This window comes from Bradyrhizobium diversitatis (genome assembly GCF_016031635.1).
In the GTDB taxonomy this organism is placed as follows: domain Bacteria; phylum Pseudomonadota; class Alphaproteobacteria; order Rhizobiales; family Xanthobacteraceae; genus Bradyrhizobium; species Bradyrhizobium diversitatis.
In genome coordinates this window covers 1-225,522 of the sequence record NZ_JACEGD010000012.1, presented here as the reverse complement: position 1 = coordinate 225,522, position 225,522 = coordinate 1, and the positions used below count along the sequence as shown (strand labels likewise).

The 225,522-nt window shown below is 65.1% G+C and carries 220 protein-coding genes, 3 tRNA genes, 1 other RNA gene and 2 pseudogenes (1 of these 226 only partly in view); 96 read left to right on the top strand and 130 right to left on the bottom strand.

The annotated features are described in order from the left end of the window. The 5 genes from H1B27_RS15180 to H1B27_RS15160 form a co-directional block, all read right to left on the bottom strand. Positions 1–1,209, bottom strand: the 5' portion of a protein-coding gene (locus H1B27_RS15180) for an aspartate ammonia-lyase (RefSeq protein WP_197966596.1). It extends 192 nt beyond the left edge of the window; the window shows 1,209 of its 1,401 coding nt (coding positions 1–1,209); the start codon lies at positions 1,207–1,209; its stop codon lies beyond the left edge, outside the window. Positions 1,210–1,239: 30 nt separating this feature from the next. Beyond that, positions 1,240–1,779, bottom strand: coding sequence for a hypothetical protein (locus H1B27_RS15175; RefSeq protein ID WP_197966595.1), 540 nt, complete (start codon positions 1,777–1,779; stop codon positions 1,240–1,242). A 49-nt stretch (positions 1,780–1,828) separates the two neighbouring features. After that, positions 1,829–2,410, bottom strand: coding sequence for a YqaA family protein (locus H1B27_RS15170; protein WP_246515428.1), 582 nt, complete (start codon positions 2,408–2,410; stop codon positions 1,829–1,831). A gap of 66 nt (positions 2,411–2,476) precedes the next feature. Beyond that, complete coding sequence (hisE, locus tag H1B27_RS15165) at positions 2,477–2,881, bottom strand: phosphoribosyl-ATP diphosphatase (protein WP_035671782.1); 405 nt, start codon at positions 2,879–2,881, stop codon at positions 2,477–2,479. Positions 2,882–2,994: 113 nt separating this feature from the next. Further along, entirely contained in the window at positions 2,995–3,363 is a 369-nt protein-coding gene (locus H1B27_RS15160) for a hypothetical protein (RefSeq protein ID WP_197966593.1), read from the bottom strand. A 226-nt stretch (positions 3,364–3,589) separates the two neighbouring features. Between H1B27_RS15160 and H1B27_RS15155 the strand changes: the two genes are divergently transcribed. The 6 genes from H1B27_RS15155 to H1B27_RS15130 all read left to right on the top strand — a co-directional run bounded on the left by H1B27_RS15155 (position 3,590) and on the right by H1B27_RS15130 (position 11,271). Further along, positions 3,590–4,636 (top strand): ABC transporter substrate-binding protein, encoded by a 1,047-nt coding sequence (locus H1B27_RS15155; protein WP_197966592.1) that lies wholly within the window; start codon positions 3,590–3,592, stop codon positions 4,634–4,636. 84 nt (positions 4,637–4,720) lie between these two features. Further along, positions 4,721–6,517 (top strand): glucan ABC transporter ATP-binding protein/ permease, encoded by a 1,797-nt coding sequence (locus H1B27_RS15150; protein ID WP_197966591.1) that lies wholly within the window; start codon positions 4,721–4,723, stop codon positions 6,515–6,517. A gap of 190 nt (positions 6,518–6,707) precedes the next feature. Beyond that, positions 6,708–8,231 carry a D-alanyl-D-alanine carboxypeptidase family protein gene (locus H1B27_RS15145; protein ID WP_197966590.1) on the top strand — a complete coding sequence of 508 codons (1,524 nt, stop codon included), beginning with the start codon at positions 6,708–6,710 and terminating at the stop codon, positions 8,229–8,231. Positions 8,232–8,422: 191 nt separating this feature from the next. Beyond that, a complete protein-coding gene (locus H1B27_RS15140) occupies positions 8,423–10,108 on the top strand; it encodes a long-chain fatty acid--CoA ligase (RefSeq protein ID WP_197966589.1) in 1,686 nt (561 codons plus the stop codon). A 15-nt stretch (positions 10,109–10,123) separates the two neighbouring features. Then, the gene (locus H1B27_RS15135; protein ID WP_061881122.1) at positions 10,124–10,678 is read left to right on the top strand and encodes a DUF924 family protein; all 555 of its coding nucleotides are present in this window, start codon (positions 10,124–10,126) and stop codon (positions 10,676–10,678) included. Between the two features lie 107 nt (positions 10,679–10,785). Next, positions 10,786–11,271 (top strand): peroxiredoxin, encoded by a 486-nt coding sequence (locus H1B27_RS15130; RefSeq protein ID WP_061881123.1) that lies wholly within the window; start codon positions 10,786–10,788, stop codon positions 11,269–11,271. Between the two features lie 116 nt (positions 11,272–11,387). Here H1B27_RS15130 and rnhA read toward each other — a convergent pair whose 3' ends face one another. From rnhA to ispH, 3 genes are read right to left on the bottom strand one after another with little or no spacing between them, the layout of a single operon-like run. Continuing rightward, positions 11,388–11,852, bottom strand: coding sequence for a ribonuclease HI (rnhA, locus tag H1B27_RS15125; protein ID WP_197966588.1), 465 nt, complete (start codon positions 11,850–11,852; stop codon positions 11,388–11,390). Continuing rightward, positions 11,849–12,832 (bottom strand): homoserine kinase, encoded by a 984-nt coding sequence (locus tag H1B27_RS15120; RefSeq protein WP_028180277.1) that lies wholly within the window; start codon positions 12,830–12,832, stop codon positions 11,849–11,851. Before H1B27_RS15120 ends, rnhA begins: the two co-directional genes overlap by 4 nt. 6 nt (positions 12,833–12,838) lie before the next feature. After that, entirely contained in the window at positions 12,839–13,807 is a 969-nt protein-coding gene (gene ispH / locus H1B27_RS15115) for a 4-hydroxy-3-methylbut-2-enyl diphosphate reductase (RefSeq protein WP_061881126.1), read from the bottom strand. A gap of 264 nt (positions 13,808–14,071) precedes the next feature. On the opposite strand from ispH, the gene H1B27_RS15110 reads away from it, so the two are divergent. After that, on the top strand, positions 14,072–14,767 hold the full coding sequence (locus tag H1B27_RS15110) for a DUF1013 domain-containing protein (protein WP_197966587.1): 696 nt from the start codon (positions 14,072–14,074) through the stop codon (positions 14,765–14,767). Positions 14,768–15,081: 314 nt separating this feature from the next. On the opposite strand, the gene H1B27_RS15105 is transcribed toward H1B27_RS15110, so the two are convergent. The 5 genes from H1B27_RS15105 to H1B27_RS15085 form a co-directional block, all read right to left on the bottom strand. Further along, positions 15,082–15,825 (bottom strand): OmpW/AlkL family protein, encoded by a 744-nt coding sequence (locus tag H1B27_RS15105; RefSeq protein ID WP_197966586.1) that lies wholly within the window; start codon positions 15,823–15,825, stop codon positions 15,082–15,084. Between the two features lie 192 nt (positions 15,826–16,017). Beyond that, a complete protein-coding gene (locus H1B27_RS15100; protein WP_197966585.1) occupies positions 16,018–16,287 on the bottom strand; it encodes a hypothetical protein in 270 nt (89 codons plus the stop codon). A gap of 234 nt (positions 16,288–16,521) precedes the next feature. Further along, positions 16,522–18,444, bottom strand: coding sequence for a propionyl-CoA synthetase (locus H1B27_RS15095; RefSeq protein WP_197966584.1), 1,923 nt, complete (start codon positions 18,442–18,444; stop codon positions 16,522–16,524). A gap of 270 nt (positions 18,445–18,714) precedes the next feature. After that, positions 18,715–20,100, bottom strand: a complete 1,386-nt coding sequence (locus H1B27_RS15090; protein WP_197966583.1) for a tetratricopeptide repeat protein — start codon at positions 20,098–20,100, stop codon at positions 18,715–18,717. Positions 20,101–20,310: 210 nt separating this feature from the next. Then, entirely contained in the window at positions 20,311–21,069 is a 759-nt protein-coding gene (locus tag H1B27_RS15085) for a tetratricopeptide repeat protein (RefSeq protein WP_197966582.1), read from the bottom strand. Between the two features lie 96 nt (positions 21,070–21,165). Between H1B27_RS15085 and H1B27_RS15080 the strand changes: the two genes are divergently transcribed. Both H1B27_RS15080 and H1B27_RS15075 read left to right on the top strand, forming a co-directional pair. After that, positions 21,166–22,743 (top strand): cation:proton antiporter, encoded by a 1,578-nt coding sequence (locus H1B27_RS15080; protein ID WP_082822111.1) that lies wholly within the window; start codon positions 21,166–21,168, stop codon positions 22,741–22,743. 268 nt (positions 22,744–23,011) lie between these two features. After that, positions 23,012–23,782, top strand: coding sequence for a hypothetical protein (locus tag H1B27_RS15075; protein ID WP_061881133.1), 771 nt, complete (start codon positions 23,012–23,014; stop codon positions 23,780–23,782). Positions 23,783–23,972: 190 nt separating this feature from the next. On the opposite strand, the gene H1B27_RS15070 is transcribed toward H1B27_RS15075, so the two are convergent. The 5 genes from H1B27_RS15070 to H1B27_RS15050 all read right to left on the bottom strand — a co-directional run bounded on the left by H1B27_RS15070 (position 23,973) and on the right by H1B27_RS15050 (position 29,237). Then, positions 23,973–24,779, bottom strand: a complete 807-nt coding sequence (locus tag H1B27_RS15070; protein ID WP_197966581.1) for an SDR family NAD(P)-dependent oxidoreductase — start codon at positions 24,777–24,779, stop codon at positions 23,973–23,975. A gap of 12 nt (positions 24,780–24,791) precedes the next feature. Further along, a complete protein-coding gene (locus H1B27_RS15065; protein WP_061881135.1) occupies positions 24,792–25,211 on the bottom strand; it encodes a DUF1850 domain-containing protein in 420 nt (139 codons plus the stop codon). Further along, positions 25,172–27,292: a TRAP transporter permease gene (locus tag H1B27_RS15060; RefSeq protein ID WP_061881136.1), complete on the bottom strand. Its 2,121-nt coding sequence runs from the start codon at positions 27,290–27,292 to the stop codon at positions 25,172–25,174. The genes H1B27_RS15065 and H1B27_RS15060 overlap by 40 nt, the downstream gene beginning before the upstream one ends. 160 nt (positions 27,293–27,452) lie before the next feature. Then, positions 27,453–28,400, bottom strand: coding sequence for a TAXI family TRAP transporter solute-binding subunit (locus H1B27_RS15055; RefSeq protein WP_197966580.1), 948 nt, complete (start codon positions 28,398–28,400; stop codon positions 27,453–27,455). 357 nt (positions 28,401–28,757) lie between these two features. Beyond that, the gene (locus H1B27_RS15050) at positions 28,758–29,237 is read right to left on the bottom strand and encodes a hypothetical protein (protein WP_061881245.1); all 480 of its coding nucleotides are present in this window, start codon (positions 29,235–29,237) and stop codon (positions 28,758–28,760) included. 193 nt (positions 29,238–29,430) lie between these two features. On the opposite strand from H1B27_RS15050, the gene H1B27_RS15045 reads away from it, so the two are divergent. Further along, complete coding sequence (locus H1B27_RS15045) at positions 29,431–29,736, top strand: hypothetical protein (RefSeq protein ID WP_061881138.1); 306 nt, start codon at positions 29,431–29,433, stop codon at positions 29,734–29,736. A gap of 169 nt (positions 29,737–29,905) precedes the next feature. Here the strand turns inward: H1B27_RS15045 and H1B27_RS15040 are convergent, their stop codons facing one another. Beyond that, a complete protein-coding gene (locus tag H1B27_RS15040; RefSeq protein WP_197966579.1) occupies positions 29,906–31,117 on the bottom strand; it encodes a hypothetical protein in 1,212 nt (403 codons plus the stop codon). 53 nt (positions 31,118–31,170) lie between these two features. Beyond that, a complete protein-coding gene (locus tag H1B27_RS15035) occupies positions 31,171–31,797 on the bottom strand; it encodes an NUDIX hydrolase (RefSeq protein WP_376708985.1) in 627 nt (208 codons plus the stop codon). A gap of 68 nt (positions 31,798–31,865) precedes the next feature. Here H1B27_RS15035 and H1B27_RS15030 point away from each other — a divergent pair, with 68 nt between their 5' ends. The 4 genes from H1B27_RS15030 to H1B27_RS15015 all read left to right on the top strand — a co-directional run bounded on the left by H1B27_RS15030 (position 31,866) and on the right by H1B27_RS15015 (position 35,744). Further along, positions 31,866–32,291, top strand: a complete 426-nt coding sequence (locus tag H1B27_RS15030; RefSeq protein WP_197966577.1) for a PaaI family thioesterase — start codon at positions 31,866–31,868, stop codon at positions 32,289–32,291. Positions 32,292–32,623: 332 nt separating this feature from the next. Next, positions 32,624–33,634, top strand: a complete 1,011-nt coding sequence (locus tag H1B27_RS15025) for an aldo/keto reductase (protein ID WP_197966576.1) — start codon at positions 32,624–32,626, stop codon at positions 33,632–33,634. A 15-nt stretch (positions 33,635–33,649) separates the two neighbouring features. Continuing rightward, complete coding sequence (locus H1B27_RS15020; RefSeq protein WP_197966575.1) at positions 33,650–34,963, top strand: tetratricopeptide repeat protein; 1,314 nt, start codon at positions 33,650–33,652, stop codon at positions 34,961–34,963. A gap of 202 nt (positions 34,964–35,165) precedes the next feature. After that, positions 35,166–35,744 carry a hypothetical protein gene (locus tag H1B27_RS15015; protein WP_131871680.1) on the top strand — a complete coding sequence of 193 codons (579 nt, stop codon included), beginning with the start codon at positions 35,166–35,168 and terminating at the stop codon, positions 35,742–35,744. A 3-nt stretch (positions 35,745–35,747) separates the two neighbouring features. Here the strand turns inward: H1B27_RS15015 and H1B27_RS15010 are convergent, their stop codons facing one another. Next, complete coding sequence (locus H1B27_RS15010) at positions 35,748–37,325, bottom strand: oleate hydratase (RefSeq protein ID WP_197966574.1); 1,578 nt, start codon at positions 37,323–37,325, stop codon at positions 35,748–35,750. A gap of 76 nt (positions 37,326–37,401) precedes the next feature. Then, positions 37,402–39,228 carry an AMP-dependent synthetase/ligase gene (locus H1B27_RS15005; protein ID WP_197966573.1) on the bottom strand — a complete coding sequence of 609 codons (1,827 nt, stop codon included), beginning with the start codon at positions 39,226–39,228 and terminating at the stop codon, positions 37,402–37,404. Between the two features lie 111 nt (positions 39,229–39,339). Between H1B27_RS15005 and H1B27_RS15000 the strand changes: the two genes are divergently transcribed. Beyond that, the gene (locus tag H1B27_RS15000; protein ID WP_197966572.1) at positions 39,340–39,687 is read left to right on the top strand and encodes a DUF3088 domain-containing protein; all 348 of its coding nucleotides are present in this window, start codon (positions 39,340–39,342) and stop codon (positions 39,685–39,687) included. A 322-nt stretch (positions 39,688–40,009) separates the two neighbouring features. After that, the gene (locus tag H1B27_RS14995; protein ID WP_197966571.1) at positions 40,010–40,324 is read left to right on the top strand and encodes a hypothetical protein; all 315 of its coding nucleotides are present in this window, start codon (positions 40,010–40,012) and stop codon (positions 40,322–40,324) included. Between the two features lie 33 nt (positions 40,325–40,357). Here H1B27_RS14995 and H1B27_RS14990 read toward each other — a convergent pair whose 3' ends face one another. The 6 genes from H1B27_RS14990 to H1B27_RS14965 form a co-directional block, all read right to left on the bottom strand. Continuing rightward, positions 40,358–41,629, bottom strand: a complete 1,272-nt coding sequence (locus H1B27_RS14990) for a flavin monoamine oxidase family protein (RefSeq protein WP_197966570.1) — start codon at positions 41,627–41,629, stop codon at positions 40,358–40,360. Positions 41,630–41,636: 7 nt separating this feature from the next. Next, the gene (locus tag H1B27_RS14985) at positions 41,637–42,344 is read right to left on the bottom strand and encodes a RibD family protein (RefSeq protein WP_197966569.1); all 708 of its coding nucleotides are present in this window, start codon (positions 42,342–42,344) and stop codon (positions 41,637–41,639) included. Between the two features lie 19 nt (positions 42,345–42,363). Then, the gene (locus H1B27_RS14980; RefSeq protein WP_197966568.1) at positions 42,364–43,041 is read right to left on the bottom strand and encodes an FABP family protein; all 678 of its coding nucleotides are present in this window, start codon (positions 43,039–43,041) and stop codon (positions 42,364–42,366) included. A gap of 169 nt (positions 43,042–43,210) precedes the next feature. Then, entirely contained in the window at positions 43,211–43,459 is a 249-nt protein-coding gene (locus H1B27_RS14975) for a hypothetical protein (RefSeq protein ID WP_061881148.1), read from the bottom strand. Between the two features lie 196 nt (positions 43,460–43,655). Next, a complete protein-coding gene (locus tag H1B27_RS14970) occupies positions 43,656–44,390 on the bottom strand; it encodes a DUF2182 domain-containing protein (RefSeq protein ID WP_311976947.1) in 735 nt (244 codons plus the stop codon). 170 nt (positions 44,391–44,560) lie between these two features. Beyond that, positions 44,561–45,193: a DUF1326 domain-containing protein gene (locus H1B27_RS14965; RefSeq protein ID WP_061881150.1), complete on the bottom strand. Its 633-nt coding sequence runs from the start codon at positions 45,191–45,193 to the stop codon at positions 44,561–44,563. A gap of 658 nt (positions 45,194–45,851) precedes the next feature. Here H1B27_RS14965 and H1B27_RS14960 point away from each other — a divergent pair. Next, entirely contained in the window at positions 45,852–46,322 is a 471-nt protein-coding gene (locus H1B27_RS14960; RefSeq protein ID WP_063816684.1) for an aminoacyl-tRNA deacylase, read from the top strand. A gap of 114 nt (positions 46,323–46,436) precedes the next feature. Further along, positions 46,437–46,856: a CBS domain-containing protein gene (locus tag H1B27_RS14955; RefSeq protein ID WP_061881151.1), complete on the top strand. Its 420-nt coding sequence runs from the start codon at positions 46,437–46,439 to the stop codon at positions 46,854–46,856. 165 nt (positions 46,857–47,021) lie between these two features. Here the strand turns inward: H1B27_RS14955 and H1B27_RS14950 are convergent. The 12 genes and pseudogenes from H1B27_RS14950 to H1B27_RS14895 all read right to left on the bottom strand — a co-directional run bounded on the left by H1B27_RS14950 (position 47,022) and on the right by H1B27_RS14895 (position 55,626). Continuing rightward, positions 47,022–47,097: transfer RNA gene (locus H1B27_RS14950), tRNA-Phe, on the bottom strand. Positions 47,098–47,283: 186 nt separating this feature from the next. Continuing rightward, positions 47,284–47,466 (bottom strand): DNA gyrase inhibitor YacG, encoded by a 183-nt coding sequence (yacG, locus tag H1B27_RS14945; RefSeq protein WP_061881152.1) that lies wholly within the window; start codon positions 47,464–47,466, stop codon positions 47,284–47,286. Positions 47,467–47,610: 144 nt separating this feature from the next. Next, entirely contained in the window at positions 47,611–48,240 is a 630-nt protein-coding gene (locus tag H1B27_RS14940) for a Maf-like protein (protein ID WP_061881153.1), read from the bottom strand. Between the two features lie 157 nt (positions 48,241–48,397). Next, positions 48,398–48,865 (bottom strand): arsenate-mycothiol transferase ArsC, encoded by a 468-nt coding sequence (locus H1B27_RS14935; protein WP_197966566.1) that lies wholly within the window; start codon positions 48,863–48,865, stop codon positions 48,398–48,400. Between the two features lie 5 nt (positions 48,866–48,870). Beyond that, the gene (locus tag H1B27_RS14930; RefSeq protein WP_197966565.1) at positions 48,871–49,368 is read right to left on the bottom strand and encodes a UPF0262 family protein; all 498 of its coding nucleotides are present in this window, start codon (positions 49,366–49,368) and stop codon (positions 48,871–48,873) included. Then, a complete protein-coding gene (hisD, locus tag H1B27_RS14925) occupies positions 49,365–50,660 on the bottom strand; it encodes a histidinol dehydrogenase (protein ID WP_197966564.1) in 1,296 nt (431 codons plus the stop codon). The genes H1B27_RS14930 and hisD overlap by 4 nt, the downstream gene beginning before the upstream one ends. Before the next feature lie 147 nt (positions 50,661–50,807). Then, positions 50,808–51,251, bottom strand: a complete 444-nt coding sequence (locus H1B27_RS14920) for a DUF2948 family protein (protein WP_028176540.1) — start codon at positions 51,249–51,251, stop codon at positions 50,808–50,810. Between the two features lie 331 nt (positions 51,252–51,582). Beyond that, positions 51,583–52,407, bottom strand: a complete 825-nt coding sequence (locus tag H1B27_RS14915) for an alpha/beta fold hydrolase (protein ID WP_197966563.1) — start codon at positions 52,405–52,407, stop codon at positions 51,583–51,585. 131 nt (positions 52,408–52,538) lie between these two features. After that, positions 52,539–53,048, bottom strand: a complete 510-nt coding sequence (locus tag H1B27_RS14910; RefSeq protein WP_061881159.1) for a hypothetical protein — start codon at positions 53,046–53,048, stop codon at positions 52,539–52,541. 190 nt (positions 53,049–53,238) lie between these two features. Then, entirely contained in the window at positions 53,239–53,547 is a 309-nt protein-coding gene (locus H1B27_RS14905; RefSeq protein WP_197966562.1) for an EthD family reductase, read from the bottom strand. Between the two features lie 216 nt (positions 53,548–53,763). Further along, positions 53,764–55,399, bottom strand: a pseudogene (locus tag H1B27_RS14900) (FAD-dependent oxidoreductase). Positions 55,400–55,437: 38 nt separating this feature from the next. Beyond that, entirely contained in the window at positions 55,438–55,626 is a 189-nt protein-coding gene (locus tag H1B27_RS14895; protein WP_197966561.1) for a hypothetical protein, read from the bottom strand. 317 nt (positions 55,627–55,943) lie between these two features. On the opposite strand from H1B27_RS14895, the gene H1B27_RS14890 reads away from it, so the two are divergent. Beyond that, positions 55,944–56,018: transfer RNA gene (locus H1B27_RS14890), tRNA-Thr, on the top strand. Between the two features lie 92 nt (positions 56,019–56,110). Continuing rightward, positions 56,111–56,461 carry a RidA family protein gene (locus H1B27_RS14885; protein ID WP_156505211.1) on the top strand — a complete coding sequence of 117 codons (351 nt, stop codon included), beginning with the start codon at positions 56,111–56,113 and terminating at the stop codon, positions 56,459–56,461. 1,065 nt (positions 56,462–57,526) lie between these two features. On the opposite strand, the gene H1B27_RS14880 is transcribed toward H1B27_RS14885, so the two are convergent. The 3 genes from H1B27_RS14880 to H1B27_RS14870 form a co-directional block, all read right to left on the bottom strand. Next, positions 57,527–58,021, bottom strand: a complete 495-nt coding sequence (locus H1B27_RS14880) for a Crp/Fnr family transcriptional regulator (protein WP_197966560.1) — start codon at positions 58,019–58,021, stop codon at positions 57,527–57,529. 139 nt (positions 58,022–58,160) lie between these two features. Further along, positions 58,161–58,790 (bottom strand): ferric reductase-like transmembrane domain-containing protein, encoded by a 630-nt coding sequence (locus H1B27_RS14875; protein ID WP_197966559.1) that lies wholly within the window; start codon positions 58,788–58,790, stop codon positions 58,161–58,163. Between the two features lie 13 nt (positions 58,791–58,803). Next, positions 58,804–59,307 carry a peptidase associated/transthyretin-like domain-containing protein gene (locus H1B27_RS14870; protein WP_197966558.1) on the bottom strand — a complete coding sequence of 168 codons (504 nt, stop codon included), beginning with the start codon at positions 59,305–59,307 and terminating at the stop codon, positions 58,804–58,806. A gap of 294 nt (positions 59,308–59,601) precedes the next feature. Between H1B27_RS14870 and H1B27_RS14865 the strand changes: the two genes are divergently transcribed. Continuing rightward, positions 59,602–60,609, top strand: a complete 1,008-nt coding sequence (locus tag H1B27_RS14865) for an LLM class flavin-dependent oxidoreductase (RefSeq protein ID WP_197966557.1) — start codon at positions 59,602–59,604, stop codon at positions 60,607–60,609. A 214-nt stretch (positions 60,610–60,823) separates the two neighbouring features. On the opposite strand, the gene H1B27_RS14860 is transcribed toward H1B27_RS14865, so the two are convergent. Genes H1B27_RS14860 through H1B27_RS14835 form a run of 6 tightly spaced genes read right to left on the bottom strand, consistent with a single transcriptional unit; the run spans position 60,824 to position 65,438 of the window. Continuing rightward, a complete protein-coding gene (locus tag H1B27_RS14860) occupies positions 60,824–61,699 on the bottom strand; it encodes an amidohydrolase family protein (RefSeq protein ID WP_197966556.1) in 876 nt (291 codons plus the stop codon). Between the two features lie 10 nt (positions 61,700–61,709). Continuing rightward, positions 61,710–62,105: a RidA family protein gene (locus H1B27_RS14855; RefSeq protein ID WP_197966555.1), complete on the bottom strand. Its 396-nt coding sequence runs from the start codon at positions 62,103–62,105 to the stop codon at positions 61,710–61,712. Positions 62,106–62,130: 25 nt separating this feature from the next. Then, the gene (gene hpaH, locus H1B27_RS14850; RefSeq protein ID WP_061881170.1) at positions 62,131–62,934 is read right to left on the bottom strand and encodes a 2-oxo-hept-4-ene-1,7-dioate hydratase; all 804 of its coding nucleotides are present in this window, start codon (positions 62,932–62,934) and stop codon (positions 62,131–62,133) included. A 3-nt stretch (positions 62,935–62,937) separates the two neighbouring features. Then, positions 62,938–63,798 (bottom strand): fumarylacetoacetate hydrolase family protein, encoded by an 861-nt coding sequence (locus H1B27_RS14845; protein WP_197966554.1) that lies wholly within the window; start codon positions 63,796–63,798, stop codon positions 62,938–62,940. Positions 63,799–63,851: 53 nt separating this feature from the next. Continuing rightward, the gene (locus tag H1B27_RS14840; RefSeq protein WP_061881172.1) at positions 63,852–64,469 is read right to left on the bottom strand and encodes a flavin reductase family protein; all 618 of its coding nucleotides are present in this window, start codon (positions 64,467–64,469) and stop codon (positions 63,852–63,854) included. A 3-nt stretch (positions 64,470–64,472) separates the two neighbouring features. Then, positions 64,473–65,438, bottom strand: coding sequence for a Bug family tripartite tricarboxylate transporter substrate binding protein (locus H1B27_RS14835; RefSeq protein WP_061881173.1), 966 nt, complete (start codon positions 65,436–65,438; stop codon positions 64,473–64,475). Between the two features lie 128 nt (positions 65,439–65,566). Here H1B27_RS14835 and H1B27_RS14830 point away from each other — a divergent pair, with 128 nt between their 5' ends. The 5 genes from H1B27_RS14830 (at position 65,567) to H1B27_RS14810 (ending at position 70,082) form a co-directional block, all read left to right on the top strand. Next, positions 65,567–66,367: an IclR family transcriptional regulator gene (locus tag H1B27_RS14830; protein WP_061881174.1), complete on the top strand. Its 801-nt coding sequence runs from the start codon at positions 65,567–65,569 to the stop codon at positions 66,365–66,367. 247 nt (positions 66,368–66,614) lie between these two features. Further along, a complete protein-coding gene (locus H1B27_RS14825; protein ID WP_197966553.1) occupies positions 66,615–67,910 on the top strand; it encodes an O-acetylhomoserine aminocarboxypropyltransferase in 1,296 nt (431 codons plus the stop codon). A 4-nt stretch (positions 67,911–67,914) separates the two neighbouring features. Then, positions 67,915–68,697: an alpha/beta fold hydrolase gene (locus H1B27_RS14820; RefSeq protein WP_061881176.1), complete on the top strand. Its 783-nt coding sequence runs from the start codon at positions 67,915–67,917 to the stop codon at positions 68,695–68,697. 68 nt (positions 68,698–68,765) lie between these two features. Beyond that, on the top strand, positions 68,766–69,269 hold the full coding sequence (locus H1B27_RS14815) for a DUF6496 domain-containing protein (RefSeq protein WP_061881177.1): 504 nt from the start codon (positions 68,766–68,768) through the stop codon (positions 69,267–69,269). An 81-nt stretch (positions 69,270–69,350) separates the two neighbouring features. Continuing rightward, positions 69,351–70,082: an SDR family NAD(P)-dependent oxidoreductase gene (locus H1B27_RS14810; protein ID WP_061881178.1), complete on the top strand. Its 732-nt coding sequence runs from the start codon at positions 69,351–69,353 to the stop codon at positions 70,080–70,082. 189 nt (positions 70,083–70,271) lie between these two features. On the opposite strand, the gene H1B27_RS14805 is transcribed toward H1B27_RS14810, so the two are convergent. The 9 genes from H1B27_RS14805 to phnG are packed head-to-tail and all read right to left on the bottom strand — an operon-like array spanning position 70,272 to position 77,205. After that, complete coding sequence (locus H1B27_RS14805) at positions 70,272–70,883, bottom strand: pyridoxamine 5'-phosphate oxidase family protein (RefSeq protein WP_061881179.1); 612 nt, start codon at positions 70,881–70,883, stop codon at positions 70,272–70,274. Positions 70,884–70,910: 27 nt separating this feature from the next. Next, a complete protein-coding gene (phnN, locus tag H1B27_RS14800) occupies positions 70,911–71,507 on the bottom strand; it encodes a phosphonate metabolism protein/1,5-bisphosphokinase (PRPP-forming) PhnN (protein WP_197966552.1) in 597 nt (198 codons plus the stop codon). Then, positions 71,504–72,661 carry an alpha-D-ribose 1-methylphosphonate 5-triphosphate diphosphatase gene (locus tag H1B27_RS14795; RefSeq protein ID WP_061881181.1) on the bottom strand — a complete coding sequence of 386 codons (1,158 nt, stop codon included), beginning with the start codon at positions 72,659–72,661 and terminating at the stop codon, positions 71,504–71,506. Before H1B27_RS14795 ends, phnN begins: the two co-directional genes overlap by 4 nt. 11 nt (positions 72,662–72,672) lie before the next feature. Continuing rightward, positions 72,673–73,371, bottom strand: coding sequence for a phosphonate C-P lyase system protein PhnL (gene phnL, locus H1B27_RS14790; RefSeq protein WP_061881251.1), 699 nt, complete (start codon positions 73,369–73,371; stop codon positions 72,673–72,675). 8 nt (positions 73,372–73,379) lie between these two features. After that, positions 73,380–74,192, bottom strand: coding sequence for a phosphonate C-P lyase system protein PhnK (phnK, locus tag H1B27_RS14785; protein WP_061881182.1), 813 nt, complete (start codon positions 74,190–74,192; stop codon positions 73,380–73,382). Continuing rightward, positions 74,185–75,075 (bottom strand): alpha-D-ribose 1-methylphosphonate 5-phosphate C-P-lyase PhnJ, encoded by an 891-nt coding sequence (locus H1B27_RS14780; protein ID WP_197966551.1) that lies wholly within the window; start codon positions 75,073–75,075, stop codon positions 74,185–74,187. The genes phnK and H1B27_RS14780 overlap by 8 nt, the downstream gene beginning before the upstream one ends. Beyond that, positions 75,072–76,175 carry a carbon-phosphorus lyase complex subunit gene (locus H1B27_RS14775; protein WP_061881184.1) on the bottom strand — a complete coding sequence of 368 codons (1,104 nt, stop codon included), beginning with the start codon at positions 76,173–76,175 and terminating at the stop codon, positions 75,072–75,074. The genes H1B27_RS14780 and H1B27_RS14775 overlap by 4 nt, the downstream gene beginning before the upstream one ends. 3 nt (positions 76,176–76,178) lie before the next feature. Beyond that, positions 76,179–76,787, bottom strand: a complete 609-nt coding sequence (gene phnH, locus H1B27_RS14770) for a phosphonate C-P lyase system protein PhnH (protein ID WP_197966550.1) — start codon at positions 76,785–76,787, stop codon at positions 76,179–76,181. Positions 76,788–76,791: 4 nt separating this feature from the next. Continuing rightward, positions 76,792–77,205, bottom strand: a complete 414-nt coding sequence (gene phnG, locus H1B27_RS14765; protein WP_210343343.1) for a phosphonate C-P lyase system protein PhnG — start codon at positions 77,203–77,205, stop codon at positions 76,792–76,794. A 169-nt stretch (positions 77,206–77,374) separates the two neighbouring features. On the opposite strand from phnG, the gene phnF reads away from it, so the two are divergent. Continuing rightward, positions 77,375–78,103, top strand: coding sequence for a phosphonate metabolism transcriptional regulator PhnF (gene phnF / locus H1B27_RS14760; protein ID WP_197966548.1), 729 nt, complete (start codon positions 77,375–77,377; stop codon positions 78,101–78,103). A gap of 177 nt (positions 78,104–78,280) precedes the next feature. Here phnF and phnE (H1B27_RS14755) read toward each other — a convergent pair whose 3' ends face one another. From phnE (H1B27_RS14755) to phnC, 4 genes are all read right to left on the bottom strand, one after another. After that, the gene (gene phnE, locus H1B27_RS14755) at positions 78,281–79,096 is read right to left on the bottom strand and encodes a phosphonate ABC transporter, permease protein PhnE (RefSeq protein ID WP_210343354.1); all 816 of its coding nucleotides are present in this window, start codon (positions 79,094–79,096) and stop codon (positions 78,281–78,283) included. 29 nt (positions 79,097–79,125) lie between these two features. Then, a complete protein-coding gene (phnE, locus tag H1B27_RS14750; RefSeq protein ID WP_197966546.1) occupies positions 79,126–80,010 on the bottom strand; it encodes a phosphonate ABC transporter, permease protein PhnE in 885 nt (294 codons plus the stop codon). Positions 80,011–80,082: 72 nt separating this feature from the next. After that, a complete protein-coding gene (gene phnD / locus H1B27_RS14745) occupies positions 80,083–81,018 on the bottom strand; it encodes a phosphonate ABC transporter substrate-binding protein (RefSeq protein WP_197966545.1) in 936 nt (311 codons plus the stop codon). Positions 81,019–81,084: 66 nt separating this feature from the next. Next, positions 81,085–81,894, bottom strand: coding sequence for a phosphonate ABC transporter ATP-binding protein (phnC, locus tag H1B27_RS14740; RefSeq protein ID WP_061881190.1), 810 nt, complete (start codon positions 81,892–81,894; stop codon positions 81,085–81,087). A 173-nt stretch (positions 81,895–82,067) separates the two neighbouring features. Here phnC and H1B27_RS14735 point away from each other — a divergent pair, with 173 nt between their 5' ends. Genes H1B27_RS14735 through H1B27_RS14725 form a run of 3 tightly spaced genes read left to right on the top strand, consistent with a single transcriptional unit; the run spans position 82,068 to position 84,646 of the window. Further along, entirely contained in the window at positions 82,068–82,739 is a 672-nt protein-coding gene (locus H1B27_RS14735; RefSeq protein ID WP_197966544.1) for an LbetaH domain-containing protein, read from the top strand. Further along, entirely contained in the window at positions 82,736–83,929 is a 1,194-nt protein-coding gene (locus H1B27_RS14730; protein ID WP_311976946.1) for an alpha-D-ribose 1-methylphosphonate 5-triphosphate diphosphatase, read from the top strand. Before H1B27_RS14735 ends, H1B27_RS14730 begins: the two co-directional genes overlap by 4 nt. Before the next feature lie 18 nt (positions 83,930–83,947). Next, on the top strand, positions 83,948–84,646 hold the full coding sequence (locus H1B27_RS14725; RefSeq protein WP_061881192.1) for a DUF1045 domain-containing protein: 699 nt from the start codon (positions 83,948–83,950) through the stop codon (positions 84,644–84,646). Positions 84,647–84,657: 11 nt separating this feature from the next. Here the strand turns inward: H1B27_RS14725 and H1B27_RS14720 are convergent, their stop codons facing one another. The 7 genes and pseudogenes from H1B27_RS14720 to H1B27_RS14690 all read right to left on the bottom strand — a co-directional run bounded on the left by H1B27_RS14720 (position 84,658) and on the right by H1B27_RS14690 (position 92,300). Further along, positions 84,658–85,245, bottom strand: a complete 588-nt coding sequence (locus tag H1B27_RS14720) for a hypothetical protein (protein ID WP_156505215.1) — start codon at positions 85,243–85,245, stop codon at positions 84,658–84,660. 83 nt (positions 85,246–85,328) lie between these two features. Next, positions 85,329–86,729 (bottom strand): selenium-binding protein SBP56-related protein, encoded by a 1,401-nt coding sequence (locus H1B27_RS14715; protein WP_197966543.1) that lies wholly within the window; start codon positions 86,727–86,729, stop codon positions 85,329–85,331. 375 nt (positions 86,730–87,104) lie between these two features. Continuing rightward, complete coding sequence (locus H1B27_RS14710) at positions 87,105–88,046, bottom strand: dihydrodipicolinate synthase family protein (RefSeq protein ID WP_197966542.1); 942 nt, start codon at positions 88,044–88,046, stop codon at positions 87,105–87,107. A gap of 125 nt (positions 88,047–88,171) precedes the next feature. Beyond that, positions 88,172–90,253: a methyl-accepting chemotaxis protein gene (locus H1B27_RS14705; RefSeq protein ID WP_197966541.1), complete on the bottom strand. Its 2,082-nt coding sequence runs from the start codon at positions 90,251–90,253 to the stop codon at positions 88,172–88,174. Positions 90,254–90,365: 112 nt separating this feature from the next. Continuing rightward, positions 90,366–91,132 (bottom strand): annotated as a pseudogene (locus H1B27_RS14700) (enoyl-CoA hydratase). Further along, a complete protein-coding gene (locus H1B27_RS14695) occupies positions 91,129–91,596 on the bottom strand; it encodes a MarR family winged helix-turn-helix transcriptional regulator (RefSeq protein ID WP_061881197.1) in 468 nt (155 codons plus the stop codon). Before H1B27_RS14695 ends, H1B27_RS14700 begins: the two are co-directional and overlap by 4 nt. A 44-nt stretch (positions 91,597–91,640) precedes the next feature. Beyond that, entirely contained in the window at positions 91,641–92,300 is a 660-nt protein-coding gene (locus H1B27_RS14690) for a TetR/AcrR family transcriptional regulator (RefSeq protein ID WP_197966540.1), read from the bottom strand. A 91-nt stretch (positions 92,301–92,391) separates the two neighbouring features. Between H1B27_RS14690 and H1B27_RS14685 the strand changes: the two genes are divergently transcribed. Both H1B27_RS14685 and H1B27_RS14680 read left to right on the top strand, forming a co-directional pair. After that, complete coding sequence (locus H1B27_RS14685; protein ID WP_197966539.1) at positions 92,392–93,639, top strand: HlyD family secretion protein; 1,248 nt, start codon at positions 92,392–92,394, stop codon at positions 93,637–93,639. Further along, positions 93,587–95,200 carry a DHA2 family efflux MFS transporter permease subunit gene (locus H1B27_RS14680; RefSeq protein ID WP_197966538.1) on the top strand — a complete coding sequence of 538 codons (1,614 nt, stop codon included), beginning with the start codon at positions 93,587–93,589 and terminating at the stop codon, positions 95,198–95,200. The genes H1B27_RS14685 and H1B27_RS14680 overlap by 53 nt, the downstream gene beginning before the upstream one ends. A 115-nt stretch (positions 95,201–95,315) precedes the next feature. On the opposite strand, the gene H1B27_RS14675 is transcribed toward H1B27_RS14680, so the two are convergent. From H1B27_RS14675 to H1B27_RS14635, 9 genes are all read right to left on the bottom strand, one after another. Further along, entirely contained in the window at positions 95,316–96,977 is a 1,662-nt protein-coding gene (locus H1B27_RS14675) for a tannase/feruloyl esterase family alpha/beta hydrolase (RefSeq protein ID WP_197966537.1), read from the bottom strand. A gap of 92 nt (positions 96,978–97,069) precedes the next feature. Beyond that, positions 97,070–98,524: a GntP family permease gene (locus tag H1B27_RS14670; RefSeq protein WP_061881202.1), complete on the bottom strand. Its 1,455-nt coding sequence runs from the start codon at positions 98,522–98,524 to the stop codon at positions 97,070–97,072. Positions 98,525–98,527: 3 nt separating this feature from the next. Then, positions 98,528–99,547 (bottom strand): patatin-like phospholipase family protein, encoded by a 1,020-nt coding sequence (locus H1B27_RS14665; protein WP_197966536.1) that lies wholly within the window; start codon positions 99,545–99,547, stop codon positions 98,528–98,530. Between the two features lie 161 nt (positions 99,548–99,708). Then, positions 99,709–100,953 carry a phosphoglycerate dehydrogenase gene (gene serA / locus H1B27_RS14660; protein ID WP_197966535.1) on the bottom strand — a complete coding sequence of 415 codons (1,245 nt, stop codon included), beginning with the start codon at positions 100,951–100,953 and terminating at the stop codon, positions 99,709–99,711. 349 nt (positions 100,954–101,302) lie between these two features. Then, complete coding sequence (locus H1B27_RS14655; RefSeq protein WP_197966534.1) at positions 101,303–102,535, bottom strand: rhodanese-like domain-containing protein; 1,233 nt, start codon at positions 102,533–102,535, stop codon at positions 101,303–101,305. Positions 102,536–102,631: 96 nt separating this feature from the next. Then, positions 102,632–103,921 carry a DUF1963 domain-containing protein gene (locus H1B27_RS14650; protein WP_197966533.1) on the bottom strand — a complete coding sequence of 430 codons (1,290 nt, stop codon included), beginning with the start codon at positions 103,919–103,921 and terminating at the stop codon, positions 102,632–102,634. 154 nt (positions 103,922–104,075) lie between these two features. Then, positions 104,076–105,266 (bottom strand): PepSY-associated TM helix domain-containing protein, encoded by a 1,191-nt coding sequence (locus tag H1B27_RS14645; protein WP_197966532.1) that lies wholly within the window; start codon positions 105,264–105,266, stop codon positions 104,076–104,078. Between the two features lie 2 nt (positions 105,267–105,268). Next, a complete protein-coding gene (locus H1B27_RS14640; RefSeq protein WP_197966531.1) occupies positions 105,269–107,596 on the bottom strand; it encodes a TonB-dependent siderophore receptor in 2,328 nt (775 codons plus the stop codon). Between the two features lie 212 nt (positions 107,597–107,808). Continuing rightward, complete coding sequence (locus tag H1B27_RS14635; RefSeq protein WP_197966530.1) at positions 107,809–108,693, bottom strand: dihydrodipicolinate synthase family protein; 885 nt, start codon at positions 108,691–108,693, stop codon at positions 107,809–107,811. A 165-nt stretch (positions 108,694–108,858) separates the two neighbouring features. On the opposite strand from H1B27_RS14635, the gene H1B27_RS14630 reads away from it, so the two are divergent. Together H1B27_RS14630 and H1B27_RS14625 are read left to right on the top strand one after the other, a co-directional pair. Then, positions 108,859–110,271, top strand: coding sequence for an FAD-binding oxidoreductase (locus H1B27_RS14630; protein WP_061881207.1), 1,413 nt, complete (start codon positions 108,859–108,861; stop codon positions 110,269–110,271). 7 nt (positions 110,272–110,278) lie between these two features. Further along, on the top strand, positions 110,279–110,944 hold the full coding sequence (locus tag H1B27_RS14625) for a GntR family transcriptional regulator (RefSeq protein WP_061881208.1): 666 nt from the start codon (positions 110,279–110,281) through the stop codon (positions 110,942–110,944). 6 nt (positions 110,945–110,950) lie between these two features. Here H1B27_RS14625 and H1B27_RS14620 read toward each other — a convergent pair whose 3' ends face one another. Next, positions 110,951–111,115, bottom strand: coding sequence for a hypothetical protein (locus H1B27_RS14620; RefSeq protein ID WP_197966529.1), 165 nt, complete (start codon positions 111,113–111,115; stop codon positions 110,951–110,953). A 194-nt stretch (positions 111,116–111,309) separates the two neighbouring features. Between H1B27_RS14620 and H1B27_RS14615 the strand changes: the two genes are divergently transcribed. Together H1B27_RS14615 and H1B27_RS14610 are read left to right on the top strand one after the other, a co-directional pair. Then, positions 111,310–113,331: a YgiQ family radical SAM protein gene (locus tag H1B27_RS14615; protein ID WP_197966528.1), complete on the top strand. Its 2,022-nt coding sequence runs from the start codon at positions 111,310–111,312 to the stop codon at positions 113,329–113,331. Between the two features lie 978 nt (positions 113,332–114,309). Then, positions 114,310–115,356: a lysozyme family protein gene (locus H1B27_RS14610; protein WP_197966527.1), complete on the top strand. Its 1,047-nt coding sequence runs from the start codon at positions 114,310–114,312 to the stop codon at positions 115,354–115,356. Positions 115,357–115,485: 129 nt separating this feature from the next. Here H1B27_RS14610 and H1B27_RS14605 read toward each other — a convergent pair whose 3' ends face one another. After that, positions 115,486–115,779 carry an antibiotic biosynthesis monooxygenase family protein gene (locus tag H1B27_RS14605; protein WP_197966526.1) on the bottom strand — a complete coding sequence of 98 codons (294 nt, stop codon included), beginning with the start codon at positions 115,777–115,779 and terminating at the stop codon, positions 115,486–115,488. Between the two features lie 557 nt (positions 115,780–116,336). Then, positions 116,337–117,917: a winged helix-turn-helix domain-containing tetratricopeptide repeat protein gene (locus H1B27_RS14600; protein WP_197966525.1), complete on the bottom strand. Its 1,581-nt coding sequence runs from the start codon at positions 117,915–117,917 to the stop codon at positions 116,337–116,339. Positions 117,918–118,067: 150 nt separating this feature from the next. On the opposite strand from H1B27_RS14600, the gene H1B27_RS40800 reads away from it, so the two are divergent. Together H1B27_RS40800 and H1B27_RS14590 are read left to right on the top strand one after the other, a co-directional pair. Continuing rightward, positions 118,068–118,268, top strand: a complete 201-nt coding sequence (locus H1B27_RS40800) for a DUF1127 domain-containing protein (protein ID WP_197966524.1) — start codon at positions 118,068–118,070, stop codon at positions 118,266–118,268. A 980-nt stretch (positions 118,269–119,248) separates the two neighbouring features. Beyond that, positions 119,249–120,004 (top strand): hypothetical protein, encoded by a 756-nt coding sequence (locus tag H1B27_RS14590; RefSeq protein ID WP_376708984.1) that lies wholly within the window; start codon positions 119,249–119,251, stop codon positions 120,002–120,004. A 220-nt stretch (positions 120,005–120,224) separates the two neighbouring features. Here the strand turns inward: H1B27_RS14590 and H1B27_RS14585 are convergent, their stop codons facing one another. The 5 genes from H1B27_RS14585 to H1B27_RS14565 form a co-directional block, all read right to left on the bottom strand. Then, positions 120,225–121,148 (bottom strand): acetamidase/formamidase family protein, encoded by a 924-nt coding sequence (locus H1B27_RS14585; RefSeq protein ID WP_197966523.1) that lies wholly within the window; start codon positions 121,146–121,148, stop codon positions 120,225–120,227. A 73-nt stretch (positions 121,149–121,221) separates the two neighbouring features. Next, the gene (locus H1B27_RS14580) at positions 121,222–122,049 is read right to left on the bottom strand and encodes an ABC transporter permease (protein WP_246515424.1); all 828 of its coding nucleotides are present in this window, start codon (positions 122,047–122,049) and stop codon (positions 121,222–121,224) included. A 20-nt stretch (positions 122,050–122,069) separates the two neighbouring features. After that, positions 122,070–122,897 carry an ABC transporter ATP-binding protein gene (locus H1B27_RS14575; protein ID WP_210343342.1) on the bottom strand — a complete coding sequence of 276 codons (828 nt, stop codon included), beginning with the start codon at positions 122,895–122,897 and terminating at the stop codon, positions 122,070–122,072. Then, a complete protein-coding gene (locus tag H1B27_RS14570; protein WP_197966520.1) occupies positions 122,894–123,937 on the bottom strand; it encodes an ABC transporter substrate-binding protein in 1,044 nt (347 codons plus the stop codon). The genes H1B27_RS14575 and H1B27_RS14570 overlap by 4 nt, the downstream gene beginning before the upstream one ends. Before the next feature lie 306 nt (positions 123,938–124,243). Then, entirely contained in the window at positions 124,244–124,636 is a 393-nt protein-coding gene (locus H1B27_RS14565) for a transposase (protein ID WP_197966519.1), read from the bottom strand. A gap of 180 nt (positions 124,637–124,816) precedes the next feature. On the opposite strand from H1B27_RS14565, the gene H1B27_RS14560 reads away from it, so the two are divergent. The 3 genes from H1B27_RS14560 (at position 124,817) to H1B27_RS14550 (ending at position 127,039) form a co-directional block, all read left to right on the top strand. Next, positions 124,817–125,755 (top strand): acetamidase/formamidase family protein, encoded by a 939-nt coding sequence (locus H1B27_RS14560; protein ID WP_197966518.1) that lies wholly within the window; start codon positions 124,817–124,819, stop codon positions 125,753–125,755. Positions 125,756–125,870: 115 nt separating this feature from the next. Beyond that, the gene (locus tag H1B27_RS14555) at positions 125,871–126,329 is read left to right on the top strand and encodes an Rrf2 family transcriptional regulator (protein ID WP_197966517.1); all 459 of its coding nucleotides are present in this window, start codon (positions 125,871–125,873) and stop codon (positions 126,327–126,329) included. Between the two features lie 26 nt (positions 126,330–126,355). After that, positions 126,356–127,039, top strand: coding sequence for a class I SAM-dependent methyltransferase (locus H1B27_RS14550; protein ID WP_197966516.1), 684 nt, complete (start codon positions 126,356–126,358; stop codon positions 127,037–127,039). A gap of 15 nt (positions 127,040–127,054) precedes the next feature. Here H1B27_RS14550 and styB read toward each other — a convergent pair whose 3' ends face one another. After that, positions 127,055–127,540: a styrene monooxygenase NADH-dependent flavin reductase subunit StyB gene (gene styB / locus H1B27_RS14545; protein ID WP_035678322.1), complete on the bottom strand. Its 486-nt coding sequence runs from the start codon at positions 127,538–127,540 to the stop codon at positions 127,055–127,057. A gap of 23 nt (positions 127,541–127,563) precedes the next feature. Beyond that, entirely contained in the window at positions 127,564–128,814 is a 1,251-nt protein-coding gene (gene styA / locus H1B27_RS14540) for a styrene monooxygenase subunit StyA (RefSeq protein WP_197966515.1), read from the bottom strand. Between the two features lie 103 nt (positions 128,815–128,917). Here styA and H1B27_RS14535 point away from each other — a divergent pair, with 103 nt between their 5' ends. From H1B27_RS14535 to H1B27_RS14520, 4 genes are all read left to right on the top strand, one after another. Then, positions 128,918–129,847, top strand: a complete 930-nt coding sequence (locus tag H1B27_RS14535; RefSeq protein ID WP_197966514.1) for a LysR family transcriptional regulator — start codon at positions 128,918–128,920, stop codon at positions 129,845–129,847. Between the two features lie 30 nt (positions 129,848–129,877). After that, positions 129,878–130,900, top strand: coding sequence for an LLM class flavin-dependent oxidoreductase (locus H1B27_RS14530; RefSeq protein ID WP_061879567.1), 1,023 nt, complete (start codon positions 129,878–129,880; stop codon positions 130,898–130,900). A gap of 99 nt (positions 130,901–130,999) precedes the next feature. Beyond that, on the top strand, positions 131,000–131,461 hold the full coding sequence (locus tag H1B27_RS14525; RefSeq protein WP_061879568.1) for a DUF2846 domain-containing protein: 462 nt from the start codon (positions 131,000–131,002) through the stop codon (positions 131,459–131,461). Positions 131,462–131,489: 28 nt separating this feature from the next. Then, on the top strand, positions 131,490–132,563 hold the full coding sequence (locus H1B27_RS14520; RefSeq protein WP_197966513.1) for a M48 family metallopeptidase: 1,074 nt from the start codon (positions 131,490–131,492) through the stop codon (positions 132,561–132,563). Between the two features lie 374 nt (positions 132,564–132,937). On the opposite strand, the gene H1B27_RS14515 is transcribed toward H1B27_RS14520, so the two are convergent. From H1B27_RS14515 to H1B27_RS14505, 3 genes are all read right to left on the bottom strand, one after another. After that, complete coding sequence (locus H1B27_RS14515; RefSeq protein WP_197966512.1) at positions 132,938–134,257, bottom strand: aminotransferase class V-fold PLP-dependent enzyme; 1,320 nt, start codon at positions 134,255–134,257, stop codon at positions 132,938–132,940. Positions 134,258–134,458: 201 nt separating this feature from the next. After that, on the bottom strand, positions 134,459–135,712 hold the full coding sequence (locus H1B27_RS14510; protein WP_061879570.1) for a GGDEF domain-containing protein: 1,254 nt from the start codon (positions 135,710–135,712) through the stop codon (positions 134,459–134,461). A gap of 164 nt (positions 135,713–135,876) precedes the next feature. Then, complete coding sequence (locus H1B27_RS14505) at positions 135,877–138,021, bottom strand: GumC family protein (RefSeq protein ID WP_197966511.1); 2,145 nt, start codon at positions 138,019–138,021, stop codon at positions 135,877–135,879. A 167-nt stretch (positions 138,022–138,188) separates the two neighbouring features. Between H1B27_RS14505 and H1B27_RS14500 the strand changes: the two genes are divergently transcribed. Beyond that, positions 138,189–139,127 (top strand): cobaltochelatase CobT-related protein, encoded by a 939-nt coding sequence (locus H1B27_RS14500; RefSeq protein ID WP_246515423.1) that lies wholly within the window; start codon positions 138,189–138,191, stop codon positions 139,125–139,127. Positions 139,128–139,189: 62 nt separating this feature from the next. Here the strand turns inward: H1B27_RS14500 and H1B27_RS14495 are convergent, their stop codons facing one another. Next, positions 139,190–140,800 carry a gamma-glutamyltransferase family protein gene (locus tag H1B27_RS14495; RefSeq protein WP_197966510.1) on the bottom strand — a complete coding sequence of 537 codons (1,611 nt, stop codon included), beginning with the start codon at positions 140,798–140,800 and terminating at the stop codon, positions 139,190–139,192. A gap of 20 nt (positions 140,801–140,820) precedes the next feature. Then, the gene (locus tag H1B27_RS14490; RefSeq protein ID WP_197966509.1) at positions 140,821–142,131 is read right to left on the bottom strand and encodes an aspartate aminotransferase family protein; all 1,311 of its coding nucleotides are present in this window, start codon (positions 142,129–142,131) and stop codon (positions 140,821–140,823) included. Positions 142,132–142,229: 98 nt separating this feature from the next. Between H1B27_RS14490 and H1B27_RS14485 the strand changes: the two genes are divergently transcribed. Next, a complete protein-coding gene (locus tag H1B27_RS14485; RefSeq protein WP_131871880.1) occupies positions 142,230–143,093 on the top strand; it encodes a LysR family transcriptional regulator in 864 nt (287 codons plus the stop codon). Positions 143,094–143,097: 4 nt separating this feature from the next. On the opposite strand, the gene H1B27_RS14480 is transcribed toward H1B27_RS14485, so the two are convergent. Continuing rightward, complete coding sequence (locus tag H1B27_RS14480) at positions 143,098–143,730, bottom strand: LysR family transcriptional regulator (RefSeq protein WP_246515421.1); 633 nt, start codon at positions 143,728–143,730, stop codon at positions 143,098–143,100. 155 nt (positions 143,731–143,885) lie between these two features. On the opposite strand from H1B27_RS14480, the gene H1B27_RS14475 reads away from it, so the two are divergent. Next, on the top strand, positions 143,886–145,115 hold the full coding sequence (locus tag H1B27_RS14475) for an MFS transporter (RefSeq protein WP_197966645.1): 1,230 nt from the start codon (positions 143,886–143,888) through the stop codon (positions 145,113–145,115). On the opposite strand, the gene H1B27_RS14470 is transcribed toward H1B27_RS14475, so the two are convergent. Further along, positions 145,108–146,151: a zinc-binding dehydrogenase gene (locus H1B27_RS14470; RefSeq protein WP_197966508.1), complete on the bottom strand. Its 1,044-nt coding sequence runs from the start codon at positions 146,149–146,151 to the stop codon at positions 145,108–145,110. The genes H1B27_RS14475 and H1B27_RS14470 overlap by 8 nt on opposite strands. Before the next feature lie 13 nt (positions 146,152–146,164). Next, positions 146,165–146,830: a class I SAM-dependent methyltransferase gene (locus H1B27_RS14465; RefSeq protein WP_246515419.1), complete on the bottom strand. Its 666-nt coding sequence runs from the start codon at positions 146,828–146,830 to the stop codon at positions 146,165–146,167. Between the two features lie 338 nt (positions 146,831–147,168). Between H1B27_RS14465 and H1B27_RS14460 the strand changes: the two genes are divergently transcribed. From H1B27_RS14460 to H1B27_RS14440, 5 genes are all read left to right on the top strand, one after another. Then, positions 147,169–147,495 carry an ABM domain-containing protein gene (locus H1B27_RS14460; RefSeq protein ID WP_197966506.1) on the top strand — a complete coding sequence of 109 codons (327 nt, stop codon included), beginning with the start codon at positions 147,169–147,171 and terminating at the stop codon, positions 147,493–147,495. Between the two features lie 273 nt (positions 147,496–147,768). Then, a complete protein-coding gene (locus tag H1B27_RS14455) occupies positions 147,769–148,254 on the top strand; it encodes a GreA/GreB family elongation factor (protein ID WP_061879710.1) in 486 nt (161 codons plus the stop codon). Positions 148,255–148,264: 10 nt separating this feature from the next. Further along, complete coding sequence (gene rnk, locus H1B27_RS14450; RefSeq protein WP_061879578.1) at positions 148,265–148,678, top strand: nucleoside diphosphate kinase regulator; 414 nt, start codon at positions 148,265–148,267, stop codon at positions 148,676–148,678. 143 nt (positions 148,679–148,821) lie between these two features. Continuing rightward, complete coding sequence (locus H1B27_RS14445; protein ID WP_194390239.1) at positions 148,822–149,202, top strand: BA14K family protein; 381 nt, start codon at positions 148,822–148,824, stop codon at positions 149,200–149,202. 240 nt (positions 149,203–149,442) lie between these two features. Further along, positions 149,443–150,231 (top strand): phytanoyl-CoA dioxygenase family protein, encoded by a 789-nt coding sequence (locus tag H1B27_RS14440; RefSeq protein ID WP_197966505.1) that lies wholly within the window; start codon positions 149,443–149,445, stop codon positions 150,229–150,231. A gap of 53 nt (positions 150,232–150,284) precedes the next feature. On the opposite strand, the gene H1B27_RS14435 is transcribed toward H1B27_RS14440, so the two are convergent. From H1B27_RS14435 to H1B27_RS14425, 3 genes are read right to left on the bottom strand one after another with little or no spacing between them, the layout of a single operon-like run. Next, complete coding sequence (locus H1B27_RS14435; protein ID WP_197966504.1) at positions 150,285–151,310, bottom strand: tripartite tricarboxylate transporter substrate binding protein; 1,026 nt, start codon at positions 151,308–151,310, stop codon at positions 150,285–150,287. Between the two features lie 22 nt (positions 151,311–151,332). Continuing rightward, entirely contained in the window at positions 151,333–153,420 is a 2,088-nt protein-coding gene (locus tag H1B27_RS14430; RefSeq protein ID WP_197966503.1) for an acetate--CoA ligase family protein, read from the bottom strand. Positions 153,421–153,423: 3 nt separating this feature from the next. After that, positions 153,424–154,215 (bottom strand): enoyl-CoA hydratase/isomerase family protein, encoded by a 792-nt coding sequence (locus H1B27_RS14425; RefSeq protein ID WP_197966502.1) that lies wholly within the window; start codon positions 154,213–154,215, stop codon positions 153,424–153,426. A 192-nt stretch (positions 154,216–154,407) separates the two neighbouring features. Here H1B27_RS14425 and H1B27_RS14420 point away from each other — a divergent pair, with 192 nt between their 5' ends. After that, positions 154,408–155,184 (top strand): IclR family transcriptional regulator, encoded by a 777-nt coding sequence (locus tag H1B27_RS14420; protein ID WP_061879581.1) that lies wholly within the window; start codon positions 154,408–154,410, stop codon positions 155,182–155,184. A 14-nt stretch (positions 155,185–155,198) separates the two neighbouring features. Here H1B27_RS14420 and queD read toward each other — a convergent pair whose 3' ends face one another. Further along, complete coding sequence (queD, locus tag H1B27_RS14415) at positions 155,199–155,555, bottom strand: 6-carboxytetrahydropterin synthase QueD (RefSeq protein WP_061879714.1); 357 nt, start codon at positions 155,553–155,555, stop codon at positions 155,199–155,201. Between the two features lie 272 nt (positions 155,556–155,827). Further along, on the bottom strand, positions 155,828–156,745 hold the full coding sequence (locus H1B27_RS14410) for a LysR family transcriptional regulator (protein ID WP_131871786.1): 918 nt from the start codon (positions 156,743–156,745) through the stop codon (positions 155,828–155,830). A 142-nt stretch (positions 156,746–156,887) separates the two neighbouring features. Between H1B27_RS14410 and H1B27_RS14405 the strand changes: the two genes are divergently transcribed. The 6 genes from H1B27_RS14405 to H1B27_RS14380 are packed head-to-tail and all read left to right on the top strand — an operon-like array spanning position 156,888 to position 161,450. Further along, positions 156,888–157,898 (top strand): ABC transporter substrate-binding protein, encoded by a 1,011-nt coding sequence (locus tag H1B27_RS14405; protein WP_197966501.1) that lies wholly within the window; start codon positions 156,888–156,890, stop codon positions 157,896–157,898. Positions 157,899–157,903: 5 nt separating this feature from the next. Next, positions 157,904–158,638 (top strand): pyrimidine utilization protein B, encoded by a 735-nt coding sequence (gene rutB, locus H1B27_RS14400; RefSeq protein WP_245312043.1) that lies wholly within the window; start codon positions 157,904–157,906, stop codon positions 158,636–158,638. Continuing rightward, positions 158,635–159,021: a pyrimidine utilization protein C gene (gene rutC / locus H1B27_RS14395; RefSeq protein ID WP_061879585.1), complete on the top strand. Its 387-nt coding sequence runs from the start codon at positions 158,635–158,637 to the stop codon at positions 159,019–159,021. The genes rutB and rutC overlap by 4 nt, the downstream gene beginning before the upstream one ends. A gap of 1 nt (position 159,022) precedes the next feature. Further along, the gene (locus H1B27_RS14390) at positions 159,023–159,820 is read left to right on the top strand and encodes an ABC transporter permease (RefSeq protein WP_063816662.1); all 798 of its coding nucleotides are present in this window, start codon (positions 159,023–159,025) and stop codon (positions 159,818–159,820) included. A gap of 32 nt (positions 159,821–159,852) precedes the next feature. Beyond that, positions 159,853–160,644 carry a pyrimidine utilization protein D gene (rutD, locus tag H1B27_RS14385; protein ID WP_197966500.1) on the top strand — a complete coding sequence of 264 codons (792 nt, stop codon included), beginning with the start codon at positions 159,853–159,855 and terminating at the stop codon, positions 160,642–160,644. Continuing rightward, entirely contained in the window at positions 160,641–161,450 is an 810-nt protein-coding gene (locus tag H1B27_RS14380) for an ABC transporter ATP-binding protein (RefSeq protein ID WP_197966499.1), read from the top strand. Before rutD ends, H1B27_RS14380 begins: the two co-directional genes overlap by 4 nt. 116 nt (positions 161,451–161,566) lie before the next feature. Here the strand turns inward: H1B27_RS14380 and H1B27_RS14375 are convergent. Both H1B27_RS14375 and H1B27_RS14370 read right to left on the bottom strand, forming a co-directional pair. Next, positions 161,567–161,643: transfer RNA gene (locus tag H1B27_RS14375), tRNA-Arg, on the bottom strand. Between the two features lie 316 nt (positions 161,644–161,959). Next, entirely contained in the window at positions 161,960–163,402 is a 1,443-nt protein-coding gene (locus tag H1B27_RS14370; RefSeq protein WP_210343348.1) for an ATP-binding protein, read from the bottom strand. A gap of 406 nt (positions 163,403–163,808) precedes the next feature. Between H1B27_RS14370 and rpmH the strand changes: the two genes are divergently transcribed. From rpmH to dapE, 10 genes are all read left to right on the top strand, one after another. Then, positions 163,809–163,943 (top strand): 50S ribosomal protein L34, encoded by a 135-nt coding sequence (rpmH, locus tag H1B27_RS14365; protein ID WP_008542748.1) that lies wholly within the window; start codon positions 163,809–163,811, stop codon positions 163,941–163,943. Positions 163,944–163,970: 27 nt separating this feature from the next. Continuing rightward, positions 163,971–164,357, top strand: a complete 387-nt coding sequence (gene rnpA / locus H1B27_RS14360) for a ribonuclease P protein component (protein WP_197966497.1) — start codon at positions 163,971–163,973, stop codon at positions 164,355–164,357. 16 nt (positions 164,358–164,373) lie between these two features. Further along, entirely contained in the window at positions 164,374–166,224 is a 1,851-nt protein-coding gene (gene yidC, locus H1B27_RS14355; protein WP_061879589.1) for a membrane protein insertase YidC, read from the top strand. 155 nt (positions 166,225–166,379) lie between these two features. After that, positions 166,380–167,033 carry a ribosome biogenesis GTP-binding protein YihA/YsxC gene (gene yihA, locus H1B27_RS14350; RefSeq protein ID WP_061879590.1) on the top strand — a complete coding sequence of 218 codons (654 nt, stop codon included), beginning with the start codon at positions 166,380–166,382 and terminating at the stop codon, positions 167,031–167,033. Continuing rightward, positions 167,033–167,395: a DUF423 domain-containing protein gene (locus H1B27_RS14345; RefSeq protein WP_197966496.1), complete on the top strand. Its 363-nt coding sequence runs from the start codon at positions 167,033–167,035 to the stop codon at positions 167,393–167,395. The genes yihA and H1B27_RS14345 overlap by 1 nt, the downstream gene beginning before the upstream one ends. 237 nt (positions 167,396–167,632) lie before the next feature. Continuing rightward, complete coding sequence (gene argB, locus H1B27_RS14340) at positions 167,633–168,520, top strand: acetylglutamate kinase (RefSeq protein ID WP_028176345.1); 888 nt, start codon at positions 167,633–167,635, stop codon at positions 168,518–168,520. 194 nt (positions 168,521–168,714) lie between these two features. Then, positions 168,715–169,701, top strand: a complete 987-nt coding sequence (locus tag H1B27_RS14335; RefSeq protein ID WP_197966644.1) for a DUF1036 domain-containing protein — start codon at positions 168,715–168,717, stop codon at positions 169,699–169,701. 220 nt (positions 169,702–169,921) lie between these two features. Further along, positions 169,922–170,614 carry a pyrimidine 5'-nucleotidase gene (locus H1B27_RS14330; RefSeq protein ID WP_197966495.1) on the top strand — a complete coding sequence of 231 codons (693 nt, stop codon included), beginning with the start codon at positions 169,922–169,924 and terminating at the stop codon, positions 170,612–170,614. Positions 170,615–170,877: 263 nt separating this feature from the next. Next, positions 170,878–171,723 (top strand): 2,3,4,5-tetrahydropyridine-2,6-dicarboxylate N-succinyltransferase, encoded by an 846-nt coding sequence (gene dapD, locus H1B27_RS14325; RefSeq protein ID WP_061879594.1) that lies wholly within the window; start codon positions 170,878–170,880, stop codon positions 171,721–171,723. Positions 171,724–171,733: 10 nt separating this feature from the next. Continuing rightward, positions 171,734–172,900: a succinyl-diaminopimelate desuccinylase gene (gene dapE / locus H1B27_RS14320; RefSeq protein ID WP_197966494.1), complete on the top strand. Its 1,167-nt coding sequence runs from the start codon at positions 171,734–171,736 to the stop codon at positions 172,898–172,900. A 77-nt stretch (positions 172,901–172,977) separates the two neighbouring features. Here the strand turns inward: dapE and truA are convergent, their stop codons facing one another. The 3 genes from truA to def all read right to left on the bottom strand — a co-directional run bounded on the left by truA (position 172,978) and on the right by def (position 175,424). Continuing rightward, a complete protein-coding gene (gene truA, locus H1B27_RS14315) occupies positions 172,978–173,715 on the bottom strand; it encodes a tRNA pseudouridine(38-40) synthase TruA (protein WP_197966493.1) in 738 nt (245 codons plus the stop codon). A 119-nt stretch (positions 173,716–173,834) separates the two neighbouring features. Continuing rightward, on the bottom strand, positions 173,835–174,758 hold the full coding sequence (gene fmt / locus H1B27_RS14310) for a methionyl-tRNA formyltransferase (protein ID WP_197966492.1): 924 nt from the start codon (positions 174,756–174,758) through the stop codon (positions 173,835–173,837). 138 nt (positions 174,759–174,896) lie between these two features. Beyond that, on the bottom strand, positions 174,897–175,424 hold the full coding sequence (gene def, locus H1B27_RS14305) for a peptide deformylase (protein WP_035669190.1): 528 nt from the start codon (positions 175,422–175,424) through the stop codon (positions 174,897–174,899). 171 nt (positions 175,425–175,595) lie between these two features. Between def and H1B27_RS14300 the strand changes: the two genes are divergently transcribed. Further along, positions 175,596–176,795, top strand: a complete 1,200-nt coding sequence (locus tag H1B27_RS14300; RefSeq protein ID WP_197966491.1) for a DNA recombination protein RmuC — start codon at positions 175,596–175,598, stop codon at positions 176,793–176,795. Positions 176,796–176,936: 141 nt separating this feature from the next. Next, on the top strand, positions 176,937–178,292 hold the full coding sequence (locus H1B27_RS14295) for an AmpG family muropeptide MFS transporter (protein ID WP_197966490.1): 1,356 nt from the start codon (positions 176,937–176,939) through the stop codon (positions 178,290–178,292). 2 nt (positions 178,293–178,294) lie between these two features. Here the strand turns inward: H1B27_RS14295 and H1B27_RS14290 are convergent, their stop codons facing one another. The 6 genes from H1B27_RS14290 to ffs all read right to left on the bottom strand — a co-directional run bounded on the left by H1B27_RS14290 (position 178,295) and on the right by ffs (position 182,186). Beyond that, entirely contained in the window at positions 178,295–178,669 is a 375-nt protein-coding gene (locus H1B27_RS14290) for a hypothetical protein (protein WP_197966489.1), read from the bottom strand. Between the two features lie 99 nt (positions 178,670–178,768). Further along, on the bottom strand, positions 178,769–179,203 hold the full coding sequence (locus H1B27_RS14285) for a hypothetical protein (protein ID WP_061879601.1): 435 nt from the start codon (positions 179,201–179,203) through the stop codon (positions 178,769–178,771). Between the two features lie 27 nt (positions 179,204–179,230). Further along, positions 179,231–179,833: a recombination mediator RecR gene (gene recR / locus H1B27_RS14280; RefSeq protein ID WP_197966488.1), complete on the bottom strand. Its 603-nt coding sequence runs from the start codon at positions 179,831–179,833 to the stop codon at positions 179,231–179,233. A gap of 1 nt (position 179,834) precedes the next feature. Then, positions 179,835–180,155, bottom strand: coding sequence for a YbaB/EbfC family nucleoid-associated protein (locus tag H1B27_RS14275; protein ID WP_061879603.1), 321 nt, complete (start codon positions 180,153–180,155; stop codon positions 179,835–179,837). 25 nt (positions 180,156–180,180) lie between these two features. Further along, positions 180,181–181,995 carry a DNA polymerase III subunit gamma/tau gene (locus H1B27_RS14270; RefSeq protein WP_197966487.1) on the bottom strand — a complete coding sequence of 605 codons (1,815 nt, stop codon included), beginning with the start codon at positions 181,993–181,995 and terminating at the stop codon, positions 180,181–180,183. Positions 181,996–182,089: 94 nt separating this feature from the next. After that, an RNA gene (gene ffs / locus H1B27_RS14265) (signal recognition particle sRNA small type) lies at positions 182,090–182,186 on the bottom strand. A 184-nt stretch (positions 182,187–182,370) separates the two neighbouring features. Between ffs and H1B27_RS14260 the strand changes: the two genes are divergently transcribed. The 8 genes from H1B27_RS14260 to H1B27_RS14225 all read left to right on the top strand — a co-directional run bounded on the left by H1B27_RS14260 (position 182,371) and on the right by H1B27_RS14225 (position 189,183). Beyond that, on the top strand, positions 182,371–183,216 hold the full coding sequence (locus tag H1B27_RS14260) for a transporter substrate-binding domain-containing protein (protein ID WP_197966486.1): 846 nt from the start codon (positions 182,371–182,373) through the stop codon (positions 183,214–183,216). A 183-nt stretch (positions 183,217–183,399) separates the two neighbouring features. After that, the gene (locus tag H1B27_RS14255) at positions 183,400–184,062 is read left to right on the top strand and encodes an amino acid ABC transporter permease (protein ID WP_197966485.1); all 663 of its coding nucleotides are present in this window, start codon (positions 183,400–183,402) and stop codon (positions 184,060–184,062) included. Continuing rightward, positions 184,059–184,853, top strand: a complete 795-nt coding sequence (locus tag H1B27_RS14250) for an amino acid ABC transporter ATP-binding protein (RefSeq protein WP_197966484.1) — start codon at positions 184,059–184,061, stop codon at positions 184,851–184,853. The genes H1B27_RS14255 and H1B27_RS14250 overlap by 4 nt, the downstream gene beginning before the upstream one ends. Beyond that, entirely contained in the window at positions 184,853–185,608 is a 756-nt protein-coding gene (locus H1B27_RS14245) for an SDR family NAD(P)-dependent oxidoreductase (RefSeq protein WP_197966483.1), read from the top strand. The genes H1B27_RS14250 and H1B27_RS14245 overlap by 1 nt, the downstream gene beginning before the upstream one ends. Next, positions 185,605–186,732 carry a muconate cycloisomerase family protein gene (locus H1B27_RS14240; RefSeq protein WP_197966482.1) on the top strand — a complete coding sequence of 376 codons (1,128 nt, stop codon included), beginning with the start codon at positions 185,605–185,607 and terminating at the stop codon, positions 186,730–186,732. Before H1B27_RS14245 ends, H1B27_RS14240 begins: the two co-directional genes overlap by 4 nt. Positions 186,733–187,010: 278 nt before the next feature. Then, positions 187,011–187,430 (top strand): HIT domain-containing protein, encoded by a 420-nt coding sequence (locus H1B27_RS14235; protein ID WP_061879605.1) that lies wholly within the window; start codon positions 187,011–187,013, stop codon positions 187,428–187,430. 11 nt (positions 187,431–187,441) lie between these two features. Next, the gene (gene nudC, locus H1B27_RS14230; protein WP_197966481.1) at positions 187,442–188,386 is read left to right on the top strand and encodes an NAD(+) diphosphatase; all 945 of its coding nucleotides are present in this window, start codon (positions 187,442–187,444) and stop codon (positions 188,384–188,386) included. A gap of 287 nt (positions 188,387–188,673) precedes the next feature. Next, positions 188,674–189,183, top strand: coding sequence for an Lrp/AsnC family transcriptional regulator (locus tag H1B27_RS14225; RefSeq protein ID WP_197966480.1), 510 nt, complete (start codon positions 188,674–188,676; stop codon positions 189,181–189,183). A 54-nt stretch (positions 189,184–189,237) separates the two neighbouring features. On the opposite strand, the gene H1B27_RS14220 is transcribed toward H1B27_RS14225, so the two are convergent. Together H1B27_RS14220 and H1B27_RS14215 are read right to left on the bottom strand one after the other, a co-directional pair. Further along, positions 189,238–190,587 (bottom strand): sensor histidine kinase, encoded by a 1,350-nt coding sequence (locus tag H1B27_RS14220; protein ID WP_197966479.1) that lies wholly within the window; start codon positions 190,585–190,587, stop codon positions 189,238–189,240. Beyond that, positions 190,587–191,309 (bottom strand): response regulator, encoded by a 723-nt coding sequence (locus H1B27_RS14215; RefSeq protein WP_197966478.1) that lies wholly within the window; start codon positions 191,307–191,309, stop codon positions 190,587–190,589. Before H1B27_RS14215 ends, H1B27_RS14220 begins: the two co-directional genes overlap by 1 nt. Positions 191,310–191,492: 183 nt before the next feature. On the opposite strand from H1B27_RS14215, the gene H1B27_RS14210 reads away from it, so the two are divergent. The 3 genes from H1B27_RS14210 to H1B27_RS14200 all read left to right on the top strand — a co-directional run bounded on the left by H1B27_RS14210 (position 191,493) and on the right by H1B27_RS14200 (position 192,943). Then, positions 191,493–191,714, top strand: a complete 222-nt coding sequence (locus H1B27_RS14210) for a hypothetical protein (protein ID WP_197966477.1) — start codon at positions 191,493–191,495, stop codon at positions 191,712–191,714. Positions 191,715–191,788: 74 nt separating this feature from the next. After that, entirely contained in the window at positions 191,789–192,100 is a 312-nt protein-coding gene (locus tag H1B27_RS14205) for a cysteine rich repeat-containing protein (RefSeq protein ID WP_311976944.1), read from the top strand. A gap of 9 nt (positions 192,101–192,109) precedes the next feature. Then, positions 192,110–192,943, top strand: coding sequence for a sterol desaturase family protein (locus tag H1B27_RS14200; RefSeq protein ID WP_197966476.1), 834 nt, complete (start codon positions 192,110–192,112; stop codon positions 192,941–192,943). Positions 192,944–192,955: 12 nt separating this feature from the next. Here H1B27_RS14200 and H1B27_RS14195 read toward each other — a convergent pair whose 3' ends face one another. From H1B27_RS14195 to H1B27_RS14175, 5 genes are all read right to left on the bottom strand, one after another. Then, entirely contained in the window at positions 192,956–194,455 is a 1,500-nt protein-coding gene (locus H1B27_RS14195) for a phosphomannomutase/phosphoglucomutase (RefSeq protein ID WP_028176372.1), read from the bottom strand. Positions 194,456–194,661: 206 nt separating this feature from the next. After that, the gene (locus tag H1B27_RS14190) at positions 194,662–194,958 is read right to left on the bottom strand and encodes a nucleotidyltransferase family protein (protein ID WP_197966475.1); all 297 of its coding nucleotides are present in this window, start codon (positions 194,956–194,958) and stop codon (positions 194,662–194,664) included. A gap of 62 nt (positions 194,959–195,020) precedes the next feature. Next, positions 195,021–195,533, bottom strand: coding sequence for a TIGR02281 family clan AA aspartic protease (locus H1B27_RS14185; protein ID WP_082822055.1), 513 nt, complete (start codon positions 195,531–195,533; stop codon positions 195,021–195,023). Positions 195,534–195,660: 127 nt separating this feature from the next. Then, entirely contained in the window at positions 195,661–198,135 is a 2,475-nt protein-coding gene (hrpB, locus tag H1B27_RS14180; protein ID WP_197966474.1) for an ATP-dependent helicase HrpB, read from the bottom strand. A gap of 125 nt (positions 198,136–198,260) precedes the next feature. Continuing rightward, a complete protein-coding gene (locus tag H1B27_RS14175) occupies positions 198,261–199,580 on the bottom strand; it encodes a UDP-glucose dehydrogenase family protein (RefSeq protein WP_197966473.1) in 1,320 nt (439 codons plus the stop codon). A 193-nt stretch (positions 199,581–199,773) separates the two neighbouring features. Between H1B27_RS14175 and H1B27_RS14170 the strand changes: the two genes are divergently transcribed. Then, positions 199,774–200,841: an acyltransferase family protein gene (locus tag H1B27_RS14170; protein ID WP_197966472.1), complete on the top strand. Its 1,068-nt coding sequence runs from the start codon at positions 199,774–199,776 to the stop codon at positions 200,839–200,841. Between the two features lie 5 nt (positions 200,842–200,846). On the opposite strand, the gene H1B27_RS14165 is transcribed toward H1B27_RS14170, so the two are convergent. Next, entirely contained in the window at positions 200,847–201,818 is a 972-nt protein-coding gene (locus H1B27_RS14165) for a quinone oxidoreductase family protein (RefSeq protein ID WP_197966471.1), read from the bottom strand. Positions 201,819–201,914: 96 nt separating this feature from the next. On the opposite strand from H1B27_RS14165, the gene H1B27_RS14160 reads away from it, so the two are divergent. From H1B27_RS14160 to H1B27_RS14150, 3 genes are all read left to right on the top strand, one after another. Continuing rightward, a complete protein-coding gene (locus H1B27_RS14160) occupies positions 201,915–202,757 on the top strand; it encodes a LysR family transcriptional regulator (RefSeq protein WP_197966470.1) in 843 nt (280 codons plus the stop codon). 98 nt (positions 202,758–202,855) lie between these two features. After that, entirely contained in the window at positions 202,856–205,903 is a 3,048-nt protein-coding gene (gene polA, locus H1B27_RS14155; protein ID WP_197966469.1) for a DNA polymerase I, read from the top strand. Between the two features lie 142 nt (positions 205,904–206,045). Continuing rightward, complete coding sequence (locus tag H1B27_RS14150; RefSeq protein ID WP_197966468.1) at positions 206,046–206,681, top strand: LysE family translocator; 636 nt, start codon at positions 206,046–206,048, stop codon at positions 206,679–206,681. 151 nt (positions 206,682–206,832) lie between these two features. On the opposite strand, the gene H1B27_RS14145 is transcribed toward H1B27_RS14150, so the two are convergent. Next, entirely contained in the window at positions 206,833–207,459 is a 627-nt protein-coding gene (locus H1B27_RS14145; protein WP_197966467.1) for a glutathione S-transferase family protein, read from the bottom strand. Between the two features lie 172 nt (positions 207,460–207,631). Here H1B27_RS14145 and pyrE point away from each other — a divergent pair, with 172 nt between their 5' ends. Further along, on the top strand, positions 207,632–208,195 hold the full coding sequence (gene pyrE, locus H1B27_RS14140) for an orotate phosphoribosyltransferase (protein WP_197966466.1): 564 nt from the start codon (positions 207,632–207,634) through the stop codon (positions 208,193–208,195). Between the two features lie 247 nt (positions 208,196–208,442). Continuing rightward, complete coding sequence (locus H1B27_RS14135; RefSeq protein ID WP_197966465.1) at positions 208,443–209,198, top strand: DUF2865 domain-containing protein; 756 nt, start codon at positions 208,443–208,445, stop codon at positions 209,196–209,198. A 61-nt stretch (positions 209,199–209,259) separates the two neighbouring features. Here the strand turns inward: H1B27_RS14135 and H1B27_RS14130 are convergent, their stop codons facing one another. From H1B27_RS14130 to H1B27_RS14100, 7 genes are all read right to left on the bottom strand, one after another. Beyond that, positions 209,260–209,691: a hypothetical protein gene (locus tag H1B27_RS14130; protein ID WP_061879623.1), complete on the bottom strand. Its 432-nt coding sequence runs from the start codon at positions 209,689–209,691 to the stop codon at positions 209,260–209,262. A 117-nt stretch (positions 209,692–209,808) separates the two neighbouring features. After that, entirely contained in the window at positions 209,809–210,507 is a 699-nt protein-coding gene (gene pdeM / locus H1B27_RS14125) for a ligase-associated DNA damage response endonuclease PdeM (protein ID WP_197966464.1), read from the bottom strand. 158 nt (positions 210,508–210,665) lie between these two features. Further along, positions 210,666–213,254, bottom strand: coding sequence for a ligase-associated DNA damage response DEXH box helicase (locus H1B27_RS14120; RefSeq protein WP_197966463.1), 2,589 nt, complete (start codon positions 213,252–213,254; stop codon positions 210,666–210,668). A gap of 255 nt (positions 213,255–213,509) precedes the next feature. Continuing rightward, positions 213,510–213,875 carry a nuclear transport factor 2 family protein gene (locus tag H1B27_RS14115; RefSeq protein WP_061879625.1) on the bottom strand — a complete coding sequence of 122 codons (366 nt, stop codon included), beginning with the start codon at positions 213,873–213,875 and terminating at the stop codon, positions 213,510–213,512. Positions 213,876–213,987: 112 nt separating this feature from the next. Beyond that, positions 213,988–214,338 carry a RidA family protein gene (locus tag H1B27_RS14110; protein ID WP_027575148.1) on the bottom strand — a complete coding sequence of 117 codons (351 nt, stop codon included), beginning with the start codon at positions 214,336–214,338 and terminating at the stop codon, positions 213,988–213,990. 123 nt (positions 214,339–214,461) lie between these two features. Next, positions 214,462–215,379, bottom strand: coding sequence for a CE1 family esterase (locus tag H1B27_RS14105; RefSeq protein ID WP_156505055.1), 918 nt, complete (start codon positions 215,377–215,379; stop codon positions 214,462–214,464). A 3-nt stretch (positions 215,380–215,382) separates the two neighbouring features. After that, positions 215,383–217,041 (bottom strand): FAD-binding dehydrogenase, encoded by a 1,659-nt coding sequence (locus H1B27_RS14100; protein ID WP_197966462.1) that lies wholly within the window; start codon positions 217,039–217,041, stop codon positions 215,383–215,385. Between the two features lie 263 nt (positions 217,042–217,304). On the opposite strand from H1B27_RS14100, the gene H1B27_RS14095 reads away from it, so the two are divergent. The 5 genes from H1B27_RS14095 to H1B27_RS14075 all read left to right on the top strand — a co-directional run bounded on the left by H1B27_RS14095 (position 217,305) and on the right by H1B27_RS14075 (position 221,686). Continuing rightward, entirely contained in the window at positions 217,305–217,826 is a 522-nt protein-coding gene (locus H1B27_RS14095) for a hypothetical protein (RefSeq protein ID WP_061879628.1), read from the top strand. A 110-nt stretch (positions 217,827–217,936) separates the two neighbouring features. After that, a complete protein-coding gene (locus H1B27_RS14090) occupies positions 217,937–218,131 on the top strand; it encodes a hypothetical protein (RefSeq protein ID WP_197966461.1) in 195 nt (64 codons plus the stop codon). Positions 218,132–218,155: 24 nt separating this feature from the next. Continuing rightward, positions 218,156–218,746: an SCO family protein gene (locus H1B27_RS14085; protein WP_197966460.1), complete on the top strand. Its 591-nt coding sequence runs from the start codon at positions 218,156–218,158 to the stop codon at positions 218,744–218,746. A gap of 214 nt (positions 218,747–218,960) precedes the next feature. Continuing rightward, the gene (locus tag H1B27_RS14080; RefSeq protein ID WP_197966459.1) at positions 218,961–219,896 is read left to right on the top strand and encodes an ABC transporter substrate-binding protein; all 936 of its coding nucleotides are present in this window, start codon (positions 218,961–218,963) and stop codon (positions 219,894–219,896) included. Between the two features lie 149 nt (positions 219,897–220,045). Beyond that, a complete protein-coding gene (locus H1B27_RS14075; protein ID WP_197966458.1) occupies positions 220,046–221,686 on the top strand; it encodes a lysine--tRNA ligase in 1,641 nt (546 codons plus the stop codon). A gap of 176 nt (positions 221,687–221,862) precedes the next feature. Here H1B27_RS14075 and H1B27_RS14070 read toward each other — a convergent pair whose 3' ends face one another. Both H1B27_RS14070 and H1B27_RS14065 read right to left on the bottom strand, forming a co-directional pair. Further along, positions 221,863–222,615: a carbonic anhydrase gene (locus tag H1B27_RS14070; protein ID WP_061879633.1), complete on the bottom strand. Its 753-nt coding sequence runs from the start codon at positions 222,613–222,615 to the stop codon at positions 221,863–221,865. Positions 222,616–222,754: 139 nt separating this feature from the next. Continuing rightward, a complete protein-coding gene (locus H1B27_RS14065; protein WP_061879634.1) occupies positions 222,755–223,411 on the bottom strand; it encodes a S24 family peptidase in 657 nt (218 codons plus the stop codon). 275 nt (positions 223,412–223,686) lie between these two features. Between H1B27_RS14065 and H1B27_RS14060 the strand changes: the two genes are divergently transcribed. Both H1B27_RS14060 and H1B27_RS14055 read left to right on the top strand, forming a co-directional pair. Next, the gene (locus H1B27_RS14060) at positions 223,687–224,031 is read left to right on the top strand and encodes a DUF952 domain-containing protein (protein ID WP_061879635.1); all 345 of its coding nucleotides are present in this window, start codon (positions 223,687–223,689) and stop codon (positions 224,029–224,031) included. After that, positions 224,028–225,125 (top strand): quinone-dependent dihydroorotate dehydrogenase, encoded by a 1,098-nt coding sequence (locus H1B27_RS14055; protein WP_061879636.1) that lies wholly within the window; start codon positions 224,028–224,030, stop codon positions 225,123–225,125. The genes H1B27_RS14060 and H1B27_RS14055 overlap by 4 nt, the downstream gene beginning before the upstream one ends. Positions 225,126–225,522: the final 397 nt, after the last annotated feature.

Here is a 225,522-nt window from a genome sequence, read left to right as displayed (position 1 = left end):
GTTCAGCACCATGTTGCGGGTGTGCTCCTCGTTGGCGGTGATTCCGACCACGCAGTTCTCGCGCAGGCTGTTGACCGCGCGCTCCATGGTGCGGATCGAGAAGAACAGCGCGAACGAGATCACGGGCTCCATCACGTTGAGCTGGAGCTGGCCGGCGGAAGCCGCGAGCGTCACCGTGGTGTCGAGCCCGATGACCAGGAAGCTGGTCTGGTTGACGACCTCGGGGATAACAGGATTGACCTTGCCGGGCATGATCGAGGAGCCCGGCTGCAGCTGCGGCAGATTGATCTCGTTGAAGCCGGCGCGCGGGCCCGAGGCGAGCAGGCGGATGTCGTTGCAGATCTTCGTCAGCTTGCTCGCCGTGCGCTTCAGCACGCCCGAGAGCTGCACATAGGCGCCGGTGTCGGAGGTCGCCTCAACGAGATCGCCGGCAAGCATGAAGTCGACGCCGGTCAGGGCGCTCAAGTGCCGCACGGCAAGCTTGGGATAGCCGACCGCGGCCGTGACGGAGGTGCCGATTGCGGTGGCGCCGAGATTGATCTCGCGCAGCAGCGCGCGCGCTTCCGAGATGCGCTCGACCTCCTCGCCGATGGTGGTGCCCCAGCCGCGGAATTCGGCCCCGAGCGACATCGGCACCGCGTCCTGGAGATGCGTGCGGCCCATCTTCAGCACCCGGTCGAATTCGCGCCCCTTGGTGAAGAAGGCCTCCTGGAGCTGTCGCAGCGCCGTCATGTAGCTCTCGAGCCGCAGGATCAGCGCCAGCCGAAAGGCGGTCGGATAGGTATCGTTGGTCGACTGGCCGTAATTGACGTGATCGTTGGGACTGACATGCTGGTAGTCGCCCTTGGCAAAGCCGAGCGCTTCCAGTGCGAGGTTCGCGATCACCTCGTTGGCGTTCATGTTGGTGGAGGTGCCGGCGCCGCCCTGGATGAAGTCGGTGACGAACTGATCCATCATGTCACCGGCGATGACGCGGTCGCAGCCGAGGATGATGGCGTCCGCGACCTTGGCGTCGATCGCACCGAGATCGCGATTGGCCATCGCGGCAGCCTTCTTGACGTAACCGAGCGCCTTCACGAAGTAAGGCTCCTGGCTCATCGGAATGCCGGTGATGTGGAAGTTCTCCTTCCCGCGGATCGTCTGGACGCCGTAATAGATGTCGTCGGCGATTTCACGCTGCCCGAGGAAGTCCTGCTCCGTCCTGCTCATGGGCACTCCTTGTTGCTCGCGCGATGTCCTTTAGTTCTGGCACAGCGCACTGGTCACGAACGTATCGGTGCGGCAGTCATCCGGTTTGCGTTGCCTGCCCGGAATGAGAACCTTGGCCGAGCATTTCTCCGCGGAGTCGGCGTTCAGGCTCTTGCCTTCCTTGTAGCCCTTGCCCTGGCAAAGCTGGTCGGCGGCCTGCTTGCAGTCGGGGGCGCCGTTCGACGAGATGGGGCAGACCACGCGCCCTGATACCATGGTCGAGGGCGTGGCCAGCCGCGACAGGTCGTTCATGGTCTCGCTTGGGCTTTTGATCGGCGGCAGGATCGAGGGCAGCTTGTCGAACAGCTTGCCCATTTCATTGATCAGCCCGGGATTTTCCTCGCGCGGCGGCGCTGCGGAAGAGGCCGGCGTCGAGGGCGACGGCGCGGCCTGGCCCCCCTGCTGCTGGAGGCCGAGTGATGGCGGTGCAGATTGCGTCCAGCCGATGCCGCCGCCACTGAGCAGGAGCAGCAGCGCCGCTGACATCAGCGTCCCGAGCCGCACCGCCGGATTGCCGGATCGAACCATCATGGCGGCAACCGTAGCCGAAGCCGGCCCTGCGGCAAAGCCGCCACAGCGCCTAGATCAACTTGACCGCCACCACGAAGCCGAGCACCAGCACGATGGCACCGAGTGCGACCCACAATCCGAGATGCCGCTCGATCCTGACCCGGATCCAGTCGCCGTAGCGGTTGAGCAGGATCGCGACGACGAAGAAGCGTCCGCCACGCGCGATAATCGAGCAGAGGATGAACAGGAGGATGTTGTAGCCGGCAAAGCCCGAGGTGATGGTGACGAGCTTGTAGGGGATCGGCGTCAGCCCCTTGAGCAGGATGATCACCGCGCCCCATTCCGCATAGGAGGCGCGGAAGGCGTCGACCTTGTCGCCGAGGCCGTAGACTTGGATCAGCCATTGGCCGACCGAGTCGAACAGCAGCGCTCCGATGGCGTAGCCGACGATGCCGCCAAGCACCGAGGTCGCGGTGCAGACCGCCGCATAGAGCCAGGCGCGCTGCGGGCGCGCCAGTGACATCGGAATCAGCATCACATCCGGCGGGACCGGAAAGAATGAGCTTTCGGCGAAGGAGACGACACCCATGATCCAGAGCGCGTAGGGCTTGTGGGCGGCGTCGATGCACCAGTCGTAAATACGTTTCAGCATGGCGCCGCGATGAAGCACCATGGGACGGATTTGTCCATGCCGAGATTGAGGCGAATTATGACGTTTCTAGTGGCGCTTGCGCGCGGCACGGCCCTCAAGCGCGACAATTGGCCGCCTGGCCGCAACGCGAGGTGACGCGACTTTGGGCAGTTTCATCGGCGATTTCGGCAGCTTCTCGGCAATGCCGAGCATGTCTTCACGCCGCGTCATCTCCCGCCAGACGTCCTCGGGGCGCACCCCGGCCGAGGCCCACAGCACGGTGAGATTGTAGAGCAGATCGGCACTTTCCCGGATCACGGCCTCGCTATCGCCGTTGACCGCATCGATGACGACTTCGATGGCCTCTTCGGCCAGCTTCTTCGCCATTTTGGAAGGGCCGCGCTGAAACAGCCGGGCCGTGCGCGATGTTGCCGGATCAAGATCTCTGGCCGCGAGCACAGCCAGATATAGCCGCTCAAGCGAATCACTCATGGTACTCAAACTACTCTAAACCAATGGCGAGCGCGTTAACGCGCGACAATAAAAGCAGAAAACGGGCCGGCGCAAGCGCGACGGCCCGTCATGGTCAACCCATGGATGCCGAACTAGTAGCAGTTCTGATAGTAGCCCTGGCCGCAGAACTCGGACGGAGCCGTGCCGCCATAGCGCTGATACTGGTAGTTCGGGCCCGGACCGTAATAGGGTCCGTAGGCCGGAGCGCTGTAGTAGACCGGACCGCCGTAATAGCCGTAGCCCGGACCGTAGTCATAGGCGTAGGCGTTGCGGCTGGCGGCGATGGCGAGACCCGTGCCGATGGCGGCGAAGGCCGCAGCTGCGGCCGCGCCGCCTCCACCGCCATGCCAGTGGCGGCCGCCCGCATATGAAGCGGTCGGGGCCATCGTGGTCAGCGCCAGCACCGCGGTAGTGGCAAGAACGGCCTTTCGGCCCGCAAATTTGGAGACTCGCTCGAACATGTCTTGGCCCTCCTTTGGGACCTGGAATGGACGCCTGCGGACAGGCTCATGCCTCTCAAAACCCGCATAACCTAAGTTAGGTTCCCCAAGCCCAATGCAAGCTGAACGGGGTTGCGTAACGATGCCGCAACGCCGCTCATCCTGCGTTCATGTTGGCGCGCGCACGGTCGCGGGCCGCGCGCTGCAAGCGTCACGAAACCATTACAATGCGGGACCGGCGCAACCGATGTCAGGATTCAAGACGACCGCACTTCACTGCCTTCTGGCTCTCTCGATCTTGCTTGCGACGCTGTTTGCACGCGATGTCAGCGCGACCGAGACCAACGCGCCCGTTGCGATCCACTTCACCTTCGACCGCCCGCCGGACGCAAGCATGGCGCCGCTTTTCCTCGCGGCGAAGGACGGCAGGTTCGGCGCCGAGCGTCTCAACGTGGCCTTCAACAGCGCAAGCGGATCGCCGGAGGCGCTCGCACGCGTCGCCAGGGGCGACAGCGAGCTTGCGCTCGTCGACATCAACGAGCTGATCCGCTTTCGTGACAAGGACGACGCGGCGCCGATCAAGGCCGTGTTCGTGCTGTTCAACCGCGCGCCCTACGCGATCGTCGCGCGCAAGAGCCGCGGGATCCAGCTGCTGACAGATCTCGACCGCAAGGCCGTCGGCGTTGCCGACAGCGATCTGTCGATGCGGCTGTGGCCGGCGCTGGCGCGGCAGAACGGAATCGATCCATCGCGCGTCAAATTGCACAAGATCAGCGCGGCGGTGCGCGAGCCGATCCTCTCCGCGGGCCAAGTCGATGCGGTCGCCGGCTTCGGCTATCTCACGGCGGTGAACCTGCGCGACCGCGGCGTGCCCGACGCCGATCTCGTCGTGCTGCGCTACGCGGACTACGGCTGCGAAGCCTACGGCTTTGCCGTGGTGGTCAATCCCGCCTTTGCCGCAGCAAAGCCGGACGCCGTGAAGGGCTTCGTCCGCGCCCTGATGGCCGGCATCACCGCGACCGTCAGGGAGCCGGGACGAGCGGCGGAGGAGGCGGCAAGCCGCATCGACGGTGGCGACCGCAGCCTGGAGCTCGAGCGCCTGCGCACCGTGCTCGCCGACAACATCCTGACGGACGAAGTCAGGCGCAACGGCCTCGGCGGCGTCGACCTGGCACGCTTCGATCGTTCGATCGGCCAGATCGCGCAGGACTTCAAATTCCGCAAGCTGCCCACGGCGGGTGATATCTTCGACGACCGGTTCCTGCCACCGGTTGCCGGGCGGCTGATCAACTGAGCAAAACTGACAGCTTCCGCTATATCTCCCGCACGATCCCTGCTTAGAATGCGGGCTCCGTTACTCGCCCGAGTTCGTCGCCGCATGTCCATTCTCCGCCTCTACACCCGCGTTCTCGAGCTGCTCGGCAAGGAAGCGCGGCTGGGCTGGCTGCTTGCGGTCGCCAATCTACTGCTCGCGGCCTCGCAATTCGCCGAGCCTGTGCTGTTCGGGCGTATCGTCGACGTGCTCTCGGGCAAGACGGTAGCCGGGTCGAACTCGGCCTGGCCGTTCCTGGCTGCCTGGGTTGCGTTCGGGCTCTTCACCATCGCGTGCAGCGCGCTCGTGGCCCTGCAGGCCGACCGGCTCTCTCACCGCCAGCGTCAGGCGGTGCTGACGAGCTATTTCGAGCACATCCTGCAACTGCCGTTGACCTTCCATTCCGGCACCCATTCCGGCCGGCTGATGAAGGTGATGCTCAACGGCACGGACGCGCTGTGGCGGCTCTGGCTCGGCTTCTTCCGCGAGCATTTTGCCGCGATCCTCTCGGTCGTGGCGCTGCTGCCGCTGTCGCTCTACCTGAACTGGCGGCTGGCGATTCTACTGTTCGTGCTCTGCATCGTCTTCACCGCGCTGACCACCTTCGTGGTGCGCAAGACCTTCGGCATGCAGATGGCGGTCGAGGAGCACTACAGCGAGCTCTCCGCGCGCGCCTCCGACGCACTCGGCAATGTCGCGCTGGTGCAGAGTTTCGTGCGTGTCGAATCCGAGGTGAAAGGGCTGCGCTCCGTGGCCGACGAGCTGCTGGCCGCGCAAATGCCGGTGCTGTCGTGGTGGGCGCTGGTCACGGTGATCACACGCGCCTCCACAACCATCACGGTGCTCGCGATCTTCACTTTCGGCATCGCCCTGCACGACCAGGGGCTCACCTCGGTCGGCGACATCGTGATGTTCGTGAGCTTCGCAACGATGCTGATCCAGAAGCTCGAGCAAGTCGTGAGCTTCATCAACAACGTGTTCATGGAAGCCCCGCGTCTGCGCGAGTTCTTCAATGTGCTCGACGCCGTGCCCGCGGTGCACGACCGGCCCGATGCAATCGATGCCGGCCGGCTGTCGGGCCTCGTCGAGTTCAACGACGTCACGTTCTCCTATGACGGCAAGCGACCGGCGATCGAGGACCTCACCTTCACCGCGCTGCCTGGGCAGACCATTGCGCTGGTCGGCCCGACCGGCGCCGGCAAGTCGACCGCGATTGCGCTTTTGCATCGTGCCTTCGATCCGCAATCCGGCGTCATCAAGATCGACGGCATGGACGTGCGCGGCGTCACGCTGACCTCGCTGCGGCGAAACATCGGCGTGGTGTTCCAGGAAGCGCTGCTATTCAACCGCTCGATCGCCGACAATTTGCGCGTCGGCAAGCCGGACGCGACCGAGGCCGAGATGCGCAAGGCGGCGGAGCGCGCGCAGGCGCTCGCGTTCATCGAGCGCAGCGGCGGCTTCGAGACCAATGCCGGCGAGCGCGGCCGCATGCTCTCGGGCGGCGAGCGCCAACGCCTGTCCATCGCGCGTGCGCTGCTGAAGGATCCGCCGATCCTGATCCTGGACGAAGCCACCAGCGCGCTCGACGCCGTCACCGAGGCCAAGGTAAATGCCGCTCTCGACGAAGTGATGAAGGGCCGAACCACCTTCGTGATCGCCCACCGCCTGTCGACCATCCGCAACGCCACGCGGATCCTGGTGTTCGAGAATGGGCGCGTGATCGAAAGCGGAACTTTCGATGAACTCGTGGCCAAAGGCGGCCATTTCGCCGAGCTCGCCAAGGCCCAGTTCATGGTTCAGGAGACCGCGCGGGCCAGCGTGACGGCGGCCGAGACTGCCGCGACGGCCGCCAAATCCCCATAGCAAGTCCCCACGGCGCCGTCGAAATTCGGCCTATTTCATTGCGGAATACCGCGCCGATCCCCCTATTCTCGACGCACGAGCCGGTATAGGTTTGCGACGCCGCAAGCGGCGGCGCTGGATTTCAGGAACCGACCATCAGATCACGAGAGCCGACCGTATCAGGCGGATCTCCAAGGACCGGAATCGGATAGTGCACGCCCTTCGCCCGCTGCTTCGCAAATCGCTGTTCAACCTGTTCGCTGCGAGCCTCGCATGCGCCGCATTGCTCGCGCCGCGCGCGGCGAGCGCCGAAGCGCTGCTGCTGATCGAGGCCGACAGCGGCAAGGTGCTGCAGGCGGACAACGCGACCATTCCCTGGTATCCGGCCTCCGTCACCAAGATCATGACTGCCTATGTCACGCTGAAGGCGGTCAAGGACGGCAGGCTGACGCTCGACACGCTGCTCACGGTGTCGCCGACGGCGGCCTCGCAGTCGCCCTCGAAGATGGGCTTCCGCCCTGGGACGCAGCTCACCGTCGACAACGCGCTGAAGATGATGATGGTCAAGTCGGCGAACGACATGGCCGTGGTGCTCGCCGAAGGCGTCGGCGGCTCGATCGACGGCTTCTCCGCGATCATGAACGACACCGCGAAGAAGCTCGGCATGACGCAGACGAGCTACGTCAATCCGAACGGCCTGCCCGCCGACGGCCAGATCACGTCCGCGCGCGATCTCGGAATCCTGGCGCGCGCCTTCCTGCGCGACCTGCCGGAATACGAATACTTCGTACACATCCCGGCGATCCGCTTCGGCAAACGCGTCACCGGCAATTTCAACAAGCTGATCGGCCGCTATCCCGGCGCCGACGGTTTCAAGACCGGCTTCATCTGCGCCTCCGGGTACAACCTGGTGGCCTCGGCCACGCGCAACGGCCGCCGGCTGATCGCAGTGGTGCTCGGCGCCAGTTCCGGCACCGCGCGCGCAGTGAAGGCCGCGCAGCTGCTCGAGCGCGGCTTCGCTCAGGACAATCTCACCTGGCTCCGCCCCTCGCTCGGCACCGTCGACAATCTCGTGCCGGTCGACGCCTCGCCGCCGAACCTGCGCGACGAGATGTGCGGGCCCCACCGCAAGCGGCCGGCCAGTGACGACGACGATGCGCTGATTGCGGCCAATGGCGGTGCGACCGGATCGGCCTCGGCCACCGGTGGAGAAGCCCAGGTCACCTTCTTCACGGCGGGCCTGCAGCCGCCCCTGATGATGAAGGCTTCCGAGCTGATGGCCTCGGCCCCGGCGGCGGCCGAACCCGTGCTGGTCTATACGGGCCCGACCCGCACCGGCACCGCCCTGATCGCGGCGGTCGCGGCCGATGCCGACCAGCAGGCCGCGTCCAAGCCGCGTGGCAAGAAGTCGCGCGTCGCCAAGAAGCCTGACGCCACCGACAAGCCCAAGGATGGGCACAAGGATGGACACAAGGACGCAGGCAAGGACACCAAGACGGCGGCGGTGAAGCCGGATGCCAAGCCCGAAGCCAAATCCAGTGCCAAGGGGGACGCCAAGACCGACGCCAAGACCGCAGCCAAGCCGGCCGGGTCCAAGCATGCCGCGACCAAGCATGATGCGGCAGCGAAGCCCGCCGAGAAGCCTGCGGCAGGCGGCGATCAGGCGGCCAAGCCCGCCAAGCCCAAGGCCGCGACCAAGCCCGCCGCTGCCGCCAAGCCGGCGAACAACAGTTAACGTTCCTCGGGCCTAAACCGCAGCCCGCGTTTCGCACCCGCGGCAGGGCGATTTGCGACGATTCCAGTAGCTACGCCCGGACCTTTGCCCTAAGCCACGACGGCTTGCCACCAGTTCCGGCAGGCTGGATACTGGCGGCAATGCGGCAAGCCCGTGACACAACGGGCTCTGGTCAATGAGGGGAGTTTTCCATGGAGCGCATCTGGCTCAAGCAATATCCGCCCGGCGTGCCCGCCGATATCGAGCCGACACAATACGCATCGCTGGTCGACCTTCTGGAGGAGAGCTTCACCAAGTTCGCCGACCGCAAGGCGTTCATCTGCATGGACAAGTCGATCAGCTATCGCGACCTCGACCAGATGTCGGTCGCGCTCGCCGCTTACTTGCAGGGCCGCGGGCTCCAGCGCGGCGCCCGTGTTGCGATCATGATGCCGAACGTACTGCAGTACCCCGTCGCGACCGCCGCCGTGCTGCGCGCCGGATACGCGGTCGTGAACGTCAACCCGCTTTACACCCCGCGCGAGCTCGAGCACCAGCTCAAGGATTCCGGCGCCGAAGCCATCATCGTGCTGGAGAACTTTGCCCACACGGTCGAGCAGGTGATCGCGAAGACGCAGGTGAAGCACGTCATCGTCGCCAGCATGGGCGACCTGCTCGGCTTCAAGGGAATCATCGTCAATCTCGTCGTCCGCCGGGTCAAGAAGATGGTACCGGCCTGGTCGCTGCCGGGGGCGGTGGCCTTCAACGACGCGCTCTCGGCCGGCCGCGGCATGACGTTCAACAAGCCGAAAATCTCGCCGGGCGACGTCGCGTTCCTGCAATATACCGGCGGCACCACCGGTGTCTCCAAGGGTGCGACGCTGCTCCATCGCAACATTGTCGCCAACGTCCTGCAGAACGACGCCTGGCTGCAGCCGGCGCTCGCCGCGCCGCCGCATGTCGACCAGCTCATGATCGTCTGCGCGCTGCCGCTCTATCACATCTTCGCGCTGACGGCCTGCTACCTGCTCGCGGTGCGCGCCGGCGGCTGCAACCTGCTGATCCCGAACCCGCGCGACATACCCGGCTTCATCAAGGAGCTGGCGAAATACCAGGTCAACACCTTCCCGGCGGTGAACACGCTCTACAACGCCTTGATGAACCATCCCGACTTCAAGAAGCTCGACTTCTCCAAGCTGAAGATCTCCAACGGCGGCGGCATGGCGGTGCAGCGCCCCGTGGCCGATCAATGGAAGAACATCACGGGCTGCAGCATCGCCGAGGGCTACGGCCTGTCGGAGACGTCGCCTGTCCTGACCTGCAATCCGCCGACGGCGACCGAGTTCACCGGCTCGATCGGCATTCCCGTGCCGTCGACTTACATCTCGATCCGAGACGACGACGGCAACGAGGTCCCGCTCGGCCAGGCGGGCGAGATCTGCGCCAAGGGCCCGCAGGTCATGTCGGGCTACTGGAACCGTCCCGAAGAGACCGCCAAGGTGATGACCGCGGACGGCTATTTCCGCACCGGCGATATCGGCGTGATGGACGAGAAGGGCTATATCAAGATCGTCGACCGCAAGAAGGACATGATCCTGGTCTCCGGCTTCAACGTCTACCCGAACGAGATCGAGGAAGTCATCGCGAGCCATCCGGGCGTGCTCGAATGCGCCGTGATCGGCATCCCCGATTCCAAGTCCGGCGAGGCAGTGAAGGCCTTCGTCGTGAGGAAAGACCCGAACCTCACCGCCGAGGCCGTGATCGCGTTCTGTCACGAGCAGCTGACCGGCTACAAGGTGCCCAAGCACATCGAATTCCGCACCGACCTGCCGAAGACCAATGTCGGCAAGATCCTGCGCCGGCAGCTCCGCGACGAGAAGAAGGCGGAGGCGGCGTAACGCGCGCCTCCGTTCATGACTGACGCCCGCGACATCACGCCATCAGGCGTTCTCGCCTTCTGGCGAGAGGCCGGGCGCGAACGGTGGTACGAGCGCAGCGACGCTTTCGATGCGGAGATAAGACGCCGCTTTCTCTCGCTGTGGCAGAGAGCGGCCGCTGGCGAGCTGGCATCATGGGAGGCGAGCGACGACGGCGCGCTCGCGCTCGTCATCGTGCTCGACCAGTTTCCCCGCAACATGTTCCGTGGCACGCGGCAAGCCTTTGCCAGCGACGCGCTGGCGCGCGACGTCGCCCGCCGTGCCATCGATCGGGGCGTTGATCGCAGGATCGACCCCATCCTGCTCGAATTCCTCTATTTGCCCTTCATGCATTCCGAGCACCTGCCCGACCAATTGCACTGCATCGCGCTGTTTCAGAACACCGACAATACCGAAAACCAGAAATACGCGCGGGATCACGCCGACATCATCCAGCGGTTCGGCCGCTTCCCCCACCGCAACCGCATCCTCGGCCGCGACACCACCGAGGAAGAGCAGGCCTTCCTCGACGGCGGCGGATTTGCGGGCTGATGACATCACGGTGAAAGCCACAGGCCCTGCCGCTTTCCCCGCCGGCAATATTGTGCAGGCCGGCCGCCCGGTCTAAAAAGCGGGACCGATTTTCAGGGAGACTGACGATGGCGATCCAGATTGGCGACAAGCTGCCCGAGGCGAAATTCCGCGTGATGACGGCGGAAGGCCCGCAGGTGAAGACCACCGACGACATCTTCAAGGGCAAGAAGGTGGCGCTGTTCGCGGTACCCGGCGCCTATACCGGCACCTGCCACAAGATGCATCTGCCGAGCATCTTCCTCAACGCCTATGCCATCAAGGACAAGGGCGTCGACACCATCGCTATCATCTCCGTCAATGACGCCTTCGTCATGAACGCCTGGAAGCGCGACACCGACCAGCGCGACGAGGCCGTCTTCCTCGCCGATGGCAATGCCGACTTCACCAAGGCGATCGGCATGGAGCTGGACGCCTCCGCCAACGGCCTCGGCATCCGCTCCAAGCGCTATTCGATGCTGATCGAGGACGGCGTGGTCAAGAAGCTGAACCTCGAGGCGATGCCCGGCAAGGTCGAGGTCTCCGGCGGGGATACGCTGCTCGGGCAGCTGTAAGAATGATGTCATTCCGGGGCGCCGCAGGCGAACCCGGAATCTCGAGATTCTCAGGTGCGCAACTGCGCACCTGAGTTCGGTGCTTTGCACCGCCCCGGAATGACGAAACAAAAACCCTACTCCCTCACCCGCTGCTGCAAGCGCGCCATCGCGACGCCCTCGCGCGCGAGCTGATCGGCGCGCTCGTTCTCGGGGTGGCCGGCGTGGCCCTTGACCCAGTGCCAGCGGACCTCATGCTGCTTCAGCGCGGCATCCAGGCGCTGCCATAGCTCGACATTCTTCACCGGCTTCTTGTCGGCGGTGCGCCAGCCGTTGCGCTTCCAGCCGAAGATCCAGCCGGTGATGCCCTGCCGGACATACTGACTGTCGGTGTAGAGATCGACCGTGCACGGCTTCTTCAGCGCTTCGAGCGCCGAGATCGCCGCCATCAGCTCCATCTGGTTGTTGGTGGTGTGCGGCTGGCCGCCGTTCAGCTCCTTTTCCTTGTCGCCGAACTTCAGGATCGCGCCCCAGCCGCCCGGCCCGGGATTTCCCGAGCAGGCGCCGTCGGTATAGATCGTGACGTTGGGAAGCTCGCTCACGCCACCAGCCCCGACGGCGTCAGCCCATAGTCCCGCACGCTCGTCACGCTCTGGTGGAAGCGCAGCTTGCGGAAATATTCCAAGGGATCCTTCGGCCTGACCAGCGCGCCCGGCGGCACGTTGAGCCAATCGACCAGCCGCGTCAGCAGGAAGCGGATCGCGGCGCCGCGCGCCAGCAGCGGCAGCGCCGCCTCTTCGGTCTCGGAGAGCTTGCGCACCCGGCCATAGGCGTTGAGAAAAGCGCGCGCCTTGGTGACGTTGAAGGAGTGATCGGGCTCGAAACACCAGGCGTTGAGGCAGATCGCGACGTCATAGGCCAGCATATCGTTGCAGGCGAAGGTGAAGTCGATGATGCCCGAGAGCTTGTCGCCGAGGAAGAAGACGTTGTCGTTGAAGAGGTCGGCGTGGATCACGCCCTCCGGCAGATTGGTCGGCCAGACGCCGCTCGAGAGATAATCGAGCTCGGCTGCAAGAAAATCGCGCAAGCCCGGCTGCACCTCGTCGGCGCGGCCTGAAGCGGCGTCGAACAACGGCCGCCAGCCGGAAACCGATAGCGCATTGGTGCGCTTGATCGCAAAGTTCGCGCCCGCCAGATGCAGTTTCGCCAGCCCGTCGCCGACCCCGGCGCAATGCGTGGCGTTCGGCTTGCGCGGCCAGACGCCTTCGAGAAAGGTGATGATCGCCGCGGGCCGGCCTGCCAGCTCGCGCAGCGCCTCGCCGTCTTTCGCCTTCACAGGCAGCGGACAATTGACGCCGTGCTCGGCCAGATGCGTCATCAGCGCGAGGAAGAACGGCAGATCGTTCTTCGCCACGCGCTTTTCGTAGAGCGTGAGAATGAACGAGCCCTTGCTGGTGTGCAGCAGGAAGTTGGAATTCTCGACGCCCTCGGCGATGCCCTTGTAGGAGAGCAATTCGCCGAGATCGTATTGTTTCAGGAAATCCGCAAGCTCGTCGGCGGCGACGTCGGTGTAGACCGCCATAGAGGTCTACTCGGCGGCAGCTTCGGGGCGCACCTGACGCGGCAGCGGGAAGAACTCGTTCTCCTCCGCGGCCGAGACCGTCTCCACATGCAGCGTGTAGCGCTCGGCGAAGGCGTCCATGATCTCCTCGACGATCACTTCCGGCGCAGAGGCGCCCGCCGTGATGCCGAGACTGGCGATGTTGCCGAACCTGGTCCAGTCGATGTCGGTGGCGCGCTGCGCCAGCACCGCGATCTTGCAGCCCTCGCGCTCGGCAACCTCGCGCAGGCGCTGCGAGTTCGACGAATTCGGCGCACCGACCACGATCAGGGCGTCCACCACCGGCGCCACCTTCTTCACCGCGAGCTGGCGGTTGGTGGTGGCGTAGCAGATGTCTTCCTTGTGCGGACCGTTGATGTTCGGGAAGCGCTCCTTGAGCAGCGCCACGATCTCCGCGGTGTCGTCGATCGACAGCGTGGTCTGGGTCACGAAGGCGAGGTTGTTGGGGTCCTTCGGCGTGATCGTCTTGGCGTCCTCGGCGGTCTCGATCAGGGTTACGGCACCGGGCGGAAGCTGGCCGAGCGTGCCGACCACCTCGGGATGGTGGGAGTGGCCGATCAGGAAGATCTCGCGGCCGCGCTTGAAGTGGATCGCGGCCTCGCGGTGGACCTTGGTCACCAGCGGGCAGGTCGCATCCAGCGAGAACAGATTGCGGGACTGGGCGTCGGCCGGAACCGACTTCGGCACGCCGTGCGCCGAGAACACCACCGGAGCGGTGGTGTTTTCCGGGATTTCAGCGAGCTCCTCGACGAAGATGGCGCCCTTCTTCTTCAACCCATCGACGACGTACTTATTGTGCACAATCTCGTGGCGAACATAGACCGGGGCGCCGTACTTATCGAGCGCTCGCTCCACGGTGTCGATCGCTCGGACCACGCCGGCACAAAAGCCGCGGGGAGAACAAAGCACGATCTTGAGGTCTGGTTTGGCTGACATTGAGCGATCTCGGGACCGAATCGCCCGTTTCGCCTTCTGGCGGGGGCGGTCGATGGATTGAACAGGGCTTAAAACGGTCGGCTTGAACCCTACAGCGGTTCAAAGGGAATTGGGCCCCCTTTCGGGCGGTGTCAAGGCACTATCTATAGCAGAACCATTGCGTGGCTGCCCCCTCCCGGCTTATATAGCGCGAATTCCCTGTCATCGCTGATGACCACCGGTTTCGCCTCCAGAGGGGTGGGCGAAGCACAAAGGAGATTTGCCATGAGCAACGCACCTCTGATGCCCAAGGCGACCGCCGTCTGGCTGCTCGACAACACCGCGCTGACCTTCGACCAGGTCGCCGATTTCACCAAGATGCACCCCCTCGAGGTCCGCGCGATCGCCGACGGCGACGCCGCCCAGGGCATCAAGGGCATGGATCCGCTCTCCAACGGCCAGCTGACGCGCGAGGAGATCGAGAAGGGTGAGAAGAACCCGGATTACCGGCTACGCCTGCAGGAGAGCAAGGTCGTGCTGCCGCCGCAGCCCAAGCGCAAGGGACCGCGTTACACCCCTGTCTCGCGCCGCCACGAGCGTCCGAGCGCCATCCTCTGGCTGCTGCGCAGCCATCCGGAGCTCAAGGACGCCCAGATCATGCGGCTGGTCGGCACCACCAAGAGCACCATTGCCAGCGTGCGCGACCGCACCCACTGGAACACGTCCCAGCTCACCCCGATCGACCCCGTCACCCTCGGCCTCTGCTCGCAGATCGAACTCGATTTCGAGGTGCAGCGCGCCGCCAAGGAAAAGCCGATCGACGCAACCTATGGCGGCGCGACCCTGCTGCCGGCCTCCGAGACCACCCGCAAGGACGAGTACGAGCCTGCGGAAAAGTCCAGCGACGATCTCAATGTCGACGCCGTGTTCGCCAAGCTGAAGACGCTCGGCGGCAAGAAGCACGAAGACGAGGAGGAGTAAGGCTTCTCCCTCTTCGTTTGCGATCGACTAAAATGCAAAACGCGGCGGGAAAACCCGCCGCGTTTTTGTTTTTTGAAGACAGCTGAACGAGTACGACGCATGTCGCCGCAAGCACACTGCGTCCCCTCCCCCCTTGCGGGGGAGGGTTAGGGAGAGGGGTACCCCACGGGGACTCCCTCCATCATCTCGAAACGTCTCGCGCGACTCTCATACACCGTTTGCTGGGCCACCCCTCTCCCCCGCCCTCCCCCGCAAGGGGGGGGGAGGGAGCGCGGGGTCAGCTGCGGCCACAGCTCGTCTCCAAGCGAGCGTCCTCAGAACTTGTACGTCACACCCGCGCCGACCAGCCACGGATCGATATGCGCTGTGCCGGTGACCGGCAGGCCGGAGACAGTCGCCGAGTAGTTCGGACGCAGCCAGAGCTTCTTGACGTCGACGTTGAGACCCCAGTGCCGGTCGATCATGTAGTCGAAGCCGAACTGGACGGCGCCGCCCCAGGCGTTGCTGACGTGCAGGTTGGTGGTCGTGGCGACGATCGCGGGCGGACCGGCGATTGCAGCCGGCGCATTCGCGGCGGAGTTGTTGAAGAACACCGTGTAGTTCACGCCGGCGCCGATATAGGGCTTGAACGCACCGAAATTGTCGAAGTGATATTGCAGCGTCAGCGTCGGCGGCAGCAGCGTGGTCTTGCCGATCGGCAGGTTTGCCAGCGAGCCGGTGCCGCTGATCGAGTGCCTGGTCACGCCGAGGATCAGCTCGGCCGCGATGTTCTTGGTGAAGAAATAGCTGATGTCGAGCTCGGGAACGACCTGATCGCTGATCGAGAGGCCGGAATTCGGCGACGAGAGCGAGGGCACCCCCGCCACGTTCACGCTGCTGCCGCCATCGGGCAGCACGCCGAGCGCGCGCAGGCGGATCATCCATGGATTGAACGCCTCGACCGGCGGCGGCGCCTTCTTGTAGACCGGCAAATCGGCAGCCTGCGCCGAGGCAAAGGTGCCCACGAGCATCGCGCCAATCGTGGCGAGCCGCGCCAGGTTTCTCGTCGTTCTGTGCATTTCAATCCCCTTCAGCCATCTCTCGCGCATCGTTGCGCGACATCAGCGTCAGAGCAGAAAGGGGATGGTGAAGGATTTGATGCCGATCAAATCAGGACAAGCGCGCCACGATTTGGTCGAGGCGTTGCAGATGTGTCACGAAAAGCACGAATGCACGGCGCGTGGAGCGGCACCATAATGCCGCGCCTCACATCACGGCCGCTCGGGATTGTTCAGCATGTACTCGCCGAGATCGCGCTGGCGGCGGTCGGCGCGGGCAATGGCGGCATTGCGCTGGACGTCACGGTCCTTGCGGCAGGCCGCGTATTCCGGCGAGCCCTGCGCATAGCCCCGGCTCTGGCAGACCGCGTCATCATCGTCGCCGCCCATCGCCACCGGCGTCTGGTAGCGCGCGGAGCAGGCGGAGAGAGCGATGGCGAGAGTTGCGGCTGCAAGCAGGCGCGACGTGACGGCGAGTGGCATGCGAGGTTCCCTATCGGCCGCCCTGTTTAGCGCGGAATGCGGAGATTGTAAGTCCCCGAACGCCGTTCCTCCGCACGCTGTCATTCCCCGCGCAGGCGGGGAATCCAGTACGCCGCGGCGAACATTGGGTCACGCAATTGGCGCCGCGGAGTACTGGATCGCCCGCCTGCGCGGGCGATGACAGTGGAAGGCGGCGAAGCAACCGCCCTTCCCGCCCCGGAATGGCGCTTCGCGTCACACCCTTCCCTTCAGCGCCTCCCCGATCTCCTCAAGCGCCTTGGGGTCCTCAATGGTCGCCGGCATGGTCCAGGATTCGCCGTCGGCGATTTTCTTGATGGTTCCGCGCAGGATCTTTCCGGAACGCGTCTTGGGCAGGCGGCCGACGGTGATGGCGAGCTTGAAGGCGGCGACCGGGCCGAGCTTGTCGCGCACCAGTGCGATGATCTCCTTCTCGATCTCGGCCGGCGGACGCTTCACGCCGGCCTTGAGCACCAGGAAGCCGCAGGGCACCTCGCCCTTGATCGCGTCCTTGACGCCGAGCACGGCGCATTCGGCAACGTCGGGATGCGAGGCCAAAATCTCCTCCATGCCGCCTGTGGAAAGCCGATGGCCGGCGACGTTGATGATGTCGTCGGTGCGGCCCATGACGAAGACATAGCCGTCCTCGTCCTTGTAACCGGCATCAGAGGTTTTGTAATAGCCGGGGAATTCGCTGAGGTAGGCCTCCTTGAAGCGCTCGTCCTGATTCCACAGCGTCGGCAGACAGCCCGGCGGCATCGGCAGCTTGATGACGATCGAGCCCATGGTGTTCGCGCCGACCGGCTTTGCCGCTTCATCGACGACGTCGACCTGGTAGCCCGGCATCGGCACCGTCGGCGAGCCGTGCTTCACGGGCAGCATGCCGAGCCCGACCGGATTGCCGGCGATGCACCAGCCTGTCTCAGTCTGCCACCAATGGTCGATCACCGGCACCTTCAGCTGCTGCTCCGCCCACTCCACCGTCGGCGGATCGGCGCGTTCGCCGGCGAGGAACAGCGTGCGGAATTTGGAGAGGTCGTACTTCCGGATGAATTTTCCTTCCGGATCGTCCTTGCGGATCGCGCGGAATGCGGTCGGAGCGGTGAAGAAGGCCACCGCCTTGTGCTCGGAGATCACGCGCCAGAACGCGCCGGCATCGGGCGTGCCGACCGGCTTGCCCTCGTACATGATCGTGGTCGCGCCATGAAACAGCGGTCCGTAGACGATGTAGCTGTGGCCGACCACCCAGCCGATGTCGGAGCCGCACCACCAGACCTCGCCCGGCTTGACGCCATAGAGGTTGAACATCGACCATTTCACCGCGACGAGATGCCCGCCATTGTCGCGCACGACGCCCTTCGGCACGCCGGTCGTGCCCGAGGTGTAGAGGATGTAGAGCGGATCGGTGGCGGCAACAGGCACGCAAGGAGCGCTCTTGCCGTCGTTCAGCGCCTTGCGGCGCAGGCTGGCCCAGTCGTAGTCGCGGCTTGGCGTCATCTCACAGGTGAGTTGCGGACGCTGCAGCACGATGCAGGCTTTCGGCTTGCTGCCGGCGAGCCTGATCGCCTCGTCGAGCAGCGGCTTGTAGTGCACGATACGGCCGGGCTCGATGCCGCAGCTTGCGGAGAGGATCAGCTTCGGCTGCGCATCGTCGATGCGGGTGGCGAGCTCTTTCGCCGCAAAGCCGCCGAACACGACGGAGTGCACCGCGCCGATGCGCGCGCAGGCCAGCATCGCGACCACCGCTTCCGGCACCATCGGCATGTAAAGGATGACACGGTCGCTCTTGGCGACCCCGAAGTCCTGCATGACGGCGGCGAGCGCCCGGACCTCGCTCAGCAGTTCGGCATAGGTGAGTTTGGTGACCGAATTGGTCAGCGGCGAATCATGGATCAGCGCGACCTGGTCGGCGCGGCCGCGTTCGACATGGCGGTCGAGCGCGTTGTAGCAGCTGTTGACGACGCCGCCGGTGAACCAGCGGCCGTAGGTTCCTTGCGAGGGATCGAAGATCCTGGTCGGAGGCTCGATCCAGTCGATCTCCTTCGCCGCCTCGGCCCAGAAGCCGGCGGGATCGGCCAGCGAGCGCGCATGGACCTCATGATAACGACTTTTGCCGTCGCCGTTCCCTTGGACGTTCATTCCCGCGCTCCCGTGCCTTTATTCGCCTGCCCTTGACCCTTGTGGCAGGACAGGCGCCCCGCCATGACCAGGATCAATTGCCGGCCTTGTTGTGAAGCTATTTTCGCGGGAACGGGCCGCGGTTCAAGCTCAAAAGGAAGGGCCTTTCGGGGAAGACACAACTACCGCCGCGCGGGCGGTGCGCCCCCTCGCCCCGCTTGCGGGGGCAGGGGTCTCCGGAAGGACGGTGGCGGTTGGACTCGAGGAGAGACGACGAGGGCGGAACGCTTCTCAGCTCTCCATCGCGTTCAGCTTCTGCAACCGCTGCTGCATGATTTTCTTCAGATCATAGTCGGGGCGGCGGAAGCTGGCGTTGCGCGTGGCGAGGAAATCGCGCTGCGTCCTGCGCAATTCGCCGGCCGAGCGCTTGTTCACCAGCTTCAGCACGCGTTCGTAGGCCTCGGCGATCTGGCGGTCGAGCACGCCGAGCTGCGGATCGGCACAGATCACCTTCTCGACCTCGCGCTTCGCCGTCGCGCAATCGAACGACGGGCCGTTGCCGGAAGCCGCATTCAGCGGACGCAGCGGCTCGGCGCCGAACTTCGCGATCTCGGCGGTCATGGCGCGGCGGCCGTTGGCTGCATTCTCGTTGCCGGGATCAAGCTTCAGCGCCGTCTCGTAATCCGCCAGCGCCTTCTTGCGCTCGCCCATCTTCTTGTAGAGCACGGCGCGGTTGTTGTAGGTCTTCGCAAAATTCGGATCGAGCTCAATCGCGGCATCATAGTCGCTCAGCGCCGCCCCGAGTTCGCCCTTGAACTGGTAGGAATCGCCGCGGTTGGTCAGGAAGTTGGCGCGCCGCTCACGCCGGATCGCTTCGTCGTAATCGGCGATGGCCTTGTCGTACTCGCCCATCGCGGCATAGGCGAGGCCGCGATTGTCGTAATATTCCGGCTGTTTCGGGTCCAGCCTGATGGCCTCGGTATTGTCGGCGACCGATTTGTCGTTCTGGCCGAGGCTCTTCCAGGCCGCGCCGCGGTTGGTGTAGGTGCGAGGCCGGTTGGGGTCGAGCCGCAGCGCCTCGTCGAAATTCCTGATCGCCTTCTCGTTGTCGCCGCCGAGATAATAGGCCACGCCGCGGTCGGACCAGGCCTGCGCATCGTCCGGCTTCAGCTTGATCGCCTGGTCGTAATCGGCGAGCGCGCGGTCGAGCCTGCGCTGATTGGTGTAGACCACGCCGCGCGACTCGTAAGCCTCCGCATCCTTCGGATCGAGCTCGATCGCCCTGGTCAAATCCGCCGCAGCGCGGCTGAGATCGCCGCCGGCCTCACGCAGCAGGTCGCCGCGCAGGCGCCAGGCCTTTGCGTTCCTGCCGTCGAGCGCGATAGCGCGGTCCAGATCGCGCAGCGCCTGCGATTGCCCGCCAAGGGTTCGCGCATGGGCTTCGGCGCGGACAACGAGGGCCGCGCTGCGATCGGAGGCCGGATTTGCAGTCTTGTCGATGATCGCGCTGCACGCCGGAATCAACTCTGCCGGGGCAGCCTTGCTGCCCAGCACGCACTCGGTGCTCGCCGCGGCTGGGGAAGCGAGAACAAGGCTGATCGCCGCGCTGAGGAAAAAGGCGCGAAGCGAGATTTTGGCGGGCGAAGGCGCTTGCGCGGAGGCTTGAGTGCCGCACATGACATTGGGCTCCGTGACGTCGGGTTCTCACCGTTGTCGCGGCTGGCAAGGGATGGGTTCAAATCGGGTCCGTCCGCGCCGTCATGGCCGGGCTTGTCCCTACCATCGACGGCTTAACCGCGGCTCACAGACCGCGGAGGCCCACGCCTTCAGCGGCCCCGCAGGTGGGACAAGCCCGCGCATGACGGCTCCTCGTGAGCCGAAGGCCCGTCAATATCCGTCGACCCTGTTCAGCCGTTGCAACCGCTCCTGCATCGCCTTTTTGAGATCATAGCCCGGCCGGCCGAAGCCGACATTTCGGCGCGAGATGAATTCATCCTGCTCGCGCTGGAGCGCTTTCGCTTCATCCGCATTGCGCGCCGCGCGGATCACGCGCGCGTTCGCTGCAAAAATCTCCCGGTCGAGATCGGCAAGCTCGCGATTGCCGCAGATTGCCTTTTCAACCGCGCGGCGCGCTCGCGCGCAATTGAAGCTGGGCTTGCCGGCGACCGCCATCTGCGCGCCGATCCGCTCGAGCTCGCGCGCCATCGCCTTGTGATTGGCCCTGGCCTTCGCATGGTTCGGATCGATCTTGAGTGCTGCGCCGAAATCCTGCACCGCCTTGGGCTTGTCGCCCTTCTTCAGCCAGAGCTCGCCGCGTGCGTTGAAGACATCCGCAAGGCCCGGATCGAGCTCAAGAGCACGGCTATCGTCGGCGATAGCACGGTCGACCTGGTCGTGCCTCGCCATCAGTGCGCCGCGCGCGACCAGCACCTTGATCAGGTCCTCCTTCGCCGTCTTCTCATCGTCGATCACGGCGGCGCAGGCGGTGGCCGCCTTGTCCACGTCGTCGGCCGCGGTCGCCGCAAGGCAGAGCTCGACATCGACCTGCGTCACAGCAACCGACTCGCCGCCGGTCGCAGCATCGGCCGGGGCGAGCGAGAGTGCATAGAGCAGCCCGGCGCCGAACAGGTGAATGAAAGAACGCATGCTCGTTGCTGTCGGAGGGACTTGTCTCAGGATCTTGTCTAAAGGTCTTGCCTTGACGCTGCACTATCCATCATAGGGCCGGATTGGTGCTAGCTTGTGGCGCCGCTCAGGTCGGTCTCGGGGATCATCGTGTCGACATTCGAATGGATCATCGCGCTTCTGCTCGGCGCTGTTGCCTTATCGGCGCTGGCGCGGCGGATCAAGGTCCCCTACCCGACCTTTCTCGCCATCGGTGGCGCTCTGATCGCCTTCGTTCCGTCCAGCCCGTCCTGGGCGCTGGAGCCGGACCTGGCGTTGGCTCTTTTTGTCGCACCGGTCCTGCTCGATGCCGCCTTCGACACCTCGCTGCGCGATCTGCGCAACAACTGGGTTCCGGTCTCGACCCTGGTGGTCGCGGCGGTCGGCCTGACCACGGCCGCCGTGGCCTATGTCGCGCACCGGCTGATGCCCGACATGCCCTGGGCCGCCGCGGTCGCGCTCGGCGCGATCGTGGCGCCGCCGGATGCGGCCGCTGCCGTCGCGATCCTGAGCCAGGTGAAGCTGCCTCACCGCATGGTGAAGGTGCTGGAGGGCGAGAGCCTGCTCAACGACGCCAGCGCGCTGCTGATCTATCGCATCGCCGTCGGCGCGGTCGCCACCGAGCATCTAACCTGGAGCGAGGTCGCGCCGACCATGGCGCTGGGCCTGGTCGGTAGCGTCGTGGCCGGCCTGCTGGCGGCCCGCATCATCCTGCCCATCATGGAGCGCGTGACGGAGGCCCCGAGCGCCATCATCGTGCAGTTCGCCACCACCTTCATGATCTGGATCGCCGCCGAGCATCTCGGCCTCTCCGGCATCCTCACCATCGTGGTCTATGCCATCGCGATCGCGCGCACGGCGCCGGCACGCATGCCGGCGCGGCTGCGGGTGCCGTCCTATGCGGTCTGGGAGACGATGGTGTTCGTGCTCAACGTGCTCGCCTTCATGCTGATCGGCATGCAGATGCGGCCGATCTGGACGCGGCTGGACGCGGACGTGCGCTGGGAATATTGCGTGGCCGCCGGCTGGATCCTGCTCACCGTGGTACTGGTGCGGCTGTTCTGGGTGACGTTCTACCGCGCCACGTTGCGCGCACTGGTCGCGCGCGGGTTCTACCATCCGAAGGATCCGAAGCAGGTCGCCTCGGCGAAGGGCGGACTCATCATCTCCTGGTGCGGCATGCGCGGCCTCGTGACGCTGGCCGCCGCCTTTGCCCTGCCCGAGAACTTTCCCTATCGCGACTTCATCGTCTTCATTGCGTTTGCCGTCGTGCTGGGTTCGCTGGTGATCCAGGGTCTGACGCTGCGGCCGCTGATCCTCGCCTTCGACCTCGATGACGATGATCCGGTCGGCGTCGAGGTCGCGCGCGGGCGCGCGGTCGCCTATCGCGCAGCGCTCGATGCGATCGAGAGCGATCCGTCGGAGGAGGCGGAAATCCTGCGGCTCGAGTATCGCGCCATCCTGATGCAGGCCGAGACCGATCCGAACGGCGGCATCGCCAATGGCGAATTGCCCGCCGATCCCCTGCGCCGCCGCGCCATCGAGGCCGCGCGCAAAGCGATCTTCGACCTCCGCACCACCGAGGTGATCGGCGACGACGCGTTTCATCGGCTGGAGGAAGAGCTCGATCGCGCAGAATTGAGCGCGGGGGGATGACGCAACTCCGCCATACAAACTCGGTGTCGTCCCGGACAAGCGAAGCGCCAGACAACGCGCAGCGTTGACTGGAGCGGAGTGCAGATCCGGGATCCATAGCCACAGGGAGGGGTTTGACGAAGACTCGGAGTGACCAGCCTGCCCCAAGCGTGACCCGGTGATTATGGGTCCCGGATCGGCGCGCGCTTAAGGCGCGCTTGTCCGGGACGACAGCGGAGGGTGAATAGCCCAGTTTGAACCAAACGCCACCTCTCCAGACTCACTCCTGATGACGACCCTGATCGACGACCGTCGTGTACGCGCGCGTGAGGCGTCGCCTGCACGATATTTTTATTTCCACATGGCCCTGGCCTGCGCGGCCACCGCCTTTCTCGGCTTCGCACCGACCTATTGGGTGCCGCTCGCGCAACGGACATTGTCGGCAAGCCCCGTGATTCACTTTCACGGACTCTTGTTCTTCACCTGGTCGCTCTATTTCGTGCTCCAGACCTGGCTCGCGGCCTCGGGCCGTGTGGTCAATCACCGCTCGCTCGGCATCGCCGGCGTATCGCTCGCGACCGCGATGACGATCTTCGGCTTCCTCGCTTCGGTGCACGTGATGCAGCATTCCGCCGCGCTCGGGCAGAAGGAAGCCGGCATCGGCTTCTCGATCGTGCCGATGAGCGGAATCGCGTTCTTCGCCGTGGTGTTCGTGCTGGCGATCATGAACACGCGCAGACCGGAGGTCCACAAGCGCCTCATGCTGCTGGCGGCGGTCTCGATCCTCGATGCAGCGATTGCGCGCTGGTTCCTGACCTTCCTCGCGCCATCAGGACCGCCCGGTCCGCCGCCGGTGCCCGTGACGATCGCACCGGCTGTCGTCGCTTCCCTACTGCTCGTCGTCGCCATGGTGCGCGACTGGCGCACCGAAGGCCGCGTGCATCCGGTCTACATCTACGGCACGCTCGCGCTATTGGCGGTGAAGGTGCTGAACTGGCCGGTCAGCGAGACGGCGGCATGGCACGCCTTCGCCGGCGGCATCCTGGCGCTGGCGCAGTAGCTCGGTGTCGTCCCGGACAAGCGCAGCGAAGCGGAGCGCCGATCCGGGACCCATAACCACAGGCAGATGTGGTTACGATGACTCGGAGTTATTGTTTGACAAAACAACTCCACCCTGTGGCTATGGGTTCCGGATCTGCGCGCGCTTGAGGCGCGCGTGTCCGGGACGACAACGGAGTATGAGGCGAAGCCTACGCCCCCGCCTTGCACGTGATCCCGCCGTCGACCACGAGCTCGATTCCCGTCACATATTTCGACTCGTCCGAGGCCAGGAACAGCGCGGCGTTGGCGACGTCGAAGGCATCGCCCATGTGGCCCATCGGCACCTGCGCATCGCGCGCGCGCCACATCGCCTCGACGTCGCCCTTGGCGTAGCTGGCGGCAAGCCCCGCTGAATGTTCGACCATCGGCGTCTTCATCAAGCCGGGCAGGATCGCGTTCACCCGCACATGATGCCGTGCGAACTCGACCGCCGTGGTGCGCGTCATCATGTTCATCGCCGCCTTCGAGGTGCCGTAGGTGACGTAGGAGATACCCATGTGGCGGATCGAGGCGATCGAGGAGATGTTGATGATCGACCCGCCGCCCTGCTTCAGCATGACGGGGATGACGTGCTTCATGGCGAGATAGGCGCTCTTGAGGTTGACGCTGAAGACGCGGTCCCAGCTGTCCTCACTCACCTCGACCACGCTGCCCATCTCGGCGATGCCGACATTGTTGTCGAGCACGTCGATGCGGCCATGGGCCTTCAGGCACGCCGCGACCATCGCCTCGATCTCACTTGCGCGCGACACGTCGGCCGTGAACGCCGTCGCCTTGCCGCCTTCCTCGGTGATGATCTTCGCGGTCTCCTCGGCCGCAGCGCCATTGCGATCGACGCAAAACACCTGCGCGCCCTCGCGCGCAAACGTCACCGCGGTCGCCTTGCCGTTGCCCCAGCCGGGGCCGATCGAGCCGGCGCCCACCACCATCGCAACCTTGCCCCTGAGCCGATCCATCGTGATCTCCCTTTATTTCTCTTGTTGTTCGCAGATGCTCATTGTGGTGACGTTAGCACCGATCGGATGCCCGACAATCTCCGACAACGTCCGGCATTTCCCGTCATGGCACAACCGCCACTCCCCGGCCGCACCGGAATTACCGAGCACGACCTCATGCATCGGCGGACGCTGCGGCCGCCATTGAAACCAGCCATCGACGAGCCGCGCCTCGGGCGGCGGCTCCATGCCGGGGCCGGTGCCCTTGACGCGGGCCTGCACCAGCTCGAGCCCGGCAGGGGTGACTTGCCAATCCTCCTGCCATTCGACTTTCGCGACCGAATGCGTCCAGGCCAGCGTGAAGGCGGACAGCGCAAGCGCCTTCACGCCCGCAGCGGTGGCGAAGCAGAGGCTCACGCCGCCTCGATCGGGGCCGGCGGACGCTGCCGCCATTGCCACAGCGCCAGCGCAGCAGCAAGCACGAAGCCCGCGGTGTCGCTGAACGGGAATTCGCCGAGCAGGCAGAACGCAGCGCCGAGGGCGACGAGGCGCTCGATCAGCGTCAGCCGCGTGAACAGGAAGCCGATCGCGACCATGCCGAACAGGCCGATCGCCACCAGCGCCTTGGTGGCGGCCAGCGCCACCGCGCCGTAGAAGCCGAGCCTAGCCGCCATGGGATCGCCGGCCTGCAACAGCAGCGCCGGCGAATAGACGAAGATGAAGGGGATGACGTAACCGGCGAGCGCGATGCGCATCGCCTCCCAGCCGATCTTGTCCGGGTTCTCCTTGGCGATCGGTGCCGCCGCCAGCGCGGCGAGCGCCACCGGCGGCGACAGGTCGGCCATGATACCGTAATAGAACGCGAACATGTGGCTCGCGATCAGCGGCACGCCGAGCTTGGCGAGCGCCGGCGCGGCGAGCGCGGCAGTGATGATGTAGGTCGGGATGGTTGGGATGCCGGTGCCGAGCAGGATCGACAGCAGCATGGTCATGACCAGCGCCAGGAACAGGCTCTTCTCGCCGAGCCCGATCACCCAGCCGCCGAAGATGGTGCCGACGCCGGTCTGCGACATCATGCCGATGATGACGCCGACGATGGCGCAGGCCATTCCGACGGTGATGGCGGATTTCGCGCTCTCGGCCAGCGCATCGCGGCAGGCGCGCAACGCCGTAAACCCTCCGCGGACGAAGGCGGTGATCACGATCAGGGCGACCACGACGCTTGCGACCGGCACGATCTGAAGGCCCTCGCGCGACAGCGCGGCAACCACGAGCGCAAGTCCGATCCAGAAGATGTAGCGAATCGCCGTCGCGGAGACGCCGGCCGTGATGGCAGTGCCAAGGATCAGCGTCACGGTCAGCGCAAGGCCCATGCTACCGGCATAGAGCGGCGTGAAGCCCTCGAACAGCATGTAGACGAGGGCGGCGAGCGGCAGCACGAGATACCAGCGCGTCACCAGCGCCTTCCAGGCGCTCGGGATCTCCGAACGCTTCATGCCGACGAGGCCGTGCTTGCCGGCTTCCAGATGCACCATCCAGAAGGCCGACGCGAAATAGAGGATCGCAGGGATCGCCGCTGCCTTGACGATCTCCGAATACTGCACGCCGAGCGTCTCCGCCATGATGAAGGCGACCGCGCCCATCACCGGCGGCATGATCTGGCCGCCCATCGACGCCGTCGCCTCGACGCCGGCGGCGAAGGCGCGGCGGTAGCCGAATCTGATCATCAAGGGAATCGTGAACTGGCCGACGGTGACGACGTTGGCAACGCCCGAACCTGAAATCGTGCCCATCATGCCCGAGGCGAACACCGCGACCTTGGCAGGCCCGCCACGGGTGCGGCCGAACAGGCCGAGCGAGACGTCGGTGAATAGCTGGATCATGCCGGCGCGCTCGAGGAACGAGCCGAACAGGATGAACAGGAAGATATAGGTCGCCGACACGTAGATCGGCACGCCGTAGAATCCTTCGGTGCCGAACGACAGATGCGTGACGATCTGGTCGAAATCATAGCCGCGATGGTTGAGCGGCGACGGCAGGTACTGGCCGAAGAACCAATAGAGCAGGCACGCGCCGCACATCAGCGGCAGCGCCGCGCCCATCAGGCGCCGCGTGCCCTCGAAGATCAGCACCGCGAGAAGCGTGCCGACCACGAGATCGAGCCGGGTCGGATCGCCGTCGCGCGCGATCAGGTCGGCGTAGAAGATCCACTGATAGAGGCCGCAGAAGAAGCCGGCGCCGCCGATCACCCAGCCGAGCGCACGGCCGAAACTGCTCTTCGCAGTGAAGTTCGCGATCAGGCCGAAGGTGAGCAGGACGAGGAAACCGACATGGACGCCGCGCACCACCTGGCTCGGCAGATAGTTGAACGCGGCGACATAGAGCTGGAAGGTCGCGAATGCGATACCGATCCAGTAGGCGAGCCGTCCCCACCAGCCCGGGCCGAAGCCTTCCGGGAAACCATGCTCGAAATTGTCGAACTCGACCTTGACCTTGTCGGGCGCCGTCTCGGTACCCTCCGCCTTTTCCAGCATCCAACTCATCCCCAATCGTCGAGCGCTTATAGCATTGGCACGGTTCATCCGAGCCGTCATGGCCGGGCTCGCCCCGGCCATCCACGATCTTTGTCGCCAAACCTAAAAACGTGGATGGCCGGGACAAGCCCGGCCATGACGAAGCGTGGCGAGAGCCGACCTACTTGATCAGCCCTTTTTCCTTGTAATAGCGGATCGCGCCGGGGTGCAGCGGAACCGGGCTGCCGGTAGCGGCGGTCTCGAGCTTGATCTCCTTGCCGGCCGCGTGAGCATTGACGAGCTCGGGCAGCGATTCGTAAACCAGCTTGGTCATCTGATAGGCGAGATCGTCCGACACGGCGGAGCTCGTGACCAGATAGTTGATCACGGCCGCAGTCGGCACGTCCTTGTCCTGACCGGTATAGGTCTTGGCCGGAATGATCGCCGAGACGAAGGGCGGGCCGATCTTGTCGACGGTTTCCTTCGGCACCGACACCACAGTAATCGGGCTCGAGGTCGACAGGTCCTTCAGCGAGGCGACACCAAGCCCGGCCGATTGCAGCGTGGCGTTGAGCTGCCGGTTCTTCATGAGGTCGACCGATTCGGCGAAGGGCAGATATTCGACCTTGCCGAGATCCTTGTAGCTCATGCCGGCGGCCGCAAGGATCGCACGCGAGTTCAACTCGGTGCCCGACTTCGGCGCGCCGACCGACAGGCTCTTGCCCTTGAGGTCGGCGAGCGTCTTGATGCCGCTGTCGGCGGTCGCGACGATCTGGATGTAGTTCGGGTAGATCGCGCCGATGGTCCGGAGCTTGTCCAGCTTGGTCTTGAAGCCGGCCTCCTCCTCGCCGTCCCAGGCCGCTTTCAGCGAATCGCCCAGCGTGAACGCCAGCTCGCCGCGCCCCTGCTGCAGCAGGATCAGATTCTCGACCGACGCCTTGGTGGCCTGCACCTGCGTCTTCACGTTCGGAATCTTGTCGCCGTAGATCTTCCCGATTGCGACGCCGAGCGGATAGTAGACGCCCGAGGTGCCTCCGGTCAGCACGTTGATGAAGGATTGCGCATGCGCGCAAGGCGCCGACGCCGCCAGAGCAAGAGCCGCGGCCACGCCGAAAATCGTTCGTTTCATGGTTGTTGTTCTCCCCAAACCGGCGGCGAAATTGGCCGGATGAGGGGTGCGGGTCAACCCATCCAAAAGGCAAAACAGGACTGCGGCCAACGGCCGATCCGGCTCGACTTGGGAACCGGTGGGTGCGGCGAGATGGCGCAGCGCGAGGGCAGTGCTGCGTCAGATGCGATGGCTGGAGCGGCTTGCTCGGTCACCTCTCCCGTGTGCGGGAGAGGTCGGCGCGTCCGGGCGATGCGCAGCATCGTCCCGCGCGCCGGGTGAGGGTTCTCTCCTCTAGGCGACTATCCCATCGTGGAGACACCCTCTCCCCAGCCCTCCCCGGCCAAGCGGGGGAGGGAGCGCACCGTCGCTGGCGCTCTACTGGAACGTCATGTCCAGGCATTTGGAGATGTCGGAGCCGAGGCCGGAGGAGATGATGATGCAGCCGCGCACTTTCTGCGCCGTGACGTCGGCGGCCCAGACCGAGTAGCCGCCGGGACCGAAGAACGAGTTGGTGTTCGGCGGCTCGGTCTCGGTCGCGTCGAAGTCGTAACGTCCGTCGGTCTCGAAGATGCGCGGTTTCTTGGTGCAGCCGCCGTCGGTCTGGACGTTGATCACTTCCTTGTTGTCGCGGGTCAGAGCCAGGGAAACCTGGCAGCGGAAATATTCCGACGTCTTGGTGTTGAAGAGATAAGTGTAGGACTTGCAGGTCGCCGTGTTCAGCTTGCCCGGGGCGAGGCCGCGGCTGCAGGAAATGCGCTGATTATGGCTGAGCTGGTAATCATCGGCCCGGGCCGCCGGCGCCATCGCCGCCAGCGACAATGCAGCAGCCCAGCAAAGCTTGATCACATGGCGCATCCGAATCATCCCTACCAGTAATTTTGTCGAATTGCGTTCTAGACGGAAAGCGGAACATAGTCGCGAGGGGACGAAGGGAAAATCACAAGCTACTGGGCAAGACGTGATGCGCTGCGGCGCTTTCGCAAATTGACCCGGCGGCGCCGTTCGTGATTTGTTCAAGCCTGGAATGTCCCGACCGTGGGAGGATGGGATGACGGCATTTTCAACCAAGACATTTGCAATCGTGGCCGCGCTCGGCGCATGCACAGGGCCCGCATTGGCGCAAACCGGAGCGACGCCCTGGGAGCTCAAGCCCGACATGGGCTATGCCTATGACAGGGACGGCAAAACCTATTCCTACAAAATGGGTACCAGCAACGCCGGCGAGCTCCTGAAGGGAGCCAAGAAGGTGCCGAAGGGCACCCTGTTCTTCATCGGCCAGAACGGCCAGCTCTACATGAGGAGCGGCCCTTATCTGGAGGGCGACGGCAAGTTCAAGTTCGGGCCGGATCAGTAGGGACTTGATTGGGCTGCGGGCGATTGCAGCGCTGCGGCTCTTGCCACAAACGAAGCTGCCGTAGGTTGGGCAACAGGCGCGGTAGCGCCGTGCCCACCATCCAGCATCGCGTTCAAATCGATATGGTGGGCACGACTCGCTTTGCCCACCTACGGCAGCTCGCCAGCAGCTAAAACGCCGCCGCCAATTCCCTGGCGCCGGGTTTGCCGCTGTTCACGTCCATCCGATCGTCCGTGACCGCCAGTAGCTTGGCCACCGTGTTGTGGCGGATCGCGACCGGGTTGCGCTCGTAGCCGCCGCGCTGGAAGAAGTTCGAGGTCGGCACCTTCTCGCGCATCGCCTGCGGCATCGTCACCATATCGAGACCGGTGCCGTCGCCGGTGAGGTTCATCATTTCGAGCTCGGCCGCGGAGAGCGGTCGGGTGTAGCCCTTGGCGCGGGCGAACAGCACCGACGTCAGCAGCTTGTGGGTCTGCAGCATCGGGCCGATATCGACGTCGAGCACCATCGCATGCATGGCCCAGCCCTGCGGAGTGTTGCCGATCTTCTCGTGCTCCGACCAGGTGTCGGGCACCGACTTCGCATGCGCCACCATTTTCTTCAGGACGGCGAGCTTGTGCTCGAGCGCATGCCGCGCCGGCCCCGAGGTCCGCGCCACCTTCTCGGAAAGCGCACGGATGAGTTCATGGCCCTGCTCGGCCAGCAGCTCGACGCTGTTGGTGGTCAGCAGCTGGTTGTAGCCCATCGCGGTCGAGATCGCGCGCTTGCCGCCGTGCTCGATGCCCGCCTGCACGTCGTAGCTGCCGGTGCCGCCGGTTTCGAACGAATAGACCCGCACCGCCTGCTCACGCGTCAAGCCGTTGGCCAATGCGTAGCGCGCGTAGGCGCGCTTGAACTCAAGCTCGCTCGACGGGCGCTGCGGCGTGAACTGGTAGAGCTCTTGCGCCGCGCGCAGGAAATCGGCAACCACCGGAATAGGCTTTCGCGGCGGCCGCTCCGGCGTTTCCTCCGGCTCCGGGGTCACCGGGCGCTTCGGCCCGGCATAGAGCGGCGGATGCTCCAGGACGTAGTCGTCGAGGGTGATCTGCTGCCCATTGCGCCGCTTGGCGTTGCGCGTCTTCCGCTTCTCGGAGATCTGGCTCCAATAGGCGCCGGCCTCGGCATCGAAGGCCGCGCGCGCAGCCTGATATTCCGCTAGCTTGCGGCGATATTCGAGCACGGCCGGCGAGACACCTTGCGCGAAGAACTGCGACAGCAGCTGGGCGTTGGCATTGCGAACGGCGGCCGGCAGCGCGTCGGCTTCGGCGCCGCGCGCGGCGGGTGAGATCAGGACAAGCGCGAATGGAACCAGCGCCAGGTTTCTTCGAATCGAACGATGCATGCTGCTCTCTTAGCAGGCATCCGGTAACCGTCACGTTAACGTGCCGTTTACCATCACTTCCAGGCGAACACCGGCTGTTCCAGGTCGGTGACGCGGGTGTGCCGCCCCGCCAGCACCTCGCGGAACTGGTAGATCAGCGCCGCCGTCGGGGCGTGGATCAGGCTCATCTGGTGATGGAAGCGGATCACGCGGCGGCTGCTTTCGGGGATCGCGACGAAATCGAAAGCGTCCTCGCGCTCGATCGTCGCCAGTGCGATGCGATGCACGGACGCGACCTCCTCCGGGTTCGGCCGGATCGCGCCGCGGCCCGCAGCCCAGACCACGACCGGCGTGATCAGATAACCGGACCGCGTCGGGTAGTCGTCGAGCGTGCCGAGCACATCCGCGTCCGTGAGGCGAAGGCCGAGCTCCTCGTCGAGCTCGCGCAACGCCGCTTCGACCGGCGTCTCGCCGGGATCGCATCGGCCGCCCGGCAGCGCCCATTGACCGCGATGGGCGCGCAGATGCGACGCGCGCAGCGTGAGCAGCAGCGCAGTGTCGTTGCCCTCGCTCGCGGTTAGCGCGACCGCCACCGCGGCGCGCTTCAGCGTCGCTTGCGCATCATCCTCCCGCAGGCGCGTGAAGGCTGCGCAGGCATCCGCGATATTCCGCCGTGTGGCATCATCGAACGGTCTCATGATGCTTGACTACACCACGTCCGGCCCCGATGAAATGCGCTCGCAAGGCCCACGCAGGAACGGACGACGACATGACCACCAAGGCCGCCGCAAGGCTGAAATCAGACGGCTGGAGCATCCTGCAGACCACGGGCTTCCTGCACCTGATCGGCCCCTTGTGGGAGCGCAAGGTCGACGGCCATTACGAATTCGCACTCGCGACAGAGGACAAGCACCACAATCGCCGTGGCATGGTCCAGGGCGGCGTGATGATGACCTTCGCCGACCGCACCTGCGGCATGACGGCCCGCTATGTCTCCGGCAAGGAATATCTGGCGACGGTGCAGCTCGACACCCACTTCGTCGAGGCCGGCCAGATCGGCGACATCCTGATCTCCCGCCCGCGCGTGGTACGCTCGACCCGCAGCCTGATTTTCATGAGCACCGAGGTCAGCGTGGACGATCGTTGCGTCGTGATGGCGAATGGCGTGTTCAAGATATTGAAGGGGCCGGCGTAGGCATAAGTTAGGCAGCCCCCGCTGTCGCCAAACACTCCGCTGTCGTCCCCGCGCACGCGGGGACCCATAACCCCAGGGAGTAGATATAGCGCGAGACAGGTCACTCCGAGTCTTCGCCAAACAACTCCCTGTGGTTATGGGTCCCGGATCTGCGCTCCGCTTGTCCGGGACGACGCGAGGAAATCGGGCTGCCTTCCTCACCTCGTCATTGCGAGCGCAGCGAACCAATCCAGAATCCCTCCACGGACACATCTCTGGATTGCTTCGCTGCGCTCGCAATGACGGGCGTTGCTGGCTATGCTGCTCTCACGAAGAAGCAGCAAGGATAGCCCATGCAATACCGTCAGCTCGGCCGGACTGGCCTGAAAGTGTCGCCGATTTGCCTGGGCACCATGATGTTCGGCGGACCGACGGATGAAGCCACGTCAAAACGGATCATCGACAAGGCGCACGGCGCCGGGATCAACTTCATCGACTCGGCGGATGCCTATTCGAAAGGTGGCTCCGAAGAAGTTGTCGGCCGCGCCATCGCCAGCAATCGCAACGCCTGGGTGCTCGCGACAAAACTCGCCAATCCCATGGGCGACGATCCCAATCGCGGCGGGCTGTCGCGGCGTTGGGTGTTGCAGGCGGCCGACGAGAGCCTGAAGCGGCTCGGCACCGATCACATCGACATCTACTATTTGCACAAGGAAGACCACGCGACTCCGCTGGAAGAGACGGTGCGCGCGATGGGTGACCTGATCCGCGCGGGCAAGGTGTGCTATTTCGGCGTCTCCAACTACCGCGCCTGGCGCGTCGCCGAGATCTGCAACATCTGCGACCGGCTCGGCATCGATCGACCCGCGGTGAGCCAGCCTTACTACAACGCCATGAACCGCATGCCGGAGGTCGAGCACTTCCCGGCCTGTTCCTATTACGATCTCGGCATCGTGCCCTATAGCCCCTTGGCGCGCGGGGTGCTCACCGGCAAGTACAAGCCGGATGCAGCCCCCGACAAGGAGACGCGCGCAGGCCGCAACGACACCCGCATGATGCAGACCGAATGGCGGCCGGAATCGCTGCGCCTCGCGCAGGAGATCAAGACTCACGCGGAGAAGAAGGGCATCACCGCCGGACAGTTCGCGGTCGCCTGGGTGCTGAACTCCGCCTTCGTCTCGTCGGTGATTGCCGGTCCCCGCACCGAGGAGCAATGGGACGGCTACATCAGCGCGCTCGATTACTCCTTCACCGCGGAGGACGAGGCGCTGGTCGACCGGCTGGTGACGCCGGGCCATCCCTCGACGCCGGGCTACAACGACCCCGCCTATCCGATCGAGGGCCGTCGCGCGCGGACGGCCTGAGAACGGGAGACGACGATGGCGCTTGAAGACCGCTACGGCCTGCCGCTCTCCACCACCTCGCACGAGGCGGCGGCCGCCTATCGCGAAGGCGTCGACCTCATGCTCGCGGGCTGGACCGGCACGGCGGAGACTTTGGAGCGCGCGATTGCGACTGACCCGGATTTCGCGCTGGCCCATATCGCCCGCGCCCGCGTGCATGCCTTCTACCAGCAGGGCGATCTCGCGCGGCAGAAGGCGACGCTCGCGCGCGAGCTCGTGGCCAAGCGCGGCACCGAGCGCGAACGCTCGCATGTCGAGACGCTGGCGCTCGCGATCGAGGGCCGGCTGCCCGAGGCCATCGCATCGACGCTGAAGCACATCGACGCATGGCCACGCGACGCCGTGGTGCTGTCGCTGCCGCTCGGCGCGTTCGGCCTGTTCGCCTTCTCCGGCATGGCCGACCACGATCGCGCCCGGCACGAGCTCTGCGAGCGCGTCGCGCGGCATTATGGCGAGGACTGGTGGTTCCTCACCATGTCCGGCTGGGCGATGACGGAGAATGGCGACGTCGCCCGCGGCCGCGCCGTCACCGAGCGTGGCTTCAATCTGCGCCGGCAGAACGCCCACGCCGTGCACGCGGCGCTGCATGCGATGTTCGAGGACGGCTCGATCGATGCGGCCGACCGCCTCGTCGACGAATGGATCCCCACTTACGACCGCGCCGGAATCCTGCACAGCCATATCCGCTGGCACCAGGCGCTCGGCGCGCTCGAGCATGGCGATGCGGCGCGGGCGCTGTCGATCTATGCCGACGTGCTCCAGCCCTCCGCCACGCAGGCGCCGCCGCTCAACGTCGTCACCGACAGCGCCTCGCTGCTCTGGCGCCTGTCTGCCTACGGCCATGCCGTGCCGAAAGCGCTGTGGCGCGAGGCTGACGCCGCCGCGCAAAAGCTGTTTCCGAAGTCGAGCCTGTCCTTTGCCGACGTCCACATGGCGCTGTTCGCGGCCGCCACGCAAAACCGCGAGGCGCTCGCCGCGCGCCTTGGGGCGATCGAGCAGCGGCTCGCCGACGGCAAGCTGCCCGCCGGTCCCGTGGTACCGGCAATCTGCCGCGCGCTCCTGGCTTTCGCCGATGAGGATTATCGGACTTGCGTCCAGGTGCTCGCGCCGGTCCTCGGCGAGGTCGTGCGCATCGGCGGCAGCCATGCCCAGCGCGAGCTGATCGAAGACACCTTTATCGTCGCGCTCATGCGCAGCGGCGAGCTGCGCCGCGCCCGCGCCCTGCTGGATGCCCGCCTGCACCGCCGGCCCTCACTTCGGGATGCGCGCTGGCAGGCGGCGACAGGCTAGCTCCGCCACGAAAAAAACACTGCCCTGATGGCATGTGCTGGCCATTCGGGTTGGGCAATTTGGGCAAAGCGCCGTCGGGGGTGACGCGGTGGTATTCCAGGCGGGAATTGCGGAGCGAACGGGATCGCAACCATTTTGCGGTTCGATGGTTGTTGGACGGACCTTGTCCGCCGCCACGGCCCCCTGGCACACGAGCCCGACGATGCGCCTCTGCCGACCGGTCCTCGCCGCCCTGATCATGGTCTTGGCAAGCCCTTGTTTTGCCGAGACTTCTGGACCCATTCCGGTCAACAATCCGCAGCCGCAGCAGAACGCCTTTATCGACCTCCTGGCGCTGATCTCCGGCCACTGCAAGACGTTCAAGGTCGCAGGCCGTACCTATGCCTGCAAGACGGTGGCCTACGCCCATGGCGACAGGGGCCGGGTCAATTTCGCGGTCGCTGTCGACAATCCGTCCGATGACAGCCACGTCGTGTCGTTTTCCGGGGAGAACGGCAAGCGCGCCGACGACAATTCCTACGAGCTGCCGATCGACCGCATGCTGCTGAACTCAAAGGACCGGCCCAGGGTCGACGGCCTGCCGGTGCCGGCCGAGCAGACCTCCACCGGTGTCTGCCGCCAGACCGGCAATTTCGCCGCCCGGAAGGTGAACGACGTCACCTGCTCGGCGACCGACAACCAGGGCCGGAAATACGAGCTCGTGTTCGTCTCCGACGGCTCGCCGGTCAGCGTGCGCCGCATCCGCCAGTCGGCACCGTCGATCCAGGACCCGTTCAAATAGCCATCACGCGAACGCCTTCTCCAGCGTCGCGAAGATCACGGCAAGCGACTTGTCGTGCCGCGTCACCGGCGGCACCGGGCGATCGATCTTCATGAGCCGATAGACCGCCGTCTGCGCCGCACGCACCGAATATTCGACGGTGAACACGACGTCATCGGGGATCTCGACGAACTGGCTGACGAAGGCGAGATTGACGGAATTTTCGGGCACCGGCGGCGGCCGGTCGGCCGCCTTGCGCGGCATGAACATGCTGGTGATGTAAGGCATGCGGCAGGGAATGCAGATCGCATCCTCGAACACGGCGGGATCGAAGTTCAGGTGACCGCAGAGCTCCTTCAGGATGTCGGCGCCGCCGCAATCCGACATCGGCTTTGCCACGAAATTGCCGATGCGGTCGGGATGCAGCGCATAACCCCAGAACACCTGCACATTCTTCGGCTGGCCCGTGAAATGCGGCTGGTGATAGAGCACGACCGACATCAGCCAGTTGGAGTCCTTGAACGTGACGAGACCACCGGTGCCGGCCCTGTTGCCGGAGAACGCTTCCATCCGGTCGAAGAACCGTGGATCGCGGCAGGTGACGGTGAAGGACAGCCAATAGGATTCGGGGATCGAACTGTTGAACGCGGACGGATTGCCGAATTCGGGATGTCCTTGCGCGATCGTCTCCCACAGCGCCCAGCCCTGACTGTCGGCCTTGGTCAGGCGCGGCGGGGGCTCGGTCATCGTGCCCAGGCTCGAGGCGTCCGTCATCGAGCCGTTCTGGAAGAAAACGAGATCGCCGTCTTCGACCCGGACGTTGGCGGTGCGGCTGTCGCGGTCGAGCGTGAGCTGATGCACGCGCAAGCGCGCGCCGTCGGCCTCGAACGCCATCTCGGTGACGCGCGTGCCGCGCACGAACTGCACGCCCTGGCGCTTGAGCCAGTCGGCGAGCGGCCGCACGATCGCGTCATACTGATTGTAGACGGTGCGCTTGACGCCGCCGAGCGTCTCGATCCGCGGAAACTCGCTCATGAAGCGGTGCAGATACCGCTTCAGCTCGACCGCGCTGTGCCAGGGCTGGAAGGCGAAGGTGGTCTGCCACATGTACCAGAAATTGGACTCGAAGAATCCGGGCGACAGCCAGTCGGTGATGCGGCTATTGCCGAGCGTCTCCTCCGAAGCTTCGGTGAGCCGCAGCAGCTCGATCCGGTCGCGCGCGGAAAAACCCATATGCGAGACGTCGACCTTGAAGCGGTTGCGGTCGACCAGCCGCGCGCGGGAATGCGCCGGGTTCTCTTCGTTGAAGGCGATGGTCTCGTCGCGCACGCTGAGGCCGGGATGTTCGAGCGAGGGAATACTCGAGAGCAGATCCCAGGTGCATTCGTAATGGTCGGTGGTGAGCATTCGCCCGCCGCGCAGCGAATAGGCGCCGTTCGCGAGCTGCGCGCCGTCGAGGCTGCCGCCGACCAGCGGCTGCGTCTCGTAGATCACGATGTCGCGCCCCGGCAGCTGCGCATCGCGAACGAGGAACGCCGCGCCTGCGAGCGATCCAATGCCACCGCCGATGAAATACGCCTTCATGACCTGCCTCGATTGCATTTCCAGTGTCGCTTCGACATTGCATCGCGCCGCGGCGACCGAAGTTGCGCTGGATCAAGGGCGACCGGAGGCGAAATCACGTCGACGTTATCGTCGCCGGCTTCCTGGCGTAGATCTGCTCGATCTCGGCGGCGAAGCGGCGCTCGAGCGCGGGGCGCTTGTTCTTCAGCGTCGGCGTGAGCAGGCCGCCGGCAATGGTCCACGGATCCAGCGTCCACCATACCGCGCGCGGCGTCGCGTAGGACGGATAGGCCTTCACCGCCGCCGCAATTCTGGCCAGCAGCACGGCCCGCTCCGCCGCAGCGCCTTGCTTGCCGCTCGCCGCGAGCCTTTCTTTTTCCTGCACCCAGGCTTTTGCATTCAGCACGACCAGCGCGGCGAGGAACGGCCGCTGTTCGCCGATCACCAACACCTGCTCGAACAGGGGATCGGCGAGGATGGCGGTCTCCAGATCCACCGGCGCGATCTTCTCGCCGGTCGAAGTGACCAGGATGTCCTTGATGCGGCCGGTGATGGTGATGCGCCCGTTCTCGATGCGGGCCTGATCGCCGGTGTGCAGCCAGCCATCGGCCTGCTTGACCTTGCGCGTCTCCTCCGGCTTGTGCCAGTAGCCGAGCATCACGCTCGGCCCGCGAACGAGCAGCTCGTCGAGCTCGCCGAGCCTGACTTCCAGACCGTCCAGGACACGGCCGACCGAGGACGGATCGTTGTCGTCGGGCGTATTGACGGAAACGACCGGCGAGGTCTCAGTCATGCCGTAGCCCTGAAGAACGTCGAGCCCGAGCGCGAGAAACAGGCGGATGACCGGCTCGGCAATCGGAGCGCCGCCGGAGACAGCAACGCGCAGGCGTCCGCCGAACTGGGCCAGCACCTTGTCGACGACGAAACGCTTCAGGAGCGGCCAGGCAAGCCGGTCGAACAGCGCCTGCGAGCCGCGACCCTGCCGCGCATCGAAGCGCCGGCCGCCGACGGCAAGCGCGAGATCGAGCAGCCTGCGTTCTGCGCCGCCGGCCGCCGCGCGATGTTGCATGATCAGGGCGTAGACGCGCTCATAGATGCGGGGCACGGAGACCAGCACCGTCGGCCGTACCATTTTCAGGTCTTCCGCGAGTTGCGGCACCGAGCGCGCATAGGCGACGCAGGCCCCCACCGCGATCGGATAATAATAGCCGCCGGTACGCTCGAAGGTGTGCGAGAGCGGCAGGAAGGACAGGAAGACGTCGTTGGGCACGGCCGCGATGCGCTGCGCGACGGCCTTCACGTTGGCGACGATGTTACCATGTGACAGCATCACGCCCTTGGGCCGGCCGGTCGTGCCCGAAGTGTAGACGATGGCGGCAAGATCATCGGGCTCGACCACGACGTCAGCCAGCGGCGCGCTGACGCTTCGAGGCTCCGCAAGCCAGCGGTCGAGCGCGACGATACGGGCATCAGCAGCACTGAGCCCCGCCGGATCCGCGCAGACGATGCGCTTGAGATGGTCGAGCGGCTGACCAGTGGCGGTGATCGCCTGCCAGCGCGACAGCGTATCCACGAACAGCAGCAGCGCACCGGAATCGGCGAGGATGTAGGCGATGCTGTCGGGGTTGTCGACGGCATGCATCGGCACCGGAACGAGCCCGCGCGACAGCGCCGCCTGGTCCATCGCGACATGCGCAACGCCGTTGGGCATCAGGATGGCAACGCGCTCGCCGGCCGCAAAGCCCTCCGTGGCCAGCGCCCGCCGCCAGCGCTCGAATTCCGCATCGATTTCCTGCCAGGACTGGCTGACCCAGCGTCCGGCAGCGCCGTCAAAATGGCGATAGGCCTCCGCCGCCGGCGTCGCACGGACGCGCCAGCGCAAGAGCTCCGGCAATGTCGTCACGTCGGCGAGTGAGTGCGGTTGACTGATCGGCCCCGGCATGGCGTCCTTCTTAACTCTATCGATCCCCAACGATTTGGGGCCTCGACACTAGGCCGGCCAGACCGCGCCGCCTTGATCCTCAGCAAGGCGGCCATGCTTCGGAGCGACCCCATGACGCGCGACCGCCTGTTTCTGCTGCGTCCTGGTTTCGAGGATCCGGCCTTTCCGAATCGCAGGTTCTATTGCTGGCATTGCGCGCTGATCGAGGGCGTGCTGGCCTCGTTTCCGGCGCTCGCCGAAAAGCTCGACGTCGAGCGGATCCCCTGGCCGCTACCGCGGCAAGCCGTGATCGCGCTGGTCGGCGAGGAGAACCAATCGCTGCCGCTGCTCGTGCTCGCGACTGGAGCGACTTCGCCGCACCAGACCGGCATCCATCATGGCCGCGCCTTCATCGCCGACAAGGACGCGATCCTCGCCGCGCTCTCCGAGCGCCACCGCTTTCCCGATCCGCATCCGTGAAGATGTCCGGGGACCGGGATGGAGCGCATTCTGCAGAAGAGATCGATGCGATGACGTCGTCGAGCCTCGCCGGCGGATTCGCATGGTCACCACAGATCATGGTCACCACAGATGACGCGATCGCATCGTTCAACCGCCTGACATCCGGGCGATAGCGAGGCGACGCATCGTCATGCGACAATAGAACGCGTGGCGTTCAAACATTCCCACACGTTAACGCGCGTTAATCGGAACTCACATCTGCGTCGTTTCGACGCCTGCACTGGCGGGAACGCGCTGGATGCTCATGTGTTGTCGCACGACATTCAACTGGAGTGACGACATGAAGTATCTCATTGCCGCGATCGCCCTCGGTGCTGCGGCGTTCGCCGGCGGATCGGCGGCCAACGCGGCGGGCAGCGTGAGCGCTAAACAGACCGCGCAGGAAAGCCGGACCACCGACATCAGCGCGCACCGCAGGCACCATCGCTGGCACGGTCACCATCATCACTGGCGGCATCATCACGGCCACTACCGGCCCCATTACAGAAGCTACGGCTACTATCCGCGGCACCACGGCTATTACGGCGGCGGACCGTACGGCTATTACGGCGGCGGCCCCGGCGTGACGTTCAGCTTCGGCGGCGGACGCTGGTAAGACAAAAGGCCCGGAGAGATGCGGGCCTTTCCGTTATCCCTGCAAGATTCTCTCCGCCGTCTCCAACCCACTCGCCAGCGCTGCCTCGACCGTGCCCATGTCGCGGCCGCGATAGAGCGCTTCACCCGAAAACAGCACGCGCCCGTCGGCACGTGCGAGGATCGCTTGTGCCTCCCGCGTCCGCGGCGTCGCCCAGGAATAGGCGCCGCGCGCGAAGCGATCATGCGCCCAGTTGATTGCAGCCGCCGCCACGAGCTCGCGCGCGATATCATCGCGCGGCAGGCCGAGCACGGCGACGAGCGAGCTGAGCCCGGCATCGATCAGCCCTTGCGGATCGAGGCCTTCCAGCTCCGCCGTGCGCGGGCCGCCGAACCAGCCCGTGAGCACGGGCTGCTGGTCCGGATAGCGCGTCCACCACACCGGGATCACCTGGTCGGACAAGAGGAAGGTCATGTCCGCGAGATTTTCCTTGCGCTCGCGCCACCATGGCCGTGTGAAGCGCAGCAGGATCTTGATGACATTGCCGAAGCCGATGTCGTCGGCAGCGGCAAGCTTCGCGCGCGCCTCCGCCGGCAGCGCGATCTCGCGCAGCAGCGGCAGCGGCACGGTGAGGATCACGCGATCGCAGGCGTGCACATCGCCGCCGGCGCAGCGAACGGTCACCGCGCCGCCCTCCTCCGCGAGGGCCGACACGACAGTGCCGAGGCGGATGGTCGCGCCGTGCCTGCGGCAGTCGGCCGCCAGCACATCGATCATGGCGCCGTATCCGCCGTCGATCCGCGCCAGCGGAGCGTGTCCGCCATCCATCCATTCCGCGCGCAACGCCAGCGTGGACGCGCGCTCGGGGTCGGCCGCATCATAACCCTCGACCATCCGTTCGATCGAACGGCGCATCGGCGCATAGTCGTCCCCGGCAAAATGCCGGCGCAGGAAGTCGGCGACCACGAGATCGTCCTTCAAGCCCCGTAGCGTGGCTTGAAGCTCTGCCTCATGGAGATCGCGGCGATCCTCGCGCGCGAGCCTCGTCCCGTCAAAGCTCCACTGCTCGCCTTCGATCTCCTGAAGGGACAGCCCGGCGTCGCGCAGGAGTGCGCGCGTGACCGGCGCCTCGCCATGAACGAATTCAGCGCCGCCATCGGCGCGATAGCCGAACTCCGAGGCCGGCAGCGGATGAATGCGGCCGCCACAGCGCTGGCGTGCCTCCAGGATCGTCACCTTCCGGCCGGCACGCGCCAATTCGCGCGCCGCCATCAGGCCGGCCGCGCCGGCGCCGACAATGACGATGTGCTCGGATGGATCGGACATGCCGCGCTTACCGGCTCGCTGCCTGAGGGTCGTTCTTGATCAGATATCGCAGCAGCAGGACGCCGCCGCCGAGCTCGCGCGTGCTCTCCAGCGTCATCGCGATGATCGGCGCAGGCCGGTCGCCGTCCGCCTCTGTCGAATCGAACACGAAGGGTGCGCCCCTTGCGCCGTCGATTGCGGGGCTGAGGATCAGGTTGAACTCGTCGATCAGACCGGCGCGCAGGAACGCGCCGTTGGCGACGCCGCCGCCCTCCACCAGCAGACGCTTCACGCCCAGCTCGCGGGCGAGGATGTCCAGCGTCAGCCCAAGGTCGATCTCGGACTTGCCGGCAAAGATGTAGGACACGCCCTCGCCGCGAAGGCCGGCGAGATGCGAATCCGGCACACGCTCGGTCAGCACGACGACGATCGGGTCGCCGCCGATGTCCGAGCGCCCCCAGCCGATCTTGCCCTGTGCATCGAGCACCACGCCATAGGTCTTCGCATCGCGCCGCGCAAACCAGCTTTCGCGCGGGAATGTCGCGTCCGTCGTGGGATAAGGCTTGCCCTTGGCGAACTCCGCCCCGGTGACGCGGCCGATCACCCAGGCATCGCCGCCGAGTTCGTCATGGATCTTCTCGAACCAATCCGTGCCTGCCCCCTTCGGACGCCAGCGGCTCGGATGCGTGCGGCCGTCGAGGCTGGAGTGCATCAGACAGATGACATACGGCTTCATGCAATTCTCCGGATAGCGCTCAGGCCGCGGATCCACCGCCGGCTGCTGCATTCTCCTTGGCGCGATCGCTCGCGATCAGCGCCAGCGGATTGAGCTTTGGCGGTGCGACGAGCTGGAGCGTGTTGGTGTCGCGATGATTGAACGGCGCGCCGCGCACGAACAAGTCGGTCTGGATCAGATAGGTCCAGCTGCCGTCGTCGTTGAAGGTGATGTCGCAGCGGTAGGCATCGGTGCGGAAAGCTTGTTCCAGGAAGTCGGTCGAGCAGATCCCGTAAGCGGTGTCGCCGCGTTTGGCGGTGACCGTGATTGTCCTGTCATCCGGCCCGGCCTTGCCCGAGGCCAGCAGCACCTGGCCGCGCGGGATCGCCAGCGTCTGCATGATCAGCCCGGTCGCGGGCTCCCACAGCCAATAGCCGACCTGGTCGTGGAAGGTGATGTCTTCCTCGGGCGTGTTGATGTGGATGTGATAGCGCAGACCGTACAGCAGCTGCGGCCCGTTGGCCTGCGGATCGATCGGGTCCATGCGGATGCGCTCGATGAAGGTTCGCCGCTCCGGCCCTTCCGCCTTCGGATTGATGTCGATGCCCTTGTCCGCCTGCCAGGTACCGGCGAGCCGCCGCAGCGGGCCGAGATTGGCAAGGCCGTCGGGCGAGACGTCCTCAGGCTCGGTGAAGATATCGGCGGGAATGGGGAGCATGAGGGCCTCGCGGGATTGCGGAGGCCAGCAATATCACAGCCAGGCGCGGCGTGAATTCAACTCATGCCCCGACAAGCGCCGGAGGCATTCGAGCCATGCGACGATGCTCGTTGCATCCCGTGCGCCGGCAGCCTGCGACGGAGCGCGGCCGTCGGTCCACGGACTGCTCTCAGGCCGCTTCCGACATTGATTTCGCGCGCTGCTCGAGCACGTCGATCGTCGACACAAGGTTGTCGCGTCGCGCGCGAAGGTTGAGCGCGAGCAGCGAATATGTCGGCTGGTGCACGTCGGACACCCGGGCCCGAGTCTCCTCCTCGAGGATGTCGGTGTTCAGGAGCCGAACACGCCACCTCAGATCCGCGATCAACGCATCGAGCCGGAGTTCACCGGCAGCACCAGAACGGGACATTTTCTGCATCGCTTGCCTCAACCTGAAACGATCTCTTGCCGAGACCTTGGCTTGGCTCCTGACTGAGCAAGCGGAGTGCCAGGATGGGGGGAGCGATCGCATTCATAAGCAGGACAACCTCAAGTTCCGGTTGGGCAAGGCTCCGTCGTTCGGTTTTCCGGCATGTTGGGAGGCGGTATCCGAGCGGTCCCCGCAGTTTCGGGCCTCACACCGCGCGCGCAATAACGATCGCCCCGGACAGGATGAGGATCCCGCCTGCCGCATAGCTCAATCTTCGGCCGAACGGCAGCAGCTTCTCGCCGGCGACATAGAGCATGAGGCCGATGATCCAGACCAGGTTCATGACGCCGCCGACAAACAGCAAGGCCATCAGAAACCAACAGCAGCCGACGCAGTAGCTGCCGTGGCGCAGCCCCATGCGGAATGCCCCGCGCGTGCCGGGCCGCCAATGCCGGCTGAGAAACAACAGCGGGCTCTCGCAGTACCGCAGGCAGGCGCGCTTGAGCGGCGTGAACTGGTAGAGTCCCGCGGCTAGCAAGATGACGCCGCCCAGAACCGCGCTGGTGCTTGCCATCGCCATCGACAGGAGGCCAAAGCGTTCAAGTGCCCATTGTGCCAGAACGGCAGCGAGGCTGAACCCAGCCCATGTCACGAGGTATCCGGCGAGAAAGATCCAGGCATCGATTGCCGCGCGGGATGCCGTCTCGTCCTTGTGCCTGATCGTCGCATACAAGAGGACGGTGGGCCCCGCGCTCGGCGCCATCATCGCGATCATCATCACCCACCACATCGCGAACAGCAGCACGGCAGAGCGCAGCGTCCACGGCATTGGCGCCATGTCCGGCATCTCGGCCATCATGTCGGTGTCCATGCCGGCGCCGCCCGCGAGATAGGCCCAGGCCAGCGCCGCCACGGCGGCGGTCCCGATCGCGACGATCAAGCGATCGCGGTGGAGCACATGTTCCAGTATCGCACGCCCGTGCATAGGTTAATCCGCCGGCGCAGTGACGAATCCCAGGTCCCGACCTTCATCCGTCGCGACGCGCGTATCGCGCTCTCCGGAAGATGACGAGCTGACACCGAAGCTGCAGCCCCGATGTCGGCGCCGCATCACGCCGCAACGCCCTCGGGCGTCTGCACGACATTGGCGAGCGAGCTGTGCGTGCCCCGGGTCTCGAACGGGATCGCGCCGGTCGAGCGAATGTTGGCGGACGCGATCTCGGCAGCCCTGTGCTCGAAGCCCTCGGGCATGACCACTTGAACTCGATGTGGCGCACCGGTCACCGGATTCTTGATCGGCTCCACCTCGGTCCCGAGCACGTTGCCGGCGACGAGTTTTGCGACACGGCCATCCTTGTCGAAGGAAAATTCGAACGGCGCGAAGATCGGATCGTGAATGGTCGTCACGATCAGGCTGAAGATGTGGAACAGCGTGCCCTCGGCCGAATGCTTGCCCGACAGGATGTTGAACAGCGCCTGTCGCTGCTCCGGTGTGGCGCGTTCGTCGACGATGGGCTGCATCTTGCCGTTGCCTTGATGCAGCGCGCCGGGGAAATCCACCACGACCGCAAAACAAAGTCCATCGAGCTTGACGCCCTCAAAATGCCCCGTCGTGATCCGCATGCCGACCATGCCCTTGCAATAACCGAGGGTCGGTAGCGCGTTGAAATCGCAGGGGCAGCCAAACGCGCAATTGCAGTTCTTCATCCATTCGCCTTCGAGACGCCAGTCCGATGCAGCCATGGCACATCTCCAAATGTGAGCGAGGACGCGGCAGCCGTTGACGAATTTGTTCAGCGTTGTTGTCGAAGCAATGCGAACAGGCGCGAGCGGGATCGAGGTCCGATCAGAAGGCCGGCATCGCAAATCAAGTATGGTGGCGAGCTGCCGTTTACCGTCCTGGGATCATATCAGGCGCAGCCGGGCTCGTATAGCGAACGAGGGTAGTGGCTCGGCGGCAGCCACATCTCGGGGACGTTCGACGTCGCGGAAATGGTGCGCCAGTCAGGATCAGATTACGATCCCTCATATAATTGAAATATCTACGAAATCAGCCATCAACGAACTGCCGCCCAGCCATGGCCGCAGCGCCGTCGAGCGCTTTCCAGAGGTGTGGGGGTTGGCCTCGTCCATCGTCATGCACCGAACCATCCCTGCCAAAAGAGTCCGTGCAGCGGGCGACGTGCATGGATGGCGCTGGCGCAACGCCGGTGCACAGGCGCCAGGAACCGGGCTCCAGATCCTTCACGCGAACCGGTGCTCCACTTCGCTGGAAAACGCTCTGATTGCGGCATCCGAGGGCAAGGCCTATGCTGCAGCCCGGCAATCACGCGGCCGCCCATCGTGCGGCGGGGGCAGCCTCACGGTGGATGGCTCGCACACCCATCCGAAAGGCTACGCCATGACCATTGCCCCCACATTGCACCGATATCTGGCTGCGGAGAACATCGAGTACGCCGAGATCCCGCACGCTCTCACCATGTCGTCCGCGCGCACGGCGCAGGCCTGCCACATCTCGGGCGATCATCTCGCCAAGGCCGTCGTGCTGCGGCATGACGGCGGCTATATGCTCGCGGTCGTGCCGGCATCGCACCATCTCAACCTGCCGGACTTGAAGGAGAGGCTCGGCGAGGATCTCGTGATGGCCAACGAGACCGAGATCAACCGGCTGTTCGCGGACTGCGCGCACGGAGCCGTTCCGGCGGTCGGCCGGTGCTACGGGCTCGATCTCGTCGTCGACGACAGCATCAGCGCCCAGCCTCAGGTCTATATCGAAGCCGGCGATCACGAGACGCTGCTTCAGCTCACCCATGCGCAGTTCGCGCGCCTGACGGCCAGTGCACCGCATGGACGCTTCAGTGTGCACGACTGACGCGGCATGACAGCAGGATGATTCCCGGCACGCCGGTCGCGGCGACGCGTGCGGTTGCGCCCGGTTCGTTGTATAGTCACATCGCGGGGGCTGCGTTCGCAAGGGAGGTCCTCCATGAAGGTCAAGGACGTGATGCACAAGGGCGTCGATTGGGTCAGCCCCGACACCCCGATCACCGAGATCGCGAAGTTGATGCGAGGGCACGACATCGGCTGCATTCCGATCGGCGAAGACGACCATTTGATCGGGATGGTGACTGATCGCGACATCGTCTGCAAAGGCCTTGCGCGCAAGGACTTCAACGCCGCGGGCATGACGGCGCGGGACGTGATGACCGAAGGCATCCATTGCTGCCGGGAAGACGACGATCTGGCGAAAGCCGTGCACCACATGGAGACGCTGAAGGTCCGCAGGCTGCCTGTCATCAACAGGAGCAAGCGGATGGTCGGCATGATCAGCCTGGGTGATGTCGGTCAATCCGCCACCGCTGATCTGCTGACCCAGTGCGTCAAGGGCGTGTCGGCCCATCATTGAGGCAATTTCGGCTTCGATTCCGGACCTTCGTCGGACCGCTCGCAGACCCCGCGGCCCGCGGAGTTCTCTCGGGCATACCGTCGTTCCCTTCGCCGCACTCGGCGGCCATCTCCGCCCGGGGCAAGCGGCAGTCGGTTCTGGTCAAACCTAGGCGCCGAGGCGAGATGGTGCCCAGGGGCGGAATCGAACCACCGACACTGCGATTTTCAGTCGCATGCTCTACCAACTGAGCTACCTGGGCGTGCTCCAAGAGAGGGGCCAAAGCCCATCGAGCGGGCGGTTTATAGTGGGCTCGGGGCGGCCTGTCCACCCACGCTTCGCCTTTGGCTTCGCGGGGCTCGGCCCAGCTGTGCACAAGGTGCGGCCGTCCTACCATCGCCTGCGCGCGGCGTGGCGACAATACCTGTAATTTATTGATATTACTTATCTATTCAACGTCATCGACTTCGTCATCGCGGCCGGGGATGACGTAGGAGCCTTTCAGCCAGCGGTTCAGATCGACGTCGCGGCAGCGCGAGGAGCAAAACGGGCGGGTGGCCTGCGCCTGCGGCTTGCCGCAGATCGGGCAGGTCTTGAGCGGGCCGGCGGGCTTTTCGTTCTGGTCGTCCATGGGGTGCGCGGCTTACACGAGGTGAGGAAGTTCAAGCGCCCGTCGGCAAAGGGGTTCCTGCAGCAACGGCACATGCGCCGCCGCCGCGACCCCGCCGGGCCATTCTACTGTGCATGGGGTTGTTTTCGTGATTTTTATCGGCGCTCACACGGACGTGGTGTTGAGCCAGCCGAAGCGGATCGGAAAACCTTCGCCGCCGAGCAGCGTCGTGGTCTCATAGAGCGGCAGGCCGACGACGTTGGTGTAGGACCCCACCATCTTCACCACGAAGGAGCCGGCGATGCCCTGCACGGCGTAGCCGCCGGCCTTGCCGCGCCATTCGCCTGAGCCGATATAGGCCTGGATGTCGTCCTCCGAGAGACGCTTGAAGCGCACGCGGGTCTCGACCAGGCGCTGGCGGAACGCCTCGCGCGGCGTGACGAGGCAGATCGCGGTGTAGACGCGGTGGTTGCGCCCCGACAGCAGCCGCAGGCACTGCGCGGCCTCATCCACCAGATTGGCCTTGGGCAGGATGCGGCGACCGACCGCCACCACCGTGTCCGCCGAGAGGATGAAGGCGCCGCGCAGCTCGTCGTCCAGTTGCACCGATTTCAGCGCCGCATCGGCCTTGGCCCGGGCGAGGCGGTTGGCGCAGGCGCGCGGCAGCTCGCCCCGCTTCGGCGTCTCGTCGACGTCGGCCGGCCGGAGCGCGTCCGGCTCGATGCCGGCCTGGTTGAGCAGCGACAGGCGGCGCGGCGAACCGGAGGCAAGTACGAATTTGGGGCGGCCGAGCATCAGGTGATTTGCGGGATGAAGCGGAGGGGTGAATTGCGCGCGGAACCTATCGGAAGGGGGCCGATTTCACAACCCGGGAACCGGGGGTTTGGTGATTCGAGGTGTCCGACATGCCTGTGCCTGCGCTCTGTGACGCGGGTGTTACGAACGCCGCTCGCTACCCGCTCGCCGCGCCCGCCTTGGCGAAGCGCCGGCGGATGCGCATCAAGAGCTGATCGCAGACCTCGCGATAGGCAGCGAGCTTCTGGTCGCGGCTGCCTTCGGTGATGGTGGGATCCTGCGTCGGCCAGTATTCGACCTCGGCCGCGAGTGTCCGTGTCAGCTCCAGTGCCTTGTGATGCGCCTCGGGCGAGAGCGTGATGATGAGGTCGAAATTCAGCCCCTCCCAGTCCTCCAGCTCCTCGAAGGTCTGCGGCTTGTGGGCCGAGATGTCCTGGCCGAGCTCGGCCATCACGGCGACCGCGAATGGATCGAGCTCACCCTTCCTGGTACCGGCCGACTTCACGTAAAGGCCCTGCGGAAACATGTGCAGCAACAGGCTCTCGGCCATCGGCGAGCGCACGCTGTTCATCGCACAGGCGAACAGCACCGATTGCGGATCGCGTGCGCGTGGCGGACCCGCCATCGCGCCTACCCCTTCCAATGCAGGACGGTAATGAGGGTGAACAGGCGGCGCGAGGTCTCGAAGTCGACCCGCACCTTGCCCTTCAGTCGCTCCTGGAGCGTGCGCGATCCCTCGTCATGAATGCCGCGGCGGCCCATGTCGATCGCCTCGATCTTGTCGGGGGTCGCGGTGCGGATCGCCTGGTAGTAGCTGTCGCAGATCATGAAATAGTCCTTCACGATCCGCCGGAACGGCGTCAGCGACAACAGATGCGCGACGACAGGCGAGCCGTCCTCGCGGCGGATGTCGAACATCAACCGGTTGCCGGTGATGCCGATATGCAGCGTGAAGGGGCCCTTGCCCTCCGCGCCCTCGGGCGCGAACAAATTCTGCTCGATCAGATCATAGATCGCGATCGCCCGCTCATGCTCGATGTCCGGCCCGGAACGGCCGATCGAGTCCTCGTCGAGCGTGACGCCGACGATGCGATTGGCCGAGTCGTCCTGTTCGGGCGGCTTTGTCATGACAGATTGAGGCGCAATCCAATCGAACGCGAATGGGCATCCAGCCCCTCCGCCTTGCCCAGCGTCATCGCGGCCGGACCGAGCGCACGCAATTGATCGGGTCCGCATTTCAGGATCGAGGTGCGCTTGATGAAGTCGTGCACCGAGAGCCCGGAGGAAAATCGCGCCGAGCGCGCCGTCGGCAGCACGTGATTGGAGCCGCCGACATAGTCGCCGATCGCCTCGGGCGTATGGGGCCCCAGGAACACCGCGCCGGCGTTACGGATCTTTTCGGCGAGCGCCTCCGGATCGGAGGTCATGATCTCGAGATGCTCGGCAGCGATGGCGTCCGCGAGCGGGATCGCCTCGGCGAGGTTCTTCACCATGATGACGGCGCCGAAATCGGCCCAGGAGCTGCCTGCGATCGCCGCGCGCGGCAGCGTCTTCAGCTGCGCCTCGACCGCCTTTTCGACGTCGGCGGCAAGGCGTGCCGAGTCCGTGATCAGGATCGACTGCGCGCTCGCATCGTGCTCGGCCTGCGCCAGCAGGTCGGCGGCGATCCAGTCGGCGTTGCCGGTATCGTCGGCAATCACCAGTACCTCCGAGGGGCCGGCGATCATGTCGATACCGACCTTGCCGAACACCAGCCGCTTCGCGGCGGCAACATAGGCGTTGCCGGGGCCGACGATCTTTGCGACCGGCGCGATCGTCGCGGTACCGTGCGCGAGCGCGGCGACGGCCTGCGCGCCGCCGACACGGTAGATCTCGGTGACGCCGCCGAGATGCGCGGCCGCCAGCACCAGCGGATTGAGCTTGCCGTCCGGCGAAGGCACCACCATCACGAGGCGTGAAACGCCGGCGACTTTCGCGGGCACCGCGTTCATCAGCACCGAGGACGGATAGGCCGCGGTGCCGCCGGGAACGTAGAGGCCGGCGGATTCGATCGCGGTGTAGCGCCAGCCGAGCTCGACGCCGAGCGGGTCGGTGAAGCGCTCGTCCTTTGGAAGCTGACGGCGGTGATAGGTCTCGATGCGGTCCCGCGCGAGCTCGAGCGCATCCAGCGTCGCGCCATCGCAGGCCTTCACGGCGGCCTCGGTCTCGGCGGCGGAGATGCGCAAGGAGTATGCATCCAGCGTGAGCCGGTCGAACTTTGCCGTGGCTTCGAGCAGGGCGGCATCGCCACGCCTGGCCACGTCGTCGACGATCGCGCGCGCGGCGGCCTCGACATCGGCCGAAGCCTCGCGCTTGGCGGCGAGGAAGGCGGCGAATCGCTGGTCAAAATCGGCGCTGCTGCGGTCGAGGCGAACGGGCATGTTTCGCTTGGCTTCTGGCTGGTATTTTGGGGGCGGATCGGCGCACCGGGTCCCCTGCTCAATGGCGCGGCGGGGAAGCTGCGTCAACCCTCGGCAGATGCCGTTCCGGCGAGGGCCCCAGCCCATTCGGCTGGTATACCGGCCACTTCACCCCTCCCCCTCGATGCCCGTTCCCAGCGCGTCGTCCCCGAGGTCGGTCAGCTCGCATTCCAGGCACTCGACATCGAGGCGGATGGCGCCGCCCTGGGCGAACAGAAGCAGGGCGCTGCCGCCGGGCTCCTCGTGGCGCCCGTCCTGGGAGTGAAATTCAATGCCGACGAGGTCCAGCACCTTGTCCGGCGCGGCGAGATCGATGTTGCGCGACTTGCAGGCGAGCACACGGTCGAAACGGAGCGCGGCGACCAGCCGGCGTGGTTCGGCTTCGCCCTCCAATGTCTGCTCCCAGTCCAGCCGGCTCATTCCGACCACAAGCCGCTTCTCGCCCTGCCGCCAGATGATGTCGGAGGTCTGGACTCGGGCGTCTTGGACATGGGTCGAGATCACGGCGAGGTCGTCGGCGTCGAGCGCGATCAGTTTGAGCTGGGGCGACATTTCCGACGCTTCTCCATTGGAGGGGTCAGGGCTCAACGCGTGCGGGCCCCGAAATTTCCGCGCAAACTAACCGGCCGGCAGGTTAGAGGCTATTGATATCCTCCATCTCCAGCACGCTGCGCGGATACCCCTCCCCCGCAAGGCAGGGCCATCGCATGTGCACATTTGCAGAGGTCGTCATGCCCGGGCTTGTCCCGGGCATCCACGTTCTTGTGCTGCGTGGAAACGCGTGGATGGCCGGGACAAGCCCGGCCATGACGCTGTAGAAACAGTCGGTGCCTCACACCTCACATGCGATGTCCCTGCCCCGCAAGGGGAAGGTAAGAGTCACTCACTCCTTGAAGAACGCCAGCAGGTCGGCGTTGATGGTTTCCGCGTGCGTGGTCGGCATGCCATGCGGAAAGCCCTTGTAGGTCTTCAGGATGCCCTTCTTGAGCAGCTTGGCCGAGAGCGGCGCGGAATCGGCATAAGGCACGATCTGGTCGTCGTCGCCGTGCATCACCAGCACCGGCACGTTGATCTTCTTGAGGTCCTCGGTGAAGTCGGTCTGCGAGAACGCGACGATGCCGTCGTAATGGGCCTTGGCGCCGCCCATCATGCCCTGGCGCCACCAGTTCTGGATCACCGCTTCCGACGGCTGTGCGCCGGGGCGGTTGTAGCCGTAGAACGGGCCGGCGGGGAGGTCGCGATAGAATTGCGTACGGCTGGCGGCGAGCTGCCTCTGGAGATCGTCGAACACGCTCTTCGGCAGGCCGCCGGGATTGGCCGCGGTCTGCACCATCAGCGGCGGCACGGCGGAGAGGATCGCGGCCTTCGCCACCCGGCTCTCGCCGTGGCGCGCGATGTAGTGCACGACCTCGCCGCCGCCGGTGGAATGGCCGACATGAATGGCGTTCTTGAGGTCGAGATGCGCGGTGACCGCCGCAAGATCATCGGCATAGTGATCCATGTCGTGGCCGTCGGCGACCTGCGCCGAGCGGCCGTGGCCGCGGCGGTCATGGGCGATGACGCGATAACCGTGCGCGACGAAGAACAACATCTGCGCGTCCCAGTCGTCCGCCGACAGCGGCCAGCCATGGCTGAACACGATCGGCTGGCCAGAGCCCCAATCCTTGTAGAAGATCTCGACGCCGTCTTTGGTGGTGATGGTGGGCATGGATTGCTCTCTTTCGGTGAAAAATCAAATGCGTGGCGCGCGGACGAGCACGCGCCTATGCCGTGCAGATAGCAACGCGAGATTCTGAATGCGATGCCTCGCATCAACGGGGAGCGTTGAGAATCGTGTGATCAGGCAAACGCCATCGGTCGGAAGCGGCGCCAGGCGCCGATGGTCAGCACCACGAAGAACACCAGCACGATGCCCTGCACCACGGCGAACACCGGACCGGACGGCGGCGCCGGCGGCACGGCCGGTGCGAGGGCGGCGAGCGCCGGCACCTTCAGGAACGACTGGATGACCAGCACGAAGACGTTGAAATAGAGCGAGATCATCGCGGTCACGATATAGACCGGGCGCCAGACTCCGGCGAGCTTCATGCCGTACAGCGCGACGCAGGCGATCGCGAGCAGCACCAGCGAGATGATGCCGATGATATGCGAGGGCAGCAGCTCCTTGAACGGAAACAGGAAACCGGTGGCGCTGGTGAGGATCGTGGTCAGCAGGAAGATCGCGGTGAGGGCCGGCATCGGCTTCGAGCCGAGCAGGCCGAACATCACGACGAGGCCTGCGACGATGGCGATCAGGCTGATGATGACATGGATCAGCGTAAGGGCGGGCAGACTCAACCCAAGGACCATGACATCTCTCCTGTTCTCCGCATTGAGATGTTGAGAGTAGTATTACGGTCCTCATGGGATTGCCACCTGCGTTGTCGTCACATGCAAAGGCGCGGCCATGCGTCATCGTGCGAATCGACAAACGCGTGGCCGGTTTCTTGCGTCGCCGTCACGACGGACGGCCGTTTCCGACGAAAGTCGAATCGATCCTTCACGCGTCCTTGGTGTCGAAGATCAAGAGGTCGGCACCGCCGCTGGCGAACTTGGGCACGTCGGCGCCGGTCGCCTTGCCTTCGGGGCTGGCGAATGCCGCCTGAATGTCGGCCACGCTGTCGAAGGTGAGAATGGCGACGAGATGGATCCCGGAAGGACCTGCGGGAGATGCGACCGGCCCCTTGCTGACGGCGTATTTCTTCAGGCCGGGAAGTTTCTTGGCGAGCGGGATGTGCGTCTCGGCATAGTAATTGTCGAAGGCGGCAGCGTCCTTGGGCGTTTTGTACAGCACGACGATTTCAGCCATTTGGTCCTCCCGTGAAAATTTGTTGTGCTTGGATCCTCATGGTGAGGAGCGTGCGAAGCACACGTCTCGAACCATGAAAGGCCCGGGTCGTCGTTCCGGGCCTTCATCCTTCGAGACGCGCGCTCAGGCGCGCTCCTCAGGATGAGGGGATAGTCTGCAGGATGTGGCGCAATGGCAAGTCCCATTTGACTTGCCATTCGCTTGTCTTCTGCGTGCCTAAAGCGCCGGTTTTGCGACGTCGCCGAGATAGCCGTGCAGGGACGCCACGACCTGCGCGCCCTCGCCGATGGCGCCGCCGACGCGCTTGACCGAGCCGGAGCGGACGTCGCCGACGGCATAGACGCCGGGCACGGATGTTTCCAGCGGCGCCACCAGCTTGCCCTGGTTCTGTTCGGACTGCGCACCTGTCACGACGAAACCGCCGCGATCGAGCGTCACGCCGCAGCCGTCGAGCCAGGAGGTGGCGGGATCGGCGCCGACGAACAGGAAGAGATTGCGGATGTCGGCAGAATCCTCGTCGTCCGACAACCGGCTTTTCCAGCGGATACGCCGCAGCAGCGAGGCCTCGTCGCCCTCGAGCGCGGTAATCTCGGTGTTGAACATCAGTTCGATGTTCGGTGTCGCTTCGATGCGCTCGATGAGATAGCGCGACATGCTGGCGCCCAGGCCGCCGCCGCGGATGATCATCAGCACTTTCCTGGCGTGGCCCGACAGGAACACGGCGGCCTGCCCTGCCGAATTGCCGGCACCGACGAGGGCCACCTCCTCTCCGGCGCAGAGCCGTGCCTCGACCGGCGAGGCCCAGTACCAGACGCCGCGTCCCTCGAACTTGTCGAGGTTCGCGATGTCAGGCCGGCGATAGCGCGCGCCGCTCGCGACCACCACGGCGCGCGAACGCAGGGGATCGCTGCCCTCGATCGTCACCGAAAATGCGCCATTCCCGCGCGTGCAGTCCAGCGACTTCACCGTCACCGGAATCATGATGTCGGCGCCGAATTTCTGCGCCTGGGTGAACGCACGCGCGGTCAGGGCCTGGCCCGAGATGCCGGTCGGAAAGCCCAGATAGTTCTCGATCCGCGCGCTGGCGCCGGCCTGGCCGCCGAAGGCGCGGGTGTCGAGCACGGCGACCGACAGCCCTTCGGACGCCGCATACACGGCGGTGGCGAGCCCTGCGGGTCCGCAGCCGACGACCGCAACGTCGTAGATGCGCGCCATCGGCAGTGACGACCAGCGGCCAGTCTTCGGGCTTCGGCAAATACCGCGCGATCAGTTCGGCCGCATCGCGATCGCGATCGGGGTCGAGCAGATGATGCGGCTGGCCGTTGCGGGTGAGGAACCCCTGCAACCGCACCACCCCGACGGAGTTCGACGGTCCGATCAGCACGGGGCCGCCGGCGCCGTCCTGGATCAGATTGACCCGGCGCAGGATCAGCGCCCGCATGATGCGCTCGCCAAGCTCGGCCTCGGCGACCAGCAGCGCGCGCAGCCGGTCCGGCGGAAGCAGCAGCGTCTCGACATCGCCCTCGGCGCGGCCGTCGACCAGCGCAGGCCGGCCGGAGAGCTGGCTGAGTTCGGCCAGGAATTGACCCGGCCCCTGGTCGATCACCGGGGTGACGTGGCCGAGCCCGTCGCGCTGGGTGATGGCGACAAGGCCCTTCAGCACGACGAACATGCCGGGGCCGGGCTTGCCGGTCTCGAACAGCAACTCGCCATCCGCGAAGGTGCGGATTTCGCCGAAGTGCCTGATCCGTTCGATCTCGGCCGGTGACAGCGCCGGAAAGGTCTGCTCGGGGCGAATGAAGCGCGACAGCTGCGCGTCACGGTCGGTTCGTTGTGGTTCGTCCTGCCCCATGGCCACCTCATGCACTCCAAAATTCCAGCCGCCCGCCTTCAATTGCCGGTCTTGCCGGCGGCCCCCTCATTTAGGGAACCATCGTCGTTCTGCGAGGGGTCGGTGCTTGCGGCGCGTTCGCGCGCCTGCACCTTCCGCCGCTTCAGGTTCTCGCGCAGCGCCGATTTCAGGCGGTCGTCGCGGGACGCCCGCGCCTGGCTCGCGCTCTTGTCGTTCTGGTCGGTCATCAAGGGTCCATTCACGGAAATCGGGGACAGGATGCCACCGAAGTGTGGCAGCTCAAGAGGCCGACGCGATCCGATCGTGCGAAACGCGAAATGGAGCAAGTCCAGCGTCCCGGGCAACTGGCCAGTTGGCCGGGGATATCGGGCCCCGAATCGGCGGAAAGTCGATGATTTCCCATCAAATGGGGCATTTTGGCCCCGATATCGGCTCGATTTTCTCGCTTCGGCGGGGCTTGCAAGCTTGCACAGGAGGGGGGCTTGTGGCAGATATCGGCCCGCTTGGTAGGCCCCTCGGGCGCCCGATTCTTGTCCCAGCACATGCTGCCGTAGCTCAGTGGTAGAGCACTCCATTGGTAATGGAGAGGTCGACAGTTCAATCCTGTCTGGCAGCACCAGCTTCCCCCATTGAAGCGAGCCTTATTGAAACAAGCCTTATTGAAACAAGCCCTGCGCCTGGCCAGCGAGCCCGCAACTCCCGGATGCCATCGTGATCAAACGTTCCCTGCCCTATGAAGGACTGCTCCACGAGATCGTCGAGCATAACGGCGTGCTCTATCTCGGCGGCATCGTTCCCGAGGATCCGGGGCTCGACATGGCCGGCCAGGCCGACGACGTGTTGCGCCAGTTGAAGACGCTGCTCGAGGGGGCCGGCTCCGATCTCTCCTGCGTTCTGCAGGTGACCATCTTCATGGCTGATCTCGCCGACAAGGCGGCGTTCAACCAGGTGTGGAAGCGCTATTTCACCGTGGACCATCTGCCGGCGCGTGCCGCCATCGGCGTCGCGGATCTCGGCCCAGGCGTCAGGCTGGAGCTGACGGCGATCGCCGCCCGCCGCTGATCCTCGAGCGGCATCGGCAAGGCGAGAAAGCTCGGTCATTCCTGCGCTCACACATCCAGCAGCGTTCTCGCGGCGCGAAGCGTCCGAGTTTTGCTGTTTTCCTTGACCCTCTCCATGTGAAGAGGGCGCAGGGAAGGCCGGGTGCCGGCTGGCACCCATGATCCGCCGCGCGAAGAATTTGCACACGCAAATGCGCAGGCGGGACGACAGGTGGGCCGGAAAACACCCGGCCTTCCCTGCGCGATGGTTTGACGGCTTATGCGCGCTCTCCCCGGAGCCGAGTTCCTTCTGGCCTCCGTCACCTCGCGAATTGGCGATGCCTCAAGGCCCGGTTGAGTCCCGACCCATCTCCGCAAGGCTTGACCGTAGCAACGACGGTCAGGACCACGCGCTTTCGCCGTACGCAGCGGCCCCGCTCTGCCCAAGGGCTTCGCCGGACCCAAGCGCCGTTCGTCCGCACGCAGTCGGGACCTCACGAGGTTCATCTCGCCCTGGTCCCACCTCGCATGCCCGGCGCTGCCGCGTCCACCGCACCCGGTCCACGTTCGTGACGACGTACGATCGCCCCTCTCCCTGGGCCGGGATGGCGAGAATATGCCGCAATTCCGAATTTCGGTAAAGTGGAATATTTTCGCAAGAAGGGGTTGACGGGATTTTGCGAGGGGATGGGTGTTTTGCCCGACGGGTCAAAATCGTTGCGATCGATATCCGCTTACGGCGGGCCCTTCGCAAAGATGCAGTCACGCTGTCCTTTTGACCCCTGAATTCATGGTGATAATATTGTAACTTGCGGTCCGTCCGGGAGGACACCATGGAATGGTTTGACCGGCTGCTTGGAAGGACGTCGTCGCCTCCGACCCGGCTCTTTGCGAGATTCAGGCGGAGGGCACCGACTGATCCCGACCTTCTGAAAATCGCCAAAGACCGGAAAGGGCATGTCTCGCGAAGAGCCGTGCGAGATGAATATGATCGGCTGGTCTTGGAGAAGTACGCGCACGATAAGTCGTGATTTCCAGGACCATCGAGCCTTGCTCAGTGGCGAAACATGGTGGTTTCGCAACGGCTCTACCCGTCCTGCGCACCATCGATCGAGCCACCCACCTGCAGTGCCGCGAACCGATCGTCTGACCGTCGCAGCCGCCGGCAGAGCTCGCGGTTGATGTTCTGCAGGACGATCACATAGGCGTGGATATCGGCCTTGTAGCAGGCGTAGAGCTTTTGGGCCGTCAGCTCGTACAGTTCGGTCGCGCTCTCCGCGACCACCGTGGCGGAGCGGTTTTGCATTTCGATCAGCGTCATCTCGCCGAAGAAATCGCCAGGCTCCAGAGCCGAAATCGGGATGACGCTCCCCGCGTTCGTCCGCTTGCTCACCGCCAGCCGACCGGATTTGACGATGAACATCGAGCGTCCCGGCTCGCCCTCCGCGACGACGGTCGCATTGGCATCGAAGCGGCGCTCGACCAGCATTGAGATCAGGAGGTCGAGGCTCGGCTCCGGGAGACCACCGAAGAACGGTGTGGCGAGCAGGAAGGCTTTCAGATCGGGATCGCTGGCGGCCATTGCGCAAGGATATGCGCCCTCGCCATCCGCAGCAAGCAGAGGACACCGGCGCTGACGTCGCCCAATGAGTAACGCTCAATGTGTTCGATCAGTTGTGTTCGATCAAGCAGGTCTGCGACGCGCGGTCAATTCCGCGCGTTTACTGCCGCGCAACACTCTCGCCGCGCAGCGTCCGTCGTCTCCAGAGGTCGATCATGACCTTTACGGTCGCCGCGAGGACAGCTGCGCACAGTGCCGCTTTCGAGATCGTTTCCATCGTCCCCTCGATCAGCAGGCAATGCACCACGCTGCCCGCGACGATGACGATCGCGAGGGGGATATGGACGATGCGCCAGGTTCGCAGCCGCAGTCCCAACCGCCGGCGCAGCCGAGCCAGCAGCGCGACGATGAAGATGGCCCACATCGCGGTCACGCCGAAGGGAGAGAACGGCGTCGGCGATGCGTAGGTCAGGGCATCGATCATGTCGGGCGGGCTGGTGAACCAGAGGCCGGCGACGTGGATCACCACCGCCACCACCAGCGCACCGCCGATCCAGTGATGGGTGCGCCGTCCGCGATAGGCCGGCAGGCCCGGCAGATATCCGCCGATCAGCAGCGGCTGCACCAGCACGAGGCCGAGGGCGATGATGCCGGCGAAGCCGGCGAGAATGTAGACCGGGCCGCGCCATGCGAGTTGCTCGCTTGTCGCAGCAGCGGCGATCGGCACGCCAATGGCCAAAGCAAGGGCGACCCAGATCAGGACCGCCCGAGCCGATCTCCATCCCCTCATTTGCAGAGTCAGCTCAGGCCGGCTGCAGCACGAAGTGCGCCTCGAGGCTGGTTTCCTTGGCGCTCCGCATCACCGGCCGCAGGAAGACGGTCCTGAACTCACCGCTGTCATAGGCGAGGTGGCCATGCGGCTGGCCGAAGATCGGAATGATCTGTGGCATCTCGAGCCGGAACTTGCCGTCCTTGTCGGTGAGCGTGGCGCCGTGGCTCTGCGGCTCGTGCTCCTGCCCTTCGACCGTGTGGGCCCAGATCTGGATGCGCTGCCCGGCGAGCGGAGCGCCGTCACCGGCGCGGCGGACGGTGCCGCTCATCCAGAAGCCGCCCTTGCCGATCCGCTCCACGATCGCCGCGCCCTTGCGGTAATTGTTCGCCCCGCCCGACATCGACTGGGTCGGTGCGAGGCCGTCCGCACGCGCCGGCAGCAGGAGGCCGGGGAAGGCTGATACCAAGACCCCGGTTGCGAGGACGGTGCCGCCGGCGGCGAGGATGCTGCGGCGGTCGAGTGCGACGTTGGTCATGTCAGTTCCTCCCGGTAACGGGGCTCTTGCTCGCGCAAGCTACAACAACAGGCGCAGAACGCCCAGTTGAGAGGGAGGGGACCATCGGTCGCAATAACAGTGTTGTGAACCGGGGCATTCGCAGCTCATGGCGGCCAGGCAGCTCTTGGCGGGCAGGATGGGTCGCGTGGCGGAGAACCCACCAGCCCCTGGTGACGAAACATGCGAGGGCTCTACCCATCCTGCGCGCCGCCACTACATGTCTTTCCTCAAGACGCGCATGATCGCGCAGCCCTCCACACCGGCAGCCCCCATATGATCCTCTTCTCCGTGCTCGACCTCGCTCCCATCCGCCAGGGCGGCGATGCGGCGCAGGCTTTCCGCAACTCGCTCGACCTTGCCCGGCATGCCGAGGCGTGGGGCTACAAACGGTTCTGGCTCGCCGAGCATCACAACATGACGGGAATCGCGAGCGCGGCGACGTCGGTCGTGATCGGCCACGTCGCGGGCGGGACCAGGACGATCCGCGTCGGCTCCGGCGGGATCATGCTGCCGAACCATTCGCCGCTCGTCATCGCCGAGCAGTTCGGCACGCTGGAATCGCTCTATCCCGGGCGGATCGATCTCGGGCTCGGCCGGGCGCCCGGCACCGACCAGTTCACCGCGCGGGCATTGCGGCGCGACCTCGCCACCACCTCCGAGAATTTTCCGCACGACGTGCTGGAACTGCAGGCGCTGCTCGGCGACGTGCAGCCGAACCAGGCGATCCGCGCCGTGCCCGGCATGGGGACCAAGGTGCCGCTGTGGATCCTGGGGTCGAGCACGTTCGGTGCGCAGCTTGCCGCGATGCTCGGGCTGCCCTTTGCGTTCGCCTCGCATTTCGCGCCGCAGATGATGATGCCGGCGCTGCGCGAATATCGCGCGCGGTTCGAGCCCTCTGCGCAGCTCGACAAGCCCTACGCGATGATCGGCGTCAACGTGTTCGCCGCCGACACCGACGAAGAGGCGCAGCGGATGTTCTCGTCGCTGCAGCAGCAGTTCATCAATCTGCGCCGCGGCACGCCGGGGCCGCTGCCGCCGCCGACCGGCGACATGGACGCGCTGTGGTCGCCGGCCGAGAAGGCCGGCGTCGGCCAGTCGCTGTCCTGCTCCGCGGTCGGCTCGCCTGATGTGGTGGAAGAGAAGCTGAGGGCGCTGATCGCCGAGACCGGAGCGGACGAATTGATGACGACGGGGCAGATCTACGACCACGCCGCGCGGCTGCGCTCGTTCGAGATCGCAGCCGAGGTGCGGGAGAGGTTGGCGAAGCAGCCAGCGATGTGAGGCGCAATCGCGCCCCGACGGAGGTGCGCTCCCTCCCCCCTTGTGGGGGAGGGTTAGGGAGGGGGGTAGCCCAGGAAAAGGTATCGATTGTTTAACGAAGTATCAGGGCCGGTACGTAACGGATGGAATCCCCGTGTGGCCCCCCTCCCTGCCCCTCCCCCACAAGGGGGGAGGGAAGGAGAGAGCGCTGCTCGGGGCCGAACTTCATTCCGCTTCAATCCGCAAACCCGAACAGCTTGGCCGGATTGTGCACCAGGATATTCTCCAGCTCCGCTTGGTCCGGGGCGTAGCGGTACATCAGCTCGAGCAGGTCGGCATCGTTCGGCGGCTGCTTCACCGAGACCGGATGCGGCCAGTCGCTGGCCCAGACGCAGCGATCGGGAGCGGCCTCGATATAGGCGCGCGCGATCGGGATTACGTCGTCGTAGGGAGCCCCGGTCTTCGAGGTCTTCTCGCCGAGCGACAGCATGACCCAGAAATTGCCCTTGCCGAGCAGCTCCAGCATCTTGCGCAGGTTCGGATCGGCCTTGCCGGCTTCGGGATCGGGGCGCGCCATGTGGTCGATCAGCACGGGGACGTCGAGAGTCTCGTACTTGGCGACGCTCGACATGATGCCGTCCTTCTCCGGCTGGATCTTGGCGTACCAGCCGAGCTCGCGGATGCGCGCAATCGCGCGGGCGAAATCGGCATCGGAGAGCACGGCGCCGAGCTCCTGGCGGAAGCTGAAGCGCGCGCCGCGCACGCCGGCATCATGCAGCTTGGCGAGGTAGGAGTCGCTCGCCTCGGCGAACACCAGCGCATTGGCGCAGCCGCGATAGTTCGGCCCCATGGCTTTGAGCCCGTCGAGCACGACGGCATGGTCGGCACCGTAGGTCGTGGTCTGCACGATGATGCCGCGCTCGATGCCGAGCGCCTTGTGCATGCGCAGCGCCGCTTCCCAGGTCGCGGTCGGCATCCGATAGGCGGCGCCGGGACGCTCCGGATATTTGTCGATGGGTCCAAGCACGTGGAACTGGCTGTCGACGGTCTTCGGCGGCGGTGCCTTGCTCGGCCGGCGCGGGTTGGGATCGAACGGCAGATAGGTCGGCATGCAAAACTCCTCAGTCGATCACGGCGGTGAAGTCGCACTGCACCAGCGCGCCGCCATCGATGTTGTCCATCGGCAGCGCGTGGCGCGCCGGGCGCGAATGCTCGTCCGGAAACATCTTGAGCCACTCGACGTTGACCGGGCCGCGATTGCCGCGGTCCTTCAGCCACACCGTCATCTTGATGATGTCGTCGGTGGTGCCGCCGGCAGCCTCCACCGTCGCCTTCATATGCGCGAACATGTTGGCGCATTGGGCGTCGAGGCTCTCGGGCATTGCATTGGTCGCGGGATCGCGGCCGAGGATGACGCCCGACATCACGAGATTGCCGATGCGGCAGGCGTTCGGAATCGGATTGACGTGCTTGAAGCCGCCGATGTGGATGCTCTTGCGCCGCGTTTGACCCGTCATGGTGCGCTCCCTGATTGTTGTTGGTTCAGACGAACTGGCACGACACCGAGCCGAACACGCCGTAATCGGCATGAAACGTGTCGCCGCGGCGGATGTCGACGGGCCGCGTGAACGATCCCGCCAGCACGACCTCGCCGGCTTTGAGGTGCTCGTCATGCGGCGCGAGGCGGTTGGCGAGCCAGGCGATGCCGTTGGCGGGATGATTGAGCACGCCGGCGGCAAGGCCGGTCTCCTCGACCTCGCCGTTGCGGAACAACAAAGCACCGATCCAGCGCAGATCAGCATCCATCGGGCGGATCGGCCGGCCGCCGAGCACCAGCGCAGCATTGGCCGCGTTGTCCGAGATCGTGTCCATGACTTTGCGCGCCTTGCCCGTCTCCGGATCGACGCGATGCATGCGTGTCTCCAGGATCTCGAGCGCGGGCGTGACGTAGTCGGTGGCGTTGAGCACGTCGAAGATGGTGCAGGCGGGCCCGCGCAGCGGCGCCTTCAGCACGAAGGCGAGCTCGACCTCGATCCGCGGCGCGTGGAAACGGTCGAACGGAATGGGCGTCGCATCGGCATAGAACATGTCGGCGAACAGCACGCCGTAATCGGGCTCGCTGATGCCGACCGCGTTCTGCATTGCTTTCGACGTCAGGCCGATCTTGTGCCCCTTGATGACGCGGCCGCGGCCGAGCTGAAGTTTCGTCCAGGCGCGCTGAACCGCGTAGGCGTCCTCGATGCTGAAGTCGGGGTACTCCTTCGTGAACATCGGAATCAGCGATTTCGTGCGCTCGGCTTCGTCGAGGCGCGCGGCAAGGCGTTCGATCGTCGCAGCATCCAGCATGATCTATTGCTCCGCGGCCACGGTGTTACGCAGCACGCCGATGCGGCTCGACTCGACCTCGACGACGTCGCCGACTTTCAGCCAGCGCGGCGGGTCGAAGCGGGCGCCCGCCCCGGTCGGCGTGCCCGTCACGATCATGTCGCCGGGCTTCAGCGTCGCGAAGGTGGAGAGATAGGAGATCAGGGCATCGAACGGGAACATCAGCCGCTCGGTGGTGTCCTGCTGCCGCACCTCACCGTTGACGCGCGTGATGATGTCGTGCGGCCCGCGCGGATCGAGCTCGTCCGCGGTGACGATCCAGGGACCGATGCTGCCGGAGCGGTCGAAATTCTTGCCTTGCGTGACGTTGAACTTGCCGTGGCGCAGCCAATCGCGGATCGTGCCCTCGTTGCACAGCGTCATGCCGAAGATATGCGACCACGCTTTCTCGCGCGGGATGTGGCGGCCGCCCTGCCCGATCACGATGACGAGCTCGCCTTCGTAGTCGAGTTGGTCCGAAACCTTGGGCTTCTCGATCGGCTGGCCGGAGCCGGTCATCGAAGACATGCTGCGCACGAACAGGCTGGGACATTTGGGCAGGTCCGAACTGTCCTTATATTCGGCGTTGCGCTCGGCGTAGTTGACGCCGATGCACCAGAGCTTTTCCGGCGCAAGCACCGGCGGCAGCAGGACCAGCTTTTCCAACGGGTAGTCGGGCTTCTGCCCGGCCGCCGCTTCCTGCGCATCGGACAGCGCATTGGCTGCGATGAGCGCCTTCACATCCGAGAAATCGCGACCGATCCGTTTCGTCAGATCAATCACGCCACCTTCGACGGCCGCTCCGTAGCGCGGCTCTCCATCCAGGAGATAGCTCAGGAGTCGCATTGTATTTCCTCCAATGATCTTGAGGCAGCTGGGCCCGAGACAGACCCGCGCACTCAGTCTTTCGACTTGGGAGTCTGGAATACGGTCTTCAGCGTCACGATCTCGCCGAGCCGGGCATAGCGCGGCCCGCCGATCCGCGCGATCGGGTCGAGCGCTTCGGTCTCGACCTTGCCGTTATTCACGAGGCCGTCGCGCAGATGAAACATCACGACCTCGCCGACGATCAGCCGGCTCTTGGCCTCGCCGAATTCGAGGCACTGCCGGAAGCGGCACTCCATCGCGACCGGCGCGGCAGCGAGCCGCCGCACCTTGATGAGATCGCAGGGCAGCGTTTCGAGTCCGAGATGCTCGACCTCGCTGATCTCAGGTGGATGCTCGACCGAGCTGTCGTGCACCGCATTCATCAGCGGCGTATCGGCGATGTGGATGACGTATTCCTCGGTGTCGAGGATGTTGTGCGCGGTGTCCTTGTAATCGGCGCCCTTGCGGCCAACGCTGATGGCGAGCATCGGCGGCTTCTGCGAGACGAAGGTGAAGGCGCTGAATGGGGCGAGGTTGAGCACGCCCTTGCTGGACAGGCTCGTCACCCAGGCGATCGGGCGCGGCACCACGATGCCGGTCATCAGCCGGTAGATGCGCTCGGCGCCAAGCTCGGCGGGATCGATCCGCATCGATCAATCCGCCCTGATGTTGGCCTTACGCACGACCGGAATCCACTTGGCGTCCTCGCGTTCGAGATAGGCCTTGAACTCGTCCGGAGTCATCGGCGTGGCTTCGCCGCCAAGCTTCTCGAACTTGTCGACCACGGCGGGATCCTTCAGGATCGCGACCAGCGTCTCGTGCAGCTTGTCCACGATCGGCGCCGGCGTGCCGGCGGGCGCGAACAGGCCGGTAAAGGTCTGGCCGTCGAAATCCTTGTAGCCGAGTTCGGCGAAAGTCGGCACGTCGGGCAGCGACTTCAGCCGATGCGGGCTGGTGACCGCGAGCGCGCGGAACAGGCCGGCCTTGATGTGCTGGAGGCTGACCGTGAGCTGGTCGAACGCGAACTGCACCTGGCCGCCGAGCAGATCATTGATCGCCGGCGCATTGCCGCGATAGTGCGCGGTGACCCATTGCACGCCGAGGTTCGACTGCATCAGCTCGCTGAGCAGGTGGTTGGTGGTGCCAGGGCCGGGCGAGGCCATGGTCAGCTTGCCGGGCTCGCGCTTGGCAAGATCGATGAACTCCTTGAGATTCGTCGCCTGCACCGACGGATGCACCTCGAGCACCAACGGCGTCATCGAGATCGTCGAGATCGGCAGGAAGTCCTTCTTCCAGTTGTAGGCGTCGCGCTTGTTGATCTCGGTCGCGAACAGCACCGGGCCGTTGGCGCCGACGAACAGCGTGTAGCCATCGGGCGCCGACTTCGCGAAGGCCTCGCCCGCGATCATGCCGCCGGCGCCGGCCTTGTTCTCGATGATGAAGGGCTGGCCGAGCTTTTCCTGCAGCTTGTCGGCGATGATGCGTGCGGCGCTGTCGACATTGCCGCCGGCGGGATAAGGCACGATCAGCTTGACGTTGCGCGCCGGCCATTGCTGGCCCGACGCCGGCCCTGCCAGCATCGCAGTGACGGCAGCTATGGCAATCCAGATTAATCTCATGTTAACCTCCCGGCAGCGCTACGAACTCAGTTCGAATGCCTGACGTCTCGCATGGCATTCCGATTGGGCCGCAATCTCCAGATGCGCGCTTGCCCTGTCGAGGGAATTGTGGCGTTCTTGTCCATATTATGGACAAGAGGCGTTCGACGAAATCCGCCCGCGGCGCCATGGAACCGCGACAGGGCGCGCAGGCGATCCGGCGCGCGCTCGCGGTGCTGCGCATCCTTGCCGCAGGCCGCGAAGACGGTGTGCCATTGGCCGAGGTGGTCCGCGCCACCGGCCTCACCCGTCCGACCGTGCATCGCATCGTTCACGTGCTGATCGAGGAAGGCATCGTCGAGCGGCATGGCAAGAGCGGCCGCTACGCCATCGGCAACCAGGTGCCTGAGCTGGCGCTCGCACGGCCGCGGCCCTCGCGGCTGCTGATCGTCGCCAATCCGTCGCTGCAGCGCGCGTCTGCCGAGATCGGCGACACGCTGTTCCTGACGGTGCGCACCGGCAACGACACGCTCTGCGTCGATCGCCGGATCGGCGTCTATCCGATCCAGGTGCTGTCGATCGAGGTCGGCGCGCGCCGGCCGCTCGGCGTCTCCAGCGCGGGCGTCGCCATCCTTGCCGCAATGCCGGCGCCGGACGCGCGAAAGATCATCGCGGCGAACGAGAAGCGGTTCGAGGCCTACCGGACCGACGTCGCGACCGTGCTCGGCGAGGTCACCGCCGCCAGGCGGCTCGGATACGGCATGAGAGAGATCGGCCTGGTGCAGGGGACGAAATCGATCTCGACCTGGATCAAGACGCCGGACGGGCAACCGGCTGCAGCGATGACCGTCTCCGCCGTTCGCACGAGGCTCGGGCCAAGGCGCGAGCAGGAGGTCGCGGAGATCCTGCTGCGGGAGGCGCGGATGATCGAGCAGGCGATCGGGAGCTAGCTGGCTTCGCCTCCCCTCGCTTGCGGGGAGAGGCCGGAATTCGAGCGAAGCTTGAATTCCGGGTGAGGGGAGTCTCCGCGAGTCCAACTGCCGCCGCCTTCGCGGCGAGAGCCCCCTCACCCCAACCCTCTCCCCGTAAGAACGGGGCGAGGGGGCGCACTGCCGCTGCGGCGCTGTCAATGGCTGACTTCGCACGCGTTTTTATGGCACAAGAGCCGCCATCGCCGACCGACCAACGAGGCCACGCATGCCCGCGCCAAAACCGCCTGCTTTCGAGACCCTGAGCCTGCATGCGGGCCAGCATCCGGATCCCGTGACCGGCGCCCGCGCGGTGCCGATCTACCAGACCACGTCCTACGTGTTTCAGGATTCCGATCACGCCGTGGCGCTGTTCAACCTGGAGCGCGCCGGCCACATCTATACGCGCATCTCCAATCCGACCACGGGCGTGCTCGAGGAGCGGCTTGCGGCCCTGGAGGGCGGCGTCGGCGCCATCTGCACCGCCAGCGGCATGGCCGCGCTGCATCTGGCGGTCGCGACGCTGCTCAATGCCGGCGACCACATCGTGGCGTCGAGCTCGCTCTATGGCGGCACCATCAACCTCTTGGCGCATACGCTGCCGCGCTTCGGCATCACCACCACTTTCGTCAAGCCGCGCGATCTCGACGCGTTCCGCGCCGCGATCAAGCCGAACACCAAGCTCGTGATCGGCGAGACCATCGGCAATCCCGGGCTCGAGGTGCTCGACATCCCCAAGGTCGCGGCGATCGCGCATGACGCCAAGATCCCGCTGCTGATCGACAACACCTTTGCCACGCCCTATCTCAGCCGCCCCATCGAGCTCGGCGCCGACATCGTCATGCATTCGGCGACCAAATGGATCGGCGGCCATGGCATCGCGATCGGCGGCGCCATCGTCGACGGCGGCCGCTTCGACTGGCGGGCGTCCTCCAAGTTCGGCGTGTTGACCGAGCCCTATGGCGGCTATCACGGCATCGTCTTCGACGAGCAGTTCGGCACGGCGGCCTTCATCATGCGCGCGCGCACCGAGGGCCTGCGCGATTTCGGCGCCTGCCTGTCGCCGACCAACGCGTTCCAGCTGCTGCAAGGCGTGGAGACGCTTCCCGTGCGCATGGACCGCCACATGCAGAATACGCATCTCGTGCTGGAAACACTCAAATCCAGCAAGGCCGTCGACTGGGTGTTGCACCCCTCGCTGGAGACCCATCCCGATTATCAGCTCGCCAAGCAGCTCTTGCCGCGCGGCGCCGGCTCGATCGTCTCCTTCGGCATCAAGGGCGGTCGACCGGCGGGGCGCAAGTTCATCGAAAGCTTGCGCATGATCAGCCATCTCGCCAATGTCGGCGACGCCAAGACGCTGGTGATCCACCCGGCCTCGACCACGCATCAGCAGATGGATGCCGAGCAGCTTAGGGACGCCGGCATTGGCGAGGAACTGGTGCGGCTGTCGGTCGGCATCGAGACGGCAAGCGACATCATCGACGATCTCGCTCAAGCGCTGCGCATCTCGCAAAAGGTCTGACGCCATGAAGCTTTCCGTCAACGGCACTGAAGTGTTCGTGGCAACCGGCGGCCGCGACTTCGACAAGTCGCTGCCCGCAGTCGTCTTCATCCACGGCGCCGGCTTCGACCATTCCACCTGGGCGCTGCACACGCGCTGGTTCGCTCATCACGGTTTTGCCGTGCTGGCGCCCGACCTGCCCGGCCACGGCCGCTCCGCCGGGCCTTCACTCGGCAGCATCGCGGAGATGGCCGATTGGACGGCGGCGCTGCTGGATGCGGCCGGCGCCACCAAGGCGCATCTGATAGGCCATTCCATGGGCTCGTTGATCTCGCTGGAGACGGCGGCGCGCCATCCCGACAAGGTCTCCGCGCTGAGCCTGATCGGCACCGCCGCGACCATGACGGTCGGCCCGGATCTCTTGAAGGCGGCCGAAGCGAATTCGCAGGATGCAAACGACATGGTCTCGATCTGGGGTCTCGGCTTCAGCGCCGAACTCGGCGGCAGCCTCGCACCGGGCCTGTGGATGCATGGCGGCGCACAGGCCGTGCTTCAGGCTTGCGAGCCCGGCGTGCTGTTCAAGGATCTGTCGGCCTGCAATGCCTATGCGAATGCGCTTGCCGCCGCGGCGAGCATCAAGGTGCCGACGACGCTCATTCTCGGCGAGCGGGACATGATGACGCCGGCGAAGGCGGGCAAGGCGCTTGCGGCCGCGATCCCGCATGCGAAGACCGTCGTGGTGCGCGGCGCCGGTCACATGATCATGGCCGAACGTCCGGACGAGCTGCTGGCGGCGCTGAGGAACTGACTGGATCGATCTTCTGCCTTGCGCGTTGCGGTGAGACATCCCTCCCAATCAAGAAGGGGAACTCGACCATGCCAAGACAGGAAGCCATTCGTAAAGCCAGGCAGGACAAGCGCGCCGGCAAATCGCCGAGCACGCAGGCCGGCGAATTCGTCAAGGACGAGATCGACAGGATCAGGAAGGGCAAGCACGGGGCGCGCTCGACGAAACAGGCCATCGCCATCGGCCTTTCCGAGGCACGCCGCGCCGGTGTCGATCTGCCGCCGCCGCGCAAGGGGCGCACCAAGAAAGCGACGCGCCGCAGCGCCAAATATGCCTATGAGGTCGGCCAGGGCAAACGCACGCCCAAGCGCCGCCCGCGCGTCTCGCGTGCGGTCGAGAACGTCCTGAAGAAGGAGCCGCGCTCAACCGCATCACGCAGTGCGCTGTCGAAGCAGGGCAAGCGGGCCGCAAGCCGCCGAACCGCGGCGTCACGTTCGGCCGCCGCGCGGAAAGCGAGCCACACCAAGGGCGCCAAGGTCCGCTCCGCCGCCGCAAAGAAGGCGGCGCGCACCAAGGCGCGCCGCAGGAGCTGATGTCCTGTAGCGACCTTGTGAGTTGAATGCCAGCGGCTGCCGCCTGACGATCCGGCCGTTCATGAATCGATCGGAGCTTTCATGTCAGAGACTCTCAAGGGGCGCACCGCGCTCGTGACTGGCGGCTCGCGCGGAATCGGCGCCGCCGTCGGTCGCGCGCTGGCCGAAGCAGGTGCTGCCGTGGCGATCAATTGCCGCGAGCAGATCGGGCAGGCCGAGCAGTTGGCTGGCGAGATCGGCAGGCAAGGCGGCCGCGCCATCGTCGTCGCCGCTGACGTCTCGCAGCGCGAGGCCGTGGCCGGAATGGTCGAGCGGGTGACGGCCGGGCTCGGGCCGGTCGACATCCTCGTCAACAATGCCGGCATCGCCATCACGCGCGGCATCGACGATCTCACCGAAGACGATTTCGACCGCACCATCCTGGTCAACCTGAAATCCGCCTTCCTGTGCACGCAAGCCGTGCTGCCGTCGATGCGATCGAGGAAATGGGGCCGGATCGTCAACATCTCCTCGGGCGCGGCGCGCGGTGCCGGCTCGATCGGCCCGCACTACAATGCGTCCAAGGCCGGCATGGAAGGCCTCACACGAGGCTATGCCGCGCGGCTGGTGAAGGAGGGCGTTACCGTCAACGCAGTGGCGCCGTCGCTGATCGAGACCGACATGATGAGCAGCCAGCGCCAACTCGTCAGCCGCATCCCGCTCGGCCGCTTCGGCACGGCCGAGGAGGTGGCGAAGGCGGTGATGCTGCTGGTCGACAACGCATACATGACCGGGCAGACCGTGGCGCTCAGCGGGGGCATGGCTTTTAACTAGGGGTAGCCGTCGCCGCGGGCTCTCTTTCCTTCTCCCCTTGTGGGAGAAGGTGGCGCGAAGCGCCGGATGAGGGGTATCTATCCGCAAAGTAAAATCGCGAGAGATGTGCTTGCGGAGAGACACCCCTCACCCGTCTCGCCGCTATCGCGGCGAGCCACCCTCTCCCACAAGGGGAGAGGGTCAGAAGAATCACCACATCGTCGCGGCCGCGCGTTCGGGCCAGATGCGGTCGTACTCCGCGCCGCCGACCTTGTTCTCGCTCATCTCGGCGAGGATCTGGCCGGGCGTCGGCAGCGTTTTCGGATCGACGCGCTTGTCGGGATTCCACAGGTCGGAACGCACGATGGCGCGGGCACACTGGAAGTAGATTTCATCGACGTTCATCACCATGACGCTGCGCGGCGCCTTGCCTTCGACCTTGAACGAAGCCAGCAGCTCCGGATCGATCGAGAGATGCGCGCGACCATTGGCGCGGACGGCGTTGCCGGAGCCGGGAATCAGGAACATCAGAGACACCCGGGGATCGCGCACGATGTTGCGCAGGGAATCGACCCGGTTGTTGCCGCGGCGGTCCGGCAGCATCAGCGTCTTGGGATCATGGATGCGGACGAAGCCGGACAGATCGCCGCGTGGCGAGCAATCGATGCCTTCGGGTCCGATGGTGGCAAGCGCGGCAAACGGCGCCTTCTCGATGAAGATCCGGTAGAGCGGCGTGACGTGGTCGGCGACTTTCACGGTCGAGGCGTCATTGGTGGCGCCGTAGATGGCTTCCAGCTGTTCGACCGTTTCGATCACCGTCATTCCATTCTCTCCTCGTCGCATCGGCAGCTATTCCTGCCAGCCTTCATTCCTGATCACGCGCACGAGCTGGCGGCCGTGATAGTCCGCGCTGCCGGCGTTGAGGATGGTGACGTCGGCCCGCGCCGACGCGTCGCCAATATTGCGCGACAGCCGCTCGGCGATGTTTCCGTCGCTGTGCCGCGCCCGCGCGGCAAGCCGTTGCGCCAGTACGTCCGGCGGCGCCGTGATCGCGACCACCACGACGTTGACATAGGCCCGGCGCAGCGCGGCGATCACCGTGCGCGAGACGTTGGCAACGACGGCTCGGCCGGCCCGGATGTCATCGTTGATCTCGAGCGGCAGGGCATAGAAGTGCCCGTGCGCCTCCCAATGCACGGCAAAATCGCCGTGCTCCCGCACGCGGCGGAATTCTTCCTGGCTCACCGCAATGTTGTCCTCGTCGGCCGAGGACTCCCGCGTCACGACCCGGCGCGGGAAGATGATGTCGGGATCATCGGCGCAGGCCGCTTGCGCCAGCCGCAGCAAGGTGTCCTTGCCTGCGCCGCTGGGACCGACCACGAGCACAAGTCGCCCGGGGCCGATTGTCCCCGCCTCGTCCTGTGCCGTGGTCACGGTCTCGCTCATGCGACACGGTTCCCTTCGCGCCAGACGCTACGGACGACGGGAACGCTGCCGGCAACGTGCACGCGGATGAGGTCGGCGCGCTTGCCGGTCGCGATCTCGCCGCGGTCGGTGAGGCCGACCGCCTCGGCGGGCGCTTTCGTCACGGTGCGAACTGCCGCCGGGAGGCTGATGGCCGGCACATGCTCCGGCAGTTGCAGCGCGCCCATCAGGAGGCTCGAGGGGATGTAGTCCGACGACAGGATATCGAGCAGGCCTTCGCGGGCGAGATCGACCGCAGCGATGTTGCCGGAGTGCGAGCCGCCGCGCACGACGTTGGGCGCTCCCATGAGGATGTCGATGCCGGCCTGGTGCAGGCCGCGCGCGGCCTCCAGCGTGGTCGGGAACTCCGCCACCGAGACGCGATCGCGCACGGCGTCCGCGACGTTCTCCTCGGTGGTGTCGTCGTGGCTCGCCAGCGGGATCTTGTATCGATGCGCCAGGGCCACGATCTCGCGCATGTTGTTCGCCGCATATTGCTTCTGATACTCGAAGCGCTTTGCGAACAGCTCGTCGAGCTCGGCATCGGTCTTGCCGCCGCCCTTGCCGCGATAATAGTCGCGCAGCTTGACCTCGTCGCGGAACTGGCGCTGGCCGGGCGTGTGATCCATCAGCGACATCAGCTTGACGTCGGGGCGGTCGATCAGCTCCCTGGCCTCCTCGACCACGCTCGGCATCGGGATCTCGCAGCGCAGATGCAGGAAGTGGTCGGCACGCAGCAGGCTGGCCTCGCGCGCGGTGGTGATCGCGGCGGCGAGCACGCCGGCGCGGCCGTCGACTTCCTCGGCGCCGTCCTCGCGCCAGACCCGGAGCGAATCGAAAACCGTGGTGATGCCCGAGGTCGCGAGCTGGCCGTCATAGGAAATGACGGCCGCGACCGGATTCCAGAACACCTTCGGCCGCGGCACGTAATGCGCTTCGAGGTGGTCGGTGTGGAGCTCGATCAGGCCGGGCATGATCAGGTCGCCCCCGGCGTCCTCGGCACCCGCAGGCGCCCTGCCCTCGCCGATCTCGGCGATGCGCCCGTCGGCAAGAGCGAGCCAGCCCTGTTCGATCACCCGGTCGGCCAGCACGATCCTGGCGTTGGCAATGACGGCGTCCTTCGGCTTGGGGTTCATTTCCTCTTCCTTCAGGCCGCGGCAGCGAAGCTGGCGACATCGACGATGCGGTCCGCAATCAGATGACGGATTTCGTCGTCATGGACAATAGCGACCATGGCGACGCCCTGACCCTTCTTTTCAGCGACCAGTTCGACGACGACGGCGCGATTGGCGGCATCGAGCGAGGCGGTGGGCTCGTCCAGCAGCAGGATCGGCAGGTCCGAGATGAAGCCGCGCGCGATGTTGACGCGCTGCTGCTCGCCGCCGGAGAATGTCGCGGGCGGCAGTTGCCAGAGCCGCTCGGGGATGTTGAGACGATGCAGCAGCTCTCCGGCGCGCGCCTGTGCGTCGGCACGTGCCATGCCGTTCACGATCAGCGGCTCGGCGACGACGTCGACGGTGGCAACGCGCGGCACAGCCCGCAAAAACTGGCTGACATAGCCGATCGTGGAGCGGCGGATGTTGAGGACCTGCCGCGGCTCGGCGGCGGCGAGATCGACCAGCGCGCCGCGATGGCGGATGCCGATGCGGCCGCTATCGCAACGGTAGTTGCCGAAGATCATCTTCAGGATCGACGATTTGCCGGCGCCCGAGGGTCCCGACAGCACGACACACTCGCCGGGATTGACGTGGAACGTCACGCCGCGCACCACCGGCAGCTCGATGCCGCCTTGCAAGTGCATCGTAAAGGTCTTCTGGGCATCGGCAACGTCGATCATGGCGGTCATCGAAAGGCTCATGGCGGGAGAATCGAGGAGACGAGGAGTTGGGTATAGGGCTCGCGGGGGTCGTCGAGCACCTGGTCGGTGAGGCCGGTCTCGATGACACGGCCGCCCTTCATCACCATCACGCGGTGCGACAGGAGGCGCGCGACCGCGAGATCGTGGGTGACGATGATGACGGCGAGATGCAGCTCGGCGACGAGACTGCGCACGAGATCGAGCAGGCGCGCCTGCACCGACACGTCGAGGCCGCCGGTCGGCTCGTCCATGAACACCAGCCGCGGCTCGGTGACGAGGTTGCGGGCGATCTGAAGACGCTGCCGCATGCCGCCGGAATAGGTGCGGGGGGCATCGTCGATGCGCGCGACGTCGATCTCGACGCGGGTGAGCCAGTCCGACGCGGTCTCGCGGATGCGGCCGTAGTGATTCCAGCCCACAGCCATCAGCCGCTCGCCGACATTGGCACCGGCCGAGACCGCCATGCGGAGGCCCTGCGCGGGGTCCTGGTGCACGAAACCCCAATCGGTGCGGAACAGGAAACGCCGCTCGGCTTCACCGAGCGTGGTCAGATCACGCGTGACGCCGTCGCGCATCCGGTAGGACACATAGCCGGCGCTCGGTGCGAGCTGGCCCGACAGCATCTGCAGAAGCGTCGACTTGCCCGAGCCTGATTCACCGACGATCGCCAGCACCTCGCCGGGATAGAGCGCGAAGGAGACGTCGCGGCAGGCGGCGATGCGGCCGAAGGACTTGCTCAGGGACTCCGCCAGCAGCAGCGGCTGGTCGTTTTCGAGCGTATCGCGATTGGCCAAGCCTTGATCAACCATGTGAGCCCGCCTTTTCCCTGTACGGCGCAGCGCTAAGACTGCCGTGATGGCCGGCGGCCTGGCGGCCCTCGCAATAATCGGTGTCCGAGCAGACGAACATCCGCCCGCCCTGGTCGTCGGTGACGATCTCATCGAGATAGGAGTCTTCCGCGCCACAGAGCGCGCAGGGCGCGTTGAAGCGGTAAGGCTCGAACGGATGGTCCTCGAAATCGAGCGACACCACCTGCGTATAGGGCGGGATCGCGTAGATGCGCTTCTCGCGGCCGGCGCCGAACAATTGCAGCGCCGGACAATTGTCCATCTTCGGGTTGTCGAACTTCGGCGTCGGCGACGGATCCATCACGTAGCGCGCGTTGACCTTCACCGGATAGGCGTAGGCCGTCGCGATGTGGCCGAAGCGGGCGATGTCCTCGTAGAGCTTCACATGCATCAGGCCGTACTCGGCGAGCGCATGCATGCGCCGCGTCTCGGTCTCGCGCGGCTCGAGGAAACGCAACGGCTCGGGGATCGGCACCTGATAGACCAGCACCTGGTTTTCCCTCAGCGCCGTCTCCGGAATGCGGTGGCGGGTCTGGATCACCGTCGCCTCCGCCGTCGCGGTCGTCGTCGCAACGCCCGCGGTCTTGGCGAAGAACTTTCGGATCGAGATCGCGTTGGTGGTGTCGTCGGAGCCCTGGTCGATCACCTTGAGTACGTCCCGGGGACCGAGGATCGCGGCGGTAACCTGCACGCCGCCGGTGCCCCAGCCATAGGGCATCGGCATCTCGCGGCTGGCGAACGGCACCTGATAGCCGGGGATCGCGATCGCTTTCAGGATCGCGCGGCGGATCATCCGCTTGGTCTGCTCGTCGAGATAGGCGAAATTGTAGGCGGGCGCGTTCATTCCGCGGCTTCCTTCATGGCATCAGGCGCATTGGCATCCGCGAACTCCTGCCGCAGTTTTCGGAGCAGGCCGAGCTCGGACTGGAAGTCGACGTAGTGCGGCAGCTTCAGGTGCTCGACGAAACCGGTCGCCTGGACGTTGTCCGAATGCGACATCACGAACTCCTCGTCCTGGGCGGGCGCGAGTGCCTCCTCGCCGAGTTCGCGCGCCCGCAATGCGCGATCGACCAGCGCCATCGACATGGTCTTGCGCTCGCTCTGGCCGAAGGCAAGGCCATAGCCCCGGGTGAAGCACGGCGCTTCGGTCGCAGAGCCCTTGAACTGATTGACCATCTGGCACTCGGTCAGCTCGATCGAACCGAGCGGCACGGCGAAGCCGGCGTCTTCCGCAATGAACTCGACCTCGACCTCGCCGAAGCGGATCTCGCCCGCGAAGGGATGGTTGCGGCCATAGCCGCGCTGGGTGGAATAGCCCATCGCCAGTAGGAAGCCTTCGTCGCCGCGCGCCAGGTTTTGCAGGCGCAGGTCACGATCCGCCGGGAAGTTCAGCGGCTCGCGGGTGAGATCGCCGACCGGCGCGCCGTCATCGGCCCGGGGCGAGGGTTCGATCAATCCGTCGCGACCGAGAATGTCGGTCACGCGCGGCGTTGGGGCGGTGGACGCTTCAGCCGTCGCCGGGGCGTCGGGAACGAAGCCTTCGGCGAGCGAAGGGTCGAGCAGGCGATGGGTATAGTCGAAGGTCGGCCCGAGGATCTGACCGCCGGGAATGTCCTTGAAGGTCGAGGACACGCGCCGCTGCACCCGCATGGCGCCGGTGTCGACCGGCTCGCTGGCGCCGAAGCGCGGCAGCGTGGCGCGGAAAGCGCGGACCAGGAAAATCGCCTCGATCAGGTCGCCGCGCGCCTGCTTGATCGCCAGCGCCGCGAGCTCGCGATCGTAGAGCGAGCCTTCGCTCATGACGCGGTCGACGGCGAGGCCGAGCTGCTCGGAGATCTGGTCGAGTGTGACCTCCGGAACGCTCTGGTCGCCGCGCCGCTTGTGCGCGAGCAGGCGATGGGCGTTCTCGATGGCGCGTTCGCCGCCCTTGACTGCGACATACATGCTTCAGCTTCCTTTGCTCACGACGCGCGTGGTGCGCGGGATCGCAACCACGGCGTCATCGGCGACCAGCACCACGTCGATGCCGCGCGGAAACAGCGCCTCGTTGATCCGAAGGCGTTCGAACAGGTCGAAAGGCTTGATCGACGCCTGCAGCGTCGCGACACCGTCGATGCCGGGGCCGCGCAGCTCGAAGCCGCGCCCGGAGGCCAGGCTGTCGACCTGAATGATCACCGTGGTCGAACGATCCGGGTATTCGCTCGTCCCGAGCGCGAACCGGTCGAGCGGCGGAAGCGCCGTGCCGTCGCTGATCAGCGCGAAGCTCGCGATCGAGCAATCCTGCACCACCGGCGCGCCGGTATGAAATTTCAGCCACTTCACCAGGTCGGAGCTCTCCACCATCCGCGCATCGAGCCAGAGCGGCGTGTCGTGGTCGAACAGCGTGAGCGCGATCGCGGCGGTGCCGCGCATCATCGTATCAGGCGCCCCCGCCATCGGCACGATGCGCTGGACCGAGCCCGGCCGCGCCATGGCGTCCATGACGGAGCGAAAGGTCGATTGCGCCGACAGCACCTTGTCGACAAAACCCGGCGGCAGTTCCGCAATCGTGGTCATGATCTCAGCCCTCACCGCGCACCATGGTGTAGAAATCAACCTTCGTCGCGGCGGTCTCGACCGCCGCCTGCTTGCGCCGAATCATAAGCTGCTCTCGCAAGGGCGCGATGACACCCCGCTCCACCGCGCCGCCGTGATCACGGGACTGGACCAGCGCATCGCACAACGCGATCAGCCGCGCCTTGTCACCGTCACGGCCGAGCGTGTAGCCGAATCCGACCTCGCCGCTCGCAAGCCGAACCGCGGCACGCGACACCGTGGCCTCGCCGAGATTGAACGGCGCGCCGTCGCCGCCGACCCGGCCGCGCAGCATGACGAGGCCGCTTTCGGGCGCACGCAGATCCTGATGGGCCGGAAGGGCCAAGTTGCGGAGGCGAGCGGCGATCTCGCCCGCCTCCGCTTGCGCCAGCACCGCCATCGCGGCCCTGCGCTGGGCTTGCTGATTGTTGTGCTGCGTCACCTGGTCCACCGAACTTTTCTATAGAATTGCCGCATCGAAGTTGTCTATGATAGTAGACAACTTCATACGGATACGCCATGACTGTTTCGTGACAATGATGTGATTTCTGGGGTAGGTTTCCCGCGACATGAGCATGCAGGACACAGCCTCCTCGGGCGTCGCGCTATGGCGCCTCGTTGCCGACGGCATCGAGCGCGGCATCGCCGACGGCCGCTTTGCGGCCGGCGACAAGCTGCCTGGCGAGATGGAGATCGCCGAAACCTACCGCGTCAACCGCCACACCGTGCGGCGCGCACTGGCAGCCCTCGCCGAGCGCGGCCTGGTGCGGGCCGAGCGCGGCAGCGGAACCTATGTCGAGGCGCAGAAGCTCGCCTATCCCTTGCGCTCGCGCACGCGCTTTTCCGAGATCGTCGGTGCGGGCGGCCGCGAACCGCATGGGCGGCTGATCGATGCGACCGACGATGTCGCGACGCGCGAGCTCGCGCGGGAGCTGGGACTGAAGACCGGCGCGCCTTTGATGCGGATCGAGGCGATCCGCCTCGCCGACCGCACGCCGATCTGCGTGTCCACCACCTGGCTGTCGGCGGAGCGGTTTCCGGACGCCGGCGCCGTGTTCGCGGCGACGCACTCGATGACGAAGCTTCTCGCGCATTACGGCGTGCGCGACTATCGCCGCGGTGCGACCCGGATCACGGCCGGCATCGTCGATGCGACCGATGCCTCACGGCTCGATCTGGCGCTGGGCCGGCCGATCCTGGTGGTCGATGCCACCGACCACGATCTCGCGGGCAAGCCGCTGCTGACGAAACACTCGCGCTTCGCGGCGGAACGGGTGGAATTTCTGGTGGAGTCGTAGCTCTTCCCTCTCCCTTTGTGGGAGAGGGTGGCTCGCCGCGTAGCGGCGAGACGGGTGAGGGGTCTGTCTCCGCAAATGCTCATCTGAGTTTGCTGAGACATACCCCTCATCCGGCGCTTCGCGCCACCTTCTCCCGCAAGGGGAGAAGGGAAGTGGAGTTCGTGGCGGCACCGACGATTAGGCCACAGCCCGCCTGCCAATGATCGCAAAGCGCAGCTTGCCCGAGATGAAATCGATCGCGGCCACCGCAACCAGGATCATCAGGATCAGGAACGAGACCTTCTGCCATTCCAGCACGCGGATCTGCTCGGCAAGCTGGAGGCCGATGCCGCCGGCGCCGACGATGCCGATGATAGTGGCCGAGCGCGTGTTGGATTCGATGTAATAGAGCACCTGGCCGGCGATGACGGGCAGCACCTGCGGCATCAGGCCGAAGCGGATCTCGTGCAGGGCACTGCCGCCGGAGGCGCGGATGCCCTCGACCTGCTTCCGGTCGGCGCCCTCGAACGCCTCCGAGAACAATTTTCCGAAGGCGCCGAAATCCGACACCGCGATGGCGAGCACGCCGGCGAACGGGCCGAGCCCGACCACGTTGATCCACACCAGCGCCCAGATCAGCGTATCGACGCCGCGGATCGAATCCAGGAACCGGCGGACGGGAAAGCGCAGAATGCTCGACGGCACGATGTTGCGGGCCGCCAGCAGGCTCACCGGCAGCGCAAATAGCGCCCCCAGCGTGGTGCCGAGCAACGCGATCGACAGCGTCTCGCCGAGCGCCTTCAGATAAATGGGCAGCGACGAGCCGGGATCGGGCGGGATCATCATCAGGCTGATCCAGCCGAGCTGGCTCAGGCCGGCGAAGAAGCGCGACGGCGAGAAGTCGAGATCGACGAGCCCGTAAGTGAAGATGGCGAACGCCGCGACGATCATGGCGGGCGTCGCGAGCCGCGCCGAGGCCGGCCGCTCGAACACTTCGGGATAGCGCGCACGCATCTGCGCGGCATCGACCTCCTGCGGCTTCGTCACGTCCGCGCCTCCTTGCCGAACAGGTGGCCGCGCAGCCAGCCGGTGGCGATGTCGATGATGAAGACCGTGACGACGATGGTGAGCAGGATCGCGCTGACGTCGGAGTAGTAGAATTTGCGGATGGCGACGACGAGCTCCTGGCCGATGCCACCGGCGCCGACGAAGCCCATCACGGAGGCCTCGCGGACGTTGATCTCGAAACGCAGCAGCGCGTAGCTGGCATAGCCCGCGGTCACCTGCGGCACCACGGCAAAGCGCATGCAGGACAGCCAGCTCGCGCCGGTCGAGCGGATGCCCTCGACCGGCTTCATGTCGGCGTTCTCGACGATCTCCGAGAACAGCTTTCCGAGCGCGCCGGTGGAGTGGATCGCGATCGCCAGCACGCCCGCCATCGGACCGAGCCCGAAAGCGATGACGAAGACCAGTGCGAACACGATCCCGGGCACGGTGCGGGCGAACTCGAGCAGCCGCCGCACGACGAAGCGCAGCCAGGGCGCAGGCGAGGTGTTTTCAGCCGCGAAGAAATTCAGGCAGAAGGCGAGAGTCGCGCCGATCAGCGTGCCGACATAGGAGATTAGTAGCGTCTCGCCCAGCATCTTCAGCCATTTGCGCCAGCCCCAGAGCCACTCGCCGACATCGGTCCAGACCCGCTGGCCGTTGTCGAGCGTGAGGATGCGGTCGAAATAGCTGAGGAAGTTGCCGAAATAGGTGAACAGCGTGCGCAAATTCACTTCCGCGCCGATTGCGGCGAGAACGAGCGCGGCGGCGAAGATGACGGCGCCCAACAACAGGCGGAGCCGCCTGCGCGCAACCGCCTGGCGATAGGCGGCATTGAGCACGGCGAGCTGCTGCTCGGGGAGGATCGAAACCGCTGTCGTCATCTGTCGAAACAGGTCCGGTCAAAGAAAGAGCCGGGTCCTTGGGACCCGGCTCAGGTGCATCGTCCCAAAAACTCAGGACGCCTTCTTTTTACGCAACGCATCGACGAACTTGATCAGCTCGATCGTGCCATCCCAGTCCTTGGTGGTTGCGGGATGAAAACCCTTCTTCTGGCCGTCGGAGAGACGGTCGAAGGCGGCCTTGTCCTTGGCCGGTGCGTCGAAGAACGCCTTCGCAATGGCGGCCTTGGCGTCTTCCGGCAGGTCGGAATTGTAAGCATAGGGGCCGTTGATGATCGGCGCCGATTTGTGGATGATACGGAAATCGTCCTTCTTCATCGCCGAGCCGTCGGCGTTCTTCAGCATGCCCTTGGTCAGCATCTGCGCCAGCGTGGAATCATTGTCGCTGGTCCACTGGTTGGCCGCGACGTCGACGGTGCCCTGCGAAAGGGCCAGCATCGCGTTCTCGTGGCTGCCGGTGAAGACGACCTTGCTGAAATAGGTGTCGGCATCGTGAATGCCCAACTTGTCGAGCTCGAAGCGCGGCACGTTGTTGCCGGAGGTCGAATTCGGATCGACGAGGCCGAGGTTCTTGCCCTTGAGGTCGTCGATCTTCTTGTAGGCACTGCTCGCCTTGACGAAGAACACCGAGTAGTAGCCGGTCGAGCCGTCGGCGTTGATGTCGTTGGCGAAGGCGTCGGTCTTGACGCCGGTCAGGCGGGCGCGGGCGAACGAGGCCGAGCCGTAGCTCGCGATGTGGATATTGCCGGCGCGCTGACCCTCGATCACAGCGGCGTAGTCGTTGGCGATGCGCAGCGTGACCTTCACGCCGAGCTGCTTCGAAAGGTATTCCACGAACGGGGTCCAGCGCTCGGTGACGCCCGAGGCGTTCTCGGCCGGCACGACCGCGAAGGTCAGCTCGGGATATTTGGCCTTCCAATCGCTCGCGGAGGCGGAGGCCGTGAACGCGAGCGCAGCGGCGCCGGCAAGGACTAGTCTGCGAGTGAACATGATACCCTCTTCATCGGTTGGGGTCGGTTGACGCAAGAACTTGCAACTCAAAGGATGCGCCGCGGCTCAGGCCGCAGCGGCCGTTCCGAGCGCCGGGACGCCGGCGGACGCCGGCACAGGCATGCCGCCCATGGCCTCGTTGGCCTCGAGATCGTAGAGCTCGCGCGCGACCTGGTCGGTCAGTGCCGACGGCGCGCCATCAAACACCACGCGGCCAGCGGCCATGCCGATCAGGCGGTCGCAATAGCTGCGGGCGAGATCGAGCGAATGCAGGTTGCAGAGCACGGTGATGCCGAAATGCTTGTTGATGCGCAGCAGCGCATCCATCACGATCTTGGTGTTGCGCGGGTCGAGCGAGGCGATCGGCTCGTCGGCCAGAATAATATCGGGCTGCTGCACCAATGCGCGGGCGATCGCCACGCGCTGCTGCTGGCCGCCCGAGAGCTGATCGGCGCGCTGGGCGGCGAGCGAGGCGATGTCGAACTGTTCCAGTGCGGACATCGCCAGCGCCTTGTCCTGCTCGGGCCAGGCCTGCAGCAGCGAGCGCCAGGCCGGCATCGTCGCGAGGCGTCCCATCAGCACATTGGTGAGCACGTCGAGCCGGCCGACCAGGTTGAACTGCTGGAAAATCATGGCCGAACGGGCCCGCCACTGCCGCAGCTCCTTGCCGCGCAACGCGGTGACGTCGAGGCCGTCGAATAGGATGCGGCCCTGCGACGGTGCCGCAAGGCGGTTGATCGTCCGCAACAATGTCGACTTGCCGGCGCCGGATCGCCCGATTACACCGACGAAGCCGCCGGGGGAAACCTCAAACGAAGCGTCGTCCACCGCGGCTTTCGCGCCGAAGCGACACGTCAGACCATCGACCACCAGCATGCGGGACTCCAGAGTAGCTGGAGCCAATCGCTAACGTCCATGCTTAACACTTGTGTGACACGGCCGTTGCAGCGCAGCGATCCTGCGCGCTTCATCCCCTGTCATCTCGGCGTCATGACATCGTCATCAAGCCGCTCGAAGAGAAACGCCCGCCCTCGCAGCTCGGATGCAACATGGCCGCCAAAGCTCTCTCGGTTCAGCCGACCATCGACCCCTCGGCCAAACTGCATGAGACCAGGCTCGGCGCCTATACCGAGGTTGGCGCGCGCACGATCCTGCATGAAGTGGCGATGGGCGATTACTCCTATGTCGTCAACGATTCGCAGATCACCTACACCACCATCGGAAAGTTCTACTCGATCGCGGCGATGACGCGCATCAATCCCGGCAACCATCCGATGCACCGCGCGACGCAGGCGCACTTCACCTACCGCTCCAGCGCCTATTTCGAGGGTGAAAGCGACGATGCCGAGTTCTTCGACTGGCGGCGCCAGCATCATATCCATATCGGCCACGACGTCTGGATCGGCCATGGCGCGATCGTGCTGCCGGGTCGCAACATCGGCACCGGCGCGGTGATCGCCGCCGGCGCCATCGTCACCAAGGACGTGCCGGCCTACACCATCGTCGCCGGCAATCCGGCCCGGATCGTGCGGCGGCGGTTCTCGGAGGAGATCGCCGGGCGCCTTGCGAAGCTCGCCTGGTGGGACTGGGATCACGACAAATTGCGCGCGGCGCTGCCCGATTTCCGCAAGCTCGGGATTGAAGATTTTCTTTCGACATACGAAGCACGGGCGAGCTCTCTCACCAATCCTCCTGCCAGCAGACGAAGCGCGATCGCGTGACAGACATATTCCTCGAAGGCGGCCGGGCCCTGACCGGCGCCGAGTTCGTCGAAACCTCACTTCTCGTGTCCGGAACGGACATTGCGCGGGTCGATGCTTCTCGCGGTCGTGCGCGGCTGGCGATCGATGCCCGCGACCTGCTGGTGCTGCCCGGCATCGTCGATCTGCATGGCGATGCCTTCGAACGGCAGATGATGCCGCGCGCCGGCGTCGATTTTCCGATCGACGTCGCGCTCGCCGACAGCGACCGCCAGGCGATCGGCAACGGCATCACCACCGTCTTTCACGCCACGACCTGTTCCTGGGAACCGGGCCTGCGCAGCGCCGACAATGCGCGCGGCCTGATGGAGGCGATCGAGCGGCAGCGCCCGCAATTCGCCGCCGACACCCGCTTCCATCTGCGGCACGAGACCTACAATCTCGACGCCGAGGCCGAGATCGCCCAGTGGCTCGCCGAGGGCCGCGTCGACCTGTTCGCCTTCAACGACCACATGGACGGCACCGTCGCCGACATGGCCAAGCCGCGCAAGCGCAACCGCATGGTGGAGCGCACCGGACTTTCAGCTGAGGAATTCGACCGGCTGGTCGAGCACGTGGTTTCTCGCGCCGACGAGGTCCCCGCTTCGATGTCGCGCCTCGCCGCTTCTGCGCGCGCGGCCGGCGTGCGGATGCTCTCCCACGATGACGCAACGCCGGCGATGCGCCGGGAGTTTCGCGAACTCGGCGCTGACATCGCGGAGTTTCCGATCAACGAGGAGACGGCGCGGGCGGCAGCGAGCCACGGCGATGCCATCGTCTACGGCGCGCCGAACGTCGTGCGCGGCGGCAGTCACACCGGCTGGACCAGGGCCTCCGACATGATCGCCAAGGGGCTCTGCTCGGTGCTGGCGTCGGACTATTATTATCCCGCACAGCTGCTCGCCGCGTTCCGCCTCGCCGCCGATGGCGTGGTGCCGCTGGCACAGGCCTGGGATCTGGTCTCCGCCGGCCCGGCGCGCGCGACCGGCCTTGCCGATCGCGGCATGCTCGCGGAAGGACGCCGCGCCGACATTCTCCTCGTCGACGACAGCGTGAAGCTGCGGCCGCGGCTGATCGCAGTGATCTCGGGCGGCAAGCTCGTGCACCTCACCGACGCGACAAGGCTGCTCACTGCCGTAGCGGCGCCGCGCGAGGCTGTCGTCGCGGCTTAAATTGGCTATGCTGAGGTGATGACAGGTTTCCCCCGCTACGCGATCTATTTTGCCGCCGGCGCCGACGGCGCCCTCTCCCGCTTCGGCGCCGAGCTGCTCGGCTATGACGCCCACAGCGGCGACGAGGTTTCGTTTCCGCAAGAAGCGTTGCGCGTCGCGCCGGACTGGCGCGACATCACCGCCGATCCCCGCAAATACGGCTTTCACGCGACGCTGAAGGCACCGATGACGCTGGTATCAGGCAGGACCGAGGCCGAGCTCATGGCGGCCTGCGCGACGTTCGCCGGCCAATCGCGGACAATTCCAGTGATCCGCCCCGTCGTCGATACCATCAGCGGCTTCATCGCCGTCATTCCGGCCGAGCCGGTCGACGCTCTCCAGCAGCTTGCCGCCGATTGCGTCCGTGAATTCGACTCCTTTCGCGCGACCCTCACCGCGGAAGATCGTGCGCGGCGCAAGCCCGAAAAACTCACCGAGCGGCAGCGCGACTATCTCGACCGCTGGGGCTACCCTTACGTGATGGAGGAATTCCGCTTCCACATGACGCTCACGGGACGGCTGGATGCAGAGCGCCGCGGGCCGATTCTGGAGATGTTGCGGGGACGATTTGCTGCGCTTGCTCTTGGCACGTTGGCCATCGACCGCCTCGCACTGTTCAAGCAGGACGAGACGAAGGGCCGTTTCCGCATCATCGGCGAGTGGGCGTTGACGCGGTAGGCGCTGCACTCTCAGCCCCCAAGATTGAAGGCGAGCGCCACGGCGCCGACCAGAACGAGGCTGGTCGCCCAGACTGCATCCAGATTGAACCAGCTTCGTGAGACGAACCTCAATCCCAGATAGCGGTAGACCAGCCAGGCCAGACATCCGCCGGCGCTGACCATCGCGATAACGTGCACGAGGGACACCAGCACCGCCATTCCGACATTTGCTTTCATCAACTCGCCCGCCGCCTGATGGCCGGCATCGAGCTCGAAGGCCCGGCATAGCCCGAGATAGATCGGCACCAGCATCAAGGCGGCGCCATGGGCAATGGCGACGGCAAATGACCACAGCGCCAATTGCGTCGGCGGAATTCGTGCCAGCGCGCGCGGATGACGCCGGTCGACCAGCCGATAGACGCCGAAGCCGATGACGAGAAGGCTCGCGACCAGCTGGATCGGACGCTGCCACTCCGCCAGCACGAGCAGGAACGCAAATGGCAGCAGCACGAGAAGCGTTGCAAGGAGATGGCCGGCCGACAGGGCCCACAGCGCGTGGAAAAGCGCGCGCGGGCTCTTGTCCATGAGCCCGGCCGAAACAGCGAGCGGCCATCCCATCCCCGGATTGATCCCGTGGTAGAGACCGCTCGCAACAAGCACGAGCCACAGCCAGCCGAGTGCTGGGCTCGCGTGTCCCCAATCTAGACCGACGGGTAGCAAAAGGAGTCCGTCGAACAATCGCCGCCCTCGAGCCTGATCTGGTGCGCACGATATCCGTCGGGGAAGCTCACGAAATAGTCCTTGTCGAGCTCGAGGCCGCCGTTGCGGCCGACATTGGCCATGACCTCCACGCCCGGAACCCCATCGGGGTAGAACTGGTCATCCCAGGTGGAATAGAGGGAATTGGTCCAGTAGACGCGCCTGCCGTCGCGGCTGATCTCGACCATCTGCGGACCCGCCGCAAATGCCTTGCCGCTCGGATGCGGCGTGCGGCGCGCGATACCGCCGATGTGGACCGAGCCCGCGTGCTTCGGCTTGCGCGGATCACTGACGTCGTACTGGCGCATTTCACCCGTGCCCCAGCACGAGACATAGAGAAACCGGTCATCCATCGACAGGTCGATGTCGGTCACCAGCGGCGGCACGGCGCCGAAGCCTTGGAGCAGCGGCGGGAGCTTCTCCTTTGGCGCTGGCTCGGGTGGGATCGTCGCCGTCTTCTCCGCGTGGAATTTCCCGCCTTCTCGCCACCAGGTCCAGATCGATGCTTCGAGATTCGTGGTGTCGACCACGACGCCGACGAAGCCGTACTCGCGAACCGGATCGTGCGCCGGTCGTACCTCCAGCGCCATTTGATGATTGGCGCCGAGGTCGATGGTCTGGACGTTGCGACGTGCGCGAAGATCCCAGAAGTGGAGACGATGTCCATATTTGTTCGAAAGCAGATCTTCCGGGACGATCCCGTTCTCGAACTGCGGCGGCAATGCCCATTCGCTCGTCACCATGTAGTCGCGCGGCAGATTCCACCAGAAATCATAGTGCAGCGTCTGCGGGCCACGATCGATCTCCCATCGTCCCAGGACCTCGAAGGTCTCGCAATCCATGATGAAAACGCCGGGAGGGCCGTCGGTGCCGTCCTTGCCGCCGCCGCCCAGCGTGCTCACGTAGATGCCGTCCGGCCCGCAATGGATCGTGTGTGGCCGCGAGTAGCCGGTCTTCTTGAAGACTTCTTCCGGCTCGATGATCTTGTGGATCTTGGCTTTGGTCGGATCGGGCTTGGTATCGATGATGTAGATGCGCGACGAACGCAGCCCGGGAATGATGAGATAGCGCCGCTCGATGAAGGCATGTCCGGCGAGCGGCGACAAGGCGGAGGAGCACGCATTCCAGCCGAAGTGATGAAACTCATCGCCCTTGTGGGGCATCGTCACGGTGTGGACGATCTGGCTATAGGTCGGCGATCCCGGCTTGACGTCGATGACCGCGAGAGCATCCGGCTTCGAGAAGTCCGGACTGAGCAGCAATGTGTAGGCAAAGTTCTCCGCAGGTGCTTCCATCGCAAGCTTGGGCGATGCGTGAAAGGTGGGATCCGGCCTCATCGTCATGGCACTGCCTCCCTGTTCTGTCGGTTTGCGCCAACCTGACTCGGGATAACGGCATAGTGAAGAGGTGCTTCGATGTGTCGAGATTGCTCCGCAGGGCCGGTTGGCGAGCGTACAATATGCCATCGCCGGGCCGCGCGAAACCGCCCGGGCCGCGCTAATTCGACGCCTTCAGCCGAAACGGCCGATGAGATGAGGCGAGCGCGCACCTCACCCGCAGTGTCGTCCCGGACAAGCGCGCGCAGATCCGGGACCTATAACCCAAGGGAGAGGTTATGGAGCGAGCTGCCGACTCCGAGTTTTCGTCCCTGTGGTTGTGGTTATGGGTCCCGGATCTGCGCGCGCTTTGGGCGCGCTTGTCCGGGACGACAGTGGGGCTTACTTCCCCCATCGCAGCGCCAGCGCGTCGCGCTCCTTGGCGAGTTCCAACAGCCCTGCCCGTGTTGCCGGATGCAGCGGCTGGAGCGGATGGCGCACCGCATCCGACTTGATGATTCCGCCGGCCTGCATCATCACCTTGCAGGCGATGAGGCCGCATTGACGGTTCTCGTAGTTGATCAGCGGCAGCCAGCGCTCATAGGCGGCCTTCGCTTCCTCGCGCTTGCCGGCGAAATAGGGATCGATGATCTGGCGGATGCCGTCGGGATAGCCGCCGCCGGTCATGGCGCCGGTGGCGCCGGCGTCGAGATCGGCCAGCAGCGTGATCGCCTCCTCGCCGTCCCAGGGGCCTTCGATGTCGCCGCCGCCCGCCTCGATCAGGCTGCGGAGCTTTGCAGCCGCGCCTGCCACCTCGATCTTGAAATAGCGGATATTGGCGAATTCGCGCGCCAGCCGCGCCAGCAGCTCGACCGACAGCGGCGTGCCGGCCACCGGCGCGTCCTGGATCATGATGGGGATGTCGATCGCGCCCGAGAGCACCTTGAAGAATTCGACGATGCCCTTCTCGGGGACCCGGAAGGTCGCGCCGTGATAGGGCGGCATCACCATCACCATGGCGGCGCCGGCCGCCTCGGCCTGCTTGCTGCGCGCCGCGCACACGGCCGAGCTGAAATGCGTGGTGGTTACGATCACGGGAACCCGGCCAGCCACATGTTCCAGCACCGCATGCATCACGGCCTCGCGCTCGGCGTCGGTGAGCACGAACTGCTCGGAGAAATTGGCGAGGATGCAGATGCCGTGCGAGCCGGCATCGATCATGAAATCGATGCAGCGGCGCTGGCCCTCGAGATCGAGCTCGCCGCGCTCGTCGAAGATGGTGGGCGCGACCGGGAACACACCGCGATAGGGGCGCTGGGACTTGTGTTGGGGCGTGACCGGCATCGAACTCTCCATCCCTGATATGTCTTACGTCTGTCGCCACGCTCGCGGAGCGAGGCGGCACAGATGTACCCGCCACGCGGACCGGCGGCAATGCCCGCGCGACGTTGGATGGTGAGAGAACGAAACTACGCGGTCTTCACGGCGCCCAGGAAGCCCTCGACCGCGACGCGCAGGCGATCGGCGTCGGCCGACATCTTCTTGACGGACTCCGACAGCACCGTGCCGGCGTTGCCGGTCTCCTGGTTGAGCCTCGCGACGCTGCCGATGGTGTCGGTGACCTCGCGGGTGCCTTGGGCGGCCTGCTGGAAGTTGCGCGAGATTTCCGTGGTCGCCGCGCGCTGCTGCTCTACCGCGGCCGCAATCGCCGTCATCTTCTCGTCGATGCCGCTGATGGCGCCGCCGATCGAGCGGATCGCGGCGACGGCTTGGCCGGTGGCGCCCTGGATCTCCTCGACCTGGCGCGAGATCTCTTCCGTCGCTGTCGCCGTCTGGGAGGCGAGGCTCTTGACCTCGCCCGCGACGACGGCAAAGCCGCGGCCGGCCTCCCCCGCGCGCGCGGCTTCAATGGTGGCGTTCAGCGCCAGGAGGTTGGTCTGGGCGGCGATCGCGTTGATCATCTTCACGACCTCGCCGATGCGGCTCGCGGTCTGGTCGAGGATCTCGACCGTCGCGTTGGTCTGCTCGGCCTGCGCCACGGCCTCGCGGGCCTCGCGGGCGCTCGACTGCACCTGTGCGGAGATTTCGCCGACGGATGCGGAGAGCTCCTCGGTCGCGGCCGCGATGGTCTCGAGATTGTTGGTGGCCTGCTCGGCGGCGGACGAAACCGCGGCGGTCTGGCTGCTCGAGTCCGAGACCAGCGAGCGCACGCCGGTCGCGGTGGCGTCGAGCTCCCGCGTCGAGGCCACGACGCTCTGGATGACCGCCTGCACCGTATCATCGAAACTGCGGCAGGCGGCATCGACAGTGCCCGACCGGGCGAGCTGAAGCGCCTGTTGCGATTCGCGTTCCAGGCCCAGCCGTTCCGCGATCGCCGCGCTCTCGCGCAGGCTCTCGAGCGCGGCGGCCATGGTGCCGAACTCGTCGGGGTGGCGGGATTGCGGAACCGGCGTCGCATAATCGCGCGCGCTGATGCGCGCAATGGCATCGAGGATGGCACGCACCGGACGCATGAGGCGATGGCGCACTACGAACACGCCGGCCACGGTCACGGCCAGCGCGAGCATGAACGCGAACGACTGCACGATGAGATTGGTCAGGGCTTTCGCCTGAACCGCCTCCGCGCGCGCGATCGACAGGTCGAGCGCCTTGCTGGCGACCGCGACGATGGACGCGAAGGGCGACTGGCACAGCGCATTCCATTCCGAGGCGGGCATCGCGGGACGGCCGCTGCCGTCGAAGCCCTTGGTGATCTCGCCGATCTGCTTGAGGGCGCCGTCAGTCTTGGCCTTCGCCTCCTTGGCCGCGTTGACGAGGTCGGCCGGCACGTCAGGCGCAGCCAGCAGTTCCTCCATGCCGGTCCAGCCGGCGGTGACGACGCCGTTCCATCCGGCCACGGTCTGCTTCTGGGTGTCATCGAGCGGCTTGCTGGCGTTGACGTTCGGCCGCAGGGTAGAGCACTGGATGCCGTAGCGGTCGCGCACCTGCCAGGCGAGGCGGCGGGCCTGGATCATGCGGGCGATGTAAGGATCGTTCATCCAGGCGCGGTTCGAGACCGCGGTGGATGCGAGATTGGCGGTCTCGATCACCTTGGTGACCGCATCGTACCAGGGCGCGGTACGCTCCAGCTTGCGTTCCGTGCGCGGCAGCTTGGCCTCGTCGTAGAACAACTGGAATTTTGGCGCGGCCTCGCTCCAGCGCTGCTTCAACGTGCCTGCGAGCCCGTCGCGCGCTGCGAATTCGACGGTGGAGAGCGCGGCGCTGATGGCGTCGAAACCGGCCTGCTCGGCCTTCTCGGCGGCACCAAGCTTGGCGCGCGGATCGTCCTCGCCGAGCAGCGCGCTCTGGGCGTCGCCGCGATTGCTGCGCAGGGCAACAACGCCATGGAAGATCGACTTGTCGGCATTCGCGAGCCGCTCGGTCTCCAGGCTGTCGCTGTAGCGGCTGAAGGCGCCGCCCATCTGGATGGCCGTGCTGGTCAGCGCGCCGGCGGCCAGCAGGGTCATCAGGACCAGGAGGAGCGTGCTTACCGAATTCTTAAAAATTGACATGGGTCGAGGGACCTAACTCTCGGAAGAGGCCACCTTGCACCGCGACATGCCAATGTTCCGTTAAGGTTTTAGTTGAATCCGTGCGATCCAACCTGCACGCATTCGGGATCCCCTATGCGACCTTGGTAAAATCCGGCGCCCGGCGCTCGGCAAAGGCCGTGAACGCCTCGCGCGCCTCGGCGGTGCGCAGGCGCTGCGCGAACTGCTCGCCTTCGGCCTGCATCTGCGCGACCAGCGCCTCGCCGTTGCGCATCAGCTTCTTGGTGGCCGTGAGCGCGCCGAGCGGCTGACGGGCGAGACGCTGCGCGAGGGCAAGCGCCTCGGCATCGAGCTTGTCGAGCGGTACCACACGGTTGGCAAGGCCCCATTCTAGCGCCGACTTGGCGGGCACGGTCTCGCCAAGCGCGAACATCTCATAGGCGCGCGCATGGCCGATGCGCGCCGGCATCAGCAGGAGGCGGCCTCCGGCACCAGCGCAAGGCTAACGAAGGGCGTCGACAATTGCGCGTTGTCGGCGAGCACGACGAGATCGCAATGCAGCAGCATCGTGGTGCCGACGCCGACGGCACGGCCCTGCACGGCTGCGACCAGCGGCCGGGTGCAGCGCGCCAGCGACTGGATGAAGCGCACGACGTTGCGGCTGCCTTCGGACTTGCCGGCTGCGACCGCGGCGAACTCGCCGACGTCGTTGCCGGCGGTGAACATGTCTCCCTCGCCGCGAATCAGGATCACGCGAGCGGAAGGATCGAACTCGGCGGATTCGATTGTGTCCGCCAGCTTACCGTACATCGCATCGGTCAGCGCGTTCTTCTTGTCGGGACGCGCCAATGTCAGGGTGAGAATTCCGCCGTTGCTCTCGATCCGGACGTGCTCGGTCATTCGTCTGCTCCGTGTTGTTCGTCTGAACTTCTTGGAAACTTGTCCTGAATGCTCGTCAGCCAGCGTGCGACGATGTCGATCTCCGCGGCCGTAAATCCCTCCGTCAGCGCCGCGTTGACCTCCGCCGCCGAGGTCTTCGCCTGCGCCAGCGCGCTGCGCCCCTTGGGCGTCAGCCAGATGCGCCAGGCACGGCCATCCTCGCAATCGGCGCGCCGCTCGATCAGTCTTGCGGCTGCGGTGCGGTCGACCAGGCCGGAAATGCCGGCCGGCCCCATATCGAGCGCCGCGCCCGCCTCGCCGATCAGGACGCCGTCCTGCTTGCCGAGGATGAACAGCAGCCCCGCCTGCGCCGGCGTCACCGTACTCTGCGGCTGCGCCGCCATCCAGCGCTGCAGGCGCCGGTGCGCGACGCTCAGCAGGTAGATCAGCCGATGATGCTTCGCTGCCGCCTCATTATTTCGCATGCGAAGTATATAGCCGGACCGATCCGGATTGTCAAAGGGCGCCGCTAGGCCGGCGCCGCGCGACAGCCGTCGAGGAACAAGGCCGCGCAGGTCTGCACCCGGCGCTCGATCTGCTTGCGTGACGGCAAAGGCAGGCCGCCATAAATCGCCGCGCGCTGCGGCGCCGATGCGACCATGCCGATCAGCATGCCGGCGGCTTCCTCGGCATCCTCGATCACGATGCGCTTGCGCCTGACCTGGACGCGCAACCAGCCGGCGAGTGCCGTCACGGTGCGGGAGATGCCGTTCTTGTAGAAGTTCGCAGCGAGATCGGGAAAGGCAGCCGATTCCTGCAGCACCATGCGTTGCAACGCCACGACCTCCGGATCGAGCGCGAGATCGGCGCAGGCGAGCAGCGCGGCGCGCAAGCCGGTTTCGATATCGACCTCATCGCTTCCTTGCAGGTCGACGGCGGAGAGCAATCGCTCCAGCCGGTCGTCGCACATCGCCTCGAACAACGCAGCCTTGCCCGGAAACAGCCGATACAGCGTCCTGGTCGAGATGCCGGCGCGGCGCGCCAACTCTTCGGTGCTGGTCGCCTCATAGCCGTCGCGGGCAAAGGCGTGCCGTGCGGCGTCGAAGACGATCCGCCTGGTCTCGTCGTCGCTGCGGACCGGTGGCCGCCCGCGCGGACGAACTTCGCTGTCCGATCTTGCCTGAGCCATGCCTTTAAATGACGACTGTCATTCCATTGACAATTCCAAGACTAGTCTCATTTTGGAAATTATCAAGTTTCCTAATTCAGGGGAGCCGGCCATGACCGTCCACACCACCCCATCCGCTACCGCCCAGGCTGCTGTGACAGCAACCGCCCTGGAGGGCGTCCTGCCCGCCGCGCCGGCCCACGTGAGCCACGAAAAACCCAACCTTCGCAAGCTGTTGCTGATGGCGGCCGCGGCCGTCGCGCTGGCCGGCGCCAGCTGGTACGGCTACGATTACTGGACCGTCGGCCAGTACCTCGTCTCCACCGAAGACGCCTATGTGAAGGCCGACAGCACCACCATCGCGCCGAAGGTCAGCGGCTATCTCAACCACGTTCTGGTCGCCGATAACGAGCATGTGAAAGCCGGCCAGGTGCTGGCCCGGATCGACGACCGCGACTTCAAAGTCGCGCTCGACCAGGCTCGCGCCGACGTCCAGGCGGCGAACGCGGCGGTCGTCAGCAAGGCGGCACAGCTCGAGGTTCAGCAAGCCGTGATCACTGCCGCCAGGGCGACCATCGATGTCGATACGGCCGCAAAGACCTTCGCGCAGCAGGAGAACAAGCGCTACACGGATCTCGCCAGGACCGGCTATGGCAGCGTGCAGAACGCGCAGCAGGCCCAGGCGCGCGACGCCGGCGCGGACGCCGCGATCGCGCGCGACAACGCCAACCTCATCTCCGCGCAGAAGCAGGTCGATCTCCTCAAGGCCGAGATCGCGCAAGCCAAGGCCGCCGCCGCGCGCGCAGCCGCGATCCAGCAGCAGGCGGAGCTCAATCTCGGCTACACCAGGATCGTCTCGCCGATTGACGGCGTCGTCGGCAATCGGTCCTTGCGCGTCGGCCAGTTCGTGCAGGCGGGCACGCAGCTGATGTCGATCGTGCCGACTGATGCCGCCTATGTCGTCGCCAATTTCAAGGAAACGCAGCTCACCCATGTGCAGGCGGGACAGGCCGTCGATATCGAGGTCGACATGTTCCCGGGCCAAGTCCTGCATGGTCACGTCGATTCCATCTCGCCGGCCAGCGGCCAGGAGTTCGCGCTGCTGCCGCCCGACAACGCCACGGGCAATTTCACCAAGGTGGTGCAGCGCATCCCGGTCAAGATTGTGCTCGACGACAAGAATGGGCCTGCGATCGCGCTGCGGCCCGGCATGTCCGTGATCCCCACCATTGCAACACGTTCGACCGCGGCGGCCGCGAATGCGGCCGTGACGCCCAAAGCCAAGCTCGTCTCCGGAGGGTCGTGCCATGTCAAACAGCCTCTCAATCTCGACGCAAGCAACACCGGCCGCGACGCCTGATCGCTCCGCGAGCGACCCCAACCGCGCCAGCCTCGCAACCTGGATCGCCGTGCTCGCCGCCATGATCGGCTCGTTCATGGCGATCCTGAACATCCAGATCACCAATGCCTCGCTGGCTAATATCGAGGGCGGCATCGGCACCGGCGCCGACAACGGTTCCTGGATCTCGACGTCGTATCTCATCGGCGAAATCATCGTGATCCCGCTGACCGATTATTTGAGTCGCGTGTTCACGTTCCGCCGCTACATGCTGGCGAGCGCAACGCTGTTCGCGGCGTTCTCGGTCGCCTGCGCCTTCACCCATGATCTGCCGTCGATGATCGCGATGCGCGGCCTGCAAGGCTTTGCCGGCGGCGTGCTGATCCCGATGGCCTTCACGCTGGTCCTGACCAAGCTGCCGAAACCGCAGCAGCCGGTCGGGCTCGCCATCTTCGCGCTGTCAGTCACCTTTGCACCGGCAATCGGCCCGACCATCGGTGGCTATCTCACCGAGACCTATGGCTGGCGCACCATCTTCTTCGTCAACGTGATCCCGACCGCCGTGATGGTCGCTGCACTCTATTTGACGCTGGAGCGGCGGAAGATGCAGCTTGGTCTCCTGAAGGAAGGCGACTGGGCCGGCATCGTCACCATGGCGATCGGCTTGTCGGCGCTGCAAGCCGTGCTCGAGGAAGGCAACAAGGACGACTGGTTCTCCTCCCCTTTCATCGTCAAGCTGGCGATCGTCGCAGCCGTCAGCCTGACGCTGTTCGTCGCGATCGAGCTCAGAATCGAAAAGCCGCTGATCCGGCTGCGCCTGCTGACGCAGCGCAATTTCGGCTTCGGCACCGTCGCGATGACCATGGTCGGCTTTGCGCTGTTCGGTTCGGTCTACATCCTGCCCGCCTATCTCGGCCAGGCGCAGGGCTACAACTCCGAGCAGATCGGCAACGTGCTGGCCTGGACCGGCCTGCCGCAACTCGTTCTGATCCCGCTGATTCCCAGGCTGATGCAGCGCTTCGACACGCGCTACATCGCCATCATCGGCCTTCTGATTTTCGCCTATAGCTGCTTCATGAACACGGCGATGTCGCCGGACTATGCCGGTGACCAGCTCTGGATTCCGAACATCGTGCGCGCCGTCGGCCAGGCCATGGTGCTGACGCCGCTGACCTCGGTGCTGTCAGGCGGCATCGCGCCGCAGGATGCCGCCGCGGCCTCCGGCATCAGCAACATGTTCCGCAATCTCGGCGGCGCGATCGGAACGGCGACGCTCGCGACGATCATCACGAAGCGCGAGCAGTTCCATTCCAACATCATCGGACATTCGGTCACGCTCGGCCGCGAGGAGGTCCGCAGCCGCATCGCCCAGATGACGGACTATTTCATGGCCCACGGTGTCCCCGATCCAAACGCCGCACGCGAGCAAGCCATCATCGCGCTCGGCAAAACCGTAAAGCGCCAGGCCCTGGTGATGGGCTATTCCGACACCTTTGCAGTGATCGGCGCCATGCTGGTCCTGGCCGCGATCGCAGTGCTGCTGACGCGGCGCGTGAAGGCAGCCGGTGGGCCCGCGCATTAGCAGGAGGTCGTCCTGCCCGGGGCTTGTTCCGGGCATCCACGTTAGCCATGCCGCGTGACAGGAGCTAGCTGGCCGCAGCGAGCCCGGCCATGACGCTGCGGCGACCATCCGTGCCTCACGGCGCACAGGCAAAGCTCGACGCCTCCGTCACCACACCCGCCTTGTAGTGCGGCCAGGCCGGCCAGCGGCACAGCGGCAGCGCGCGCAGCGTCGCGAACGACGGTGCTTCGACCTTCTGCTCGCTGACTTCGAGATCGCCGGGCGCTTTGCCCTTCTCGACCCAGTCGACCAGCACGCTCAGCATGTCGACATTGGCCGGCGCGCCGGAGCCGACATGGTCGACACCGGGCGCGGTGTAGAGCCGCGCAAATTCCGCCGTCTCGGCCTTGCCCATCTTGCGTTCGACGCTTTCGAAATAGCGGATGCCGGCATAGGGGCTCTGCGCATAGTCGGCCATGTGCTCGAGCATGATCACACGGCCGCCGCGCATCCGGAAACGGCTGAGGTCGGGATCGGTCGAATCCATCAGCTTCGAGACCTCGAGCAGCCGCGCCTTGTGGTCCTCCACGTTGTAGGTGGTGACATCGAGCTTCGGATCGCGCGCGAAGACATATTGAATGCCGCCGGCTCCGTAGATCCAGGCGATGCCGTTGTTGGGCGCAGGCGGCTGCGCCGGCGGCGCGGTGCCGAGCCACCACGCGACCCAGCCGCCGGTCGGCCCGATTGCCGGCGTGTCCTCGCCCGAGACGCCCCAGCCCGGATAGTCGTCGAGACCATTGGCGAGCGCGAACGGAAATTTGTAGGTTGCATGCAGCGTGTTGATCGCCTTGATCTGGGGACCGGTGAGACACTGATCACCGCTCTGGCCCGCCGCGCAGCGCAGCGTCTCGACCTTGAATGCCGCCTTGCAGGCGACCGGATCCTGCACCAGCGCATCGTCGGAGCCATCGGCCTTGTCGCAGGCCGCCCGCACGGCATCGCCGACGAGCTTCACCTGCGCCGGATTGATCCAGCCCTCTCCCATGGTCACCAGCCCCGAGCGCGTTCCGGCATGCTGCAGGCCGACCCAGTTGATCACCGGCACGCGCGCGAAGATCCCATCGAAATCATCGGGGTAGCGCTGCGTCATGGTCAGGCCTTCGCGGCCGCCTTCGGACGAGCCCATGAAGTACATCTTGTCCGGCTTCTTGCCATAGGCGCGCTGCATCAGGGCCACGGCCGCGTCGCGCACCTTCTTGTAGGCGCGATGGGCGAAGTTCTCGAAGGCCTCGTCGTTCAACGCAAACAACTGCGGCGGCTCGCCCGGCCTGGATTCGTGGCCGGAGTCCGTGCCGTAGGTGACGAAGCCACGCGCGAGCGGCGACGGCTTGTCGAAGGGATAGGCCGGCGGCAGCGCAAGGCCGGTTATCAGCACGCCGTTGAAACCGCCGCCGCCATATTGCAGCGAGCGGCCGTTCCATTCGACGGGAAGGTTGACCTGGAATCTGATCGGCGGCGCCTTGGGATCGGTGGGGTCGATATGGCCGAGCACCTTGCAGAAGGCAGGATTGGCGGGCGTGATGCGCCCTGACGGCGTCGGGCCGCGCTCGGCAACAGCGAGAGTCGATGGCGGCTGAAACGTCGCGGCATCGATCTTCACGGCATCGGTGCCGCCGACCAGCCCCTTGCAGACCGTCTCGGCATCCTCCGCCAGCGTCACCGCCAACGCACCACTCGCGCTCATTGCGGCCGCAGTGCCTACGAGCCATGCACACGGCTTCGCTCTGTTTCGCTTCATCGTTTCCACCCGGCTTGTTCTGTTGCATTCGGAAGTTGGCCGCATTCAATGCAACCTTCGCCCATCCGTCAATCGCTGACGCCGGCTTTCCGTCAGAACGAGCCCAGCGCAGTGCCCAGGGCGATCACCGCCACCAGCGCCAGGAGCGAGGTCACGATGCCCACCATGATGATGTCGAAATAGCTGTCACGATGTGTCAGGCCGCAGATCGCGAGCAGGCTGACCACCGCACCGTTGTGCGGCAGGATGTCCAGCGTGCCCGCGCCGATCACCGCCACGCGATGCATCAGCGCAAGGTCGATGCCGGTCCGCGCGGCAAGCTCGACGTAGGTCGGGCCGAGGGCGTCGAGGGCGATAGTCAGGCCGCCCGATGCCGACCCTGTCAGTGCGGCCAGGATATTGGTCGCGACGGCGAGCGAGACCAGCGGTCCTCCTTCGATCGCCAGCACCCAGTCGCGCACGATCGTGAACGCCGGCAGCGAGGCCACGACGGCGCCGAAGCCGACGAGGCTGGCGACGCTGAAAGCAGGCAGGACCGACGCATTGGCCCCGGCGTCCATGGTCCGGCGCAGCGCCGGCAGGCGCGCCCAGTTCAGCGCGATGGTCGTGACGATGGCGGCAGCCAGCGCCACCGCGACCGACCACACGCCTGCAACGGCTGCAAGCGTCGTGTCACCAAAGCGTTGCTCGGCGAGATAGCTGACATCGAGCCGCGGCAACACCACCAGCGACATCACCAGATTGACGGTCACGACGACGACGAGCGGCGCCATGGCGTTCAGCACGGGCGATGGCCGCTCGCTGCGATGACCGTGCTGTAGCTCCGCCGGATCGAACTCGCGGGCAGTCGTCGCGCGCTCGCGCACGAGCTCGTCGGCAGCGGCCTGCTCGATCGCGCCCTCGGCATCGTCGCCATAGCCTTCTCCAGCGCGGCGCGCCGCAGCTTCAGCGCGATGCAGCCACCACAATCCGGTGCCGAGCATGATGAGCGAGGCGACGATGCCGAGGCCCGGCGCGGCAAACGGCGTCGTGCCAAAGAACGGCATCGGGATCGCATTCTGGATCGACGGCGTGCCGGGCAGGGCCGACATGGTGAAGGTCGACGTTCCCAGCACGATCGCGGCCGGGATCAGACGACGCGGAATCGAAGCGGCACGAAATAGCGAGCGTGCCATGGGAACGATGACGAAGAACGCAACGAACAGGCTGACACCGCCATAGGTGACCAGCGCGCCGGCGAGCACGACCGCCAGGATCACGCGCCGGTCGCCGAGACGCTCCGCCATGAAGCCGGCGACCGACGTCACCGCACCGCTGTCATCCATCAACTTGCCGAAGACGGCGCCAAGCAGAAAGATCGGAAAGAACTGCGCCAGAAATCCCGCCGCGTTCACCATGAACACCTGGGTCAGGTTCGCGAGCAGCGGCTCACCGCCGAACAACGCGGCAATCAGTGCGGCGAACGGCGCGAGCAGCAGGACGCTCCAGCCGCGGAAGGCGAACAGGACGAGCAGGCCGAGCCCGACGAGGAGGCCGAGGAGACCCATGCCTCAGCACTCCGACAGCAGGACATCGAGATCGGCGGTCGAACGATGGCCGATCTCCGCGCCGTGCTCGGCGAGGAAGTTGTCCGCAGCCATGCGCCCCTCGGCGCGCAGCATCGAGACGAACTCCCACTCCGCGTTGAGCTTCGAGGAGGCCCCGAACTTCGTCAGCATGTCGCTCTTGACCCGGTGTGTGCGCATCTTCGCCCAGCGTGCGCCCTCGCCGCTGCCGGGGTCCGCCGCCTGGCGCAGCAGTGCGATCATGCGCAGCTCCTTCATCAGCGGCGAGTTGAATGAGATTTCGTTGACCCGGTTGAGAATCTCCGCAGCCGTCCGCAGCTCCTCCAGCCGCTCGGTCGGATTGATCTGGACGAGAATGGTGTCGTGCGCGTCGCTCTCCCGAACCAGCGGCGTGATCGTCGGGTTGCCGGCAAAGCCGCCGTCCCAATAGGGCTCGCCGTCGATCTCGATCGCGCGGAACATGGTCGGCAGGCAGGCCGATGCCAGCAGCACATCCGCCGTGATCTCCGCGTTGCGGAAGATACGGCCGCGCCCGGTGCGTACCCTGGTCGCGGTGATGAACAGCTGGATCGGCGAGCGCGCGAGGCGTTCGAAATCGATACTCTCGGCCAGCACCGCGCGCAGCGGATTGTAACCGGTCGGATTGAGGTCGTAGGGCGACAGCACACGCGACATCAAATCGGTGAGGACGTAGAAGGGCGACGTATCGAGGGTCCAGCGCCCCATCAAGCGGTCGAGCGGAGAGCGTTGTAGCGGGCTGAAGGTCGCGGCCTTCGAGACACGGCGCCAGTATCGGTCGAGCGCCTCGCGCGCGCCCTCGGCGCCGCCGGCCGTCCAGCCGTCCGCCAGAACCGCCGCGTTCATCGCGCCTGCGGAGGTTCCGGAGATTGCGGCGATCTCCAGCCATTTCTCTTCCAGAAGACGGTCGAGCACACCCCAGGAGAAGGCGCCGTGCGAACCGCCGCCCTGAAGCGCGAGATCAATCAGTACGGCGTCCCGTTCCATGGCGGACACTCACGCAACTGAAGCTCAAATTCGACGCGATTTCTGACCGGGCCGAATTCGACGGCAGTGTGGGAGTAGTTGCTACAAGTTGCAACCGGAACGTGGGGTGGTCCAGAGCTATTTGACGCGTTTTCTTTGTATCCGCTTCGCTCGAAAACGCTTTAATGCTCGAACACCAGCCGCGCGCCGATGGTGCCGTCGAGGGCGCGGATCTGCCGGAGCAGCTCGCCGGAGTCCTGGCCACCGAGATCGGCGTCGAGCACGACATAGCCGAGGTCGCCGGCGGTCTCCAGATATTGCGCGGCGATGTTGATGTCGCGCTGGAGGAAGACCTCGTTCAGCCGCCGCAGCATGCCCGGCACGTTGCGATGGACATGACTGAAGCGCGCCCCGGAGGGGCGCAGATGCAGTTGCACTTCGGGGAAATTCACCGCGCCCATGGTCGAGCCGGTGATGAAATAGTCGACCAGCTTGCGCGCGACCTCGCCGCCGATCCTCTCCTGCGCCTCTTCGGTCGAGCCGCCGACATGCGGGGTGAGGATGACGTTCTCCAGGCCCTGGACCGGACTCTTGAAGCGATCCGCGTTCGACGAAGGCTCGACCGGAAACACGTCGATGGCTGCGCCGGCGAGGTGACCGTCGCGCAAGGCGCCGGCAAGCGCGTCGAGATCGACCACGGTGCCGCGGCTGTTGTTGATCAGGAACGAGCCAGGCTTCATCGTCCGCAGCTCCTTCTCGCCGATCATGCCCGCGGTCTCCGGCGTCTCCGGCACGTGCAGGCTGACGACGTCACTCTGCGCCAGCAGCTCTTCGAGCTTCTCGACCGGCTCAGTGTTGCCGTGACGGAGCTTGTCGGTGCGGTCGAAGTAGATCACGCGCATGCCCATGGCTTCGGCCAGCGTCGAGAGCTGCGAGCCGATATTGCCGTAGCCGACGATGCCCAGCGTGCGGCCGCGTACCTCGCGGCTGCCGGTCGCCGACTTGTCCCAACCGCCCTGATGGGCCGACACCGAGCGCGGAAAGATCCGCCGCAGCAACATCACGATCTCGCCAATCACGAGCTCGGCGACGCTGCGCGTATTGGAGAACGGGGCATTGAACACGGGAATGCCACGCTTGCGCGCAGCCAGGAGATCGACCTGGTTGGTGCCGACGCTGAAGCAGCCGACGGCGAGAAGCTGGTCCGATGCCGCGAGCACCTCATCGGTGATCTGGGTCCGCGAGCGGATACCGAGCAGCGATACGCCCTTGATCGCCCGCCGCAAATCCTCGCCGTCCAGCGCCTTGGTCAGCCGCTCGACATTGGTGAAACCCGCGCTCCTGAACAGGTCCACGGCACTGTCATTGACGCCTTCCAGCAGCAGCGCCTTGGCGCTTCGCTCAGGGCTTTGGCCTGGGGCTGACATGAAATCTCCGTAAGTCACAGCTTTGCCGCAGCTCATAGACCGTGGAGGATGTGCAGCACAATAGGGGTCGGATACGGGGAGAAGATGGCAGGAGCCCGTGCGCTTGGCATCCCACCAGCTCCGCCGTTCCCGCGCTCACAGCAGCCGTCCCGTCATCCCTGCGCAGCGGCGAAGCCGCTGTCGCTGGAGGTGCGAGTGGCGCGATGCTTGGCATCGCGCCGGGAGCCTCGAAGGATGAACGGTCCCGATGCAGCCGGGCGTCGCCCTTCGAGGGCCGCTGAAGGAGCGGCCACCTCAGGGTGACGGTGATAGATCAATGCGAGCGGCAAGGATCACGGCTCGCTCGCCGTCAAATCACGTAAAACCCATGCGTGCCGTCGCGGCGGAGTTGCTCGACGAGGCCGTATTCCCAGTCGAGATAGGCCTGCATCGCAGCTTCGGCCACATCAGTGCCTTCATAGGGCCGGCGGTAGCGGTGTGCCGGATCCGGCTTCGGCAGGACATGCGGCGGCCCGACGTCGAGCGCACCGTCATAGCCGCCCTCGAGCACATAGACTTCCCAGCCCATCTGCGCCAGCCAGGACGCCGTCATGTCGGCGCGGATGTTCTTGTCGTCGGTCAGGAGAATGCGCGCGCCGCGCACGGGCGCGGCCATGTCGGTTTCCTGGACGAGCTGGCCGCCAGGATAATGGCGGAAACCGGGGAGATGGCCGGCCGCATAGTCCTCGGCGTCGCGCACGTCGAAACGATAGAGCGTGCGATTGGTCTGCGCAGCAAGCGCCGACATCTCGTTCGCACCGATACGGCGAACACCTGCGCGGTAGGCAACATCGCGGGCATTGGCCGGTCCGCCCTCGAATGGCCCGATCGCGCCGCGCCTGTCAGCGCCGTGATCAAGCGTATGCCGCGCCAGCGTCCAGCCGATCGTGCCATTGCGCAGTGCGCGCACCCTGTTGGGCGCGCCGGCATTGATCAGCGACTGGGTGCCGATGATCGAGCGGGTGCGGCCGGCGCAGTTGACGATGATCGTCGTCTCGGGATCGGGTGCGGCCTGCCCTGCCCGCAACACCAGCTCCGCGCCGGGCACGCTGACCGAGCCCGGGATGTTCATGGTCGCATATTCGTCGAAACGGCGGACGTCGAGGATGGCGATGTTGGCCTTGTCGGCGATGAGCCTTGCCACCTCGTCGGCGCTCAGCGAGGGCGTATGGCGACGCGACTCGACCAGTTCGCCGAACGCCTTCGAGTAGGAATTGACGTCCTCGAACACCTCGAAGCCCGCATCGCGCCACGCCTTCAGCCCGCCGTCGAGTGCGCCGACATTGGTGTAGCCGAGTGCGGCCAGACGCTCGGCACCGGACGCGACCAGCCCCTCGCCGTCATCATAGAGCACGATCGGCACATCCTTGCGCGGCAGCCGGACCTCGGCCTCGACGGCGATCCGGTCCACCGCCATATTGGCGGCGAAGAGCGGATGGCCGGTCGCGAAGGCCGCCTCGTATCTGAGATCGAGCAACGCGTTCTCTTCGCGCAACAGCAGCGCACGGCGGATGTCGGCGGGGGTGACGGTCGGAAGCTTCATGGCATGGACCTTGAGGACAGAGCCAGGAGCTTTTGAACCATTGCGGCGGTGTTGACCAGCGATATCGGAGAACAGGACAATGGCGCGGAGATCGGGCTAGTCGCACTCGAATGTCGCGACGACCTGCGAGAAGTCGCGTTGATCAAGAGCATCCCGACCGATCCAGAAATGAAGCACACCGCCAATGTTGGAGTGCCAATTGAAGAAAGCAAGATCACCCTGAATCTGAAGCAACAGCACGTCCTCCAGGTGCGCCTCGGTCGCATCTTGCGGGCCGCTGCCGTATCCCAGCATCTGATGAAGCGCAGTTCTGAAGTGGCGGTGCTTGCCATCGTCCACGGTTGGCGTCTTCCAGTGATTCTGCCGCGCCAGATTCGCGACGTAGCTGGACGGGGCGTGGTCGGAGATATCGACGTCCTGAGTCGCCATGCAACGGATCGTATGGTTGATGGCGTTGCCGAGGTCGTGCGCGATTGTACCCGCATATGTGGGCACCTGCCCGTCCAGCTTCTCGTAGGCATGCACAATCTTGAACCACCAGGATCTGAAGCTCGCCTTTGTATCCGGATCAACGTCGTCCATTGGGGTAAGCGCCCGACAGCGCTCGAGCCACCCGATTGCACCAGCGCGTAGCCGCTTCAATTCAACAGTTGCTTCGTCGGTGAGCGGCTTGCCATAATATCCACGCGTCAGATCGCGCTGGACGTGCGACAATACCGACCGGACCACATAGGTGATGAGGAGCCAGTTGAAGGGCCAATCCTCGTCCTTCTCGTATTCGGACGCAGCTCTGAATTGAAGCAGATCATTCTCGTGCGCCTCCCCCGGACCCAGCGCCCTACACAATTCTTTGACCATAAGCGCCCCTCCGACGGCGTCCTCCCGGAAGTAGAAGTCGCGGAACGGTCGGAAGGAGACCGGATACTTGAACTCGACCCTGGAATGAAGATCGAGGTTGGGGTCGAGCCATCTGACCTGGGAATCACCGTCGGTGCCTGCCAGCGGCATCAGGTCTGGCGGTGGCGCGCGGTTGGGATACACGCCACCGTCCGTCGGGCTATACAGTACGCGACAAGGTGGATGTCCTTCGCCAACAAACACAGAACTACAGAAGAGATAAAGGGTGCCTCGCGTCGGAAGCGGCGACCAGCCGGCCCCAGGCACTTCAGCCAGGTCAATTTGAGCTACGAATGTAAGCGCAACCGTTTCCGGCTTTTCATTGGCCATGACCTCTGCCGTCGGCCAATCAAATTTCGGGGGCAGCTTGGGGAGCCCGCCGAAAAAGCTCCGCGCCGGGTGCGCGAGCGGCACGGGCAGATCGCTGCGTCTGACCAGCACCGCAGGCAGCGCCGTCTCCTCGATTTCGTCTTGCTCGGATCGCGCCATCGATCACCCCGACTTTCGCATGGACTTCGTCAATCGAACCATTTGTGGAGAGTTCAGACAAGTCGCTCCGATCCGCTGTGTGCGGCAGGCGTTGTTTGCACCGGCTGCGGATGAGCTATCGGCGGCGCGTCGCGCGGCGGCTAGCGCATCACTGTCATTCGCCGGGAACGAGCCGCCCGAGCGGCGGCTGCGCCGGGCGCCGCAGCTTACGGCGTGACAGATAGAGCAGGATTCCGGTGACCGAGAACAAGGGCATCAAGACGGCGGCAATCATGAAGGCGAGCTTGCCGGGCCATCCCAGGATCGCGCCGCGATGGATGTCGTAGATGGCCGCGATGATCTTCTCGCCGAAGGTCTTGTCGGCATAGCGCTCGGCGGAGACCATCTGCCCGGTGACGGCATCGATGCGGAATTCGTCGCGCGTGGTCTCGAGCAACGACGCCTTTCCCCACGACCGGATGCGGATCGTCGTGCCCTGCGCCGGCAGCGTCAGCAACGCCTTGGAGAAGCGGTCGCCCTCCTCGCGCTGGAACGTCGTCCAGGCCTGATCGAATCCGATCGGCGGCGCCGGCTGGGAGCTGGCCGTACGCGTCGGCTTCGCGGACATCTTAGGCTGTATCTTCGCGGCGGCGGCGTGCGGACGCGCGAGCAGCCAGGTCACGCCGTCCTTGTACCATTCGAAGGAGAAATACAGCCCGGTGAGCGTTATCGCCAGATAGACCGGCAGGACCCAGGTGCCGATCACGGCATGCAACGACCGGTGCAGTCCGCGGCCGCTGAGCCCGAGATTCGGTTTCAGCCACATCTTCACGCTGCCGCCCCGGCGCGGCCAGCGCAGCACGAGGCCCGAGACCAGCATGACAATGAGGCCGAGTGCGATCGTGCCGGTGATCGGGCGTCCCCAGCCCTTGCCGTCGCCGGGAATGAGCAGCCACCGGTGCAGCCTGCGCACCGTTGCGAAGAACGCCTCGCCGCGCGGCGAACCCAGCACGCGCGCATCGTAAGGATCGACAAAGAGCGAGGCCGGCCTTCCGCCGTTTTCATCCCGCGCGAAGCGGACATGGGCCGCCGCCGCCGGATCGCTCGACAGCGTGACGGCCGAGACCTTGCCGACGTCCTGCTCCGCCTTCAGCCGCGCGACCAACACGTCCGGCATCAGCGCCGGGATTTGACGCGGTGGGACCTGCATGATCCCGGCGTTGAGCTGGTCGACGATCTCGTCCTCAAAACTCATGATCGCGCCGGTCAGCGCGATCAGGGACACCAGCAGCGCGAGGGCGAGGCCCGCGATGGAATGGACCTGGAACAGGACGGCCTTGACCGTATGCCCGATCCGCACCGTCATCGCTAGAACTTCACCGTTGCCGACAGCGAGAACCGCCGCGCATCGCCGATGGCGACGTTCAGGGCATTCCCGGTGCTGGATGTATAGTAGAGCTTGTCGAACAGATTCTTGACGTTGAACTGATACGTCACGGGCAGATTATCGATCTTCGTGTCGTACGTCGCAAAAATGTCCGCCACGGTATAGGCCGGCATGAAGAACGTGTTGGCAGAGTCGCCCGCCCGATCGCCGACATAATGCGCGCCGCCGCCCAGCCGCAGGCGTCCGGGGAGCCTGTCGCCGAAATCGTAGACGAGATAGAGCGAAGCCGTGTTCATTGGAACATTGAACAGCTTGGCATTGCCGACAACGGGATCATTGATCAGGCGTGCGTCGGTATAGCCGTAACTTCCGATCATGCTCCATTCGTCGGTCAGCCTGCCGGTCACGTCCAGTTCGACGCCGCGAGACCTGGCCGCACCGGACGTGCGCGCCGCCGACTTGCCGCCGCCGATGTCGTCCAGCACCAGCACGTTCTTCTTCTCGATGTCGTAGACCGCCAGAGTGCCCGACAGCCGCTTGTTGACGTCGAATTTCAGACCGGTCTCCCACTGCGTTCCCTCTTCAGGCGCAATGGTGGAATCGACGACGAAGCCGGCGGTGAACGGCGGGATGACCGATGTCGGCTTGAGCGACTGCGTATAGCTCACGTAGTAAGAGAGCTGGTCGTTGAGTTTGAAGATGACGCCGCCGAGCGGCAGCACCTTGTCGCCCGAAAGATTGGTGGCAGTGACGAAGAGGGGCCGGCCTTTTCCGGCGAGCTGCTCGTATTCCATCCAGCGCACACCGCCGACCACGGAGAGCCAGTTGGTCAGGTGGAACGTGTCCTGGGCGAAGAAGCTGCGGGTGCCGAGCTTGTCGGTCTGCTCGCTGTCGGTTGCCGAAATGGTCGTGCCCGGCGTGACCAGCCCGTAGACAGGGTTATAGAAATTGAAGCTCGGCGTCGCCTGGCGAATCAAATCGTGGCGATCGATCGTACGATACAGCGCCTCGCCGCCGAACAGGATCTCGTTGCGGAAACCGCCCACCCAGACGTCGCCTTGCAGATAGGAGGTGCCGTAGCTGGCGTTGCTCAGCGAATTGCGCGTACCGTCGTTGCTGCGGGTTTCAACGCCGGTCGTGGCGTTGACGCTGGTGATACGAAGCTGGTTCGCGCTGAAAGTCTCGGTGTTGTAGCTGTAGGCCGCCGTGACCTTCCAATTGTCGTCTAGCTTCTGCTCGACGGAAGCCTGCACCAGGTCGGACGTGCCCCACATGTTGTTGAAGGGCTCGTCGAGCCGGCGCGTCTTCGGGATCGCCAGTGGAGCGCCTTTGACGAAGGCCGTGCCGCGGTCGAACGGATAGATGAATTCGCGGTGCTCATAGGTGAGCTGCACCGTCGTTGTGTCGCCGTACCAGGCCAGCGACGGGTTCACCAGCAATTCCCTGTGGCGGCCGAAATTGCGCCAATAGTCCTCGCTGACGCCATAGCCGATGAAGCGATAGGCAAGACCGCCGTCGCCGATCGGACCGGTGACGTCGAGCGTGCCGTCGGCGCCGCTGCGGTTGTTCGCATAGGTCGAGCCGAGCAGCGTGACCGAACCGTGCTGATAGAGCTCCGGACGCTTGCTGATGGTATTGACGATGCCGCCGGGATCCATGATGCCGTAGAGCAGCGAGGCCGGCCCTTTCAGCACCTCGACGCTTTCGACCGCGGGATTGAGGCTGCGGCCCTGCACCAGCGGCATGCCGTTGCGCATGATCGAGCCGTCGCGATTGTCGCCGAAGCCGCGACGGATCACGGCGTCCTGGGTGCCGGCGAGCGTGTTGGTCTGGGTGATCCCGCTGATGTTGACCAGCGCATCGTCGATGTTGCGCGGCAGCTGGTCCTGCAGCACCTGCTCGGGCACGACGTTGACGGTCTGCGAAGTATCAAGCGGCGATGCGCCGCTGCGCAGCGTGGTCGAACTCGGCATCGCGCGATAGCCCAGCTTTGCGGCCTGTTGCGCGGCGGCATCCGCGGCCGCGCGCTCCGAGAGCGTCGGCGCTGCGGGGGCGGTATTGCGATTGGGCTGGCGGCGAGCTGTCGTTTGCGTGCGGCGCGACGGCTGCCCGGATGCGCGGGCCGGCTTCGACCGCGGTGTTGAGGCCTCCACCGTCACCGGCGGCAGCGCCGATTGCGCCTGGGCGGTCGTCATGTTGGAGGGGCATTCGGCGAGCAGCACAGCTGCTGTGATGAGAAGACCGGCGCGGCTCTTGCCGGCTCGATGACGATGGCCGCTGGCGCATTGGCCATCCAGATAAGCACGCACGTTCGATTCACTTCCAAGTCAGACGCAGCATTGAAGCTGGCGCGTCTAACAGGCCCGGCGCGCGAGCGGAACCATAAGCGGACTTGAATCGCTCTAGTATTGAATGGTTCTAAGAAAGGATCGGCGCTGAACGGCAATCTCTAATGGCCGTCTCGCCGAGCGCGGCACGCAGCACGCGAATTCGCGGCGGCGCGTGGCGATCTTGCGCGGGCTCACGCGATGGCAGGCGCCATCAACGCGTCGAGCTTCCGCTTGAGCGCGGTGCCGTCGGACAACGCGCGGAGCGGGGGGCGCACGCGCAGCCAGCCTGTATCGCCGGTCTGAGCCGCAAGGATAGCCTTCAACGTCGCGACCAAGGACGGCGTCTTCACCACGGCATCCGCCGCTGCCTGCATGCGCGCCTCGACAGCCTTGCCGTCAATCATGCCCTTGACCAGCTCCGGCAGGAGGTTGGCCATGCCGCAAATGGTGCCGGCGCCGCCCGCGGCCATCGCGCGGGCGATGTCGGGCTCGTTGCCGACGGTGATGGCGAGCTCGGGCGCGGCCGCGCGGAATGCCTGGAACTGCTTGAAGTCGCCGCTGGAGTCTTTCAAGCCGGCGACCTGCTTGCCATAGCGCTTGCGCAAGTTCGCGGCGACCGTCGTCGGGATCGCGACACCCGACACCTGCGGGATGTGATAGAGCGAGGCGCGCAGCCGATCGTCGGCAACACCATCGATGATCGCGGCAAAGGCATCCTCGATGCCTTCGGGCGTGACGCTGCGATCGAAATAGGGCGGCAGCAGCAGCACGTGGCGCAGGCCGAGGCCGAGCACGGCGCGCGTCAGCGCGATGCTGTCGGTGATGGCGGGGAAGCCGCCGCCGACCCCGATGCGTTCCGGCGCGATGCCGGCCTTGAGCATGGCTTCGATCGTCGCGACGCGTTCGCCGGCATTGAACGAGGTGCCTTCGCCGGTGGTGCCGAACAGGACGACGCCGTCGACGCCCTTGCCGAAGAGTTGCTTGGTGTGGGCGGCGAGCCGGGCGTGATCCACGCTGCCATCGGCCGCCAGCGGCGTCGCCGACGCCACCCAGAACCCGCGAATTGCCTCCGTCATCACACCGCCCTTTGCAACCGTCCCGAACTAAGCCGCTGATCTCCAACGATCTTCTGCGCTTACCGGGATCCTGTTTTTGCTTTACTTTCCGCCTTGTACCTTACATACAAGGTGGATGCAAATCTCGGCGCCATGGGCGCTGCGGAAATATTGAGGAGGTCTCGCATGGACATGGTGACCCCCGCCGGACGGCGCGACCAACTGCTCGGCGCGTTGCGCGACAGGCTCGGCGCGGCCGCGGTGCTGACTGGCAGCGAGGTGCCCGCTCGCAATTGCAACGACTGGAGCGCGAGCCTGCCGCAGACGCCGCTCGCAGTGATCCGGCCGCTCGATGCGAAAGGCGTGGCCGATGCGATTGCGACCTGCCGGCAGGCGCGGCTTCCCTTCGTGCCGCAGGGCGGACTGACCGGGCTGTGCCGCGGCGCCTCGCCCGAAGCCGGCTGGGTGGCGATCTCGCTGGAGCGCATGACCGGCATCGAGGAGATCGATCGCGCCTCGATGACGATGACGGTGAAGGCGGGCACGCCGCTGGAGACCATCCAGAAGGCGGCCGATGAAGCCGGCTTCTTCTTTCCGCTCGATCTCGGCTCGCGCGGCTCCTGTGCGATCGGCGGCAATCTCTCGACCAATGCCGGCGGCAACCGCGTGATCCGCTACGGCATGACGCGCGAGCTGGTGCTTGGCCTCGAGGTCGTGCTGCCCGACGGCACCATCATCACCAGCCTCAACAAGCTGATGAAGAACAATGCCGGCTACGATCTGAAGTATCTGTTCATCGGCTCGGAAGGCACGCTCGGCATCATCACCCGCGTGGTGCTCAGGCTGTTTCCGAAGCCGCGCTCGACCATGGCCGCGCTCTGCGCGCTGAAGGACTACGATGCTGTGGTCGCGCTGCTGGACGCGGCGCGCGGCGGGCTCGGTCCGCTGCTGTCGGCGTTCGAGGTGATGTGGCCGGATTATTGGGACGTGATCACGAATCGCGCCGGGGTAAAGCCACCGGTCGCGCCAGGTCACGGGCTCTATGTGCTGGTCGAGGCGCAGGGCACCGACGAGAGCCTGGACGCACCGCGTTTCCAGAACTGGCTCGAGGAACTGATGGAAGGTGGGCTGCTCGCCGACGCCGCCGTGGCGCAGTCGCTGGCGCAGACGCAGGCCTTCTGGCGCGTGCGCGACATCTGCGCCGAGTTCGGCCAGGTGCTGGGGCCGCACATCTCCTACGACATCGGCCTTGCGGTGGCGCGAATGGACGAGTTCGCCACGCGCTGCAAGGCCGCGCTCGCCTCCGGCATCAAGGGCTGCGAGAGCGTCTATTACGGCCATATCGGCGATGGCAATCTGCATCTCGTCTCCTGGGTCGCCGGCCTCTCGGTCGCGCAGCAGCCGAAGGAGGAGATGGACGCGATCATCTACGGTCTCGTCAGAGACATGGGCGGCAGCGTCTCCGCCGAGCACGGCATCGGCACGCTGAAGAAGCAGTGGCTGGGCCATGCCCGGAGCGAGGCCGAGATCGCGCTGATGCGGACGCTGAAGGCGGCGCTCGATCCCGATCACCTGCTCAATCCCGGCAAGGTGGTCTGAGCGCGCCATGCGATCGCTCAAGCTCGATGCGCCGAAATCGCTGTCGCAGCGGGTGATGCTGCGGCTGCGCCAGGCCATCATCGACGGCGAGTTCACGCTTGGAGCGGCCATCTCCGAGGAGATGGTGGCCAATTCCTTCGGCGTCAGCCGCACGCCGGTGCGCGAGGCGATGGGCCAGTTGCAGGCGCAAGGCCTCGTCGTGATCCGGCCGCAGGTCGGCAGCTTCGTGTTCACGCCGAGCGCCGAGGACATCGATGCGCTCTGCACCTTCCGCATCGCGCTGGAGCCCAGGGCGGCCGAGCTGGCCTTTCCTCACGATCGCGACGGTGCGCTTGCGGCCATGAGCGCGGCGATCGCAGCGATGGAGCCGGCCGTCGCGGCAAAGGACAACATCGCCTATGGCCGCGCCGACGCCGCCTTCCACGAGGCGCTGTTCACCCATTGCGGCAACCGCTACCTCGCCGAATCCTATCAGCTCGTCTCCGGCCGCGTCGCCGCGCTCCGCACCAATCTGACCTCGCCGATCGACGTGCGCACCCGCACGTCGTTCGACGAGCACCGCAAGCTGCTCGATCTGTTCGCGCGCGGCGATTTCGTCGCCTTCGGCGAATTGATGACGACGCACATCACGAATTCGGGAATGGTCTATGCCACGGCGCTGAAGCTGGATTGAGCGCGTCTACCGCTCCTCCTTCGATCCCGGCCTGTCCAGAAAATCCAGCGCGGTGTTGATCTGCTCGAGCTGGTGCTCGATTCTATCGCGGTCCTCGACCGATGGCGCCTTCTCGAGCTGTTCCACGAGCTTCTGCTTCCGCAACAGCAAGTTCTCTATGACCGTACCCACGATTCCCCCATCGCCAGAGGCGACGTCACGGACGCCGAAACGATGCGCGCACAACCGGGCCCGCGTCGAACCCGTAGCCAGAATGCCCGCGGGCGCGGTTGGTTCCTGCGGCCACATCCGATCGGCGCCGGAACCGCATCATCGGCACAGCGAGCGGTTGAATTCGCCCGCCCCCGGCCCTATGCGTAGGCGCCATGGACACCCAGATGATCACCGCCGAAAAGCCGCTGATGGCCCGGGCGCAACCGCGCAAGCCGGCGCCGTTCCTGCCCATGAGCCGCGCCGAGATGGATGCGCTCGGCTGGGACGCCTGCGACATCGTGCTGGTGACCGGGGACGCCTATGTCGACCATCCGAGCTTCGGCATGGCCATCATCGGCCGGCTGCTGGAGGCGCAGGGCTTTCGGGTCGGCATCATCGCCCAGCCGGACTGGCACTCGGCCGGGCCCTTCAAGGCACTCGGCAAGCCAAAGGTGTTCTTCGGCGTCACCGGCGGCAACATGGACTCCATGGTGAACCGCTACACCGCGGACCGCCGCATCCGCAGCGACGACGCCTATACGGCCGGCGGCGAAGGCGGCAAGCGGCCGGACCGCTGCACGATCGTCTACGCCCAGCGCTGCCGCGAAGCGTTCAAGGACGTGCCGATCGTGCTCGGCGGCATCGAGGCGTCGCTGCGCCGGATCGCGCATTACGACTACTGGTCCGACAAGGTGCGCCGTTCCGTGCTCGCCGACGCCAAGGCGGACTTGCTGCTCTACGGCAACGCCGAGCGCGCCGTCGTCGAGGTGGCCAACCGACTCGCCGCCGGCGAGGCGCCGCGCGAGCTCGACGACATCAGGGGCGTCGCACTGTTCCGCAAGGTCCCTGCCGATTACACGGAGCTGCACGCCGACGATCTCGATTCCGCCGACGAGGGCGCATCGCGTCAACGCGGACCAACCGTGATCCGCCTGCCGGCGCTGGAGCAGGTCGAGCAGGACAAGGAAGCCTATGCCCGCGCCTCGCGCGTGCTGCACCGGGAGAGCAATCCCGGCAACGCGCGGCCGCTGGTGCAGCGTCATGGCGACCGCGATCTCTGGCTCAACCCGCCGCCGATCCCGCTGACCAGCGAGGAGATGGACGCGGTCTACGACCTTCCTTACGCGCGCGCACCGCATCCGTCCTATGGCGATGCCAAGATCCCGGCCTGGGACATGATCAAGTTCTCGGTCACGATCATGCGCGGCTGCTTCGGCGGCTGCACTTTCTGCTCGATCACCGAGCATGAGGGCCGCATCATCCAGAACCGCTCGGAAGGCTCTATCCTGCGCGAGATCGAGAAGATCCGCGACAAGACGCCGGGCTTCACCGGCGTGATCTCCGACATCGGCGGCCCCACCGCCAACATGTACCGGATGGCGTGCAAGGACCCGAAGGTCGAGGCGGCATGCCGGCGGCCGTCCTGCGTCTTCCCCGAGATCTGCCCGAACCTCAACACCTCGCATGACGATTTGATCCGGCTCTATCGCAAGGTGCGCGAGACCAAGGGCATCAAGAAGGTGATGGTCGCCTCCGGCGTTCGCTACGACCTCGCGGTCGAGAGCCCCGAATACATCAAGGAGCTCGTCACCCATCACGTCGGCGGCTATCTCAAGATCGCGCCCGAGCATACCGAGCGCGGTCCGCTCGACAAGATGATGAAGCCGGGCATCGGCGCCTACGACAAGTTCAAGCGGATGTTCGACGCCGCCGCCGAGCAGGCCGGCAAGAAATATTACCTGATCCCCTATTTCATCGCGGCGCATCCGGGCACGACCGACGAGGACATGATGAACCTCGCGCTCTGGCTGAAGAAGAACCGCTACCGCGCCGACCAGGTGCAGACCTTCCTGCCCTCGCCGATGGCGACCGCGACCGCGATGTACCACACCGGAGTCAATCCGCTGCGCGGCGTGCGCCACGGCGGCAGCGACAAGGTCGAGGCGATCAAGGGCCTGCGCCAGCGCCGCCTGCACAAGGCGTTCCTGCGCTATCACGACCCCGACAATTGGCCGGTGCTGCGCGAGGCCCTGATCGAGATGGGCCGCCGCGACCTGATCGGCTCGCAGCCGCACCAGCTCGTCCCCGCGCACCAGCCGCCCGGCACCGGCAAGGCCGCCGGCACCAAGCGTCCGCTGCGGCCCGGCGGCAACACGCAGCGGTTCACGACGAAGGGTCTGCGGGTGATGAAGTAGCCCCCGGGAGCCGGGTTTGGCCCGGTTCGGCGGCGCTTTCGCACCTTCCAAAACAAAAGTTCGAAAACAACCCCATGCACAGTAGCCGGGGGCAGCAAGATCAACGGCTTGCGGGCGCGATGAGATCGGCGCGGTCGCCGAACGCAAATCCAGGCAGGATCTGGCCACGGAAACGGTCAATTTCCGTTTTTACGAAATTTACTTGATCGTCGGGCAAAACAGGCGTATGATGCCACCATCGCGGAACGTGGGTGATCGAGGGCTAACCGCACCTGGTCGTCGCCACGCCCTGCCCGATCGAGCGCGATCTCGTCGAACGACCGTTACGCATTGCTGATTTTACGAATACACTGCGCCGTCGGGCAAATCAGGAGCAGAATGGCAGCATCGGAAGGACCGAGTCAGGACGCCCCTTCCGTTGCTCAGTGCCAGCGTCGTCGAGATCACGACCGCGTCACGCGCGCAATCCGCTCCGCGGATCGACGCATTGCAGGGGATGGCGCTCCTGATCGCATGATCACCTTGCAGTCCAGCAAAAGCCTGCGATAACCGCTGCTGGCTTTGCCCTAGCTGCACGGCGCTTAAGGTGCTCGCCGCTGGTGACCCATCTACGAAGTTGTGTGGGGTCTGGCGGAGGTCCGCTCATCGCGGCAGAGCGGATCAGATTTGCTAAACCTTAGTTCTTCGGATTTTGGCCCTTGACTGTCGCCAGCCCGAAGCGCCGCAACGTCCGCTTTCCGTAGATGACCTGAACAGAGCATGTGAGCGGGACAAGGCGGCCTTTGACCTATGACCGACCCCATGAGCGTCTTCCGCCAGGAGCCCGCACGCGCCCCAAAGGGGACACATCGGGTTGCGAGGCAAAAAGCTCTCGTTCACCACATTTAAACCTTAAGATTCTACGAAGAGTACTCACCCCACGGGCCGCAGGATCATGCGAACAGCGTTCGTACAGAAGCCATCGGTGGCCTTCCGGCCATGAAGACCTGGCAGGCCAGCTGCATCGTTGCTGTTCTCGCATCCGTGGGACTCTTCCTGACCGCCGCCAACAGACCGGCCGCGACCATGCCGGATCTCATGTCGGAAGCGACAGCGAGCATACCGGCTGCGGCGCGCATGGCGGCTCCTGCGAACCTGGTGACGCCGGCCATGTACGCAGAGGCATCCGCCAGACTTGCGGCAGCGCTTCGGGCAGAACGAGCAGAGCTTGGTGCGGTGACGTCAGCAGGTGCCGCGCCGCCACACACCGACGCCGAGATCGTCGATGAACCCGCCACGCCGAAATTGGCGTCGTTGGGACAGGATGTCGTCCAATCCCTGCCACCGGAACGCGATGCGTCGAGCGGTGCTCCGAAAGCGGCGTCGACGCAGGATTTCCGTCATCTGGTCTACTACGTCTGGTCCGAACTGCCGCCCGCCGAGAAACCGGCGGAGATCGTCTTGCGTGCGTTCAGGGACATTCCAGTGGGAACGCCGACCGAGGAGATCAAGCGCGCTGCCGACGCGTTTGGTCTCGATTTCAATTTCATGATGGCAGTTGCCAAGATCGAATCCGGTTTCAACCCCAATCAACGCACCGGGTCGTATATCGGACTGTTTCAGCTGAGCCATTATGAGTTCGGCAAGTTCGGCTTCGGGCAGATTCGCAGTCCGCGGGATAACGCCGTCGCGGCCGCCTACAAGGTCATTACCGAAGGCGTCCTGTTCCAGTGGATCACGCACCGCAAGCCTGATATGAGCGACCTCTACCTGATCCATCAGCAGGGCTGGGAAGGCGCCGCCGAGCACATCAGCCGGCCCGCTCGCGCCGCATGGAAATCGATGTGCGCCACCAGCGAAGGCAAGGAGAAAGGTGAGAGGTGGTGCAAACGCGCGATTTGGGGCAATGCACTTCCGGCCTTCAAGCGCAGCTGGAAATCGGTGGACAACGTGACGTCAGAGGCGTTCGTCGGCATGTGGCGCGGGCGGGTCGCCGAATTCTACGGGAAATATGTGGCGACTGCCGCTGCGGCGGCAAACCCATGATTCCGTCCTCGGCAGCGCCACGCCTGCTTTGCCTTTGGCTGGTAGATCGGTAGAGCGCCAGCGAACCCATCAACCCTCCGCCTGTGGCGAGGCATGATGGGTTTCGCCATCGCGGGGCCGCTCGCCCGCCTACAGCGCCAGCACCACCTCTCCCGACACGGCATCCGTGACGCCACGGCCGTTGCCTTGGTCCTCGAGCACGGACCTGAAACTGTCGAGCGTCTTGATCATCGCCGATCGTGCCGCAACCAGCGCGTCCTGACTGGACCAGGTGCCGATGAGGCAGAAGGTCTGCTCGCCGGTCTTGATGATGACGCCATGCTCCAGGCCCGGCCATCTGGCTTTCCCATCTCGGTGCGCGTCGAGGAAGGCGGCTTCCGCGCCGGGCTTCACCCTGAACTTCACCACATTGTAAACCTGCATGGTGGGCCTCCGGAAAAATGGATGGATGAAAAACGGGCGCCGCGCGAGGTCAGGACGAAAAGTCCGCGGGTCGCCCCGACGGATTGTCGTCCCCGCGCACGGCGGCGTCACCGTGACAAATCGGCATGGCGACACCGGTCTTTTCGGTCAGCTGAAACAAAAGCGCGAAAACAACCCCATGCACAGTAGCCGGCCCTAGTGGGATCAATGGCTTAACGGCGTTGCTGAGACGTTTGCCCCGTCGGGCAAAATCCGTTGTTCCGTCGGGCAAAACAGGCGCAGAATGCCAGCATCGGAAGGATCGGGATCGGGAGCCCCTTCCGTTGCTCAGTACTGGCGTCGTCGAGCTCACGACCGCGTCCCGCGCACAATCCGTTCGGCGGTTCGACGGGCTGCGGTGCTCCTGATCGCTTGATCACCGGCAGCTCAGCAAGGGCCTGCGATACCCGCTGCGAGCTTTGCCCTAGCCGCACCGGGCTTAACGTGCTCGGCTTGTGACCCGTAGCAAACTTTCAAAGCGATGCCGCTGAGGGCCGCTTCTGACTCCGAAGCCGACATCATCCCTCGGGCACGCAGGCCAGGCGCAAGCCCCTATATATCCGCTCACGCATGGCAAGATAGGTTGGGTTATCGCTTAGTAGGCCGTTACGGAAACGACAAATGCTAAAGCTGGAATCGAGCGCGAGTCCTGCCTTCGCGGTTGCTTTCGCCTGATCCGTGGAGCCGAGCAGCGCGAGTGCGCCAGCGAGCAAAAAATGCGTAATGGGGTAGTTTCGGTTGGCTTCAAGGCTTCGTCGCCACCGGCTAACCGCCTCGTCATCCGCTAAAAGCTGAAATTTGGCGGCGCCGGCGAACAGCAGCCAGCGATAAGCGTTGATGTCGCAGGGCGAAAGGCGAAATGCCTCGTTCATGTGGGCCTCGGTCTCAGCTGCGCGACCCATGACAAATTTGGCGGCGCCAATCTGCGCATGCGCCCCGGCTAAATTGCGGTCCAAGGACAACGCTCGCTCGCACTCGGCTATCCCTTGCGTCGCACGGTTCGTTAGAATTAGAAGGTCGCCCAATACTAAATGGGCAATGGGATAATTCGGTGCATGAGACAGCGCTTTCACCACAGACACCTCAGCCATTGCGAGACGCGCAGCCCGGTCCGGTGAATATAGGCCCGATCCAATTGTCAAATCGACCATCGCCATACCGACCATCGCTGCGGTGTTCTTGGGATCAAGCGCTAACGCCCGCTCAAAGAGATCATGTGCTTGTGCCATGTACCCTGGGGTTCGCCCCTTGTTCAATGAAGCTGTGCCTTGAAAATACAGGTCCATTGAATTCAGATGAGAACTCTGTTCGGACCGCCTGGCCTCGTGCTCAGTAAGTTGAGCTTCTAGCGTGTTTGCGAGACGCGATACGATCTCGTCCTGCATATCGAACAGGTCGGCTACAGGTTTGTCAAAACGGTCGGCCCACAGGTGCGCGCCAGTTGCCGCGCCAACGAGTTGAACGTTTACCCGAAGTCGATCACGGTTGCGCTGCACCGAACCTTCGAGCACGTAGTGCACGTTCAACTCGTGACCAACCTGCTTGAGATCGACCGCCTTACCTTTGTAAGTGAATGCGGTATGTCGACCGATTACGAATGAGCCGCTGATGCGTGACAGGTCTGTCGTCAGGCTCTCCGTTATCCCGTCCACGAAATAGTCCTGCTCAGGATCACCGCTGAGGTTGGCGAACGGCAGCACCACGATGGAAAGACGAGGTGGTGAAAGCGGCCTTTGCGCCGTGTCGCCGTCCTGCGGCGCCAAGCCGACCGGCGCAATTACCAGCCTCTGCGCTTCCCGCACCGTACCAACGAAGCGGAAGCCCATGCGCGGCAGTGTTTTTATCAGCCGCTGTTCTTGGCCGGAGTCGCCGATTGCGCTTCTGGCGGCGTTCATACGGGTGGTCAGCGCGGCATCAGATACGATGCGTCCATTCCAAATGACATTGATGAGGTCGTCCTTACTGACGACGCGTTCCCTGTTGCGGATCAGGTAATCGAGCAAGTCAAAAACCTGCGGTGTGATCGACACCGCATCAGCTCTCCGATGCAGTTCACGCCGTTCGGTGTCAAACGTGTAATCCTCGAAGAGATAGCGCAAGCTACCATTCCTTCTTGGGGCACCTCTGTCGTACCCCTGGAGCACGAAGAATAAGCCGCCAGTAAGGAAAATGTAAGCTACCTGTTGAGCGAGCCAGCGCTTGTCCCGTCATCATCGTCTGGGTGAAGCAGTCTAGCCTGGGTAATCGCAATGAATACGATTCATGGGGTCACCGAGCTCGAAAAATATTGGGATGCATTTCAAGAGTGGCGCAAACGCGAGAGGCTGCGAACCCGGTTGTGCCGCCTGAGCGAAAAGGAGCTAAGGGATATCGGCATTACTCGCGGTGAGATCGACTACGTCGCCTCGAACAGAGCTATCGACCCACGAGGCGTCCGATCTGCCGAATGAGTCAAATATCTACCAATGGTGGGCAGCCAAATCCTCCGGTATTGGGACAATGGCTCCGAGAAACTCGTCGCAAAACGGCTGGCGCACCGACGGCGCGGAGCCATCGCCGGCTGTGCACGTCTTTATGACTGCTATTGGCCCTGGGCCGTCCAATCGCATGACCATTCGAGCGTCGGTTGTCAGACGGATACTGGAAGTGGCAATCCGCACGGACACTAGAGAGGCTGGTAGGATGGGTAGATGCCAGCGAAACCCATCAATTCCCCGCCTGTGGCAAACATGATGGGTTTGGCAAGGGCTCAACCCATCCTACGTGCTGGGTTTTGCTGGCAGTAACTAGTCAGTCTGCTGTTGGGTCATCGGCGAAGCTGCGGCTCGCCCCCTTGGGGTCCGCCTCACGGGGTCCAGCGGACTGGAATTGCTCGCGTTGAGCTTTCCTAAAGTGCCCCCAACAGACCTTCCGATGCCTGTTTGATTCAGCGAACGGTTCGCCGTTACCGGTCCGTCTCAATGCAGCCAAGATTCCAGGAGCCACCCAGCTGTTCTGGAGTTGGCGCGTCATGTGAAGCACTTCACATCAGGGCCCCTGGGGTTCGACTACTCTGATTGCGGAAGTCGCGGCGCAAATCTCTTTGCTTGCTTGAGGAGATTGCAGTGACGAAGACAATTCTGATGGCCGCCATCAGGGCGGTAATCGTGCTGCTGGCATGGTCCTTCGCGGCGCACGCATGATCAGAGCCGCCCCGAGCTCAATGGCTGGTTCGAGAGCCCAAAAAGCGGCAGCTTGTACGATTGGACGCTCGGCAAGGCGCCGCGGATCGAGATCCGTTGTTTCATCCCCCGGGGGCCATGATAGCGTTTTCAAACGAAGCCTGTCCTACGCCTGGTGATCGTTGTTGGCCGAAGCTGTTCTGGCGGAACGATACTGAAGCAGTTTTCTGATCGTCGATAAGCGCGCGCCTTGCACAAGAGAGGCTGCCATGGGCTTAGTTCTTCATCAGGAAGTTGATTGCCGCGTCCGACATGATCGTTCGACAAGGGGGCATCGCAACCGCCGTCTTGTTTGCGCGATGCTCTGCGCGGTGGGCATATTCCAACTCGCGAGTGAAGCCCGGGCGCAATGCACCGCACGAGATGTCTTGCAGAACCATTTGACGCTCAAGAAAGCTCCTTCGGCTGGCATGCCGCAGGTGCCGGTCAGATCCGCCACCGATGTCCCAACGTGGAAAACGATTGCGCTGGGGACTTTTGCAGACTCGCTCGCTCTCCGTAGCGCGCTGGACAAGAAAGGCTGCAGCGTCGGAGGGCTGGCTGCGGAAATTCTCGCTCGACCGGCCTTTGTCGTTGGTTCTACGAGAACAGACGTGGAGCTCGTCGCGGTATCGGCGGTCGAACTCGGCTTCCGAACCGACGTCGCAACTCTGGCTTCGATCTATGCGCGTGCTCAGCGATTCGGTTTTGAACTTGCGGCTGCGGAGGTCGGTCCACAATTGAGGCTTCAGTATCTAAACCAACCCATGGGTGAATTTCTCATCATCGGAATGGAACCAATCAAGACGTGGAGCGGCGAGCCAGTCATTCTAAATGTGGCAAATGGCGGGGCCGGACTTATCCTCATTGGTCAAGATGGCCGACCTGACGCAGAAATAGCCGCAGTCTCCCGCATTGTATTCGTACGGTCCAACAGAACCGTGCTTGACGAGCTTGCGAAGGCGGCAGCACTCCCGCCGCCCTGAACACGATGCGCCGGCAGCGCCGGATGCCTTTCGAGCCGACCGCAGTGTGCGACCGGTGGCATATTTCCGCACTTCGGCCGGCCCTCAGCGATCGAACTCCATGTCCGCTCGCAGTCGGCATTAAAGGCAAAATTTGTTTCGGTCTTCTAGGTTGACCCTGGCAGTTGTTGGGGCCGATTTAGAAGCGTCAGTCACTGGTGCGCACACCGCTGACGACCGCTCAGCCGTAGTACCGCTCGAGCAGGCTTCGTTCGACCTTGCAGATATACGTGTACTTTGGATTGACCACCTGCGTGCAGCGGGCTTCTGCGATCTGGCCCAGCAGCATGTAGCCTTCGGCCGCTGGAATCTTCCAGTCGTCCTCCATCCAGTAGACCATCTCCTCGAAAGCCATGCGCATCGCGTCTTCGAGCGGGCGGGCGCATCCCAGCGTGCAGATGTGGGTCGCGGTCTCGATGCGCGGATGATTCAATCTCGCGGGGGCCTTGGCCAGCGAGACCTTGACGGTGAGATTGGCCGCGATCTCGATCGCACCCATTCCGTTGCATTCGCCGTCGCCCTGGATGGCGTGACAGTCGCCCAGGAAGAGATGCGCGCCGTCCTTGTTGACGCGGAAGAAGATGCTGTTGCCCGTGGTGATTTCCTGGACGTCCATGTTGCCGCCATGCGTCCCGTTGTCGACGGTGAGAACCGCTCCGTGCACAGGGGCGACGCCGGCCACGCCGATCATCGGCTTGACCGGCAGGCGGAGATGCTCGTTCCAATGCACGTGGCCGTCCTTGACTTCGACGACGCGTGTCTGGATGCCGAATTCCTTGCGCCTGACCCAATCGGGAAACATGCCAATGCCCGGCCAGAGCGCCGTGAAGCCGAGTTTGTCGAGCTCCATGTTCACCACGTCGAGACGCAGCATATCGCCCGGCTTTGCGCCGCGCACCTCGATCGGTCCGGTGGCACCGTTGACGAACGGCATCGTCACGTCCGCCTCGGTCAATTGCTGTCCGAGATGACGGATGGTGCCGTCATTGGCATTGATGGCGCATTCCACCACGAAGGTTTCGCCGGGCTCGACGCTAGCGATGAACTTGTCGTCGCCGGACAGTGCGTATTTGATGTTACCGGCCTTGCTGATGCGCTTGGACATGGTCTCTCCATGGACATTTGCGGATGTGATGAGGTTGACGCGCGAAGCGGATGAGAGTCGCAGACGATCTTCACTATACCTGTCGGCGCCAGGGCATCAGCAGCCGTTCGATCTTGCCGACCAGCCAGGTAAGAACCAGCGCAAGCGCGATCGTCACGACCAGCGCGGCGAAGACCTTGGGAATGATGTAGAGCGATCCGGCTTTGAAGATGGCGTGTCCCAGCCCCTCTGACGACGACATAAACTCGCCAACAATGGCGCCGATCAACGCGAAGCCGACCGTCAGCTTCAGCCCTGCGAAGATATCGGTGAGCGACGCCGGGATCACGAGCTTCCGGAAGATCTGGAATTTCGAGGCCCCCAGGGTCTTCATCAGATAGATCTGGTCGCCGTCGGCGCCGACGGCTCCCTTGTAGGATGTCACCAGCGCGACGATCACCACCGACAGGGTCGACATTGCAACCTTCGAGACCAGTCCGGTGCCGAACCAGATGATCACGATGGGTGCGAGCGCGATGATGGGGATCGAGCCGAGTGCGATGACGAACGGTTCGACGACCCGGGACACGAAACGCGAGTACCAGAGCGACAGGCCGAGCAGAGTGCCGACCAGGTTGCCCATGAAGAAGCCGAGCAGCGTCTCCATGCCGGTGACCGCTGCATCACGCCACAGGCTGCCGTCCTGTGCCATCTGAATCAGGAAACCCGCGATCGCCGACGGCGATCCGAACATGAAGGCGGCCGGGCTGCCCTTCGGCGTGGCGCGTTCCCAGACGACAAGAAGAGCGGCCAGAACGAGAACTTGAGTCGCCAGCACGGCGATGCCGAAGCGCAAACGCTTCCACTTTGCACGTGCCACCGGCGACGGAACGCTTCCGGCAGGCTTCGACGCGTCAACCATGCTGGTCCCGATATCCGTCGTCATTGGATCGCAACGTCGAGATCGGCCCAGATGCGCCGGACGTAGCGGCTGAAATCCGGGTTTTCGCGCAGCGAGATGACGTCGGCGCGATCGGAGCCGAGTTCGATCTCATAAGCCGCCTTCACCGCAGTCGGCCGCCGCGTCAGCACGATGACGCGATCCGCGATCGAAACCGCCTCCTCAATGTCATGGGTGATGAGCAACATCGAGCGCCCGCCTTTGCGGACCAGACTGACCATGTCACTCTCGATGAGCAGCTTGGTCTGAAAATCGAGTGCGGCGAACGGCTCGTCCAGGAGCAGCACGTCCGGGTCATTCACCAGCGTGCGCGCCAACGCGACCCGCTGCCGCATACCGCCCGACAACGTCGCGGGATAGTGGTCTGCGAACCCATGCAGTCCAAGCTGGTCGAGCATGGCCCGGCTGCGGTCTTCGGCCTCGGCAGCAGGAACGCCCCGGATCTCCAGGCCGAGCATGGTGTTGGCGAGCGCCGTGCGCCACGGGAACAGGAGGTCCTTCTGAAGCATGTAGCCGACGTTCTGAGGCTGACCAACGACCTGCCGGCCGTGCCAGCGGATGCGGCCGGCATCGGGCGCCAGCAGACCACAGAGCGTGTTGAGCAATGTGGTCTTGCCGCAACCGGAGGGACCGACAAGGCTGACGATCTCGCCCTTGCGCAGCGTGAGGCTGAGATCGGCAATCACCGGCACGACCTGCCCGTTGAGGTCGTAGCCTTTTGCGACGTGCTCGACGACGAGCGGGAGAGCAGTGCCGTTCACGGCCTCGCCCTCGCCAGGCCTTGCGTGTGTGGCAGCCTCAACGCTCATTTCAGGCTGGCAATCGCCTTTTCGGCAAACGAGTTGTCGATGATCTGATCGAACGGGACTGATCCCTTGGCGTTGCCGAGGTAGATCTGCATGTCCATCAGGTTCTTCCACTGATCCTGCTTGGTAATGACCGATTGCGCCGGGATGAGATATTTCAGCTCGGCGTCGATCGCCTTGTCGACGACGTCGCCGGGAAGATCGGGGAATTCCTTGCGGGCGACTTCCTTGGCGAAGGCGGGATCGGCGTAGGTCTTGCGCGAGGCCTCCTCGAAGGACGTGACCAGCGCCTGCACCATGGCAGGGTCCTTCTGGAGCGTCGAGGGCAGCACCATGATGCCGGTATTGCAGAACGGCCCGACATAGTTCGAGAAGTCGAACACGACCTTGGCGCCTTGAGCCTCCGCGGCGGCGACGCTCGGCTGATAGGCGACCGCCATGTCGGCCTGCCCGGCCAGCATCGCCGCGATCTCGGTGCCCGGATTGACTGGAACGATGGTAGCGTCGGTGCCGAGCTTCAGGCCGGCTTTCTCCAGCATCCGCTTGGTGACGCTGAAATTGGTGTTGGGCTCGGGCGACGTGACGATCTTGAGACCCTTGAACTCCTTCGGGTCGGTGATCGGTTTGAGCGTCTTGGACACCCCAAAATAGTGCGCGCGCTGCACAACCGTACCGACCACGACGCCGGGGCCGCCGTTCTCGCGGGAGATCTGCGCCATGGTCGCATCGCCAATCGCGAAATCCGCGGAGCCGCCGAGCACCGCCGCAAAGGTCTGGGTGTCGCCGCCGGCGGCGGTCACCTTCATGTCGAGACCGTTCTTCTTGAAGATGCCGGCATGCATGCCGACGTAGAGGTTGATGTAGCCCAGATTGTGCACGGCCTCGCTGAAGCGAACGGTCTTGAGCTCGGCGGCGGAGGCAATGCGGGATCCGAGCAACGGCGCAGCGCCGATTCCAGCGGCGACAACGGACGAGGCGGCAAGAAAGGCGCGGCGGCTGAGCGCGCGGCTGCTCGACGCAGCAGGACGAACACGGTCGGTCATGGCGCTGACTTCTCCAGGGAAATGCTGACAGGCAGCCCAAAGACTAGGCGCCGACTGCTCCGCATCAAGCCGAAATAAGCGACGCGATTTGCTTGCGATTTGGCGCGGCCCGTCAATATGTCACGCCATTGACGCAGAGTGCCGGTGCATGGCCTGAAGACGCGGCTTTGCTGCCCGCCGCATCATCGCGCTGCCGAATTCAGCACCGCGCGCGAATGGTTTTCGTCATTTCTGACATTTTGACTGCATAAAAAATTTGCAGGCCGCGCAGCGTATAGCCATGCCGTCCGCGACGGCCGCACGCGACTACGGATTGACGCGCACCGAGGAGAAGCGGCCAGTCAGGGCCCCTCCGCATTTTTCGGCCGCGATGCGGCTCGCCCGGGTCGGCTCGCGCGGCGGCGCCGCGGACTGCAAAGGAACCCCGTCCTGCCTGACGCCACCATCCGCCTTGCGCAGAAGTTCGAAGAGATTATCGACCAGCCCTCGCAAACGCAGATTCTCCGATTTCAGATCGTTCATCCGCTGGACGGCGGGAACATCGAGCGTGCCGAAGTTGCGACGCCACCGGTAGAAGGTACGTTCTGTGATGCCGGCGGCCTTGCAGATTTCTGCAATGGACACCCCGGAACTCGCCTCGGCGAGGAGATGAATGATCTCATTCTCGGTGAATCGGGATCGCCTCATCGTTCTCTCCATCGGCCCGTCATTTGCAGAGGCTCGAACGCCGGCCCCGCGCTGGGCCTGAGGTCAGTATAGCCGAAGGATTGCCGGCGCCTAGAATATCCGAGGACGATTTTGCCGATCGCAGCCGTGGCGATCCGGGGCGGATTGCTCTTGGAGCCCAAAATGCCGAACCGCTACGCCTGGAGTTGTCCAATGCAGCGCCGCCACGAGATACCCGCCACGCCCGAAAACATGGTGTGGGGCTATTTGGACTGCAACACGCCGCCTGTCCTCGAGGTCAATTCCGGCGACAGCGTGACACTGCACAGCTTCCCGGCCGGAGGAAAGGAGACGCTGCCGGACGATCGGTCGTTGGTCCCCAAAGACTATCTGCTCGCCCTGGATACCATGCAGCCCGGGCCGGGGCCTCATTTCATTACCGGGCCCGTCTATGTGCGCGGTGCCAATGTCGGCGATACGCTCCAGGTCGACATCCTCGACGTGAAGGTGCGCCAGGACTGGGGCTTCGTGTCGGTCCTTCCTCTGCTCGGAACGCTGCCGGACGAGTTCACGGATTATGAAACGATCCATCCCAGGATCGACCGCAAGCGCGACGTCTGCATCATGCCGTGGGGCACTGAGATCCCACTCGCTCCCTTTTTCGGCATCATCGCCACTGCCCCGCCACCGAGTTGGGGCCGCTGCGGCTCCCCCGTTCCGCGCGCGTTCGGCGGCAACATGGACAACAAGGAGCTGCGGGCCGGCACGACGCTGTATCTGCCGGTGTTCAACGAGGGCGCATTGTTCTTCGCCGGCGACGGCCACGGCGTGCAGGGCGACGGCGAAGTCTGCATTACCGCGCTCGAGACCGGCGTGACCGGGACGTTCCGCCTGACCGTGCGCAAGGACATGGATATCAAATGGCCCTTTGCCGAGAGCGCGACGCATCTCATGTCGATCGGCCTCGACGAGGATCTCGACGATGCCGCCAAGCAAGCGGTCCGGGAAATGGTCAAGCATGTCTGCGCACGGACGAACCGAACGCGCAACGAGGCCTACATGTTGTGTTCGCTGGCCGGCAATCTGCGCGTCACGCAACTCGTCGACGGCAACAAGGGCATCCATATGCTGTTGCCGAAGGCGCTTCTTTAGCGGGCTGGCGCGAAAGACGTCACAATATCCTTCTCGGCGTACAAGCCTCACCGGTCCGCCGGCGCGGCACGGTCAGCGCTTGACATCAACGCTATCATGTAACATATGACGTTACATGAAACGCGATTCCCGTTTATCCGGCGTGCTCCACGTCCTGCTGCACATGGCGCAGCAGCCCGGGCCGTTCACGTCCGAGACCCTGGCGAAAGCCATGACCACGAATCCCGTGGTGATCCGGCGCATCATGGCGGGGCTTCGCGATCTCGGTTACGTCCGCTCCGAGAAGGGGCATGGCGGCGGCTGGCGGCTTGCCTGCGACCTCTCGAAGGTGACGCTTCGCGACGTCTACATGGCGCTCGGCAGTCCCTCGCTGCTGGCCATGGGCAACCGGACCGAGGCGCCGGGCTGCCTGGTCGAGCAGGCCGTCAATGCCGCGCTCGATCAGGCCTTTCGCGATGCCGAGGCACTGCTGCTGTCGCGGCTCGGCGAGGTCACGCTGGCGATGTTGGGCGAGGACCTGCGCAAGCGGCTCGGGTCTCGAAAGATCCACGATATCAGCGCGCATCGCGCGTGACCGGCTCCATTCACGGGGACACCATCATGACCGACATTCAAGCCGCATTCTCCGATCCGCAATTCGTGGCGAGATACACCGAGGGGCCGCGGCGCTTCGTACCGGGCTATGAGGCCATGCAGTCGATGGCGGCGATTCTACTGGCCGAACGCGTCCCCGACGATGCGCGGGTGCTCGTCCTCGGCGCCGGCGGCGGCCTCGAGCTCAAGGCCTTTGCGCAAGCGCACCCCGCCTGGAGCTTCGACGGCGTCGACCCGTCCGCGGCGATGCTGGCGCTCGCCGGGCGGACCCTGGGAGAGCTCGCCCCTCGTGCGCGCTTTCATGAAGGCTATATCGACGATGCCCCCGAGGGACCGTTCGACGGGGCCACCTGCCTCTTGACCCTGCACTTCGTCGATGTCGAAGAGCGGCGCCGCATCGCCTCTGAGGTGCGCCGCCGCCTCAAGCCCCGCGCGCCTTTCGTGGTCGCGCACCTGAGCGCGCCCCATGGCGAGGCGGAACGCCCGCTGTGGCTGTCGCGCTATTCCGCGTTCCTGGCCGCATCCGGCGTCGAGCCGGACCAGGCGGCGGCTGCGCGGGATGCCGTCAGCAACCATCTGCAGATCCTCGCGCCCGCGCAGGATGAGGCTATTCTGCGCGAGGCCGGCTTCTCCGACCCCACCCTGTTCTACACCGGCTTCGCCTTCCGCGGCTGGGTGGCCTACGCCTGAGGCGCCACGGCTCCGTCACCGATCGACCGGCACGCCGGGGCCGAGATGATATCGACTCGAGAAGAACACCAGCGGCGTGGAGTCGCGGTGGTCGCAGCCCGAGACTTCAGCGATGATGAGCGTGTGGTCGCTGACCTCGACGTGCCGTGTGACCTCGCAGGCGAACCAGGCCATGCAGCCGGACAGGCGCGGCAGGCCGTCGACGATCTCGTAATGCGGTGCCGCGCCGGTGTTCGGCTGGCTCGCGAAATGCCGCGACAGATCCCGGCCGTGATCCGGCAGGACGTTGACGCAGTAGCGTCCCGTCGCCGAGATCGCCCGAAGCATGCGGCCGGGCATGACGGAAACCAGCACGGTTGGTGGCGAAAGGCTGACGGTGACGAAACTGTTCGCGGTCATGCCACAGACAGAGCCGTGCTCGTCCAACGCGGTCAGCACGGCGACGCCGGTCGCAAAGCGCGACGCGGCCTCGCGGAACGAGGCGGGATTGACGCGGGGCATGTCAGTCTCCGCTCGCATCGATTTCAAGCAATCGCCCTGACGGGCTCAGGCGGCGCCGACATGCGCTCGATCCAGGCCTGGATGCGCCGCGGCGTGGAGATGCGGTCCCACTGCCGGTCCGGATAGTTGAAATTCTCCGTGAACTCGTTCGCCAGCGCCGGATTCTGGCTCATCGCGCCGATCAGCATGCCCAGCGCTTCCGTCGGCGGCTGCAGCATCACATTGGTCCAGCGCGAGGCCGCCAGCACGCGGTCCTGCCGCTTCAGGTCGATCTTCTCGCAGAGGCGCGCGTCCAGCGCATCGGCGTTGACGATCTCCTCGCCGAGCACGAAGGCCGCATAGGAGGCGACATTGGCGCCCTGGCCCATCATGGGATCGACGATCGCATGGACGTCGCCGAGCGCGATCGCGCATTTGCCGTCGTCGAATTCGACCACCGTGTTGCGGACGGTCGGAACGACGCCGCCTTGCAGCAGATCCTGCGGCTGCGCGAGATCGAAGCGCGCGGTATCGATGCGGTCGTAGGTGGTCGGGTGGTGCTTCTCCAGCTTGCCCAGCAATACCTTCAGGAAGTGCTTCGGGTTGTCGTCGTAGCTGAGCGTCGCCAGCTCCTCCATGTCGCCACCCGGGACGTTCTCCATCAGCAGCGCGTTGGCAATCCCGCCGAAGGTAATGGTCGGGATCACGATCATTTCGCCATGCCCGGGCGAGACCGAAAGCGTGACGTTCATGGGATCGGGCTGCCGCACGCCGCTGTAGAGCCCGACGCACAGCCGCCGCTGCGGCTGCGCATAGGGCGTGTGCTCAGGACGATAAGTGAAGAGCTGGCCGAGCGGCCCCTTGCCGGTGGAGACGACCAAGAGGTCGAAGCGCGAGACCAGCGGACGGATGTCGCGCTCCTCGATGCGGCGATATTCGAGCCTGCCGCCGCGCGTCGTGAAGTCCTGCATCAGGGCGGGAAGATAGATCCGGTAATCGACCGCGCGGCTCGGCTTGGAGAAATCGCCGCGAAAGCGCAGCGGCTGCGGGAAATTGAAGACGTGGTCGTGGTAGTAGTAATGGTCCTTCGGATCGGGCCAGTGATTGACGCCGAGATAGTCCTCGCGTGCGAGCGTCACGTGGTGATGCGCGACGGTGTTGAGCAGCCGGATGTTGCGGTAGTCCTCGGGCGGCCGATCGGTGATGACCGTGGCGTCCACGCCATGTTTTTGCAGGTAGAGCGCGAGATGCAGGCCGGCGATGCCGGCGCCGACAATTCCGATATGGCGTGCCACGTGACTCCCTTCCGATTGCTTTGTTTTGAGGGAGCCTAGCGGCCGGACCTGTTGCGCACTACGGAATATATGGGATATCATTTATTCCGGATCGGAATGAATTATGGACCGGATCGATTGCCTCCGCGCTTTCGTTCGCACCCTCGAGGGCGGCAGCTTCTCGGCGGCGGCCAAGGAGCTCGGCATTGGCCAGCCCGCGATCAGCAAGCGCATCGCGATGCTGGAGAGCGAGTTCGGCACGCAGCTGTTCTCGCGCACGACGCGCACGCTCAAGCCGACGGCCGAGGCGCACCGGATCTACGATCTCGCGCGCCAGATCCTCGACAATTTCGAGATGGCGCGGTCGAGCGTCGAGCACGCCGCGCCCCGCCCGACAGGCACGCTGCGGATCGGCGTGCCGTCGTCGTTCGGGCGGCGCTATATGATGCCCGTCATCGCCGAATATGTGCGTCACTATCCTGAGGTTCGGGTCGACATCCGCTTTAGCGAGCGGTTCGTCAATCTGGTGGAGGAAGGCATCGAAATTGCCCTTAGGATCGGAAACCTGGAGGCGAGCACGCTGGTCGCCCGCCGGCTCGGCACCGTGCAGCGCTACCTGGTCGCGACACCGACCTATCTGCACGGCCGCCCGATGCCGCGGACGCCCGACGATCTCGGCGCGCACCAGTGCATCGTCTATTCCAGGATGTCGCCGGCGCATCAATGGGCCTTCGAATCCGAGCATGGCCGTCACGTCGCGTCCATCAACGGACCCATTCATGTCGACGATGCCGACGCGATGCAGGAGGCGACGATGCATCATCTCGGCATCGCGGTCCTGCCCGATTGGAATGCTGCGGACGGCCTTCGCAGCGGCGAGCTCGAGCATCTGCTGCCGGACTACACGATCGCGGCGCTGCCGCTGCATGCGGTCTATCCGGAGACGCAGTGGATGTCGCCACGCGCGCGAACCTTCCTGGATCTCCTCGTGGAGCGCGCCGGACATTTCGCAATGTCCTGGCCGCAGAGCACCGGCATCCGTGCAGATGGTTGACGCCGTCCCGTGCGTCATTAAATGACGCCCATGAAAAAGATCGGATTCCTCTCCTTCGGGCACTGGACGCCCTCGCCGCAATCGCAGACCCGCTCCGCCGGCGACACGCTGCTGCAATCGATCGAGCTTGCCGTTGCGGCCGAACAGTTAGGGGCAGACGGCGCCTATTTCCGCGTGCATCACTTCGCGCGGCAGCTGGCCTCGCCCTTCCCGCTGCTCGCGGCCGTCGGCGCCAGGACCAGCAGGATCGAGATCGGCACGGCCGTGATCGACATGCGCTATGAGAACCCGCTCTACATGGTGGAGGACGCTGGCAGCGCCGACCTCATCGCCGGCGGCCGGCTGCAGCTCGGCATCAGCCGCGGCTCGCCGGAGCAGGTGATCGACGGCTGGCGCTATTTCGGCTATCAGCCGGCCGAGGGCCAGAGCGATGCCGACATGGGCCGGCGCCATGCCGAGGTCTTTCTCGACCTGCTCCGCGGCGAAGGTTTTGCCCAGCCCAATCCGCAGCCGATGTTTCCGAACCCGCCGGGGCTGTTGCGCCTGGAGCCGCATGCGCAAGGCCTGCGCGAACGCATCTGGTGGGGCGCCGGCTCGAACGCGACCGCGGTGTGGGCGGCGAAGCTCGGCATGAACCTGCAGAGCTCGACGCTGAAGAACGACGAGACCGGCGAAGCTTTCCATGTGCAGCAGGCTGCTCAGATCCGAAGCTTTCGCGCGGCATGGAAAGAGGCCGGCCACACCCGAGAGCCGCGCGTGTCCGTCAGCCGCAGCATCTTCGCATTGATGGACGACCGCGACCGCGCCTATTTCGGCGGCGAGCGCGGCGGCGAAGACCAGATCGGCTTCATCGACCCGCAGACCCGGGCCATCTTCGGCCGCTCCTATGCCGCCGAGCCGGATGTGCTGATCGAGCAACTCCGCCAGGACGAGGCGATCGCGGAGGCGGATACCTTGCTGCTGACGATCCCGAACCAGCTCGGTGTCGATTACTGCGCGCATGCGATCGAGGCGATCCTGACGCACGTGGCGCCGGCGTTGGGGTGGCGGTGACATGGACCGGCGCGGCACGACCAGACGTCGCGATTGACTTCGTGCACCACCCCCGCCAATGATCCCTTGGGGACTGTTGGACTGAATCAGGGGTTGGGGATGGGCTTGCGTCCGGGGATCTTCGTTGCGGCTTTCTTGCTTGCGGGGTGTGCGTCAGGGCCGATGGGCAGCGCGGCTCTGACAGATAACGTCAATGCAAAAACCGCACGGCTGGTGGTCTATCGCTCGTCCGCCATGGGTTTCGCAGTCCAGCCAAGCTATGCGGTCGATGGACGCGTCATTGGCGGCAGCCAGGCTGCGGGGTTCGTCGCCTGCGAGCTGCCTCCGGGCCGCCACGAGGTTGCAGTCAACAATCTTCCGCTGAGCAGCAACCTGTTCGGGCAAGGAAGCGAGAAGGTGAGCCTCGATCTGCGTGCCGGCAGCACCACCTACCTCTCTGCCCAACCGCAGATGGGAATCGTCACTCCCGGTGCAATTACGTTGATCCAGGTCACGGAGAGCCAGGGCCGTGCCGACGTCGCCAGCTTGCATCAGAGCAACAGCTCATGTGGCAAGGCATGATCTGAGGCGCTCCGCTGCCGAAACGCGGATGAAACGCCTTATCCTGCAAATCATCTTGCGCCTTGGCCGCTATGCGATCCTCCCCGTCGTCGCGCTGGCTTGCACGATTCTCGCCATCTGGCTGATGATCATGGACCGGTACACGATTGCGGCGCTGGCCACCGCACCGATTGTGTTCACGATCTTCATGGCCGCGATGGCGCTCGCAATTGGGCTGCTGTTCCTGCCTTCGCGCAAGCATCGCAGCTTCGAAGCCGACGAGGAGACTGCCCCGGGGCTCTGGGCGGTATGGAACGAGCTCGATCGCAGCTTTGTCGGATCGAACCGCACTCTGCGGGTCGACACCGATTTCAACGCTTCGATCTCGGAAGAAAGCCGGTATGCCGGATTGTTCGGGCAGCATGTCACGATGACCGTTGGTCTGCCATTGTTGATGATCCTGGATCAGCGGGCGGTTCGTGCCGTTATCGCTCATGAAGTCGCGCACGCCCGGCTTCGGCACACCTCGGGAGGCACCAACCTCGCGGATTTCATGGCAGCCGCGGAGAACGTTTTCTTGTATGCCGATCCGGAGCACACCGTTACCGGATATACTGTCCGCATCCTCCTCCATTCCCTGCTCGAAAGGCTCGAGAAGGAATACCGCGCGTTGTCACGGGAGAACGAGCTTGCCGCCGATGTCGAAGCGGCCGAGCAAGTTGGACGCGAGGAGATGGCACGCGCGCTGGTGATGATGGAGGTTTGTGGAGCACGTCTGACCGATCTCGTATTCGCCCCGCTGCAGAAGGAAGTGCTCGGCGCGATCAAGGCGCCATTACCACCGTTCGCGCGAATCTTAGATCAGATCGCAGCGATAAGAGCGCCCGGACCCATGACCGCCGCCGTCGCCAGTCTGAGCCGCGAGCACGATCCCGATTCGACACATCCGCCTTTTGGCCAGCGGCTGGCGAACCTCGGGTACACCGACATACCTGACATCGGCGAGGTACAAGCCTCCGCAGTTGACCAGCTTCTCTCACCGGACGCTGCCAACGAACTCACTTGCCGATTCGATGAGGAATGGCCGAAGAAGGTCCAGGAGTGGGTCAGCGTCGGCAGATGAATGTGCGGGCTGTGGATGAGCGGCCGTCATGCATGTCCAGTTGCTTCATTGCCCGATGGCGCCTGATGCCGATCGTTCGACATTTCATGTCTGCGAGCTGTATCAGCCTGGCGTCGTGCGTGCGTTCGTGAAGAAGACGCAGAAGACCCCGCGGGCGCCGCTGGTGGCGGTGATTGGCGAGGCGATATGCCCCAGAGGAATCACATTTGGCCTCTCACACAAAAGATCGTCACGCCCGGGCTTGTCCCGGGCATCCACGTTCCCGGTGCGGCGTGGCGAGGCGTGGATGGCTGGGACAAGCCCGGCCATGACGATGTGGGGACTATCGTGCCGCAAGCTACCTCACATGCGATAGCCCTGCCCCTCCCCCACCCTCACCCCGTCTTCGTCCCCGTGATGACGGCCAGCGCCTCGACGAGGCGGTCGAGGTCGGCCTCGTCAGTGTAGAGGGCGGGCGTCACACGGATGCACTGGCCTTTGGCGACGCCGGCGCGGCGCACCGTCATGATCCTGTAGCTGTCGCGGAGCTTCACCACGATGCCCTCGTTGTCGACCTTGCTGGTCTTGCCGGCGAGGCGGAAGGACGTGATCGCGCCATATGAGCCGGCTTCATCCGGCGTCAGAATCTCGATGCCCTTGAATCCGCGGACGCGGCTCACCCAGTAGTCGCGCAAATAACGCAGGCGGGCTTGCTTGGCCGCCGCGCCGATCTCTTGATGCAGCGCCACGGCCGTGGGCACCGTCAGCACCGTGGCGAAATTGACCGTGCCGGTATGCACCCGCGAGCGGATGTCGCTCTCCGGAAAATCCTCGTCGCCCATGTCGCGATCGATGGCCGCAAGGCGGTCCTTCCTGATGTAGAGGAAGCCGACGCCGAGCGGCGCGCCGATCCATTTGTGCAGATTGAAACCGACGAAATCGGCCTCGAGCTCGCCCACCCGGAAGTCGATCTGTCCCCAGGAATGGGCGGCGTCGACGATGACGTCGATGCCCTTGGCCTTCGCCATGCGGGCGATCTCGGCCACCGGCATGACGAAGCCGGTGCGGTGGCCGACATGGGTCAGGAGCAGAAGCCTCGTCTTCGGGTTCGCCTCGATCGCACGGGCATAGGCGTCGAGCACCGCCTGGCGGGTGGCGGGCTCCGGCACTTCGAACTTGACCACGTCGACGCCGCGGCGCGCCTTCAGCGCGTTCATCGCATACTGCATCGAATCATAGTCGAGATCGGCATGGAGCACGCCGTCGCCCGGCTTCAGCCGGTTGTAGCCGCCGATGAGGAGCTGAAGCGCTTCGGTGGCGCCGCGGGTGAGCGCGATTTCCTCGGGTGCCGCGCCGACCGCCTCCGCCACCTTGGTGCGCACGGCCTCGAAATCGGTACCCGCACGCAGCCGCGCGTAGTAGGTGTTCTGATAGTTGACCATGTCGGACTGGCGGATGAACTCGCGCCTGACAGGCTCGGCCATGATGCCCCAATAGCCGTTCTCGAGATTGACGACATCAGGCGTGACGGCATAGAGCCCCTTCACAGCCGCCCAATAGGCCTTGTCGGTGGCGACAGCGGCCATTGAGCCGGTCGGCTGCGCCGGAAGGCCTTCAGCCGCCATCGCCGGTGCCGCAAGCGGCACCACGGCTGCCGCCGCGAGGCCCTTGAGGACCAGCCGGCGGTCGGCCGAAATCGTCTTGATCAGTTGCATGTCGGCTCTCCCCAGAGCATTCTCGAGCGACGTGACGTCCGGCTCCGCGTCAGGAAAACGCGTCAAACAATCATCCGGAGCTCCGTTCCGATGTCATCGCGACGGAAGAGGCTCCGGAGCGCCGGGAAAAAAGCAACGGACCATGCAGCTGAGATGACCGGATCATGACAATGCGATGATCGAGCAAAGCAGATTGCAGAATTAGGCTGCCGCCTGCTTCGTTGCGGCTCGCGCGTCTTGAGAAGGCGGGATCAGACGGTCTGCAGATGCGTCCGGCACGAGCGGAACGAGCTCGTCCACCGCGCTCTCGACCCGATTGCGGCCAAGCGCCTTCGCCGCGTAAAGCGCCTTGTCGGCGCGCTCGCATAAGGCCTCGATGCCGGCGGGCTCGCTATCCGCGTGTGCGAGGCCGACGCTGACCGTGGCTGCGACCGCAACACCGTCCACGACACGCGCGGCCGCCGCGAAGCTCTCGCGGACGCGCTCGGCGGCCGCGATCGCCGCCTGCCGGTCCGGCCCCTTGAGGATCGCGGCGAACTCCTCGCCGCCGAGCCGGCCCGCAACGCCGCCTCGCGGCAGATTGGCGGACAGTGTCTGCGCGAACAAGCGCAGCACGCGGTCGCCCATCGCATGGCCATGGGTGTCGTTGATCGATTTGAACAAGTCGAGATCGAACAGCAGGAACGCGATCGTCCCGTTTGCGGGCGCTTTCAGGCATCGCTCGCCGAATTCCAGGAAGGCGCGGCGGTTGGCGAGACCGGTCAACGCGTCCGTCATCGAGGCGCGCTTGTGCACGAGCTCGCTCCGCTCCTTGGTGAGCGCAAGAAACAGATAGCTGATGGCGATGATGAAGAGCAGGGTAAACGTGCTTACGATCGCGAACCAGAACGACTGCAGCGCCTCGAAGCTCGTGACCGGCGCCGCGGCGAGCGGATGCGCAACGGCGAGCGGAATGCGCACGAGAAACAGGCCGCCGCCGAGCGCGGTCAGCACGATCAGCGGCCATCGCGACAGCAGCGGCTCCGCGCGGCCGGTCCACAGCACGTAGGCGCAGCCGAGCGAATAGAAGCCCATGGCCGCCGAGACGACGATCATGCGCGCCGTGGCGGACTCGTACAGCGCCGGGACCTGGCAGACTGCGATCCATGTCACAGCGCCGGCGAGCAGGAGAAGCGGGCTCGCCCGCCGGCCTTCGAAGCAACGCGCCCCCTCCAGCATCAGAGCGCAGGCCGTGAACAGGACGACGTAGGCGAGATCGACCGAGTAGACATCCGGGATCACGCCGCGCAGGCAGAGCAGGCCAAGCGCGGCTGCCATGACCAGCACGGCGCCACCCCACCAGGCAAGGGCGCGAACCGTGCGATTTTGCAGCCACGCGAAAAACGTCAGCGCACCGAGCAGCACCATGACGGCCAGCATCAGCACATAGATCGTCGGGACATAGAGCAGCGGCATGGTTCTCACCCTGTCGCCGGCGCTATACCAAACCGCCGCTACGATTTGCTTGCGATGATTGGTAAACGCAGTGGTAACGGCCGTGGTGATGCCGAGCTACGTCACAGTCTGGCAGCCGGCAGCATCGCCGCGACCAGCAGACCACGGCGCAAACGCCGTCGTCGTCAAACCGCAAGGCCCAATGCGCCACCCTCGGGCTGAGGCGCCACTGAACCGGCGGGCACATGATTGACGACGAGGCCGGTCGGCACCGCCGCATGTTTTGACAGCGCCGCGGTTACCCTGCGCATCGCGGCTGAACCGAGCTCGCCGGCGCGCGCCACCAGGACGATCAGGTCCGCATGCGCAGCCAGGGCGATGGCGTCGGGCTGCAAGGCGAGATTGCCGGCGTGGACGATGATCAGGTCGAACTCCGAACGAATGTCGTCCTCGGGCCGCGCATCGGGCTTTCGGCCGGCGCTCAGCAGTTCCTCGATCGATTGAAGGCCCGCCGTGGTCGAACCGTCGTGCCATTCGGTCACCGGCGGCTGGTGACTTGCGAATTCCGGCTGGAGCCGGATCAGCACGCTCATCATGCCCCGATTCACGGCGGCGCGATTGAGGGAGCGCGCAACCGTGTTGCCGCCGGCGCTTTTGCCGACCGACAACACCAGCGCGACCTTGCAGCCGCGCACCGGCACACGGTCGATGCGTTCGAGCAGCGGCCGCAGATGGATGCCGACATCGAGCTCGGCCGAGGTGGCAACCGGTTTTTGCCAAACGGTGCTGATCCCGGCTCCGGACGCCAGCTCGGGGATACGAACCCAGACAGGAAGGCTGGGCATCGGCTCGGCCCGGGGCACGGCGGCGGGCGGTGGCTGGACTTGCCGATTGGGCGCCTCCTCGGCATCCACAGATGCTGGCGCCTGAACGGACGCGGGCTCGTCGGCGGACACGCTCGTCATCACCGCAACGGCGCCGGTCGACGTCAACAGCGAGCCGATCGCCAGCGCCGCGAGCAGCAGGGCGAGCGGCGGACGCGTCGAGCGCACCGGCGGAATGGCGATCGAGGCGACCTTGGTCTGGGATGCCTGCAGCTGACGCTGCTCGCTGGTCGTCTTGAACCTCGACAGGAACTGCTCGTAGATGTTCCTGTTGGCGTCGGCGTCGCGCTGCAGCTCCTGCAGCTTCACGAGAGCCTGGCCGTCGACCAGCATCTTCGTCTCGACGGCCTTGAGCTGCTTCTCCAGCGCGTTCTGCTGCTCGCGCTGGGCCTCATATTCGGACTTGGCCGTGTCGATGTTCTTTTTCCGCTCGATCTCGATCTGCCGGTTGATGTCGGCGAGCTGGCTGTAGGAGATCGCGAGGTCGGGATGGCGATCGCCATACACCGCCTTCTTCTGCGCGATCTGGTCATTCAAGGTCGAGCGCTGCGCGCGCAGCATGCTCAGCAGATCCTGCTTCACCGGCCCTTCGACATTGGCCTTGAGGTCGCGTTGCACCTGCTCGTAGCGCGCCTTGGCCTCTTCGGTGCGCGCGCGGGCGGCGGAGACCTGCTGGGTCAGATCGGTCACCCGCAATTGCTGCGTGGTGGATTCCTTGCCGGCATTGACGATGTTGTGCTCGAGGCGGAAGGCGGCAACGGCATCTTCCGAGCTGCGCAGGCGCTCGTTCAGCGTCTTCAACCGGTCCTTGAGCCAGTCGGCGGCCTCGTCGGTTGCCTCGGTGCGGACGCGACCCTGGCTGGCAACGAATGCCTCGGCGATCGCATTGGCGTAGTAAGCGGCCCGCTCGGGGCGGTTCGAGGTGAAGGAAATCGCAATGACGTAAGTGAGCCCGCGCCGGGTGATCTCGAGGCGGTTGCGGAATCTTTCGAGCAGGCGCGTCATGTCGGTGTAACCGCCGGCGACATCCTCGTCGTCCGCGATCTTGAGCTGCTCGATCAGGGGACGGAGAAAACCGTCGGATTTTGCGATCTCGATCTGGCTCTGAAGCGCCGCGGCATCCTGGCCGATGCCCGGCAGCACCTCCTGATCCGAGGTCACGCGCAGCTCGCGGGGATCGAGCACGACCAGGGCCGTCGCGGCGTAGCGGACCGGAAGAACCACCAGGACGACGATGCCGAGGACGAACAGCGCCGCGGCCAGCGTCAGAATGCGCCGGCCGTTCTCGCGCAGAAAGGAGAGTGTACCGAAGACGGTCAGCGATCCCATGGTCATGCCAGGCGAGACGCCGTCAGGCTTCGCCTTCGCAGCCCGCGGCGCTTCCCACGAAGCCGCTTGCTCCGTCGGGGCGATGCTTCGCGGAGATGCGCTTCGACCGAACGCCATGGGGTTGGACTCGAAATCAACTGACAGGCCTGGAGGCTTGCCGCACCGTAAATATCCATGGTTAACCGGCGGTTACGGCTGGGCTGGCCTTGGGCGGTGAACGATTCGTTAACGAGACGCGGCCAGCCAAGCGCTGTATTTGACCATCGAGATCACTGGAGGCCGGCTTGCTTTGGCGTGACGCTTTCCTGACGGCACTCGTTGCAATGATGGCGTTGAGCTTTCTGCCATCGCTGCGAAAGTTCCGGCAGACGCCGGTCCCATTCGATCCCGCCCGGCCCTATCGGGCCTATACAAGGGACTATGACCTCGAGATCAAGGCCGGCGATCTGGATGCCGTCCTGGCCGCGTTGCCCGATCGTCGCTGGGCGGAGCGATTTCCGCAAATCGACCCCGGACCGCTGTACGACCTCGAAGCGGAGCTTGCGGGACGGCGCGCGGATCTTGCCGCCACCCAGCAACAGGACAGTTCCCCTTCGGATACGATCGTGACACTGCTCATCGACCATTCTGGATCCATGCGCGGACAGCCGATCCTGTTCGCAGCAAGGGCTGCACTGGTCGCCTCGGATTTGCTCGATGGCCTCGGCGTCACCCACGAAGTGCTCGGCTTCACGACGGCACGCTGGAAGGGCGGACAGAGCCGGGAGAAATGGCTGAACGACCGCAAGCCCTCTTATCCCGGTCGCTTGAACGATCTGCTGCATGTCGTCTATTGCAGCCCCGCAGAGAAGCTGAGCGCGCGACATTGTGCCGAGATGCTGCGGCGGGATCTCCTCAAGGAGAACATCGATGGCGAGGCGATCGAATGGGCTGCGTCGCGCTTGCGCCAGCGCGACGAAAGACAGAAATGCCTTATCGTGCTGTCCGACGGCGCGCCGGTCGACGATTCCACGTTGCACGAGAATGGCGACAGGTATCTGGACCGCCATCTGCGCCGCGTCATCGGCGAGATCGAGCAGGCCGGCGATATCAGGCTTGCCGCAATTGGTATCGGCCATCCGGTCGAGCAGTATTACAAGGATGGCCTCACGATCAGCTCTCCTGAAGAGCTGGAAAGCACCCTGGTTCAGCTCATCAACCGGCTCTTGCACCCGTCCGCTTAGTTGCATTCAGGCGCGGCGCGCATTAGCGGCGCCTGCCTGCGCTCGCCTCGATGTGCGACCGCTCACAAGCCGATGACATACCCGTCCCGCCTCGGATCGGCGCCACCCGTCATCACGCCGGTTACCGGATCGAGCGCGACGGCCTGCATGCCTCCGCAGAGCATGGTCCATCCGGTGTCCAAAATCTCGATCTCGTGGCCGCGGCGCTTCAGTTCGGCGATGGTCTGCGGCGCGATGCGGTTCTCTGCCTGAATGAAGCGGCCGTCCCACAGCCGTGAACGCGGCGCCTCGATCGCCTGCTGCAGCGGAAGGCCAAACTCGATGTGCTGCACATAAGCCTGGGCCTGGGTTTGCGGGATGCCGTAGCTGCCGGGCGTCCCCAGCGCGAGCACCGGACGGCTGCCGCGCGTCGCGATCGACGGTGCCATCGTCACCGGCAATGCGTCGCCTGGCTTGGCGAGGTTCGGGCTTCCCGGCTGCACGTCGGCCCAATGCAGATGATTGTTGAGGCAAACGCCGGTCCCCGGCACCACGACGCCGCTGCCGAACGGGCTGCCGAGACTTTGCGTCATGCAGACCAGATTGCCTTCGGCGTCGGCGATCGAGAACGAGGTGGTGTGGCCGGGATCGGCACGATCCTGCGGCATCCATTGCTCTGTCGGGCCCGTGATCGGCCGGCCGTCGCTCACACGCTGGCGAAGCCGCGCGATCGTCGCGTCGGACATTCCTCCAGCGGCTTGATCCGGTCCCGGATTGCCACGGGCGATGCGCTCGCCGGCCGCGAGACGGATCGCGCGATAGACCGTATCGAGATGATCGGCGCCGTCCTTCGGCAGACGCCCGAGGTCAAAGGCTTCAAGGATCTTGAGGGTCAGGGCGAACTGGAAGCCGCCGCATTGCTGCGCCGGGACGTGAAGCTCGAGCCCCCGATAGGACACGGTCAGGGGATCGAACCAATGCGGCTTGACGGCGATGACATCGTCCAGCGTCAGGCTGCCGCCGAGCGTGGCGAGATAGTCCACGATCCGCCGGCCGAGCTTGCCGCCATACAGATATTCGGGTCCCGATTCGGAGATCTCGGCAAGAGTCTGCGCGAGATCAGACTGCGCGACGATGCTGCCGAGCTTCACCGGCATTCCATCCGGGAGATAGTTCCTGACCAGTGCGGCGTGCAGCTCCGGCCAGGGTTCGAGCAGCGGCACCTGCTCGTTGATCTCGTCAACACCGAAGTCCGAAAGCGCAAAGCCGTCGCGCGCCAGCGTGATCGCCGGCGCAAAGACGTCTGGAAGCGATTTGCTTCCATAGCGCGAGAGCAGCTCGCACCAGCCCGCGAGATTGCCGGGCGTCGAGGCCGCCCGCGGGCCGCGCTCGAGCTCGAATCTGCTGGTGTATCTGCCGACCGGGAAGCTTGCGGGCATCGGCGGAGCGAAGTCGAGCACGCGAATGCGCTGCTCGCTCGCCACCCAGACCGTGGCCAGTCCAAACCCGGCGAGCCCCGACATGAACGGCTCGACCACGTTGAGGGCGGCCGCCGTGGCGACGGCCGCATCGAACGCATTGCCGCCCTGCATCAGGATTCGTGCACCGGCCTGTGCCGCGAGCGGATGCGCGGCGGCGACCATGCCGTGCCGCGAGAACAGCGTCGGACGCCCATATGTCCTGGCGAGTTGCATCCGGTCAGGCCTTCCGCCGGTCAGTGCGTCGTCGCAGCAGCCTGGATCGCCTCCGACATGATCTCGAGACCGCGATCGATTTCGGCCTCGGACACTGTGAGCGGCGGCGCGATGCGGAATACGCCGCCCATGCTGGGCAATTTGACGATGTTCATGCTGAGACCGCGACGCATGGTCTCTTCCATGATCCGCGCGCCGAGTTCAAACCCCGGCGTCTTGGACTGCCGGTCGACGACGATTTCGAGACCGAGCAGAAGCCCGCGGCCCCTGACGTCACCGACGCATTCGAACTTTTGCTGCAGCGACAGCAATCCATCCCGGAGCCTGTTGCCCCTGGCGGTTGCCTGCGCCACCAACCCGTCGCGCGCGACCACGTCGAGCACCGTGACGCCGATCGCGGCGGGCAAGGGATCGGAGACATGCGTGGTGTAGAACAGGAAGCCGCGCTCGAACGCGGTCTGCTCGATGGCCTTTGTCGTCATGACCGCGGCGAGCGGCAGACCGGCGCCGAGCGTCTTCGACAGCGTGAGAATATCAGGCACCACGCCGTCACGCTCGAAGGCAAACATGTGCCCGGTGCGGCCGATTCCGGTCTGAGCTTCGTCGAGGATCAGCAGCATGCCGCGCTGCTCGCATTTTTGCTTCAAGGCCGCGAGATAGCCGAGCGGCAGTTCCAGAATGCCGCCGCTGGAGAGGATCGGCTCGGCGATGAAGGCCGCCAGATTACCGGTCGACTGGCTGTCGATCAGTGCGAACGCATCGTCCAGCTCGGTCTGCCAGTCGTTGCTGCCGTCGACGTTCCTGAAGCGCGGCCGATAGGCGTTCGGCGCGGGAATGACGAACGATCCGACCGCGGCCGGCCCATAACCGCGCCGGCCCGCGCTGTAGGTCGCCGATGCCGCAGCGCCGGTCATGCCGTGCCAGCTTTGCGCGAAGGCGACGATTTCGTGCCTGCCGGTGACGAGCTTGGCCATCCGGATCGCCGCTTCATTGGCTTCCGCGCCTGTCGTCAGCAGCTGCACGCGGTCGAGACCGGGCGCAAGCGCAGCGAGACGCTCGGCCAGCGTCACCACCGGACGCGAGAGCATGCCGCTGAAGAGATGAGCGACCGCACCCATTTGCCGCGCGACGGTGGCGACGATATCGGGATGCGTGTGCCCCAGCACGGCACTCATCTGACCCGAGGTGAAATCGAGGATGGCGCGTCCATCGGCGTCGTACACGAAACTGCCGGCCGCACGCTCGATGATGACGGGTTCGAAACTCGGCCCATAGCGGGTCAGATGCGTGTTGGCGGACGCCCAGAAATCGGGATCGGCATTCAAGGTCATGACAGCCACCTGCGCTTGGGACGTCCGACCTCTAGTCAAGAATTTGACTTCAGGCTAATTGATATAATTCAAACTGGATATCAATCTTCCTGATGTCGATGCTGGATCTCACCCTTCTGAGGAATTTCGTCGTCGTGGCCCGCACCGGCTCGATCAGCCTGGCGGCCTTGCAGATTGGCCGGACACAGTCCGCGCTCAGCATGCAGATGCAACGGCTGGAACAGACGATCACGCAGCCACTGTTTCACCGCAGCGGATCGGGCATGAGGCTGACCGCGGCCGGCGAGAAACTGCTCGCCCACGCCGAGACGCTGCTGGCGCAGCACGACGAGATTCTCGCCGACATGAGCGGCGAGAGTCTCAAGGGGACCCTGAGCCTCGGCTGCCCCGAGGACTATTCGATCGCTTTCCTGCCGGCGCTGCTGAAGGGGTTCTGCGCGCTGCATCCCAATGTCGAGCTGCGCATGGTCTGCGCACCGACCTCCGAGCTGCGCCCGATGCTGGTACGGCGCCAGATCGACATGGCGCTGGTCTCGCTGTCCGATGCCGGAGCGCGCGAGGTGATCCGCGAGGAGCGCTTCGTCTGGGTCGCGAACGAGGCCGAACCGAAAATACTGACGCAGGATGTGCTGCCGCTGGCGCTGGCGGCGCCGATGAGCCTGGACTATCGCGCCGCCTGCGCCGCGATGGAGGCGGTCAATCGGCGCTACAGGGTCGCCTACGCGAGCAACAGCCTCGCCGGCCTGATCGCGATCGCGCGGTCCGGTCATGCGATCAGCGTCCTGACACGAACCGCCGTTCCGTTCGATCTTCACGTCGTCTCGGCCGGACTGCCCCTGCTTCCGACCATCGGCATCGCGCTCGAATTCTCGGAGGCGAGGCCCTCGCTGCTGGCGACGACGCTGGCCGAGCACGTCCGCACCGTGTTGCCCGGACTGAAGACCAAGGCGGAGATCGATTAGTGACCTATTGCACCTCGATGTTCGCGTCCTTGGGCGGCGACGGCGCCTTGGTTTTGGCCGGAGGCCCGAGCTCGACATGGCCAAGCAGGCAGGACCGCAACGTCTCGATCTCCGGACAATCGGCGGTGCCGAGCGGGCCGATCAGGAAGCCGCGGTCCAGAGGCTCGCACCTGTAGCCTGGATGGCGCTGCACCCGGTCGGCGATCACGACGTCGACCTTGCCTTCGAGCAGTTCGTGCAGCCCAGCCGGCTGGCTGATGCGAACGGCGAGTTGGGGCTGGGCTCGGCGGAACCGCGAAAGGCGCGCCCGCAACCCATCGACGGCAAAGCTCGCGTGGAGCCCGATATGCAGCAGGCTCGTGACGCCCGCAGGCTTGAGCTCGGCAGTGGCCTCGGCGAGGCAGCGAAACGCCTGGCGCACCTGCGCCAGATAGGTTTCGCCGCCGGACGTCAGGATGATCTGCCGTGTCCGTCGCTCGAACAGCTGCACGCCCAGCCGCTCCTCCAGCAGGCGGACTTGCTGGCTGACGGCGCCCGCCGTGACGTGCAGCTCGTGAGCGGCCTGCTTGAAGCTGAGATGGCGGGCCGCGGCCTCGAAGGCGCGCAGGGCATTGAGTGGCGGCAGCAGATACGTCATGGCCGGCTCCGGACGATGCAGGAAGGTTCGGGAAGATGCATGAGTTTCGTTCGCTCGACAAAAGAGAAATCCTGCTTTGTCGCCGCTGACGGCGGGCGATACCCCGGGGCCAACCTCCAAGCAGCCCGAGGAAACCTGCCCCAGTGCCGCCTGACATGCCGTCGATCGAAAACTCCTATTCCTGGATTCGTCTCGCCGCCTCCATCATCCTCAGTACATTGGGCTGCGTCGGGATGTGGTCCCTGGTCGTCGCCTTGCCGGCGGTGCAGGCCGATTTCGATGCGCCTCGCGCCGAGGCGACCTTGCCCTACACGCTCGCCATCATCGGCTTCATGACCGGCGGCATCGTCGTCGGCCGCCTGGCGGATCGCTTCGGCATCCTGCCGCCCCTGGCCGGCGGCACGATCCTGATGAGCCTGGGCTACGTGCTCACGGCCTTCGCGCCCAACCTGTCGGTCTTCGCGCTGATCTGCGGCCTCACGATCGGCCTCGGCGGCGCGGCGAGCTTCGCGCCCCTGGTGGCCGACGCCTCGCTGTGGTTCGACAGGCATCGCGGCCTCGCCGTTTCCCTTGCGACGGCCGGCAGTTCCCTGGCCGGAGTGGTTTGGCCGCCCGTCGTCCAGCATGCCATCGCCGCACACGGCTGGCGGCAGACCCATATCGGCATCGGCCTGTTCTGCCTCGCAACGATGCTGCCGCTCTCCCTGGTTCTGCTGCGACGGCCGGTCTTCCACAAGGCGACGCCGGCAACGGCGAGCAAGGGCAACACGATGCAGGCCATAGGCCTGTCTCCGGGGGCCACGCAGGGCCTGCTCGCCCTTGCCGGGATGTGCTGCTGCGTCGCCATGTCGATGCCGCAGGTGCACCTGGTCGCCTATTGCGGCGACCTCGGCTACGGCGCTGCGCGCGGCGCCGAGATGCTGGCGGTCATGCTCGGCTTTGGCGTCGCGAGCCGGCTGATCTTCGGCTGGGTGTTGAACCTCATCGGCGGCCTGCCGACCTTGCTGCTGGGCTCGGCGATGCAGGCCGTGGCACTCGCGCTCTATCTGCCGTTCGACGGCCTGGTCTCGCTTTACGTGATTTCCGCTGTTTTCGGCCTGGCGCAGGGCGGCATCGTGCCGAGCTATGCCGTGATCATCCGTGAGCTGTTCCCGGCGCGAGAGGCCGGCTTTCGCGTCAGCCTCGCCATCTCGGTCACTCTCGCCGGCATGGCGCTGGGAGGCTGGATGGCCGGCGCGATCTACGACTGGACCGGCTCCTACGCTTCCGCGCTGGTCAACGGCATCGCCTGGAATATCGTGAACATGGCGATCGCAGCCTGGCTGCTGGAGCGCCAGCGCCGGCATGCTGCCGGCGCGTGCGCGGCGAGCGCAGCGCTCAGCTGATGTTGAGCAGGATCCGTCCCGATGTGCCGCTGCGCATCAGGTCCAGCGCGTCGTTGATGTCATCCAGCGCGAACTCGTGGGTCACGATGCCGCGGTAGCTCACCTTGCCGGCATCGCTCAGGCGAACCAGGCGCGGGATATCGCGCGCGGGCTGGCATTGCCCGCCTTCCGAGCCCTTCAGCACCTTCTCGAAGTGCAGGGGCAGCGTGTAGATTTCAGCCTTCTCGCGGGGAACACCGACAAGGATGCAGCGGCCTTTCTTCGCCGTGATCTCGTAGGCGAGCTCGATCAAGGTCTTGACGCCGGTGGTCTCGACGACCTTGTCGGGTCCGTCGGCCCCCGTGATGGAGCGAACCGCGGCGGCCACATCCTTCACCGCCTCGGAGTTGATGGTGTGGGTGGCGCCGAAATCCTTCGCCATCGCCAGCTTGTTGTCGAGGCGGTCGATCGCGATCACGGGCCAGGCACCGACCATCGCGGCGAATTGCACGATGTTCAATCCGACGCCGCCGACGCCGAACACCACGACGGCTTCGCCGATGGCGATCTGCGCATCGTTGTTGACGACGCCGAGCGCGGTTGTCACCGCGCAGCCGAGCAGCGGCGCGCTGGTGCGATCGATCGAGGCTGGAACGGGCGTGACGCGATTCTCCGACACCACGGCATATTCGTTGAAGGTGGTGACCCAGCCGGCATTGAGGCGCTTGCCGCGCCAGGAATAGACCGGTGTGTTGGACTGGATGCCCTTGCCCGGCCGCCAGTGCATAACGACGGTGTCGCCCTGCTTGCAGGAGACGACGCCGGGGCCGGTTTCGACGATGGTCGCCAGCGCCTCATGCCCCAACAGATGCGGCAGGAACTTGTCGGCGCCTTTGACGGCGTCGATCTCGTTGATCTGCGCGCCGCAGATGCTCGAGGTGTGCACATGCGCAAGCACCTGGCCGTGCTCGAGCGTATCAGGGAGGGTGAACTCGTCGACGACCAGCGGCTTGCCGGATTCGACGAGGATTGCCGCCTTGGCAGTCTTGATATCCATCAGCAGCGCCCGGTCACTCGAAATAGATGAATTCGTAATCGCCGGTGTAGCCGAGCTTGCCGTACAGCCAGATCCATTCCGACGTATGCAGAATGGACTCCGCCGTCAGCGCCCAGCATTCGAGATTGTGCAGCTCCGTGACGTTCCGGTAGCCCTCGACCATGATGTACTTGTTCTTCCCGACCCGCTCGATCTCCTTGACCGCCGCCTCGAGCTCATACAGCCTGAGATTGTGCAGGGTGCCCAGCGAGATGACGAGATCGAAACTGTCGTCGCCATAGGGATAGACGTCCTGGGCGCGATAGTTGAAGAGGTACGGTTTCACCCGCTCGTGCGCATGTTCGAGACCGTGCCGGGAGATATCGAAGCCGACGACCTTCAAGCCGGGCAGGATCTTCTGCATCTCGTAGAGCAGGAAGCCCTTGCCGCAGCCGACATCGAGCACGCTCGACCCATCCTTCAGACCGTAGGTCTCGATCAGCGCCTTGGCGACCGGCGCCCAGCGCCCCTCGATGAAGCGGTAGCCGCCATAGCCGAAGCGGCGGTCGCCATCCCAGTAATCAGCCTCGTATTCCCGCGCTTTCAGCGAGCAGGCGATCTTCTCGTCGTTCATGCGGGCCATGAAGTCGCGCTTGGTCGCCGTGTGCAGCGGCGTCACAATATTCAGTAGTCGTCCCATCGAGCCCTCGGATTCCATCACGCACGGAGATTGACTTGTACTGGCCTGGGGAGCCTTGCGCCGTGATCTGCGACTCGCCCTAGCATCTGGCCCGCGCGCCGTCATTGTTTCAGATCAATGACCGGCGAATCATGCCGCGGTGGCGCCGCCGATCCGCCGCCGAACACGGAGACGCTGCGGCAGATCGCGGGCGACCGGCACCAGGCTCCCGGTGCGGCCGCCGGAAAACATGACGTCGAAGCGCATGCAACCAGAATGCGAACATCGCGTTCTTGCTGAAGAGAGGGATTGCCGATCCCGCGCTCAGGATATTCGTCATTGCCGCAAGGGAGGCCACCATGCCGACCAAACCGACCATCGCCCGCATCTGGCGCGGCCGGACCCGCCGCGACCTCGCTGACGCCTACCAGGCCTATCTGCAGGCCGAGGGCATTCCGCCGCTGTTGAAGACCGCACTCGGCGTGCAGCAGTTGCGCGAGGACCGTGCCGGGGAGACCTGGTTCACGACCATCTCCTATTGGCCGGACATCGAGGCCATGACGGCCTTCACCAGGGGCGAGCCGACCAAGGTCCATCATCTCGCGCGCGACGCGGAATTCCTGATCGAGCTGCCGGAACGCATCGAGATCCACCGCATTCTGATCGATGAGCGGGGCCTGCGGTGAAGGGCCGAACTGCAGAAACTGAAGCAAAGGTCGCCGTCAAATGACGGCCTGCGGCGAGGATTCATCGTTCGCGGCTGTGCGGTTTCGCCGCAATGCTTCCAGCGGAATGAATCACTATAGTCAGTGTGTCATGGCATATGTCGTCGACATAGATACGCGCACCGCGCGTTTTGGTCTTCACGCCGGCCGCCTCCAAGCAGGCGGTTAGCCGGGCGGTGTTCGCGCCGTCCGGGCTCTTTTCCAGCTTTCGTGATCTCCACCTGCGAGATCGTATTGAAGCAGAAGGAGTGTGCCGTGCTGCCTCTTCCAACCATCGCGCTCATCGGATCGGACTATCCGCGGCTCGAACAACTTGCTCGCATTGCCGCCCGAAAGGGTGATCTGGACGGGATCTTCCTCTTGGGTGAGATCAATCGCGCCGACATCGTGCCGGACGACAGGGACGCCGTCCGTTCGCTCGTGGTCGTCGGATCATGGGTCACCTATTGCACGAATGGGGACGTTCCGCGTCGCACCGTGCAAGTGGTCTGGCCAGAGGAGTGTCGGTCTGACCTCGCCCGTATTTCGGTCCTGTCGCCGTTGGGAGCAGCTTTGATCGGACTGCAGGTCGGAGATCAAATGCCATACTTCGTCGCCGGCAGCCTGAACGTCGTCAGGGTCCAGAAAGTCACCCAGCCGAGTCCAAACGTGGTCCCATTCCTCCAAGCGCGTCGGCGCAGCAAGCCGCTCGACGACGATCCCGGACCAACTGCAGCATAGGAGAAATCGAATGCGCAACTTCGAAGCCGAGATTCGGCGAGAAAAGCCGGCGTTGCCGCCAATCAAGATTGCAGAAGACGAATCGCGACGTCTCGGTTCGCTGGCGAATTCGACCATGGATCTGTTCCCGCGTGTCGCTCAGTTTCTGGCTCGCGAACTGGAACGCGCGACGGTCACAGAAGAGAACGATTTGCGCGGCGTGGTCAGGATGGGCTCCGAGGTGACCTATCGCGATGACGAGACGGGGGCGAGCCGGAAGATCGCGCTGGTCTATCCGCATGAAGCCGACATCGAACTCAGTCGGATCTCGATCCTGACGCCTGTCGGAGCGGCCCTGATCGGCCTGTCAGTCGGACAGTCGATCGAATTTGAAACGCCCGACAAACGCACCAGGGGGCTGACCGTTCTCGCCGTCTCCGAATGAGAGATATGCAAGTGGGCGAGGACAGACAGCCGCGTCGTTCTGCAGAGTGTTCCGAAACTCGCAGCCAGCACCTTGTTGGCTCCGCGTCGACGGAACTTAGCGGGTAGGCCGCCGTTGCATCCTCAGCAAAAATGGAGCGCGACATGACAATGCGTAAGACTTTCGTCGTCCTTGCGGCTGCCGGAGCGATGCTCTCGACGGCTGCCTCGCCGGTGCTCGCGGCACCGCTGCCGATCGGCAATCCCGGTCCCGACTCAGGCGTGCAGCAGGTGCAGTACCGGCATGGGTACGGACATGGATACGGATATAGGCATGGCTACGGCCACAGGCACCATCACGGCCATTACGGCACCGGCGCAGCCGTACTCGGCGGCCTCGCAGCGGGCGCGATCATCGGCGGCGCAATCGCCAACAGCCAGGCTCAATCCAATGCCGCCTCCTACTGTGCGCAGCGCTATCGCTCCTACGATCCCGGCTCGGGGACCTATCTGGGCAACGACGGTCTGCGCCACCCTTGCCCGTGACGCGCGCATGAGCTTGCGGCAGCCTCATCGCACAGCGAGAGGCTGCCGACACTCGGCATGCACTCGCCCAGCGGCGGACGTGTCTTGATTCCGCGCTCCGCCGCGCTATACGTTTCGATCATGATGTTCACGTCCACATTCTTCCCGCTGATCTGAACGGCAGAAAGTCGTTCCGGCGCATCTGCGCCAATCAGAGCAAATCGGCTGCGCTTGATGCGGTGGCCGAGCGGAGAATGTGCAATGCCCAAGACCGAACAGGTTGGACTGACGCCCCGTCAGGTCCAGAACTTCATCAACGACGGTTTCGTCAAGATCGAGAATGCCTTCAGCACCCGGCTTGCAGAGCAATGCAGGGACGAGCTGTGGGCGGATATTGGCCTGTCGCCGGACCACCCCGAAAACTGGGCGCAGCCCGTTGTCCGGGTGGGATCCAAGGCTTCGCCCCCCTTCATTGAAGCCGCGAATGCGCCGCCCCTGCACCGAGCCTACGATCAACTCGTGGGCGAAGGGCGCTGGCTTGCGCCGAGCGGCCTCGGGACCTTTCCGATCCGCTTTCCCTCGGCCGAATCCCCTGGTGATGATGGCTGGCACGTGGACATGAGCTTCGGCACCACCGATCCGGATTTCATGGAATGGCGTGCCAACGTGAAGAGCAGGGGACGCGCATTGCTGATGCTCTTCCTGTTCTCGGATGTTGGCCCGGACGATGCACCCACGAGGATCCGGAAGGGCTCGCACGCTGCCATCGCGCGGGAGTTGCTGCCCTACGGCGAGGCAGGCGCGACGCTCCGGCAGCTCTCTGCCGAGAACTACGCCTCGACGGCGGGTTGCGAGGTTGAACTGGCGACCGGCGCGGCAGGCAGCGTCTATCTGTGCCATCCGTTCCTGGTTCATGCCGCGCAACCTCATCGCGGGAAACGGCCGCGCTTCATGGCACAGCCTCCGCTGTTGCCGAAGGGCGAATTTGATCCGGCGTTGCCGCCTTCGCCGGTTCAGACCGCGATCCGGCGGGCCTGCGGGCTGGCCTAGTCGGACAACGTTCGGGACCGCTGGAGCATTGCGCTTCGGACGGTCCCGGATAACTATTGCACTTCGATGTTCGCGTCCTTGATCAGCTTGCGCCAGCGCTCCTCCTCCCGGCCGACATAGCGATCGAGCTCTTCCGGGGCGCTGCCGACCATGATGAGGCCTTCGTTCGCCTCCAGCTTCTTGAAGGCACCGGACTGAACCGCCTTGGCGATCGCCTGATTCAGACGCGCAATCACCGGAGCTGGCGTCCCGGCCGGCGCGTACAAGCCGTACCAGGACTCGGCGGCATAGCCGGGCACTCCGGCCTCGGCGACCGTGGGCAATTGCGGAAACGCCGCCGAACGCTCGGCGGACGTGACGGCCAACGCCCGGAGCTGACCCGCGGCCACCAGCGAGGCCGCGCTCGCCACGGTGGTGAACATCACGTCGATCTGTCCACCCAGGAGATCGCTGATCGCGGGCGCCGCGCCCTTGTAGGGCACCGCCGTCATCTTGACCTTCGCCATCGCATCGAACAGCTCGCCCGCGAGATGGGCCGAGGTGCCGGTGCCGAACGTCCCGAAATTGAGCTTGCCGGGATTGGCCTTCGCTTCGGTGATCAAGTCGGAGATCGAGTTGAACTTGGATGCCGGGTTGACGACGACGATGTTGAAGGATCGCGCGATCAGCGAGATCGCCGCGAAATCCTTGTGCGGATCGAACGGCAGCTTGTTGTACAGGCTCGGATTGACCGCGTGCGCGAAAGTCGCCATCAGCAGCGAATAACCGTCGGGCTCACTCGTCGCCACCGTCTGGGTTCCGATGATGGTCCCGGCGCCCGGCTTGTTCTCGATGATGACGGACTTGCCGAGGTCCGTCTGGACTTCCTGCGCTGTGGTACGCGCGATGATGTCGGTCCCGCCGCCGGCCGCGAAGGGCACAACGATCTTGACGATTTTCTCCGGATATTCGGCGCGCGCCGGCGTCACTGCGAGCGCCGCGACGACCGCACAGGCGAGGATGGCGGGATCGAGCCGTCGCCGCACGGCGACATCCTTTCCGCGCGCGCCGTCGTGATTGATGATTCCGCTACTCGCCATCTGCAGCTCCATCCCACTTTGTTCAGACATTGAGAACAACCAATCCGTCTGCCGCCCTCACGCCCAGACCCGCCGGCAGCACGAACACCGGATTGATCTCGGCCTCCGCGAGACGATCACCGAGTTGCGCGACCATGCGCGAGAACGCGACGACCGCTTCCGCGAGCGCTTCGACATCGCATTTCGGCCGGCCCCGAAAACCGTCCAGCAACGGCCAGGTCACGAGATTGCGCGCCATCGCTCGAGCCTCGGACAGACCGAGACCGCCTTCCGGCGGAAGCAGACGCATCGTCGTGTCCTTGAACAGCTCGGCCGCAACGCCGCCCATTCCGAGGAGGATCGCCGTTCCCAGGGCATCGCGATGCATTCCGAGTATGATTTCGACGCCGCCTGAAATCATCTCCTGAACCAGGAATTGGTCGGGCCGCTGTCCGGTCCTGGACTGGACCTCATCTGCCATCGCCGTCAAGCGGTCGCCGATCGTCTCGGCGGTCAGGTTGATCGCGACGCCGCCGACGTCGCTCTTGTGCGCGATCTCGCGCGAGAGAATCTTGAGCACGACCCGGCCACCGAGATCACGCGCCGCCTGCTCCGCTTCGCTCGCCATTGCGACCACCTTCTCTGCCGCGACAGAAATCCCAAAGCGGGCGAACAGCGCCTTGGCCTGTGCTTCGTCGAGCGCTCCAGCCGGGACGTCGCTGATGTCGGCCGCCGTCAGGGGCGAGGTGGATGTCTGGACCTGTTCCGGCATTCCGGCGCGCAAAAGCCCGTCGAGCGCCGCAGCACAGCTCTCGGCGGAGGTGTAGGCGGGGACACCGCGCCGGGAGAGGACGGACACCACCTCGGGCGCGTGGGGACTGACATAGGCAATGACGGGCTTGTCGCTCAGCGACAGGCAATCGTGGATGGCATCGGCGATCAGGGCCGGCGATCCCACGGCCGACGAACCGGCAATCACGACCAGCGCATCGTAGGACGGACTTGCGAGCAGGATGCGGATCGCGGCGCGCAGCAGATCCGGCTGCAGACCGGCCAGGGTCACGTCGATCGGGTTGCGATCGAGATTGGCATGCGAGCCGGACTGCAGGGCGCGCAATTGCGCGGCCGTCTCAGTGTCGGGAGCCGGGGTTGCAAAGCCGGCAACGCCGAGACTGTCGGACACGATCGTGCCGGCGCCGCCGGTCGAGGTGAGGATCGCCACACGCCGGCCGGAGAGCTTCCGCCCCGCGCCAAGGGCTGCGGGAATATCGAGCAGGTCTTCGAACGTCCTGGCGCGGATCACGCCGAGTTGCCTGAACAAGGCGTCGTACATGCGGTCGGAGCCGGCCAGCGCGCCGGTGTGCGAGACGGCCGCCAGTGCGCCCGCCTCCGATCGCCCGATCTTGAAGGCGACGATGGGCTTGCCGGCGCGGCGCGCCCGAAGGACCGACTCGCGAAAACGAAGCGGATTGCGGATCGCCTCGATATAGAGCGCAATGACCCTGGTCGCATCGTCATCGGCGAGGAAGTCGATGAAGTCGGAGAGCTCGAGATCGGCTTCGTTGCTGGTCGACACCAGCTTGGACAGCCCGATCCCGCGCGCCGCGGCGCGCGACAGCAGGGATCCGAGGATGCCGCCGCTTTGCGAAACCAATCCGATGGATCCCGCCGGGAAGTCATCCATCGCCAGGGCGCCCGACGCCGACAACACGATGTTATCGGTGAGATTGACGAGGCCGATCGTATTCGGCCCGAGGATCCGCATCGAGCCGGCGGCTTGCAGGAGCTGCTGCTGGCGCGCGGCGCCTTCAGCCCCGGTTTCGGTGAAGCCACTGGCAAGAACGATCGCCGCGGCCGCCCCGCGCTCTGACAATTCACGCACCGCGATGTGCGCACGTTCGGCGCCGAGCAGAACGAGGCCGACGTCAGGCACATCGGGCAGCGCAGCAACGTCGGGGTAGCAGGTCAGACCGCCGATCCCTCCGACCTTGGGATTGACGGGATAGATCGCACCCGCGAAGCCATGCTTCTGGAGATAGGACACCGGTCGCCCCGAGGTCTTGCTCGGGTCGGCGGAAGCACCGATGACGGCGATGCTGCGCGGCCGGATCAGGCGTTCGATCGCGTCCATCGCTCAATCCTTCGATGCGGATTGCGCGAGGAACGCCGTCACCGCATCGCGATGCTCCGCGCTGGTATAGCAAATGGCCTGCGCCTGGCTGCCGAGATTGAAGATGTCGTGCGCGGAATGCTCGAACGTCTCATTCAGGATCTTCTTGCTCAGCGCCAGCGCGGTGGGAGATCCCTCAGCCAGTTCGGCCGCCCAGGCCTGCGCGGCCGGCAGGAGCTCGGCCGAGTCCACCTTGCGATCGACGATGCCGAGCGCGAGCGCTTCGTCGGCCTCGACGAGGCGGCCGGTGAAGATCAGCTCCTTGGCCTTGGGAAGGCCGACCCGACGCGGCAGGAAATACAGCCCGCCGCCGTCGGGTATCAAACCGCGCTTGATGTAGGACCAGGTGAATTTCGAGCGTTCCGTGCCCATGACGAAGTCGCAGGCCAGCGCGGTATCCGCACCGAGGCCCGCCGCGGCGCCGTTGACGGCGGCGATCGTCGGCTTCGGCAGGCCCAGCAGCAACGACTGCACGTGATGCACGCCCTGCTGACGGCTCCAGCCGTTGAATGCGACTTCGCCCTGCGGCGCCTCGAGCCGGCGCTTCATTCCGCTGATGTCGCCGCCGGCACAGAAGGCGTTGCCGCGCCCGGTCAGCACCAGAGCCTTGATCGCCTTGTCGCGAGCGACGGTTTCGAGCGCGCCGGTGAACTCGGCGCGCATCTCATCGCTCATCGCATTGCGCCGTTCCGGGCGGTTGAAGGCGATCGTCGCGACACCGGCCTCGACGGAGAATTCGATGAGCTGAGGGGACATAGCAGGCTCCTTGGTCGGCGTCGGATCGATCACCGCGACGCGCATCGCGGATGTCGAATGTCTGTTCGGGCCGTGCGGTTTCCTCGTCGAGCCCCAGCGCGGCCGGGCATTCTTGCCCAAGCTGATAGCGGCTTGCCCCCGCCGGAACACTCCCTTAATTCCACTTAGTGGAAATGGCCGCGGAGGTGGGAGATGGCGCAGATGCGCAGATATGCGGGCGGGGTCGATGGCAACCGGTCGCTCGAACGGGGCATCGAGATCCTCCGGGCGTTCCGGCCCGGCATCGACACGCTGGGCAACGGCGAGATCGCGGAGCGATGCGGCTTGCCGCGATCGACGGTCAGCCGGCTGACGCGAACGCTCGTCAATTCCGGGATGCTCGACGAGATCCGCACCGAACGGACCTACCGGCTTGCGGCGTCCGTCATCAGCATCGGCCACGCGATGCGGACGGGATCACCGGTGCTCAACGCGATCGGACCGATGATGCGGGCCGAATCGGCGAAACGCCGGCTGAACGTCGGGTTGGCTACCGCGGATCGAACCATGATGGTGTATTTGGAGTCGATCCGCTACAGCCCGCGCGCGGCGCTGCGCAACGTGGTCGCCGGCCAGCAGGTCCCGATGGAGTTGACGTCGCTGGGTCGCGCTTACCTCGCCGGCCTTGCCGAGAGCGAGCGCGAGCGATTGCTGAAACTATTCAAGCGGCGCAGCGCGGCGGCCACCAGAGCGCTGCTCGCAGAGGTCAGGAGATCGATCAGCGCCGTCGAACGCGGCGGCTATTGCGCCGTGTCGTGGCAACCCGCCGTGCTCGCCGTCGCGACGCCGATCGTGCTCGACGGGTTGCCGGTCTACGCACTCAACATGAGCCTGCAGAACGTTGACCGGTCCGATGCGCTGGCGAGCGAACTCGGCGCTTACCTCAACGCCTTCGCGGCGAAGTGCAAGGAGGTGCTGGCGGGACGTTGAAACAAGGGCCGTCGTCACCGCCCCTGATATTCGGCCCAGCAGTCCGCCGTTTCATAGACCCGGACCGCTGACAGCTGCGCAAGGCCCGGCTTCAACCGATCCCAGATCCAGACCGCGATATTCTCGGCGGTCGGGTTCTCGAGGCCTTCGACCTCGTTCAGGCATTGGTGGTCCAGCGTGCCCATGATGTCGGCGAAGCACTTTTCGATATCGAAGAAGTCCGCAACGAAGCCGGTGTGCGGGTCTACGGGACCGTCCAGCTGGACCTCGACCCGATAGGAATGGCCATGCAGCCGGCTGCACCGGTGCGTCTCGGGCACGTTTGGCAGCCGATGCGCCGCCTCGAATTTGAACGCCTGCGATATCCTCATCAGCTCCTCACACGGCGTGACCATCCGGTCTCGGCCCGGTCTGGCGACCAGATGCTGCCTTGCCTGACCTTCCGTCGAAGAATGGCGCACCCGGAACGATCCGAACGTCCGCCCCTCAGACACGCGATCTGAGGCTAAATCATTGATTTTGCATCGACTCGTCACCGTCAGAAAGGACTAAGCACATAAGCGTTCGGCTTTTCAACCTCTTTGGATTCGACGGTTACCGTGGAGGAAGGAAGAGCGTCGACCGATGTTGTTCGTGACTGTCATCAGCCGGAGACCGTACGCTCGCGAATCTCCTGAGCCCCGGAAAGAATGCCGCGCTGGAGCGCGCGCGCGGCAGGCGAGAGATCGCGGCCGATGCGCCAGATCAGATAGAGCTCGCGCTCGATCACGGGCTCGACCAGCTTGCGCCAGGTGAGCACGGGATGGCTGGCCTCGGGCCAAGCGAGACTCGGCAACGGTGCGACGCCGACGCCGGCCTCGACCAGCGCCAGCAGCGTCGCCGGATGCTCGGCCTCGTGGATCGGCATGCCCTGACCGAGATCGGCGACGCCGCGCTCGATCTCGAGCCGGATTCCGGTGCCCGATGCCATCACGACGAGGCCGGCCTTCGAGGCTTCCGCCCAGCTTACGGCGTCCCGCGCGGCGAGCGGATGGTCGCGGCGCATCACCAGCGCGAAATTGTCGACGAGCAGTCGTGAAGCATCGAGCTCGGGATCGTCGCCCGGGACGTTGGCAATGCCAAGATCGACGTCGCCGCCGCGCAGCGCAGCGAAGATCTGATGCCGCGAGATCTCCTTCAACGTCACCGCGACCATCGGATGTTCGCGCTGGAACGCGGCGAGCACGCGCGGCATCAGCCGCAGCGCGACCGACGGCACGCAGGCCACCGTGACGTGACCGCGGCGATGTTCGCGCAAATCGCGCAGATCCTGAAGCTGTCGATCGAGATCGGCGAGCAGGCGCTGAATGCCCGGCATGAAGTCCGCGCCGACCTTGCTGAGCTGAAGCCTTCGCGTGGTGCGGTCGAGCAGCCGCACGCGCAGGCCGTCTTCCAGCTGGCGCACCAACTGGCTGACAGCGGATTGCGACATGCCGAGCGACCGTGCCGCGGCGCTGAAGCTGCCGGTCTCGACAACGCGGACGAAAACGCGGAGCTGCTTCAGGTCGAGCTGATCTATCATGTTTGCTTATAAATATATCTCTCTATTCCCAATTGCTAATGAAAATCTCCAGTGCAAGGATTTTGTGCGAAGACCGGGAACGATCAGAAATTGGGCACAATGGGAACTAACCCACTGTTCCAACAAGCAAAAGGATTGGGACGTGATCAACCGACGCGACCTCATGAAATACTCGCTGCTGGGCGCGGCAACGGCGCCACTGGCCGGCCTCTCCACCCCGACCTTCGCAGCCGGCAAAGTGGCAATCACCGAAGCGCTGCGGCTCGGCATGTACAACTCGCTTTACGTCGCGGCTGACAAGGGACTGTTCGCCAAGCATGGCCTCGATGCCGACCTCTCCACCGCCGGCGGCATCGCGCTGCCGGTGCCGATTCTGCTTTCAGGGCGCGGCCAAATCGGGGTGACCAGCCCGGGCATGTCGGTGAATGCAGTGCGCGAGGGCGGCAAGATCAAGAACATCGCCAAGATCGTCGGCGGCGTGTCGATGTGGGGCATTGCGAAACCCGACAGCAAGATCAGGACGATCGAGGATCTCCGCGGCAAGACCATCGCGACGCTGAAATTCCCCTCTTCGACGATCCAGGTGCCGACCTATGCGATCAAGACCATCGGTAAGTTCGATCCGAAGGAGGCCGGCGTCACGTTCCTCGAACTGCCGCCGGGCGCGCAGGCCGCCGCGGTGAAGGACGGCCGCGCCGACATCGCTACCGCCTTCGAATGGGACGTCAGCATCGCCGCCGAGCAGTTCGGCCTCGTGCCGGTGCTGTCCTTCGCCGATGCGCTGGGATCGCTCTGCTTTACCACCGCGATGGCGACGGAAGAGACGATCGCGAGCAACCCGGCCGCCATCCAAGGCTTTTGCAATGCGATCGCAGAAGCGCAGAAGCTGATGCACGAGAACAACGCTGTTTTCACCGAGGTCGCCGAAAAATACTTCACGAAGGTCACACCATCTGTCGTCGCCAGCGCAACGAAGAACTTCTTCGGCTCGAAGACCGCGATCCCGCGCAACCCGACCATCTCCGCCGACGAGTGGGACCGCGCGATGCGGCTCGAGCAAGGCGGCGGCGCAGTGCAATCCGCACTCCCCTATACGCAGATGGTCGATAACCGCTTCGCCGAGCAGGCGACCAGGCAGTTCGGTCTCGCGTGATGATCGTGAACACCTCCGACGCGCGCGAGCAGCGCTTTGTCACGCTCCCGGCGCGGCCCGAGCCGCTCCGGCTCGCGGTCGACGAGACGGCCGTGGTCGTCGTCGACATGCAGAACGCCTATGCCTCGCCGAACGGCTATCTCGACCTCGCCGGCTTCGACATCTCCGGCGCCAAGGCCGCGATCACGGCGATCCAGGACGTGGTGGCGGTCGCGCGGGGCGCCGGCGTTCCCGTGATCTTCTTCCAGAACGGCTGGGACGCCGACTATGTCGAGGCCGGCGGGCCGGGCTCGCCGAACTGGCACAAGTCGAACGCGCTGAAGACGATGCGCAAACGGCCCGAGCTGCAAGGCAGGCTGCTCGCCAAGGGCGGCTGGGACTATGCGCTGGTCGACGAGCTGCAACCCAAGCCCGGCGACATCGTGGTGCCGAAGACGCGCTATAGCGGCTTTTTCAACAGCCAGTTCGACAGCATCTTGCGCGCCCGCGGCATCCGCAACCTCGTGTTCTGCGGCATCGCCACCAATGTCTGCGTGGAATCGACGCTGCGCGACGGCTTCCATCTCGAATATTTCGGCGTGATGCTGGAGGACGCAACGCACCAGGCCGGTCCCGACTACATCCAGAAAGCCTCAATCTTCAACATCGAGACCTTCTTCGGCTGGGTCTCGTCCGCGAGCGATTTCCGCCGCGCCTTTGCCCAGACCGAAGCCGCTCCAGCAAAAGAGGATACGCCATGACCGACCGCGCCATCATTCCGCCGGGCACCCACGCGCCCATCGCCCCGTACTCGCCGGGCATGATGGCCGACAACGTCATCTACGTCTCGGGCACGCTGGCGTTCGATTCGAACAACGACGTCGTCCATGAAGGGGATGCCGCCGGCCAGACCCGGCATATCCTCGAGACCATCAAGCGCGTACTGGAGGCGGCAGGCGCGAGCCTGGCCGACGTCACCTTCAACTCGATCTTCATCACCGACTGGGCGAACTATGCGGCGGTCAACAAGGTCTATGCCGAATATTTTCCCGGCGAGAAGCCGGCGCGGTACTGCATCCAGTGCGGCCTCGTGAAGCCCGCCTGCCTCGTCGAGATCGCCTCGATCGCGCACAAGAGGGCGTGAGGTGGCCGTGCTCGATGCAGGCCAGGCCGCAGTGACAGGCGCGCGGTTCAAGCTGCCCACCGCAGCCCGGATCGCGCTGCTCCAGATCGCACTATTGGTCGCACTGCTGGCGGCGTGGGAGCTTGCGATCCGCCTCGGCTTCATCGCCGTCTATCTCTACGGCCAGCCGAGCGGCATCATCGCGAAGGCGGGCAAGCTCATCGCCAGTGGCGAGTTGCTACGCGACGCCGGGCTCACCGCATGGGAAGCCATCGCCGGTTTCCTGATCGGCACGGTGCTCGGCAGCGCTGCGGGATTGTCGCTATGGCTGTTCCCGACCGGCGCGGCGGTGCTGCGGCCGTACCTGATCGCGCTCAACGGCCTGCCGAAAATCGCGCTGGCACCGCTGATCATCGTCTGGTTCGGCATCGGCCTCTCCTCGAAGATCGCGATCGCGGCGATCATCACCTTCATCGTCGCGGTCATCACCGCACTCCAGGGAGCCAAGGAGGTCGACGCCGATCTCGTCAAGCTGCTGCGCTCGCTTGGCGCTTCGCGCTGGAAGACCTGGCGCACCGTGATCGTGCCCGGCGCGATGCCGTGGATCGTCGCGGCCTTCCGCCTCAATGTCGGCTTTGCCCTGATCGGCGCCGTCGTCGGCGAGTACATCGCCTCGAAAGAGGGCCTCGGTTACATGATCTACTATGCCGGCGTGCTCTACGACCTCAACGCGGTGTGGGTGGGCATCGCGGCGCTGATGGCGGTGGCGCTGCTGATGTACGCCGCGATCGACCTGATCGAGCGGCGCCTGCTGTCCTGATCCGAAACTCATCACTCAATAGCTGGGACGTCATGGCTTTTGCACGCAGCAAGGATGCCGAGATCTATTACGAAGTTCACGGGCACGGTACGCCGGTTTTGCTCTCGGTCGGCATGGGCGGCAGCGGCTCGTTCTGGGCGCCGCAGCTGGATGCGCTCACCGAGCGCCATCAGGTCATTCTCTACGATCACGTCGGCACCGGCCGCAGCGCACGAAGCGATCGCAGCATCGCCGGCATGGCCGACGACATCGCCAGCGTGCTCGACCATGCAAACGTCGATGCCGCGCATGTCGTCGGCCACGCCATCGGCGGCATTGTCGGCATCGAGCTGGCGCTGCGTCAGCCGAAACGCCTGCGCAGCCTCACCATCGTCAACGGCTGGGGCCGCGCCGATCCGTTCCTGCGGCGCTGCTTCGAGATCCGGAAAGCGCTGCTCAACCAGTCCGGACCGCAAGCCTATGTGCGCGCGCAGCCGCTGTTCCTCTATCCGCCGCAATGGATCTCCGAGAACATCGCCCATCTCGACGCGGAGGAAGAACGCATCCTGAAACACTTCCCCGCCGTCGCGACGATGAACCAGCGCATCGACATGTTCCTGGCATTCGAGGGCGGCCGGCGCCTCAAGGAGATCAACGTACCTACGCTGCTGTCGTCCGCAAAGGACGACGCGCTGGTGCCGGCCTATCTCACCCGCGAACTCGCCGCTTCCATTCCCGGCGCGCGCGTGCACGAGGTGGGTTGGGGGGCGCATGCCTTCAGCGTGGTCACACCGAATATCTTCAACGACACGCTGCTCGACTTCTGCAGGGAGGTGGACCGATGAACGCGCTCGCGCAGAATATTGCAGGCTCGGAGCCGATCGTGCTGCGCGCCGAGAATGTCGGCGTCACCTTCGAAGGCACCGGCCGTCCGGTCGAGGCGATCCGCAAGGTGGATTTCGAGCTGCGCCGCGGCGAGACGCTCGCGATCGTCGGCCCCTCCGGCTGCGGCAAGTCCACGCTGTTCAACGCCATCGCCGGCCTGCTGCGGCCGACCCGAGGCCATGTCGAGGTCGGTGGCCGCCGCGTCGACGATGCCGCGGGCCATGTCGGCTACATGCTGCAGAAGGATCTGCTGCTGCCGTGGCGCAGCGTGCTCGACAACGTCATGCTGGGGCTGGAGATCCGCAAAACGCCGAAGTCGCGCGCGCGCGAGATCGCACTGGGGCTGATCAAGACCTATGGCCTCGCCGGCTTCGAACAGGCCAAGCCCGCGGCGCTCTCCGGCGGCATGCGCCAACGCGTCGCCATCATGCGCACGCTCGCCTTCGATCCCGAAGTGATCCTGCTCGACGAGCCGTTCTCGGCGCTCGACTTCCAGACGCGCCTGCTGATGCAGGCCGACGTCTCCCGCATCATCGCCGAGCGCGGCAAGAGCGCGATCCTCGTCACTCACGATATCGGCGAAGCCATCGCCATGGCCGACCGCGTGCTGGTGCTGAGCGCACGGCCCGCCACGGTGCGCGCGCTACACGTGATCGAGTTGCCGCGGGAGGGCCGCGATCCCGCCGCGCTGCGCACCGATACAGCGTTCCAGCACTATTTTGCTGAGATCTGGGCCGACCTGGAGAAGCCTGCCGGCGTCGCGTGAGGCGAGCCTACCCCTATGTCGGGCCGGGCCACTCGGGCCCTGAACGGTGTGGCCTTCAATGGGCAAAAGGCTCAGCGCGAGGAATTGTACGCTGTTCTGCACTGAATGGCCGAAAATGGCGCGCCCGGAACGATTCGAACGTCCGACCCTCAGATTCGTAGTCTGATGCTCTATCCAGCTGAGCTACGGGCGCATCTTCGCAAACAGCGATAGCGGGCATGACCCGCGACGCAGCTCCCGGAGGACCGGGAGGAGTGCGAAAGAGCGCTCTGACTAACCGCTCTTGTCCCGATTGGCAAGGTCCGGCTCGCCGGTATTTTGGGGCATTTCCGCACCTCTGTTCGTCATTCCGGGGCGCGACGAAGTCGCGAGCTATGGTGCGCAATTGCGCACCTGAGAATCCATAACCACCAGCCGGGGTTATGGATTCCGGACCCGACCCTTCGGGTCGTCCCGGAATGACGGAAGGAATGGAGATCGCCCCGCTCGTTCGCTCGGCCTCTGGCCGACTACGCCCTCTGCCGCTCGTTGCGGATGGAGAGCAGTTCCACGGGGCGATCGGGGATGACGATCCGGAAGGTGGCGCCGATGGTGCCTTCGACCAGGTGGATGTCGCCGCCATGGGCGCGCACCAACTCGGCTGCGATGGCGAGGCCAAGGCCGCTGCCGCCGGGGCGGCCGGAGGTCTGGAAGGCCTCGAACAGGTGCTCCCGGGTCTTCTGGGGGACGCCGGGGCCGGTGTCGGAGACCTCGATGATCGCGACGGCGCCTTCGCGCTTACCGATGATCCGGATCTGCTGGACGCGGCCCTCACCCGATGCGTGGCTTTCGAGCGCCTGGGCGGCGTTGCGGACGAGGTTGAGCAAGACGCGGAACAACTGGTCAGGATCGGCATCCACCGCCAGCCCGCGCTCGATCGCGGCGACCCAGGCGATCGAGGCATCGTTGGCGAGCCCCGCGGTCTCGCGCACCTCGAGCACGACCGGCTCGATCAGGATCATGCGGCGGTCGGGCGCGGCCTCCTGGGCGCGGCCGTAGGACAATGTCGACTGGCAGAAGGCGATGGCGCGTTCGAGCGAGCGCACGAGCTTGGGCGCAAAGCGCTGCACCCGCGGATCCGGCACGCTGGCGAGCTGGTCCGACAGGAGCTGGGCCGAGGCGAGCAGATTGCGCAGATCGTGATTGATCTTGGAGACGGCGAGGCCGAGGGCGGCGAGCCGGCTCTTCTGATGCAGCATCGACATCAGGTCGCGCTGCATGTCCGACAATTCGCGCTCGGCCACCCCGATCTCATCGCTGCGCTGGCTCGGCACGATGATCCCGGCCGAACTCTCCGGGTTCTCATGGAAGCCGACCAGGCTCGCCGTCAGCCGCCGCATCGGCCGCACGAAGAGATAATGGAGCGCGAGATAGACGAGGCCCGCCGTCAGCACCGCGATGATCAGCGCGACCACCACGAGGTTGCGGGAGAAGCGGTACATCTGCTGCCGCAGCGGCAGCTCGTCGGTGACGATCTCGATGAACTGGGCATTGCCGACCCCGGGTCCGACGATGCGGATGGCCTGGTTCCCGGTCTCCAGCATCATCCGGAACGAGCCGGTGATCGCCTCCCAGGCCGTCATGTCGCGCAGGTCGATGTCATGCTCGAGGGCGGACGGGATGTTGTCGCTGGCGAGCAGACGGCGCTGCTGGCCCATCTTGATGGCGACGGCACGGGCATTGATGCTTTTCAGGATCTGGCGCGACAGCGAATCGGGAACCATGCCGAGCGGCGCCGCATCCAGCACCAGCGCCGCCGTATTGGCCGCCGCAACGCGGTCGTTCAGCCGGTTGACCCAGAAGTTGGCGATGGCCGGCACATAGAGCAGCACCGCGGCGATCATCACCAGGGGAATGGTCAGCAGCAGCAGCTTGCCAGACAGCCCGAGCCCGCGCGTCCCGCGGGGGCGCATCGCCGGCTGCTCCGGCTGATCCAGATCCTGGATCGGCTGGCGATCTGTGGCTACCACGAAATTCGCCCCTGTTGGCCTTGGCGGATGGAGGATGCGGCCCGCCCGGAGTCCGGTCAAATTACGGATCGCTAATCTACCAAGGTGGGATGTAAGTGCTGATATCGCGAGTCGCCACCTCAAGGGTTAAAAACCTCGCACAAACAGCGATATTCACTGGAATCGCGCGCTTGTGCGGCGTTGACGAAAAGAAGACGCTCCCTTATAAGCCGCGCAAATTGTCCGCGATGACCCGGTGCAACACCGGGAGCGGCTCTCTAAGGGCCGGAAAGGGCCCGTTTTGGGCCGCATCTTCCGGACTTTACCATCAATTCTACAGGCAAATTGCCCGGTCAGCGGAGAAAAACCCGTGAAGCGGACTTATCAACCCAGCAAACTGGTGCGCAAGCGCCGTCACGGCTTCCGCGCCCGCCTCGCCACTGCCGGCGGTCGCAAGGTCCTCGCCGCCCGCCGCGCCCGCGGCCGCAAGCGTCTGAGCGCCTGAGCCGGACCCCCTTTTTGGGATTTCATCATGGATCGGCTGAGGCAGCGGGCGGATTTCCTCGCCGTTGCCAATGGCGCGCGGGTGAATAGTCCCGCGTTCGTCCTGCAAAGCCGTCGCCGCGATGACTTTGGTCCGATCCGGATCGGCTTCACCGTCACCAAAAAGAACGGCAACGCCCCCGAGCGCAATCGCATCCGGCGCCGGCTTCGCGAATTGGTGAAGCGGCTCGACCCGGTGTCGATGCAGCCTCATCATGACTATGTGCTAGTCGGACGAAGGGACGCGCTCTCGCGCGACTTCGCCACCATGCTCGACGATCTGCGCATAGCGTTCACGAAGCCCGCGCGGCATACGGCCAAAGCGCGCGGCCAGAGGCCCGGCCCCGCTCCCGCTGCCATCCGCAAACCGGATTGATGACGAGACATTCGAGATGACCGATAATCGCAATACCATCCTGGCCGTCATTCTGTCCGGCCTTGTGCTGATCGCCTGGCAGTATTTCTACAACGTGCCGCAGATGGAGAAGCAGCGCGCCCAGCAGCAGGCGCAGACCGAGCTTCAGAAATCCACGCCGCAGCCGACGGCCTCGGCGACTCCCGGCACCGCGCCGCAGCCGGGCAGCGTGACCCAGCCGGCGACACCGGGCGCGGGCCAGCAGGGCCAGCCGGTCGTCGCCCGCGAGGCCGCCATTGCAGCCGGTCCGCGCGTGAAGATCGAGACCCCGCGCATCGCCGGCAGCATCTCGCTGAAGGGCGGCCGGATCGACGACATCGCGCTGGTGCAATTCCGCGAAACGGTCGACCCGAAGTCGCCGCCGATCGTCCTCTATTCGCCCTCGGGCACGGCGGAGCCCTACTACGCCGAGTTCGGCTGGGTGGCGGCGACGGGCGTGACGGCGAAGATGCCCGATGCCCAGACCGTCTGGCAGCAGGACGGCAGCGGCAGCCTGACGCCGACGACGCCGGTGGTGCTGAAGTGGGACAACGGCGAGGGCCTCACCTTCCGCCGCACCATTGCGGTCGACGACCATTATCTCTTCACCGTCAAGGACGAGGTGAGCAATGTCGGCAACGCGCCGGTCACGCTCTATCCGTTCGCGCTGATCTCGCGCCACGGCGCGCCGCAGGTGTCGGGCTATTACATCCTGCATGAAGGCCTGATCGGCTATCTCGGCGACCACGGCCTGCAGGAATACGCCTACAAGAAGATCGACGAAGCCAAGGCGGTGAACTTCAAGGCCACCAATGGCTGGCTCGGCATCACCGACAAGTACTGGGCCTCGGCGCTGCTGCCGGACACCAATGCCCAGCTCCAAGCGCGCTTCTCGTCGAACCCGGTCGGCAACGTCCACACCTACCAGACCGACTACCTGCTCGATCCCGTCACCGTCCCCATCGGCGGCACCGGCACGGCAAACGCGCGGCTGTTCGCCGGCGCCAAGGAAGCCGGCGTCGTCGGCGTGTTCCCGTTCGCCGGGCTCGGCGGCTACAACAAGGAGCTCGGCCTCAACCATTTCGATCTGCTGATCGACTGGGGCTGGTTCTACTTCCTCACCAAGCCGATGTTCCTCGGCCTCGACTTCTTCTTCCGCTTCTTCGGCAATTTCGGCATCTCGATCCTGCTCGTCACCGTGATCGTGAAGCTGCTGTTCTTCCCGCTGGCGAACAAATCCTACGCCTCGATGGCGAAGATGAAGTCGATCCAGCCGCAGCTTCTGGCGCTGAAGGAGCGCTATCCCGACGACAAGGTGAAGCAGCAGCAGGAGATGATGGAGATCTACCGCAAGGAGAAGATCAATCCGGTCGCCGGCTGTCTTCCCGTGCTGATCCAGATCCCGGTGTTCTTCTCGCTCTACAAGGTGCTGTTCGTCACCATCGAGATGCGGCACGCGAAGTTCTACGGCTGGATCAAGGACCTCTCGGCGCCGGATCCGACCAATTTGTTCAACCTGTTCGGGCTGCTCCCGTTCGATCCGACCACGATTCCCGTGTTCGGCCATTACCTCGCGCTCGGCATCTGGCCGATCATCATGGGCATCACGATGTGGTTCCAGATGAAGCTGAACCCGACGCCGCCGGATCCGACGCAGCAGCTCATCTTCAACTGGATGCCGCTGATCTTCACCTTCATGCTGGCGGGCTTCCCGGCGGGCCTCGTGATCTACTGGGCCTGGAACAATCTGCTCTCGGTGATCCAGCAAAGCTACATCATGCGCCGCAACGGCGTGAAGGTGGAGCTGTTCGACAATCTCAAGGCGACGTTCGCGCGGAAGGCGACGTAGGTCCCTCACGATCGCGCCCCGTCATGCGGGCGCAAGAGCCTCCACATCGTCATGCCCGGGCTCGTCCCGGGCATCCACGTTTTGGAAGCTCGCCCAGTAACAAGACGTGGATGGCCGGGACAAGCCCGGCCATGACGAAAGGATAGAGGCTTCGCATGACCGATGACAAAGATGCGAAGCTGATCGAAGCCGGGCGAAAGCTGTTTGCCCGCGACTGGCAGTTCATCTGGGCCTCGCCCTCGATCGCCACGCTGCCGCCGATGGCGGGGCTGGAGATCGCCTTTGCCGGCCGCTCCAACGTCGGCAAGTCCAGCCTGATCAACGCGCTGACGGGGCGCAACGGCTTGGCGCGGACCTCGCATACGCCGGGCCGCACTCAGGAGCTGATCTTCTTCGAGGTGCCCGGGAAAAGCGACCTGCGCCTCGTCGACATGCCCGGCTACGGCTATGCCAAGGCGCCGAAGAGCCAGGTCGCGTCCTGGACCGAGCTGATCCACAAATTCCTGCTCGGCCGCGCCTCGCTGGCGCGCGTCTATGTGCTGGTCGACGCGCGGCACGGCCTCAAGGACGTCGATCTCGACGTGCTTGGGACGCTCGACCGTTCCGCCGTCAGCTACCAGATCGTGCTGACCAAGACAGACCAGGTGAAGGCCGCCGAGCTGCAGGCGCGCATCGCCGAGACCGAGGCTGCGCTGGCCAAGCACCCGGCCGCGTTTCCGACCGTGCTCGCGACCTCCTCACGCAGTTCGACCGGCATGGAGAGCTTGCGCGCCGCGATGGCGAAGCTGTTGGAAGAGCGGAGCAAGTAATGGTGGCCCATCGCCTCCTGATCGGGCTTGCCGGATTGATGGGCGCCGCCGGCGTCGCGCTGGCCGCGGCCTCCGCCCATGGTGCCGATGCGAGCCGGCTGGCATCGGCGAGCGCGATGCTGCTGTTTCATGCAACGGCCATACTCGCCGTCGGCGCGCTGCTCGCGCGCGGCCTTCTGCATGGCGGAATTGGACTCGTTGCGGCGTTCGGCTTCGTGATCGGCGCCGCGCTGTTCGCGGGCGACCTCACCTTGCGGCAGTTTGCGGGCCATTCGCTGTTTCCGATGGCGGCACCGACCGGCGGGACGGTGATGATTGCAAGCTGGCTCGCGGTGACGCTGGCGGCGGTGGTGAAGAAATAGGTCCTACTTTCTTCCTTCTCCCTTGTGGGAGAAGGTGGCGCGAAGCGCCGGATGAGGGGTTCTCTCCGCATCCACCGCTGCGATAGCGTCACTCGCGGAGAGGACCTCTCACCCGTCTCGCCGTTGCGCGGCGATCCACCCTCTCCCACAAGGGGAGAGGGCAAGAACGCACACTTTGCGCCGCGCCCGGCAATCGGATAGAACGCGCACCGACCGTCCCGCCAGCGAGACCGCGACATGACCGACATCTCTCCGCTCGACCAGGCCCGCATCCTGTCCGAAGCGCTGCCGCACATGCAGCAATATGACGAGGAAACCATCGTCATCAAATATGGCGGCCATGCCATGGGCGACGAGGCAACCGCGAAGAACTTTGCCCGCGACATCGTGCTCTTGGAGCAGACTGCGATCAATCCGGTGGTGGTGCATGGCGGCGGCCCGCAGATCGCGACCATGCTCAAGCGCCTCGGCATCGTGTCGGAATTCGCCGCCGGCCTGCGCATCACCGATGCCGCGACCATCGAGATCGTCGAGATGGTGCTGGCCGGCTCCGTCAACAAGCAGATCGTCGGCTACATCAACGAAGCGGGCGGCAAGGCCGTCGGGCTGTCAGGCAAGGACGGCAACATGGTGAAGGCGTCGAAGACGACGCGCACCATCGTCGATCCGGGCTCGAACATCGAGAAGGCGATCGATCTCGGTTTCGTCGGCGACCCGGAGAAGGTCGACCTCACGCTGCTCAACCAGCTGATCGGCTACGAGCTGATCCCGGTGCTGGCGCCGCTCGCGACCTCGCAGGACGGCCAGACGCTGAACATCAACGCCGACACCTTTGCCGGCGCCGTCGCGGGCGCGCTGAAGGCCAAGCGCCTGCTGCTGCTCACCGACGTGCCGGGCGTGCTCGACAAGTCGAAGAAGCTGATCCCGCAGCTCTCGGTCAAGGACGCGCGAAAGCTGATCGCCGACGGCACCATCTCGGGCGGCATGATCCCGAAGGTGGAGACCTGCATCTACGCGCTGGAGCAGGGCGTGCAGGGCGTCGTCATCATCGATGGCAAGATGCCACACGCGGTGCTGCTCGAGCTCTTCACCAACCAGGGCACGGGCACGCTGATCCACAAGTGATGCGGGAGCGGACCAAGGGAGCCGTCATGACCGGGCTTGTCCCGCCTGCGCGGCAGAAGCCGCTTCGGCGCGGCGAAAGCCCGGCCATCCACGATCTTTCCTGCCGCGCCAAGAGCGTGGATGCCCTGCACAAGGCCGGGCATGACGAACGAAGGCCGAGGCCACACCGCCGCTCCCCACTCACCCGCCTCCTGATGACGCTGCCGGCCGCAGCCGTCTCGTTCCTGTTCTCCTCCGCGCCGGCCTTTGCCGACCTCAAGATCTGCAACCGCATGTCCTATGTCGTGGAGGCCGCGATCGGTATCGACGACAAGGCGGCGACCGCGACGCGCGGCTGGTTCAGGATCGATCCCGCCACCTGCCGCGTGGTGGTGCAGGGCACGTTGACGGCCGACCGCATCCTGCTCAATGCCCGCGCGCTCGGCGTCTACGGTGCTTCCCCGATCCCGCAAAGCGGCCGCGACATGCTGTGCGTGGCGCAGGACAATTTCGTCATCGCCGCGGCGCGACAATGCCGCAGTGGCCAGACGCAAGTCCCGTTCACGCAAGTGACGCCGACGCAAGGAGCCGATGGCAACCTCGTGGCCTATCTCGCCGAGGATTCCGAATATGACGACGAGCAGGCGCGCCTCGCCGGCATCCAGCGGCTGCTGGTGATCGCAGGCTACGACGCAGCGCCGATCGATGGCGTCGACGGGCCGAAGACGCAAGCCGCGCTGGCCGCCTTCCTGAAGAGCCGCGGGTTGTCGTCCGACGTCGTGGCCTCGCCGAACCTGTTCAAGACCATGGTCGAGGCCGTGCAGACGCCCTCTGCGACCGGCCTCACCTGGTGCAACGACACGCCGCACAAGGTGATGGCCGCGATCGCGACCGATGACGGCAAGTCCGTGACGAGCCGCGGCTGGTATCGCATCGATCCCAAGACCTGCCTGCACCCCGATGTGACCGGCCAGCCCAAGCAGATCTTCAGTTTCGCGGAAGCGGTCGACGCCGACAACCGAATCGTCAAGCTGAAGGATCGGCCACTGAACTGGGGCGGCGACAGGCAACTCTGCACGCGCGAGACCAAGTTCGAGACCAGCGAGCAGACCGATTGCGGCGCGCGCGGATTTGCGCCGACGGGCTTTGGCGCCGTGGACATGTCGAGCGGCGGCAAGACGCTGCGGTTCGCGGTGCCGTGATGGTGTTGGTTCGATGAGCGCGCACGCGCCACAATCTCCGCTGTCGTCCCTGCGAACGCAGGGACCCATAACCACAGGCTTTGGTTATGGCGGGAGATGCCAACTACGCTTCTTCGCCAAACTCCTCCCTGGGGATATGGGTCCCGGATCTGCGCTTCGCTTGTCCGGGACGACAGCAGTGAGTGGGGCAGCGCTTGCGATCGATAGATAGAGATTTGGTATGACCCCGCCCCGCACTTTCGCGCACGTCGACACCTGGGTGTTCGACCTCGACAACACGCTCTATCCGCATCACGTCAATCTGTGGCAGCAGGTCGATGCGCGGATCGGGGAGTTCGTCTGCAACTGGCTGAATGTCGGCCCGGAGGAAGCGCGGGCGATCCAGAAGGACTATTACCGGCGCTTCGGCACCACGATGCGCGGCATGATGACCCTGCATGGCGTCTCCGCCGACGACTATCTCGCCTACGTCCACAAGATCGACCACTCGCCGCTGGAGCCGAATCCGGCGCTCGGCGCTGCCATCGCAAAGCTGCCGGGCCGCAAGCTGATCCTGACCAACGGCTCGGTCGACCATGTCGACGCGGTGCTGGCGCGGCTCGGCTTCGCCTCGCATTTCGACGGCGTGTTCGACATCATCGCCGCCGAATTCGAGCCCAAGCCGGCGCAGCAGACCTACCAGAAATTCCTCAGCCAGCATGCGGTCGATCCGACCCGCGCGGCCATGTTCGAGGACCTCGCCCGCAACCTCACCGTCCCGCACCAGCTCGGCATGACCACGGTGCTGGTGGTGCCGGATGGGACGAAAGAGGTGGTGCGCGAGGATTGGGAACTGGAGGGCCGGGATTCCGCCCATGTCGACCATGTCACGGATGATCTGGCGGGGTTTTTGGGCAGGTTGTCGCCGCGATAACAACTGTCGTCCCGGGCAAGCATAAGCGCAAACCCGGGTCCCATAACCACAGGGAGTGGTTGTGGCGCGAGATCGATAACTCCGAGTCCTCGCCAAGCGACTCCCTGTGGTTATGGGTCCCGGATCTTCGCGCGCCTGAGGGCGCGCTTGTCCGGGACGACAGCGGAGCATGGGTAACGGCCGAGTATGCCTTGACTCCGTCGCCCAAATCCCGAAAAAGCGCCCCAATCCATCAAAATTCCCGCTCCCCAGAGGAAATCCCGATGTCCCTTGCAGCCCTCGAATCCACCATCAACAGCGCCTTCGAGGCGCGAGACGGCATCTCGACCACGACCAAGGGCGAGGTGCGCGAGGCCGTGGACCAGTCGCTGGAGATCCTCGACAAGGGCGAGGCGCGCGTTGCCGAGCGCGGCGCCGACGGCAAGTGGAAGGTCAATCAATGGCTGAAGAAGGCCGTGCTGCTGTCCTTCCGCCTCAACGACATGGGCGTCATTCCCGGCGGCCCCGGCAAGGCGACCTGGTGGGACAAGGTGCCATCGAAGTTCGAGGGCTGGGGCGAGAACCGTTTTCGCGACGCCGGTTTTCGCGCGGTGCCGGGCGCCGTCGTCCGCCGCTCGGCCTTCATCGCCAAGAACGTCGTCTTGATGCCGTCCTTCGTCAATCTCGGCGCCTATGTCGATGAGAGCACGATGGTCGACACCTGGGCCACCGTCGGCTCCTGCGCGCAGATCGGCAAGCGCGTGCACATCTCGGGCGGCGCCGGCATCGGCGGCGTGCTCGAGCCGCTGCAGGCCGAGCCCGTCATCATCGAAGACGATTGCTTCATCGGCGCGCGCTCCGAGGTCGCCGAAGGCGTGATCGTGCGCAAGGGCGCGGTGCTGGCGATGGGCGTGTTCCTGGGCGCCTCGACCAAGATCGTCGACCGCGAGACCGGCGAAATCTTCATGGGCGAAGTGCCGGAGTATTCCGTCGTAGTGCCCGGCGCGCTGCCCGGCAAGCCGATGAAGAACGGCCAGATCGGCCCGAGCACCGCATGCGCCGTGATCGTCAAGCGCGTCGACGAACGCACGCGGTCCAAGACCAGCATCAACGAGCTGCTGCGGGATTGATCCGACGCGCATGACCGATGCTCTCTCCATTGCCCGCGATCTCATCCGCTGCCCCTCGGTGACCCCGGCCGATGCCGGCGCACTGGGGGTGCTCGAGAAGGCCCTCAACGCGGCCGGCTTCACCTGCCACCGCGTCACCTTCAGCGAGCCGGGCACCGCCGACGTCGACAACCTCTACGCGCGGATCGGCACGGCAGGTCCGCACATCACCTTTGCGGGCCACACCGACGTGGTGCCGCCGGGTGACGAGAGTGCCTGGAGCGTCGGCGCATTCTCCGGCGAGGTGAAGGACGGTGTCCTGCACGGCCGCGGCGCCGTCGACATGAAGGGCGGCATCGCCTGCTCGGTGGCTGCGGTGCTGGCGCATCTCGCGGCCAATGGCGGCAAGCCGCGCAGCGACGGCAAGGGGTCGATCTCGTTCCTGATCACGGGCGACGAGGAAGACGTCTCCGTCAACGGCACCGTCAAGCTGTTGAAATGGGCCGCCGAACGCGGCGAGAAATTCGATCATTGCGTGCTCGGCGAGCCGTCTAATGTCGAGACGCTCGGCGACACCATCAAGGTCGGCCGCCGTGGCTCGCAGTCCGGCACGCTCGTCGTCGACGGCGTGCAGGGCCATGTCGCCTATCCGCACCGCGCGTCAAATCCTGTGCCGGACATTTCGCGGCTGATCGTGGCGATCTCGGACGAGCCGCTCGACCACGGCAGCGCGCAATTTCAGGCCTCCAATCTCGAATTCACGTCAGTGGACGTCGGCAACAAGGCGTTCAACGTCATCCCCGGCGAGGCCCGCGCAAGATTCAACATCCGCTACAACGACAACCACACCCAGGCGAGCCTGCGCGAGCTGGTCGAGGCCCGCCTCGCCAAGGCCTGCGGCAACCGCATCAAGGCCCGCATCGTCTGGGAGCCGTCGAACTCCAACGTGTTCGTGACCAAGCCCGGTCCGTTCACCGATCTCGCGGTGTCCGCGATCGAGGAGGTGACGGGGCGCAAGCCGGAGCTATCGACGTCGGGCGGCACCTCGGATGCGCGGTTCATCGCGAGCTATTGCCCGGTGATCGAGTTCGGGCTTGTCGGGCAGACCATGCACCAGGTCGACGAGCGCGTGCCGGTCAAGGATCTGGAGAAGCTGACGAAGGTGTATCGCGGGATTCTGGCAAGGTATTTTGGGTGAGGCGCAATTCTCGCCAAACACTCCGCCGTCATGCCCGGGCTTGTCCCGGCCACGACGCGGCTGGCGGCATCAGCCCCTCAATAATCCACCTTCATCAGATACAGTCCCTCCGGCGGGGCGACGATGCCGCAGGCGGCGCGGTTGCGGGCTGCTAACGCGGCAGAGAGATCGTCGGCGGTCCAGCGCCCCTCGCCGACCCAGACCAGCGAGCCCACCATCGAGCGTACTTGGCTGTGCAGGAAGGAGCGCGCCGAAGTGAGAATCGTGATCTCGCGGCCGTCGCGCAGCACGTCGAGCTGGTCGAGCGTCTTCTCCGGCGACTTGGCCTGGCACTCGGTGTCGCGGAAGGTCGTGAAATCGTGCTTGCCGAGCAGGCGCTGCGCCGCCGCATGCATCGCGTCGGCATCGAGCTTGCGCGGCACGCGCCAGGCGTGGCCGGCGTCGAGCGCGAGATTGGCGCGGGTGTTGACGATGCGATAGCGGTAGTGGCGCTTGACCGCCGAGAAGCGCGCCTCGAAGCTGTCGGGCACGATCTCGGCCTCGAGCACCGCGATCGGATGCGGGCGCAGATGCGCGTTGAGCCCGTCGCGAAAACGGCCCGGTGGAAACGACTTGTCGACGTCGACGTGGGCGACCTGGCCGCGCGCATGCACGCCGGCATCGGTGCGGCCGGCACCGTGCACGCGCAAATCCGCCCCGGTCATCGCCTTCACGGCCGCCTGCAGCGCGCCCTGCACCGACGGCAGCGATTCCTGCATCTGCCAGCCGAAGAACGGCGCGCCGTCATATTCGATGGTGAGCTTGTAGCGGGGCATTTTATCCAGTTTCACTGTCATTGCCCGCGAAGGCGGGCAATCCAGTACTCCGCAGCCTATCCGTTCAGCCGAGAAGCCTCGGCGTACTGGATACCCCGCCTGCGCGGGGTATGACAGCCTCAGCTGAATTTCGCTCCGGCCTTCAACGGCACGCCGCGCAGGAAGTCCGCGGCCTGCATCCGGCCCTTGCCCTCGCGCTGGAGCTCGATGATGCGGATCGCGCCCTCGCCGCAGGCAATGGTGAGATGATCGTCGAGCACCGTGCCCGGCTCGCCCGCGCCTTGCGCGAGCTCACAGCGCAGGATCTTGACGCGCGCATTCTCGAGCTCGCTCCAGGCGCCGGGAAACGGCGACAGGCCGTGGATGTGGCGCAGCACGGCGCGCGCCGATCTGGTCCAGTCGATCCGCGCCTCGGCCTTGTCGATCTTGGCGGCATAGGTGACGCCGTCCTCGCCCTGCTTCCTGAGCTGGAGCCCGCCGCGTTCGAGCGCGGCCATCGCGCGCACCATCAGATCGGCACCCAACCGGGACAGGCGATCGTGCAGATCGAGCGCGGTCATGCTGTCTGATATCGCGATGCGCTCGGCCATGGCGACGTCGCCGGTGTCGAGGCCGACATCCATCCTCATCACCATCACGCCGCTCTCGGCATCACCTGCCATGATCGCGCGGTTGATGGGCGCGGCGCCGCGCCAGCGCGGCAACAGCGAGGCGTGCAGATTGTAGCAGCCGAGCCTGGGGGCATCGAGGATCGCCTGCGGCAGGATCATGCCGTAGGCGACGACGACGGCGGCATCGGCCTCGAACGCGCGAAATTCTTCCAGCGCCTCCGGAGTCTTCAGCGTCTTCGGCGTCAGCACGGGAATGCCGAGTTTTCGCGCCGCTTCCTCGACCGGCGTCGGCTGCAATTGCAGGCCGCGCCGCCCGCCGGGCTTCGGGGCGCGCGTATAGACGGCTGCGATCTCATGGCCATGCGCGACGAGCTCGAGCAGCGTCGGCACGGAGAAATCGGGCGTGCCCATGAAGATGAGGCGAAGGGGCATGTGGCGAGACAATCCTCGAAACGAGCAAGGTACTCGTCATGGCCGGGCTTGTCCCGGCCATCCACGTTCTCCCTGCTCGAGGCGGCAAAGAACGTGGATGCCCGGCACAAGGCCGGGCATGACGCTGGAGGACCTGGCCTACTCCACCGCGCGCTTGGCGGCTTTCTCGAACTTCTTCATCACGCGGTCGCGCTTGAGCTTCGACAAATAGTCGACGAACAGCACGCCGTTGAGATGGTCGATCTCGTGCTGGATGCAGGTGGCGAAGAGGCCTTCGGCGTCCTCCTCGTGCACCTTGCCGTCGAGATCGGTGAAGCGCACGCGCACCTTCGCAGGGCGCTCGACCTCCTCGTAATATTCGGGGATCGACAGGCAGCCTTCCTCGTAGACCGACAGTTCCTCGGACGAGGCGATGATCTCGGGATTGATGAAGACGCGTGGGAGCGGCTTGGTCTCACCGTTCTCGTCGCGCTTGGCGAGGTCCATGGTGATCAGCCGCAAGGGCTGCGCGACCTGGATTGCCGCGAGGCCAATGCCGGGCGCGTCGTACATGGTCTCGAACATGTCGTCGGCAAGCTTTCGGATCTCCGACGTGACCTTCTCGATCGGCTTGGAGACCAGGCGCAGCTGCTTGTCCGGCAGGATGATGATTTCTCGTAGGGCCATGGCGGCGATTTAAGCCGCGCGCCGGATGCGGTCAATGCGGCCAGGAACCCCGTTAACCCTCCGCTAACCATAAAACTTCAGGTTTCGTTAACCATAGAAATTAACGGAGCATTCACCCTAAATGTTCGCTATTCGTTCGTCTGCCCCGGCGAATCGGCTAGAAGGGTCGGCATGAACGACATCATCCTCATGCTCGGCGAGTGGCCGGTGCTCGTCGCGGACGCGCTGATCGGCTTCGGTGCCCTGGTTCTCATCCTGCTGGTGGTGATTGCGGTCGTGATCGCGCGATCCGGGCGGCGCGGCGCGGAACTCGCCATGGCCAACGCCATCCGGGCCGACGAACTCGAGGAACGCTTGAGCGAGGTGCTGCGGGCGCAGAGCGAGTCGTCGGGCCGGGTCGATGCCATGACCCAGGCTCTGGCCGGCCGCCAGGCCGAGATGGCGCGGGCGGTGAACGAGCGGCTGGATTCGGTGACCCACCGCGTCGGCCAGTCCATGGAACACTCCACCCGCAACACCATGGAGAGCCTGCGCGCCCTGCACGAGCGACTCGGCATCATCGACAGCGCGCACAAGAACCTCACTGATCTCACCACCCAGGTAACCACCTTGCGCGACGTGCTCGCCAACAAGCAGTCGCGCGGCGCCTTCGGCCAGGCGCGGATGGAGGCGATCGTCCAGGACGGGCTGCCGAAGGGTGCCTACGAGTTCCAGTTCACGCTCTCCACCGGCAAGCGCCCGGACTGCGTCGTGTTCCTGCCCGATCAGCGGCCGCTTTGCATTGACGCCAAGTTCCCGCTGGAAGCGATGACGGCGCTGCACGACGCCCGCACCGACGAGGAACGGCGCATCGCCACGCAGCGGCTGCGCGGCGACGTGATGAAGCATGTCAGCGACATCGCGGAGAAATACCTCGTCGCCGGCGAGACCCAGGAGATGGCGCTGATGTTCGTGCCGTCGGAATCCGTCTACGCCGAGATCCATGACGGTTTCGACGACGTGATCCAGAAGGCCTATCGCGCCCGCGTCGTGCTGGTGTCGCCCTCGCTGCTGATGCTCGCGATCCAGGTGATGCAGCAGATCATGAAGGACGCGCGCATGCGCGATGCCGCCGACCAGATCCGCACCGAAGTGATCAAGCTTGGCGACGACCTCGGCCGCCTGCGCGATCGCGTGCTGAAGCTGCAAAAGCACTTTGCCGACGTGAACGAGGACGTGCGCCAGGTGCTGATCTCCGCCGACAAGATCGAGAAGCGCGCGGGACGAATCGAGGAGCTGGATTTCAGCAAGAGCGATGCGCCGGAGGCTCCGCGGCTGGTGGCGACAGCCGCGCCGGATCTGTTCCCGCGGAAGCTCCAGGCGGGAGAGTAGATGCCACGCCGTCATGGCCGGGCTTGTCCCGGCCATCCACGACCTTTGAGCGGCGCCAAGAACGTGGATGCCCGGGACAAGCCCGGGCATGACGAGTTTTGTAGCAGAGGCAGCACCCCCAGAATCTGCTAACACCGCCCCATGACCGCACCCGACGCGACCTCGCCTGCCGACGCTCCCGCTGCCTCCTGGCGCGACAGCCTTGCCGTTTACCTGCAGCCGCGGGTGCTGATTGTGCTCTTCCTCGGCTTTTCCTCGGGGCTTCCGCTGGCGCTGTCGGGATCGACGCTGCTGGTGTGGATGGCCGAGGCGGGGGTCGATCTCGGAACGATCGGGCTCTTTGCACTGGTTGGAACGCCGTACACGCTCAAGTTCCTGTGGGCGCCTCTGGTCGATGCGCTGCATGTACCGTTCTTCACGCGCACCTTTGGCCGCCGGCGTGGGTGGCTGGTGTTTTCGCAGCTGTTGCTGATCGGCGCGATCCTGCTGTTGGCGCTGACCGATCCGGCGCGCTCGCCGCTGTTCGTCGCGCTTGGTGCGCTCCTGGTCGCGACGATGTCCTCGACGCAGGACATCGTCGTCGATGCATTCCGCGTCGAGAGCCTGCCCGAAAGCGAGCAGGCGGCCGGCATGGCCGCCTATGTCGCGGCCTATCGCATCGGCATGCTGATATCGACTGCGGGCGCCCTGTTCATCGTCACCGGCTTCGAGACGATCGTCCCGCGTGGCGCCGCCTGGATGTGGGGCTATGTGGTGATGGCGGCTCTGGTGCTGATCGGCACGGTGACGGCGCTGGCCGCCACCGAGCCCGCACAATCCAAGCGCGCCGAGGCTGCCACGCAGAACGAGGACGCGCTCATGCGGGTGTTCCATGCCGCGATGGGCGCGTTCTCGGAATTCCTGAGCCGCAAGGAAGCGTGGGCGGCGCTTGCCTTTGTCGTGCTGTTCAAGTTCACCGACGCGTTCTCCGGCAATATGACCGTGCCGTTCGTGATCGACATCGGCTTCACGCGGAACGACTACGCGGTGATCGTGAAGGGCGTCGGCATCGCAGCGACCCTGGCCGGCGGTTTTGCGGGCGGCTTCGTGGCACGGCGCTATTCGCTCGCAACGAGCCTGTGGATCGGCGGCATCGTACAGGCAATCTCAAACCTGTCGTTCTCGTGGCTGGCACTCGTCGGCGTCAATGAATGGGCGCTGACCCTCGCAATCACTTCCGACAATTTCTGCAACGCCATCGGCACCGTGATCTTCGTCGCCTATCTCTCCGCACTGTGCCAGAACCCGTTGCACACCGCGACCCAATATGCGCTGCTGACGGCGCTCGCCGCAGTGGGACGCACCTATTTGTCAACGGGCGCGGGCTATCTGGCGAAAGCGACGGGCTGGCCGATGTTCTTCGCGATCTCCGTCCTCGTCGCCATCCCGAGCCTGATGCTGCTGGCTTACTTGCAGAAGCGTGACCATTTCGACAGGTTGGAGCCGACGCGGGTGTGAGCCTAGCGCTGCATCTCTTTCCGAACACGTCCGTTGAGCACCTCGAAATCGGCTACCAACGCATCGCAAGCGGCCTTGGACGCTTCGCAAAGGACGTTCATTCGGATGACGAGCTCGCTTCCTTCCTGCACGACGCGGCGCTGAACGGCTGCGGGATAGGCCGGATGTCCCGTCGGCGGAAACGACCACAGGCTCAGAGTGGCCGCATCCTCGATCAAGGTCCATCCTGATTGAATCGACGTCTTCACCCCCGGCTTGGCGCGCAGCGAGGCAAGCGCAGCCGCGGCAGTCGGATAAGACGCGGCATCCGGGGCGGCCGAGACCGCCGATATCGCGCCGGCAAGGACCAGCAGGACGGCAAGGACTATTCCACGCACAGCTTAGCGACCTCTCACAACACAATCGCTTGCACTATGCTCGACGCACAACCGGAGATCAAGGTGCCGTGCTCGTCACCCGGCCGGGCGATATCGCCCTTACTGCTTCTTGATCAGGCTCCACTTCGTGATCACGGCCTCGCTCATCTGGCCGGCATCGCTGGCGCAGGCGATCTCGTCGACCTTGACCGAGATCTCCTTGCCGACGAACGATTTCAGCTGAGTGGCCTGCGCATCGGTGGAGGTGACGAGCTGGAAGGTCTCCGGGCCGGTCTCGAGATTGCACAGCCCGTTCGGCGGCGGCAGGCGGCGCGGCTCGGAGGTGATCTGGTAGGTCGCGACGCGCTTGCCGTTCTTGACGTCGCGGACCTTCATCGCGTTCAGTTCGCCCGAGAGCACGTCGCCGGTGTTGATCGGCTTGCCGGGCTTCGACGGCGGCGGCATCTCGTCGCCCTGCTGCGCGGACATGGCCGGGGTCACCAGCATCATCATCGTCGCGACCAAAGCCGATCGTGTGGCGAAAAGTTTCGTCATGTCGTCCGTTCCGTGAAGTCTGGATGGCTAGAACAGGGTGCGCTGCCGCATCGCAGCCGATAGCGTACCTTCATCGAGATAATCAAGCTCGCCGCCGACAGGAACACCATGGGCGAGCCGCGTCACCTTCACATTGGCGTCCTGAAGCAGGTCGGTGATGTAGTGCGCCGTGGTCTGGCCGTCGACCGTCGCATTCAGCGCCAGGATGATCTCGTGCACCTGCGGATCATGCGCGCGTGCCACCAGCGAATCGATGGTGAGATCCTGCGGACCGACGCCGTCGAGCGGCGACAATGTCGCGCCGAGCACATGATAGCGCCCCTGGGTGGCATTGGCCCGCTCCAGCGCCCAGAGGTCGGCAACGTCGGCGACGACGACGATGATGGAGGGATCGCGCCTCGGATCGGTACAGACCGTGCAGGGATTTTGCGTGTCGATGTTGCCGCAGGTCTTGCAGACCTGGACCTTGTCCAGCGCGACCTGGAGGGCGGAAGACAGCGGCATCATTAGCGCTTCGCGCTTCTTGATCAGATGCAGCGCAGCGCGCCGCGCCGAGCGCGGACCGAGGCCCGGCAGCCGCGCGAGCAGCTGGACCAGCCGCTCGATCTCAGGACCTGCAACCGCGCCCATATTACTGGCCGAACAACCCCGGCGGCAGGCCAAGCCCGCCCGTGAGGGCCTGCATCTTCTCCTGCATGGCGGTCTCGGCCTTGCGGCGGGCATCACTGAGCGCGGTGACGAGCAGGTCTTCCAGCACCTCGCGTTCTTCCGCCTTCATCAGCGAGGGATCGATCTTGATGCCCTTCACGTCCATCTTCGCGGTCATGCGCACGGCGACGAGGCCGCCGCCGGAGATGCCTTCGACCTCGACGTTGGCGAGTTGGTCCTGCATCTCCTGCATCTTGGATTGCAGCTGCGCCGCCTGCTTCATCATGCCGAGAAAATCAGCCATGGGTGCTCGTCCTTGAATGAATGGCTCAGAGATCGTCGTCGCCGTCGGAACCGTCGGGCGGATCGTCACTGCCATAGTCGGCATTGATATTGGTCTCCGGCGCCTCGGGGGCAAGCCTGCGGACCTCGACGACCTTGGCGCCGGGGAAGCGCGACAGCACCTCCTGCACGCGCGGATCGGCTTCCGCGGTACGGGCATGCTGTTGCTTGGCCGCCTGGTTCACCGAGCGCAGCGTCGGCTGGCCCTGCTCGTTGGAGACGATCACCGTCCAGCGGCGGCCGGTCCACAGCTCGAACTTCCTCGCGAGCTCGGAGATCATGGTCTTGGAGGCGTTGGGCTCGAGCGCAACTTCCAGCCGGCCCTCCTCGAAGCGGACGAGGCGCATGTCGCCTTCGAGCGCGCTCTTGGTCATGATGTCGCGCTTCTGCCCGGCGAGCGCGACGAGCTGGGTGAAGCTGGTGATGCGCAGCTGCGGTGCCGCGGCTTGCGGATCCGGCACTGGGGCTGCCATCTGCGGCCGGGCCGCGCCACCGCCGAACGAAGAGGGCGAGGCGGTCGGCATGCGAACAGGCGCCGCGGACGCAACCGGCGCGGAAGGCGCGCTGCGCGCCGCACTGCCGCCGCTCACGACCGGGGAGCCGCCGCCGTTCTGCTCCAGCATCCTGATCGCTTCGTCCGGCGTCGGCAGATCGGCGACATAGGCAATGCGCACCAGAACCATTTCCGCCGCGGCCGCGGGGCGCGTTGCGGCCTGCACCTCGGTGATGCCCTTGAGCAGCATCTGCCACATCCGCGACAGCACGCGCATCGAGATCTTCGAGGCGAAGTCCCGCGCCCGAACGCGCTCGGTCTCGCCATAGGCGACGTTGTCGGCGGTCGCCGGCACGATCTTCACGCGGGTGACGAAATTGACGAATTCGGCGAGGTCCGAGAGCACGACGATGGGATCGGCGCCGACGTCGTACTGCTCGCGGAACTCCTTGAATGCCGCGGCGATGTCGCCACGCACCAGCGAATCGAAGAGATCGATGACGCGGGTGCGGTCGGCAAGCCCCAGCATCTGCCGGACGGCATCGGCCTTGACGGTGCCGGCCGCATGGGCGATCGCCTGGTCGAGCAGCGACAGCGAATCGCGCACCGAGCCTTCGGCGGCGCGCGCGATGATGCCGAGCGCCTCCGGCTCGATCTCGACATTTTCCTTGGCCGCGATGTTGGCGAGGTGCTTCATCAGCACGTCCGCCTCGACCCGGCGCAGGTCGAAGCGCTGGCAGCGCGACAACACGGTGACCGGAACCTTGCGGATCTCCGTCGTCGCGAACACGAACTTGGCGTGCTCCGGCGGCTCCTCCAGCGTCTTCAGGAAGGCGTTGAACGCTGCCGTCGACAGCATGTGAACTTCGTCGATGATGTAGACCTTGTAGCGGGCGCTGGCGGGCGCATAACGCACGCTGTCATTGATCTGGCGGACGTCGTCGACGCCGGTATGCGAGGCGGCGTCCATCTCCAGCACGTCCATGTGCCGGCTTTCCATGATCGCCTGGCAGTGCACGCCCAAGGTCGGCATGTGGATGGTCGGGCCCTTCACCGAACCATCAGGCATCTCGTAGTTGAGCGCGCGGGCGAGGATGCGCGCGGTGGTGGTCTTGCCGACGCCGCGGACGCCGGTGAGGATCCAGGCCTGCGGGATGCGCCCGGTCTCGAACGCATTGGAGACGGTGCGGACCACCGCCTCCTGGCCGATCAGATCGTCAAAAGAGGAAGGGCGGTATTTGCGCGCCAGGACCCGGTAGGGCGCGTTGCCGGCGCTGTCGGGATTGGGAGGGTCGCCAGCGTCGGTCATCGGTCGATCCGCAATGAAATGTCTCTTGGCCGGCTTTTGCGGAAAGGAGCGCGCTGGCGGGACGACCGCCGGCGCAATTCGCTCGAAAAAACAGGTAGGAGACTGACGAGCGACCCGATCCGGACCTCGTTAGGGCTGCTTCCTTCCGGACCTGACCCGGTTGGCGAGTGGCTCGTCCACCGCCAATCTCCCGGTCCCTATTTGGGGCCAAAGGAGCCGGAAAGCAAGCGGGTATCGGCTCGAACCATTGAGGTCTGCCCAGACTCCAGGCAATTCCCGTCTTGCCTAGCTGACAGGCTGTGCTTTCGTCGCATGGACCAGCTTGCTAAGAACGCCTGGTGGAACTCCAGCCAACCAGAAAAGCGAAAGATCCCAATGGTTACACGTCGTGATGTTGCATCGATTGTCGGACTTGGTGCGATGACCGCGGCCGCGCTGGCTACGCCGGCCGTGGCCCAGACCGCCGATCCCGGCGAATCGACCTTCGCCCGCATCCGCCGGACCAAGAAGATGCGGATTGGCGCCGTCGGTGGCGGCGCGCCCTATTACATGAAGGACCTCACCTCGGGCCAATGGAAGGGCTTCTACATCGACATCGCCAAGGGGCTGGCCGACGACATGGAGGCCGAGCTCGAGATCACCGAGACCACCTGGGGTAATTCGGTGCTCGACCTGCAGGCCAACAAGATCGACATCTTCTTTGGCCTCAATCCGACGCCGAAGCGCGCGCTGGTGGTCGATTTCTCCGTGCCGGTGTTCAACAATGCCTTCGGCATCCTCTGCAAGAAGGACTTCAAGCCGAAGAGCTGGGCCGAATTGAACTCGCCCGACATCAAGATCGCGGTCGACCAGGGCTCCTCGCACGACCAGGTGGTGAGCCGCCTGACGCCGAAGGCGCAGATCACGCGGCTCAAGACCGCCGACGATGCCACCGCCGCTCTGCAGACCGGCCGCGTCGACGCGCAGTGCCTGATCACCATGCTGTCGCTGACCGTGCTTAAGAAGAATCCCTCGCTCGGCCAGCTCGTGCTGCCGACGCCGATCTTCGCCACCACGTCCAATGCCGGCTTTCGCCGCGAGGCCGACAAGACCTGGCGCGACTACGTCAACACCTGGATCGACTTCAACAAGGGCCTCGGCTTCATCCGCAACGCGATCATCACGAATATGGAGCTGGTGGGCGTTACGGAAGCGGACATTCCGCCGGGCGTGTCGTTGTAAGAATGATCGGGCGCGGCCGGATCGGCACCCTCGCTGCGCCCCCTCTCCCGCTTGCGGGAGAGGGTTGGGAAGAGGGTTTCTCAGCTGGCAAGATTCCCCTAGAGGAAAGAGCCCTCACCCGCATCGCATCTTCGATGCGATGCGACCTCTCCCGCAAGCGGGAGAGGTGAAAAGAGAGCACGCATGTATCAGTGGGACTTCGGCATCCTCTGGAGCTATCGCTGGCTCTTTCTCAACGGGCTCGGCGTCACCGTCGGCTTCACCATCGTCATCGTCGTATGCGGATTGCTGTTCGGCCTGCTCGGCGCCTTCGGCAGCCTGTCGCGCTTCAAGGCGTTGCGCCTCACCGCCCTCGCCTTCATCGAGGCGTTCCGCTGCACGCCGATCCTGGTGCAACTGATCTGGTTCTATTACGCGCTGCCGATCCTCGCCGGTGTCGAGATGACGCCGATCACGGCTTCGGCGCTGGCGCTCTCGCTTTATGGCGGCTCGTTCTATTCGGAGATCATCCGCGGCGGCATCGTCTCGATCGACCGCGGCCAGTCCGAGGCCGGTGCCGCGCTCGGCATGACGCCGGTCCAGACCATGCGCCGCATCGTGCTGCCGCAGGCGATCAAGCGCATGATTCCCGCGCTGATGAACCAGTCGATCATCCAGTTCAAGAACACTTCGCTGGTTTCGGTGCTGGCAGTGCCGGACCTGGTCTATCAGAGCCAGGTTGCCGCCCATGACAGCTACCGGCCGCTGGAGATCTACACCGCGGTTGCGGTCGCCTATGCGGCGATCCTGATTCCGCTCACCATCCTCGTCCGCCGCGGCGAGAAGCGATTGGCGGTCGGCGAATGAGCGAGACCCCCAAAATCGAGATCCGGTCCTTGCGCAAGAGCTTCGGCAGCAACGAGGTTCTGAAGAACATCAATCTCGACGTCGCCAAGGGCGGTGTGGTCGCGCTGATCGGCCCGTCGGGTTCCGGCAAGTCGACCCTGCTCCGCTGCATCAATCTGCTGGTCGTGCCCGACGGCGGCAGCGTCCGCGTCGGGGACACCCGCTTTGCTTTCGGTGGCGGCGCGAAGCTTCCCGATGTGAAGACTCTGGCGAAATTCCGCGCCACCACCGGGATGGTGTTCCAGCATTTCAACCTGTTCCCGCACATGACGGCGCTCCAGAACGTGATGGAGGGACCGGTCACGGTGCGGCGCATGCCCAAGGCGAACGCCGAGACGCTCGCGCGCGCGCAGCTCGCCAAGGTGGGGCTGGCCGAGAAGGCCGACCAATACCCTGCGACGCTCTCCGGCGGGCAGAAGCAGCGCGTCGCGATCGCGCGAGCGCTTGCGATGGAGCCTGACGTGATGCTGTTCGACGAGGCGACCTCGGCGCTCGATCCTGAACTGGTCGGCGAAGTCCTGAACGTGATCCAGCAGCTGGCCTCCGAAGGCATGACCATGGTGATCGTGACCCACGAGATCGCCTTTGCCCGCGAAGTCGCCGACCGCCTGATCTTCATGCGCGACGGTGTCGTGGTCGAGGAAGGTCCCGCGCGGCAGGTGATCGACAGTCCCAAGGAAAGCGCGACGCGCGCGTTCCTCGGCCATTTCCACCGCACCGGCGCGCTGCCGCCGGCCAACGCGACAACGTGATGCCTGATATCGACCGCGTCTATCTCGTCACCGGTGCCGCCAGCGGCATCGGCCGTGCCACCGCAAAGCTGCTCGCCGAACCGGGCGTCGGGCTCGTGCTGCACACCCGATCGAACGAGGACGGACTTAAGGCGACCAGAGCGGATGCCGAAGCACGTGGTGCGGCCGTTGCAACATGCCTCGGCGATCTCGCCAACGAAGTCGCCGTGACGCTTGCGTGCGCGACGGCGCACCTTGATTTCGGTCGGCTTGACGGATTGATTCTGATTGGAGGCCACGCCCGCCGCGGCAGCGCGATCGGCACGCCGGCCGATCAATTCATGCAGGCGATGGACGAATCCGCTCTCGCCTTCACGCGTTTCGTGAAGCTTGCGCTTCCGCAGCTACGTGCTGGACGCGAGGCGCGGATCGTCGCCGTGTCTTCCTTCGTCGCGCACGCGATCCGCCCCGAATTCGCGCCCTTTGCTGCCACCGCCGCCAGCCGCTCCGCACTGGAGGCGCTGGTGCGCCTCACCGCGATCGAGCTCGCGAAAGACGGCATCACCGTCAATGCGGTGTCGCCGGGCCTGATCGTCAAGGACAAACCGGGCGAGAGCCGCCTCTCGCCGGAGCAGATCGCCGCCACCGAGGCCTTGATCCCCATGGCCCGCCGCGGCCGTCCCGAAGAAGTCGCAGAAATCATCGCCTTCCTGGCGTCACCGAAGGCGTCCTACGTCACCGGCCAGGTCTGGCACGTCAATGGAGGCCTGACATGACCGAAGCAATCGTCGAACGTCTCAGGCTGTTCCTGATCGAAAGCCCGATCAAGATGGCGCGCCTGCAGGGCGTCGGCAACGTCAAGGGCACCGTGAAGCGCGTGCTGATCGAGCTCACTTCAAGCGACGGCGTGGTCGGCTGGGGCGAGGCGGCGCCGTGGGAGGTCTTTACGGGAACGCCGGAAGCTGCCTTTTCGGCGCTCGATATCTACTTAAGGCCGATCGTGCTCGGCAAGCCGGTACGGCGTGTTCGCGCGCTGATGACCGAGCTCGACCGCGCACTGGTCGGCCACGCCGAGGCCAAAGTCGCGATCGAGATGGCGCTGCTCGACATCGTCGGCAAGGCGTCGGGACTTTCGGTCGCCGATCTCCTCGGTGGCCGCGTCCGCAACACCATCCCCCTCTCCTTCTCGATCGCCGATCCCGATTTCGCCGCCGATCTCGAGCGCATGCGGAAAATGGTTCCGGACGGCAACGTCATCTACAAGGTCAAGACCGGCGTGAAGCCGCATCGCGAGGACCTCGCGCATCTCGAAGCAATCCGGAAGGAGTTCGGCGACAAGGTCGATTTGCGCGTCGACTACAACCAGGCGCTCGCGCCGTTCGGCGCCATCAAGGTCCTGCGCGACGTCGAAGAGTTCGCGCCGACCTTCATCGAGCAGCCGGTCCCGCGAAAATATCTCGACGTGATGGCGCAGCTCACCGCGGCGCTGGAGACGCCGGTGCTCGCCGACGAAAGCTGCTTCGACCGCCGCGACATGATGGAGGTGGTACGGCGCGAGGCGGCTGACGCCGTCTCGATCAAGCTGATGAAGGCCGGCGGCCTGTTCGAGGCGCAGGCCATCATGGCGATCGCCGACATCGCCGGCCTGCCCGGCTATGGCGGCACGCTGTGGGAGGGCGGCATCGGGCTTGGCGCCGGCACGCAGCTGATCGCGGCGACGCCTGGCATCTCGCTCGGCTGCGAATTCTATATGCCGCATCACGTGCTGACCGAGGACGTGCTGGAAGAGCGCATCGCGAACCGAGCCGGCCATGTCGTGGTGCCCGACGGCCCCGGCCTCGGCATTCGCGTCAGCGAGGCCTCGGTGCGCGCCAATGCGCGGGTGATCGCGGAGGCGTAAGGGGCCGCCGGCACCGCCGCAAACTCGGCCGTCGTCCCGGGCAAGCGTAAGCGCAGACCCGGGACCCATAACCACAGGATCGAGTTTGGCGAAGATTCGGAGTTGCCAGCTCGTGCAATAACCACTCCCTGTGGTTATAGGTCCCGGATCTGCGCGCTCGGGCGCGCTTGTCCGGGACGACGAGCGTGTATGCAGTTGCCATCCTTCCCCTATCGGAATCGCTATCGTATGGTCGGGCCAAACAAGCCCGTTCCCCATCGGGCAATCCGGAAACACCTATGCCCGAACCCGCCTGGTCGCTGCACTCCCGCCTGAAAGAGGACACCATCGACATCGGCGATCTGCCGCTGTCGAAGGTGCTGGTCATCAAGGACGCGCATTATCCCTGGCTGTTGCTGGTGCCGCGACGGCCCGACGCGGTCGAGATCATCGATCTCGACGAGGTGCAGCAGGCGCAGCTGATGACCGAGATCTCCCGCGTCTCGCGCGCGCTGAAGGAGATCACCAAATGCGACAAGCTCAACGTCGCAGCCCTCGGCAACCTCGTGCCGCAGCTTCACGTCCACATCATCGCGCGCCGGACCAGTGACGCGGCCTGGCCACGGCCGGTGTGGGGCGTGATGCAGCCTTTGGCCCATGACGCCACCGAGGTGCAGAATTTCATCAGCGCGCTCCGCCGCAAGATCTGGTTGGGTTGAAAGAACGAGAAATGTCAGCATTCGATGCGTTTCCGCTGGGACAGCCGGCCTTCGTCACCAACATCCTCGACCGCGCCGCGCATTTGCGCCGCGACGACGAGAAGCTGTTCGCGCTCGAGCAGAAGCCGTCATCGCGCGCCTATGTGGCCTATCGCGACTCGCTGCTGGTGAAGCGCGAGGGCGAGACGGTGCGCGCGCTGCTTTCGATCGACGAGGCGCTGAAGTGCGGCGCCAATCCCGGCACGATCTTCTTGGGCCTGCGCGATGGCGCTGCCGTGTTCGGGATGGGGATATCGCAGGCCGCCGCCGAGAAGCTGGTCGGCCGGGAGGACTACACCGTCACCGAGCTGCGCGGCATGGCGATGCAGGGGGCGCTTCCACCACAGGAGCTGTCGGCGATCGCGATGGCGAAGTCGATGGTGAGCTGGCATCAGCGCCACGGCTATTGCGCCAATTGCGGCACGCGTACCGCGATGAAGGAAGGCGGCTGGAAGCGCGATTGCCCGGCCTGCAAGGCCGAACACTTTCCGCGCACCGACCCGGTCGTGATCATGCTGGTCGCCTCCGGCGACAAGTGCTTGCTCGGCCGCCAGAAGCAGTTTCCGCCCGGCATGTATTCCTGCCTCGCCGGCTTCGTCGAGGCGGCCGAGACCATCGAGGACGCGGTGCGCCGCGAGATCCTGGAAGAATCCGGCATTCGCTGCACTGACGTGCAATATTACATGACCCAGCCCTGGCCCTACCCGTCATCGCTGATGATCGGCTGCAGCGCACGGGCGCTGAACGAGGACATCGTGGTCGATCGCATGGAGCTGGAGGACGCGCGCTGGTTCACGCGCGAGGAGGCGGCCCTGATGCTGACGCGGACGCATCCCGACGGGCTCGCCGGCCCGCATCCCTTCGCGATCGCTCACCATCTGCTCGGGCGCTGGGTGCACGACAAGAGCAGCACCTGAGCCGGGACCATCGACGGCCGGGATCGCGCCGCGCATTCCCTTCCATGGCGCCTTCACGCTCCGGCTTGCCGAGGGCGAGGGGCACGCGAGGCGGTGCGGCCGCCGCAGCACCGAAATGCGCCCGCCATGGCAGCGGCCTTCCGCCCCGCAACGCATTGAAGTTGAAGAGCTTTTGCTCAACCGGCCCTAGAGCAGTTCCACTGCGTCGCGAAGATTATAGGCTTGCGGTGGAAATATTTTCTCTATATCAGGGAAATCAGCCCCCGAAATGAAACAAAGTTCTTCAAATGACTGATGTCGCCGTCCAGGTTCCCGAGACCAGCCGCCGCCTCGATGCCATTGACCGCAAGATCCTGATGGTCCTTCAGGAGGATGCCTCCCTCTCGGTGGCCGAGATCGGCGACCGCGTCGGCCTGTCCTCGACCCCCTGCTGGAAGCGCATCCAGCGCCTGGAGGCCGACGGCGTGATCATCAAGCGCGTGGCGCTGGTCGACCAGAACAAGATCGGACTCGGCATTTCCGTGTTCGTGTCGGTCGAGAGCGCCGATCACTCGGACGCCTGGCTCAAGCGGTTCGCCGAAGCCGTCAGCGCCATGCCGGAGGTGATGGAGTTCTACCGCATGGCCGGCGACGTCGACTACATGCTCCGCGTCGTGGTCGCGGACATGCAGGCCTATGACGTGTTCTACAAGAAGCTGATCAGCGCCGTGCCGCTGAAGAACGTCACCTCGCGCTTCGCGATGGAGAAGATCAAGTCGGTTACCGCGTTGCCGATTCCCGCGGTGGTGACAGCCTGACGCCGATTCTCATTTTGACGCGTCTTCTTCACGCGAACCGGTATCTACTTCGCTTCAAGCCGGCTGAAACACCGGAAGGGTGACGCTGACCCGCGTACCCCCGCCCGGGGCCGCGCCGATCTCGATCGTCCCGCCATGGACCTCGACCAGGCTGCGGACAACGGCGAGACCAAGACCGGCGCCACCGGTTGCGCGATTGCGCGACTTCTCCAGCCTGTGGAACGGCTCGAGCACGGTCTGACGCTGATCGGCGGGAATCCCAGGTCCCTCGTCGCCGATCGACACGACGACGGCACCGTCCTTCAGGGCCGTGCGCACATGCGCGGCATGGCCATAGGCGAGCGCGTTGTCGATGATGTTGGCGAAGACCCGCCGCAGGGCGAGCCGGTCGCCGAGGACGACGACGTCGCGCGATCGCTCGTCCGTGACCAGATCGACTGCCGCGCCCTGAACATGCCGGTCGTTCACCTCGACGGCCACCAGCGCGGCGAGTTCGACCATCTCCTGTGACAGACCGCCCGCACCCGCCCGCGTCGACAGCAGCGCGTCATCGAGCAGGCGGATCATGTCGTCGATATCGGCGACCGCTCGCTGCCGCTCGGCATCGTCGGGAATGTGCTCGACGCGCAGCCGCAACCGTGTCGCAAAAGTCCTGACGTCATGAGCGATGCCGCCAACCAGCGTCATGCGCGCACGCAGCATCTCGGCAAGCCGCCCCTGCAAGCGGTTGAACGCGGCGATGACGGCGCGGATCTCCGGCGCGCTGCGTCGCGCATCCGGCAGCGGCGGCGGATCGGCCGACAGGTCGACACGATCGACGGCGGCCGCGAGCCGCGCCAGCGGCCGCGTCTCGCGCTGCATGACCAAAAGCGCCAGCAGCGCCACGATCGAGCCGAACAGGCCCGCGCCGAAACCCACGGGCAGCCCGAACTGGGTCACCGGCAGGCGGGTATAGGCGTCGATGACGAGCAGATCGCCGCTGCGCAGGCCGATGCGGAATTCGATCGCATTGGCCATCAGCCGCGCGAGGCGGGGAAACAATCGACTGGCGCGGTGATCGGGCGGCGACACAATCTTCACGGGGCGGCCTGCAAGGCCGGCCGCATAAGTCTCGCGCAATTGTCGCTGCCGTTCCGGCGTCTCGCCGTCGACCGGCGCCCCCGACGGCACGATCCGCGCCATGAATTGCGGCGACGACACTGCGTCGAGGACGGCCTGCCGTGCGTCGCCGACCGTGCCCTCGAGCAACGTTGCAAGCGCATCGAGGCGCGCAGGCGATGGCCGCGTGAGCTCGTTCTCCTGCAGCGTCGTGCGGTAGAAGATCCCCACGAGCACGGTAACCACCACGATGAAGCCGACCAGTCCGATCAGCGCCAGCCGCGCGGCAAGCGTCACGCGCAGCATCACGACACCTGCTTGACGGTCGCGGTGAACAGATAGCCGCCGTTGCGCACCATCGTGATCAGGTTGGAGCCGGGACTTGCACCGTCGAGCTTGCGGCGCAGCCGCGAGATCAGCATGTCGACGGTGCGGTCGAACGGCTCGGCCGAACGTCCGCGGGTCCAGTCGAGGATCTGGTCGCGCGTGAGCACCCTTCGCGGCCGCTGCACGAAGCAACCGAGCAGGTCGAACTCGGCGCTGGTCAATTGCAGCTCCGGTGTCTCGGCCTCGGTCGTCTCGACACTGCGCGCATCGAGATCGATCACGAAGCGGTCGAACGCGAAGCGCCGGACCAGCGGCTTGGCCGGAGTTCCGTTGGCACGGCGCAGGATGGCGCGAACCCGCGCCAGCAGCTCGCGCGGACCGAACGGCTTGGTCAGGTAATCGTCCGCGCCCATCTCGAGGCCGACCACGCGATCAATCTCGTCGCTCTTGGCGGTCAGCATCAGGATCGGGATGGCATCGTCGGCGCGCAGGCGGCGGCAGATCGAAAGCCCGTCCTCGCCCGGCAGCATCAGATCGAGGATGACGAGGTCGGGCCGCAGGCGCTGGAGCATCGAATCCATCGCCTTGCCGTCGGGGACACAGGCGACCTCGAACCCCTCGCGCCGCATGAAGTCGGCAACGAGGCGGCTGATCTCGGGATCGTCCTCCACCATGAGAATCGTGGCTGCTTGCGCGTTCATGGCTGCATTGTGAGCAACGGCTCGCGTCAAGCAAGGGCGCGGGCGCCGTTGTTACATAGTGTTACACGGGTCGGACAAAGCCATAACAATCGTTTCGTTCCGGCAATGCGCCGCAGACGCGGCACGACCAGTCTCCTCCTCATGGCTCCCGCTCACGGCAGCCCCCAGAAGGAGACGACGACCATGACCAAGCTTTTCCTCACCTCCCTCGTCATCGGCACCCTGTCGGTTGCCGCGGCGGCCGACGCCAATGCCTGGACGCGGTCGGGGACGGCGACCGGGCCGCGCGGCACCTCTCACGTCACCGCGACGGGAAGCTGCGCCTACGGAAGCTGCACGCGCAACGTCACCCGCACCGGCCCGGCGGGCAATACTTACACCCGCTCCGGCACGATCTCGCGCTGAGCGGGCCGGACCGTCGCCGCACCCGGCCCCGGGCGGCGACGGTCCATCACTTCAGACCAGGAAGGAACAGCATCGTGTCATCGATTTTCCGTGTCCTGCCGCGAACTGCGGCCATCGTCGCGCTCGGCGTTTCGACGTCCGCATTCGCCCAGAGCCAGTTGCAAACCCAGATCACGCCGCAGATGCGCAGCGAGGCACGAGCGACCATGCAGGCCTGCCGCGCCGATTATGAAAGCCTTTGCAGCAACGTCGCGCCGGGTAGCGGGCGCATCCTGGCCTGCCTGCAATCTCACGCCGGCCAGCTCACCTCGGCCTGCGCACGAGCCCTGCCCCGTGCGCAGGCACTGAGGGACAGCGCCGTCACCACCGGCGCCACCCCGAAATAGGAGGACACCGTGGCTTATGCTTCTCTCCTGCTCGACCCAACGCTCCGGTACATGGTCCTGGCGACGGCGATCGGCCTGATGCTGCTCGAATACGGCATCGGCCGGCTTGCCCATCGTGAGACCCACGACTGGCGCGAGAGCGCTGCCTCTTTCGGCGTGGCCCTCGGCCAGAACCTGCTGCGCGCGGTCGAGGCAGGCATGCTCGCGATGCCGTTCGCGTTCCTGTACGAGCACCGCCTGTTCGACTTCGCGCAGACCGGTCCGCTCGCGCTCGCAGGATTGTTCCTGGGCAGCGAGTTCCTGTATTATTGGCAGCATCGCGCCTCGCATCGCATTCGCTGGATGTGGGCGACGCATGCAGTGCATCACTCGACGACGCGACTGACTGCGGCGATCCGGCTCGGCTGGACCGGAAACGTCTCGGGCAACTTCCTGTTCTTCCTGCCACTGGCGCTGATCGGATTTCATCCGTTCGCGATCGTGGCAATGCTCGGCATCAACCTGCTCTATCAGTTCTTCATCCACAGCCAGTTCGGTCCGAAGCTCGGCATCCTGGAATGGGTGCTCAACACGCCGAGCCACCATCGCGTGCACCATGCCTGCAATGAGCCGTGCCTCGACAAGAACTATGGCGGCATCCTGATCGTGTTCGACCGCCTGTTCGGGACCTTTGCCGAACGGCCCTCCGACCAGCCGCTCCGGTTCGGCCTCGTCGGCGGCGTGCAATCCTTCAACCCGATCCGGATTGCGCTCGGCGAATGGATCGCGATACTGGGCGACACCTGGAAGGCACGGGGTGCGAGCGCGAAGCTCCGCACCCTGTTCGGCCCGCCCGGAGGCTGAGCGCGTTAGCGCTCAGATCTTCTGATTGTACTCGCCGACTTCAGGATGCGTGCGCAGCACGCTGTTCACCATCTCGAACATGTCGTGCATGCGCTGCTCGGAGACCGGGCTCTCGACCACGACGACGAGCTCGGGCTTGTTGGAGGAGGCGCGCACCAGGCCCCAGCTGCCGTCCTCGACCGTGACGCGGACGCCGTTGACGGTGACGAGATCGCGGATCGCCTGGCCGCCGATCTTGGCGCCCTTCGCCTGCAAGCCCTCGAAGTGCTTCACCACCTTGTCGATGACGCCGTATTTGACCTCGTCGGCGCAGTGCGGCGACATGGTCGGCGACGACCAGGTCTTCGGCAGCGCGTTCTTCAGGTCGGCCATCGACTTGCCGGGCGCACGGTCGAGCATGTCGCAGATCGCGATCGCCGAGACCAGGCCGTCGTCATAGCCGCGGCCATACGGCTTGTTGAAGAAGAAGTGGCCCGACTTCTCGAAGCCCGCCAGCGCGCCGGTCTCGTTGGTGCGGCGCTTCATGTAGGAATGACCGGTCTTCCAATAGGCGGTCTTCGCGCCCTGCTTCTGCAGCACGGGATCGGTGATGAACAGGCCGGTCGATTTCACGTCGACGATGAACTGCGCGTCCTTGTGGATTGCCGACATGTCGCGCGCCAGCATGACGCCGACCTTGTCGGCGAAGATCTCCTCGCCGGTGTCGTCCACGACGCCGCAGCGGTCGCCGTCACCATCGAAGCCGAGGCCGACATCGGCCTTGTGATGCAGCACCGCGTCGCGGATCGCGTGCAGCATCTCCATGTCTTCCGGGTTCGGATTGTATTTCGGGAAGGTGTGGTCGAGCTCGGTATCGAGCGGGATCACCTCGCAGCCGATCGCTTCCAGCACCTGCGGCGCGAACGCGCCGGCGGTGCCGTTGCCGCAGGCCGCGACGACCTTGAGCTTGCGCTTGAGCTTCGGACGATTGGTGAGGTCGGCGATGTAGCGCGCCGGATAGTTCTCGTGGAATTGATAGGAGCCGCCCGCCTTGTTCTTGAACTCCGCGTTGAGCACGATCTCCTTCAGCCGCGTCATCTCGTCGGGGCCGAAGGTCAGCGGGCGGTTGGCGCCCATCTTGACACCGGTCCAGCCATTGTCGTTGTGCGAGGCCGTGACCATGGCGACGCAGGGCACATCCAGGTCGAACTGCGCGAAATAGGCCATCGGCGTCACCGCGAGGCCGATATCGTGCACCTTGCATCCCGCGGCCATCAGGCCGGAGATCAGCGCGTACTTGATCGAGGCCGAATAGCCGCGGAAATCATGGCCGGTGACGATCTCCTGCCTGACGCCGAGCTCGGCGATCAGCGCGCCCAGCCCCATGCCGAGCGCCTGCACACCCATCAGGTTAATTTCCTTCTGGAACAACCAGCGCGCGTCGTATTCGCGAAAGCCCGTCGGCTTCACCATCGGCTCTGATTCGAAGGCGTAGGTGTTTGGCAGCAGTACGGATTTCGGCTTCGGGAACATTGAGACGGTCTCGTGAAAAAGGGGCGGGATTTGCTGCAGCCTAAGCGAATGCCCGGCCGCAGCGGAAGGCGGGATTGAAGGCTTATGGCCGATAATTGCGGCAGATTGGTAACGAAGCAGGGGCTCGTGGCGCGATATAAATGTCTGACCAGAACGGCTAGCTCTGGAGCCGTGCAAGGATGTCCTGGAGAATCCCGCCGACGCGATCAGAAGGCATAGATTGCGTCGGCCGTGGCGGCGGGAGCGACGTATGACTTCAGGGCGTCGCGGTTGACGACGTCAACGGGCTCGTCAAACAGCTTGGCAATATACTCCTTGAGCTCGACATAATCGAAGACCGTGATCCGCGCATCGGGATCAATCTCGACCATGATATCGAGGTCGCTGCCGGAATGATTTTCATCCTTCGCCACCGACCCGAACAACGCAGCATGCACAACGCCCCGCTGGCGCAGGGCAGGCTCGAACTGTCGCAGAATCGCTATCGCATCGGGGCCGTTCATGGATGGAATATAGCACCCCGCTCGCCCCGGCGGGAGGCCCTCCTTCGGGCGCGACGGCGAGCCTACTGCTCCAGCACCATCTGGCCGTTGGAATATTCGAAGCGCTTCAGGCGCGACAGGAAGGAGAGACCGAGCAGGTTCTCCGACAAGGCCGCGTCCGGCAGCACCATGGCATCGACGTCGCGCACGATGAGGCCGCCGACCTCTAACATGGCGATACGGGTGCGCGCGGCCTTGATGGTGCCGTTGGCCGTGGAGACGGTGGCGGTGTACTCGCCGCGCGAGGGACGCAGGCCGAAGCGTGCGGCCGAGGTCTCGTTCAGCGCAACGACGGAGGCGCCGGTATCGATCATGAAACCGATGCGCTGGCCGTCGATGCGGCCCTCGGTCTGGAAATGACCGCGGCCGTCGCGCGAAATGCTGAGGCTGCGGCCGCCGGCCGGGGCGGTGGAGGCAACGGCCACCGTCGTGCGGGGGACCGAGGTGGCGGAGGCGGAGCTCATCTTGTCCGCCATCTGGGCCATGAAGGTGCCGAGGCCGATCATCACGGCCGCGAAGATCATAATGTTACGCATCACACCACTTCCGAGCCGGAAAGCTCGATTTCATCACGCAGCGTGCCCGGCGGCGAGCGAAGCCGCGGTCAGAGAGCTGCTATTTTGACGAAAAGCATGAGCGGACGGTTAATGCGCGATCGAACTTTCACGTCCCGCGCGGCTTTGCCCGCCGGGTCGGCAGCGCATTGGCAGGGTCGTCCGGCCAGGGGTGGCGCGGATAGCGGCCGCGCAGGTCGGAGCGCACGGCGGCGTAGCTGCCCCGCCAGAAGCCGGGGAGATCACGCGTCACCTGCACCGGGCGCTGCGCTGGCGACAGCAATTCCAGCACCAGCGGCACCTTGCCGGCGGCAATCGAGGGATGGGTGTTGAGGCCGAACAGTTCCTGGAGCCGTACCGCGATGGTCGGCCCCTGCTCGGCCTCGTAATCGATCGCGAGCGCGCTTCCGGTCGGCGCTTCGAAATGGGTCGGCGCCTCGCGATCCAGCCGCGCGCGCATGTCCCAAGGCAGCAGCGCCATCAACGCGTCGGAGAGATCGCCCGCTGAGATATCCTTGAGCGCGATCTTGTCGTAGAGCGCCGGCACCAGCCAATCCTCGCGCCGCGCGATCAGCCCGTCGTCGGAGAGATCGGGCCAGGCCTCGCCCTCGGCCTTGCGCAGGAACATCACGCGGTCGCGCCATTGTTTTGCGGTCTTCGACCAGGGCAGCCGGTCGAGACCGGCCGCAATCAACCCATCGGCAAGGATGCGCGCGGTCTCCTCCGAGGGCGACACGGCAAGTGTCGCCTCGGACAGCGTGATGGCATGCAGCACGCGCCTGCGCCGCGCGCGCAGCGCCATCGCGCCGCGATCGAACGAGATCTCGTCGGCGGTCTCGATATGCTCGGCGAAATGCCGCTCGATCTCGTCCTGGGTGATTTGCGCGGCGAGCAGGATGCGTCCGCTCGCCGCCGTCCCCGTCATCTCGCCGATCGCGATGTAGGGCGCGCGGGCGAGCGAAGAGGTCTGCTGGACCGAAGCGCCGCGGCCGTTGGCGAGCACGAAACTGCCATTGCCGCGGTTGCGTGCGACACGGTCCGGAAAGGCATAGGCGAGCATCAGGCCGGTCGAGAGATCTTCCTGCTGCCCGGCTTTCTCCGACGCCGCGACCTGCGAGGCCCAGCGCCGCGCCAGGTCGCGCGCGCTGGACGCACGCGGCGAGCGGTCACGGCGAAACTGGTCGCGCCGGTGTTCGAGATCGACACTGTCGCCCCCTAACCCGCGCTCGGTGATGATGGCGGCGATCTCGGCGGCGGCCTCGCCGCCGCCTGCACGATGCGAATCCACGATCATGCGCGCCAGCCGCGGCGGCAGCGCCAGCGAACGCAGGCTCTTGCCCTCTGCGGTAATGCGGCCGTCGCCATCGAGCGCGTTGAGCTCGGACAGCAGGCTTTTTGCTTCCTTCCAGGCCGGCTGCGGCGGCGGGTCGAGGAACGACAATGCGCCGGGATCAGTGACGCCCCATTGCGCGAGGTCGAGCACCAGCGAGGACAGATCGGCGCTGAGGATTTCCGGCTGGGTGTAGGGCGCAAGCGCGGCCGTCTGCGGCTCGTCCCAGAGCCGGTAGCAGACACCGGGCTCGGTGCGGCCGGCGCGGCCGCGGCGCTGGTCCACCGCCGCGCGCGAGGCGCGCACGGTCTCGAGGCGGGTCAAGCCGATGTCGGGCTCGTAACGCGGGACGCGGGCGAGACCGGAATCGACCACGATGCGCACGCCTTCGATGGTGAGCGAGGTCTCGGCGATCGAGGTCGCCAGCACCACCTTGCGCGAGGCCCTGGGTGCCGGCGCGATGGCGCGGTCCTGCACGGCGGCATCGAGCGCGCCGAACAGCGGCACGATCTCGATGGAGGCGTCGTGCACGCGCTCGCCGAGAAAGTTCTGAGTGCGGCGGATCTCGGCGGCGCCCGGCAGGAACGCCAGCACCGAGCCGCTGTCGGCGCGCAGCGCCGATGCAATCGCGTCCGCCATCTGCCGCTCGATCGGCGCATCTGCCTTGCGGCCGAGATAGCGCGTCTCGACCGGAAAGGCGCGGCCCTCGCTTTCGACGACGGGCGCATCGCCGAGCAATCTGGCCACGCGCGCGCCGTCGAGCGTGGCCGACATCACGAGGATGCGGAGATCCTCGCGCAGGCCGGTTTGCGCATCACGCGCCAGCGCGAGGCCGAGATCGGCGTCGAGCGAGCGCTCGTGGAATTCGTCGAACAGGATCGCGGCGACGCCTGAAAGTTCGGGATCGTCGAGAATCTGGCGGGTGAAGATGCCCTCGGTCACCACCTCGATGCGCGTGGCGCGCGAGATCTTCGAGCCGAAGCGGACGCGATAGCCAACGGTCTCGCCGGCCCGCTCGCCGAGCGATTTGGCCATGCGATCGGCACTGGCCCGCGCCGCGATGCGCCGCGGCTCCAGCACGATGATCTTCCTGTCCTTCGCCCAGGGCGCATCGAGCAGTGCCAGCGGCACGCGCGTGGTCTTGCCGGCGCCGGGCGGCGCCACCAGCACGGTGGCGTTGTTAGCCTCCAGCGTGCGCGACAAATCGTCGAGCACGGCATCGATCGGGAGGGGCGTGTCGAAGCTGCGGGGCAAGGTCTATCCACTCGTCATGCCCGGCCGTCGTGCCGGGCATCCACGTTCTTTCAGGCGAGAGTGAACAAGACATGGATGGCCGGAACAAGCCCGGCCATGACGGCTTCTTTCAACGAGAAATGCAGCTATCGGCCCTGCACAGTGGGCCGGCCGACGCTCTCGTAGGTGAAGCCGGCGGCTTCCATGTCTTCGGGGCGATAGATGTTGCGGAGGTCGATGAGGACGGGCTGCGCCATGGTCTGCTTCAACCGATCGAGATCGAGCGCGCGGAACTGAACCCATTCGGTGACGATGACGAGCGCGTCCGCGCCTTCCGCGCAGGAATAGGCGTCCTCGCAGTAGGTGATGCTGGGCAGCTCGCCTTTTGCCTGCTCCATGCCGACGGGATCGAACGCCTTGACGGTCGCACCCATGTCGATCAGGCCTGTCACCAGCGGGATCGACGGCGCGTCGCGCATGTCGTCGGTGTCGGGCTTGAAGGTGAGGCCGAGCACGGCGATGGTCTTGCCGCGCAGCGAGCCGCCGAGCGCCTGGCTCACTTTCCGTGCCATCGCGCGCTTGCGGTTCTCGTTGACCGCCAGCACGGATTCGACGATGCGCAAGGACACGTCATAGTCCTGCGCGATCTTGATCAAGGCCTTGGTGTCCTTCGGGAAGCACGAGCCGCCGAAGCCTGGGCCTGCATGCAGGAATTTTGTGCCGATGCGGTTGTCAAGGCCAATGCCGCGCGCGACCTCCTGGACGTTGGCGCCGGCTTTTTCCGAGAGATCGGCGATCTCGTTGATGAAGGTGATCTTGGTCGCCAGGAACGCGTTGGCGGCGTATTTGATCATCTCGGCGGTGCGGCGCTCGGTGAACATCAGCGGCGCCTGGTTCAGCGACAGCGGACGGTAGATGTCGCCCATCACCTTGCGGCCGCGCTCGTCCGAGATGCCGACCACGATGCGATCGGGGAACTTGAAATCGCGGATCGCCGCGCCCTCGCGCAGGAACTCGGGGTTCGAGGCGACCACGACGTCGGCCGCAGGGTTCGTCTCGCGGATGATGCGCTCGACCTCGTCGCCGGTGCCGACCGGCACGGTCGACTTGGTCACCACGACGGTGAAGCCGGTGAGCGCTTGCGCGATCTCGCGGGCGGCGGCGTAGACGTAGGACAGATCGGCGTGGCCATCGCCGCGGCGCGAGGGCGTGCCAACCGCGATGAACACGGCATCAGCATCCGCGACCGGCTTGGTGAGATCGGTGGTGAAGTCCAGCCGCTTGGCCTTGACGTTGGTCGCGACCAGTTCGTCGAGGCCGGGCTCGTAGATCGGGATCTCGCCGCGATGGAGCGCCGCGATCTTCTTCTCGTCCTTGTCGACGCAGGTGACGTCGTGGCCGAAATCCGCAAAGCAGGCTCCGGAAACCAGTCCCACATAACCCGTGCCGATCATCGCGATGCGCATGAAAAATCCTGTCCCAGCTTGGTTAACGGAAGCCCAATTCGCGGCGGTTTAGCATTTTCCCGAGGTCATGGAACAGTCCGGATGCAAAAACCGGCCCGCGATTTGAACGGGTAAAGAAGTCGGAAACCACTGGGCTCCAAACTGCCCCACACCCATACAGGGACGGGCGGAACACGCCTCGAAAGGGGACATCATGGCACGATCAGACACAATCGCGGCGGCCGGGCTTTCCAACGCCCCTTCTGCCGCGCGTGTCGACTGGGTCGACTACGCCAAGGGCATCTGCATCGTCATGGTCGTGATGATGCATTCGGTGCTTGGGGTCGAGCTCGCCGCCGGGCAGACCGGTTTCATGCATGTCGCCGTGGCCTTCGCAAAGCCGTTCCGGATGCCGGACTTCTTCCTGATTTCGGGCCTGTTCCTGTCTGTCGTGATCGATCGGGACTGGCGAACCTATCTCGACCGCAAGGTAGTGCATTTCGCTTATTTTTATGTCGTCTGGGTGACAATCCAATTCGGCTTCAAGGCGCCCGCCTTCGCGGCGGAGACAAGCTGGCGCGACGTCGGCCTCTTGTACCTCGAATCCTTCATCGAGCCGTTCGGCACGCTGTGGTTCATCTATCTGCTGCCGATCTTCTTCGTCGTCACAAAACTGACACGCAAGCTTCCGCCGCTCGCGATCTGGCTTCTCGCCGCCGCGCTGGAGACCGCACGGATCACGACCGGCTGGACCGTCATCGACGAATTCTGCTCGCGCTTCGTCTATTTCTATTCGGGCTACCTGTTCGCGCCTTACGTGTTCGCCGTTTCGGATCGTGCACGAAAGCATCCCGCGCTCGCGCTCGGAGCGCTCGCGGCCTGGGCATTGATCAATGCCGGCCTGGTCGCGCATGGGGCCAGCGAATGGAAGATCGTCTCGCTCGCGCTCGGCTTTGCCGGCGCCTGCGCCATCATCACGACGGGCACGCTGCTTGCGCGCGCGAAGTGGCTCAATTTCCTCCACTTCTGCGGCGAGCATTCGATCGTGATCTACCTCGCCTTCTTCCTGCCGATGGCGGCGACGCGGACGCTGCTGCTGCGCACGGGCGTCATCCCCGACATCGGCACCATGTCGCTGATCGTCACCATCGCCGGCGTGCTCGGCGCGCTGGCGATCTGGCAGGTGGCGCTGCGGCTCAATGCGCGCTTCCTGTTCGAGCGGCCGGATGCGTTCTGGATCGCGCCGAGGAAGGCGGCAGCCACGCTACAGCCCGCGGAATAGGCCACTCAGGGACGCAGATACAAAGCTCCCGTCGTCAGACCGGCCTCGAGTTCGGCCTGAGCCAACGCTGCATCCCGCAGACTGTAGGCTTTCCCGCTCACCTGCAGCACGCCATCGGCCATCGCAGCCAGCACACGCTCGGCGGAACGGCGATACGCATCGACATCGTTCATGTGGGCCATGACACTCGGCCGCGCCAGCATCAAGCTGCGTCGCGGCCCGAGATCGTGGACATCGACCAACGGGATCGGCCCGGCCGACTGGCCAATGCTCGCGATCACGCCGAATGGCCGCACGCAGGCGAGCGTCTTCTGCAACGTCGTCCCCCCAACACCGTCATAGGCGACATCGACGCCGCGCCCTGCAGTGAGATCGGCAACGGCTGCGGCGAAATCGGCGTCGCGCCCGACGATCACGTGAGACGCACCAGCAGCGCGAGCCGCCTCGACCTTCGCCGGTGAACCCACGGTCCCGATCACGACCGCCCCGAACGCGCTGGCCCAACGCGTCAGCAACTGCCCCAGCCCTCCGGCTGCGCTATGCACGAGAATCGTCGTCCCACGGACGACAGGGAAAACGCGGCTGAGCAGCATGTCAGCCGTGACACCCTTGACGAACGCCGTCGCGACCGTCTCGTCCGGCAAGCCCGCCGGAAGCTTCACGCCGCGCCAGGCCGGCAGATTGCGCTCGGACGCGTAAGCGCCGACGGGCGCACCCGCATAGGCGACACGGTCGCCGACCTCGAGGCAGGTCACCTCCGCACCCAGCGCCGCAACGACCCCGACCGCCTCGACGCCCGGAATTCGCTCGGACGGAAGGGCGTACAGACCCATGCGCTGATAGATGTCGATGGAATTGACGCCGATCGCGGTCTGCCGCAGCCGGATTTCGCCGCGGCCTGGCGGCGGCAGATCGGCGCTCAAGAGTTCGAGTTGGTCTACGCCGCCGGGCGCCTTCAACCTCACGATCACGGCCATGTCGCATTCTCCTGTCGTTGACAGAAGAACTATGGAATGACTTGGAAATCTGCGAAACTGCTCAAAAGTGAGATCTAGTTGTGAGAATTCGCACAGATGGACTGGACGGACCTGCAGCATTTCCTGGCGCTCGCGCGTGAGGGCACCCTGTCCGCCGCAGCAAGGAGCCTCGGCGTCGACCACGTCACCGTGGCCCGCCGTGTCGCCGCCCTGGAAGCGGCCATGTCGCTCAAGCTCGTGGACCGCAGACCACGCAGCTACGAACTCACCGAGGACGGCAAGCGCATCGCCAAGATCGGCGCGCCGATGGCAGAGACGGCGTTTGCACTGGAGCGCGCCGCGCAAGCCTCGAAATCGGAAGTTAGCGGCGAGATCACTATCAGCGCGCCGCCGTCGCTGGCCAACCTCCTGATCGCGCCAAAACTGGTTCTGCTGCGGCAACAGCATCCCGGCATCACGATCAAGCTGATCGGCGAGAAACGCACGGCCTCGCTCAATCGCCGCGAAGCCGACCTGGCGCTTCGCCTGTCGCGCCCGACCGAGCCGGGGCTGATCGCCCGCAAGATCGGCTATTTCGAGTTCGCTCTCTACGGCTCGCCCGGCTATCTGCAGGCGACAGCCCCGCATGCCTTCGCGTTCGTCGCTTATGATTCCAGCATGGACGAGGTACCCCAGCAGCGATGGCTGATGCGCTTCGCCGGCACGCGCGAGATCGTGCTTCGCACCAACGACCTTGAGAACCAGGCGGCAGCCGCCAGGACCGGAATTGGGCTGGCGGCCCTCCCAGAATTCCTGGGCGAGGCCGACCCGCGGCTGCAGCGCCTTGACATCGGTGGCCGTCCGGTCGGGCGCGAGGTCTGGCTGGTGCTGCATCGCGACCTGCGCCGCACACCGGCGGTACGCGCGGTGGCGAGCTTTCTCGAAGACTGCCTGGCCTGATCCCACGCCTTTGCGAGGCCATGAATTGCCTGTGCGAGTCGGCAAAATTGCCGTCTGTCGAGGCTGTCTTTTACCGCAAAAATTCATACATTGCGGCCATGCCAAAAACCTTCCCGAAGAATTCCGCCAAAGCCGATACCAAACAAGCTGCGACAGCTGCTGCCAAACCGGTTGCTGCGAAGGCGGCCGGCAAGGGCGATCATGTGTTCCTGGTCGACGGTTCCTCCTACATCTTCCGCGCCTATCACGCACTGCCGCCGCTGAACCGCAAGTCCGACGGGCTGCAGGTCAATGCCGTGCTCGGCTTCTGCAACATGCTGTGGAAGCTCTTGCGCGAGATGCCCGAGGACAACCGGCCGACGCATCTGGCGATCATCTTCGACAAATCGGAGATCACCTTCCGCAACAAGATCTATCCGGACTACAAGGCGCACCGGCCGCCGGCGCCTGACGACCTGATCCCGCAATTCGCACTGATCCGCGAGGCCGTGCGTGCCTTTGACCTGCCGTGCCTGGAACAGACCGGCTTCGAGGCCGACGATCTCATTGCGACCTATGTGCGACAGGCCTGCGAGCGCGGCGCCAGCGCCACCATCGTGTCCTCCGACAAGGATCTGATGCAGCTCGTGACCGACTGCGTCACCATGTACGACACCATGAAGGATCGCCGCATCGGCATCCCGGAGGTGATCGAGAAGTTCGGCGTGCCGCCGGAGAAGGTGGTCGAGGTGCAGGCTTTGGCCGGCGATTCCACCGACAACGTGCCCGGCGTGCCCGGCATCGGCATCAAGACCGCCGCACAGCTGATCACCGAATATGGCGATCTCGACCAATTGTTGTTCCGCGCCGGCGAGATCAAGCAGCCCAAGCGGCGCGAGGCGCTGCTTGAGAACGCCGAGAAGGCGCGCATCTCGCGGCAGCTCGTGCTGCTCGACGACAAGGTCGACCTGGAGGTTCCGCTGGACGATCTCGCCGTCCACGAGCCCGACGCGCGCAAGCTGATCGCCTTCTTGAAGGCGATGGAGTTCACGACGCTGACGCGACGTGTCGCCGAATATTCGCAGATCGATCCCGCCAATGTCGATGCCGACCCGGGCTATGCCAGCGGCGCCAGCGTATTCACGACGCTGCCGCCCTCGGACGTCGTGCCCACACCGGGAACCGGCACGCCGGCGCAAGCCGCGCCGGGCAAACCCAACAAGTCGGCCGGCAAGGAGGACAAGGCTGCGAGCCCGAAGGGTGCGCCCATCTCGCTCGCCGCCGCGCGCGAAGAGGCGCTGCGCAAGCTTCCGGTCGATCGCAGCAAATACCAGACCATCAAGACGCCTAAGGAGCTCAACGCGTTCATCGCGCGCATCCATGATGCCGGCCATGTCGCGATCGAGACGAGAGCGAACTCGATCGATCCGATGCAGGCCGATCTCTGCGGCATCGCGCTGGCACTGGCGCCGAACGAGGCCTGCTACGTGCCGCTGGCGCACAAGCAGTCCGGCGGCGGCGCCGGCCTGTTCGACGCGGGCCTCGCGCCGGATCAGGTCAAGCATGCGGAAGCGATCGAGGCGCTGCGGCCGGTGCTGGAATCGTCAGGCATCCTCAAGATCGGCTTCGACGTCAAATTCAGCGCCGTAATGCTGGCGCAGCACGGCATCACCCTGCGCAACATCGACGATGCGCTCTTGATCTCCTACGTGCTCGACGCCGGCCGCGGCTCGCAGGCGCTGGAATCGTTGTCCGAGCGCTGGTTCGGCCATGCCATGCTGAAGGAAAGCGAGCTGCTCGGCAGCGGCAAGGGCAAGATCACCTTCGACCAGGTGCCGGTCGACAAGGCCGCGCCACTGTCGGCCGAAGGCGCCGACGTCGCCTTGCGCGTCTGGCGCGTGCTGAAGCCGCGCCTGGTCGCCGAGCACATGAGCGCCGTCTATGAGACCCTGGAGCGGCCGCTGGTCTCCGTGCTCGCCCGCATGGAGCGGCGCGGCATCTCGATCGACCGCCAGGTCCTGTCACGGCTCTCCGGCGACTTTGCCCAGACCGCGGCGCGCGTCGAGGCAGAAATCCAGGAGATCGCCGGCGAGCCGGTCAATGTCGGCAGCCCCAAGCAGATCGGCGACATCCTGTTCGGCAAGATGGGACTGCCCGGCGGCACCAAGACGAAGACCGGAGCGTGGTCGACCACCGCACAGGTGCTGGACGAGCTCGCCGAGCAGGGTCACGACTTCCCAAAGAAGATTTTGGAGTGGCGCCAGGTCTCCAAGCTGAAATCAACCTACACCGACGCGCTGCCGACCTATGTCAACCCGCAGACCCATCGCGTGCACACGACCTATGCCTTGGCCGCGACGACGACGGGGCGGCTATCGTCCAACGAGCCGAACCTTCAGAACATTCCGGTGCGCACCGAGGATGGCCGCAAGATCCGCCGTGCCTTCATCGCCGCGCCGGGACACAAGCTGGTTTCGGCCGACTATTCGCAGATCGAGCTGCGGCTGCTCGCCGAGATCGCCGACATCCCCGTGCTGAAGCAGGCGTTCCGCGACGGCCTCGACATTCACGCCATGACGGCATCGGAAATGTTCGGCGTGCCGATCAAGGGCATGCCGAGCGAGATCCGCCGCCGCGCCAAGGCGATCAATTTCGGCATCATCTACGGCATCTCGGCGTTCGGCCTCGCCAACCAGCTCGGCATCGCGCGCGAAGAGGCCTCCGCCTACATCAAGAAGTATTTCGAGCGCTTCCCCGGCATCCGCGCCTATATGGACGAGACGCGCGATTTCTGCCGCAGCCACGGCTACGTCACCACGCTGTTTGGCCGCAAGTGCCATTACCCCGACATCAAGGCCTCCAACGCCTCGGTGCGCGCCTTCAACGAGCGCGCCGCGATCAACGCGCGGCTTCAGGGCACCGCCGCCGACATCATCCGGCGCGCCATGACGCGCGTGGAGGACGCGCTGGCCGAAAAGAAGCTGTCGGCGCAGATGCTGCTCCAGGTGCATGACGAATTGATCTTCGAGGTGCCGGACGCCGAGGTCGAGGCGACGCTTCCCGTCGTGCAGCACGTGATGCAGGACGCGCCGTTCCCGGCCGTGCTGCTCTCGGTGCCGCTGCATGTGGACGCGCGCGCCGCGAACAATTGGGACGAGGCGCATTGATCTCTTCCTCTCCCCGTAAGAACGGGGCGAGGGAGCGTACCGAATGCGCGGCGAGATACTCAATTGTCCTCCGAGCAATTGCGCGATGGTCCGGCACGGACTCGCATAGTAGAACCAGTTCATCTCCCGCACCGGTTCATCCATGCCCCATGCCTCCGCCCTGCTCGGCTTTGCCCTGGTCAGCCTTGGCCTCGTGCTCACGCCGGGACCGAACATGATCTATCTGATCTCGCGCTCGATCACGCAGGGGCCGGCGGCCGGCATCGTCTCGCTCGGCGGCGTGGCGCTCGGCTTCGTATTCTACATGCTGTGCGCAGCGTTCGGCATCACGGCGCTCTTGCTCGCCATTCCATTCGCCTATGACGCGCTGCGCTTTGCCGGCGCCGGATATCTGCTGTGGCTCGCCTGGCAGGCGGTGAAGCCGGGCGGGCGCTCGCCGTTCCAGGTGAGGAAGCTCGCGGTCGACAGCCCACGCAAATTGTTCGCGATGGGCTTCGTCACCAATCTGCTCAACCCGAAGATCGCGATGCTGTATCTGGCGCTGCTGCCGCAGTTCATCGATCCCGCCGCCGGCAGCGTGCTGGCGCAGTCGGTGGCGTTAGGAGCGATCCAGATCGCGATCAGCGTCAGCGTGAATGCGATGATCGCGCTCGCGGCGGGATCGATCGCACTGTTCCTGGCCAACCGGCCGAGCTGGATGCTGGTGCAGCGCTGGCTGATGGGTACGGTGCTGGCCGGACTCGCGGTGCGGATGGCGGTGGAAGCGAAGAAGGTGTGATTTTCACCTCTCCCCGCTTGCGGGGAGAGGTCGGATCGCTCCTGCGATCCGGGTGAGGGGGTACAGGTCTCACATCGATCTCACACGCCGAGAGATGCCCCTCACCCCAACCCTCTCCCCGTAAGAACGGGGAGAGGGAGAAAAAGAAACCTCAATCCAGCTTGGCTTCCATCCCGCGCTTCACCGCCGGGCGCGCCATCAGCGCCTCGTACCAGCGCTTGACGTTGGGGAAGTCGGCCAGATCAACCTTGTGGCGAGGGTGGCGCCAGGCCCAGCCCAGGATGGCAAAATCGGCAATCGAGAGCTCGCCGGCGACGAAGTCGCGCCCCTCGAGCCGCCGGTCCAGCACGCCGTAGAGCCGGCGCGTCTCCGCCATGAAGCGCTTCAGGCCGTAAGCGCGCTCCTGCTCATTCTCCAGCGCGATGAAATGGTGCACCTGGCCCGGCATCGGGCCGAAGCCGCCCATCTGCCACATCAGCCATTCGTAGACGGGAATCCGCTCGCTCAGCGATTTCGGCAGGAATTTGCCGGTCTTTTCGCCGAGATAAAGCAGGATCGCGCCTGATTCGAAGATGCTGACGGGCTTGCCGTCGGGCCCCTCGGGATCGACGATCGCGGGAATCTTGTTATTGGGGGAGAGCTTGAGGAACTCGGGGGCCATCTGCTCGCCCTTGGTGATGTTCACCGGGATCACCTTGTAGGGCAGTCCCATCTCCTCCAGCGCGACCGAGATCTTGCGGCCGTTCGGCGTGTTCCAGGTGTAAAGCTCGATGGTCATTCCGTTTCCTTCCCCAGGAGGCTTGCCCCCTCACCTACTCCAGAAGGTTGCGCCCCCACAACCGGCGGTCCGGGATGGCCGATCCCTGTTGACGGGAGACGCCCCCTCTGGAATGTCGCGACTGTGCCGGATAAATTCCGCCTCCACCAAAGACGCTGTTCGAGGGACCGCCGTGTCGAAATCTGCCTCCCGCGCCCGCCTGTTCGAAATCATCCGCCGGCGCTCATTCGGCCGCGGCGAGGTGACGCTCGCGTCGGGCCGCAAGAGCGATTTCTATTTCAACCTCAAGCCGACCATGCTCGACCCTGAAGGCGCGACGCTGCTCGCCGAGCTGACCTATGAGGCGCTCAAGGACGATCAGCTCGACTTCATCGGTGGGCTCGAGATGGGCGCCGTGCCGCTCGCCGGCGCGCTGGCTCAGATCTCCTGGATCAAGGGCCATCCGATCGCGGCCTTCTTCGTGCGCAAGAAGCCGAAAGAACACGGCGCCAAGCTCGCGATCGAAGGCCTGCCCAAGGGCGAGACGCTGGCGGGCAAGCGCGTCGTGATCGTCGAGGACGTCACCACCACGGGCGGTTCGGCGATGAAGGCGGTGGAATCGGTGCGCGAGGCCGGCGCCAATGTGGTGCTGGTGCTCACCATGGTCGACCGCGAGGAAGGCGCCACCGACACCTTCGGTGCGGTCGGCCTGCCGTTCCGCTCGCTGTACAAGGCGTCGGAGTTCCTGAAGGCGTAAGAGAGGACGATAGATTCTCCGTCGGCATGCCAGAGCGTGCCCCGGGAGCAACGCCGTCCGTGAAAGCTGCGCGCGGCCATAAAGAGATCACCGCCTCGTCTTGAAACCGCCGCCACGCAACCGCTCATTTACCATCGCGGATTACGGTGAATCGTGTGCTGGAGACCTCGAACGGTCCTGACCGGTTCCGTAGCGTCGGGTGGAGTGAGCTGTGCGTACAAAGTTGTCCCATACGCAGCGTCGCGCAATGCTCGCAGCCGTCATGGTTGCGGTTCCCATGCTTGCGGCCCCGGCCCCGGTTTCGGCCGAAGGCCTGTTCGACTTCCTGTTCGGCGGAATGCAGCGGCCGCAACCACAGCAGCCGAACTCCTCCTCCGATCCCTTCACAGGCCAGCAGAATCCGCAATATGTGCCGCCGACACGCTCGGCCGCAGCCGGTGGCTCAGGCCCGGCTTTCTGCGTGCGCAGCTGCGATGGCAAGTATTTCCCGCTGATGCGAGGCATGGTCTCACCAGCGCAGATGTGTCAGGCCTTCTGTCCCGCCACCGCCACAAAGATCTATTTTGGATCCAGCATCGACGGTGCCTATTCGCAGACCGGCGAGCGCTACGCCGACAGCGAGAACGCGTTCGCCTATCGCAAGGCGCTGCGCGCCGACTGTACCTGCAACGGCCGCGATCCGGTCGGCCTCGCCCCGGTCGATCTTGCGCTGGATTCGTCGCTGAAGGCCGGCGACGTGATCGCCACCACCGACGGCCTCGTCGCCTATACCGGCATCCGCGTCGGCAATGACCAGGCTGCGGACTTCACCCCGGTTGCCTCCTATCCCGGCCTCACCGCCCAGGTCCGCGCGCGCCTCGGCGAGATGAAAGTGGCGCCGGTGCGGGCAGAGACGGTGTCGACGGACGCTCCGGCCCCTGCCGAGATCGTGCGCGAGGTGCTGCCTGACGTGACGGTGCCGAAAACGGCCGCCAAGCCCGCCAAGCGCGCGGGGCTGGATTGATCTCGTGTCCCGGACGGCGGCGCATCGCGTGGCGCGCTGCGCTTTGTCCGGGGCACGGCCGTCACCTCCCGATAATCACCCCGATCACGTTCGGCGCTGCCAGATATTTCTCCTCGATCGCCGCGCGCGCGGCGGCGCGGTTTTCCGGCGTCAAGAGGCCGCGCTTCTCGGCCAAGATCATCCAGCAAAAGCCCCACCAATCGGTCAGCATGCCCGCTTCGTCGACAAGGTCGTAACCCTGCTCGGCCGCGAAGATGCGCGCATGAGCCTCGTCCAACGTGTCGAGAAACTGATGATCCTCGGTCGAGAACAGATCGTCGCTGATGTCGTCTATGGTGTAGCCCCAGATCGACTGGCACACCGCGTTGAATTCGCGATCGAACTGGTCGTCATCGACGGCATAGCGCCGGGCCGCCTGGTGCAGCCGTGACAGCGAGCGCGCGAAATCGGCGATCCGGGTAAGGGCAAATTGGTCGAAGGCAACGGTGGACATGTAGTCCTCGCAAAGTCGGACAGACGCTAGATATTGTGTCGGCAAAGCACCGAATCACAATGATATATCAAAGACTTGCTAAAGTGTTCTTAATTTGTTCCGAGGCGCGACGACGTCTCAATAGCAGCGCGAGGCCGCGATGGCATGGACCCGACGGTCGCCGAGCAGATGGGCGACGAAGCCGTTCTTCGGAAAGATCCTGGCGAAGGCAGCGTCGCGGATGCTGAGGCCGCCGGCATAGGCGCCGAAGGCGGGCATCACGGCACGCATCCCGTCACTGGCAAAACAGCGGCGCTCCATCGAGCGACCGCGCGCGGAGACGCGCGCCTTCGGATGCAGATGGCCGGCGATCTCGCCACTTGCGCCGGTCGGCTCGTGGCGGAAGGTGATCGGGCCGATCGTGACCTCGTCCGCGACGGTGCCGCCGAGATCGCGCGGCAGCATGGGATCGTGATTGCCTGAGATCCAGATCCAGTCGCGGCCGCCCTGGAGCGCCGCGACGGCATTGCGATCGTCGGGCGACAGGCGCTCATGCGCGGTGCGGTCATGAAAGCTGTCACCGAGCGCGACGACGATCCGCGGATCATGGCGGGCGATGACGGCGGCGAGCCGGCCGAGCGTCGCGAAGGTATCGTAAGGCGGCAGCAGCACGCCGCGCATAGCGAAACTCGAACCCTTTTCCAGATGCAGGTCGGAGACGACGAGCAGGCGATGCTCTTCCCAGAACAGCGCGCCGGAGAGATCGGCGTGCAGCGCGATGCCTGCGACGTCAACGTGCCGCGTCGAAGTTATCGATACCGCCAGATTCTCCGTCATGGCCGGGCTTGTCCCGCCTGCGCGGCCGAAGCGGCTTCGGCGCGGCGAAGGCCCGGCCATCCACGTTCTTGCCGCAGAGACAAGGACGTGGATGCCCGGAACAAGCCCGGGCATGACGTGGAGAGAATTGAGCCCCCAAAAAACATCGCTACAGCAGTCTACGACATCGCCTCTTTGACGAGTTCGTCGGCCGCTTCGGCCAGGAGCTCGTCTGCAGCTTCGCCATAGACTGACTCGCGGCCGATTTCCAGCATTACGGGAACTGCCAGCGGGGAGACGCGGTCGAGTTCCCAGTGCGTGATGCGGCCGTGGATTCGGGCCAGCATGTCGCCGAGACGGCGCAGGTCGAGCAGGCCGGTGGCGGCATCGGCACGCGCGGCGCGCAGCAGCACGTGGTCGGCCTGGTGCTTGCGCAGCACGTCGTAGACGAGGTCGGTCGAGAACAGCACCTGACGGCGGCTCTTCTCTTCGCCGGTGTGGCGGCGCGCGATCAGGCCGGAGATGATGGCGCAGTTGCGGAACGTGCGCTTCATCAGCGCGGATTCGGCGAGCCAAGCCTCGAGGTCGTCGCCGAGCATATCAGGGTCGAACAGCGCGTCGAGGTCAATCCGGCCGTCCCGGATCATGAAGGAGAGATCGCCGAGCGCCCAGATCGCCACGGCATATTCGTTGGCGACGAAGCCGAGCGGCCGCGCGCGGGCGCGCTCCAGCCGGCGCGTCAGCAGCATGCCGAGGGTCTGATGCGCGAGACGCCCCTCGAAGGGATAGCAGACCAGATAATGCTTGTTGGCGCGTGGGAAGCTCTCGACCAGGAGCTCGCGCACCGCCGGCACGCGCGAGACGTCCTTCTGCAGCGACAGCCAGTCGCGCACCTGCTCCGGCAAGCCGCCCCATGCGCGGCCGTCGTCGAGCAGCCGGCGCACGCGCTCGGCGAGATAGGTCGAGAGCGGAAACTTGCCGCCCATATAGGACGGCACCTTCGGGTCCTTGTCGTGCGCGCGCGAGACATAGACCTGGTCCTCGACCAGGGCCTCGTAGCGCACCACCTCGCCTGAGAACACGAAGGTATCGCCGGGGCTGAGGCCCTCGATGAAGGCTTCCTCGATCTCGCCGAGCAGCCGGCCACCGCGCGCGATCACCCCGGTCGAGCCGCCTGCCTTTCCCTGGCCGCCGCCGCGCGAGCGCACCAGCCGCACCTTCAGCATGTCGTCCTCGACGATGGTGCCGACATTCATGCGGTAGCTCTGCCGCACCTTTGGATTGGCGACGCGCCAGCGCCCCTCCTTGTCCTGCTTGATGCGGGCGAAGCGCTCATAGGTCTTCAACGCGTAACCGCCGGAGGCGACGAAATCGACGACATCGTCGAAATCCTGCCGCGACAGGTCGGCGTAGGGCGCGGCGGTGCGCACTTCGGCATACAGATCATCGCTAAGGAACGGCTCCCCGCAGGCACAGCCCAGCACATGCTGAGCCAGCACGTCGAGGGCGCCCGTGCGCAAGGGCGGCGTGTCCTGCGCGTTCTCCGCAATGGCATCGATGGCGACGCGGCACTCCAGCACCTCGAAGCGGTTGGCCGGCACCAGTACCGCCCGCGAGGCTTCGTCGAGTCGGTGATTGGCGCGGCCGATGCGCTGCATCAGGCGCGAGGAGCCCTTGGGCGCCCCGATATTGACGACGAGATCGACATCGCCCCAGTCGACCCCGAGGTCGAGCGAGGAGGTGCAGACCACGCCGCGCAGTCTGCCCGCCGACATGGCGTCCTCGACCTTGCGGCGCTGGGCGACGTCGAGCGAACCGTGATGCAGCGCGATGGCAAGGCCGTCGTCGTTCATGCTCCAGAGATTCTGGAACAGCATTTCCGCCTGGCTGCGGGTGTTGACGAAGACCAACGTGGTCTTGTTCGCCTTGATCAGCTCGTAGATTTCAGGGAGCGCGTGCCGCGCGCTGTGGCCGGCCCAGGGCAGCCGCTCGCGCGTATCGAGCATCTCGACCACGGGCGGCGCGGCACCGCCGGCGACGACGATGTCGGCGGCGGCTTCCTTGCCGTCGGGCTGCGGCACCAGGAAGCGCGCGAGCTGATCCGGCTCGGCCACGGTCGCCGACAGGCCGATCGCGCGCATCTGCGGCGCAAGGCGCCAGAGCCGTGCCAGCCCGAGCGAGAGCAGATCTCCGCGCTTGGACGTCACCAGCGCATGCAGCTCGTCGAGCACAATGCGCTTCAGGGAGGAAAACAGGAACGGCGCGTCGTCGGAGGAGAGCAGCAGTGCGAGCTGCTCGGGCGTCGTCAGCAACACGTCCGGCGGATAGCGCCGCTGCCGCTGCCGCCGCGACACCGGCGTGTCGCCGGTGCGGGTCTCGACCTTGATCGGCAGCGCCATCTCCGCGATCGGCCGCTCCAGATTGCGCGCGATGTCGACGGCAAGCGCCTTGAGCGGCGAGATGTAGAGGGTGTGCAGGCCGCCGGCGCGCTGCACGCTGCGGCCGGTGGAGACGAGGTTGTTTTTCGAGCCCGCGTCTCGTTTGACCGACTGCGCCGACAGCTCCACCAGCGTCGGCAGAAATCCGGCGAGGGTCTTGCCGGCGCCGGTCGGCGCAATCAGGAGCGCCGAGCGGTCCTCGCGCGCCTTCTCCAGCAGCGCCAGCTGATGCGCACGCGGCGACCAGCCGCGGGCTGCGAACCACGCCTGGAAGCGATCCGGCAGCAGCGCGGCCGGCTCGGCCGATGTTTGGAGGATACGGGGCGGCACGGCATGACAGGTAAGCCGTAGGGGTGGCTTCGTCGAGGGGTAGCCCTCCCCGCCCGCGGCAGGGCAATCGTAGATGCGCTGTCCATTTGAGGCACGCTGGTCTCCACATCGTCATGGCCGGGCTTGTCCCGGCCATCCACGCCTTGCACACAGCACGAAGAACGTGGATGCCCGGGACAAGCCCGGGCATGACGACCTCCTGTGAAAGTCCGAATGCAATTCCCCATCCGCCTGTGGCGAGAAGGGCACGAGGTCTCACGCCCCAGCCGGAACTTGGTCCAGAAATCCGGTCACGCTTCTGATGCGGCCGTCCTTCAGCACGGCAAAATCGGTGCCCTTGATCGGGCTGTCGGCGCCATCGGGACCAAGTCCCCACGAAAAGCGGATGTGATCGCCATAGCCGTCGGGCTCGCCAATCAGCTTGAATCTGAAATCGGGAAAGCGCTGCTGCACACCCGCGATCAGCGCCTCGATGCCGTCCCGGCCGTCGCCCTTCATCAAGGGATCGACATAGCGCGCATCCGTCGTCCAGTCTTCGCTGAGCAACTCGCGGCGCCGGCCGGCCGTGCGCTCGTTCCAGAGTTCGATGTAGCGGTGGGCGATGGTGACGGGGTCGGTCATGCTGCTCTCCTTCGATGGCGCCGTGTTGTCCGGCTGACCGCGACTATCGAAGGTTCACGCGCGTTGATCGATTACCTCGGAGGTCATCAACGCGCGTGAGGTTTTCGCAAAATTACTTCGCCGCCGTCACCATGATCTCGACGGTGTATTGCGGGGCAGCCAGCTTGGCTTCGACGGTGGCGCGCGCCGGGGTGTTGCCGGGCGACACCCAGGCGTCCCACACCGCGTTCATCTCGCCGAAGGTCTTCATGTCGGTGATGTAGATCGTTGCCGACAGCAGCTTCGACTTGTCGGTGCCGGCCTTGGCGAGGTGGCCGTCGATGGTCGCCAGGATGTCCTGGGTCTGCTTCGTCACGCTTTCGCCGGCCGCCTTGTTCGCGACGACGCCGGCGAGATAGACGGTGTTGCCGTGCACGACGACCTGGCTCATGCGCGGACCGGTTTCAAAACGCTGAATGCTCATTGGGATCTCCTGGTGGAATGGCGGCCCTGTCTAGCCCAGCACCTCGCGCTCTGCCACCCCGGGCACGCATGCGTGGCCGGGCACGCATGCGGCGGATGGGTCGCCGCCGATGCAAGCGTTGCTTTACGGAAACCGGCTGAAGAACGTCCAGATCGTCTCGGCAGCGTCGATGTCAGCGTTCTGCGGCCCCAGCAGGCCGGCGGCGACCTTCGGGAAGCGGGCATCCGGAGAAAATCCGGGCACGCGATGGCCGCCATGGTTGACACGATAGAGCACGACGTCGTGCCCCCGGGGACAGCGTGAGGAGATCCGCGTGACCGTGGAATGGTCTGCGGGCGCCCTGTCCGGCAAATCAGTCGTCTCGGCGTCGTCGGTCTCGCAGCCATTGAGCCTGCGCCAGAACGCCAGCGTCTCGTCGGTCGACCAGAATCCGTCTGCGGCAAAATAGCTCGTTCCGTGTCCACCGCCGTAGGGGACCAGCAGGTCGGCGGTGCCGTTCATGAGCAGCATCGGGACCGGCCGCGACGGATGGCACGTGACGGCGGCCTCGTCGGTGAGATTCATGATCACACTCGCAGCTGCCGCAAACAAATCGGCGCGCGCACAGGCCATGGTCATCGCCATGGCGCCGCCATTGGAGATGCCCGCGATGAAGACGTGCCTTGCATCGGCCGTGCCGTCGGCCACCAGCTTCTCGACGAGCTTTGCGATGAAGGCGACGTCATCGGTCCCCGCCGGCGGTCCACGCAGGGCGGGCCCGGCCTTCGTTCGCGCGTCCGCCCACGCATTGTTGAGCCCGTCCGGAAAGACCACGGCCAGGCCCTCGCGCTTTGCAACCTGCGGCCAGGCCGTCCGCGTGATCATGTCGGCACCGCGCTGGGTCTTGCCATGCAGCACGATTACGAGCGGTGCAGGCCTCTTGGCCGGCAGTTGCGCGGTGTAGGACCGCTTCACACCGTTGACGTCGATCGTAACGGCGGATGCAGATGAAGCTGCCGCCAATGAAGCGGCCAGCGCCGCGATGCGCATCCATCGCAGCATGATCTAACCCACCGCCTTGGCGGCGGCACGGCCCGCATTGCGGCCCGAGAACAGGCAGCCGCCAAGAAAAGTGCCCTCCAGCGAGCGGTAGCCATGCATGCCGCCACCGCCGAAGCCGGCGGCCTCGCCGACGGCGTAGAGGCCGGGAATGACGCGGCCCTCCTCCCCGAACACGCGGGAGTCGAGATCGGTTTCGAAGCCGCCCAGCGTCTTGCGGGTGAGGATGTTGAGCTTCACCGCGATCAGCGGCCCATGCGCGGGATCGAGGATGCGGTGCGGGGAGGCGGTGCGGATCAACTTGTCGCCGATGTAGCGGCGCGCATTGTGGATGTTCATGACCTGCGCGTCCTTGACGTAGGGATTGGCGATCTCGCGGTCGCGCGCCTCGATCTGCATCTTGATGTGCTCGAGCCTCAGGAGATCGCTGCCGGCGAGCTTGTTCATGGCCGCAACGAGGTCATCGAGCTTGTCGCGGACGATGAAGTCGATACCATGGCTCTTGAACGCCTCCACCGGCGCCGGCGCGCCCTTGTTGGTGGCACGGCGCAAGGTCATGCGCCAGCTCTTGCCGGTCAGGTCGGGGTTCTGCTCCGAGCCCGACAGCGCGAACTCCTTCTTGATGATGCTCTGGGTCAGGATGAACCAGGAATAATCATACCCCGTGGACATGATGTATTTGAGCTGGCCGAGCGTGTCGGAGCCCGGGAACAGCGGCACCGGCAGCCGCGTGCCCGTGGCGTCGAACCACATCGAGGACGGCCCGGGCAGGATGCGGATACCGTGGCGCGGCCAGATCGGATTCCAATTCTGGATGCCCTCGACATAGTGCCACATCCGGTCGCGATTGATCAGCCGCGCGCCGGTCGTTTCCGTGATGCCGATCATGCGGCCGTCGACATGCTCGGGCACGCCGGAGATCATGAATTTCGGCGGCTCACCCAACCGGTTCGGCCAGTTCTGCCGCACCAGCTCATGATTGCCGCCGATGCCGCCTGAGGCGACGATCACGGCCTGCGCCTTCAGTGCAAACTCGCCGACGACGTTGCGGGAGGAGCTCTTGCCGCGCTCGATCGTGTCGGGCGCAAGGACGGCGCCGCTGACGCCATCCACGGTGCCATTGGTGATCGAGAGCGCATCGACACGATGGCGGAACCTGAAGCTCAGCCGGCCGCCCTTGGCAGCCTCGCGCGCGCGGCGCTCGAACGGCTCGACGATGCCGGGGCCAGTGCCCCAGGTGACATGGAATCGCGGTACCGAATTGCCGTGGCCCATCGCGTCATAGCCGCCGCGTTCGGCCCAGCCGACCACGGGGAAGATGCGATGGCCCATCGCGCGCAGCCAGCCCCGCTTCTCGCCGGCCGCGAACGCCACATAGGCCTCGGCCCATTTTCGCGGCCAGAAATCCTCGTCGCGGTCGAAGCCAGCGGTGCCGAGCCAGTCCTGCATGGCCAAGTCGAAGAAGTCCTTGATGCCGAGCCGGCGCTGCTCCGGCGAATCGACCAGGAACAATCCGCCGAACGACCAGAACGCCTGCCCGCCGAGCGATTGCTCGCCTTCCTGGTCCACGACGATCACGCGCTTGCCCGCGTCGGCGATCTCGGTGGCGGCAACGAGGCCCGACAGTCCCGCGCCGACGACGATGACGTCCGTTTCCTCAGCCATGCATGTCCCCTCCATGAGTTCCCCCCTGTAGTTGCCCGGGATTGAAGCCAGCGGTTGCAACTGAGATCAAGGGTGCGGCGCGTAAGTCCTCATTAACTTGTTCCGCTTTGGGATAGAGACCGGCCGAGTGCAGCGCGGACGCAACACTGGATTTGAATTTGTTTTGATCGCGCCGGGCTGCCTAGACAAAACCTTGGTTACGACAGACGCTAGCTGTGCATCACCACCTGACACGCAGATTCGAATTCGCTGGGGCGGGGACAATGAAGTTTCTGACGGGATTGCTTGCGGCGGTTGTCCTGATCGCGGGCATGGGGGCTTCTCACGCGGTGGTTCGGATCGCGGATGACCGCGGCGGCCGGATTGGAACCTACGTCGACAAATACCAGGACCTCAGGCAATCGGGCGAGACGGTCATCATCGACGGCCTCTGCGCCTCCGCCTGCACCATCGTCCTCGGCGCAATCCCGCACGACCGGATCTGCGTGACCTCGCATGCGACGCTCGGCTTCCACGCCGCCTGGGATTTCGGCTCCAACGGCCGCGCCATCACCAATCCCGAAGCAACCCAGATGCTCTATGCGATGTATCCCTCGCAGGTGAAGCGCTGGATCGGCCAGCGCGGCGGGCTTACCCCACGCATGCTCTTCCTGAGGGGCAAGCAGCTCGAGGCCATGTACAAGCCCTGCTACCTGGACGCGCAGGCCTCGACGGCCAGGCCGTCGCGCCGGTCGCTCCCAAAAACCGAGCAGCTCGAATCCGCTCGGGGTCAGATCCTTCACTGATATTCGCAGCCTGACGGGACCCTTTTGCACCGCCGGCGGCGGCTTGCCCGCAGGCGGCACAACGCCTATCTGAAAGCCTGGGAACCGGGACCGTCGTCCCGATCGTTGTCATGGCTCAACCACTGCATCCAGCGCATCGGCTATCGGACAATTCGCCCACTGCCGGCCGGATGCCATCCGTGCTGCTGTGGGCTGGCGCGGCAATCGGCAGTCTCGTCATGATCGGCGCACTGGCGCTCTGGTTCCACTATGGCAGCCAGGTGTTCTTCGAAATGATCAGGACCGGCCTTGCCGCCTGCTTCTGACCTGCGACAGGAAGTTTTCCGCCCATGAGTTCCGCCACCCGACCGCTGGTGATCGCGACCGCCTTCGCCGCAAGCCTCATTGTCGGGCTCCTGATCATGTTCTGGGCGATGGGCGGGGTCAGCAAGGTGGCGCAGCCGGCCGCGATCGGCGGCCCGTTCCAGCTGACCGACCAGAACGGCAAGGCCGTCACCGACAAGAGCCTGAAGGGCAAGCCGACCCTGATCTTCTTCGGCTACACCCATTGCCCCGACGTCTGCCCGACCTCGCTGTTCGAGATCTCGGAAGTGCTGCGCGTGATGGGCAAGGATGCCGACAAGGTCAATGCCATCTTCATCTCGGTCGATCCCGAGCGTGATACGCCGGCGACGATGAAGGACTACCTGTCGAGCTTCGATCCGCACCTCCAGGGCTTGTCCGGTGACCCCGCCGAGACCGCCAAGGTCGTCACCTCCTACCGGGTCTATGCCAAGAAGGTCCCGACCAAGGACGGCGACTACACCATGGACCACACCGCGCTGATCTATCTGATGGACCGCGACGGCCGCTTCGTCTCGCCGTTCAATTTGAAGCGGACGCCGGAAGAGGCGGCGGCGGATTTGAAGAAGTATCTTTGAAGGCTGCGTTCGGGCCCAACTGCTTCCACACCGTCATGGCCGGGCTTGATCCGGCCATCCACGTTGGGCGCGACGGCAAAGTACGTGGATGCCCGGGACAAGCCCGGGCATGACGGCCGAGGGACCTTCACCCAGCCACATTCCGCGCTCGCGTTCCCGGCGGGATGGTCTATAAGGCCCTCCGATCCCAACGAAATTCGTTCATCTCCGGCCGATGGCTCCATCGCAACAGGCGAAATCGTCTAAATCTGCCCGTAGCTTGCTGACGGGGCTGGCCGTCGGCGCGTGCCTGCTCATCGGCCTACCGGCCGCGAATGCCCAGGCGCCCGCCAAGCGGCCCCCGGCGGCCCCTCAGGCCACGCCGCAGGTCGTGCCTCAGGCAGCCCCGCAGGCCGTGCCCAGCTTCTGGGACCCGCGCCGGCGACCGGAGCGGCCGGACCTGTCGCGCCTGACAGTGATCCGCTTCCTGACCGAGACCGACTATCCGCCGTTCAACTACACTGGCGCAGACGGCAACCCGGCCGGCTTCAACGTCGATTTCGCCCGTGCGCTTTGCGAGGAGATCAAGGTCACCTGCACGGTGCAGATGCGCCGCTTCGAGACGCTGGTCGACGCGCTCACCTCCAACCGGGGCGATGCCATCATCGCCTCGATGGCGGTGAGCCCGCAGCTTCGCGCCCGCGTCGACTTCACCGATCCGTATTACCGCGTGCCGGCGCGCTTCGCCTCGCGCAAGGACGCGGTAATGCCTGAGATCCGGCCCGAATATCTCGAGGGCAAGAAGGTCGGCGTCATCGCCGGCTCCGCGCATGAGGCCTACCTCAAGGCGATGTTCACCGACGCCGAACTGCATGCCTATCCCAGTGACGATGCGATGCGCGCGGCTTTGCGCAGGGGCGAGGTCGATTTCATCTTCGGCGACGCCATCTCGCTGGCGTTCTGGATCAACGGCACGGATTCCGGCGATTGCTGCGCCTTCTCCGGCGGCCCCTTCGTCGAGAGCCGCTTCTTCGGCGAAGGCATCGGCATCGCTGTGCGCAAGGGCAACGACGTGCTGCGCCAGGCCCTGAACTGGGCGATGTTCCGCGTCTGGGAAAAAGGCCGCTATACCGATCTGTGGCTGCGGTATTTCTCGGTGAGCCCTTTCTAACCATCGATCGTCATTCCCGGGCGCGCGACGCGCGAACCGGGAATCTCGAGATTCCGGGTTCGATGCTGCGCATCGCCCCGGAATGACGACCAAGACCATTTTTGCATTCTGCCGGGAAATCGCTATTTTCCGCGGCCCGGAGGCCCCTGATGTCCGTTATCGATCTTGCCGCGAACCCGAGCGACCTGCGTGCGCTCGCCGAACAATCCAACGCCTGGCCGTTCGAGCAGGCGAAGGCCATCGTCGCGCGGCTGAAGAAGAGCCCGAAGGACGAGGTGCTGTTCGAGACCGGCTACGGTCCGTCGGGCCTGCCGCATATCGGCACGTTCGGCGAGGTCGCGCGCACCTCGATGGTGCGCCATGCCTTCCGCGTGCTGACCGAGGACAAGATCAAGACCCGCCTGCTCGCTTTCTCCGACGATATGGACGGCCTGCGCAAGGTGCCTGACAACGTGCAGAACAGAGCTCCGCTGGAAGCCAATCTCGGCAAGCCGCTGACGCGCGTGCCTGACCCCTTCGGTACGCATGACAGCTTCGGCGCGCACAACAATGCGCGGCTTCGCGCCTTCCTCGACCATTTCGGCTTCGATTACGAGTTCGCGAGCTCGACCGACTACTACACGTCGGGCCGCTTCGACGCGACGCTGCTGAAGATGCTCGCCGCCTACGACAAGATCATGGCGATCATCCTGCCGACGCTGGGGCCCGATCGCCGCGCCACCTATTCGCCGTTCCTGCCGATCAGCCAGACCACCGGCATCGTGCTGCAGGTGCCGATGATCCGGCGCGACGTCGCGGCCGGCACAGTGACCTATGTCGACCCCGATACGAACCAGGAAGTCGAAACGCCGGTCGCCGGCGGCAACGTCAAGTGCCAGTGGAAGGCCGACTGGGCGATGCGCTGGGTCGCGCTCGGCGTCGACTATGAGATGGCCGGCAAGGACCTGATTGATTCCGTGAAGCTGTCCGGCGCAATCGCCAGGGCGCTCGGCGCCACGCCGCCGGAAGGTTTCAACTACGAGCTCTTCCTCGACGAGAAGGGCCAGAAGATCTCGAAGTCGAAGGGTAACGGCCTCACCATCGACGAATGGCTGCGCTACGCCTCACCGGAATCGCTGTCGCTGTTCATGTATCGCGAGCCGAAGGCGGCCAAGCGGCTGTATTTCGACGTCATTCCGCGCAACGTCGACGACTACCAGCAATTCCTCGACGGCTTTGCCAAGCAGGACGGCAAGCAGCAGCTCGGCAATCCGGTCTGGCACATCCACAACGGCAAGCCGCCGAAGGGCGATATGCCGGTGACCTTCCAGCTGCTCCTGACGCTGGTGTCGTCGTCGAACGCGGAGAACGCCGAGACGCTGTGGGGCTTCATCGGCCGCTACCGGCCCGGCGTGAGCCCGCAGACGCATCCGAAGCTCGACGCGATGGTCGGCTACGCCATCAACTACTATCGTGACTTCGTCGCGCCGACGAAGCAGTTCCGGGTGCCGACAGACAGCGAGCGCGCCGCGCTCCAGGATCTGCGCGATGCGCTGTCGCAGTTGGCGCCGGACGCTTCGGCCGAGGACATCCAGAACGTCGTCTACGAGGTCGGACGCCGCGAGCCGTTCCTCGATCAGGTCAAGAAGGGCAAGGACGGCCGCCCCGGCGTCACGCTCGACTGGTTCAACATGCTCTACCAGGTTCTGCTCGGCCAGGAGAAAGGCCCGCGTTTCGGCTCCTTCGTCGCCGTGTACGGCGTGCAGAATGCCGTCAACATGATCGACGGCGCGCTGGCGCGGAGCGCGTGAGGCTACGACATTCTCCCTGGTCGTCCCGGCGAACGCCGGGACCCATAACCCCAGGGAGAAGTCAGGCGAAGATTCGTAGTTGCGCTTAAGTCGGGACGAAGACCGCCACTCTTCGATAGATCACGCGGTATGGCTCCCGGCGTTCGCCGGGACGACACCGTTGATTGGACGGCCCCTCAGGTCGACCTCAGCACGTAGCGGCGATTGTCCTTCTGCACCGGGCGCGCGTTCATCGGATAGAGCTTTGCGAAGGCGGCGACGTCGGCGCTGGCGACCTGGATCGGGTCGGTCAGCAGCAGCCATTCGACGACCTCCGAGCAGGGCGGCGTCGTCAGCGAGCCGGGATAGCGGAAATAGCTGAGCTTCTGTGGCAGCATGGCGTGAGGATCGATGGTCGCGTCGGCCTTCACGGCAGGCCCTTCCGCCTTCGGCATGGTCTTCACGACCTTGCCGAAGGCCGGGTTGGGCCTGCCCTCGGCCATCAGCACGCCGACCACGGCGAGCCCGCCGGCCTCGTTGCGATGGACAAAATGCGCCTCCATCGGAAAATTCTTGCCGCCGATCATGTGCTCGCTCGGCCGGTGAAAGTGCACCTGAAGCAGCTTGTACTTGACGTCGCCAAGCGTGAGCGTGCTGCCTTCGGCGAAGTTGAGCTGGATCGTGTGCCCGTTGTTGACGATGGTGTCGGCGCTTTTGCCCCAGTTCAGCTTCAGAACCGGCAATTGCGACTTGATCGTCGCCTCGATGTCGATCGGCGATTGTTGCAGGCCGACCGCGCAGGCCTTGTTGGCCGCATCGAGATCGCCCCATTTGGCCGGACCGCCGACGCCCTCATAACTCCAATGCGTGCCTTCGGCGGCGAAAGCCGGCTTGCAGAGCGGACAAAGCGCGAGGCCCGCCAAGGCCTTCAATGCGTGACGGCGATTCATCCTTATTCCCCCAAAGACAAACTGGATCGACAATATCGGCTGCAGCCTATGCAAGAGGAGCGGTGAGTCGCAAGGTCGCTCGCTGCGGGCCGCGGCGCGGTGGTGTCACCGCACCTGGCACCATGCCGACGGAAGGCAATCACTGGCTCGCCCACAGGATCCGCGCAATCCACGCCACGTCGCTCGCCGCCATCGCGCGTTCGGCCGGTGTCCCATCGAGCGGCTGAAGCTCCAGCACCTTTGCAGTGCGGCGCTTCAGCGTCGCGACCGTCACCTCACCCGCTCTGCTTCTCACCACCACGCGATCGCCTTTGCGGATCTGCGCGCCGGGCGAGACCAGGACGATGTCGCCGTCGCGATAGACGGGTGCAAGCGTATTGCCCGAAATCTCCAGCGCAAAGGTGTGGCCGTCCTCAGTGGCGGGAAGCGCGATTTCGGTCCAGCCCCTGCCGGATGGTAGGCCGGCCTCGTCGAAGGCGCCGCTCATCCCGGCCTGCGCGAAGCCGAGCAGCGGCACCGAGCGCCCGTCGCCCGCGCCGTCATGGTCGATCAACTTCGCAAAGCTGTCGATCGAGGCGCCGGCCGCGGCCAGCGCCTTTGCGATCGATTCGGTCGAGGGCCAGCGCTCGCGCCCGTCGGCGGTGATGCGCTTGGACCTGTTGAAGGTGGTGGGGTCGAGCCCGGCACGCTTGGCAAGCCCGGACGGCGACAACCCGGCGCGCGCCGCCAACCGATCCAGCGCGGCCCAGATCTGGTCGTGAGTCAGTATCCTCTGCGCTTTGGCTTGTCTGACCATGGCAGGTCCAGCCCGTCGCAACTCAGGAAAACTATCCTCAAATCAACCGGTTTTCCGTTTTTCGCGCAAGAGGTGGCGACGTGGTACCGGTTCGCGTCACGAAAACGCGTCAAAACAAGAATCCAGAGCCCCGTTCCGATTTCATCGGACCGGAAAAGACTCTAGGTCTTGAGTTCGGAAGGGACGGCCTTTACGGTCGCGCCCGGGGTTTTGCGGACCCGCGTGAGACGAAAAAACCCAAAGAACTCAAAGAACAAACAAGGCCTGCGGAAGCGGTGGTCAAGATCTACAAAATCTGTCCGGCCTCGGCCTGGCGCGAGGCGGAACGGCAGGGTGTCTACCGGGGCAGCGCGGATGACGCGCGCGACGGATTCATCCATTTTTCGACCGCTGCCCAGGTTCCCGAGACCCTGCGCAAGCACTATTTCGGGCAGCGTGCGCTGTTCCTGGTCGAGGTCGATGGCGACGTGCTCGGCAGCGAGCTGCGCTGGGAGCGCTCGCGCAACGACGAGCTGTTTCCGCATCTCTATGGCGAGCTCGATGTCGGCGCGGTGATCGCGGTGATCAACCTCAACATACGCTCCGACGGCGGTCACGATGTTCCGGAGCTGCTGCCGTGATCCGCGCGTTCGACGCCTTTTCTCTGCCGGTGCTGCGCTGGCTCGATCCCGAGGATGCGCATCGCCTCGCGATCCAGGGCCTGCGCTTCCTGCCGCCGGCCAAGCCGCGTGCCGATGATCCCAAGCTCGCGGTGCGCGCCTTCGGGCTGAACTTTCCCAATCCGATCGGCATGGCCGCGGGCTTCGACAAGAGCGCCGAGGTTCCGGACGCACTGCTGCGACTCGGCTTCGGCTTCGTCGAGATCGGCTCGGTGACGCCGAAGCCGCAAGAAGGCAATCCGCGGCCGCGGCTGTTCCGGCTCGAGCGCGACGAGGCGATCATCAACCGGATGGGCTTCAACAATGACGGTGCGGAGGCGGCTCTGCGCCGGCTTGCAGCGCGTGCGCAGCACGGCGGCATCGTCGGCGTCAATGTCGGCGCCAACAAGGATTCGCCGGACCGTGTCGCCGACTACGTCAAGCTGATCGAGACCTTTGCGCCGGTGGCGAGCTATTTCACCGTCAACGTCTCCTCGCCGAACACGCCGGGCCTGCGCAACCTTCAGGAAGGCGCGCTGCTCGACGATCTCCTCGCACACGTGATCGACGCCCGCGAGCGGGTGCGCCAGAAGGCGGGCGACACGCCGGTGCTGCTCAAGATCGCACCGGATCTGAGCCTTGCCCAGCTCGACGACATCGTGCAGGTCGCGCGTTCGCGCCGAGTCGACGGCATGATCGTGTCGAACACCACGATCGCACGGCCAAGCACGTTGCGCGAGCAGGTGCGGGCGAAGGAGCAAGGCGGCCTGTCCGGCCGACCGCTGTTCCGGCTGTCGACGCGCATGGTCGCGGAAACCTATGTGCGCGTCGAGGGTGCGTTCCCGCTGATCGGCGTCGGCGGCGTGGACTCGGGCGGCGCCGCGCTGACGAAGATCCGCGCCGGCGCCAGCCTGATCCAGCTCTATTCGTCGCTGGTCTACAAGGGTCTCGGCCTCGTCGACGAGATCAAGCGCGACCTGACCTCGACGCTGCTCCGCACGGGGCGGGACTCGCTGGCCGAGATCGTCGGCGCCGACGCGGCGACGCTGACGGCGGAAGACTGGCCGGGGATGTAGCTCTTCGCCTCTCCCCGCTTGCGGGGAGAGGCCGGAATTTGCGAAGCAAATTCCGGGTGAGGGGGACTCTCCGCGCGTCCAACTCTCACCGTCCTTGCGGAGTCGTCCGTGAAGAGCGGCTAAGCGATTGAGCTAGAATCGCATTTGTCTTTGTGGGCTGTTTTGCGATTGCAGGGTTTTGATGCTTGGGGCATCGGAACCTTGCAATTTCATTTTCAGGATTCCGTCGAATCGCCAGTCATGATTCCGTCGTCGCATCGGAGGTGGCGATGCGACCGAAGAAGCACAGGACGACGGAATCGGGCGATCTGTTCCGGGCCAGGCTGGACCAGATCATCAATATGAAGCACGAGCTGGTTCAGCTTGCCGGCAAGGTCGATTGGGACTGGATCGACGG

Excerpts from the sequence above, each read along its gene's own strand:
- H1B27_RS15175 (WP_197966595.1), bottom strand. The coding sequence starts at position 1,779 with ATGATGGTTCGATCCGGCAATCCGGCGGTGCGGCTCGGGACGCTGATG.
- H1B27_RS15170 (WP_246515428.1), bottom strand. The coding sequence starts at position 2,410 with ATGCTGAAACGTATTTACGACTGGTGCATCGACGCCGCCCACAAGCCC.
- hisE (WP_035671782.1), bottom strand. The coding sequence starts at position 2,881 with ATGAGTGATTCGCTTGAGCGGCTATATCTGGCTGTGCTCGCGGCCAGA.
- H1B27_RS15160 (WP_197966593.1), bottom strand. The coding sequence starts at position 3,363 with ATGTTCGAGCGAGTCTCCAAATTTGCGGGCCGAAAGGCCGTTCTTGCC.
- H1B27_RS15155 (WP_197966592.1), top strand. The coding sequence starts at position 3,590 with ATGTCAGGATTCAAGACGACCGCACTTCACTGCCTTCTGGCTCTCTCG.
- H1B27_RS15150 (WP_197966591.1), top strand. The coding sequence starts at position 4,721 with ATGTCCATTCTCCGCCTCTACACCCGCGTTCTCGAGCTGCTCGGCAAG.
- H1B27_RS15140 (WP_197966589.1), top strand. The coding sequence starts at position 8,423 with ATGGAGCGCATCTGGCTCAAGCAATATCCGCCCGGCGTGCCCGCCGAT.
- H1B27_RS15135 (WP_061881122.1), top strand. The coding sequence starts at position 10,124 with ATGACTGACGCCCGCGACATCACGCCATCAGGCGTTCTCGCCTTCTGG.
- H1B27_RS15130 (WP_061881123.1), top strand. The coding sequence starts at position 10,786 with ATGGCGATCCAGATTGGCGACAAGCTGCCCGAGGCGAAATTCCGCGTG.
- H1B27_RS15120 (WP_028180277.1), bottom strand. The coding sequence starts at position 12,832 with ATGGCGGTCTACACCGACGTCGCCGCCGACGAGCTTGCGGATTTCCTG.
- ispH (WP_061881126.1), bottom strand. The coding sequence starts at position 13,807 with ATGTCAGCCAAACCAGACCTCAAGATCGTGCTTTGTTCTCCCCGCGGC.
- H1B27_RS15110 (WP_197966587.1), top strand. The coding sequence starts at position 14,072 with ATGAGCAACGCACCTCTGATGCCCAAGGCGACCGCCGTCTGGCTGCTC.
- H1B27_RS15105 (WP_197966586.1), bottom strand. The coding sequence starts at position 15,825 with ATGCACAGAACGACGAGAAACCTGGCGCGGCTCGCCACGATTGGCGCG.
- H1B27_RS15100 (WP_197966585.1), bottom strand. The coding sequence starts at position 16,287 with ATGCCACTCGCCGTCACGTCGCGCCTGCTTGCAGCCGCAACTCTCGCC.
- H1B27_RS15095 (WP_197966584.1), bottom strand. The coding sequence starts at position 18,444 with ATGAACGTCCAAGGGAACGGCGACGGCAAAAGTCGTTATCATGAGGTC.
- H1B27_RS15090 (WP_197966583.1), bottom strand. The coding sequence starts at position 20,100 with ATGTGCGGCACTCAAGCCTCCGCGCAAGCGCCTTCGCCCGCCAAAATC.
- H1B27_RS15085 (WP_197966582.1), bottom strand. The coding sequence starts at position 21,069 with ATGCGTTCTTTCATTCACCTGTTCGGCGCCGGGCTGCTCTATGCACTC.
- H1B27_RS15075 (WP_061881133.1), top strand. The coding sequence starts at position 23,012 with ATGACGACCCTGATCGACGACCGTCGTGTACGCGCGCGTGAGGCGTCG.
- H1B27_RS15070 (WP_197966581.1), bottom strand. The coding sequence starts at position 24,779 with ATGGATCGGCTCAGGGGCAAGGTTGCGATGGTGGTGGGCGCCGGCTCG.
- H1B27_RS15065 (WP_061881135.1), bottom strand. The coding sequence starts at position 25,211 with ATGGCGGCAGCGTCCGCCGGCCCCGATCGAGGCGGCGTGAGCCTCTGC.
- H1B27_RS15060 (WP_061881136.1), bottom strand. The coding sequence starts at position 27,292 with ATGCTGGAAAAGGCGGAGGGTACCGAGACGGCGCCCGACAAGGTCAAG.
- H1B27_RS15055 (WP_197966580.1), bottom strand. The coding sequence starts at position 28,400 with ATGAAACGAACGATTTTCGGCGTGGCCGCGGCTCTTGCTCTGGCGGCG.
- H1B27_RS15050 (WP_061881245.1), bottom strand. The coding sequence starts at position 29,237 with ATGCGCCATGTGATCAAGCTTTGCTGGGCTGCTGCATTGTCGCTGGCG.
- H1B27_RS15045 (WP_061881138.1), top strand. The coding sequence starts at position 29,431 with ATGACGGCATTTTCAACCAAGACATTTGCAATCGTGGCCGCGCTCGGC.
- H1B27_RS15040 (WP_197966579.1), bottom strand. The coding sequence starts at position 31,117 with ATGCATCGTTCGATTCGAAGAAACCTGGCGCTGGTTCCATTCGCGCTT.
- H1B27_RS15030 (WP_197966577.1), top strand. The coding sequence starts at position 31,866 with ATGACCACCAAGGCCGCCGCAAGGCTGAAATCAGACGGCTGGAGCATC.
- H1B27_RS15025 (WP_197966576.1), top strand. The coding sequence starts at position 32,624 with ATGCAATACCGTCAGCTCGGCCGGACTGGCCTGAAAGTGTCGCCGATT.
- H1B27_RS15020 (WP_197966575.1), top strand. The coding sequence starts at position 33,650 with ATGGCGCTTGAAGACCGCTACGGCCTGCCGCTCTCCACCACCTCGCAC.
- H1B27_RS15015 (WP_131871680.1), top strand. The coding sequence starts at position 35,166 with ATGCGCCTCTGCCGACCGGTCCTCGCCGCCCTGATCATGGTCTTGGCA.
- H1B27_RS15010 (WP_197966574.1), bottom strand. The coding sequence starts at position 37,325 with ATGCAATCGAGGCAGGTCATGAAGGCGTATTTCATCGGCGGTGGCATT.
- H1B27_RS15005 (WP_197966573.1), bottom strand. The coding sequence starts at position 39,228 with ATGCCGGGGCCGATCAGTCAACCGCACTCACTCGCCGACGTGACGACA.
- H1B27_RS15000 (WP_197966572.1), top strand. The coding sequence starts at position 39,340 with ATGACGCGCGACCGCCTGTTTCTGCTGCGTCCTGGTTTCGAGGATCCG.
- H1B27_RS14995 (WP_197966571.1), top strand. The coding sequence starts at position 40,010 with ATGAAGTATCTCATTGCCGCGATCGCCCTCGGTGCTGCGGCGTTCGCC.
- H1B27_RS14990 (WP_197966570.1), bottom strand. The coding sequence starts at position 41,629 with ATGTCCGATCCATCCGAGCACATCGTCATTGTCGGCGCCGGCGCGGCC.
- H1B27_RS14985 (WP_197966569.1), bottom strand. The coding sequence starts at position 42,344 with ATGAAGCCGTATGTCATCTGTCTGATGCACTCCAGCCTCGACGGCCGC.
- H1B27_RS14980 (WP_197966568.1), bottom strand. The coding sequence starts at position 43,041 with ATGCTCCCCATTCCCGCCGATATCTTCACCGAGCCTGAGGACGTCTCG.
- H1B27_RS14975 (WP_061881148.1), bottom strand. The coding sequence starts at position 43,459 with ATGCAGAAAATGTCCCGTTCTGGTGCTGCCGGTGAACTCCGGCTCGAT.
- H1B27_RS14965 (WP_061881150.1), bottom strand. The coding sequence starts at position 45,193 with ATGGCTGCATCGGACTGGCGTCTCGAAGGCGAATGGATGAAGAACTGC.
- H1B27_RS14960 (WP_063816684.1), top strand. The coding sequence starts at position 45,852 with ATGACCATTGCCCCCACATTGCACCGATATCTGGCTGCGGAGAACATC.
- H1B27_RS14955 (WP_061881151.1), top strand. The coding sequence starts at position 46,437 with ATGAAGGTCAAGGACGTGATGCACAAGGGCGTCGATTGGGTCAGCCCC.
- yacG (WP_061881152.1), bottom strand. The coding sequence starts at position 47,466 with ATGGACGACCAGAACGAAAAGCCCGCCGGCCCGCTCAAGACCTGCCCG.
- H1B27_RS14940 (WP_061881153.1), bottom strand. The coding sequence starts at position 48,240 with ATGCTCGGCCGCCCCAAATTCGTACTTGCCTCCGGTTCGCCGCGCCGC.
- H1B27_RS14935 (WP_197966566.1), bottom strand. The coding sequence starts at position 48,865 with ATGGCGGGTCCGCCACGCGCACGCGATCCGCAATCGGTGCTGTTCGCC.
- H1B27_RS14930 (WP_197966565.1), bottom strand. The coding sequence starts at position 49,368 with ATGACAAAGCCGCCCGAACAGGACGACTCGGCCAATCGCATCGTCGGC.
- hisD (WP_197966564.1), bottom strand. The coding sequence starts at position 50,660 with ATGCCCGTTCGCCTCGACCGCAGCAGCGCCGATTTTGACCAGCGATTC.
- H1B27_RS14920 (WP_028176540.1), bottom strand. The coding sequence starts at position 51,251 with ATGTCGCCCCAGCTCAAACTGATCGCGCTCGACGCCGACGACCTCGCC.
- H1B27_RS14915 (WP_197966563.1), bottom strand. The coding sequence starts at position 52,407 with ATGCCCACCATCACCACCAAAGACGGCGTCGAGATCTTCTACAAGGAT.
- H1B27_RS14910 (WP_061881159.1), bottom strand. The coding sequence starts at position 53,048 with ATGGTCCTTGGGTTGAGTCTGCCCGCCCTTACGCTGATCCATGTCATC.
- H1B27_RS14905 (WP_197966562.1), bottom strand. The coding sequence starts at position 53,547 with ATGGCTGAAATCGTCGTGCTGTACAAAACGCCCAAGGACGCTGCCGCC.
- H1B27_RS14895 (WP_197966561.1), bottom strand. The coding sequence starts at position 55,626 with ATGACCGACCAGAACGACAAGAGCGCGAGCCAGGCGCGGGCGTCCCGC.
- H1B27_RS14880 (WP_197966560.1), bottom strand. The coding sequence starts at position 58,021 with ATGGCCGCCAGCGATCCCGATCTGAAAGCCTTCCTGCTCGCCACACCG.
- H1B27_RS14875 (WP_197966559.1), bottom strand. The coding sequence starts at position 58,790 with ATGAGGGGATGGAGATCGGCTCGGGCGGTCCTGATCTGGGTCGCCCTT.
- H1B27_RS14870 (WP_197966558.1), bottom strand. The coding sequence starts at position 59,307 with ATGACCAACGTCGCACTCGACCGCCGCAGCATCCTCGCCGCCGGCGGC.
- H1B27_RS14865 (WP_197966557.1), top strand. The coding sequence starts at position 59,602 with ATGATCCTCTTCTCCGTGCTCGACCTCGCTCCCATCCGCCAGGGCGGC.
- H1B27_RS14860 (WP_197966556.1), bottom strand. The coding sequence starts at position 61,699 with ATGCCGACCTATCTGCCGTTCGATCCCAACCCGCGCCGGCCGAGCAAG.
- H1B27_RS14855 (WP_197966555.1), bottom strand. The coding sequence starts at position 62,105 with ATGACGGGTCAAACGCGGCGCAAGAGCATCCACATCGGCGGCTTCAAG.
- hpaH (WP_061881170.1), bottom strand. The coding sequence starts at position 62,934 with ATGCTGGATGCTGCGACGATCGAACGCCTTGCCGCGCGCCTCGACGAA.
- H1B27_RS14845 (WP_197966554.1), bottom strand. The coding sequence starts at position 63,798 with ATGCGACTCCTGAGCTATCTCCTGGATGGAGAGCCGCGCTACGGAGCG.
- H1B27_RS14840 (WP_061881172.1), bottom strand. The coding sequence starts at position 64,469 with ATGCGGATCGATCCCGCCGAGCTTGGCGCCGAGCGCATCTACCGGCTG.
- H1B27_RS14835 (WP_061881173.1), bottom strand. The coding sequence starts at position 65,438 with ATGAGATTAATCTGGATTGCCATAGCTGCCGTCACTGCGATGCTGGCA.
- H1B27_RS14830 (WP_061881174.1), top strand. The coding sequence starts at position 65,567 with ATGGACAAGAGGCGTTCGACGAAATCCGCCCGCGGCGCCATGGAACCG.
- H1B27_RS14825 (WP_197966553.1), top strand. The coding sequence starts at position 66,615 with ATGCCCGCGCCAAAACCGCCTGCTTTCGAGACCCTGAGCCTGCATGCG.
- H1B27_RS14820 (WP_061881176.1), top strand. The coding sequence starts at position 67,915 with ATGAAGCTTTCCGTCAACGGCACTGAAGTGTTCGTGGCAACCGGCGGC.
- H1B27_RS14815 (WP_061881177.1), top strand. The coding sequence starts at position 68,766 with ATGCCAAGACAGGAAGCCATTCGTAAAGCCAGGCAGGACAAGCGCGCC.
- H1B27_RS14810 (WP_061881178.1), top strand. The coding sequence starts at position 69,351 with ATGTCAGAGACTCTCAAGGGGCGCACCGCGCTCGTGACTGGCGGCTCG.
- H1B27_RS14805 (WP_061881179.1), bottom strand. The coding sequence starts at position 70,883 with ATGACGGTGATCGAAACGGTCGAACAGCTGGAAGCCATCTACGGCGCC.
- phnN (WP_197966552.1), bottom strand. The coding sequence starts at position 71,507 with ATGAGCGAGACCGTGACCACGGCACAGGACGAGGCGGGGACAATCGGC.
- H1B27_RS14795 (WP_061881181.1), bottom strand. The coding sequence starts at position 72,661 with ATGAACCCCAAGCCGAAGGACGCCGTCATTGCCAACGCCAGGATCGTG.
- phnL (WP_061881251.1), bottom strand. The coding sequence starts at position 73,371 with ATGACCGCCATGATCGACGTTGCCGATGCCCAGAAGACCTTTACGATG.
- phnK (WP_061881182.1), bottom strand. The coding sequence starts at position 74,192 with ATGGTTGATCAAGGCTTGGCCAATCGCGATACGCTCGAAAACGACCAG.
- H1B27_RS14780 (WP_197966551.1), bottom strand. The coding sequence starts at position 75,075 with ATGAACGCGCCCGCCTACAATTTCGCCTATCTCGACGAGCAGACCAAG.
- H1B27_RS14775 (WP_061881184.1), bottom strand. The coding sequence starts at position 76,175 with ATGTATGTCGCAGTCAAGGGCGGCGAACGCGCCATCGAGAACGCCCAT.
- phnH (WP_197966550.1), bottom strand. The coding sequence starts at position 76,787 with ATGACCACGATTGCGGAACTGCCGCCGGGTTTTGTCGACAAGGTGCTG.
- phnG (WP_210343343.1), bottom strand. The coding sequence starts at position 77,205 with ATGGCGGTGCTGGCGCAAGCGGAGGCGGGCGAGATCGCCGCTCGCCTC.
- phnF (WP_197966548.1), top strand. The coding sequence starts at position 77,375 with ATGAGCATGCAGGACACAGCCTCCTCGGGCGTCGCGCTATGGCGCCTC.
- phnE (WP_210343354.1), bottom strand. The coding sequence starts at position 79,096 with ATGCGTGCGCGCTATCCCGAAGTGTTCGAGCGGCCGGCCTCGGCGCGG.
- phnE (WP_197966546.1), bottom strand. The coding sequence starts at position 80,010 with ATGACGACAGCGGTTTCGATCCTCCCCGAGCAGCAGCTCGCCGTGCTC.
- phnD (WP_197966545.1), bottom strand. The coding sequence starts at position 81,018 with ATGTTCACTCGCAGACTAGTCCTTGCCGGCGCCGCTGCGCTCGCGTTC.
- phnC (WP_061881190.1), bottom strand. The coding sequence starts at position 81,894 with ATGCTGGTGGTCGATGGTCTGACGTGTCGCTTCGGCGCGAAAGCCGCG.
- H1B27_RS14735 (WP_197966544.1), top strand. The coding sequence starts at position 82,068 with ATGGCCGCCAAAGCTCTCTCGGTTCAGCCGACCATCGACCCCTCGGCC.
- H1B27_RS14725 (WP_061881192.1), top strand. The coding sequence starts at position 83,948 with ATGACAGGTTTCCCCCGCTACGCGATCTATTTTGCCGCCGGCGCCGAC.
- H1B27_RS14720 (WP_156505215.1), bottom strand. The coding sequence starts at position 85,245 with ATGGGATGGCCGCTCGCTGTTTCGGCCGGGCTCATGGACAAGAGCCCG.
- H1B27_RS14715 (WP_197966543.1), bottom strand. The coding sequence starts at position 86,729 with ATGACGATGAGGCCGGATCCCACCTTTCACGCATCGCCCAAGCTTGCG.
- H1B27_RS14710 (WP_197966542.1), bottom strand. The coding sequence starts at position 88,046 with ATGCCGGTCACGCCCCAACACAAGTCCCAGCGCCCCTATCGCGGTGTG.
- H1B27_RS14705 (WP_197966541.1), bottom strand. The coding sequence starts at position 90,253 with ATGTCAATTTTTAAGAATTCGGTAAGCACGCTCCTCCTGGTCCTGATG.
- H1B27_RS14695 (WP_061881197.1), bottom strand. The coding sequence starts at position 91,596 with ATGCGAAATAATGAGGCGGCAGCGAAGCATCATCGGCTGATCTACCTG.
- H1B27_RS14690 (WP_197966540.1), bottom strand. The coding sequence starts at position 92,300 with ATGGCTCAGGCAAGATCGGACAGCGAAGTTCGTCCGCGCGGGCGGCCA.
- H1B27_RS14685 (WP_197966539.1), top strand. The coding sequence starts at position 92,392 with ATGACCGTCCACACCACCCCATCCGCTACCGCCCAGGCTGCTGTGACA.
- H1B27_RS14680 (WP_197966538.1), top strand. The coding sequence starts at position 93,587 with ATGTCAAACAGCCTCTCAATCTCGACGCAAGCAACACCGGCCGCGACG.
- H1B27_RS14675 (WP_197966537.1), bottom strand. The coding sequence starts at position 96,977 with ATGAAGCGAAACAGAGCGAAGCCGTGTGCATGGCTCGTAGGCACTGCG.
- H1B27_RS14670 (WP_061881202.1), bottom strand. The coding sequence starts at position 98,524 with ATGGGTCTCCTCGGCCTCCTCGTCGGGCTCGGCCTGCTCGTCCTGTTC.
- H1B27_RS14665 (WP_197966536.1), bottom strand. The coding sequence starts at position 99,547 with ATGGAACGGGACGCCGTACTGATTGATCTCGCGCTTCAGGGCGGCGGT.
- serA (WP_197966535.1), bottom strand. The coding sequence starts at position 100,953 with ATGTCAGCCCCAGGCCAAAGCCCTGAGCGAAGCGCCAAGGCGCTGCTG.
- H1B27_RS14655 (WP_197966534.1), bottom strand. The coding sequence starts at position 102,535 with ATGAAGCTTCCGACCGTCACCCCCGCCGACATCCGCCGTGCGCTGCTG.
- H1B27_RS14650 (WP_197966533.1), bottom strand. The coding sequence starts at position 103,921 with ATGGCGCGATCCGAGCAAGACGAAATCGAGGAGACGGCGCTGCCTGCG.
- H1B27_RS14645 (WP_197966532.1), bottom strand. The coding sequence starts at position 105,266 with ATGACGGTGCGGATCGGGCATACGGTCAAGGCCGTCCTGTTCCAGGTC.
- H1B27_RS14635 (WP_197966530.1), bottom strand. The coding sequence starts at position 108,693 with ATGACGGAGGCAATTCGCGGGTTCTGGGTGGCGTCGGCGACGCCGCTG.
- H1B27_RS14630 (WP_061881207.1), top strand. The coding sequence starts at position 108,859 with ATGGACATGGTGACCCCCGCCGGACGGCGCGACCAACTGCTCGGCGCG.
- H1B27_RS14625 (WP_061881208.1), top strand. The coding sequence starts at position 110,279 with ATGCGATCGCTCAAGCTCGATGCGCCGAAATCGCTGTCGCAGCGGGTG.
- H1B27_RS14615 (WP_197966528.1), top strand. The coding sequence starts at position 111,310 with ATGGACACCCAGATGATCACCGCCGAAAAGCCGCTGATGGCCCGGGCG.
- H1B27_RS14610 (WP_197966527.1), top strand. The coding sequence starts at position 114,310 with ATGAAGACCTGGCAGGCCAGCTGCATCGTTGCTGTTCTCGCATCCGTG.
- H1B27_RS14605 (WP_197966526.1), bottom strand. The coding sequence starts at position 115,779 with ATGCAGGTTTACAATGTGGTGAAGTTCAGGGTGAAGCCCGGCGCGGAA.
- H1B27_RS40800 (WP_197966524.1), top strand. The coding sequence starts at position 118,068 with ATGAATACGATTCATGGGGTCACCGAGCTCGAAAAATATTGGGATGCA.
- H1B27_RS14590 (WP_376708984.1), top strand. The coding sequence starts at position 119,249 with ATGGGCTTAGTTCTTCATCAGGAAGTTGATTGCCGCGTCCGACATGAT.
- H1B27_RS14585 (WP_197966523.1), bottom strand. The coding sequence starts at position 121,148 with ATGTCCAAGCGCATCAGCAAGGCCGGTAACATCAAATACGCACTGTCC.
- H1B27_RS14580 (WP_246515424.1), bottom strand. The coding sequence starts at position 122,049 with ATGGTTGACGCGTCGAAGCCTGCCGGAAGCGTTCCGTCGCCGGTGGCA.
- H1B27_RS14575 (WP_210343342.1), bottom strand. The coding sequence starts at position 122,897 with ATGAGCGTTGAGGCTGCCACACACGCAAGGCCTGGCGAGGGCGAGGCC.
- H1B27_RS14570 (WP_197966520.1), bottom strand. The coding sequence starts at position 123,937 with ATGACCGACCGTGTTCGTCCTGCTGCGTCGAGCAGCCGCGCGCTCAGC.
- H1B27_RS14565 (WP_197966519.1), bottom strand. The coding sequence starts at position 124,636 with ATGGAGAGAACGATGAGGCGATCCCGATTCACCGAGAATGAGATCATT.
- H1B27_RS14560 (WP_197966518.1), top strand. The coding sequence starts at position 124,817 with ATGCAGCGCCGCCACGAGATACCCGCCACGCCCGAAAACATGGTGTGG.
- H1B27_RS14555 (WP_197966517.1), top strand. The coding sequence starts at position 125,871 with ATGAAACGCGATTCCCGTTTATCCGGCGTGCTCCACGTCCTGCTGCAC.
- H1B27_RS14550 (WP_197966516.1), top strand. The coding sequence starts at position 126,356 with ATGACCGACATTCAAGCCGCATTCTCCGATCCGCAATTCGTGGCGAGA.
- styB (WP_035678322.1), bottom strand. The coding sequence starts at position 127,540 with ATGCCCCGCGTCAATCCCGCCTCGTTCCGCGAGGCCGCGTCGCGCTTT.
- H1B27_RS14535 (WP_197966514.1), top strand. The coding sequence starts at position 128,918 with ATGGACCGGATCGATTGCCTCCGCGCTTTCGTTCGCACCCTCGAGGGC.
- H1B27_RS14530 (WP_061879567.1), top strand. The coding sequence starts at position 129,878 with ATGAAAAAGATCGGATTCCTCTCCTTCGGGCACTGGACGCCCTCGCCG.
- H1B27_RS14525 (WP_061879568.1), top strand. The coding sequence starts at position 131,000 with ATGGGCTTGCGTCCGGGGATCTTCGTTGCGGCTTTCTTGCTTGCGGGG.
- H1B27_RS14520 (WP_197966513.1), top strand. The coding sequence starts at position 131,490 with ATGAAACGCCTTATCCTGCAAATCATCTTGCGCCTTGGCCGCTATGCG.
- H1B27_RS14515 (WP_197966512.1), bottom strand. The coding sequence starts at position 134,257 with ATGCAACTGATCAAGACGATTTCGGCCGACCGCCGGCTGGTCCTCAAG.
- H1B27_RS14510 (WP_061879570.1), bottom strand. The coding sequence starts at position 135,712 with ATGCCGCTGCTCTATGTCCCGACGATCTATGTGCTGATGCTGGCCGTC.
- H1B27_RS14505 (WP_197966511.1), bottom strand. The coding sequence starts at position 138,021 with ATGGCGTTCGGTCGAAGCGCATCTCCGCGAAGCATCGCCCCGACGGAG.
- H1B27_RS14495 (WP_197966510.1), bottom strand. The coding sequence starts at position 140,800 with ATGCAACTCGCCAGGACATATGGGCGTCCGACGCTGTTCTCGCGGCAC.
- H1B27_RS14490 (WP_197966509.1), bottom strand. The coding sequence starts at position 142,131 with ATGACCTTGAATGCCGATCCCGATTTCTGGGCGTCCGCCAACACGCAT.
- H1B27_RS14485 (WP_131871880.1), top strand. The coding sequence starts at position 142,230 with ATGCTGGATCTCACCCTTCTGAGGAATTTCGTCGTCGTGGCCCGCACC.
- H1B27_RS14480 (WP_246515421.1), bottom strand. The coding sequence starts at position 143,730 with ATGACGTATCTGCTGCCGCCACTCAATGCCCTGCGCGCCTTCGAGGCC.
- H1B27_RS14475 (WP_197966645.1), top strand. The coding sequence starts at position 143,886 with ATGCCGTCGATCGAAAACTCCTATTCCTGGATTCGTCTCGCCGCCTCC.
- H1B27_RS14470 (WP_197966508.1), bottom strand. The coding sequence starts at position 146,151 with ATGGATATCAAGACTGCCAAGGCGGCAATCCTCGTCGAATCCGGCAAG.
- H1B27_RS14465 (WP_246515419.1), bottom strand. The coding sequence starts at position 146,830 with ATGGGACGACTACTGAATATTGTGACGCCGCTGCACACGGCGACCAAG.
- H1B27_RS14460 (WP_197966506.1), top strand. The coding sequence starts at position 147,169 with ATGCCGACCAAACCGACCATCGCCCGCATCTGGCGCGGCCGGACCCGC.
- rnk (WP_061879578.1), top strand. The coding sequence starts at position 148,265 with ATGCGCAACTTCGAAGCCGAGATTCGGCGAGAAAAGCCGGCGTTGCCG.
- H1B27_RS14445 (WP_194390239.1), top strand. The coding sequence starts at position 148,822 with ATGACAATGCGTAAGACTTTCGTCGTCCTTGCGGCTGCCGGAGCGATG.
- H1B27_RS14440 (WP_197966505.1), top strand. The coding sequence starts at position 149,443 with ATGCCCAAGACCGAACAGGTTGGACTGACGCCCCGTCAGGTCCAGAAC.
- H1B27_RS14435 (WP_197966504.1), bottom strand. The coding sequence starts at position 151,310 with ATGGCGAGTAGCGGAATCATCAATCACGACGGCGCGCGCGGAAAGGAT.
- H1B27_RS14430 (WP_197966503.1), bottom strand. The coding sequence starts at position 153,420 with ATGGACGCGATCGAACGCCTGATCCGGCCGCGCAGCATCGCCGTCATC.
- H1B27_RS14425 (WP_197966502.1), bottom strand. The coding sequence starts at position 154,215 with ATGTCCCCTCAGCTCATCGAATTCTCCGTCGAGGCCGGTGTCGCGACG.
- H1B27_RS14420 (WP_061879581.1), top strand. The coding sequence starts at position 154,408 with ATGGCGCAGATGCGCAGATATGCGGGCGGGGTCGATGGCAACCGGTCG.
- queD (WP_061879714.1), bottom strand. The coding sequence starts at position 155,555 with ATGAGGATATCGCAGGCGTTCAAATTCGAGGCGGCGCATCGGCTGCCA.
- H1B27_RS14410 (WP_131871786.1), bottom strand. The coding sequence starts at position 156,745 with ATGATAGATCAGCTCGACCTGAAGCAGCTCCGCGTTTTCGTCCGCGTT.
- rutC (WP_061879585.1), top strand. The coding sequence starts at position 158,635 with ATGACCGACCGCGCCATCATTCCGCCGGGCACCCACGCGCCCATCGCC.
- rutD (WP_197966500.1), top strand. The coding sequence starts at position 159,853 with ATGGCTTTTGCACGCAGCAAGGATGCCGAGATCTATTACGAAGTTCAC.
- H1B27_RS14380 (WP_197966499.1), top strand. The coding sequence starts at position 160,641 with ATGAACGCGCTCGCGCAGAATATTGCAGGCTCGGAGCCGATCGTGCTG.
- H1B27_RS14370 (WP_210343348.1), bottom strand. The coding sequence starts at position 163,402 with ATGCGCCCCCGCGGGACGCGCGGGCTCGGGCTGTCTGGCAAGCTGCTG.
- rnpA (WP_197966497.1), top strand. The coding sequence starts at position 163,971 with ATGGATCGGCTGAGGCAGCGGGCGGATTTCCTCGCCGTTGCCAATGGC.
- yidC (WP_061879589.1), top strand. The coding sequence starts at position 164,374 with ATGACCGATAATCGCAATACCATCCTGGCCGTCATTCTGTCCGGCCTT.
- yihA (WP_061879590.1), top strand. The coding sequence starts at position 166,380 with ATGACCGATGACAAAGATGCGAAGCTGATCGAAGCCGGGCGAAAGCTG.
- H1B27_RS14345 (WP_197966496.1), top strand. The coding sequence starts at position 167,033 with ATGGTGGCCCATCGCCTCCTGATCGGGCTTGCCGGATTGATGGGCGCC.
- argB (WP_028176345.1), top strand. The coding sequence starts at position 167,633 with ATGACCGACATCTCTCCGCTCGACCAGGCCCGCATCCTGTCCGAAGCG.
- H1B27_RS14335 (WP_197966644.1), top strand. The coding sequence starts at position 168,715 with ATGACGCTGCCGGCCGCAGCCGTCTCGTTCCTGTTCTCCTCCGCGCCG.
- H1B27_RS14330 (WP_197966495.1), top strand. The coding sequence starts at position 169,922 with ATGACCCCGCCCCGCACTTTCGCGCACGTCGACACCTGGGTGTTCGAC.
- dapD (WP_061879594.1), top strand. The coding sequence starts at position 170,878 with ATGTCCCTTGCAGCCCTCGAATCCACCATCAACAGCGCCTTCGAGGCG.
- dapE (WP_197966494.1), top strand. The coding sequence starts at position 171,734 with ATGACCGATGCTCTCTCCATTGCCCGCGATCTCATCCGCTGCCCCTCG.
- truA (WP_197966493.1), bottom strand. The coding sequence starts at position 173,715 with ATGCCCCGCTACAAGCTCACCATCGAATATGACGGCGCGCCGTTCTTC.
- fmt (WP_197966492.1), bottom strand. The coding sequence starts at position 174,758 with ATGCCCCTTCGCCTCATCTTCATGGGCACGCCCGATTTCTCCGTGCCG.
- def (WP_035669190.1), bottom strand. The coding sequence starts at position 175,424 with ATGGCCCTACGAGAAATCATCATCCTGCCGGACAAGCAGCTGCGCCTG.
- H1B27_RS14300 (WP_197966491.1), top strand. The coding sequence starts at position 175,596 with ATGAACGACATCATCCTCATGCTCGGCGAGTGGCCGGTGCTCGTCGCG.
- H1B27_RS14295 (WP_197966490.1), top strand. The coding sequence starts at position 176,937 with ATGACCGCACCCGACGCGACCTCGCCTGCCGACGCTCCCGCTGCCTCC.
- H1B27_RS14285 (WP_061879601.1), bottom strand. The coding sequence starts at position 179,203 with ATGACGAAACTTTTCGCCACACGATCGGCTTTGGTCGCGACGATGATG.
- recR (WP_197966488.1), bottom strand. The coding sequence starts at position 179,833 with ATGGGCGCGGTTGCAGGTCCTGAGATCGAGCGGCTGGTCCAGCTGCTC.
- H1B27_RS14275 (WP_061879603.1), bottom strand. The coding sequence starts at position 180,155 with ATGGCTGATTTTCTCGGCATGATGAAGCAGGCGGCGCAGCTGCAATCC.
- H1B27_RS14270 (WP_197966487.1), bottom strand. The coding sequence starts at position 181,995 with ATGACCGACGCTGGCGACCCTCCCAATCCCGACAGCGCCGGCAACGCG.
- H1B27_RS14260 (WP_197966486.1), top strand. The coding sequence starts at position 182,371 with ATGGTTACACGTCGTGATGTTGCATCGATTGTCGGACTTGGTGCGATG.
- H1B27_RS14255 (WP_197966485.1), top strand. The coding sequence starts at position 183,400 with ATGTATCAGTGGGACTTCGGCATCCTCTGGAGCTATCGCTGGCTCTTT.
- H1B27_RS14250 (WP_197966484.1), top strand. The coding sequence starts at position 184,059 with ATGAGCGAGACCCCCAAAATCGAGATCCGGTCCTTGCGCAAGAGCTTC.
- H1B27_RS14245 (WP_197966483.1), top strand. The coding sequence starts at position 184,853 with ATGCCTGATATCGACCGCGTCTATCTCGTCACCGGTGCCGCCAGCGGC.
- H1B27_RS14240 (WP_197966482.1), top strand. The coding sequence starts at position 185,605 with ATGACCGAAGCAATCGTCGAACGTCTCAGGCTGTTCCTGATCGAAAGC.
- H1B27_RS14235 (WP_061879605.1), top strand. The coding sequence starts at position 187,011 with ATGCCCGAACCCGCCTGGTCGCTGCACTCCCGCCTGAAAGAGGACACC.
- nudC (WP_197966481.1), top strand. The coding sequence starts at position 187,442 with ATGTCAGCATTCGATGCGTTTCCGCTGGGACAGCCGGCCTTCGTCACC.
- H1B27_RS14225 (WP_197966480.1), top strand. The coding sequence starts at position 188,674 with ATGACTGATGTCGCCGTCCAGGTTCCCGAGACCAGCCGCCGCCTCGAT.
- H1B27_RS14220 (WP_197966479.1), bottom strand. The coding sequence starts at position 190,587 with ATGCTGCGCGTGACGCTTGCCGCGCGGCTGGCGCTGATCGGACTGGTC.
- H1B27_RS14215 (WP_197966478.1), bottom strand. The coding sequence starts at position 191,309 with ATGAACGCGCAAGCAGCCACGATTCTCATGGTGGAGGACGATCCCGAG.
- H1B27_RS14210 (WP_197966477.1), top strand. The coding sequence starts at position 191,493 with ATGACCAAGCTTTTCCTCACCTCCCTCGTCATCGGCACCCTGTCGGTT.
- H1B27_RS14195 (WP_028176372.1), bottom strand. The coding sequence starts at position 194,455 with ATGTTCCCGAAGCCGAAATCCGTACTGCTGCCAAACACCTACGCCTTC.
- H1B27_RS14190 (WP_197966475.1), bottom strand. The coding sequence starts at position 194,958 with ATGAACGGCCCCGATGCGATAGCGATTCTGCGACAGTTCGAGCCTGCC.
- H1B27_RS14185 (WP_082822055.1), bottom strand. The coding sequence starts at position 195,533 with ATGCGTAACATTATGATCTTCGCGGCCGTGATGATCGGCCTCGGCACC.
- H1B27_RS14175 (WP_197966473.1), bottom strand. The coding sequence starts at position 199,580 with ATGCGCATCGCGATGATCGGCACGGGTTATGTGGGACTGGTTTCCGGA.
- H1B27_RS14170 (WP_197966472.1), top strand. The coding sequence starts at position 199,774 with ATGGCACGATCAGACACAATCGCGGCGGCCGGGCTTTCCAACGCCCCT.
- H1B27_RS14165 (WP_197966471.1), bottom strand. The coding sequence starts at position 201,818 with ATGGCCGTGATCGTGAGGTTGAAGGCGCCCGGCGGCGTAGACCAACTC.
- H1B27_RS14160 (WP_197966470.1), top strand. The coding sequence starts at position 201,915 with ATGGACTGGACGGACCTGCAGCATTTCCTGGCGCTCGCGCGTGAGGGC.
- polA (WP_197966469.1), top strand. The coding sequence starts at position 202,856 with ATGCCAAAAACCTTCCCGAAGAATTCCGCCAAAGCCGATACCAAACAA.
- H1B27_RS14150 (WP_197966468.1), top strand. The coding sequence starts at position 206,046 with ATGCCCCATGCCTCCGCCCTGCTCGGCTTTGCCCTGGTCAGCCTTGGC.
- H1B27_RS14145 (WP_197966467.1), bottom strand. The coding sequence starts at position 207,459 with ATGACCATCGAGCTTTACACCTGGAACACGCCGAACGGCCGCAAGATC.
- H1B27_RS14135 (WP_197966465.1), top strand. The coding sequence starts at position 208,443 with ATGCTCGCAGCCGTCATGGTTGCGGTTCCCATGCTTGCGGCCCCGGCC.
- H1B27_RS14130 (WP_061879623.1), bottom strand. The coding sequence starts at position 209,691 with ATGTCCACCGTTGCCTTCGACCAATTTGCCCTTACCCGGATCGCCGAT.
- pdeM (WP_197966464.1), bottom strand. The coding sequence starts at position 210,507 with ATGACGGAGAATCTGGCGGTATCGATAACTTCGACGCGGCACGTTGAC.
- H1B27_RS14115 (WP_061879625.1), bottom strand. The coding sequence starts at position 213,875 with ATGACCGACCCCGTCACCATCGCCCACCGCTACATCGAACTCTGGAAC.
- H1B27_RS14110 (WP_027575148.1), bottom strand. The coding sequence starts at position 214,338 with ATGAGCATTCAGCGTTTTGAAACCGGTCCGCGCATGAGCCAGGTCGTC.
- H1B27_RS14105 (WP_156505055.1), bottom strand. The coding sequence starts at position 215,379 with ATGCTGCGATGGATGCGCATCGCGGCGCTGGCCGCTTCATTGGCGGCA.
- H1B27_RS14100 (WP_197966462.1), bottom strand. The coding sequence starts at position 217,041 with ATGGCTGAGGAAACGGACGTCATCGTCGTCGGCGCGGGACTGTCGGGC.
- H1B27_RS14095 (WP_061879628.1), top strand. The coding sequence starts at position 217,305 with ATGAAGTTTCTGACGGGATTGCTTGCGGCGGTTGTCCTGATCGCGGGC.
- H1B27_RS14090 (WP_197966461.1), top strand. The coding sequence starts at position 217,937 with ATGGCTCAACCACTGCATCCAGCGCATCGGCTATCGGACAATTCGCCC.
- H1B27_RS14085 (WP_197966460.1), top strand. The coding sequence starts at position 218,156 with ATGAGTTCCGCCACCCGACCGCTGGTGATCGCGACCGCCTTCGCCGCA.
- H1B27_RS14080 (WP_197966459.1), top strand. The coding sequence starts at position 218,961 with ATGGCTCCATCGCAACAGGCGAAATCGTCTAAATCTGCCCGTAGCTTG.
- H1B27_RS14075 (WP_197966458.1), top strand. The coding sequence starts at position 220,046 with ATGTCCGTTATCGATCTTGCCGCGAACCCGAGCGACCTGCGTGCGCTC.
- H1B27_RS14070 (WP_061879633.1), bottom strand. The coding sequence starts at position 222,615 with ATGAATCGCCGTCACGCATTGAAGGCCTTGGCGGGCCTCGCGCTTTGT.
- H1B27_RS14065 (WP_061879634.1), bottom strand. The coding sequence starts at position 223,411 with ATGGTCAGACAAGCCAAAGCGCAGAGGATACTGACTCACGACCAGATC.